The organism is Curtobacterium sp. Leaf154 (assembly GCF_001424595.1).
GTDB lineage: Bacteria > Actinomycetota > Actinomycetes > Actinomycetales > Microbacteriaceae > Curtobacterium > Curtobacterium poinsettiae.
In genome coordinates, this window is the sequence record NZ_LMOS01000008.1 from 57672 (window position 1) to 276100 (window position 218429).

Annotated in this window: 194 protein-coding genes, 3 tRNA genes, 1 pseudogene and 1 riboswitch (1 of these 199 only partly in view); of the genes and pseudogenes, 128 read left to right on the top strand and 70 right to left on the bottom strand. The window is 70.9% G+C overall.

Annotation, left to right across the window (positions count from 1 at the left end):
- A protein-coding gene (gene gndA, locus ASF75_RS15365; RefSeq protein ID WP_082046825.1) for an NADP-dependent phosphogluconate dehydrogenase crosses the window boundary here: on the bottom strand, window positions 1-417 show its beginning. It extends 1041 nt beyond the left edge of the window; only the first 417 of its 1458 coding nucleotides appear in the window; the start codon lies at window positions 415-417; the stop codon falls past the left edge of the window.
- A 112-nt stretch (window positions 418-529) separates the two neighbouring features.
- Between gndA and ASF75_RS15370 the strand changes: the two genes are divergently transcribed.
- The 3 genes from ASF75_RS15370 to ASF75_RS15380 all read left to right on the top strand — a co-directional run bounded on the left by ASF75_RS15370 (window position 530) and on the right by ASF75_RS15380 (window position 1823).
- Window positions 530-1069 carry a gluconokinase gene (locus ASF75_RS15370; RefSeq protein ID WP_017886770.1) on the top strand — a complete coding sequence of 180 codons (540 nt, stop codon included), beginning with the start codon at window positions 530-532 and terminating at the stop codon, window positions 1067-1069.
- Window positions 1070-1245: 176 nt separating this feature from the next.
- Window positions 1246-1449 carry a ribbon-helix-helix protein, CopG family gene (locus ASF75_RS15375; protein ID WP_017886769.1) on the top strand — a complete coding sequence of 68 codons (204 nt, stop codon included), beginning with the start codon at window positions 1246-1248 and terminating at the stop codon, window positions 1447-1449.
- Window positions 1446-1823, top strand: a complete 378-nt coding sequence (locus tag ASF75_RS15380) for a type II toxin-antitoxin system death-on-curing family toxin (RefSeq protein ID WP_056072800.1) — start codon at window positions 1446-1448, stop codon at window positions 1821-1823. Before ASF75_RS15375 ends, ASF75_RS15380 begins: the two co-directional genes overlap by 4 nt.
- A 30-nt stretch (window positions 1824-1853) precedes the next feature.
- On the opposite strand, the gene ASF75_RS15385 is transcribed toward ASF75_RS15380, so the two are convergent.
- The 3 genes from ASF75_RS15385 to ASF75_RS15395 all read right to left on the bottom strand — a co-directional run bounded on the left by ASF75_RS15385 (window position 1854) and on the right by ASF75_RS15395 (window position 5413).
- A complete protein-coding gene (locus ASF75_RS15385; protein WP_056072803.1) occupies window positions 1854-2462 on the bottom strand; it encodes a class I SAM-dependent methyltransferase in 609 nt (202 codons plus the stop codon).
- Window positions 2463-2636: 174 nt separating this feature from the next.
- Window positions 2637-4133 carry a glucuronate isomerase gene (uxaC, locus tag ASF75_RS15390; RefSeq protein WP_056072807.1) on the bottom strand — a complete coding sequence of 499 codons (1497 nt, stop codon included), beginning with the start codon at window positions 4131-4133 and terminating at the stop codon, window positions 2637-2639.
- Between the two features lie 56 nt (window positions 4134-4189).
- Window positions 4190-5413 (bottom strand): LacI family DNA-binding transcriptional regulator, encoded by a 1224-nt coding sequence (locus ASF75_RS15395; RefSeq protein ID WP_200942703.1) that lies wholly within the window; start codon window positions 5411-5413, stop codon window positions 4190-4192.
- Window positions 5414-5533: 120 nt separating this feature from the next.
- Here ASF75_RS15395 and ASF75_RS15400 point away from each other — a divergent pair, with 120 nt between their 5' ends.
- From ASF75_RS15400 to mfd, 12 genes are all read left to right on the top strand, one after another.
- Complete coding sequence (locus ASF75_RS15400; protein ID WP_193558914.1) at window positions 5534-6889, top strand: ABC transporter substrate-binding protein; 1356 nt, start codon at window positions 5534-5536, stop codon at window positions 6887-6889.
- Entirely contained in the window at window positions 6889-7911 is a 1023-nt protein-coding gene (locus tag ASF75_RS15405) for a carbohydrate ABC transporter permease (protein ID WP_056072810.1), read from the top strand. Before ASF75_RS15400 ends, ASF75_RS15405 begins: the two co-directional genes overlap by 1 nt.
- On the top strand, window positions 7908-8867 hold the full coding sequence (locus ASF75_RS15410; RefSeq protein ID WP_175470752.1) for a carbohydrate ABC transporter permease: 960 nt from the start codon (window positions 7908-7910) through the stop codon (window positions 8865-8867). Before ASF75_RS15405 ends, ASF75_RS15410 begins: the two co-directional genes overlap by 4 nt.
- A gap of 73 nt (window positions 8868-8940) precedes the next feature.
- Window positions 8941-9780 (top strand): sugar phosphate isomerase/epimerase family protein, encoded by an 840-nt coding sequence (locus ASF75_RS15415; RefSeq protein ID WP_056072813.1) that lies wholly within the window; start codon window positions 8941-8943, stop codon window positions 9778-9780.
- Window positions 9777-11036 carry a Gfo/Idh/MocA family oxidoreductase gene (locus ASF75_RS15420; protein ID WP_056072816.1) on the top strand — a complete coding sequence of 420 codons (1260 nt, stop codon included), beginning with the start codon at window positions 9777-9779 and terminating at the stop codon, window positions 11034-11036. Before ASF75_RS15415 ends, ASF75_RS15420 begins: the two co-directional genes overlap by 4 nt.
- Window positions 11033-11920: a sugar phosphate isomerase/epimerase family protein gene (locus ASF75_RS15425; RefSeq protein ID WP_056072819.1), complete on the top strand. Its 888-nt coding sequence runs from the start codon at window positions 11033-11035 to the stop codon at window positions 11918-11920. Before ASF75_RS15420 ends, ASF75_RS15425 begins: the two co-directional genes overlap by 4 nt.
- A complete protein-coding gene (locus tag ASF75_RS15430; protein ID WP_082509791.1) occupies window positions 11917-13200 on the top strand; it encodes a mannitol dehydrogenase family protein in 1284 nt (427 codons plus the stop codon). The genes ASF75_RS15425 and ASF75_RS15430 overlap by 4 nt, the downstream gene beginning before the upstream one ends.
- A complete protein-coding gene (gene manD, locus ASF75_RS15435; RefSeq protein WP_235517712.1) occupies window positions 13197-14549 on the top strand; it encodes a D-mannonate dehydratase ManD in 1353 nt (450 codons plus the stop codon). The genes ASF75_RS15430 and manD overlap by 4 nt, the downstream gene beginning before the upstream one ends.
- Window positions 14550-14612: 63 nt before the next feature.
- Window positions 14613-15515: a hypothetical protein gene (locus ASF75_RS15440; protein ID WP_056072821.1), complete on the top strand. Its 903-nt coding sequence runs from the start codon at window positions 14613-14615 to the stop codon at window positions 15513-15515.
- A 230-nt stretch (window positions 15516-15745) separates the two neighbouring features.
- The gene (locus ASF75_RS15445; protein ID WP_042537722.1) at window positions 15746-16369 is read left to right on the top strand and encodes a 50S ribosomal protein L25/general stress protein Ctc; all 624 of its coding nucleotides are present in this window, start codon (window positions 15746-15748) and stop codon (window positions 16367-16369) included.
- 30 nt (window positions 16370-16399) lie between these two features.
- The gene (gene pth, locus ASF75_RS15450; protein ID WP_017886754.1) at window positions 16400-16984 is read left to right on the top strand and encodes an aminoacyl-tRNA hydrolase; all 585 of its coding nucleotides are present in this window, start codon (window positions 16400-16402) and stop codon (window positions 16982-16984) included.
- A 69-nt stretch (window positions 16985-17053) separates the two neighbouring features.
- Window positions 17054-20662 carry a transcription-repair coupling factor gene (gene mfd / locus ASF75_RS15455; protein WP_056072825.1) on the top strand — a complete coding sequence of 1203 codons (3609 nt, stop codon included), beginning with the start codon at window positions 17054-17056 and terminating at the stop codon, window positions 20660-20662.
- 98 nt (window positions 20663-20760) lie between these two features.
- Here the strand turns inward: mfd and nhaA are convergent, their stop codons facing one another.
- Window positions 20761-21939, bottom strand: a complete 1179-nt coding sequence (gene nhaA, locus ASF75_RS15460; protein ID WP_056072828.1) for a Na+/H+ antiporter NhaA — start codon at window positions 21937-21939, stop codon at window positions 20761-20763.
- A gap of 90 nt (window positions 21940-22029) precedes the next feature.
- Here nhaA and ASF75_RS15465 point away from each other — a divergent pair, with 90 nt between their 5' ends.
- The 8 genes from ASF75_RS15465 to ASF75_RS15500 all read left to right on the top strand — a co-directional run bounded on the left by ASF75_RS15465 (window position 22030) and on the right by ASF75_RS15500 (window position 30500).
- A complete protein-coding gene (locus ASF75_RS15465) occupies window positions 22030-22725 on the top strand; it encodes a MazG family protein (protein WP_056072830.1) in 696 nt (231 codons plus the stop codon).
- 284 nt (window positions 22726-23009) lie between these two features.
- On the top strand, window positions 23010-24254 hold the full coding sequence (gene hisS / locus ASF75_RS15470; RefSeq protein ID WP_042537717.1) for a histidine--tRNA ligase: 1245 nt from the start codon (window positions 23010-23012) through the stop codon (window positions 24252-24254).
- Window positions 24255-24377: 123 nt separating this feature from the next.
- Complete coding sequence (eno, locus tag ASF75_RS15475) at window positions 24378-25661, top strand: phosphopyruvate hydratase (protein ID WP_027464494.1); 1284 nt, start codon at window positions 24378-24380, stop codon at window positions 25659-25661.
- A 502-nt stretch (window positions 25662-26163) separates the two neighbouring features.
- Window positions 26164-26697, top strand: a complete 534-nt coding sequence (locus ASF75_RS15480) for an FtsB family cell division protein (protein WP_017886748.1) — start codon at window positions 26164-26166, stop codon at window positions 26695-26697.
- A 68-nt stretch (window positions 26698-26765) separates the two neighbouring features.
- Window positions 26766-27314, top strand: coding sequence for a DUF501 domain-containing protein (locus tag ASF75_RS15485; protein WP_056072833.1), 549 nt, complete (start codon window positions 26766-26768; stop codon window positions 27312-27314).
- A 40-nt stretch (window positions 27315-27354) separates the two neighbouring features.
- A complete protein-coding gene (locus ASF75_RS15490) occupies window positions 27355-28830 on the top strand; it encodes an NAD(P)/FAD-dependent oxidoreductase (protein WP_017886746.1) in 1476 nt (491 codons plus the stop codon).
- A 72-nt stretch (window positions 28831-28902) separates the two neighbouring features.
- Window positions 28903-28976: transfer RNA gene (locus ASF75_RS15495), tRNA-Leu, on the top strand.
- 183 nt (window positions 28977-29159) lie between these two features.
- A complete protein-coding gene (locus ASF75_RS15500; RefSeq protein WP_017886745.1) occupies window positions 29160-30500 on the top strand; it encodes a threonine/serine exporter family protein in 1341 nt (446 codons plus the stop codon).
- Between the two features lie 115 nt (window positions 30501-30615).
- Here ASF75_RS15500 and ASF75_RS15505 read toward each other — a convergent pair whose 3' ends face one another.
- The gene (locus ASF75_RS15505; protein WP_156463919.1) at window positions 30616-33042 is read right to left on the bottom strand and encodes an Ig-like domain-containing protein; all 2427 of its coding nucleotides are present in this window, start codon (window positions 33040-33042) and stop codon (window positions 30616-30618) included.
- Window positions 33043-33260: 218 nt separating this feature from the next.
- Here ASF75_RS15505 and ASF75_RS15510 point away from each other — a divergent pair, with 218 nt between their 5' ends.
- Together ASF75_RS15510 and ASF75_RS15515 are read left to right on the top strand one after the other, a co-directional pair.
- On the top strand, window positions 33261-33842 hold the full coding sequence (locus ASF75_RS15510) for a LemA family protein (RefSeq protein WP_056072837.1): 582 nt from the start codon (window positions 33261-33263) through the stop codon (window positions 33840-33842).
- A 19-nt stretch (window positions 33843-33861) separates the two neighbouring features.
- Window positions 33862-34764, top strand: coding sequence for a M48 family metalloprotease (locus tag ASF75_RS15515; protein ID WP_056072840.1), 903 nt, complete (start codon window positions 33862-33864; stop codon window positions 34762-34764).
- A 4-nt stretch (window positions 34765-34768) separates the two neighbouring features.
- On the opposite strand, the gene ASF75_RS15520 is transcribed toward ASF75_RS15515, so the two are convergent.
- Window positions 34769-36064 carry a winged helix-turn-helix domain-containing protein gene (locus ASF75_RS15520; protein ID WP_056072843.1) on the bottom strand — a complete coding sequence of 432 codons (1296 nt, stop codon included), beginning with the start codon at window positions 36062-36064 and terminating at the stop codon, window positions 34769-34771.
- A gap of 92 nt (window positions 36065-36156) precedes the next feature.
- On the opposite strand from ASF75_RS15520, the gene ASF75_RS15525 reads away from it, so the two are divergent.
- Together ASF75_RS15525 and ilvA are read left to right on the top strand one after the other, a co-directional pair.
- Window positions 36157-37416 (top strand): AI-2E family transporter, encoded by a 1260-nt coding sequence (locus tag ASF75_RS15525; RefSeq protein WP_042537710.1) that lies wholly within the window; start codon window positions 36157-36159, stop codon window positions 37414-37416.
- A 48-nt stretch (window positions 37417-37464) separates the two neighbouring features.
- Window positions 37465-38724 (top strand): threonine ammonia-lyase, encoded by a 1260-nt coding sequence (ilvA, locus tag ASF75_RS15530; protein WP_017886740.1) that lies wholly within the window; start codon window positions 37465-37467, stop codon window positions 38722-38724.
- 148 nt (window positions 38725-38872) lie between these two features.
- Here the strand turns inward: ilvA and greA are convergent, their stop codons facing one another.
- Together greA and ASF75_RS15540 are read right to left on the bottom strand one after the other, a co-directional pair.
- Window positions 38873-39361, bottom strand: a complete 489-nt coding sequence (greA, locus tag ASF75_RS15535; protein WP_017886739.1) for a transcription elongation factor GreA — start codon at window positions 39359-39361, stop codon at window positions 38873-38875.
- 71 nt (window positions 39362-39432) lie between these two features.
- Window positions 39433-39924 (bottom strand): DUF4307 domain-containing protein, encoded by a 492-nt coding sequence (locus tag ASF75_RS15540; protein ID WP_017886738.1) that lies wholly within the window; start codon window positions 39922-39924, stop codon window positions 39433-39435.
- Between the two features lie 19 nt (window positions 39925-39943).
- Here ASF75_RS15540 and mca point away from each other — a divergent pair, with 19 nt between their 5' ends.
- Together mca and ASF75_RS15550 are read left to right on the top strand one after the other, a co-directional pair.
- Window positions 39944-40834, top strand: a complete 891-nt coding sequence (gene mca / locus ASF75_RS15545; RefSeq protein ID WP_139179747.1) for a mycothiol conjugate amidase Mca — start codon at window positions 39944-39946, stop codon at window positions 40832-40834.
- Window positions 40831-41136 (top strand): hypothetical protein, encoded by a 306-nt coding sequence (locus tag ASF75_RS15550; protein WP_017886736.1) that lies wholly within the window; start codon window positions 40831-40833, stop codon window positions 41134-41136. The genes mca and ASF75_RS15550 overlap by 4 nt, the downstream gene beginning before the upstream one ends.
- Window positions 41137-41247: 111 nt before the next feature.
- On the opposite strand, the gene trhA is transcribed toward ASF75_RS15550, so the two are convergent.
- Window positions 41248-41955: a PAQR family membrane homeostasis protein TrhA gene (gene trhA / locus ASF75_RS15555; protein WP_042537844.1), complete on the bottom strand. Its 708-nt coding sequence runs from the start codon at window positions 41953-41955 to the stop codon at window positions 41248-41250.
- Window positions 41956-42052: 97 nt separating this feature from the next.
- On the opposite strand from trhA, the gene ASF75_RS15560 reads away from it, so the two are divergent.
- From ASF75_RS15560 to ASF75_RS15570, 3 genes are all read left to right on the top strand, one after another.
- Window positions 42053-42838, top strand: coding sequence for an isoprenyl transferase (locus ASF75_RS15560; RefSeq protein ID WP_031259495.1), 786 nt, complete (start codon window positions 42053-42055; stop codon window positions 42836-42838).
- Between the two features lie 164 nt (window positions 42839-43002).
- A complete protein-coding gene (locus tag ASF75_RS15565) occupies window positions 43003-44112 on the top strand; it encodes an aminotransferase class V-fold PLP-dependent enzyme (protein ID WP_056072846.1) in 1110 nt (369 codons plus the stop codon).
- 486 nt (window positions 44113-44598) lie between these two features.
- Window positions 44599-45960, top strand: a complete 1362-nt coding sequence (locus ASF75_RS15570; RefSeq protein ID WP_175470777.1) for a PhoH family protein — start codon at window positions 44599-44601, stop codon at window positions 45958-45960.
- Window positions 45961-46053: 93 nt separating this feature from the next.
- Here ASF75_RS15570 and ASF75_RS15575 read toward each other — a convergent pair whose 3' ends face one another.
- The 5 genes from ASF75_RS15575 to xseA form a co-directional block, all read right to left on the bottom strand.
- A complete protein-coding gene (locus ASF75_RS15575; RefSeq protein ID WP_082509792.1) occupies window positions 46054-47457 on the bottom strand; it encodes a class II fumarate hydratase in 1404 nt (467 codons plus the stop codon).
- Between the two features lie 107 nt (window positions 47458-47564).
- Window positions 47565-48179 carry a carbonic anhydrase gene (locus tag ASF75_RS15580; RefSeq protein WP_017886730.1) on the bottom strand — a complete coding sequence of 205 codons (615 nt, stop codon included), beginning with the start codon at window positions 48177-48179 and terminating at the stop codon, window positions 47565-47567.
- A gap of 74 nt (window positions 48180-48253) precedes the next feature.
- Complete coding sequence (locus tag ASF75_RS15585) at window positions 48254-48889, bottom strand: DUF4245 domain-containing protein (protein WP_056072848.1); 636 nt, start codon at window positions 48887-48889, stop codon at window positions 48254-48256.
- Window positions 48886-49131 (bottom strand): exodeoxyribonuclease VII small subunit, encoded by a 246-nt coding sequence (locus tag ASF75_RS15590; protein WP_017886728.1) that lies wholly within the window; start codon window positions 49129-49131, stop codon window positions 48886-48888. Before ASF75_RS15590 ends, ASF75_RS15585 begins: the two co-directional genes overlap by 4 nt.
- A gap of 71 nt (window positions 49132-49202) precedes the next feature.
- Window positions 49203-50438 carry an exodeoxyribonuclease VII large subunit gene (gene xseA, locus ASF75_RS15595; RefSeq protein ID WP_056072851.1) on the bottom strand — a complete coding sequence of 412 codons (1236 nt, stop codon included), beginning with the start codon at window positions 50436-50438 and terminating at the stop codon, window positions 49203-49205.
- 126 nt (window positions 50439-50564) lie between these two features.
- On the opposite strand from xseA, the gene ASF75_RS15600 reads away from it, so the two are divergent.
- Both ASF75_RS15600 and ASF75_RS15605 read left to right on the top strand, forming a co-directional pair.
- On the top strand, window positions 50565-51629 hold the full coding sequence (locus tag ASF75_RS15600; protein ID WP_056072853.1) for a 4-hydroxy-3-methylbut-2-enyl diphosphate reductase: 1065 nt from the start codon (window positions 50565-50567) through the stop codon (window positions 51627-51629).
- Window positions 51626-52366, top strand: a complete 741-nt coding sequence (locus ASF75_RS15605) for a DUF6264 family protein (RefSeq protein WP_056072856.1) — start codon at window positions 51626-51628, stop codon at window positions 52364-52366. Before ASF75_RS15600 ends, ASF75_RS15605 begins: the two co-directional genes overlap by 4 nt.
- 546 nt (window positions 52367-52912) lie before the next feature.
- Here the strand turns inward: ASF75_RS15605 and ASF75_RS15610 are convergent.
- Window positions 52913-54172 carry a M18 family aminopeptidase gene (locus ASF75_RS15610; RefSeq protein WP_017886724.1) on the bottom strand — a complete coding sequence of 420 codons (1260 nt, stop codon included), beginning with the start codon at window positions 54170-54172 and terminating at the stop codon, window positions 52913-52915.
- A gap of 173 nt (window positions 54173-54345) precedes the next feature.
- Window positions 54346-55374, bottom strand: coding sequence for a class II fructose-bisphosphate aldolase (gene fbaA, locus ASF75_RS15615; RefSeq protein WP_017886723.1), 1029 nt, complete (start codon window positions 55372-55374; stop codon window positions 54346-54348).
- A gap of 159 nt (window positions 55375-55533) precedes the next feature.
- Between fbaA and glpX the strand changes: the two genes are divergently transcribed.
- The 9 genes from glpX to ASF75_RS18185 all read left to right on the top strand — a co-directional run bounded on the left by glpX (window position 55534) and on the right by ASF75_RS18185 (window position 63461).
- Window positions 55534-56523: a class II fructose-bisphosphatase gene (gene glpX, locus ASF75_RS15620; RefSeq protein WP_017886722.1), complete on the top strand. Its 990-nt coding sequence runs from the start codon at window positions 55534-55536 to the stop codon at window positions 56521-56523.
- A gap of 83 nt (window positions 56524-56606) precedes the next feature.
- A complete protein-coding gene (locus ASF75_RS15625; protein WP_056072859.1) occupies window positions 56607-57503 on the top strand; it encodes a hypothetical protein in 897 nt (298 codons plus the stop codon).
- 68 nt (window positions 57504-57571) lie between these two features.
- Window positions 57572-57907 (top strand): WXG100 family type VII secretion target (locus ASF75_RS18180; protein WP_235517715.1); only part of this gene is annotated, 336 nt, incomplete at its 3' end.
- Between the two features lie 1505 nt (window positions 57908-59412).
- Complete coding sequence (locus tag ASF75_RS15635; RefSeq protein WP_082509793.1) at window positions 59413-60171, top strand: PoNe immunity protein domain-containing protein; 759 nt, start codon at window positions 59413-59415, stop codon at window positions 60169-60171.
- A gap of 161 nt (window positions 60172-60332) precedes the next feature.
- A complete protein-coding gene (locus ASF75_RS17450; protein WP_082509794.1) occupies window positions 60333-60614 on the top strand; it encodes a YrhB domain-containing protein in 282 nt (93 codons plus the stop codon).
- A 320-nt stretch (window positions 60615-60934) separates the two neighbouring features.
- Entirely contained in the window at window positions 60935-61390 is a 456-nt protein-coding gene (locus tag ASF75_RS15640; protein WP_082509795.1) for a hypothetical protein, read from the top strand.
- A 3-nt stretch (window positions 61391-61393) separates the two neighbouring features.
- Entirely contained in the window at window positions 61394-61945 is a 552-nt protein-coding gene (locus ASF75_RS15645; RefSeq protein WP_056072866.1) for an RNA 2'-phosphotransferase, read from the top strand.
- On the top strand, window positions 61945-62706 hold the full coding sequence (locus ASF75_RS15650; protein ID WP_056072869.1) for a PoNe immunity protein domain-containing protein: 762 nt from the start codon (window positions 61945-61947) through the stop codon (window positions 62704-62706). The genes ASF75_RS15645 and ASF75_RS15650 overlap by 1 nt, the downstream gene beginning before the upstream one ends.
- Window positions 62707-63284: 578 nt before the next feature.
- Entirely contained in the window at window positions 63285-63461 is a 177-nt protein-coding gene (locus ASF75_RS18185; RefSeq protein WP_181440350.1) for a hypothetical protein, read from the top strand.
- A 30-nt stretch (window positions 63462-63491) separates the two neighbouring features.
- Here the strand turns inward: ASF75_RS18185 and ASF75_RS15660 are convergent, their stop codons facing one another.
- Both ASF75_RS15660 and ASF75_RS15665 read right to left on the bottom strand, forming a co-directional pair.
- Window positions 63492-64592, bottom strand: a complete 1101-nt coding sequence (locus tag ASF75_RS15660; RefSeq protein ID WP_056072874.1) for a DUF1266 domain-containing protein — start codon at window positions 64590-64592, stop codon at window positions 63492-63494.
- Window positions 64593-64615: 23 nt separating this feature from the next.
- Window positions 64616-65878, bottom strand: a complete 1263-nt coding sequence (locus ASF75_RS15665) for a DNA recombination protein RmuC (RefSeq protein WP_056072877.1) — start codon at window positions 65876-65878, stop codon at window positions 64616-64618.
- A 190-nt stretch (window positions 65879-66068) separates the two neighbouring features.
- Here ASF75_RS15665 and iolC point away from each other — a divergent pair, with 190 nt between their 5' ends.
- From iolC to ASF75_RS15720, 11 genes are all read left to right on the top strand, one after another.
- The gene (iolC, locus tag ASF75_RS15670; RefSeq protein WP_017887108.1) at window positions 66069-67094 is read left to right on the top strand and encodes a 5-dehydro-2-deoxygluconokinase; all 1026 of its coding nucleotides are present in this window, start codon (window positions 66069-66071) and stop codon (window positions 67092-67094) included.
- Window positions 67087-68076 carry a class I fructose-bisphosphate aldolase gene (locus tag ASF75_RS15675; protein ID WP_017887107.1) on the top strand — a complete coding sequence of 330 codons (990 nt, stop codon included), beginning with the start codon at window positions 67087-67089 and terminating at the stop codon, window positions 68074-68076. Before iolC ends, ASF75_RS15675 begins: the two co-directional genes overlap by 8 nt.
- Complete coding sequence (locus ASF75_RS15680; RefSeq protein ID WP_017887106.1) at window positions 68073-69584, top strand: CoA-acylating methylmalonate-semialdehyde dehydrogenase; 1512 nt, start codon at window positions 68073-68075, stop codon at window positions 69582-69584. The genes ASF75_RS15675 and ASF75_RS15680 overlap by 4 nt, the downstream gene beginning before the upstream one ends.
- 8 nt (window positions 69585-69592) lie before the next feature.
- Window positions 69593-70516, top strand: coding sequence for a 5-deoxy-glucuronate isomerase (iolB, locus tag ASF75_RS15685; RefSeq protein ID WP_056072880.1), 924 nt, complete (start codon window positions 69593-69595; stop codon window positions 70514-70516).
- Window positions 70517-70533: 17 nt separating this feature from the next.
- Entirely contained in the window at window positions 70534-72423 is a 1890-nt protein-coding gene (iolD, locus tag ASF75_RS15690; RefSeq protein WP_042539436.1) for a 3D-(3,5/4)-trihydroxycyclohexane-1,2-dione acylhydrolase (decyclizing), read from the top strand.
- Window positions 72424-72456: 33 nt separating this feature from the next.
- Window positions 72457-73410, top strand: a complete 954-nt coding sequence (locus ASF75_RS15695; RefSeq protein ID WP_017887103.1) for a sugar phosphate isomerase/epimerase family protein — start codon at window positions 72457-72459, stop codon at window positions 73408-73410.
- 44 nt (window positions 73411-73454) lie between these two features.
- Window positions 73455-74525, top strand: coding sequence for a Gfo/Idh/MocA family protein (locus ASF75_RS15700; protein WP_056072883.1), 1071 nt, complete (start codon window positions 73455-73457; stop codon window positions 74523-74525).
- 3 nt (window positions 74526-74528) lie between these two features.
- Window positions 74529-75398, top strand: a complete 870-nt coding sequence (locus ASF75_RS15705; RefSeq protein ID WP_056072885.1) for a sugar phosphate isomerase/epimerase family protein — start codon at window positions 74529-74531, stop codon at window positions 75396-75398.
- Window positions 75395-76507 carry a transaldolase family protein gene (locus tag ASF75_RS15710; protein ID WP_056072889.1) on the top strand — a complete coding sequence of 371 codons (1113 nt, stop codon included), beginning with the start codon at window positions 75395-75397 and terminating at the stop codon, window positions 76505-76507. Before ASF75_RS15705 ends, ASF75_RS15710 begins: the two co-directional genes overlap by 4 nt.
- A 207-nt stretch (window positions 76508-76714) precedes the next feature.
- A complete protein-coding gene (locus tag ASF75_RS15715; protein WP_056072891.1) occupies window positions 76715-77908 on the top strand; it encodes a Gfo/Idh/MocA family protein in 1194 nt (397 codons plus the stop codon).
- A gap of 61 nt (window positions 77909-77969) precedes the next feature.
- Window positions 77970-78377, top strand: coding sequence for a tautomerase family protein (locus ASF75_RS15720; RefSeq protein ID WP_056072894.1), 408 nt, complete (start codon window positions 77970-77972; stop codon window positions 78375-78377).
- 154 nt (window positions 78378-78531) lie between these two features.
- On the opposite strand, the gene ASF75_RS15725 is transcribed toward ASF75_RS15720, so the two are convergent.
- On the bottom strand, window positions 78532-79290 hold the full coding sequence (locus ASF75_RS15725) for a GntR family transcriptional regulator (RefSeq protein WP_017887097.1): 759 nt from the start codon (window positions 79288-79290) through the stop codon (window positions 78532-78534).
- Between the two features lie 122 nt (window positions 79291-79412).
- On the bottom strand, window positions 79413-80078 hold the full coding sequence (locus tag ASF75_RS15730; RefSeq protein WP_235517718.1) for an exonuclease domain-containing protein: 666 nt from the start codon (window positions 80076-80078) through the stop codon (window positions 79413-79415).
- Between the two features lie 44 nt (window positions 80079-80122).
- On the opposite strand from ASF75_RS15730, the gene ASF75_RS15735 reads away from it, so the two are divergent.
- The 3 genes from ASF75_RS15735 to ASF75_RS15745 are packed head-to-tail and all read left to right on the top strand — an operon-like array spanning window position 80123 to window position 82209.
- Complete coding sequence (locus ASF75_RS15735) at window positions 80123-80692, top strand: hypothetical protein (RefSeq protein ID WP_056072897.1); 570 nt, start codon at window positions 80123-80125, stop codon at window positions 80690-80692.
- Window positions 80693-80751: 59 nt separating this feature from the next.
- Entirely contained in the window at window positions 80752-81825 is a 1074-nt protein-coding gene (ychF, locus tag ASF75_RS15740) for a redox-regulated ATPase YchF (protein ID WP_042539389.1), read from the top strand.
- Window positions 81826-81837: 12 nt separating this feature from the next.
- Window positions 81838-82209 (top strand): hypothetical protein, encoded by a 372-nt coding sequence (locus ASF75_RS15745; protein ID WP_056072901.1) that lies wholly within the window; start codon window positions 81838-81840, stop codon window positions 82207-82209.
- Here ASF75_RS15745 and ASF75_RS15750 read toward each other — a convergent pair.
- From ASF75_RS15750 to ASF75_RS15765, 4 genes are all read right to left on the bottom strand, one after another.
- Window positions 82181-82654, bottom strand: coding sequence for a helix-turn-helix domain-containing protein (locus ASF75_RS15750; RefSeq protein WP_056072903.1), 474 nt, complete (start codon window positions 82652-82654; stop codon window positions 82181-82183). The genes ASF75_RS15745 and ASF75_RS15750 overlap by 29 nt on opposite strands.
- A 99-nt stretch (window positions 82655-82753) precedes the next feature.
- Entirely contained in the window at window positions 82754-83041 is a 288-nt protein-coding gene (locus ASF75_RS15755) for a hypothetical protein (RefSeq protein WP_017887091.1), read from the bottom strand.
- Window positions 83042-83313: 272 nt separating this feature from the next.
- Window positions 83314-83925, bottom strand: a complete 612-nt coding sequence (locus ASF75_RS15760; RefSeq protein WP_056072910.1) for an HD domain-containing protein — start codon at window positions 83923-83925, stop codon at window positions 83314-83316.
- 143 nt (window positions 83926-84068) lie between these two features.
- Window positions 84069-84845, bottom strand: coding sequence for an isocitrate lyase/PEP mutase family protein (locus ASF75_RS15765; RefSeq protein ID WP_042539383.1), 777 nt, complete (start codon window positions 84843-84845; stop codon window positions 84069-84071).
- A 111-nt stretch (window positions 84846-84956) separates the two neighbouring features.
- Between ASF75_RS15765 and ASF75_RS15770 the strand changes: the two genes are divergently transcribed.
- A complete protein-coding gene (locus ASF75_RS15770) occupies window positions 84957-86144 on the top strand; it encodes a MalY/PatB family protein (RefSeq protein ID WP_056073124.1) in 1188 nt (395 codons plus the stop codon).
- Window positions 86145-86248: 104 nt separating this feature from the next.
- Here the strand turns inward: ASF75_RS15770 and ASF75_RS15775 are convergent, their stop codons facing one another.
- Together ASF75_RS15775 and ASF75_RS15780 are read right to left on the bottom strand one after the other, a co-directional pair.
- On the bottom strand, window positions 86249-86434 hold the full coding sequence (locus ASF75_RS15775) for a hypothetical protein (protein ID WP_042539381.1): 186 nt from the start codon (window positions 86432-86434) through the stop codon (window positions 86249-86251).
- A 28-nt stretch (window positions 86435-86462) separates the two neighbouring features.
- The gene (locus tag ASF75_RS15780) at window positions 86463-86951 is read right to left on the bottom strand and encodes a GNAT family N-acetyltransferase (RefSeq protein ID WP_056072913.1); all 489 of its coding nucleotides are present in this window, start codon (window positions 86949-86951) and stop codon (window positions 86463-86465) included.
- 68 nt (window positions 86952-87019) lie between these two features.
- Here ASF75_RS15780 and ASF75_RS15785 point away from each other — a divergent pair, with 68 nt between their 5' ends.
- Complete coding sequence (locus ASF75_RS15785) at window positions 87020-87904, top strand: LysR substrate-binding domain-containing protein (RefSeq protein WP_056072916.1); 885 nt, start codon at window positions 87020-87022, stop codon at window positions 87902-87904.
- Window positions 87905-87950: 46 nt separating this feature from the next.
- On the opposite strand, the gene ASF75_RS15790 is transcribed toward ASF75_RS15785, so the two are convergent.
- Genes ASF75_RS15790 through ASF75_RS15805 form a run of 4 tightly spaced genes read right to left on the bottom strand, consistent with a single transcriptional unit; the run spans window position 87951 to window position 89847 of the window.
- Window positions 87951-88205 carry a hypothetical protein gene (locus ASF75_RS15790; protein ID WP_017887084.1) on the bottom strand — a complete coding sequence of 85 codons (255 nt, stop codon included), beginning with the start codon at window positions 88203-88205 and terminating at the stop codon, window positions 87951-87953.
- Window positions 88202-88684, bottom strand: coding sequence for an FBP domain-containing protein (locus tag ASF75_RS15795; RefSeq protein WP_017887083.1), 483 nt, complete (start codon window positions 88682-88684; stop codon window positions 88202-88204). The genes ASF75_RS15790 and ASF75_RS15795 overlap by 4 nt, the downstream gene beginning before the upstream one ends.
- A gap of 37 nt (window positions 88685-88721) precedes the next feature.
- Entirely contained in the window at window positions 88722-89459 is a 738-nt protein-coding gene (locus ASF75_RS15800; protein ID WP_056072919.1) for a M48 family metalloprotease, read from the bottom strand.
- 13 nt (window positions 89460-89472) lie between these two features.
- On the bottom strand, window positions 89473-89847 hold the full coding sequence (locus ASF75_RS15805) for a BlaI/MecI/CopY family transcriptional regulator (RefSeq protein WP_031259691.1): 375 nt from the start codon (window positions 89845-89847) through the stop codon (window positions 89473-89475).
- A gap of 96 nt (window positions 89848-89943) precedes the next feature.
- Window positions 89944-90063, top strand: a riboswitch (glycine riboswitch).
- Window positions 90064-90214: 151 nt separating this feature from the next.
- Between ASF75_RS15805 and gcvT the strand changes: the two genes are divergently transcribed.
- The 8 genes from gcvT to ASF75_RS15845 all read left to right on the top strand — a co-directional run bounded on the left by gcvT (window position 90215) and on the right by ASF75_RS15845 (window position 101322).
- The gene (gene gcvT, locus ASF75_RS15810) at window positions 90215-91360 is read left to right on the top strand and encodes a glycine cleavage system aminomethyltransferase GcvT (RefSeq protein ID WP_056072921.1); all 1146 of its coding nucleotides are present in this window, start codon (window positions 90215-90217) and stop codon (window positions 91358-91360) included.
- Window positions 91361-91364: 4 nt separating this feature from the next.
- A complete protein-coding gene (gcvH, locus tag ASF75_RS15815; RefSeq protein ID WP_056072924.1) occupies window positions 91365-91742 on the top strand; it encodes a glycine cleavage system protein GcvH in 378 nt (125 codons plus the stop codon).
- Window positions 91739-94660, top strand: a complete 2922-nt coding sequence (gene gcvP, locus ASF75_RS15820) for an aminomethyl-transferring glycine dehydrogenase (RefSeq protein ID WP_056072927.1) — start codon at window positions 91739-91741, stop codon at window positions 94658-94660. Before gcvH ends, gcvP begins: the two co-directional genes overlap by 4 nt.
- Window positions 94661-95294: 634 nt before the next feature.
- The gene (locus tag ASF75_RS15825) at window positions 95295-96920 is read left to right on the top strand and encodes a peptide ABC transporter substrate-binding protein (RefSeq protein ID WP_056072930.1); all 1626 of its coding nucleotides are present in this window, start codon (window positions 95295-95297) and stop codon (window positions 96918-96920) included.
- A 224-nt stretch (window positions 96921-97144) separates the two neighbouring features.
- Entirely contained in the window at window positions 97145-98074 is a 930-nt protein-coding gene (locus tag ASF75_RS15830; RefSeq protein WP_017887076.1) for an ABC transporter permease, read from the top strand.
- The gene (locus ASF75_RS15835) at window positions 98064-99014 is read left to right on the top strand and encodes an ABC transporter permease (protein WP_017887075.1); all 951 of its coding nucleotides are present in this window, start codon (window positions 98064-98066) and stop codon (window positions 99012-99014) included. Before ASF75_RS15830 ends, ASF75_RS15835 begins: the two co-directional genes overlap by 11 nt.
- Entirely contained in the window at window positions 99011-100753 is a 1743-nt protein-coding gene (locus ASF75_RS15840) for a dipeptide ABC transporter ATP-binding protein (protein WP_017887074.1), read from the top strand. The genes ASF75_RS15835 and ASF75_RS15840 overlap by 4 nt, the downstream gene beginning before the upstream one ends.
- A 62-nt stretch (window positions 100754-100815) precedes the next feature.
- Window positions 100816-101322, top strand: coding sequence for a PH domain-containing protein (locus tag ASF75_RS15845; RefSeq protein ID WP_056072933.1), 507 nt, complete (start codon window positions 100816-100818; stop codon window positions 101320-101322).
- Between the two features lie 104 nt (window positions 101323-101426).
- Here the strand turns inward: ASF75_RS15845 and ASF75_RS15850 are convergent, their stop codons facing one another.
- The 3 genes from ASF75_RS15850 to ASF75_RS15860 are packed head-to-tail and all read right to left on the bottom strand — an operon-like array spanning window position 101427 to window position 105486.
- The gene (locus tag ASF75_RS15850) at window positions 101427-103571 is read right to left on the bottom strand and encodes an ABC transporter ATP-binding protein (protein WP_056072935.1); all 2145 of its coding nucleotides are present in this window, start codon (window positions 103569-103571) and stop codon (window positions 101427-101429) included.
- On the bottom strand, window positions 103564-104502 hold the full coding sequence (locus tag ASF75_RS15855; RefSeq protein ID WP_017887071.1) for an ABC transporter permease: 939 nt from the start codon (window positions 104500-104502) through the stop codon (window positions 103564-103566). The genes ASF75_RS15850 and ASF75_RS15855 overlap by 8 nt, the downstream gene beginning before the upstream one ends.
- 3 nt (window positions 104503-104505) lie before the next feature.
- Entirely contained in the window at window positions 104506-105486 is a 981-nt protein-coding gene (locus tag ASF75_RS15860) for an ABC transporter permease (RefSeq protein WP_056072938.1), read from the bottom strand.
- Between the two features lie 255 nt (window positions 105487-105741).
- Between ASF75_RS15860 and ASF75_RS15865 the strand changes: the two genes are divergently transcribed.
- Entirely contained in the window at window positions 105742-107460 is a 1719-nt protein-coding gene (locus ASF75_RS15865) for an ABC transporter family substrate-binding protein (RefSeq protein WP_017887069.1), read from the top strand.
- 85 nt (window positions 107461-107545) lie between these two features.
- On the opposite strand, the gene ASF75_RS15870 is transcribed toward ASF75_RS15865, so the two are convergent.
- The 3 genes from ASF75_RS15870 to ASF75_RS15880 form a co-directional block, all read right to left on the bottom strand.
- A complete protein-coding gene (locus ASF75_RS15870) occupies window positions 107546-108097 on the bottom strand; it encodes a PH domain-containing protein (RefSeq protein ID WP_056072941.1) in 552 nt (183 codons plus the stop codon).
- 192 nt (window positions 108098-108289) lie between these two features.
- Entirely contained in the window at window positions 108290-108769 is a 480-nt protein-coding gene (locus ASF75_RS15875; protein WP_042539357.1) for a peroxiredoxin, read from the bottom strand.
- A gap of 145 nt (window positions 108770-108914) precedes the next feature.
- Window positions 108915-109664: a CPBP family intramembrane glutamic endopeptidase gene (locus ASF75_RS15880; RefSeq protein WP_056072944.1), complete on the bottom strand. Its 750-nt coding sequence runs from the start codon at window positions 109662-109664 to the stop codon at window positions 108915-108917.
- Window positions 109665-109785: 121 nt separating this feature from the next.
- Here ASF75_RS15880 and typA point away from each other — a divergent pair, with 121 nt between their 5' ends.
- The 7 genes from typA to ASF75_RS15915 all read left to right on the top strand — a co-directional run bounded on the left by typA (window position 109786) and on the right by ASF75_RS15915 (window position 117818).
- Window positions 109786-111708 carry a translational GTPase TypA gene (typA, locus tag ASF75_RS15885; RefSeq protein ID WP_017887064.1) on the top strand — a complete coding sequence of 641 codons (1923 nt, stop codon included), beginning with the start codon at window positions 109786-109788 and terminating at the stop codon, window positions 111706-111708.
- Window positions 111709-111808: 100 nt separating this feature from the next.
- Window positions 111809-113002, top strand: coding sequence for an amidohydrolase (locus ASF75_RS15890; RefSeq protein WP_031259685.1), 1194 nt, complete (start codon window positions 111809-111811; stop codon window positions 113000-113002).
- A 117-nt stretch (window positions 113003-113119) separates the two neighbouring features.
- Window positions 113120-113668 (top strand): hypothetical protein, encoded by a 549-nt coding sequence (locus ASF75_RS15895; RefSeq protein WP_056072946.1) that lies wholly within the window; start codon window positions 113120-113122, stop codon window positions 113666-113668.
- Between the two features lie 19 nt (window positions 113669-113687).
- A complete protein-coding gene (locus ASF75_RS15900; RefSeq protein WP_056072949.1) occupies window positions 113688-114872 on the top strand; it encodes a PIG-L family deacetylase in 1185 nt (394 codons plus the stop codon).
- 35 nt (window positions 114873-114907) lie between these two features.
- A complete protein-coding gene (gene fdxA / locus ASF75_RS15905) occupies window positions 114908-115225 on the top strand; it encodes a ferredoxin (protein WP_017887060.1) in 318 nt (105 codons plus the stop codon).
- An 11-nt stretch (window positions 115226-115236) separates the two neighbouring features.
- The gene (gene dapC, locus ASF75_RS15910; protein WP_056072952.1) at window positions 115237-116355 is read left to right on the top strand and encodes a succinyldiaminopimelate transaminase; all 1119 of its coding nucleotides are present in this window, start codon (window positions 115237-115239) and stop codon (window positions 116353-116355) included.
- A 164-nt stretch (window positions 116356-116519) separates the two neighbouring features.
- Entirely contained in the window at window positions 116520-117818 is a 1299-nt protein-coding gene (locus ASF75_RS15915) for a citrate synthase (protein ID WP_017887058.1), read from the top strand.
- A gap of 682 nt (window positions 117819-118500) precedes the next feature.
- Here the strand turns inward: ASF75_RS15915 and dapD are convergent.
- Window positions 118501-119466 (bottom strand): 2,3,4,5-tetrahydropyridine-2,6-dicarboxylate N-succinyltransferase, encoded by a 966-nt coding sequence (gene dapD / locus ASF75_RS15920; RefSeq protein ID WP_017887057.1) that lies wholly within the window; start codon window positions 119464-119466, stop codon window positions 118501-118503.
- Between the two features lie 119 nt (window positions 119467-119585).
- Between dapD and dapE the strand changes: the two genes are divergently transcribed.
- The 4 genes from dapE to ASF75_RS15935 all read left to right on the top strand — a co-directional run bounded on the left by dapE (window position 119586) and on the right by ASF75_RS15935 (window position 123059).
- Window positions 119586-120668, top strand: coding sequence for a succinyl-diaminopimelate desuccinylase (dapE, locus tag ASF75_RS15925; protein WP_056072955.1), 1083 nt, complete (start codon window positions 119586-119588; stop codon window positions 120666-120668).
- Window positions 120653-121897, top strand: a complete 1245-nt coding sequence (locus ASF75_RS15930; RefSeq protein ID WP_017887055.1) for a hypothetical protein — start codon at window positions 120653-120655, stop codon at window positions 121895-121897. The genes dapE and ASF75_RS15930 overlap by 16 nt, the downstream gene beginning before the upstream one ends.
- A 148-nt stretch (window positions 121898-122045) precedes the next feature.
- Window positions 122046-122216, top strand: a complete 171-nt coding sequence (locus ASF75_RS17455; RefSeq protein WP_017887054.1) for a DUF3117 domain-containing protein — start codon at window positions 122046-122048, stop codon at window positions 122214-122216.
- Between the two features lie 114 nt (window positions 122217-122330).
- A complete protein-coding gene (locus ASF75_RS15935) occupies window positions 122331-123059 on the top strand; it encodes an AAA family ATPase (RefSeq protein WP_017887053.1) in 729 nt (242 codons plus the stop codon).
- Window positions 123060-123086: 27 nt separating this feature from the next.
- Here ASF75_RS15935 and ASF75_RS15940 read toward each other — a convergent pair whose 3' ends face one another.
- Entirely contained in the window at window positions 123087-123719 is a 633-nt protein-coding gene (locus ASF75_RS15940) for an O-methyltransferase (RefSeq protein WP_017887052.1), read from the bottom strand.
- A gap of 64 nt (window positions 123720-123783) precedes the next feature.
- On the opposite strand from ASF75_RS15940, the gene ASF75_RS15945 reads away from it, so the two are divergent.
- Window positions 123784-124152: a twin-arginine translocase TatA/TatE family subunit gene (locus tag ASF75_RS15945; RefSeq protein WP_017887051.1), complete on the top strand. Its 369-nt coding sequence runs from the start codon at window positions 123784-123786 to the stop codon at window positions 124150-124152.
- A gap of 104 nt (window positions 124153-124256) precedes the next feature.
- On the opposite strand, the gene ASF75_RS15950 is transcribed toward ASF75_RS15945, so the two are convergent.
- From ASF75_RS15950 to ASF75_RS15965, 4 genes are read right to left on the bottom strand one after another with little or no spacing between them, the layout of a single operon-like run.
- On the bottom strand, window positions 124257-125105 hold the full coding sequence (locus tag ASF75_RS15950; RefSeq protein ID WP_056072959.1) for a class I SAM-dependent methyltransferase: 849 nt from the start codon (window positions 125103-125105) through the stop codon (window positions 124257-124259).
- A 10-nt stretch (window positions 125106-125115) separates the two neighbouring features.
- On the bottom strand, window positions 125116-126276 hold the full coding sequence (locus tag ASF75_RS15955) for a P-loop NTPase (protein WP_056072962.1): 1161 nt from the start codon (window positions 126274-126276) through the stop codon (window positions 125116-125118).
- On the bottom strand, window positions 126269-126766 hold the full coding sequence (locus ASF75_RS15960; RefSeq protein ID WP_042539423.1) for a DUF1003 domain-containing protein: 498 nt from the start codon (window positions 126764-126766) through the stop codon (window positions 126269-126271). The genes ASF75_RS15955 and ASF75_RS15960 overlap by 8 nt, the downstream gene beginning before the upstream one ends.
- Before the next feature lie 52 nt (window positions 126767-126818).
- Complete coding sequence (locus tag ASF75_RS15965; RefSeq protein ID WP_017887047.1) at window positions 126819-128138, bottom strand: magnesium transporter MgtE N-terminal domain-containing protein; 1320 nt, start codon at window positions 128136-128138, stop codon at window positions 126819-126821.
- Window positions 128139-128242: 104 nt separating this feature from the next.
- Between ASF75_RS15965 and ASF75_RS15970 the strand changes: the two genes are divergently transcribed.
- Window positions 128243-129133 carry a general stress protein gene (locus ASF75_RS15970; RefSeq protein WP_056072965.1) on the top strand — a complete coding sequence of 297 codons (891 nt, stop codon included), beginning with the start codon at window positions 128243-128245 and terminating at the stop codon, window positions 129131-129133.
- A gap of 369 nt (window positions 129134-129502) precedes the next feature.
- Here the strand turns inward: ASF75_RS15970 and ASF75_RS15975 are convergent, their stop codons facing one another.
- Together ASF75_RS15975 and ASF75_RS15980 are read right to left on the bottom strand one after the other, a co-directional pair.
- Window positions 129503-129979: a GNAT family N-acetyltransferase gene (locus ASF75_RS15975; protein ID WP_042539345.1), complete on the bottom strand. Its 477-nt coding sequence runs from the start codon at window positions 129977-129979 to the stop codon at window positions 129503-129505.
- 9 nt (window positions 129980-129988) lie between these two features.
- Window positions 129989-131473, bottom strand: a complete 1485-nt coding sequence (locus ASF75_RS15980; RefSeq protein ID WP_017887044.1) for an aminopeptidase P family protein — start codon at window positions 131471-131473, stop codon at window positions 129989-129991.
- A 70-nt stretch (window positions 131474-131543) separates the two neighbouring features.
- On the opposite strand from ASF75_RS15980, the gene ASF75_RS15985 reads away from it, so the two are divergent.
- On the top strand, window positions 131544-132416 hold the full coding sequence (locus ASF75_RS15985) for a PHP domain-containing protein (RefSeq protein WP_042539341.1): 873 nt from the start codon (window positions 131544-131546) through the stop codon (window positions 132414-132416).
- Window positions 132417-132592: 176 nt separating this feature from the next.
- Here the strand turns inward: ASF75_RS15985 and ASF75_RS15990 are convergent, their stop codons facing one another.
- Complete coding sequence (locus ASF75_RS15990) at window positions 132593-134098, bottom strand: DEAD/DEAH box helicase (protein ID WP_017887042.1); 1506 nt, start codon at window positions 134096-134098, stop codon at window positions 132593-132595.
- 191 nt (window positions 134099-134289) lie between these two features.
- Here ASF75_RS15990 and ASF75_RS15995 point away from each other — a divergent pair, with 191 nt between their 5' ends.
- Window positions 134290-135003, top strand: a complete 714-nt coding sequence (locus ASF75_RS15995) for a ferritin-like fold-containing protein (RefSeq protein ID WP_231564082.1) — start codon at window positions 134290-134292, stop codon at window positions 135001-135003.
- An 87-nt stretch (window positions 135004-135090) separates the two neighbouring features.
- Here the strand turns inward: ASF75_RS15995 and ASF75_RS16000 are convergent, their stop codons facing one another.
- Together ASF75_RS16000 and ASF75_RS16005 are read right to left on the bottom strand one after the other, a co-directional pair.
- Window positions 135091-135387, bottom strand: coding sequence for a hypothetical protein (locus ASF75_RS16000; protein ID WP_056072970.1), 297 nt, complete (start codon window positions 135385-135387; stop codon window positions 135091-135093).
- A gap of 4 nt (window positions 135388-135391) precedes the next feature.
- Window positions 135392-135616: a DUF3107 domain-containing protein gene (locus ASF75_RS16005; RefSeq protein WP_031259670.1), complete on the bottom strand. Its 225-nt coding sequence runs from the start codon at window positions 135614-135616 to the stop codon at window positions 135392-135394.
- A 128-nt stretch (window positions 135617-135744) separates the two neighbouring features.
- On the opposite strand from ASF75_RS16005, the gene ASF75_RS16010 reads away from it, so the two are divergent.
- Both ASF75_RS16010 and ASF75_RS16015 read left to right on the top strand, forming a co-directional pair.
- Entirely contained in the window at window positions 135745-138900 is a 3156-nt protein-coding gene (locus ASF75_RS16010) for a UrvD/REP family ATP-dependent DNA helicase (protein ID WP_056072973.1), read from the top strand.
- Window positions 138897-142157, top strand: coding sequence for an ATP-dependent DNA helicase (locus ASF75_RS16015; protein WP_056072976.1), 3261 nt, complete (start codon window positions 138897-138899; stop codon window positions 142155-142157). Before ASF75_RS16010 ends, ASF75_RS16015 begins: the two co-directional genes overlap by 4 nt.
- Window positions 142158-142609: 452 nt before the next feature.
- Here ASF75_RS16015 and ASF75_RS16020 read toward each other — a convergent pair whose 3' ends face one another.
- A complete protein-coding gene (locus ASF75_RS16020) occupies window positions 142610-143608 on the bottom strand; it encodes a phosphotransferase (protein ID WP_056072980.1) in 999 nt (332 codons plus the stop codon).
- A 116-nt stretch (window positions 143609-143724) separates the two neighbouring features.
- Here ASF75_RS16020 and nudC point away from each other — a divergent pair, with 116 nt between their 5' ends.
- Together nudC and ASF75_RS16030 are read left to right on the top strand one after the other, a co-directional pair.
- A complete protein-coding gene (gene nudC / locus ASF75_RS16025) occupies window positions 143725-144660 on the top strand; it encodes an NAD(+) diphosphatase (protein ID WP_056072983.1) in 936 nt (311 codons plus the stop codon).
- Window positions 144657-146423, top strand: coding sequence for an ATP-dependent helicase (locus ASF75_RS16030; RefSeq protein ID WP_082509797.1), 1767 nt, complete (start codon window positions 144657-144659; stop codon window positions 146421-146423). The genes nudC and ASF75_RS16030 overlap by 4 nt, the downstream gene beginning before the upstream one ends.
- Here ASF75_RS16030 and ASF75_RS16035 read toward each other — a convergent pair.
- Window positions 146314-147171, bottom strand: coding sequence for a TOMM precursor leader peptide-binding protein (locus tag ASF75_RS16035; RefSeq protein ID WP_056072986.1), 858 nt, complete (start codon window positions 147169-147171; stop codon window positions 146314-146316). The genes ASF75_RS16030 and ASF75_RS16035 overlap by 110 nt on opposite strands.
- Before the next feature lie 60 nt (window positions 147172-147231).
- Window positions 147232-148650, bottom strand: coding sequence for a zinc-dependent metalloprotease (locus ASF75_RS16040; RefSeq protein ID WP_031259664.1), 1419 nt, complete (start codon window positions 148648-148650; stop codon window positions 147232-147234).
- A 151-nt stretch (window positions 148651-148801) separates the two neighbouring features.
- Here ASF75_RS16040 and ASF75_RS16045 point away from each other — a divergent pair, with 151 nt between their 5' ends.
- From ASF75_RS16045 to ASF75_RS16060, 4 genes are all read left to right on the top strand, one after another.
- A complete protein-coding gene (locus tag ASF75_RS16045) occupies window positions 148802-149911 on the top strand; it encodes a PDZ domain-containing protein (protein WP_042539187.1) in 1110 nt (369 codons plus the stop codon).
- Between the two features lie 114 nt (window positions 149912-150025).
- A complete protein-coding gene (locus ASF75_RS16050) occupies window positions 150026-153073 on the top strand; it encodes a UPF0182 family protein (protein WP_231564078.1) in 3048 nt (1015 codons plus the stop codon).
- A 63-nt stretch (window positions 153074-153136) separates the two neighbouring features.
- A tRNA-Met gene (locus ASF75_RS16055) sits at window positions 153137-153213 on the top strand.
- A 73-nt stretch (window positions 153214-153286) separates the two neighbouring features.
- Window positions 153287-154126, top strand: coding sequence for a carbon-nitrogen hydrolase family protein (locus ASF75_RS16060; RefSeq protein WP_056072989.1), 840 nt, complete (start codon window positions 153287-153289; stop codon window positions 154124-154126).
- Window positions 154127-154157: 31 nt separating this feature from the next.
- On the opposite strand, the gene ASF75_RS16065 is transcribed toward ASF75_RS16060, so the two are convergent.
- The gene (locus ASF75_RS16065) at window positions 154158-155366 is read right to left on the bottom strand and encodes an aminotransferase class I/II-fold pyridoxal phosphate-dependent enzyme (RefSeq protein WP_056072991.1); all 1209 of its coding nucleotides are present in this window, start codon (window positions 155364-155366) and stop codon (window positions 154158-154160) included.
- Window positions 155367-155557: 191 nt separating this feature from the next.
- Between ASF75_RS16065 and ASF75_RS16070 the strand changes: the two genes are divergently transcribed.
- From ASF75_RS16070 to ASF75_RS16090, 5 genes are all read left to right on the top strand, one after another.
- Window positions 155558-157561, top strand: a complete 2004-nt coding sequence (locus ASF75_RS16070; RefSeq protein ID WP_056072993.1) for a trypsin-like peptidase domain-containing protein — start codon at window positions 155558-155560, stop codon at window positions 157559-157561.
- Window positions 157562-157743: 182 nt separating this feature from the next.
- On the top strand, window positions 157744-158787 hold the full coding sequence (locus ASF75_RS16075; RefSeq protein WP_056072995.1) for a glycosyltransferase family 2 protein: 1044 nt from the start codon (window positions 157744-157746) through the stop codon (window positions 158785-158787).
- Between the two features lie 4 nt (window positions 158788-158791).
- Complete coding sequence (locus tag ASF75_RS16080; protein WP_056072998.1) at window positions 158792-159613, top strand: CDP-alcohol phosphatidyltransferase family protein; 822 nt, start codon at window positions 158792-158794, stop codon at window positions 159611-159613.
- Window positions 159610-160533, top strand: coding sequence for a glycosyltransferase family 2 protein (locus ASF75_RS16085; RefSeq protein ID WP_414835796.1), 924 nt, complete (start codon window positions 159610-159612; stop codon window positions 160531-160533). The genes ASF75_RS16080 and ASF75_RS16085 overlap by 4 nt, the downstream gene beginning before the upstream one ends.
- A gap of 43 nt (window positions 160534-160576) precedes the next feature.
- Window positions 160577-161809 (top strand): CDP-glycerol glycerophosphotransferase family protein, encoded by a 1233-nt coding sequence (locus tag ASF75_RS16090; protein ID WP_056073000.1) that lies wholly within the window; start codon window positions 160577-160579, stop codon window positions 161807-161809.
- A gap of 47 nt (window positions 161810-161856) precedes the next feature.
- On the opposite strand, the gene ASF75_RS16095 is transcribed toward ASF75_RS16090, so the two are convergent.
- The 4 genes from ASF75_RS16095 to ASF75_RS16110 all read right to left on the bottom strand — a co-directional run bounded on the left by ASF75_RS16095 (window position 161857) and on the right by ASF75_RS16110 (window position 164610).
- Window positions 161857-162159 (bottom strand): hypothetical protein, encoded by a 303-nt coding sequence (locus ASF75_RS16095; RefSeq protein WP_017887022.1) that lies wholly within the window; start codon window positions 162157-162159, stop codon window positions 161857-161859.
- A gap of 116 nt (window positions 162160-162275) precedes the next feature.
- Window positions 162276-163046, bottom strand: coding sequence for an ABC transporter ATP-binding protein (locus tag ASF75_RS16100; protein WP_056073002.1), 771 nt, complete (start codon window positions 163044-163046; stop codon window positions 162276-162278).
- Complete coding sequence (locus tag ASF75_RS16105) at window positions 163046-163870, bottom strand: ABC transporter permease (RefSeq protein ID WP_017887020.1); 825 nt, start codon at window positions 163868-163870, stop codon at window positions 163046-163048. Before ASF75_RS16105 ends, ASF75_RS16100 begins: the two co-directional genes overlap by 1 nt.
- Window positions 163871-163914: 44 nt before the next feature.
- Complete coding sequence (locus ASF75_RS16110) at window positions 163915-164610, bottom strand: NTP transferase domain-containing protein (RefSeq protein ID WP_017887019.1); 696 nt, start codon at window positions 164608-164610, stop codon at window positions 163915-163917.
- Window positions 164611-164907: 297 nt separating this feature from the next.
- Between ASF75_RS16110 and ASF75_RS16115 the strand changes: the two genes are divergently transcribed.
- The 3 genes from ASF75_RS16115 (at window position 164908) to ASF75_RS16125 (ending at window position 168095) form a co-directional block, all read left to right on the top strand.
- Entirely contained in the window at window positions 164908-166182 is a 1275-nt protein-coding gene (locus ASF75_RS16115; RefSeq protein ID WP_235517723.1) for an ABC transporter ATP-binding protein, read from the top strand.
- Window positions 166158-167729, top strand: coding sequence for a hypothetical protein (locus tag ASF75_RS16120; protein ID WP_056073005.1), 1572 nt, complete (start codon window positions 166158-166160; stop codon window positions 167727-167729). Before ASF75_RS16115 ends, ASF75_RS16120 begins: the two co-directional genes overlap by 25 nt.
- Window positions 167730-167834: 105 nt before the next feature.
- The gene (locus ASF75_RS16125) at window positions 167835-168095 is read left to right on the top strand and encodes a DUF3039 domain-containing protein (protein WP_017887016.1); all 261 of its coding nucleotides are present in this window, start codon (window positions 167835-167837) and stop codon (window positions 168093-168095) included.
- 188 nt (window positions 168096-168283) lie between these two features.
- Here ASF75_RS16125 and ASF75_RS16130 read toward each other — a convergent pair.
- Window positions 168284-169576 (bottom strand): annotated as a pseudogene (locus tag ASF75_RS16130) (nicotinate phosphoribosyltransferase); the annotation flags it as partial.
- Window positions 169577-169688: 112 nt separating this feature from the next.
- On the opposite strand from ASF75_RS16130, the gene murI reads away from it, so the two are divergent.
- The 3 genes from murI to rdgB are packed head-to-tail and all read left to right on the top strand — an operon-like array spanning window position 169689 to window position 171858.
- Window positions 169689-170534 (top strand): glutamate racemase, encoded by an 846-nt coding sequence (gene murI, locus ASF75_RS16135; protein ID WP_031259647.1) that lies wholly within the window; start codon window positions 169689-169691, stop codon window positions 170532-170534.
- Complete coding sequence (gene rph, locus ASF75_RS16140) at window positions 170531-171268, top strand: ribonuclease PH (protein WP_042539201.1); 738 nt, start codon at window positions 170531-170533, stop codon at window positions 171266-171268. The genes murI and rph overlap by 4 nt, the downstream gene beginning before the upstream one ends.
- The gene (gene rdgB, locus ASF75_RS16145) at window positions 171265-171858 is read left to right on the top strand and encodes an RdgB/HAM1 family non-canonical purine NTP pyrophosphatase (protein WP_042539203.1); all 594 of its coding nucleotides are present in this window, start codon (window positions 171265-171267) and stop codon (window positions 171856-171858) included. The genes rph and rdgB overlap by 4 nt, the downstream gene beginning before the upstream one ends.
- Before the next feature lie 118 nt (window positions 171859-171976).
- Here rdgB and ASF75_RS16150 read toward each other — a convergent pair whose 3' ends face one another.
- The 3 genes from ASF75_RS16150 to ASF75_RS16160 form a co-directional block, all read right to left on the bottom strand.
- Entirely contained in the window at window positions 171977-172684 is a 708-nt protein-coding gene (locus ASF75_RS16150; protein WP_017887011.1) for a DedA family protein, read from the bottom strand.
- A gap of 145 nt (window positions 172685-172829) precedes the next feature.
- Window positions 172830-172910 (bottom strand) — tRNA-Leu (locus ASF75_RS16155).
- Between the two features lie 212 nt (window positions 172911-173122).
- Window positions 173123-174430: an MFS transporter gene (locus ASF75_RS16160; protein ID WP_056073008.1), complete on the bottom strand. Its 1308-nt coding sequence runs from the start codon at window positions 174428-174430 to the stop codon at window positions 173123-173125.
- Window positions 174431-174486: 56 nt separating this feature from the next.
- On the opposite strand from ASF75_RS16160, the gene mnmA reads away from it, so the two are divergent.
- The 9 genes from mnmA to ASF75_RS16205 all read left to right on the top strand — a co-directional run bounded on the left by mnmA (window position 174487) and on the right by ASF75_RS16205 (window position 187662).
- Window positions 174487-175593: a tRNA 2-thiouridine(34) synthase MnmA gene (gene mnmA, locus ASF75_RS16165; protein WP_031259645.1), complete on the top strand. Its 1107-nt coding sequence runs from the start codon at window positions 174487-174489 to the stop codon at window positions 175591-175593.
- Window positions 175594-175659: 66 nt separating this feature from the next.
- Window positions 175660-177990: an NAD-dependent DNA ligase LigA gene (ligA, locus tag ASF75_RS16170; RefSeq protein ID WP_056073013.1), complete on the top strand. Its 2331-nt coding sequence runs from the start codon at window positions 175660-175662 to the stop codon at window positions 177988-177990.
- 178 nt (window positions 177991-178168) lie between these two features.
- On the top strand, window positions 178169-179545 hold the full coding sequence (locus tag ASF75_RS16175; RefSeq protein WP_056073016.1) for an alpha/beta hydrolase: 1377 nt from the start codon (window positions 178169-178171) through the stop codon (window positions 179543-179545).
- Window positions 179546-179793: 248 nt separating this feature from the next.
- Window positions 179794-182139: a transglycosylase domain-containing protein gene (locus ASF75_RS16180; RefSeq protein WP_156463921.1), complete on the top strand. Its 2346-nt coding sequence runs from the start codon at window positions 179794-179796 to the stop codon at window positions 182137-182139.
- A gap of 190 nt (window positions 182140-182329) precedes the next feature.
- The gene (gene gatC, locus ASF75_RS16185) at window positions 182330-182629 is read left to right on the top strand and encodes an Asp-tRNA(Asn)/Glu-tRNA(Gln) amidotransferase subunit GatC (protein ID WP_017887005.1); all 300 of its coding nucleotides are present in this window, start codon (window positions 182330-182332) and stop codon (window positions 182627-182629) included.
- Window positions 182630-182640: 11 nt separating this feature from the next.
- Complete coding sequence (gene gatA, locus ASF75_RS16190) at window positions 182641-184188, top strand: Asp-tRNA(Asn)/Glu-tRNA(Gln) amidotransferase subunit GatA (RefSeq protein ID WP_056073021.1); 1548 nt, start codon at window positions 182641-182643, stop codon at window positions 184186-184188.
- On the top strand, window positions 184188-185693 hold the full coding sequence (gatB, locus tag ASF75_RS16195; RefSeq protein WP_017887003.1) for an Asp-tRNA(Asn)/Glu-tRNA(Gln) amidotransferase subunit GatB: 1506 nt from the start codon (window positions 184188-184190) through the stop codon (window positions 185691-185693). The genes gatA and gatB overlap by 1 nt, the downstream gene beginning before the upstream one ends.
- A gap of 110 nt (window positions 185694-185803) precedes the next feature.
- A complete protein-coding gene (locus ASF75_RS16200) occupies window positions 185804-186943 on the top strand; it encodes a type III polyketide synthase (protein WP_056073022.1) in 1140 nt (379 codons plus the stop codon).
- Window positions 186940-187662, top strand: a complete 723-nt coding sequence (locus ASF75_RS16205; protein WP_082509798.1) for a methyltransferase domain-containing protein — start codon at window positions 186940-186942, stop codon at window positions 187660-187662. The genes ASF75_RS16200 and ASF75_RS16205 overlap by 4 nt, the downstream gene beginning before the upstream one ends.
- A 109-nt stretch (window positions 187663-187771) precedes the next feature.
- Here the strand turns inward: ASF75_RS16205 and ASF75_RS16210 are convergent, their stop codons facing one another.
- Complete coding sequence (locus ASF75_RS16210) at window positions 187772-188821, bottom strand: zinc-dependent alcohol dehydrogenase family protein (protein ID WP_017887000.1); 1050 nt, start codon at window positions 188819-188821, stop codon at window positions 187772-187774.
- Window positions 188822-188901: 80 nt separating this feature from the next.
- Between ASF75_RS16210 and ASF75_RS16215 the strand changes: the two genes are divergently transcribed.
- Window positions 188902-189855 carry a DUF3097 domain-containing protein gene (locus tag ASF75_RS16215; protein ID WP_017886999.1) on the top strand — a complete coding sequence of 318 codons (954 nt, stop codon included), beginning with the start codon at window positions 188902-188904 and terminating at the stop codon, window positions 189853-189855.
- A 70-nt stretch (window positions 189856-189925) separates the two neighbouring features.
- On the top strand, window positions 189926-190579 hold the full coding sequence (locus tag ASF75_RS16220; protein WP_056073025.1) for a hypothetical protein: 654 nt from the start codon (window positions 189926-189928) through the stop codon (window positions 190577-190579).
- A 271-nt stretch (window positions 190580-190850) separates the two neighbouring features.
- Here ASF75_RS16220 and ASF75_RS16225 read toward each other — a convergent pair whose 3' ends face one another.
- Together ASF75_RS16225 and ASF75_RS16230 are read right to left on the bottom strand one after the other, a co-directional pair.
- A complete protein-coding gene (locus ASF75_RS16225) occupies window positions 190851-191864 on the bottom strand; it encodes a LacI family DNA-binding transcriptional regulator (protein ID WP_056073029.1) in 1014 nt (337 codons plus the stop codon).
- Window positions 191861-192283: a DUF3054 domain-containing protein gene (locus tag ASF75_RS16230; RefSeq protein ID WP_235517725.1), complete on the bottom strand. Its 423-nt coding sequence runs from the start codon at window positions 192281-192283 to the stop codon at window positions 191861-191863. Before ASF75_RS16230 ends, ASF75_RS16225 begins: the two co-directional genes overlap by 4 nt.
- Before the next feature lie 125 nt (window positions 192284-192408).
- Between ASF75_RS16230 and ASF75_RS16235 the strand changes: the two genes are divergently transcribed.
- From ASF75_RS16235 to ASF75_RS16275, 9 genes are all read left to right on the top strand, one after another.
- Entirely contained in the window at window positions 192409-193359 is a 951-nt protein-coding gene (locus tag ASF75_RS16235) for a hypothetical protein (protein ID WP_056073038.1), read from the top strand.
- A gap of 470 nt (window positions 193360-193829) precedes the next feature.
- Window positions 193830-194984, top strand: coding sequence for an extracellular solute-binding protein (locus ASF75_RS16240; protein WP_056073040.1), 1155 nt, complete (start codon window positions 193830-193832; stop codon window positions 194982-194984).
- Entirely contained in the window at window positions 194981-196015 is a 1035-nt protein-coding gene (locus tag ASF75_RS16245) for an ABC transporter permease (protein ID WP_082509799.1), read from the top strand. Before ASF75_RS16240 ends, ASF75_RS16245 begins: the two co-directional genes overlap by 4 nt.
- Window positions 196012-196824, top strand: a complete 813-nt coding sequence (locus ASF75_RS16250; protein ID WP_017886992.1) for an ABC transporter permease — start codon at window positions 196012-196014, stop codon at window positions 196822-196824. Before ASF75_RS16245 ends, ASF75_RS16250 begins: the two co-directional genes overlap by 4 nt.
- Complete coding sequence (locus ASF75_RS16255; protein ID WP_056073043.1) at window positions 196821-197921, top strand: ABC transporter ATP-binding protein; 1101 nt, start codon at window positions 196821-196823, stop codon at window positions 197919-197921. The genes ASF75_RS16250 and ASF75_RS16255 overlap by 4 nt, the downstream gene beginning before the upstream one ends.
- Window positions 197922-198025: 104 nt before the next feature.
- Window positions 198026-199579 carry an inositol monophosphatase family protein gene (locus ASF75_RS17460; protein ID WP_017886990.1) on the top strand — a complete coding sequence of 518 codons (1554 nt, stop codon included), beginning with the start codon at window positions 198026-198028 and terminating at the stop codon, window positions 199577-199579.
- A gap of 934 nt (window positions 199580-200513) precedes the next feature.
- Window positions 200514-201302 carry a hypothetical protein gene (locus ASF75_RS16265; RefSeq protein WP_056073046.1) on the top strand — a complete coding sequence of 263 codons (789 nt, stop codon included), beginning with the start codon at window positions 200514-200516 and terminating at the stop codon, window positions 201300-201302.
- Between the two features lie 58 nt (window positions 201303-201360).
- Entirely contained in the window at window positions 201361-202386 is a 1026-nt protein-coding gene (locus ASF75_RS16270) for an ATP-binding cassette domain-containing protein (protein WP_056073049.1), read from the top strand.
- Window positions 202383-203231 carry an ABC transporter permease gene (locus tag ASF75_RS16275; RefSeq protein WP_056073052.1) on the top strand — a complete coding sequence of 283 codons (849 nt, stop codon included), beginning with the start codon at window positions 202383-202385 and terminating at the stop codon, window positions 203229-203231. Before ASF75_RS16270 ends, ASF75_RS16275 begins: the two co-directional genes overlap by 4 nt.
- Before the next feature lie 71 nt (window positions 203232-203302).
- Here the strand turns inward: ASF75_RS16275 and ASF75_RS16280 are convergent, their stop codons facing one another.
- Together ASF75_RS16280 and ASF75_RS16285 are read right to left on the bottom strand one after the other, a co-directional pair.
- Window positions 203303-203965 carry a LuxR C-terminal-related transcriptional regulator gene (locus ASF75_RS16280; protein ID WP_042541384.1) on the bottom strand — a complete coding sequence of 221 codons (663 nt, stop codon included), beginning with the start codon at window positions 203963-203965 and terminating at the stop codon, window positions 203303-203305.
- Window positions 203962-205197, bottom strand: coding sequence for an ATP-binding protein (locus ASF75_RS16285; protein ID WP_056073054.1), 1236 nt, complete (start codon window positions 205195-205197; stop codon window positions 203962-203964). The genes ASF75_RS16280 and ASF75_RS16285 overlap by 4 nt, the downstream gene beginning before the upstream one ends.
- Window positions 205198-205311: 114 nt before the next feature.
- Here ASF75_RS16285 and ASF75_RS16290 point away from each other — a divergent pair, with 114 nt between their 5' ends.
- The 4 genes from ASF75_RS16290 to ASF75_RS16305 all read left to right on the top strand — a co-directional run bounded on the left by ASF75_RS16290 (window position 205312) and on the right by ASF75_RS16305 (window position 210053).
- The gene (locus tag ASF75_RS16290) at window positions 205312-206703 is read left to right on the top strand and encodes a PspC domain-containing protein (protein ID WP_162243030.1); all 1392 of its coding nucleotides are present in this window, start codon (window positions 205312-205314) and stop codon (window positions 206701-206703) included.
- Window positions 206704-206714: 11 nt separating this feature from the next.
- Window positions 206715-206993 carry a hypothetical protein gene (locus ASF75_RS16295; protein WP_056073059.1) on the top strand — a complete coding sequence of 93 codons (279 nt, stop codon included), beginning with the start codon at window positions 206715-206717 and terminating at the stop codon, window positions 206991-206993.
- A 154-nt stretch (window positions 206994-207147) separates the two neighbouring features.
- A complete protein-coding gene (locus ASF75_RS16300; protein ID WP_228499484.1) occupies window positions 207148-209049 on the top strand; it encodes an amino acid transporter in 1902 nt (633 codons plus the stop codon).
- Window positions 209046-210053, top strand: a complete 1008-nt coding sequence (locus ASF75_RS16305; RefSeq protein ID WP_056073065.1) for a DMT family transporter — start codon at window positions 209046-209048, stop codon at window positions 210051-210053. Before ASF75_RS16300 ends, ASF75_RS16305 begins: the two co-directional genes overlap by 4 nt.
- A 47-nt stretch (window positions 210054-210100) precedes the next feature.
- Here the strand turns inward: ASF75_RS16305 and ASF75_RS16310 are convergent, their stop codons facing one another.
- Complete coding sequence (locus ASF75_RS16310) at window positions 210101-211783, bottom strand: long-chain-fatty-acid--CoA ligase (RefSeq protein WP_042541379.1); 1683 nt, start codon at window positions 211781-211783, stop codon at window positions 210101-210103.
- Between the two features lie 95 nt (window positions 211784-211878).
- Here ASF75_RS16310 and ASF75_RS16315 point away from each other — a divergent pair, with 95 nt between their 5' ends.
- A complete protein-coding gene (locus ASF75_RS16315; RefSeq protein ID WP_056073068.1) occupies window positions 211879-212790 on the top strand; it encodes an oxygenase MpaB family protein in 912 nt (303 codons plus the stop codon).
- 187 nt (window positions 212791-212977) lie between these two features.
- On the opposite strand, the gene ASF75_RS16320 is transcribed toward ASF75_RS16315, so the two are convergent.
- From ASF75_RS16320 to ASF75_RS16335, 4 genes are all read right to left on the bottom strand, one after another.
- The gene (locus ASF75_RS16320) at window positions 212978-214009 is read right to left on the bottom strand and encodes an aldo/keto reductase (protein WP_082509801.1); all 1032 of its coding nucleotides are present in this window, start codon (window positions 214007-214009) and stop codon (window positions 212978-212980) included.
- Complete coding sequence (locus ASF75_RS16325) at window positions 214006-214572, bottom strand: TIGR03086 family metal-binding protein (protein ID WP_056073071.1); 567 nt, start codon at window positions 214570-214572, stop codon at window positions 214006-214008. Before ASF75_RS16325 ends, ASF75_RS16320 begins: the two co-directional genes overlap by 4 nt.
- Before the next feature lie 478 nt (window positions 214573-215050).
- On the bottom strand, window positions 215051-215611 hold the full coding sequence (locus tag ASF75_RS16330) for a YceI family protein (RefSeq protein WP_056073074.1): 561 nt from the start codon (window positions 215609-215611) through the stop codon (window positions 215051-215053).
- A gap of 109 nt (window positions 215612-215720) precedes the next feature.
- A complete protein-coding gene (locus ASF75_RS16335) occupies window positions 215721-216653 on the bottom strand; it encodes a hypothetical protein (RefSeq protein ID WP_156463923.1) in 933 nt (310 codons plus the stop codon).
- Window positions 216654-217133: 480 nt separating this feature from the next.
- Here ASF75_RS16335 and ASF75_RS16340 point away from each other — a divergent pair, with 480 nt between their 5' ends.
- Window positions 217134-218138, top strand: coding sequence for an aldo/keto reductase family protein (locus ASF75_RS16340; protein WP_056073081.1), 1005 nt, complete (start codon window positions 217134-217136; stop codon window positions 218136-218138).
- The last annotated feature ends 291 nt before the right edge of the window (window positions 218139-218429 follow it).

Below are 218429 nucleotides of genomic sequence, written 5' to 3' on the forward strand. Positions count from 1 at the left end.
CGCGCCCTCTTCACCACCGGAGATGCCCGTGCCGACGAAGTTCAGGCCCTGCTCGCGCAGATCGTGCTCACGGCGGATGGTGTCGTGGAAGTTCGCGTTGCCACCGTCGACGATGATGTCGCCCGGCTCGAACCGTTCGGCGAGCTGCCCGATCACGGCGTCGGTGCCCTTGCCGGCCTGCACCATGATGATCGCGGTGCGGGGCTTCGACAGCGACGCGACGAACCCGTCGATGTCCTCGGACGCGATGAACCCTGCGTCGCCGTGCTCCTGGAGCAGTTCCTCGGTGCGGGCGTACGTGCGGTTGTAGACCGCCACCGTGTTGCCTTCGCGCGATGCGAGGTTGCGGGCGAGGTTCGAGCCCATCACTGCGAGTCCGACGACTCCGATGTTCGCCTGACCGTTGTTGTCTGCCACGAGGGTCTCCTTTGTCCTGACGTTGGCGCCCAACCTACGACCGGTGGTCTGGGACCGCACAGGAGTTCCGGGAACTGGGGACCAGAGTTCACCGGATCAATAGTGTGGAGGGATGAGCGAGCTCGCTGTCCACCCGCCCGTCCTCGTCATGGGAGTCTCGGGCTCCGGCAAGTCCACCATCGGCCAGACCCTCACCGACGCCCTGGTCGCGCAGGGCGAACCCTGTGTCTTCGTCGACGCCGACGACCTGCACCCGGCCGCCAACAAGGAGAAGATGCGGCAGGGCACGCCGCTCACCGACGAGGACCGCTGGCCGTGGCTCGACGCCTGCGCCGAGCGGATCGCCGCGGTCGAGGCCGACGGGTCCCGGTGCGTGATGGCGAACTCAGCGCTCAAGCGCGTCTACCGGGACCGTCTGCGCGCATCCGCACCGGGGCTCGTCATCGCCTTCCTCGACGGGTCCCGCGACCTCATCGCCGAGCGGCAGTCCCACCGTCACCACGAGTACATGCCGACGACCCTGCTCGACTCGCAGTTCGCGACCCTCGAGCGGCCGCAGCCCGACGAGGCGGCGGTCGCGGTGTCGATCGACGGATCGGTCGACGACACCGTGCGGGAGATCCTCGCCGCGCTCGCGGTCACCACCGACTGACGAACGTCGACGACCTGCGACGGATCCTGGCAGTTCCTCCACAGGGCGCAGCGCGGCCGTCGTCATCCCCATCAGCCCCCTGGTCTCGTCTGCGTCGACGGGGACGCTCGTACCGTCGTTCCATGACCACGATCACTGCAGCCCGTTCAGATACCACCGTTGATACCGTCGACTCCATGGCCATGACCCTCCGACTCGACGATGCCGAGGCAGCGGCGTTGCGCAAGCGTGCTGACCTCGAGGAGCGCTCGATGCAGGACGTCGCCCGCGCCGCCATCCGCGAGTACGTCGAGCAGCACAGCCGCAGCGACCTGATCGACGGCATCCTCGACCGAGAGCTCCCGCGCTACGCCGAGGCGCTCGAACGACTCGGCAAGTGATCCACCTCACGACCGACGAGGCGTTGCACATCGCTCGTCGGACCCTGGGGGCTGACTCCGTGATCCGCGACGTCGGACTGCTCGAGGCGGCGGTCGCGCGACCCGCCGCGTCGGTAGGCGGGAACGACGCCTACCCGACACTGGTCGAGAAAGCGGCGGCGCTCGTCCACTCCGCCATCCGGAACCACGCCTTGGTCGACGGCAACAAGCGCCTCGGGCTGATGCTGCTCGTGGTCTTCCTCGGCGTGAACGGTGTCCGGCTCCACGCCTCGAACGATCAGGCGTACGACTTCATCGTCGTGATCGCGGAAGGGGAACTCGATGCCGTGACGGAGATCGCCGCTGCTCTGAGCGCGATGGTCTCGGACGCCTGACCGGCCGCTCGGACGGACGGCGGTCAGCGATCAGCGGCGCACCGCACTGATCGCCCCGTGCGGCCGGTGCTCCGGAGCCGTGCGGGTGTGGACGTCCGCGACGTCGAACCCCGCTTCGTCCAGCAGTGCCGCCAGGGACGCGACCGGCCAGCGGTACGCGGTGACGACCGCGTGGTCGAAGGCCTCGACCGCGGCGCCCTCGAAGAACCCGAGCAACAGCCCACCACCGGGGGCGAGCACCCGACAGAACTCGGCGAGTGCCCCACCGATCTGCGATGGGTCGTGGTGGATCACCGAGTACCAGGCGAGGACCCCGTCGACGCTGCCGTCCGCCAGCGGCAGCGCGTCGAGCGACCCGACCCGGAAGTCGAGGTCCGCGTCCACAGCGCCGTGCGTCCGTCGTGCGTGCTCGACGAACTGCGGCACCGCGTCGATGCCGGTGACGCGGTGCCCCTGCCGTGCGAGGTGCGCCGTCCAGTGCCCGGGACCGCACCCGGCGTCGACCAGGGGACCGCTGCGACCGGCTGCCCAGGCGTCGACGAGGGCTCGGTCGTCGGGGTGGACGGCGCTCATCGACCCGAGCAGTGCCGCGTACTCATCGGCCCGAGCGCCGTACGCCGCCGTCACCCGCTCCGTCATGTGCCCGACGGTACCGGCGCATCACCGAACCGTGCGAGGTTCCGTGTCCCGTGCGACCCGGCAACCTCGCCCCAGGCACGGAACCTCGCACCACGCGGCCACCAGCGCGCCGCACCTCGCACCACGCGGCCACCAGCGCGCCGCACCCCGCACCACGCGGCCACCCCCCCCCGCTCAGAGCTTGAACGTCGCCTTCGGGATGTCGGACACGATGCGCCGGGCCGTGTGCACGGCGTCCTCCTCCGAGATCTGGTGCGTGACCACGAGTGACGCCAGGTACGCCGCGTCCGCCCGCCGAGCCATGTCGTGCCGCGCCGGGATCGAGCAGTACGCGCGGGTGTCGTCGATGAACCCGGAGGTCTTGGCGAACGACGCCGAGTCGGTGACGGCCGAGCGGTAGCGCCCGATGGCGGCCGGGGTGTCGATGAACCACCACGGCGCGCCCGCGTACACGGCGGGGTAGAAGCCTGCGAGCGGCCCGATCTCGCGCGAGAAGACGGTCTCGTCGACGGTGAACAGCACCAGGTGGAACCCGGGAGCGGTGCCGAAGGACTCGAGCAGCGGCCGGAGCGGCTCGGTGAAGGACCCGACGGCCGGCAGGTCGTGGCCGGTGTCCGGCCCGAAGCGCTCGAGCGTCGGGGTGTGGTGGTTCCGGATCACCCCGGGGTGCAGCTGCATGACGAGGCCGTCCTCGACGCTCATCTCGGCCCAGCGGTAGAGCATGTCGTGGCGGTACGCCGTCGCCTCGGCATCGGTGACCGAGGACGCATCCCGCAGCGCCGCCGCGTGGATGCGTTCCCGCTCGCTCGACGACAGTGGGGCGGAGCCCGCGTCGAGCACCCCGGTGTCCGTGGCGGTCGCGCCGTGCTCGATGAAGTGGTGGCGACGTGCGCGGAGCGCCGCCAACAGCCCTGCGTGGGTACCCGTGTCGATGCCGGCGGCCTCGCCGATCGACGCGACCACGGGCCTCCAGTCCGACCGCGTCGGGTCGAACACGGCGTCCGCGCGGAACGTCGGGAGGACCCGGCCGGTGAAGCCGGGGTCGGCGGCGAGCTGCGCGTGCGCAGCGAGGTCGTCCGCCGGGCCGTCCGTGGTGGCGAGGACCTCGATCCCGAAGGCGTCGAAGAGCGCGCGTGGCCGGAAGGCGGGGGATGCCAGCAGGCCGGCGATGTGGTCGTACTGGTCGTCCGCGTTCGCCGCGGACGGTGCCTGGTCGAGCCCGAACACGTCGTGGAGCTCCGTCTCGAACCAGTAGCGCACGGGGGTCCCGAGGAAGTCGTCCCAGTGCTCCGCCAGCTGCCGCCAGACGGCACGGCCTGGCGGCGTCGGCTCAGCGGCATCGCGCCAGCGATGCGCCGACGCCGCCGGGCGAGCCTGCGAGCCCGGGCGGGGCCCCGACAGGTCCGCGCGTCCCAGCGCGGCCAGGTCCACCCCGTTCGCGTGCAGCAGGCGGAGCACGTAGTGGTCGGGCGTGATGAGCAGCGACGCGGGGTCGCTGAACGGCTGGTCCGCGGCGATCAGTGCAGCATCGACGTGCCCGTGCGGCGAGATGATCGGGGCGTCCTTGACCGCCTCGTACACGGTGCGTGCCACGGCTCGGGCCCCGGGGTCGGCGGGGAACAGCCGGTCGGCGTGCGGCGCGAGCCGGGTGGGGGTGCTGGTGCGGGTCATCATCGACTCCTTCGGGGCGGCGAGTTCGGGGCGGTGAGTTCTGGGGGCGTGCGGGATCAGGCGGTGCCGGCCAGGGGCGCCGGCCCGGTCGACTCGCGCACGGTCAGGTGGGTGGGCAGGGCGACGGCGCCGGACATGTGCTCCCCCGGCAGCTCGTCGGCGGGCAGGGCACCGAGGCGGCCGAGCAGCATCCGGATCGCGACCCGGCCGGCCCGTTCGATCGGCGAGGTCATCGTGGTGAGCGGCGGGTTGCAGAAGTCGGCGCCGAAGATGTCGTCGCAGCCGACGATGCTCATGTCCCGGGGGACGCGGACCCCGCGCTCCCGTAGTCGGGCGAGCATCCCGATGGCGATCAGGTCGTTGAAGGCGATGCACGCGGTCGCCCCGGCGTGCACGGCGGCGTCGGCAGCGGCGGCACCGGAGTCCACGAAGGGCGCGTGCGGGCCGATCCGGGCGACGCGGACGCCCAGGCGCTTGGCGACCTGCACGAGTGCTCGCCACCGTCGCTCGTTCGACCACGAGCTGTCTGGCCCGGCGACGTACAGGATCTCCCGGTGTCCCAGCGACACCAGGTGCTGGACCGCCTGCTCGACGCCGCCGGGGGTGTCGATGAGCACCGAGGGCACGCCTGCGGGCCTGCGGTTCACGACGACCAGGGGGATCCGCTCGGCGAACCGGGCGATCTGCGCGTCGGACAGTCGTGACGCGGTGAGCACGACCCCGTCGGCCTTCGCCCCGACGGCGGTGAGCGCGGCCATCTCGGCGTCTGCGGACTCCTCGGTGTCGACGAGCAACTGGGTCCAGCCGGCCCCGGCGAGCTGGTGCTGCGTGCCGCGGATGACGTCGAAGTAGAACGGGTTCGTGATGTCGGACACGAGCACGGCGACGGCGCGGGTGCGGCCCGAGGTCAGTGCCCGGGCCTGCGAGTTGGCGACGTACCCGAGTTCGCGGGCCGCCTGCTGGATGCGCTCCTGGGTGACGGCGTTGACCCGGTCAGGCAGGGACAGGGCGCGGGAGACGGTGGAGGCGGCGACCCCGGTCGCGTCGGCGATGTCGCGGATGGTGACGCGACGCGCGGCACCAGCGGCGGCACCGGCACCGGCACCGGCACCGGCACCGGCACCGGCACCGGCACCGGCGGCGCGAGCACCGGCAGCGCGAGCACCAGCGGCGCGAGTACCGGCAACGCGAGCACCAGCGTCGCCCGCGCCAGCGGCGCTACCAGCAGCGCCCGCGGCACCGCCCGTGCGCCCGCCGCCGTCCGTCGAGAGGTCCTTCACGAGGCCGAACGTATTCGCGTCTGGCAACAAGTGGCAACCGGTTGCCGCATGTTGCCAACGGCGGAACAGTGGTGCCACCGAGCAGCGCCGCTCGGAGGAGGTCTCGAGGAGGAAACCCCCGTGAAGACGCGAAGACTGCAAGTCCGCACCCTCGTCGGTGCCGTCGCCGTGGTCGCCCTCGCCGCACTGTCCCTGCAGGGATGCGCCGTGGTGAACGGCAGCGGCGACGACCCGAACACCCTCCGCGTGATGATGGGCGCGGACACCACCTACCCCAAGGAACGCAAGCAGTGGCAGCGGGACACCGCCGCCGAGTTCAAGCGCACCACCGGTGCGGACATCCAGTGGGAGACCTACTCGTCCGCGCAGGAGGAACTGACCGCGATCCAGACGAGCGTCATCTCCGGCCAGGGCCCCGACGTCTACGCGATCGGCACCACGTTCACCCCGACCGCCTACGCCACCGGCGCCTTCGTCGAGATGGGCACGAAGGAGTGGGACGCGATCGGCGGCAAGGACCAGTTCGACCCCGCGTCGTTCGGCATCTCCGGTCCGAGTGCGTCGAAGCAGATCGGGATCCCGTTCGCCAGCCGGCCGTTCGTGATGGCCGTGAACAAGGACCTGCTCGCGAAGGCCGGGATCACCGACATTCCCACCACCTGGGACGAGCTGACCGCCGACGCGAAGGCCACCACGGGTGACGGACGGTACGGCATGGCGATCGCATACGCCGACGGCTTCGACCCGTGGAAGTTCGTGTGGGGGATGGCCCAGAACGCCGGCAACACGATCGTCGACGGCTCGAAGGCCGAGATCGACAGCAAGGCCGTCGAGAACGCCTACCGCACCTACTTCGACTGGGTCACGAAGGACGGTGTCGTCGACCCGGCCGCGATCGGCTGGAACAACGCCCAGGCCCTGGCACAGTTCACCGAGGGCAAGGCCGCGTTCTTCCCGATGACCACCACCACCGCGATCAACTCGTTCAAGGGCACCAAGGTCGACGGCGACTACGAGTTCGCCCTGCTGCCCACCGTCCCCCCGGGTGCGACCGAGCGGCCGTCCGACGGCATCGAGGCCGCCAGCATCCTGTCCGGCGACAACTGGGTCGTCGCCGACTACGGCACCAAGCAGAAGCTGTCGTTCGCGTTCGTCAAGCAGCTCAGCGCCCCGAAGGCGCAGCTCGAGTACTACGACCTGTTCGGCAACCTGCCGACCAACGCATCGGCCGCCGCCGACCTGGCCGCCGACAACCCGCAGCTCAAGCCGATCATCGACGCCGGCCGCCTGTCCAAGCCGACCGCGTTCACCGGCGCCTGGTCCGACATCCAGCTCGCCCTGGTCGACGTGGTCGTGCAGTCGATCCCGTCGCTGAAGTCCGGCGAGGTCACCGACGACCAGCTCCGCAAGCGCCTGCAGGACGCCCAGAAGGACGCCCAGGCCACCCTCGACCGTCAGAAGAACGGAGGTCTGTGATGACCAGCACGCAGACCAGGCCCCGCACCGATTCGGCGCCGCCCCGCCCGGTCCGTCCGGCCGGCAAGACGCCCCTGTACAAACGCGAGCGCCCGCTGTGGATGCTCCTGCCCGGCGGGCTCCTCATGCTCGCCGTCATCGTGGTGCCGCTGGTGGTGGGCTTCTGGATCGCGATGCTCGACCTCGACCAGTACACGCTCCGCCAGTGGTTCAGCGCCCCGTTCGTCGGGTTCGCCAACTTCACCGAGGCGTTCACGAACTCGCCGCTGCTGCACTCGATCTGGATCTCGGTGTCGCTGTCGGTGCTCGTCACCGCGGTGACCGTGCCGATCGGCGTCGCCGCCGCGATCTCGACGCAGAACCGGTTCCCCGGTCGCGGGCTCGTCCGCTCGATCTACCTGATCCCGTACGTGCTCCCGGCGTTCGTCGTCGGCACGTTCTTCCGCACGATGCTCCAGCCGCAGGGGGTCGTGAACTCGATCCTGCACACCGACGTGCTGTGGCTGAACGGCTCGGCGTCGTACTGGGCGCTCGCCGGCGTGATGATCTGGACGAGCTGGCCCTTCGTCTACCTGCTGTCCCTGGCCGGGCTGCAGGCCGTGGACAACGAGGTGCACGAGGCCGCCGCACTCGACGGGGTGACCTGGTGGGCGAAGCTGCGGTACATCATCTTCCCGTACCTGCGCGGCCCGCTGAGCCTCGCGGTGATCATCTCGATCCTGCACAACATCAACAACTTCACGCTGCCGTTCGTGCTGTTCGGCATCCCGCTGCCGTCCAGCGTCGAGGTGATGCCCGTCCTGACGTACATCGCGAGCTTCCAGTCGTTCCGCTTCGGCCTGTCCGCGGCGATGGCGATCTGCTCACTCGTGATCGTCGCGATCCCGCTGTTCGTCTACCTGCGGGCGGTCAAGCTCGACACCGGCGACGACGCCGGCCCCAACCGGAAGCAGCGTCGCGCCGACCGCGCCACGCTCGCCGCCGCCCCGACCGCCGCCGACATCGACGGAGCACGCGCATGACCACCCCGAGCACGTCCTTCAGCACCCGCACCCGCCCCACCGCGACGCTCACCGAGAGCATCACGACCGGCAGCGGCGGACGACGGACCAAACGTCCCTACGACACCGACGTCACCCGCCTGCTGCCGCGCTGGCTGCTCGTCACCGTCATCGCGGTGATCATCGCGTTCATCGCCGTCCCGGTGCTCTACATCCTGTTCGGCTCGGTCAACTCCGACGTCGCGGTCGCCCGCGGCGAGTACTTCCCGTCCGAGTTCACCCTGTCGAACTACGTCGAGATCTGGTCCACCGTCGCCCTCGGCGAGGGACTGGTGAACTCGATGCTCACCGCCGGAGCCGTCGCCGTCGCGAGTGCCGCGCTCGCCGTGTCCACGGCCTACGTGCTGGTGCGGTTCCGGTTCCTCGGCCGCCTGACGATCCTCCGCGGGCTCCTCGCCCTGCAGTCGATCCCCGGCACGCTCCTGCTGCTGCCGGTCTTCGTGGTGTTCTCGAACATCGCCAGTGCCACCGGCGTGCAGATCATCGGCACCCGGTGGGGCCTGTTCGTCACCTACCTGACGTTCGCCCTGCCGTTCTCGACGTGGGTCATGGTCACGTACCTGCGCGGCCTGCCGAAGGAACTCGAGGAAGCGGCGCGCATCGACGGCGCCAGCTCGACGAAGATCCTGACCAAGATCGTGCTCCCGCTGTCGTGGCCGGGCATCGTCGTGTCCGCGATCTTCGCGTTCCTGCTCGGGTGGAACGACGTCCTGTTCTCCACGATCATGACGACCCCGAACACCCGGACGGTCGCCGTGGTGCTGCAGGTGCTCGGCACCACGCAAGAGGGCGGTGCCGTCCCGATCTACGGCCAGATGATGGCCGCCTCGATCGTGTGCGCCGTCCCCGTCGTCGCCCTGTACCTGATCTTCCAGCGCTACCTGGTCGGCGGTCTGACCGCCGGCTCCGTCAAGTAGGCCGCAACCCAGAACCGGACTGGAGGCCCGTGGCGGCCCCGCCACGCGCCTCCCGTCCGAACGAAAGGACACCATGACCGACCAGCCCAGTTGGGAACTCTCCGGTTTCGGCGACGAGATCGACGCCGACCCGGTCGTCCAGGTCGCGGTCCTGCAGGCGCTCGGCGCGAGCGCCATCGAGGTCCGCAGCGCCTGGGGCGTCAACGTCGTCGACCTCGACGACGACCAGCTCGCCGGACTCCACCGGCTGCTCGACGAGCGTGGGCAGACCGTGTCCGCGATCGCCTCGCCGATCGGCAAGGTGCCCGTCGACGAACCCGTCGAGCACGAGGTCGCACGCCTCGCCCGCGCGATCCGTGCCGCGCACGCCCTCGGCACCACGAACATCCGGATCTTCTCGTTCTACTTCGAAGGTCGGCAGCCGGACGACGTCCGTGACGGCGTCCTCGTCCGGATGCGGGCGCTCGCCGACGTCGCCGAGCGCGAAGGGGTGACCCTGCTGCACGAGAACGAGAAGGACATCTACGGCGACGTCCCCGCGCGCGTGCTCGACATCGTCGAGAGCGTCGGTTCGTCCGCGCTCCGACTGGCCTGGGACAACGCGAACTACGTGCAGTGCGGCGTCCGGCCCTTCACCGACGGCTGGGAGCAGCTCGCCCCGTACGTCGACTACCTGCAGGTCAAGGACGCCCTCGCCGCCGACTCGTCGGTGGTGCCGGCGGGCGAGGGCGACGGCGAACTGCTCCAGACCCTCACCGCGCTCCGCGACGCCGGCTACTCCGGGTACGCCTCGCTCGAGCCGCACCTCAGCGACTTCACCTCCCTCGGCGGGTTCTCCGGCCCCGCGGCCTTCGGTCGTGCCGGCCGGGCCTTCCGCACCCTCACCGACCAGATCGGAGTCACCCTGCGATGACCACCCCACTGAAGTTGGCAGTCGTCGGCGCCGGCGTCATCGGCCGCCACCACGCCACCGTCGCCGTGCACCACCCCGACCTGCAGGTCGTCGCCCTCGTCGACGCCGTACCCGAAGCCGCCACGAGCGCGGCCGACGCGATCGAGGCGATGGGCGTCGCCCGTCCGATCACGACGTCCACCATCGAAGAGGCGATCGACCAGACCGACATCGACGTCGTCGCGATCTGCTCGCCCTCGGGCATGCACGTGCAGCTGGCCGAGGCCGCCCTGGCCGCCGGCAAGCACGTCGTCATCGAGAAGCCGCTCGACACCACGATGCCCCGGGCGCGGCAGATCGCCGCGCTCGCCGGAGCCGCTCGCGACCGCGGGCTCGTCACGAGCGTCATCAGCCAGCACCGTTTCGACCCGGCCTCGGCGGCCGTCGCCCGGGCGGCGCACGACGGCGGGTTCGGCACCGTGACCTCGGGCCTGGCGAGCGTGGCCTGGTACCGGTCGCAGGGGTACTACGACTCCGGTGACTGGCGCGGCACCTGGGCGCTCGACGGCGGCGGCGCGGTGATGAACCAGGGCGTGCACACCGTCGACCTGCTCGTCTGGGCGCTCGGCCGTCCGGTCGAGATCTCGGCCCACACCGGGCTCCTCGCCCACGACCGCATCGAGGTCGAGGACACCGCGGTCGCCACCGTCCGGTTCGCCGGCGGGGCGCTCGGCGTCGTCCACTGCACGACCGCCGCGTACCCGGGTCTCTCCGCCCGGTACGCCGTGTACGGCACGCACGGGTCCGCGATCGTCGACGACGACCGGCTCGCCTACTTCCACATCGCCCCGGACACCGCGACGCTCGAGTCCGCCGCGACCACGTCGAACGCCAGCGCGGTCGCCGGAGCCGTCGACCAGAAGGACGACGTCGTCCCGCCCGAGCACGTCGTCGGCGGCCCGGCCGAACCCGACCACTTCGCCGCCGGGCACGCTCGGCAGTACACCGACATCGTCGACGCGATCCGGCAGGGCCGCGAACCGGGCGTCACCGTCGACGCAGCCCTGGTCTCGCTCGCCACCGTCCGCGGGCTCTACGTCAGTGCGACGCTCGGACACCCCGTGCGCATCGACGACGTGATCGAGGGGACGTACGACGACGTGGTGCCGGTCGTCGGCGGGGCTGATCGAGGGCAAGGCAGCGCCAGCCCAGCCGACGTGGTGCCGGTCGTCGGCACCCCCGCAACCGCCGCCGCGACCGAAGGAGCCACCCGATGAAGTTCTCCGTGTTCACCGCCTCGACCCCCGACTGGACCCCCGCCGAAGCCGCCGAGACCCTGGCGGCGCAGGGCTGGGACGGCATCGAGTGGCGCGTGGTCGACGACCGCCCGGCCGCCGGCGAAGCCATCCCCGCCGAGCGGTCGTTCTGGGCGGGCAACAACTCGACGTGGCAGTACACCGGCATCCGCGACCGGGTGGGCGACATCGCCCGGATCACCGACGGTGCCGGACTCGAGTACTCGGGCATCGGCGGCTACCAGCCGGCCGCGGACCACGACGGTGTCGAGACGATGCTCCGCGTGACGAGCGAACTCGGGGCCCGCCAGGTGCGGGTCACGATGCCGCACTACCGTGCCGAGAAGGAGCGCACGGGGGAGACGTACGGTCAGCTGTTCGACCGCACCCGCGCCGACCTCGAGTGGGTCGCGGCGCGTGCGTCGGAGCTCGGCGTGAAGGCACTCGTCGAGCTGCACCACATGACGATCACGCCGTCGGCATCCGCGGCACTGCGGCTGATCGACGGTCTCGACCCCGCGCACGTCGGCGTCATCCACGACCTCGGCAACCTCGTGATCGAGGGGTACGAGGACCACCTCGCCGCCTTCGAACTGCTCGGGCCGTACCTGGCCCACGCCCACGTGAAGAACGCCCGCTGGGTCGACACCGGCGACACCCGTGCCGACGGCAGCTCGATCTGGCAGCACGAGTGGGCACCCCTGCGCACCGGCCAGGCGTCGGTGTCCGAGTACCTCGACGCGCTCCGCCAGGTGGGCTACGACGGCTGGGTCACCATCGAGGACTTCTCCACCGACCTGCCGCTCGAGGCCCGCACCGCCGACAACCTCGCCTACCTCCGCTCGCTCGTCCCGGTGACCGCATGACCGATCGCCGACCGGGCATCGTCCACGTGGGGGTGGGCGCGTTCGCGCGCGCCCACCTCGCCTGGTACACCACCCACACCGACGGCGAACCGTGGGGGGTCACCGCCTTCACCGGGCGCTCGCCCGACGTCGCCGACGCCCTGACTGCCCAGGGCTGCCGGTACACGCTGGTCACCCGCGCCGCGTCCGGCGACAGCGCCGAGGTGGTCGACACGATCACGGCCGCCCACCCGGGCAGCGACGACACCGCCTGGAGGCACGTGGTCGCGTCCCCGGAGACGACCATCGTCACGCTGACGGTCACCGAGCAGGGCTACCGGCCCGGTTCCGACGTGCCGGCCCGGTTGGTCGCAGGGCTCGATGCCCGCCGCACCGCCGGCTCCGGGCGCATCGCGCTGGTCAGCCTCGACAACCTGACGCACAACGGGGCGGTCCTGCGCGACGCCGTGCTCGACGCCGTCACCGACGACGCCCTGCGCGACTGGATCGAGGCGAACGTCACGTTCCCGAGCTCGATGGTGGACCGGATCACCCCGGCCACCACCGACGACGACGTCGCGCACCTGCCGGAACTGCCGGGTGCGCTCGCCGGCGACCGGGTCCCCGTCGTCACCGAGCCGTTCGCGGAGTGGGTGCTCGAGGACGCCTTCGACGGGATCGACCGCCCGGCGTGGCAGACGGCGGGCGTCCGGATCGTCGACGACGTCACCCCGTACGAACAGCGGAAGCTCTGGCTGCTGAACGGCTCGCACTCGCTCCTGGCCTACCTGGGGCTGCAACTCGGCCACGACACCGTGGCCGAGGCGATGGACGACCCCGTCTGCCGCACCGCCGTCGAGCAGCTCTGGGACGAAGCCGCGCTCGAGCTGCCCCTGCCCGAGGCCGAGGTCACCGACGCCCGCGAGGCCCTGGTCGAGCGGTTCGCCAACCCGCGCATCCGGCACACCCTGCGGCAGATCGCGTCCGGCGGCTCGCAGAAGCTGCCCGTGCGCATCGTCGACGTCGTGCGGCACCGGCTCAGCCGCGACCCCTCGGCCGGCATCGGTGCCGGGGCGGCCACCGCCCTCGCCGCGTGGTGGCTGCACGTCACGGGGCGGCCCGACCTGGTGGACGACCCCGGCGCCCCCGGGCCAGACTCGGACGTGCACGACGTCCTGGCCGTCGTCGCCCCCGAACTCGACACCACCCCCGTGGTCGCTGCCGTGACGGCGGCGGCCGAGGGCATCCGCACCGCCGCGGCAGCAGCCCGCCAGAGCTCCAACGGAGGAGTCCACGCATGACCGACACGAACACCACGAACCCCGCGGCCCCGGTCCCCGGCGCCACCGACAGCGGGCCGGCCGAGACCACCGCCGGACGTCCGGACACCTGGGCCTCGGCGGACCGCGGGCAGCTGATCGAGCGGGCCGAGGTCATCGTGACCAGCCCGAACCGGAACTTCGTGACGCTCAAGCTCACGACCGCCGACGGCGTCACCGGACTCGGCGACGCCACCCTGAACGGCCGGGAACTCGCCGTCTCCGCGTACCTGTCCGAGCACGTCGTCCCGCTGCTCGTCGGCCGTGATGCCAGCCGCATCGAGGACGCCTGGCAGTTCCTGTACCGGTCGTCGTACTGGCGCCGCGGACCGGTCACGATGGCCGCGATCGCCGCCGTCGACATGGCCCTCTGGGACATCAAGGCGAAGGTCGCCGGGATGCCGCTCTTCCAGCTGCTCGGCGGGGCGTCGCGCACCGGGCTGATGGCGTACGGCCACGCCTCGGGCAAGGAACTGCCCGAGCTGTTCGACTCCATCCGAGAGCACCAGGAAGAGGGCTACCGCTCCATCCGTGTGCAGACCGGTGTCCCCGGCCTCGAGTCCATCTACGGCATCGCGTCGAACACGACCACCGAGGGCAACGCCGGCGTCCGCTACGACTTCGAACCCGCCCAGCGCGGTGCGTACCCGGCGATGGAGGACTGGGACACCCGTGCCTACCTGCGCCACGTGCCCACCGTGTTCGAGGCCGTCCGCAACGAGTTCGGCCCGGAGCTGCCCCTGCTGCACGACGGTCACCACCGGATGACCCCGCTGCAGGCCGCGAAGCTCGGCAAGTCGCTCGAGCCGTACGACCTGTTCTGGCTCGAGGACTGCACCCCCGCAGAGAACCAGGAGGCCCTGAAGCTCGTCCGGCAGCACACCACGACGCCGCTGGCGATCGGCGAGGTGTTCAACACCATCTGGGACTTCAAGGACATCATCCGCGACCAGCTCATCGACTACGTCCGCGGTGCCGTCACGCACATGGGCGGCGTCACCCCGCTCAAGAAGACGATGGAGTACGCCGCGCTCTACCAGGTCAAGTCCGGGTTCCACGGGCCGACCGACATCTCCCCGGTGGGCCTCGCCGCGCAGATGCACCTCGGGCTCGCGATCCACAACTTCGGCATCCAGGAGTACATGCAGCACGGGCCGCAGACCAACCAGGTGTTCCACCAGACGTTCACGTTCAGCGACGGTTACCTGCACCCGGGTGACGAGCCGGGTCTCGGGGTCAGCCTCGATGTCGACGAGGCCGGCAAGTACCCGTACGAGCAGGCGTACCTGCCGTTCAACCGCCTGGCCGACGGCACCGTCCACGACTGGTAGTCCCCGACGCCGCGGCGGGCAGGGTGCTGCGCGGGCACGGTGGTGAACGGGCACAGTGGTCGCATGGAGTTCGCCGACGTCGCCAGGGAGCTGCTGCTCGTCGCGCCGCCGGACTTCGTCGCCGAGCGCACCGCACGGCAGCGCGCGGTGCGCAAGGACGACCGTGCCCTCGCGACGGCGATCGGGAAGCTCCGGAAGCCCTCACCGGCCGCCTGGGTGATCGACCTGCTCGCCCACGACGGTGCCCTCGACGACGCCGTCGACCTCGGACCGGCGCTCCGCAGGGCCCAGGCCGACGCCGACCCCGACGCGATCCGGACCCTCCGCAAGCAGCGCGCCGAGGTCGTCGACGCCCTCGCACAGGCGGGAGCGGACCTGGCGTCCGACGCCGGACATCCCGTCACCCCGGCGGTGCTCGAGCAGGTCCGGTCCACGATCGGGGCGGCGATGGCGGATCCGCACGCCGGCGCGGCCGTCCGGTCGGGGCTGCTCGTGACGGCGCTCGAGAGCGTGGGGTTCGACGCGGTCGACCTCGACGGGGCGCTCGCGGATCCGGACGCGGTGCCCGATGCCTGGTCCGGCAGCGATGCCCCACCCATCCCCATCTCCCAGGCGAGGGGTGCGCGGAAGGCGAGCCGTGCCTCCAGGCCCGCGCAGCGCGACGCCGCGGAACCGGACGCCGAACCCGAACCGAAGCGCGACCCGGCCGCCGACCGGAAGGCCGCGCGCCAGGCCGAGACCGCAGCGCGCACGGAGTCCCGCGACGCCGACGCAGCACTCGACACCGCCGAGGCCGATCTCGAACAGGCGGAGGAGCGGCGCGCGGAGCTCCAGCGTGCCCTCGAGCAGGCCGAGGCCGAGATCACCCGGCTCGAAGCAGCCCGCGACCAGGCCGAGGCGGCGAGCGACCGGGCCCGCGACGTCCTCCACGCCGCGCAGGAGCACCGTCGGCAGGTCGGCCGTTGAGCGTCGTCGCAGCCGGAGCGGGCAGATCACGGGACGACACGCCCGGACGGCCCTGCTAGACTCAGTCCCTGACTTCGGCGAGGGCTGCGTACGCGCGGCCGTGATCGACGCGGTGGGATACCCGGCAAGACCCTGGGATCGTTCCTCACGCGTGCACGCGTTCGAGTTGCAACACCACAGACCCCCACGATGCCGGCACCCCGGCGTCGTCCCCGACACCAGGAGGCACCATGGCCGACTACACCAAGCTCGCAGCGGAAGTCCGCACCAAGTTCGGCAAGGGCGCTGCTCGCAAGCTCCGCGCGGCCGACAAGATCCCCGCCGTCGTCTACGGCCACGGGACCGAGCCGAAGCACATCTCGCTGCCCGGTCACGAGACCATGCTGCTCGTCCGTACCGCCAACGCGGTCGTCGACCTCGACATCGAGGGTGCTGCCCAGCTCGCCCTCGTCAAGGACGTCCAGCGTGACCCGGTGCGTCAGATCATCGAGCACATCGACCTCGTGGTCCTCCGCCGTGGCGAGAAGGTCACGGTCGACGTGCCCGTCGTCATCGAGGGCGAGTCCTTCTCCGGCACCATCCACGTGCAGGACCTCAACACGATCTCGCTGCTCGTGCTCGCCACCGACATCCCGGAGCACGTCTCCGTGAACGTCGAGGGCCTCGAGGACGGCGTGCAGATCCACGCCTCGCAGCTCGAGCTCCCCGAGGGCGCCGAGCTCGAGACCGACCCCGAGGCGCTCGTCGTCGCGATCGTCACCCCGCGTGGCACCGCTGACGACGACGCTGCGGACGAAGCCTCGGCCGAGGCCGGCGCCGAGTCGGGTGCCGAGGGCGCCGCGGACTCCGAGTAACACCCCCTTCGAAGACATCTGGTCGACGCTGTGACGGACAACATCCTCGTGGTGGTCGGGCTCGGTAACCCCGGGCCCGACTACGCGGGCAACCGCCACAACGTCGGCCAGATGGTCCTCGACGAACTCGCGTCCCGCATGGGTGCGACGTTCAAGAAGCACAAGACGCCGAACCAGGTCGCCGAGGGGCGCCTGGTGCCCGGCGGCACACGACTCGTGCTGGCGAAGCCCGGGTCGTTCATGAACACCTCGGGCGGACCGGTCTCCTCGGTGCTCGGGTTCTACAGCGCCACCCCGGCCGACCTCGTCGTCGTGCACGATGAGCTCGACCTGCCGTTCGACACCGTCCGCCTGAAGGGCAGTGGCGGGCACGGCGGGCACAACGGGCTGCGCGACATCATCAAGGCCACCGGGACGAACGAGTTCATGCGCGTCCGGGTCGGCATCGGGCGTCCGCCCGGTCGGCAGGACCCGGCCGACTACGTGCTGCGTGACTTCTCCGCAGCCGAGAAGAAGACGCTCCCGATCCTGCTGGCCGACGCCGCCGACGCGGTCGAGGCGATCGCCGAGGTCGGCCTGCTCGCCGCACAGCAGCGCGTGCACGCTCCGTCCTGAGTGTTCCGCGCTGTTCGCCCGTCGCGCACGGCGCGGTCGGCGTCGGTGGTGGCCGGTACCATCTCCTGAGTGACGATCTCGGGCATCATCCCTGCGCTCTCGCGCGCCTCCGCCTTCGATCGCGTGCTGCGCGCCGCACCGCGCGACGCCGACTTCTCCGTCGTGGACGGCCTGCGCGTGCCGCTGCTCGGTGCGCTGCTCGCCGAGCGCAACGGTCCGCAGTGCGTCCTCGTCATCACGGCGACCGGGCGTGAAGCCGAAGCGGTCCGCGAAGCGTTCGGCAGCTACGTCCCCGACGCCGAGGTGCTCGAGTTCCCCGCGTGGGAGACCCTGCCGCACGAGCGTCTCAGCCCGAGCCCCCAGACCGTCGGCACACGCATCGCGACGCTCCGCAAGCTCGCTGCGTGGCAGGCGACGGACCCGACCGAGCGGCGCCAGACCGTCGTCGTCGCGAGCGTCCGAGCCGCGCTGCAGCCGATCGCGAGCAACCTGACGTCCCTGGCGCCGGTGGTGCTCCGGACCGACTCGCGGGGCAACGACCTGGCGGCGATCTCGGCGCAGCTGGTGGACCTCGCCTACTCGCGCGTCGACCTCGTCACCCGCCGTGGTGAGTTCGCGGTGCGCGGTGGCATCCTCGACGTCTTCCCGCCGGCGGCCGACCACCCGGCGCGTGTCGACTTCTTCGGCGACGAGATCGAGGCGATCAAGGCGTTCTCCGTCGCCGACCAGCGCACCACCGAGGACGACCTCGGTTCGGTCGAGCTGACCGCCTCGCGCGAACTCCTGCTCAGCGAGGAAGTCCGGCAGCGGGCCCGCGAGATGCTGCACGAGTTCCCGAACCTGTCCCAGATGCTCGCGAAGATCGCCGAGGGTATCCCGGTCGAGGGCATGGAGTCGCTCGCTCCGGCGCTCGTGCAGGACCTCGTTCCGATGACCTCCTACCTGCCGGACGACGCCACCATCGCGGTGTTCTCGCCCGAGCGGGTGAACGGCCGCGCGAACAGCCTGGCCGAGACGAACACCGAGTTCCTGCAGGCGGCCTGGAGCGCAGCGGTCGCCGGGGCACAGGCCCCGATCGACCTCGACGCGGGCAACTTCCTGACCGTGCAGCAGCTCAAGAACACCCGCGGGCAGCGCACCTGGTGGACGGTGTCGCCGTTCGACTCCGGCCTCGACGAAGGGGACACCGAGCGCGTCCTCACCGACGCCGAGGCCGCTGCCGAAGCCGGCGAGTACATCCGCGTCCGGGCGGAGGCGGTGCCGAGCTTCGCGGGCAGCGCCGACGGGGCGATCGCGCACGTCAAGTCGCTGACCGACGACGGGTGGGCGGTCGTGGTGACCGCGCAGGGGCAGGGCCTCGTCGAACGTGCGGTGCAGGTGCTGGCCGACGCCGGGGTCGCTGCCCGTGCCGCAGCGGTCGACGCGCCGCCCGAGCCGGGGTTCGCCGTCGTGACGACCGCGACCGTCGAGCACGGCTTCGCCATCCCCGACCCCCGCATCGCGGTCCTGAGCGAGGCCGAGTTCTACGGCCGCAGCGTCCAGCAGGGGGCCCGCACCGTCAAGAAGCTCGCGAGCCGGCGCAAGAACGTCGTCGACCCGCTGCAGCTCAAGCCGGGCGACGTCGTCGTGCACGCGACCCACGGCATCGGCAAGTTCGTCGAGCTCGTCAGCCGCGAAGTGAGCTCGGGTGGACGCAACGCGGTGAAGACGCAGCGCGAGTACCTCGTGCTCGAGTACGCGCCGTCGAAGCGCAACTACCCGGGCGACAAGCTCTTCGTGCCGACCGACCAGCTCGACCAGCTGTCCCGCTACGTCGGTGGTGAGTCCCCGACCCTGTCGAAGATGGGCGGCTCGGACTGGTCCGCCGCCAAGTCGAAGGCGCGCAAGGCCGTCCGCGACATCGCCGTCGACCTGGTCAAGCTGTACTCGTCGCGGATGGCGTCGAAGGGGCACGCGTTCGGTCCCGACACCCCGTGGCAGCGCGAGCTGGAAGAGGCGTTCCCGTTCGCCGAGACCGCCGACCAGCTCACCACGATCGACGAGATCAAGCGCGACATGGAACGGCCGATCCCGATGGACCGCCTGCTCTCCGGCGACGTCGGCTACGGCAAGACCGAGGTCGCGATCCGCGCCGCGTTCAAGGCCGTGCAGGACGGCAAGCAGGTCGTCATGCTCGTCCCGACGACCCTGCTCGTCCGCCAGCACATGGAGACCTTCCAGGAGCGCTTCGCCGGGTTCCCGGTGCACCTGCGCGCCCTGAGCCGGTTCCAGACCGAGAAGGAGTCGAAGGAGACCATCGCCGGGCTCGCCGACGGCACGGTCGACATCGTCATCGCGACCCACCGGATCCTGTCGCAGGGCATCACCTTCAAGGACGTCGGTCTCGTCATCATCGACGAGGAACAGCGGTTCGGCGTCGAGCACAAGGACCAGCTCAAGAAGTTCAAGACGAACGTCGACGTGCTGGCGATGTCGGCGACCCCGATCCCGCGCTCGCTCGAGATGGCGGTCACGGGCATCCGCGAGATGTCGACCCTCGCCACCCCACCAGAGGACCGCCACCCGATCCTGACCTTCGTCGGGCCGCAGTCCGACTTGCAGGTGGCGGCGGCGATCCGTCGCGAGCTGCTGCGCGAGGGCCAGGTGTTCTACGTGCACAACCGGGTGAAGGACATCCAGTCGGTCGCCGCACACCTGGCCGAGATCGTGCCGGACGCCCGCATCGCCGTGGCGCACGGGCAGATGTCGGAGACCACCCTCGAGCAGGTCATGGTCGACTTCTGGGAGCGTCGCTTCGACGTCCTCGTCTCGACGACGATCATCGAGACCGGTCTCGACATCGCGAACGCCAACACGCTCATCATCGACAAGGCGGACAAGTACGGGCTGTCGCAGCTGCACCAGCTGCGCGGTCGTGTCGGCCGTGGCCGCGAGCGCGGGTACGCGTACTTCCTCTACGACTCCGACAAACCGCTGTCCGAGACCGCACAGGACCGCCTCGAGACCATCGCGGCGAACAACGAGCTCGGTGCGGGCATGCAGGTCGCCATGAAGGACCTCGAGATCCGCGGGGCGGGCAACCTGCTCGGTGGTGAGCAGTCCGGCCACATCGCGGGTGTCGGGTTCGACCTGTACCTCCGGATGATCGGCGAGGCGGTGTCGCAGTTCCGTGGCGACGTCGCCGAGGGGCAGACCGAGCTCCGGCTCGAGATCCCCGTCGACGCGCACATCCCCGAGGACTACGTCGAGTCCGAGCGGCTCCGGCTCGAGGCGTACCAGAAGCTGTCGGCGGCCTCGGCCCCGACGGCGCAGCCGAACGCGATCGACATGGTGCTCGACGAGCTCACCGACCGCTACGGGCAGCCGCCGCAGGCCGTGCAGACCCTGGTCGAGGTCTCCCGCCTGCGTCGGATGGCGCAGCAGGTCGGCTTGTCCGACGTCGTCGTGATGGGTTCCAACCTGCGGGTTGCCGGCAAGGAACTCGCCGACTCGTCGCAGGTGCGCCTGAAGCGCATGTTCCCGGGGGCCCGCTGGTTCCCGCAGCAGAACGCGTCGAGCATCCCCGTGCCGCGCCCGCACGACCAGGCGCTGCCGGACGACGCTCTCATCCAGTGGGTGGAGAGCATCCTCACCGCCGTGTACGGGGCGACGACCCCGGCGGAGGCGCCGGCCGCGTAGACGCGGCCCGTCACGGACTGGTCCACGGCGCGCACGCCGCTCGCGACGATCCACGCGTCGAACGACGCGTGCCGTGTCGCGGAACGGGTGCGAAGCCGCTACTCGGTGTCCTCGGCCTCGGACAGTTCGCGGCGCGCGCGGTACGCCCGCGCACGCAGGGTGACGACGACCGCCGACGCGACGATGGCGATGCCCGATCCGACGAGCACGGCGAGGACGCCCTCGTCGAGGATCTCCTCGTTGCGGGCGAACGCCAGCTCGTTCATGAGCAGCGACACCGTGAACCCGATGCCGCCGAGCACGCCGACGGTGATGATCGAGAAGAACGACAGCGACGAGCGGCCGGGGGAGCGGAAGATCCGCGTGGCGATCGTGCCGAACAGGGTGATGCCGATCACCTTGCCGACCGGTAGCGCGAGGACGACCGCCCAGAACGTGGGCGAGAGCTCGCTGATGCCGACCGCGGGGATGATGACGGCGGCCGACGCGAACGCGAACACCGGCAGCACGATCGCGTTCGACCACGGCTCGACGTTCTCGTGCAGGGTGTGGCCCGGACGGCGGGGCAGCACGAGCCCGAGCGCGACGCCGGCGATGGTGGCGTGCACACCGGAGTGGTAGACGAGCCACCAGGTCAGGAGCCCGACGACGACCATCGCCACGATGATCAGCGTCTGTCCGGAGCGCCCCGGACGGAGCATCCGGCCGAGCAGCCAGAACGCCACGAGCGTGACGACGGCACCGGCGAGGGCCAGGAAGTCGGTGTCGTGGGCGAACACCACGGCGATGATGATGATCGCGATGAGGTCGTCGAGGACGGCCAGCGCGAGCAGGAACACCCGGATGCCGCTCGGCAGCCCGCGACCGAACATGGCGAGCACCCCGAGCGCGAACGCGATGTCCGTCGCCGTCGGGATCGGCCACCCGTGCGTGTACTGCGTGCCCGCGGTGACGAGCAGGAAGATGCCGGCCGGGACGAGCACACCGCCGACCGCGGCGATGGCGGGGATGATCGCGGTCTTGGGGTTCGACAGCTCACCGTCGACGAGTTCCTGCTTCAGCTCGATCGCGACGAGCAGGAAGAAGACCGCGAGCAGGCCGTCGCTGATCCAGTGCGCGATCGACAGGTCGAGGCCCAGCGCACCGAGCGGCAGGTGCGCGTCGAGGAGCCGTTCGAGGCCGGGGCCGATCGGGGAGTTCGCCACGACCAGGCCGAGCACGGCGGCGGTGAGGAGCGCGATGGCGCTGAAGCGGGGGGAGCGGACGAGGGACGACATGGATCTCCGTCTCGAGGGGTCGGGTGAGTGTCCGTCGACCAGACTTCCCGACACACCACTGCCAGTCTACGGGAGTGGGACCATGGCCGGATGACCGCCGTACCGGACCTCGTGACCGTCGTCGACCGCCTGCTCGCCGAGGACGGCGGGTGCGTCTGGAACCGGGCGCAGACCCACGCCTCACTCGCCCGGTACGCCGTCGAGGAGTCGTACGAACTCGTCGACGCCATCGACGACGGCGACCCGGCCGATGTCCGCGAGGAGCTCGGCGACCTGCTCTACCAGGTGGTCCTGCACGCGGGGATCGCCGCCCGGGCGGGGGACTTCACGCTCGAGGACGTCGCCGCCGGGGTGCGGGACAAGATGACCAGGCGGCACCCGCACGTGTTCGGTGACGAGACGGCGGACACCGTCGAGGACGTCGTGCGGGTCTGGCGTGCGGCCAAGGCGTCCGAGAAGGCGAGCCGGCGGAGTGCGTTCGACGGGGTGCCGCGGGCGATGCCGCCGCTGGAGCGTGCGGTGAAGCTGTTGGAACGGCTGCAGGAGCGTGGGGACGCCGATGCGGTCGTCGCCTCCGTCGTCGGGGCCGGTTCCGGCGTCGGCCTGGAGGCCCGTGGTGCGTCCGCCGCGCTGGCGGCGGACGACGGGGTGGGCACGGCCGACCCCGGGTGGGGGCGAGCGGTGCTCGGGGAGATCGCGGCTGCGGCGGGGCTCGGGGTGGACCCGGTCGCGAGTCTGCGCGCCGCGGTGACGGAGCTCGAGGAGGCCGGTCGCGCTCTGGAGTGATCCCGGGTGCGCGAGGTCGCTCCGGGCTCGGAGGATCCGGGCTGGAGAGAACGGGCGCCCTCCCAACCCGAAAAAGAGAGGGCGCCCGTGAGCGGGCGTCGGCTCCACCAGGGAGAGGGGCCGACAGGGAATCCCGCTCGAACCGCGGGACGCACTGCAGCACGTCGCCCCGCGAACGATCCGGAACGTGGATCAGGCACGATCCGGACCGAGGTTCTGCATGCAGTATGCCAGTGGATCGGAAGGCGCGCAAGCCGGGGCGGCCGTCTGCCAGAATTGGCCGCATGGCAACGACCGTGACGGCACCCCGTGGCATGCGTGACTTCCTCCCGGCGGACAAGGCCCGGCGCGAGCACGTGCTCGGTGTCGTGCGGGACGTCTACTCGCGGCACGGTTTCGACGAGATCGAGACCCCGGTGGTGGAGGACGCTGCGCGGCTGCACTCCGGGCTGGGTGGCGACAACGAGAAGCTGGCGTTCGCGGTGATGAAGCGCGGGCTGACCACCGAGGACCTGCAGGGCGCCGAGGCCCCGCTGGACCTCGCCGACCTCGGTCTGCGGTTCGACCTGACCGTTCCCCTCGCACGCTTCTACGCCTCGCACCGTGCGGAGCTGCCGTCGGTCTTCCGTTCCGTGCAGATCGCCCCGGTCTGGCGCGCTGAGCGCCCGCAGAAGGGCCGCTACCGCCAGTTCGTGCAGTGCGACATCGACATCCTGGGGGAGCCCGGGCAGCTCGCCGAGATCGAGCTCATCCGCGCGACGACGGCGGCCCTCGACGCCCTCGGTGTCAGTGGCACGACGATCCGGATCAACGACCGCCGGATCCTCCTGGCACTCCTCGCGTCGTGGGGGATCACCGAGCCCGCTGCTGCCGACCGCGCGCTCATCACGATCGACAAGCTCGACAAGATCGGCGCGGACGGCGTCGCGGCAGAGCTCCGCAGCACCGTGGGCGCCGACCTGCCCGGGCTCGAGGACACCATCCGCGCGCTCGAGGCCGCGGACTGGACGTCGGTCGAGGGCGCGCCGTGGCTGGACGCCGAGGCCTTCGCCGACCTGCTCCGCCTGCGCGAGGCGCTGCCCGGGGTGGACCTGCGGTTCGACCCGACGCTCGTGCGCGGCATGGGCTACTACACGGGCACGATCTTCGAGGTCGCGCACCCCGACTTCGGCTACAGCCTCGGTGGCGGTGGCCGGTACGACGGCATGATCGGCCGGTTCCTCGGGCAGGACGTCCCCGCCGTCGGGTTCTCGCTCGGCTTCGAACGGCTCGTCGACCTCGTGACCCTGCCGGAGTCCGCCGAGGCCGACGCCGTCGTGCTCGTGTACGACAAGGACGTCGACCCGGTCCGGCTCGCCGCGCTGAAGACCGAGGCGCTGGCGTCCCACCGGCGCGTCCGGCTCGAGCGCCGCACGAAGAACACGAAGAACCTGCTCGCCGGCCTCGCCGCGCAGGGCTTCACGGCATTCGCGACCGTCTCGGCCGACACCGCGTCGCTCGAGGGCGTCGCGTTCCGCCCGCTCGACTGAGCACCCAGTCCCCGTTCCAGCACGGACTCGTCCACAGGTCGGCGTCACGGCCGACGTCGTGTTCACCTCCGCTCGCTAGGATCGAAACCGCAATCACCACAACCAATGTGTAGGGAGTACCCCGTGGCCCTGATCGATGCCGTAGGCGCACGCGAAGTCCTCGATTCCCGAGGCAACCCGACGGTCGAGGTCGAGGTCCTCCTCGACGACGGCGTCGTGTCCCGCGCGCTCGTCCCGTCCGGTGCATCCACCGGCGCGTTCGAGGCGTACGAGCTCCGCGACGGCGACGCCTCGCGCTACGGCGGCAAGGGCGTGCTCAAGGCCGTCGACGCCGTCCTCGACGAGATCGGCCCGGCGCTCGAGGGCTTCGACGCCACCGACCAGCGCCTCGTCGACGCCGCGCTCATCGAGCTCGACGGCACCGAGAACAAGTCCCGCCTCGGCGCGAACGCGATCCTCGGTGCCTCGCTCGCCGTCGCCCGTGCCGCAGCCGACTCGGTCGACCTGCCGCTGTTCCGCTACCTCGGCGGCCCGAACGCGCACACGCTGCCCGTCCCGCTGATGAACGTCGTCAACGGCGGTGCCCACGCGGACACCAACGTCGACATCCAGGAGTTCTTCCTGGTGCCGTACGGCGCCGAGTCCTTCTCCGAGGCACTCCGCTGGGGCGTCGAGACCTACCACGCCCTCAAGGGCGAGCTGAAGAAGCAGGGCCTGGCCACCGGCCTCGGCGACGAGGGTGGCTTCGCGCCCGAGCTCGCGTCGAACCGCGCCGCGCTCGACTTCCTGCTCACCGCGATCGAGAAGGCCGGTTACACGCCCGGCAAGGACATCGCCGTCGGCCTCGACGTCGCGTCCACCGAGTTCTTCTCGGACGGCAAGTACCAGTTCGAGGGCAAGCAGCTCTCGAGCCAGGAGTTCACCTCCTACTTCGCCGAGCTCGTCGCGAACTACCCCCTCGTCACCATCGAGGACCCGCTGGCCGAGGACGACTGGGAAGGCTGGTCGCACCTGACCGCCGAACTCGGCGACAAGGTCCAGATCGTCGGCGACGACCTGTTCGTCACGAACCCGAAGCGTCTGCAGCGGGGCATCGACGAGAAGGCCGCGAACTCGATCCTCGTCAAGGTCAACCAGATCGGCACGCTCACCGAGACCCTCGACGCGGTCTCGCTCGCGCACCGTCACGGCCTGACCTCGATCCTGTCGCACCGCTCCGGCGAGACCGAGGACACCACGATCGCGGACATCGCGGTCGCGGTCGACGGTGGTCAGATCAAGACCGGCGCCCCGGCCCGCTCGGACCGCGTCGCGAAGTACAACCAGCTGCTCCGCATCGAGGAAGAGCTCGGCGACGCCGCGGTGTACGCCGGCCGCTCGGCCTTCCCGCGCGCCGCTTCGCTGTAACCAGCCCGGCCAGCAGCACCCGCACCACCGAGACGCCGTCCTCCTCCACGAGGACGGCGTCTCGTCGTGTGTGCGGCCACGGAGTGCCGAGCGGTCAGCACGCGCGGTGCGATCAGGACGTGCCGAGCGGTCAGGACGTGCCGCGCGCGCTGCGTCGAGTGGTCACGAGTCGTCGGCTGGCCCGGGCCCGGACGACAGGACGTGACCACCGGACGTGCGTCGGGCGGTGTGTGGTGACCACTCCGAGTGCGGGGCGGACGGACGGGCCGGAGCCGTGCCTCCCGGCTGCCTCGATCGGACCCGGACCCGCCCGTCGCCGGCGTCACGCCGTCGTGTCAGCCTGACGCCGCGAAGTCCGTGAGACGCCGTCGAATCCGGAGGCGTCTCGACGAGACGACGGCGTCTTCTGGTGGGCAGCACCGTGGGACGCGAGACGCTGAGAGGGCGCCGAACGGCCGCGTGCCGGGCTGCCCGACCGACCAGCGCGGGTTATCGTCGGACCGTGCCCAGCCAGAAGCCCCGCGTCCGCCGCGTCCCCGTGGCGATGCCCGACGGCAGCACGCCCGCGCACCCCTGGTACCGCTCGATCCACTTCTCCGGGTTCAGCCTGCTCATGCTCGCGATCATCGTGCTGTTCGTGGTGGTGCTCGCGCCGTCGCTCCGGACGCTCATCCAGCAGCAGGAGCAGATCGCCCAGCAGCAGCAGGAGGTCGCCAACCAGAAGGCCGACGTCACGCAGAAGAAGCAGGACGTCGCGCGCTGGGACGACCCGGCCTACATCGAGGCGCAGGCCCGCGACCGGCTGCTCTACGTGTACCCGGGCGAGGAGAGCTACCTCGTGATGGGCACCGAGGACAAGCGGGCCGCGAAGACCCCGACCACCGAATCCGGCACCCCCGTGAGCGCCAAGGTGCAGACCCCCAAGGTCGACTGGGTGCAGGCGATGCTCTCGTCGGTGCTGCAGTCCGGACTGACGGACGAGCGTGCTGCCGACCTCGTCGCCCCCGACGTCTCCGGTACCGGCGACAGCAAGTAGTCCGAGGCGCGGAGCCGTCCGGGCCGACGGTGCGCGGGGTTCCGCTTCTCCGGTAGGCTCACGTTCCCGTGACGACCCCTCCCTTCGACCCGCCCTCCGAACGCGACGTCCAGGTCGTGTCGGCGCAGCTCGGCCGACCGGCACGTGACGTCATCGGGATCGCGGCACGCTGCGTCTGTGGCAACCCCACCGTCGTCTCCACGAAGCCCCGGCTGTCGAACGGCACCCCGTTCCCGACGTTCTACTACCTGTGCCACCCCGCGGCCACCGCTGCGGTCAGCACCCTCGAGGCCAACCAGGTCATGCCCGAGCTGGCAGCCCTGCTCGAGGACCCGGCAGTCGCCGCGCAGTACCGCGCGGCCCACCAGGCCTACCTGGCCGACCGCGAGTCGATCGAACACGTCGACGAGATCGACGGCATCAGCGCCGGTGGCATGCCCACCCGCGTGAAGTGCCTGCACGCCCTCGTCGGACACGCCCTCGCCGCCGGACCCGGCGTCAACCCCATCGGCGACCTCGCGCTGGAGCGCGCGGACTGGTCGCCCTCCCGGTGTGTGTGCCGGGCGTATGATGACGGTGCAGACGCTGGAGTCGGGGCGGGTGGCGGCGAAGTCTGACCCGACTCCCGCACACCCCCATCCAAGGAGATCATCCCCCGTGCCCAAGATCCTCGTCGTCGGCGGCGGTTACGCCGGTTTCTACACCGCATGGAAGCTCGAGAAGCACCTTCGCCAGGGCGAAGCCGAGGTCGTCATGGTGGACCCGCTGCCGTACATGACGTACCAGCCGTTCCTGCCCGAGGTCGCCGCCGGTTCGATCGAGCCGCGTCACGCGGTCGTCGCGCACCGCCGTCACCTCAAGAAGACGCGCGTCGTCACGGCGAAGGTCACCAAGGTCGACCACGCCACCAAGACGGCGACGATCACCCCCACCGAGGGCGAGGCGTGGGAGGAGTCCTACGACCAGATCGTCATGACCGCCGGCGCGGTGTCCCGCACGTTCCCGATCCCGGGCGTCGCGGACGAGGCCATCGGCCTGAAGACCATCGAGGAAGCCGCGTCCATCCGTGACCGCATCCTCAGCAACTTCCACAAGGCGGCGAACCTGCCGGCCGGTCCCGAGCGCGACCGCCTGCTCACCGTCGTCGTCGTCGGTGGTGGCTTCGCCGGCATCGAGGTGTTCGCCGAGCTCCGCTCCTTCGTCACCGACCTGCTGAAGAGCCACCCGCAGCTGTCCTTCGACGACACGCACTTCCACCTGGTCGAGGCGATGGGCCGCATCATGCCCGAGGTCTCGCTCGAGACCTCGCACTGGGTGCTCAAGAACCTCGCCGAGCGCGGCGCGACCGTGCACCTCGAGACGCAGCTGGCCTCGGCCGTCGGCGGCGTCTGCGAGCTCAAGACGAGCGACGGCGCGATCGAGACGATCCCGTCCGACCTCATCATCTGGACCGCCGGCGTCATGGCGAACCCGATGGTCAAGGGCACCGACTTCCCGCTCGAGCAGCGCGGTCGCATCCGCGTGCAGCCCGACCTGCGCGTGGTCGACGACAACGGCGTGATCGCCGACGCATGGGCCTGCGGCGACGTCGCAGCCGTGCCGGACCTGACCGGGGGCGGTGTCGGCGGGTTCTGCGTGCCGAACGCCCAGCACGCCGTGCGCCAGGCCAAGCAGCTCGCGAAGAACGTCGTCGCGACCATCCGTGGCGAGGCGACGACCGACTACAAGCACGAGAACCTCGGTGCCGTCGCGGGCCTCGGCCTGGGAACCGGTGTGTTCCAGTCCGGCAAGTTCGCCATGAAGGGCTTCCTGGCCTGGGGTGCACACCGCGGCTACCACGGCCTGGCCATGCCGTCGTGGGAGCGCAAGTGGCGCGTCATCGGCGACTGGGTCGGTGGCTTCTTCCTGGGCCGCGACATCGTGTCGCTCGACGACCGCGAGACCCCGCGTGCCGCGTTCGAGGCGTTCGCGTCCCGTCCGAAGCCCGCTGCCGAGGCCCCGGCTGCGCCCGCCGCAGCCCCCGCTCCGGAAGAGGGCAAGGTCGCCGGTGCCGCCGGCCCCGTCTACGGCGAGCCCGCGAAGGACGTCTCCAACGCCCCCGAGCCGGTGACGGCCCCGGCCGACGCCAAGTAGCACCGCTCGCCACGAAGGCGGTCACCCCGTGCGGGGTGACCGCCTTCGTGCATCGGTAGGCTGTTGCGGCCCGCCCCCGTGGCCCAATCGGTAGAGGCACGCGACTTAAAATCGCTGAGTTGTGGGTTCGAGTCCCACCGGGGGTACCGACTTCGAGAACCGACACACGACTTACAATCGCTGAGTTGTGGGTTCGAGTCCCACCGGGGGTACCGACTTCGAGAACCGACACACGACTTACAATCGCTGAGCTGTGGGTTCGAGTCCCACCGGGGGTACCAATTACCGCGCACCCCGCGGAACCCGCGCGACCAGTAGCATCGACGATCGTGGTCGGACTCGGAAGCGCACTCGCCAACCTGCAGAACGCCCTCCGCCGACCGGAGGCCCACGTCGAGGTCGTCGACGGCGAGAGCGTCCCGGTCGGCATGCTCCTCGGCACCCTCGGTGCGCTGCTCCTGGACGCCGGCAGCTCCGTCACCGACGTCCGGTCGGCGCTCGAGAAGGCCCGGGACGCCGCCGGGGTCGGACCGACGCTCGCGATCGGCGTCCTGCCCGCCCTGGTGATGGTGAGCGAGGTCTCCACCGGCGCCGCCACCATCGTCAACGCCGAGGGCATCGAACTGTCCTCCCGCCAGGCGGCTCGTGCGAACCGCGTGGTGCTCGGGCTCGAGAGCGGCTCCATCGCCCTCGCCGAGATCCCCGCCCGCGTCCGGGCCATCCGCGCCGGCACCGTCCCGCCGCCCGCCCTGCCGTGGATCCTCGGCAACGCCCTGACCTCGGCCGGTCTGGCCGTCGTGTTCCGCTGCCCGTGGTGGGCGATCGTCCTGGCGCTCGTCGTCGGTGGGCTGGTCGGGGTGATCGGCCTGGTCCTCCGGCGCTTCCGTGAGGCCGTGGCGATCATCCCGTTCCTGGCCGCGTTCGTGTCGACGGCCATCGTCGGCCTCGTCGCCGCGGGTGCCGGGTTCGAGCAGGTCCCGCTCTTCGCCGTGTGCGCTCCGGTGGCGGTGTTCGTCCCCGGCGCCCTCATCACCAATGCCCTGCTCGAACTCACCGCCGCGGACATCGTCACCGGGTCGTCGCGACTGGTGCAGGGCCTCATCATGCTCGGCTTCATGGCCGCCGGCATCGCGTCGGGCAGTGCCCTGACCGGGCTGCACGTGGACCCGTCGTCGGCAGCGCTCGTGGGCGAGGTCGCGGGCGTCGGCACGGACCTGGCCGGCTGGGAGGCCGTGCCGGTCTACTGGGTCTCGTGGGTGGCGGTCGTGGTGCTCGCGGTCGGACTCGGCCTGGTGTTCCGGTCCGGGTGGCGCCTGACGCTCGTGTCGGTGGCGGTCATGGTCACCGCCTACGCCGTGGTGAGCGGGACGACGCCGCTCTGGGGCAGTGTCGTCGCGACCGGCGCCGCAGCGGCGCTGCTCTTCGTCGCGACACGGTTGCTCGAGCGGCTGGTGCCGGCGATCCCGGCGACGGTGTCGTTCTTCCCGGCGTTCCTGCTGCTCGTGCCGGGGACGGTCGGTCTGGTGGCGGTGGCCACCTTCGACCCCGAGGCGCTCGCCACTCCGCTCGCGACCTTCGTCAGCCTGTGCATCGGGACGAAGATCGGCGGGCTCCTGCCCGGCCTCTTCGCCCGCAACGCGCCGCGGCGCGCGGTGGACGCGACCGGCTGACGGACGGCAGGCGCGGGGCGGCGTCACCACGGGCCTCCAGGCCGTCGCCGTCCGAGCGCCGTCCGAGCACCGTCGTGACGCGACCAGCGGACCCGGTCAGGAGGCCCGGCTCGTTTCAGACGCGCGCCGCGCGCCGCTCGGTGCGCAGCCAGACCAGGGCCGCGATCGCGGCCGCCACGCACGCTGCGGCGATCCCGACGAGCAGTACCGGGGCGGCGTGCGTTCCGGTGGTCCCCGAGTAGACGGCGGTGGTCAGCGCCACGGCGACCACCGCGAGCGCGACGTACCGACCGCGCGAAGCGCCGAGCAGCGCGCTGCCGGCGGACCCGGTGACGGGCAGCAGGGTCGCGACCACGGCACCCAGGCCGCCGACGCACAGCGTGATGGCGAACTCCGACCCCAGCGACACCCAGAAGCCCCCGCCGGCGAGCAGGCTGTGCAGCACCCAGCCGACCGCCGCGAGACCGAGCAGGGCCAGCACCCGCCAGGTCGCTCCCCGGGCGCTCGCGGCGATCCCGGTGCCGAGGCGGAGCGGGCCGGTGCCCAGACCGGGCCTGCCCGACGGGACGAGGACGACGCCGACGATGAGGGCGGGGGAGAGGTCGGCCACACGCGTGATGCCGCAGGCCACGAGCGCCGCGAGCACCAGCCACGGCGACACCCGGAAGCCGATGGTCCGGTGGTCGTTGCCCGCTGCCCACCGTGTGGCGAACACGACCGCGGCGGTCAGGACCGCGGTACCGGCGAGGACCGCGATCGCCAGACGGGCGTACCGGGCCTCGAGCTCGACACCGACGCCGAGCAGGGTGCAGAGGGCCGCGATGGACACCGCGATGGTGATGGATGCCCAGGTCGGCAGGACGTCGTCGCCCCGGGCACGGTCGGACCGGGAGCGGTTGCGGCCGAGGAGCCCGGCGAACGGCGACCGGAGACGGCCGCGGGCGACGGCGGCCACCAGCGCCAGCGGCGCGGCGATCAACAGGAGGAACCCGGCTGCGACGGCGGTGGCGACCAGGACGGTCCGCCACGAGAACGCGGCCTGGATGGTCGGGACGGTGCCGTCGTAGGAGGTCGCCGCGGTCCAGTCGCCGGCGGGGCCGGACCAGTCGGGGTGTCCTCCGGCGCTGCCGACGCCGGCCGGACTGCCGGTGCCGGAGCCACTGCCGCTGCCTGAGCCACCGCCGGCCGTGGGGCCGTTGCCACCGTTGCCGTGGTTGCCGCTGTTCGTTCCGGTTCCGGTTCCGGTGCCGCTGCCGGTGCCGGGCGTGCCAGCGCCGGGCGTGCCGTCGACGCCGGTGCCCGCCGTGCCGGGGGTGCCCGCCGTCGCGTCGGAGCCCGGCGTCGGCCCTCCGGGGCCCCCCGGGGTGTCCGTCGCGCCCGGGGTCGGTGTGCCGGTCGGCGCCGTCGTCGCGGATCCCGCCGTGACCCGCACGGCGGCCGAGGACCGGGAGTAGTTGCCCGCAGCGTCGTGCTGCGTCGCGGTGAGCCGGTGCTCGCCGGCGCGCAGGGTCGATCCCGCGGTGGAGCACGACCACGAGGCGTCCGTCCCCACCACCACGCCGCACACCGGAGCACGATCGACGTACACCGTCACGCGAGCGCCGGGCTCGCCGGTGCCGGTCACCGTCGTCGACCGGGTGCCGATCCGCTGGCCGTCGTCCGGCGTCGTGATGCGCGGGGCAGCCGGTGCGGTGCGGTCGACCGTGACCGTCACGGGCGCCGATGCCGCGCTCCGCAGGTCGGACCGGTAGCCGCGCGCGGTACTGGCCGTCTGCGAGGCGGTCACGGTGAACCGGCCGTCCGCTCGGGTGCCGAGTGCTGCGACCCACCGACCGTCCGGGCCGACCGGGGCGGTCTGCTCGGTCGTGGACCCGGACACCGACAGCGTCACCGTCGATCCGGGGAACCCGGTGCCGGACACGGTGCCGCCGGTGGGGCCGGCAGCCTGCAGGGTCGGCGGGACGATGACGTCCGAGGCCGGAGCGTTCGCGACGGGGAGTCCGGTGGCGACGAGGTCACGCACCGTGAAGACCTGCTGCGGGCCGGACCGGACGGTGCCGAGGCATGCCCAGGATCCGTCGGACCCCACCCGGGCCGTGCACCCGGACGAACCGGTCGCGGTCGGACCGGACACCCGGACGCTGTGCCCCGGCGTGCCGGTGCCGTGGAAGCGGGTGGTGCCCGTCGTGACGTCACCGGGATCCGCGATCGTGGGCCGCACGGCCGGACGCGTGGGGGTCGGCAACGGAGCGCCCGGTCGGCCCGTGCTCGGCGGCGCGATCTCGCTCGGATCGGGACTCGCCGTCGGCTCGGCCGTGGGCGGGGACGCGTCGGTGGGAGCCACGGCGGCTCGGGGTTCCGCAGCCGCGGCGGCCTGGGGCTCCGCAGTCACGGCGACCGCGACGGCCGGTGCTGCCGCGGCACCGAGGAGGGCCGCGACGAGGACCGTCGTCGCCGCTGCGAGCAGGGCGAAGCGGGGTCGACGACGAGGGCCGTCGCCCCCGACGGCCCCTTCGTCCACGTTGTCCCCGCGCGTGTTCACCGGACCCATCCCACGGGATCGAGCGCCTCTGGTCAATACACCTCGCGGATGAGGTTGCGGATCGGGCAGCAGTCCGAATGCGCGGTGTGCGTGACTCGGGAATCGGCCGTGAACACTGCTCAGCGAACGGAGCATGCAGACTGCATCGATAGACTTCACGACGGCCGTTCAGGCCATCGCAGCACCGCGGATCCCGACGCGCAAAGGAGTACGCCCGCATGGACACCGGACTCGTCACGACGCTCATCGTCGTCGGAGTGGTGGTGGTCGTCCTGGTGATCATCGGGATCTACCTCTGGGTGACGTACAACGCCCTCGTCACGCTCAAGGTGCGGGTCGACGAAGCCTGGAGCGACATCTCGGTGCAGCTGAAGCGCCGCGCCGACCTCATCCCCACGATCGTCGACACCGTCAAGGGGTACGCCACGCACGAGAAGGCGGTCTTCGACGACGTGACGAAGGCCCGCGCCGAGACCCTGTCGGCCGGTGACGCCGACACGGCCTCCGCTGCCGAGGGACACATGCAGAAGGCACTGAAGAGCGTCTTCGCGGTGGCCGAGGGGTACCCGCAGTTGCAGTCGAGCCAGAACTTCCTGCAGCTGCAGTCCGAGCTCGTCGACACCGAGGACAAGATCCAGGCCGCTCGACGGTTCTACAACGGTGGCGTGCGCGAGCTGAACACGAAGATCCGGGTGTTCCCGAACTCCACGTTCGCGAAGAACCGCGGCTTCACCGAGGCCACGTTCTTCGAGACGAACGAGCCGGCGGCCATCGCCGAGCCGCCGCGCGTCCAGTTCTGACCCCAGCGTCGGAGCCGACGTGTACAGCGCCATCGCGCGGAACAAGCGGAACACCGTCGTCATCGTCCTGGTGTTCCTGCTGATCATCGGTGCGCTCGGGTTCCTCGGCGGGTACCTCGCCGGGAACGTCTCGATCGGGTTCATCGTCCTGGTGGTCGCACTGGGCTACGCCGTGCTGCAGTACTTCCTGGCGGCACGACAGGCCACCGCCATCGCGGGTGGGATCGAGATCGACCGGGCCGCCGAGCCGCGACTCTGGCGCACCGTCGAGAACCTGGCCATCTCGACCGGCATGCCGATGCCCCGGGTGTTCGTCATCCCCGACCCCGCCCCGAACGCCTTCGCCACCGGGCGGGACCCCGAGCACGCGGTCGTCGCGGCGACGACCGGGCTGCTCGAGCTCATGGACGACCAGGAGCTGCAGGGCGTGATGGCGCACGAGCTCGGGCACGTCCGCAACTACGACATCCGGGTGTCCACGATGGTCTTCGGTCTCGTCGTGGCCGTCGGATTCATCGCCGACGTCCTGCTCCGCATCTCGGTCTTCAGCGGTCTGTCCGGCGGGCGGAACCGCAACTCGGACAACGGCGGCAGCGCCAACCCGGTCCTGTTGATCGCCGGCATCGCCGCCGTCGTCGTGGCCCCGATCGCCGCGGCGGGCGTGCAAGCCGCGGTGTCCCGGCAGCGCGAGTACCTGGCGGACGCGACGGGCGCGATGACCACGCGGTACCCCGAGGGCCTGGCGCGGGCGCTCGAGAAGCTCGGGGCGTACGGCCGTCCGGTGCAGACGCAGAACTCCTCGATGGCGCACCTGTGGATCGCCGACCCGATGCGCCCCGGGGTGATGGACCGGCTGTTCTCGACGCACCCGCCGCTGCCCGACCGCATCGCTCGTCTGCGCGCGAACGCCGAGCGGTTCTGACGGGTCAGCGAGCGTCACCAGCGTCGTCGACTGCCGCGTCCTGCTCGGCACGCGCGACCGGCTGAGCCGCATCCGTGTCGTCCGCGGACACGTGCGGCACCAGGGGGAGACCGAGCGCTCCGGCAACGGCAGGTGCTGCGGTGCCACGATCGGTCACCTCGATCGCCCCCAGGCCCTGCCAGCTCGCGGTCCGCCGCAGGGTCTCGGCGAGTCGCTCGGGGTCCAGGTGCTCGCCGGGTTCCTGCCACGCGGTCCGGACACGGAGCACGCCCCGCTGCCGGTCGCTCTTCAGGTCGATCCGACCGACGAGCCGGTCGTCCTGCAGCACCGGGAGCACGTAGTAGCCGAACACCCGCTTCGGCGCCGGCGTGTAGATCTCGATCCGGTAGTGGAAGCCGTACATCCGCTCGGCCCGCCGTCGGAACCAGACGACCGGGTCGAAGGGGCTCAGCACCGCGTCCGCCGTCAGCTGCCGGGGTACCCGCGCATCGGCGTGGAGCCAGGCCCGCTCGCCCCAGCCCTCGACCCGCACCGGGACGAGTTCCCCGGCGGCGGCGAGTGCGGCGATCGCGGCGGCGGTGTCGTCGGAGCGCAGTCGGTAGTAGTCCGCGATGTCCGCTCGGGTGCCGACACCGAGCGCGCGCGATGCCCGACGCACGAGTTCGAGCACGGCGTCGGCGCGTGCCGGAGCGGTCTCGAGGAAGCCGTCGGGCAGCACCTGCTCGGGCAGGGCGTAGACGCGCTCGAACCCGGCGCGTCCGGCGCTGACCGTCTCGCCCCACCGGAACATCTGCTCGAGCCCGAGCTTCACGTCGCTCCACCCCCACCAGGGCCCACGTCGCACGTTCGACTCGTGCTCCACCGCGCTGGCGGGCATCGGCCCCTCGGCCCGCAGCAGGGCGTGCAGCTCGCGGCGGACGGCAGCGGTCCGGGTGACCCCGTCGATCCGGGTCGGTCCGGCGTCGCGCTCCCGCAGGGCGTCCATCCGCCACCGGAACAGCCGCAGGTCGTCGCGGGGGATGAACGCGGCCTCGTGCGCCCAGTACTCGGTGTACGGGCCGGACCGCCCGAGCGTCAGCCGGTCGAGCGTCGAGCGGTCGTAGGTACCGAGCCGGGCGAAGAGCGGCAGGTAGTGGCTGCGTTCGAACACGTTGACGGAGTCGATCTGCAGCAGCCCGAGCCGCCCGAACGCGGCGTTCACCGCACGTGTCGACACCGCGTCGGCGGGTGGTCGTCCGAACCCCTGTGCGGCGAGTGCGACCCGACGGGCCTCGGCGGCGGAGAGCGTCGACCTGGGCATGCGGCGACGCTACCGAAGGCCGCCGACACGAGGATCCATGCACGTATGCCGCATCTGGCACCTGACCGGAAGCACGTCGGTACAATCAGGCCATGGCATGGGGAAGCAAGCAGACTCATCCCGACCCCGTGGTCGAGGAATCGGTCCCGATCGGCGTCCGCATCGCCGGTGCGTGGTCGTGGCGAGCGCTCGTCGTCGTCGGTGTGATCGCCGTCTTCATCTGGCTGGTCACGGTCTTCAGCGAGATCCTCATCCCCTTCCTGGTCGGGATCGTCGTCTCGGCGCTCCTGGTGCCGATCTCGAACTGGCTGCAGCGGCACCACGTGCCGAAGTGGCTCGCGGTCGTCATGAGCCTGCTCGGCGGCGTCGCGGCCCTGGGTGCCCTGGTCTGGCTCGTCGTCGACCAGGTGATCGCGTCGTACCCGTCCCTGCGTGACCGGACGATCGACCAGTACGCCAACATCAAGGACTTCGTCCTGAACTCCGGGTTCGGCATCAGCCAGACCGACGTCAACGGCTGGCTCGACGACGGCACGAAGTGGCTGCAGGACAACTCCGCGTCGATCCTGTCCGGTGTCGCCAGTGCCGGGTCGGGTGCAACCCATGCGTTCGCAGCGCTCTTCATCACCCTGTTCACCACGATCTTCCTGCTGATCGACGGCAAGAACGTCTGGCGCTGGTCCGTCCGGCTGTTCCCGAAGAAGGCGCGCGCAGCGGTCGACGGCGCCGGTGTCGCCGGCTGGATCACCCTGACGAGCTTCATCCGGGTGCAGATCTTCGTCGCCTTCGTCGACGCGGTCGGCATCGGCCTGGGGTCCTTCATCGTCGGGCTCTTCTTCGGTGGCATGCCGCTCGTGATCCCGATCGCGGCCTTCGTCTTCCTCGGCGCCTTCATCCCGGTCGTCGGCGCCATCGTCACGGGCTTCTTGGCGGTGTTCGTCGCACTGATCTTCAACGGCCCCCTCGCCGCCGTCCTGGTCCTCGGCGTCGTGCTCCTCGTGCAGCAGATCGAGGGGCACATCCTGCAGCCCCTCGTCATGGGCAACGCGGTCAAGGTCCACCCGCTCGCGGTCGTCCTCGGCGTCACCGCGGCGTCGGGTCTCGCCGGCATCGCCGGAGCGTTCTTCGCCGTGCCGCTGATCGCGACGCTGAACGCCATGGTCACCACCATCGCGAGCGGCCGCTGGCGCCGGCTCGACTCCGACCACGTGCTCGAAGCGACGCCGAAGCGCGGGCAGCACGGCCAGATCCAGTTGCTCCGGCGGCGCCGGCACAAGGTCGGCGACGACGTCCCGGCCCCGGGTGTCGACGCTGGTCCCTCGGCCGAAGAAGGCACCGCCAGCACCAACTGAGCGTCACACGAGTTCGCCGCCGCGGCTCGGAACGACGATGATGGGGGAGTGACCGACACCAGCGCATCCCCGCACACGCTCACCGCGATCCCGACCCTCGCGGACATCGAGGCGGCGCGCGAGACCATCAAGGGCGTCGCGCGAGTCACCCCGATGGAGACGTCGCAGTTCCTCGCCGAACTGCTCGGGTCCCCGGTGCACCTGAAGTGCGAGAACCTGCAGCGCACCGGTGCGTACAAGGTACGCGGTGCCTACAACCGGCTCTCCACCCTGTCCGCCGAACAGCGCGCCAAGGGCGTCGTCGCCGCCAGTGCCGGCAACCACGCGCAGGGTGTCGCGCTCGCTGCGCGCGAGCTCGGGATCCCCGCGACGATCTTCACGCCGGTCGGGGTCGCCCTGCCGAAGCTGCAGGCCACCCGCCACTACGGCGCCGACGTCGTGCTGCGGGGCCACTCCGTGGAAGAGGCGTTGAGCGCCGCGAAGGACTTCGCCGCCCACACCGGTGCCGTGTTCATCCCGCCGTTCGACCACCCGGCCGTCATCGCGGGGCAGGGCACGCTCGGCCTCGAGATCATCGATCAGGTGCCGGACGTCGACACCGTGGTGGTGCCGATCGGTGGCGGCGGTGTCATCTCCGGCATCGCACTCGCGGTCAAGGGCATGGCCGAACGGCTCGGTCGGCCGATCCGGGTGATCGGCGTGCAGGCCGAGAACGCCGCTGCCTACCCGTCGTCGATCCGCGCCGGTGAACCCGTCACGATCACCACGAAGCCGACCATCTCCGACGGCATCGCGGTGGCGCGGCCCGGCGACCTGAACTTCCCGATCATCCGCGACCTGGTCGACGACATCGTCACCGTCTCGGACGACGACACCGCCCGCGCCCTGCTCGTCCTGCTCGAGCGCGCCAAGCTCGTGGTCGAGGCCGCGGGGGCCGTCGGCGTCGCCGCGATCATGTCCGGCGCCGTCCGCGACACCGGCCGCACCGTGGTGCTGCTGAGCGGCGGCAACATCGACCCGCTGATGATGGAGCGCGTGATCACCCGCGGTCTCGTGGCAGCGTCCCGGTACATCGGGATCCGCATCATGCTGCCGGACCGCCCGGGCCAGCTGTCCCGCGTCGCCCAGGTCATCTCGGACGCCGGCGCGAACGTGGTCGAGGTGCTGCACACCCGCCACGGGCAGGGCCTGGTCATCAACGAGGTCGCGCTCGACCTGTCGATCGAGGCCCGCGGCCCCGAGCACGCGCAAGAGGTCATCCAGCGTCTGCACGAGGTCGGGTTCCGCCCCGAGCTCCTGGAGCACTAGTCCGCGACGGGCTGACGCGACATGAACGCTGTCGTGCGACAGCGTTCATGTCGTTCCGCGTCCGCCCCGCGCCCTGGGCGCGACCAGCGGACAAACAGGAGGCCCGTGGCGGTCTCGCCACGGGCCTCCTGTCTGCAGTGGGCCGGGTCTACGGCTCGTAGCGCTCGATCTTGACGACCTCGACGGCGATCTCCTTGCCGTTCGGCGCCGTGTAGGTGGCCTTGTCACCGGCCTTGAGGCCGACGATGGCCGCGCCGACGGGGCTGACCGGGCTGTAGACCGTCAGGTCCGAGCCCTCGGCCACGATCTCGCGGCTGCCGACCAGGAAGGTGGACTCGTCGCCGGCGATGACCGCCGTGACGACGGTGCCCGGCTCGACGGTGCCGTCGAACTCGGCTTCGCTGACGGTGGCGTGCTTGAGGAGCTCGGTGAGGACGCGGATGCGGGCCTCGATCTTGCCCTGCTCGTCCTTGGCGGCGTGGTAGCCGCCGTTCTCCTTGAGGTCGCCCTCTTCGCGAGCGGCCTCGATGCGGCGCGCGATCTCGGCACGGCCCTCGCCGCTCAGCTCGTCGAGCTCCGCCTTGAGACGGTCGTGCGCCTCCTGGGTCAGCCAGGTGACCTGCGTGTCGTTGCTCATGTTCTGTCCCTTCGACCATGAAAAAACGAGACCGGCCGAGTGGTCGGTCTCGAGAGGCGAATCAGGACAGTCTAGGGAATCCAGCAGTCGTGGATCAACCCGGTCACGCCCCGCGTCGTCGTGGTGACCTGCGTGGAGATGCTCCGACTGCGCTGTTCGGACGCCGGCACGGTGATCTCCTTCCAGCCCACGATCGAGTAGCTCTTGTCGAGCACCTGGACGGCGCACTTCGCCTCGACGCCCGGATCGACGGACACCTGCGAGTGGACGACGGTGCTGTGCTCGGACAGGACCTCGTACCCGATGACGTCCTGGTCGAGGCCACGATCGGACTGGTCGAGCCCCGCCCAGATCACCCACGCCCCGAAGACCACGACGACCGCGATGGCCGCGACGATCGCGAAGAGGCGGCTGCGGCGCTTGCGGGCCGGGGTGCGGCCGTAGCGCTCGTCGAGCGTGGCGGTCTGGTGCTGTTCGGACAGTTCGGGGCTCCCGGGGTGGATATCCTGATCCCAGGGTAGTTCACGCGATGCTGTGCGCTGCCCGCGTCCGACGCCGCTCACCCGCAGTGAGGAACCCCACGTGCCCTACCGCCTGCTGGCAGTCCACGCCCACCCCGACGACGAGTCGAGCAAGGGTGCCGCGACCGCCGCGAAGTACGTGGCCGACGGGCACCAGGTGCTCGTCGTGTCCTGCACCGGCGGCGAGGCCGGCGACATCCTGAACGACCAGCTCGGCGAGCCGGCGACGAGCCGTGCGCACCGCGACATGGCCGGGTACCGCCGCACCGAGATGGCCGCGGCGCAGCAGGCACTCGGCATCGACCACCTGTGGCTCGGGTACCACGACTCGGGGTTGCCCGACGCCGAGAAGGGCGAGACGGTGCGGCCGGGCACGTTCTCGACGGTCCCGCTCGAGTACAGCACCGAGGCGCTGGTCCGCGTGATCCGCCGGTTCCGCCCCCACGTGCTCGTCACCTACGACGAGAACGGCGGCTACCCGCACCCCGACCACATCCGCACGCACGAGGTGTCGATGGCCGCGTGGTCCGCCGCCGCAGACCCGTCGGCGTACCCGACCGCCGGTGCACCCTGGTCGATCGCGAAGCTCTACTACGAGCGCACGATGAACCCGCGCCGTTTCAGCACGATCTTCGAAGCCCTGCAGGAGCGCGACCCGGACAGCCCCGCGGTCGAGCAGCTGCGCGAGTGGGTCGAGCGGTTCGCCGACCGGCCCGACCTCGCCACCACCCACGTGGACGTGCACGAGTACTTCGACCAGCGCGACGCCGCACTCCGCGCGCACGCCAGCCAGGTCGCCCCGGACAGCGCCTTCTTCTACTGGCCGAACGACCTCCTCGCAACGGTGTGGCCGACCGAGGACTACCAGCTCGTGGAGGCACGCGTGCCGACCGAGCTCCCGGAGACCGACCTGTTCGCCGGGATCCCAGCCGACAAGGAACCGACCTCGTGAGCACCATCGCGGCGGCACTCGCCGCCACCCCCAGTCCCAGCCCCTCGGTCGTCCCCGACGTCGACGTCACCCCGGGTGTCGTCGGGTTCATCGCGATCGCGCTCGTCGCCATCGTGACGATCCTGCTCGTCGTCGACATGACCCGGCGCATCCGCCGGACCCGCTACCGCGCCGAGGTGCGGGAGCGGCTCGAGGCCGAGGCGAACGGCACCGCGGGTGACGGCACCGCGACGGACGAGCCGGAGCGGCGGGCGGCCGAGGACGGCCGGGCCGACGTCGGCGACGACACCGAGCGCGGCTGACGCGGCCGGGTAGGGACTGGAGGCCCGTGGCGGCATCGCCACGGGCCTCCCGTCCGCCTTGTGCGCGCGCCGACCGGAATCGGGCGCGGGCGCACCAGGAACGTGCGACGGTCAGCGCACGGGGTCCAGCGCGACGATGAGCACGCCGACCCACTGCGCACCGAACGCCACGACGGTCAGGGCGTGGAACACCTCGTGGAACCCGAACTGCGTCGGCACCGGGTTCGGCCGCTTGAAGCCGTAGACCAGCGCCCCGATGATGTACGCGACGCCGCCGGACAGGATGAGCACGGTCATCGGGACGCTCGCCGCGAAGAACTGCGGTAGCAGCGCCAGGGCAGCACACCCGAGCACCAGGTAGATCGGCACGTACAGCCAGCGGGGCGCGTTGATCCAGAGCACCCGGAACGCGATGCCGAGCGCTGCGCCCGACCACATCACCCACAGCACGACGACCATCAGCGTGTGCGGCAGGGCGCAGATCGCGATGGGCGTGTAGGTGCCGGCGATGAGCAGCAGGATGTTCGTGTGGTCGATGCGCTTCAGCACGGCCTTCACCTTCGGCCCCCACGGGAACCGGTGGTAGGTCGCCGAGACGCCGAACATCGCCAGCGACGTCGCCATGAACACGGCACTGCCGACCTTCGCCGCGGTGCTGTCGGCGAGGGTGATCAGGACGACCCCCATCGCGATCGCGAACGGGAACGCGCCGAGGTGGATCCAGCCGCGCCAGGCGGGACGGGGCTCCGACGTGGGGGCCGTCGCCTCTTCCGTGAACGGGACGTGGGGGAGGGTGCCGGTCTCGTGCTCGTCCTGCATGGACCCGACCATAGGGCCTGATCCCGAACGACCGCCACGTGTCCGCAGAGCGGGCACCCCCAGGGCTCTCGTCCAGGTGGTGCACTACGCTCGGTGCGTGACCGGGACGGCGGGATGGACAGGGCGGGGGATCCTCTACCGCGCCTACCAGCGCCGGATCCGCCGCCAGCTCGAAGGGGCCGCGAAGCCCAAGCACGTCGCCATGATCGTGGACGGCAACCGCCGCTGGGCGAAGCAGCTCGGGCTCGAGTCCGCCGCACACGGCCACCGCGCCGGCGCCGCGAAGATCCCGGAGTTCCTGACCTGGTGCGACGACCTCGGCATCGAGGTCGTGACGCTCTACCTGCTGTCCGCCGACAACCTGACGGGTCGTGGCGGCGAAGAGCTCGAGGAACTCGTCGGGATCATCGCCGACCTCGCCGGGGTCCTGGCCGACAACCGTGACTGGCGCGTGCAGCACGTCGGCTCGAACGAGGGGCTGCCGGACAACCTGGTGACCGCGCTCGAACGGGCCGAGCAGCGCACCGCCGGACGCACGGGGCTGCACGTCAACCTGGCCGTCGGGTACGGGGGCCGTCGCGAGATCGCGGACGCCATGCGCAGCATCGTGCAGTCGCACGGCGCGGGTGGCGGCACCATCGACACCCTGGCCGAGGTGCTGACGCCGGAGCTCATCGGCGACCACCTGTACACGCAGGGCCAGCCGGACCCCGACCTGGTGATCCGGACCTCGGGCGAGCAGCGGCTGTCCGACTTCATGCTGTGGCAGAGCGCGCACAGCGAGTTCTACTTCGTCGAGGCGTTCTACCCGGACCTGCGCGAGGTCGACTTCCTCCGTGCGGTCCGCGACTTCGGGCTCCGCTCGCGTCGCTTCGGCGGCTGAGCGTCGCTTCGTCCGTTGAGCGTCGCTTCGGCGACCGAGCGCGGCTGAGTGCGGTCGGGCGCGGCTGGTCGCCCAGCCACCAGCCACCTGCCGCACCGGGTTCGTCGGCGGAGCCACGTCCCAGTAGGCTCTCAGGGTTCAACCCTGTGAAAGGTGCACCACCTGTGAACATCGACGAGTACGCCGCCGGCTTCTCCGAAGACCCCGGTTACCTCGACCACGCTGCGTTCGGCCCCGTGCAGACCGCCGTGCTCGAGGAGCAGCGCGTGCTCGGCACGATCCAGGCCCACATGCGGTTCGGCGCGATGGAGACCCTCGACGAGCAGGACGCCCGCGTCCGCGCCGTCGCCGCGCGGCTGGTCGGCCGCCGCGAGGACCAGGTCGTCTCGCAGGCCGCCACGACCCCCGGCCTGCTGCACACCGCCTTCGGCCTGACCGGGGGTGTGCTCGTGTCCGCCGACGAGTACCCGTCCCTGCCGCTCGCACTGGCCAGCGCTGCGTCGGCCACCGGAGGACGGGTGCAGCCCGTCGTCATCGAGTCGGGTGCCGGCTGGGTGACACCGGAGCTGATCCGTGAGCGCCTGACCGACGAGGTGACCGCCGTCGCGGTGTCGCTGGTCGACTGGCGCACCGGCTACCTGACCGACCTCGCCGCCATCCGCGAGGTCATCGGCGACCGCCTGCTCATCGTCGACGCCATCCAGGGTTTCGGTGTCGTCGACGCCCCGTACGAGGTCGCCGACGTGGTCGCCACCGGCGGGCAGAAGTGGTTGCACGCCGGGTGGGGCACCGGCTTCGTTGCGTTCAGCGACCGCGCCCTGAACCGGATCCGTCCGGCGCTGTCCGGTCCGCACGGCACGTCCGGCTGGCCGACCGGGGTCCCCGCCGTCCGTCCAGCAGCCGCAGGCTTCCAGATGTCCCGCATCGACCCGGTCGCGCAGGCCCGGCTCGCGGTGTCGCTCGAGCGCCTCACCGCCGTCGGTGTCGCCGCCGTGCAGGAGCGAGTCGCCGACCGCGTCGAGCGCGTCTTCGCGATCGCCGACGAGTTCGGGCTCGAGGTCGAGTCCAGCCGCGACCCGGCAGAGCGCGCCGGCATCGTGGTGCTGCGGCCGACGCAGGGTCGCGTGACCGCCCTGTCCGCGGCGATGCACAACCACGGCGTCACCGCGACCACGCGGCTCGGGGTCGCGCGCGTGTCGGTGTTCCCGTCGACCACCGACGAGACCCTCGACATGTTCCGCGACGCCTGCGTCTCGTACGCCACCATGCAGTAGCAGCGGCGGGCTGCGGGTTCGCGGCCCGCGGGCGGTCACGACACCCCGCTCACGTCCGCCGGGTGGTCACCATCTGTCGGCTGGCGCCGCAGCGGCCGACGGTTCGTGACCAGTCGACGTCGCGCGCGTGACGAGTCGCGACCAACGGACGGCCTGGAGGCGCGGTGTCAGGCCGCCACGGGCCTCCTGTCCGTTGCCTGCTCGCGGTCACGAAACCACGCTCACGTCCGCCGGGTGGTCACCACCTGTCGGCTGGAGCGGTCGCAACAGACAACTTGTGACCAGCCGCGTCACGAGGTGCGCTCGCGTTGTTCACGCGACCGTAACTCCAGAAACCGCGTGTCGCTGGCGGGGTGTCGGGGGCCGGACGTACGTTGTCCCCATCGGGCACCGCGCCCGATCGAAGCGGCCACAGTCGGTGCTTCGGGACCCGCTCCGTGGCCGCGTTCGAGGACAGGACCGGGCCCGTCGCGGCCCGGGGATGGAGTGGTCGTGACCTCTCAGAACGTCTCTCGCGGAACACAGGAACAGCACACCGCGGACTCGTCCACATCGGTCGCCCAGCGCACGTACGTGCTCGACACATCGGTGCTCCTCAGCGATCCGCGTGCCTTGTTCCGCTTCGCCGAGCACGCCGTGGTCCTGCCCGTGGTGGTCGTCAGCGAACTCGAAGCGAAGCGCAACGACCCGGAGATCGGGTACTTCGCCCGGCAGGCCCTCCGGCTGCTCGACGAACTGCGCATCGAACACGAGCGGCTCGACTTCCCGATCGCGATCGGCGACGGCGGCTCGTTCCGCGTCGAACTGAACCACTCCAACCAGTCCGTCCTGCCGTCGGGCCTGCAGCTCGGCGACAACGACTCCCGCATCCTCGCCGTCGCGTCGAACCTGAAGAACGACGGGCTCGACGTCGTCGTCGTGTCGAAGGACCTGCCGCTCCGGGTCAAGGCGTCGTCGATCGGCATGGCGGCCGAGGAGTACCGCGCCGAACTCGCGGTCGACTCTGGCTACACCGGCATCGCCGACCTGCAGGTGTCCGGCGAGCAGATGTCCGACCTGTACGAGAAAGAGGAGATCCGCTCCGCGAAGCTCGACGGCGTCCCCGTGAACACCGGGGTCGTGATCCACTCCGAGCGTGGATCGGCGCTCGGCCGCGTGCACGTCGCCGGAGCAGTCGCCCTGGTGCGCGGCGACCGCGAGGTCTTCGGGCTCCGCGGTCGCTCGGCCGAGCAGCGGCTCGCGATCGACGCGCTGCTCGACTCCGAGATCGGCATCGTCTCGCTCGGCGGCAGCGCCGGCACCGGCAAGTCGGCGCTCGCCCTGTGCGCCGGACTCGAAGCGGTGCTCGAACGCCAACAGCACAAGAAGATCATGGTGTTCCGGCCGCTGTACGCCGTGGGCGGGCAGGACCTCGGCTTCCTGCCGGGTGACGCCGGCGAGAAGATGAACCCGTGGGCGCAGGCCGTCTACGACACCCTCGGTTCGGTGGTCTCGGACAACGTGCTCGACGAGGTGATCGAGCGCGGCCTGATCGAGGTGCTGCCCCTGACGCACATCCGTGGCCGCTCCCTGCACGACGCCTTCGTGATCGTCGACGAGGCCCAGTCGCTCGAACGGAACGTGCTCCTCACCATGCTCTCGCGCATCGGCCAGAACTCGCGGGTGGTGCTCACCCACGACGTCGCGCAACGCGACAACCTGCGGGTCGGCCGGCACGACGGGATCGCGTCGGTCATCGAGCGGCTCAAGGGGCACCCGCTCTTCGCGCACGTGACGCTGACGCGTTCCGAGCGCTCCGCGATCGCCGCTCTGGTCACGGACCTGCTGGACTCGCCCGATCTGGTGTAGCGCGCGTCGGGCCGCCACGTGACGGACGGGAGGCCCGGTGCCAGCTGGCACCGGGCCTCCCGTCCGTCCTGGGGATGTGTCAGGAGCGTCGCGTCAGTTCGGGTGGGTCATGCTGAGGACGTCGAGCGCCTCGTCGAGCTGCGCCTCGGTGACCTCGCCGCGCTCCACGTGGCCAAGGGCCACGACAGCCTCGCGCACGGTGATGCCCTCGGCGACGGCGTACTTCGCGACCTTCGCCGCCGCCTCGTAGCCGATGACTCGGTTGAGCGGGGTGACGATCGACGGCGAGGACTCCGCGAAGGCGCGGGCACGCTCGAGGTTCGCCTGCAGCCCGTCGATGGTCTTGTCCGCGAGCACGCGCGAGCTGTTCGCCAGCAGGCGGATCGACTCGAGCAGCGCCGTGCCCATCACCGGGATGGCGACGTTCAGCTCGAACGCACCCGATGCGCCCGCCCAGGCGATGGTGGTGTCGTTGCCGATGACCCGGGCGCCGACCATCAGGGTGGCCTCGGGGATCACCGGGTTCACCTTGCCGGGCATGATCGAGGAACCGGGCTGCAGGTCGGGGATGTGCAGCTCGCCCAGCCCGGTGTTCGGACCGGAGCCCATCCAGCGCAGGTCGTTGTTGATCTTCGTCAGGCTGACGGCGAGCACCTTGAGCGCACCGGACGCCTCGACCAGGGCATCACGTGCGCCCTGTGCCTCGAAGTGGTCGACGGCCTCGGTGATCGGCAGGTCGGTGTCGCTCGCGAGCTGGGCGATGACCCGCTGCGGGAAGCCCTTGGGGGTGTTGATGCCGGTGCCGACCGCGGTGCCGCCGAGCGGGACCTCGGCGACGCGGGGGAGCGTTGCCTGCACCCGCTCGATGCCCAGGCGGATCTGGCGGGCGTAGCCGCCGAACTCCTGCCCGAGGGTGACGGGCGTGGCGTCCATCAGGTGCGTCCGGCCGGACTTGACGGCGTCGGCCCACAGGGTGGCCTTCGCCTCGAGCGATTCGGCGAGGTGCTCGAGCGCGGGCACGAGGGTGCGGATGAGCGCTTCCGTCACGGCGACGTGCACGGAGGTGGGGAAGACGTCGTTCGACGACTGCGAGGCGTTGACGTGGTCGTTCGGGTGCACGGCGGAACCCGCGATGTCGGACGCCAGTGTCGCGAGCACCTCGTTCATGTTCATGTTCGACGACGTGCCGCTGCCGGTCTGGTAGACGTCGACCGGGAACTGGTCGTGGTGCTGCCCACCGATGATCAGGTCGGCCGCACCCGCGATGGCGTCGGCGACGGCGGGCTCGACGATGCCGAGCTCACCGTTCACGATGGCCGCGGCGCGCTTGATCCGCGCGAGCGCCACGATCTGCGCCGACTCGAGCCCGGTGCCCGAGATGGGGAAGTTCTCGACGGCGCGCTGGGTCTGGGCACGGTAGAGCGCCGACTTCGGCACCCGTACCTCGCCCATGGTGTCGTGCTCGATGCGGAACTCGGTCGGGGTGGTGTCGGTCACGTCGTCGTGGTCCTTCCTGGGGTGCTCGCCGGTCGCGGTCGCGCCGGCCCGTGCCTGCGCCCCGGGGTCGCCGGGGCGGTCGTCGTCGGGGTCGGTGTCGGCGTCGGTCAGACCTGGCCGACGACGGTGTCGATGGTGACCTCTCCGGTGGCGAGGTCGTAGGTCGCCCCGACGACGGCCAATCTACCCTCGGCCACGGCGTCGGAGACCGCGCCGGAGCGCTCGATCACCTGGCGGAGGGTCGCTTCGAGGTGTGCGGCGCCGACGGCTTCCTGCGGCAGCTCGGCGTCGGTGCGCCGGACCTTCTCGACGCTCGGGGCGATCGCGTCGACGAGGGCCTGCAGGTGCGGGGCGGGGACGGGCTCACCGGAGCGCGCGGCCGCGACGGCACCGCACCGGGTGTGCCGGAGCACGACGACCAGGGGGGTGCCCAGCGCGACGACCGCGAACTCGATCGAGCCGAGGACGACGTCGTCGACGATCTGGCCCGCGTTGCGGATGGCGAACAGGTCACCGATGCCGGCGTCGAAGACGTGCTCGAACGGCACCCGCGAGTCCGAGCAGCCGAGGACGGTCGCGAACGGCGACTGCGATCCTTCGAGTTCGGTGCGGCGGTCCGGGTCCACGCGGCCCATCCGGCGCTTGTCGGCGGCGAAGCGGGCGTTGCCGTCGACGAGCAGGCGCAGGGCGTCGGACGGGGTGGAGGCGGCGCGGTCGGGCATGGGACTCCTCGGTTCGGATGGGACGCAGCGGGGCGGGTGCGGTGGTGACGGGCGGCGGTCGTGCCGGTCGTCGTCTACTCGGTCAGTTGTCGGGAGACGGCGGTGGCCACGGTCCGGAAGGCCTTGTCGTCGGCGGTACCGGAGAGCACGATCGTGTCCTTGCCGAACGTCGAGACGAGCGAGTACGCGTGGTTGCCGGCGTCGGTGCCCTCGGCGCGGCGGTCGTAGACGGTCCACTCCGTGTCGCCGATGGTGCGGTCACCGGTGGACGGACGCTGGTCGAGCTGGTTCGACACCCACGAGGCGTTGGCGTCGATGCCCTGCTGCAGACCGAGGTACTGCTTGTCCGGGGTCACGAAGCCGACGGTCCAGACGTCCACACCGTCGGTGGTCTTGTTCGCGAAGTCCGCTCGGTTGGCGCTGTAGCCGTCGGGCAGCGGGGGCGCCACCAGGGTGACGTCGTCGACCTGGGCCTTGGCCGCAATCTGCTGGTAGTCGACGGTGCGGTCCACGGTGGTGTCGGGCCGGACGACGACGGCGACCAGGAACAGCACGATGCCGAGCGAGGCGATGAGCGCGATGACCAGGTTGAACGCGGTCTGGTGCTGCCGGCGGGCGGTCCGGGCGGCGTCCTTCCGCGCCCAGGTCTCCTCTGCCGTCTCGGGGCGACCGAGCTCGGCGACGATCGGACGGCCGTTCGGGTCGGTCATCGGCCGGAGCCGTCCTGGGCATCGCTGGCGGCACGGGCCGCGTCGAGTCGCGCGCGGGCACCGACGAGCCACTCTTCGCACCGGGCGGCGAGGGCTTCGCCCCGCTCCCACAGCGCCAGTGAACGTTCGAGGGTCGCGGAGCCCTGTTCGAGCTCGCTCACGACGCGCACGAGTTCGTCGCGGGCCGCTTCGTAGCTCAGCGACTGGACGTCGGTCTGCTCGGGTTCCTGCTGGGATGGCACGGGACGATCCTACCGAGCGTCCACCGACGATCCGCCGCCCGGACCCAGGCTGTGGAGAACACCCGTCGTGCTCAGGAGCCGTCCGGGCCGGGGCCGTCCGGTTCGAGCGTGCCCGTGGCCGTGCCGGCACCGAGCGTGACGTGCACCGGCGTCGCTCCGGACAGGTCGTCGGTGCCCCGGACGACACCCCCGTCAGCCCGCTGCACGATGGCGTACCCGCGGCGCAGGGTGTCGCGGGGCGAGAGCGCCCGGAGGCGAGCGGTCAGGTGCCCGACCTCGGAGTGTCCGCGCTCGAGTCGGCGGTCGAGCAGTTCGCGGGCGCGGGACAGGTCGCGCGCGACCTCTTCCGCACGGGTGTCGACGAGCCACGCGGTCGACGCCAGGGCCGGCCGCGACCGCAGCGCGGCGAGCCGGTCGGCCTCGACCGACAGCGTGTGCGAGAGCCGCAGCCCGAGCCTGGCGCGGGCGGCCCGCACGTTGGCGAGCTCCTCGGCGACGTCGGGCACGACCCGCTTGGCGGCGTCCGTGGGGGTGGAGGCGCGCAGGTCGGCGACCTCGTCGAGGATCGGGCGGTCGGCCTCGTGCCCGATCGCCGAGACGATCGGGGTCGACGACGCCGCCGCCGCACGGACGAGTCCTTCGTCGCTGAAGCCGAGCAGGTTCTGGAAGTCGCCGCCGCCACGGGCGATGATGATGACGTCGACCTCGGGGTCGGCGTCGAGCTCGAGGATCGCCGCGGTGACCTCGGCGACGGTCCGTTCGCCCTGCACCGCGGTGTGCACGGTGCGGAACTCCACCTGGGGCCACCGCAGCTGCGCGTTCCGCTTGACGTCCTTCTCGGCGTCGGAGTCCTTGCCGGTGACCAGGCCGATGCGGTGCGGCAGGAACGGCAGACGCTGCTTGCGAGCCGGGTCGAACAGGCCTTCCTCGGCGAGGGTGCGGCGGAGGCGCTCGAGGCGTTCGAGCAGGTCACCGAGCCCGACGTGCTTCATCTCGACGACCTGCATGGTCAGCGAGCCGCCCTTGACCCAGTAGTTCGGCTTGAGTGCCGCGACGACCCGGTCGCCCTGCTTGATGTCCGCCGGCACCCGGGAACGCACACTCGACCAGATGGAGAACGACACGGTGGCGTCGACCTCGACGTCCTTGAGCTTGCCGTACACGTTGCCGCCGGCGACGTTCCACTGCGTGATCTCGCCCTCGACCCAGGCGGTGCCGAGCCGGTCGATCCAGTCGCGGAGCTTCGCGCCGAGGAGCGCCACCGGCCACGGGTTGTCGGCCGTCGGCGGGCCCTGTTCGATCGCCATGTCGCTCCTCGTCCTGCTGGGACGTCCATCGTGCCCGAGACCGGTGACAGGGGACGGACGTCATGTTGTCCACAGGCACCCCGCGCGCCCAGGTCGCGTGCGTGCCGCTCACCTATCATCGGGGACGTGACGATCACCAACGGCCACACGGTCCCGCTCGCCCCACCGCGTGTGCACGCGGCACGGGGCCGACTGCGTGACGAGCCGGTCGCCGGCCCCAAGAAGGTGCTGCTCGCCGCGCCCCGTGGCTACTGCGCCGGGGTCGACCGCGCGGTCGTCGCCGTCGAGAAGGCGTTGGAGCAGTACGGCGAGCCCGTCTACGTCCGCAAGCAGATCGTCCACAACGTGCACGTGGTCTCGACGCTCGAGCAGCGCGGCGCCGTCTTCGTCGACGACGTCGCCGAGGTCCCCCGCGGCTCGCACGTGGTCTTCAGCGCGCACGGTGTGTCGCCGGCCGTCGTCGCGGGTGCCGAAGTGCGCGACCTGCACGCCATCGACGCCACCTGCCCCCTCGTCACCAAGGTCCACCGCGAAGCCACACGGTTCGCGAAGGCCGAGCGCACCATCATCCTGATCGGGCACGCCGGCCACGAAGAGGTCGAGGGCACCATGGGACACGCCCCAGACCGCACGATCCTGGTGAGCGGCCCCGCCGACGTCGCGGCGCTCTCGGTGCCGGACCCGGACAACCTCGTCTGGCTGTCGCAGACCACGCTCAGCGTCGACGAGACGATGGAGACCGTGCGGCTGCTGCGCGAGAAGTTCCCGGCCATCCAGGACCCCCCGTCGGACGACATCTGCTACGCCACGCAGAACCGCCAGGTCGCGATCAAGAAGGTCGCGCCCGGTGCCGACCTGGTGATCGTGGTCGGCTCGGCGAACTCGTCGAACAGCGTCCGCCTGGTCGAGGTCGCGCTCGAGCACGGTGCCCGCGCCGCGCACCGCGTCGACTACGCGGAAGAGATCCAGCAGGACTGGCTCGACGGCGTCGAGACGGTCGGCGTGACGAGCGGTGCGTCCGTGCCGGAAGAACTCGTGACCGAGGTGCTCGAACAGCTCGCCGACGCCGGCTACGCCGCCGTCGAAGAAGTCGTCACCGCACACGAAGACCTGATGTTCTCGCTCCCCAAGGAGCTCCGCACCGACGCATCGGGCAACCCGACGCGCGCGCTCGGCGGGCGTCGGGCATGAGCGGCGCGGACGGCTGGTCCTCGGTGCCGCGCCGCCACCCGGCGGACCACGGCGACGCCGGTGTCGGTTCCGGCCAGGAGGCCCGGGGAGCGTCCCCGACGTCGCCTGCCGGTCCCGCGAACGGTCGGCCCCAGGGCCGTCCCGCCCCGGGCTACGGCGAGTACGCGCCCGAAGGCTGGGTGAACCCGGTCCTCGTCGAGCAGGAGCGGCAGGAGCGGCAGGACCGCGAGCGACAGGACCAGGCCAAGGCCGTCGGCGGGCGCGACGCTGCTCCGCGCGACAGCGTCCGCACCGACCACGCTCGTCCGGACGCTCGCTCCGGTGCGGCCCCTGCCGGGGTGCAGCGGACGATGCCACGGAGCCGGTTCGGTCGCACGCCGGCCGATTTCGTGCTCACCGTCGGGCTCCTGGCATTCGGACTCGTCTCCGTGGTGCAGTCCCTGTCGGTCGGTGACGTCGCCTCCACCGTGCGGCGCACCCTCGAGACCCAGTACACGGCACTGAACGACCCGAGTGCCCTGAGCACGGCTGCCGTCATCGCCGCGATCACCAACGTGGTCGTCTTCGCTCTGGTCGCCTGGTGGTCCATCCGCCGGCTCCGGGCACGGAAGCGGACGTTCTGGGTGCCGCTGGTCGGCGCGGTCGTCGCCACGGCCATCAGCACGATCGCGTTCGTCGTCGTGGTCCTGCAGGACCAGGCCTTCGTCGACTTCATGCTGCGACAGTCCGGCGCCTGACCGCCTGACCGCCTGACCGCCTGACCGCCTGACCGCCTGACCGCCTGACCGCCGGGCTGCTCGCCGCGCCCGCCCTCGGCCGTCGAGTGGTCGCAACGTGCCGCGTTCCCGCCGTCGAGTGGTCGCAAAGTGTCGTCCGGCATCGGCGCGACCGACACTTCATGACCCCTCGGCCTTGCGCGCGCGGGGAGTCGTGACCATTCGGCGGCTGGTCCGTCGGCCAGTCGCGGTGCCGGTGCCCTTCCGGCGATCGTCGTCAGCCTCACCGACACACCCAGCACCTGCGGTCGAGCGGTCGCAACACGCCGCGGGCCCGCCGTCGAGTGGCCAGGAAGTGTCGTCCGGCATCAGCGCAACCGACACTTCGTGACCACTCGGCCTTGCGCGCGCGGGGAGTCGTGACCACTCGACCGCGGGCGCGGTCCCGCCGTCGAGTGGTCAGGAAGTGTCGTCCGGCATCGGCGCGGCCGACACTTCGTGACCACTCGGCGACACGAGCGCGGGGAGTCGCGACCACCCCGGCCCGCCGACGCCGCCGCCCGGAGGTCAGCCGGCCAGGAAGGCCGCGACCGCGCCGTGCAGGGCGGCCAGGTCGTCGACATGCACGAGCTCCCGGATCGAGTGCATCGACAGCAGCCCGACGCCGATGTCGATCGTCGGGATCCCGAGTCGGGTCGCCGCGATCGGGCCGATCGTCGAGCCGCCGGGGATCGTGTTCACGTTGACGAACGGCTGCCACGGCACACCGGCGGTCTCGCACGCGGCGGCCCAGACGGCTTCGCCCTTCGCCTCGGTCATGTAGCGCTGGTTCGCGCTGATCTTCAGCAGCGGACCGGCTCCGGGACGCGGACGGTTCGTCGGGTCGTGCTTCTCCGGCTGGTTCGGGTGCACCAGGTGCCCGGCGTCGCTCGACAGCAGCCACGATGCACGGAACGCCCGGGCAGCTTCGGAGCGGGTGGCGCCGAGGCCCTCCTGCACACGGCCGAGAACGTCCTCGAGGAACGGACCCCCGGCACCGGACGGCGTCGACGACCCGATCTCCTCGTGGTCGAACGCCGCGAACACCGGGATGTGGTCACCGTCGGTGGGAGCGTCGACGATGCCCCGGAGTCCGGCGTGCACGCTCGTCAGGTTGTCCATCCGGCCGGACGCCAGGAACTCCCGCTCGATGCCGATCCGGGCCGGCGCCTGGGTGTCCGCGAGGAACAGGTCCCACGACACGGCACCCTCGCCGAGCCGGGCGAGCAGCCACTCCACGACAGAGGTCCCACCGGCGTCGCCGTCGACCCCGACGATCGGCAGGGTGTGGCGCTGGCGGTCGATCTCCTTGCCGTCGTTCACCCCACGGTCCAGGTGGATCGCCAGGTTGGGGATCCGGGCGACGGCATCGGTGCTGACGAGCCGCACGCTGCCGTCGGCGTCGACGACCCGGCCGGCGATCCGGAGGTCGCGGTCGAACCAGGTGGACAGGAGTGCGCCGCCGTAGACCTCCACGCCCAGCTGCTCCCAGCCCCCGGTGCGGACGCCGGGGTTCGGCTTGATGCGGAAGCCGGGGGAGTCGGTGTGGGCGCCGAGGATCCGGAACGGCGTCGTCGGGTCGGCACCGTCGGGCAGACGCCACGCGATGACGGCGCCGTCGCGGACCACCACGTACGCACCGGGTTCGGTCGGCCAGGCGTCGAGCTCGGACAGCTCGGTGAACCCGGCAGCGACGAGACGGTCACGGGTCGCCGCAGCCGCGTGGAACGCGGTCGGCGACTCGGTGACGAACTGGGCGAACTCGGAGGCGATGGCGTCGACGGTCACCCGACCATCGTGGCACGTGACGAGCGTGGCGGAGGCGAGCCGTGCCTCCAGGCCGTCCGTCGAGACGCCGGCGTCATCGCAAGACGCCCCCGGAAACGCGAGACGCCGCCGGAATCCGCGGTGTTTCGCGGACACGACGGCGTCTCGCGACGGGTCGGACGGGACGGACCTGCTCAGCCCTTGGCGTGACCGGCCGAGCCGAGGACCTTCGCGGCCTCGACGACGCGAGCCGCCATGGCGGTCTCGGCGACCTTGCCCCAGGCGCGGGGGTCGTACTGCTTCTTGTTCCCGACCTCGCCGTCGATCTTCAGCACGCCCTCGTAGTTGCGGAACATCGAGTCCGCGATCGAGCGGGTGAACGCGTACTGCGTGTCCGTGTCGATGTTCATCTTGATGACGCCGTTGCGGACGGCCTCGTGGATCTCGTCGTCGGTCGAGCCGGAGCCGCCGTGGAAGACGAGGTCGAGGGGGTTCTCGCCGGTGCCGTGCTTCGCCGCGACGGACGCCTGGATCTCGCCGAGGAGCTCGGGACGGAGCTTGACGTTGCCCGGCTTGTAGACGCCGTGCACGTTGCCGAAGGTGAGCGCCGCGATCCAGCGGCCCTTGTCGCCCAGACCGAGCGCGTCGACGACCTTCTCGACGTCGTTCGGTGTGGTGTAGAGCGCGTCGTTCGTGCCCTCGTGCTGGACGCCGTCCTCTTCGCCGCCGACGACGCCGATCTCGACCTCGAGGATCGCGTTGATGTTCCGCGTCTTCTCGATCATGGTCTTCGCGATCTCGATGTTCTCGTCGAGCGGCACGGCCGAACCGTCCCACATGTGCGACTGGAAGATCGGGTTGCGACCCTGCCGGACCTCTTCCTCGCTCGCCGCGATGAGCGGCAGGACGAAGCCGTCGAGGGCGTCCTTCGGGCAGTGGTCGGTGTGGAGCGCGACCGTGATGTCGTAGTTCTTGGCGACCTCGTGGGCGAACTTCGCCATCGCGAGGGCACCCGCTGCGCGGTTCTTGATGGTGTGGCCGGCGAAGTAGTCGGCACCGCCCGTCGTGACCTGGAGGATGCCGTCGGAACCGGCTTCCTGCAGGCCCTGGAGGACCGCGTTGATGGTCTGCGAGGAGGAGACGTTGACCGCGGGGTACGCGAACTTGCCCGCCTTCGCGCGTTCGATCATCTCGGCGTACTGTTCCGGCGTTGCGATGGGCACGTGGATCTCCTTCGACTTCGGTGATGTCCCCGCCGATCGTAGTCAGAAGCTCTGGAGGCGCGGTCCGGGTTACGCGGTCGGCTCACGTCCGGCGTGCACATGCGTGCACGGGCCCGGTGTCCGGACCGTCGGCCGGCCGCCGGTCGGTAGGCTCGGGTCGTGACTCCCACGACTGAGACCGGCTCCCTGTTCCTCCAGCCCGACCGCAACCTCGCGCTCGAGCTCGTGCGTGCGACGGAGGCCGCCGCGATCCGTGCGCAGCCGTGGGTCGGGCGTGGCGAGAAGAATCTCGCCGACGGCGCCGCGGTCGACGCGATGCGCAAGTTCCTCGGCACCGTGAACTTCGACGGTGTCGTCGTCATCGGCGAGGGCGAGAAGGACAACGCCCCGATGCTCTACAACGGCGAGCACGTCGGCAACGGTCACGGCCCGGCCTGCGACATCGCGGTCGACCCGATCGACGGCACCTCGCTCACCGCCGCAGGCCGCCAGAACGCCATCTCCGTCATGGCCGTCTCGGACCGCGGCTCGATGTACGACCCCTCCGCCGTCTTCTACATGGACAAGATCGCCGCCGGCCCCGAGGGCCGCGGTGTCCTGGACCTCGAGAAGCCGATCGGTGACAACATCCGCGCGCTGGCGAAGGCCAAGGGCAAGGACCTCGAGGACATGGTCGTCGCCGTGCTCGACCGCCCGCGCCACGACGAGCTGATCCGCGCCATCCGCGCGACCGGTGCCGGCACGCGACTGCTGCTCGACGGTGACGTCGCCGGTGGCATCGCCGCCGCGCTGCCGGGCTCGACCATCGACATGTGCGTCGGTGTCGGCGGCACCCCCGAGGGCATCATCACGGCGTGCGCGATCAAGGCGCTCGGCGGCGTGATCCTCGGCAAGCTCCAGCCGAAGGACGACGAGGAGCGCGAGCGCGCCATCGCCGCCGGCCACGACCTGGACAAGGTCCTCGACCAGGACGACCTGGTCACCGGCGACAACACGTTCTTCGTCGCCACCGGCGTCACCGACGGCGTCCTGGTCGACGGTGTCCGTCGTTCGCGCGGCGTCATCCACACCGACTCGCTCGTGCTCCGCTCGCGCTCGAACACGATCCGCCGCATCCAGGCGGACCACCGTGCGGAGAAGTGGTTCTAGGCCGGACGATCGTCCGCCGCTTCGGGGCGTCGCCGGTCTTCCGGCGGCGCCCCGTTGTGCGAGGCCTTGCGTAGGCTCGACGCATGACTGCGACAACGGCACGGATCGTCGGACTGGACACCGCGGGCATCCGCACCCTGCACGCGGAGGCGGACGGCACGGCCGACCGGCTGCCGCACGTCGTGCCGGTGGCACCCGACCTCGGCGTGATCCTGGCGGACGAGGACGGCGCGATCCTCACCGCGCCGGCCCTTGCCGAGATGGGCTGGGCGGACGACGACGTCCTGCGCGCAGCCGTCGCCGCCGCACAGGAGCAGGCCGGAGGCGACGTCGCGGTGATCCAGCCCGGCACGATCGTCATCCAGGACCCCGACCTCGCCGTGGTGCTCGTGCTCGCACCGCAGGCGTTCCAGGGCATCGAGTTCCGCGGCAGCGCAGTGGTCTTCCCGGTTGCGCCGACGACGTTCATCGTCACCGGCGACCAGGACGAGGACGGGCTCCAGGTCGCGGCCGGTGTCGCCCAGCAGATCCTGGCCGACGACGAGGGCGAGGTCCTGAGCGGACCGCCCATGGTGCTGCGCGGTGACGGGTGGGTCCGGTTCGAGCACCCGTCGCTCGACGGCGAGCTCCGGACGATCCGCGCGCTCTGGACCGCGACCGCCGCCAACCTGCAGCAGGACGCCCTGCAGGAGTCGTTCGACCGGCGGGGCGAGGACGTCCACGTCGGTGCGGTCTCGGTCGCCCGGCTCGCCGAGGACGACCCGGCCTTCTCGTACTCGTCGTGGACCGAGGACGTCGAGACCGTCGTCGCCGCGGTCGACACGATCGTGCTCGTGACCCTCGACGGACAGACGCAGCCCGTGCCGTTCGGTCGGCTGCGTGAGCTGGCGTCCGGATGGATCGAGGAACTCCAGGTCCGCCCGACGCGCTACCGGCTCCGCGGGTTCCCGGATCTCGAGTCGGTCCGCGCGGCCCTCTGACGGGTCGACCCCGGTCGGTGGCACTCGTCCCGGTCGCTGCCCCCTGATATGGTCACACTCGCGTGCTTGTGGACAACGGCGCGAGAGACCGGACCTGGGGAGGAATGATGGGGCGACCGTCGGGGTGGGACGTTGTCGATCAGGGTGATGACCCGGTCAAGGGGGATCCGTCGACGTTGCGGATGATGGCGCGGGAGTACCAGCGCATCTCCGACGCGGCCGATGACGCCTCGACGCGGCTGAAGTCGGTGAAGGGCTCCGGGTGGCTGACCGACTGGGAGGGTGAGGCTGCTGATGTGTTCGTCGACGCGATCGAGGACACCCCGTCGGACCTGACCAAGCTCGTCGATTCGTACGAACTCGCCGCGACGGCGTTGTCGGGGTGGGCTGACACGGTCGATGACNGTGAAGCCGCGGACGTGTTCGTCGACGCGATCGAGGACACCCCGTCGGACCTGACCAAGCTCGTCGATTCGTACGAACTCGCCGCGACGGCGTTGTCGGGGTGGGCTGACACGGTCGATGACACCCAGTACCGGGCTGATGGTGCGTTGGCGGACGCGAAGGACGCCACCGGGGACCTCGCCGCGGCGCAGGACCGGTTGGCGGATGCGCAGTCGACGTTGTCGCACTACGAGTCCGCGTCGAAGGACCTGTCGAAGGTCGCGGACGAGTACCCGGCGGGTTCCGACGTGCCGGACGGGGTGGATGTTCCCTCGCCGGCGCAGTTGCGGGCAGCGTCCGACAACGCTTCCGTCGCGCAGGGGTCGGTGTCGTCGGCGCAGGGGGACATCTCGGCGGCGCAGTCGCGGATCGATGCCGTCGCGCAGGGGTCGGTGTCGTCGGCGCAGGGGGACATCTCGGCGGCGCAGTCGCGGATCGATGCGGCGAAGCGGCTCGTGGCGGATGCGAAGGGTGATTGGCAGGACGCGGAGCAGCGGACCGCGACGAAGATCGGTGAAGCTGCTGACGCGGGGCTCGGGAAGCAGTCCGCGTGGGACAAGATCTTCGGGTCCGAGGCGTGGGAGACCATCGTGTCGGTGGCGAAGGTCGTCGTGGCGGTGGGTGGGATCATCGCGATGATCATCCCGGGGCCGTGGACGTTGGTCATCGCGGCGATCGCGCTCGTGGTGTTGGCGGACACGTTGTACAAGATGAGCAAGGGCGAAGCCGACGGGTGGGACCTCGCGTTCTCCCTGCTCGACTGCGTCCCCGCAGGCGGCGCGGTCGGCACGCTCTTGAAGAGCACCCGAATCGCCACGCAGATCGCACGCGTCGGGTCGATCAGCATGAAAGGCGTGGCGGTCGTCGGCCGTTCGACCGGCCCGTTCAGTATGGCGAGCCGATCGGCGCGTGCGCTCCTCACGAGGGTCCAGCGGCCACTCTCCGGTCTCAGCGACGTGAGTAGCTCGGCTCTCAACCCGCTCCGGAAGCTGACAGATGCGGCTAACCCCACCGGAAGGTCGATCTCTCGCTTGAGCTCGAACAAGACAAAAGCTGAGTTCGGAGAAGCGCAGACCAAAGCCTTCTTCGAGTCTCATGGTTTTGTAGATGTCACAAGGCCGAAGAGCGTGTTCAAAAACGGTATCGACCATGTATTTCATCACCCAGAAACTGGGCAGTATTTCGTTGTTGAGTCCAAATTCTCGTCCAACGCGGGCAAGAGTGGAGTGGACCTACTCGGAAGCACGAAGAATCATGGCCGACAAATGTCGGACACGTGGCTTAACGGGATACTTCCTGGACAGCCCGGTTCGCGACTCCGAGTCGGCACACAGTCCGAACACTCTTCTGCTGTTGTGAACTCGTTGATCGACGGTACGCTTGAGCGCGTGGTTGTCAAGATCAGTCCGGACGGTACGTGCCTTCCTCAGCTACTCGACGCAGCGGCACGTCTACGCTGAACATCATGACTCCACGTGATGACCGAGTGAATGCTGCCTACTGGGACGACGCGTTCAGAGTCCTCGAGCGGGATATCGAGAAGTTTCGTCCGTTCAGCCATACTTTCCGGTCGGATGACGTCAGGGCTGGCATCATGCGGACCACGGCGAACTTGGAGAATGTGCTGTTCCTGCTGGGAGCGCGCTATTCAGCCGGAGCGCCCGTGCTCGAGCTCGCGGCGGACGTCGATTCGGCCGTCACTGTCTGGGAGACCTGGAACCGCTACGCGGCGGTGCCGGATGCGGGATTCCCATTGGATCCATTGGAGTTCGACAACAAGTCGACGTACTACAACGCGTTGTGGCTGTCGTCGATAGCGCGGTGCATCGGTGTCGCTCCGGAGTTGATGGATCGGTTGATCGGGATTGTTGCTGCTGCTGGCGGTGCTGATCCAGTGCTCGGGGTGCTGCTGGGGGTTGATCCGGTGCGGGACACCGTGTGGCACAAGCGACCGTTCCAAAACCTTGCTACGGCAGCGAGTGCTCCGTACGATCGTGCCGTTTCTGCGTTGAACAGGTATGTGCAAGCGTGGCAGAAGAACATCTCGTTCATCTGGTGGGCGCCGGCACTGCAGGCAGTGCAGGGAGACCGGTTCGAAGCGTACTTTGGGTACTGGGCGTGGGAGGCCGCGGGGCTCGTGGTGGCGCGGGGGCTTGACGATTCGGCGCTACGGTCGTCGCCGTACTACCCAGTCGATCTCGTCGACGTCCAACGGGACAGATGAGTTGCCTACTTTCTCGAGCGAGGACCTCGGGGAGGGGCCGCGGCTGATTCAGAGATGTACCGGGCGGCCATCGTGGAAGCAGGCGCTGCGCGCATCCGGTCCATCCGCGGGACAGGGGTGACTTCGATCAACTCTTCCTACTCGAGACACGGTGATGTTACATGCGAACTCTGAAGGATGCTCAGGACGAATTTGCGAAGGAAGTGCGCACTGACGAAGAACTTATTTGGGATAGGGGATGGATCGAGACCGACGATTGGTGGATCGTTCTGTACAATAGTCGAAAGTATTACGAGACGCAAAATCCATTGTTTAGCCTGGCTGGAAATGGCCCGTTTGTTGCACCAAAAGACGGCGGTGCATGTTTCACTCTTCAAGCGAATACCTCGGTCGAATCACAAATAGAGCAACGGGGTCAGCGGGTCATCAGTCGGTCTCGGTGAAGCCACTTCTGGCTCGAGCGTAGAAGAACGAGGTGGCGGTCGAGGGTTGTACCCGTAGCGTTTCTAGCTCGAACTCTTTGCGATTGCTCGGGATTCCGTTGATCGTTGGTCGGGTAGCAGGGCAAGGCAGGAACTGATCAAGCGCCAATCTGAATTGATCCGACGATCTGCCAAATCTCACACTGATTCTCCGGTGCAGGGGCCGAGCACGCGAACCTCATCAACGCTTCACGAAGCGTGGCCATGCCGAGCCCGAAACGTTGGGGGCGCTGAGGTTCGGATAAAGTTGCAAGGCGCGAATTGGTCGAAAGTGAATCCAGATGGGTGTCACGACCCCCGAGGCTCCCCGGAGGACCACAGTGAGGGAACATCGACTAACAACCGTCGAGGAACGGCAAGTCGAGGCGCGCTTGATCGCGCCCGAGGGATTCCAGTACCCCGAGCGCTTTCAACGTGCCCTTGCACAACACCCGCTTCCCGACATCGATCCCTTCATGTGGACGTCTGAGTACGAGAACCAGACAACGGACTGGGTTGACATCGTTGGGAAGCAGTATCCGACCCGTTCCCTCGTACCCTTCGCAAAGCACCAGGACACAGACGATGTGTTCTGCTTTGACGGTGGCGACCATTCGGGCGACCCTCCCGTGCTGATCATCCATACGTTTGCTTCGCCTGGGACGGAGTACCGGGGTCAGTGGACGTCGTTCGACGTCTGGTGGGAGGAGATGGAGGAGCATCGAGCAGCGTGGCTCGCGGAGCAGGAAGAGGACTGAGACATGCCTCGTACGGACAAGTCGATCAGCAAGGCGATGTCGCACGCGTTGCGGCACGAACCGGGTGCGTACGGGCTGGAGCTCGACGCCGACGGGAGCGTCCCGCTCGCAGACCTCGTGGACGCCTTGCAGCGGGCGGGCGTGGCAGCGTCCGAGGACGATGTTCACCGTGTGGTGGTCGAATCCGACAAGCAGCGCTTCGCCGTCGAAGGCGCCCGGATCCGTGCCCAGTACGGGCACTCGATCGACGAGCGCATCGTGAAGCAATTGATCGTTCCGCAGCCGGTGCTCTGGCACGCAACTTCCCCCGCTGCGGCTGAGTCGATCCTGCGCGACGGGCTCTTGCCGATGGGGCGCCAGTACGCGCATCTGACGACCGATCGCGAGCTGGCTCTGCAGGCTGGGCGGCGCAAGTCCACCGCTCCCGTCCTGTTGCGAATCGATGCAGCTCGCGCCCACCTGGAGGGCGTGGAGTTCTCGGAGGGGCACGACCGGGTGACCCTGGCCTTGTTCGTTCCCGCTCAGTACATCTCGGCGGAAACCTCCCGATCCTGATGCCGCTGTTCCGACGGAATGCTGGGCTGCGCCAGCGGGCGAGCGAGTTCAACGGTCGCTACTGGCGGAGTGCCATCCAAGTCACCTCAACCAACTGGGAGGGGCGCAGGGCAGCGGTGCACCGAGCAACGGATGCGGAGAAGCGACTGAGGGCGTTGCGCGGCGAATGGCACATGGGCCTCAAGCATCTGGTCGTGCAGTACTCCGCAGGTGTCAGCGTCGATGAGATCGGCGATGTAGCCGAGTCCGTCGCGGCCTCGTACCGTGCTTGGGTCACCTCCGCGCTCTCCGATGCCGGTCCTTCGCCCCGCCTCAGCGACGGGAACGAGTACTACATCAGCATCTTGCAACTTCTCGGGATCACGACGGGCTGTGGTCGGGACGACAGCGCGCGGACGATACTCGAGTCCGTGATCAGGCAGGGCGCGGATCCGTTGTTCTCGGCTCTTGCTTCTGCACACCGGCTGGCCCTCCCCAGCGGATCCCCCGCGGCTTCGACGCCCAGGGTTGCGCGGCCTCTGCTGGCGGTTCTTCAACGGCCCGAAGAAGCGGACCGCATGATCCAGACCTATCTGACGGACTGGCCAACGCGTATGAAGTCGATGAGCTGGATGGGGTCCCTGGAACGGGTCAGACCCGGTGACTCGTACGGTCAAGGTTTCATCGGGTACTGGGCGATGGAACTGCCTGCGGTGGCCAGTGCCATCGATGCGCACCTCGACGACGTTGTGTCGCCCTTCCTCCCAGCAGACCTCTTGTGAAGTTCGACAGATCTTTGGTCGGCCAGCCCAGGTGAGGCAACGATAGGAACGAGTGTCGACGGGGCAATCGCGTGCGCTCCTCCCAGCGAGACTCTCGGTGAAGGCGGTCAACTGGCGGTCGAGCAGCGCCCTGTCGTTGCGAAGGCCCCTGGTCGCTACACGAACGAAGGTGGTTCACGGTGATCGACGTCGAAGTGCTCCGCACAGCGCTCGATCCGTCCTCGATGGACGTTCCGAAGCAGGTCCGGAACGCCTTCGAGAAGGCGGCCCGGGTGAAGTCGTTCGTCACGGTTCCGGGCGGGGCTGCGCTGATCTGGGGATCGGTGTTGATCGCGGTCTACGGGGACGCTCCCCGTGTGAGCACGGCGGCACGCGCGCTGCGCGTCCCTGACGAGGGTGTGTCCCACACCCAATGGACGAGGCAGCGTGGTGCCTACGCGGCGGTGGCATTCGCAGCCGCTCGCGACTCCGACCCACCATCGGTTGCGGCACGGACTGCCGGATGGACGGTGAGAGAGCCGTTGATGCAAGGGAAGGCGCTTCGGCACCACATCGACCGGTCCGCCGAGGAACGGGAGATGGACGAGTTCATGCCGGTTTCGGGGCACCTCGCCGCCTTCGCATCGGACATGGTGATCCTGGGGACCATGTGGCTGTTCGGCGGGTCTGACGCGTGGCCGATCGGGCGGATCGCAGCGGAGTGGGACCGCAACGCCGAGGCCGTCCGCGCGCTCCCCGGGTACTCCGACGCATGAGCCGTCGCCCCGAGGGTGATCCTGTCGTGGTCAGGAGACCGACGCGTCGTCCTCGTCCGCCCACAGCGGGTCGCTGACGGTCCGGGGCAGCAGCACCCCCGGCGACGCCGGCCACGGCAGCCGCGTGATCGGCCAGTTCGAGGCGAAGAGCTCACGCCGCCCAGCATCGAACTCCTGCACCGTCTTGAGCTCGTCGTAGACCAGGGCGTACGCGGCCCGCAGGTTGTCGAAGTAGTCGTCCCACGAGTCGAACAGGGTGAAGGCGACATCGGAGACCAGGTCGATCGACGACCAGGCATCGTCCTCGTTCAGGAGCCCGGCGGCGTACGCACCTCTGACGGCGGTGACCGCGTTCTTGACGTCCATCGACCAGAGCAGCTTCGGCGGGTGGTCCGCTCGGCGTTCGAGCAGGCTCGACCCTGCCCACGGGTCGGTGCCGAGCAGTGAGGACAGCCGGGTGAGCCGGGTCTCACCCTCGGCGGATCGGCTCAACGCAAGGAACTGCCACGACACGCTCTTCGGACCGAGCAGGTCGACGGCGAAGGCCTGTGCGTCCCGCCCGCTGGCGATCTTGTAGGTCCCGTCGAGTTCGCGGCGCAGGAACGTCAGCGGGGGCAGGGGGATGGTCACGAAGGGCGACGACGTGGTGTCCTGCAGGTACTCGCCGCCGAGCTCCACCCGCGAACCGTACGGGGCGAGCGACGCCGGCCACCATCCGTCGTGGAAGTCGCCGAACGAGGCGAGGGCCAGCTGCTGCAGTCGGCGGACGGGCAGCTCGCTGGCGCCGGTGCGCTCCCGGTACCGCCGCTGTTCCCGCACCGGCAGCCCGATGTCACGGAGCGAGGTGATGAAGGTCAGCACGAACCACACGACGACGGCGATCAGGAAGCAGCGCCACACCGCCTGGATGCCGTACCCGAAGTGCGCCCGGACGTCGTACGGACCGGCTGTGGCGGCGACGAGGGCGACGAAGAACGCCACGATAGCGATCGACATGGTGATCCACGCTGCGGCGCGGTCCCGTCGTCGCCCGGTCTGCTTCCGCGCCTTGGCGACCATCGCCCGGTGTCGCCAGCGTGGACGGACCGGGAACTCGCGGTCGCCGGGATGGTTCTGCAGTGCTTCCCCCATGACGATCGATCGTAGCGAGCGGCTCAGTCCTCGTCGCCGGCGCCGACGAGCTCCGGCGCCGTGAGCAGCCGAGGCTCGTCCTCGATCGGGGACGGGTCGGCGATGACCTTCGACTCGTCGAGCAACGACAGCCGACGAGCGCTCGGCAGCACCTGGCGCTCGAGGGACCCGACGAACCGGTTGTAGTCGACGACGGAGCCCCGGATCGAGCGGCCGAGCTTGTCGACGTGCCCGGCCATCGTGGACAGCCGGCCGTAGAGCTCGCGAGAGACCTTGAAGAGCTCGTGCGCCTCTTGCGAGACGACGTCCTGCTGCCACGAGAACGCCACGGTCTTGAGCACGGACCACAGGGTCACGGGTGAAGCGAGGGCGATGCGCTTGCGGAAGGCGTGGTCGAGCAGGCCGGGGTCGGCGGCGAGGGCGCTCGAGATGAGCGACTCGGACGGGATGAAGGCGACGGTGAGCTCGGGGGAGGCGTCGTAGCCGGTCCAGTACTCCCGTGCGGCAAGGGCGTCGACGTGCGCTCGGAGCGCCTTGACGTGCTGGGCGATGAGCTGGTCGCGTCGGGCTGCCTCGGCACCGGTGGCGGTCGCCGGGATCTCGGCGGCCTGCAGGTATGCGCTGAACGGCACCTTGGCGTCGACGGCGATGGTCTTGCCGCCGGGCAGGTGCACGACCATGTCCGGGCGGGCGGAGCCGACGGCGGTGGTGACGGAGGACTGCACGTCGAAGTCGACGCGTTCGAGCAGCCCGGCGGCCTCGACCACGTTGCGCAGCTGCGTCTCGCCCCAGACGCCGCGCGTGCTGTTCGACGACAGGGCGCTGGCCAGGGTGTCGGCGGTGGCGCGCAGGCGCTCTTCCGACTCGGCGGCCGACCGGAGCTGCGCCGACAGCGCGCCGTACTGCTCGCTCCGCGACTGCTCGAGCTCGGCGATCTTCGTGCGCATCACGTCGAGCGTCTGCGCCACGGGGCTGAGCGCGGAGAGCACCTTGGACTCGTTCTGGTTGCGCGCCGCGTCGACGCCGTGCATGCGCTGCACCAGGTGCTCGAGTTCGGCGGAGCGCCGTTCGAGCGAGTCGACCTGGCGGCGGTACTGCGTGTCCTGGGCATCGAGGCGTTCCTCGGCGTCGCGTCGGGCCGCCTCGAGCTGGCCGCGGAGCGCCTCGGCCGTCGCGCGGGCCGACGCGGCGTCGATGCCCGCGCGCGAGCGGGCGAGCGACCAGGCGACGACCGTACCGACGGCGATGCCGATCACGAGACCGATGACCAGGGCGAGGATCTGCATGTCGCGACCCTGGCAGAACCCACCGACACCGCGCCTCCCGGCACACCGACGCGCCTCGCAGACCCGGCCTGACTGCCGCCACGGGACCAGCGTGGCGGACAGTGGAATCCATGTCATGACATTAGGGCAAACAAGGTGTACAGTCGTGATCGTCCGCCGATGAAGCCGCACGGAAGGTCCACCGCGTCGCATGACGAACCAAGCTCCCCACGCCTACGACGTGATCACGATGGGACGCGTCAGCGTCGACATCTACCCGCAGCAGACCGGCCCGCTCGAGGACGTCTCGACCTTCTCGAAGTCCGTCGGCGGCAGCGCCACGAACGTCGCCATCGCCGCTGCTCGCCACGGCGCGGACGCCGCGGTCATCACCCGGACGGGCAACGACCCCTTCGGCCGGTACATCGCCCGCACGTTGCCCGAGTTCGGCGTCGCGAACGCCTTCGTCGAGACGGTGGAGGGGCTGAACACCCCCGTCGCCTTCTGCGAGATCTTCCCGCCCGACGACTTCCCGCTCTACTTCTACCGGGCCCCGAAGGCGCCGGACCTGATGATCACGGCGAAGTCCCTGCCGCTGCACGAGATCGAGCGCGCGAAGATCTTCTGGACCACGGTGACCGGCCTCAGCGAGGAGCCGAGCCGACAGGCGCACCACGTGGCGTACGAAGCCCGGTCCGCCGCGCAGAACAGCACGAAGACCCACACCGTCTTGGACCTGGACTACCGGTCGATGTTCTGGTCGAGCCCCGAGGCCGCGACGCGCGAGGTCGCGATCGCCCTCGAGCACGCCACCGTCGCCGTCGGCAACCGCGAGGAGTGCGAGGTCGCGGTCGGCGAGACCGACCCGGTCCGTGCCGCCGACGCCCTGCTCGACCGCGGTGTCGAGATCGCGATCGTCAAGCAGGGACCGAAGGGCGTGCTCGCGAAGACCCGCGACGAGTTCGTCGAGTTCCGTCCGCACCACATCGACGTCGTGAACGGGCTCGGCTCGGGCGACGGTTTCGGCGGCGCGCTGACCCACGGCCTGCTGCAGGGCTGGAGCCTCGAACGGATCCTGGCGTTCTGCAACGCAGCCGGCGCGATCGTCGCGACGCGGTTCGAGTGCTCGACGGCGATGCCGACGAGCGACGAGATCGAGCAGTTCCTGACCGACAACCCGGCCGAGGGCACGAACCACACGGGTGAGACGCACACCGAGGAGAAGACCCATGCCTGAGCTCAGCCCCGCTGACTTCCAGCGCCTCCGCGACATCCGTGCCGGGCAGCCGGACCTGGTGCGTGCCACGCTCGATGCCCGCCGCAAGCGCTCCCTGCTCGCCGACGACGGCAAGCTCTTCATCGTCGCCGCCGACCACCCCGCCCGCGGTGCGCTGGCGGTGCGCGACGACGAGTCCGCGATGGCGGACCGCTACGACCTGCTCGAGCGGCTCGTCACGGCCCTCGGTCGTCCTGGGGTCGACGGCGTGCTCGGCACCCCCGACATCCTCGAGGACCTCGCACTGCTCGGCGCCCTCGACGGCAAGGTCGTCGTCGGGTCGATGAACCGCGGCGGACTCCGCGGCGCCACGTTCGAGATGGACGACCGGTACACCGCGTACTCGGCGCAGGCCATCAAGGACTCCGGGCTCGACTTCGCCAAGCTCCTGGTGCGCATCGCGCTGGAGGACTCGGGCACCGCGCCGACGCTCGAGGCCACGGCCCGCGCCGTCAGCGAGGCCGCGGCACTCCAGCTGCCGATCATGCTCGAGCCGTTCATGTCCGAGTGGCGGGACGGCCGGGTCGTCAACGACCTGTCGGCCGATGCCGTGATCACCTCGATGGCGATCGCTGCCGGCCTCGGCGAGTCCAGCGCCTACAGCTGGCTCAAGATCCCCGTCGTCGACGACATGGAGCGCGTGATGGCCGCGACGACGCTGCCGACGCTGCTGCTCGGCGGCGACCCGGCTTCGCGCCCGCTGGAGACGTACGCCAAGTGGGCTGACGCCCTGGCCCTGCCCGGCGTCCGCGGCCTGGTCGTCGGACGCACCCTGCTCTACCCCTCGGACGGCGACGTCGCCGCCGCCGTGGACGTCGCCGCCGGTCTCGTCCACAGCCAGGAGGCCCGGGCCGGGTTCTCCACAGATGCCCACGACCCAGCCGCTCGGCTCGCGGGCGCCACCACCATGGACTCGTCCATCTCGGAAGGAACCAACGCATGACGCTCACCGACACGACCACCACCACCGTCGGGCACTGGATCGACGGGGCTCGCGTCCCGTCCTCGTCGGGGCGGACGGCACCGGTGTACGACCCGGCGCTGGGCGTCGCGACCAAGCAGGTCGCGCTGGCCGACGAGTCCGAGATCCAGGCGGCCATCGGCAGCGCCAAGGCGGCGTTCCCCGGCTGGAGCAACCTGTCGCTGGCCAAGCGCCAGGCGATCCTGTTCTCGTTCCGCGAGATCCTGAACCGCGACAAGGCCGAGCTGGCCGAGATCATCACGAGCGAGCACGGCAAGGTCATCGACGACGCCATGGGGGAGATCGCCCGTGGGCAAGAGGTCGTGGAGCTCGCCACCAACATCCCGAGCCTGATGAAGGGCGAGTTCTCCGACCAGGTCTCGACCGGCATCGACGTCTACTCGATCCGCCAGCCGCTCGGCGTCGTGGGCATCATCAGCCCCTTCAACTTCCCCGCGATGGTGCCGCTCTGGTTCCTGCCGATCGCGATCGCCGCTGGCAACACCGTCGTGCTGAAGCCGAGCGAGAAGGACCCGTCGGCCGCCATCTGGCTCGCCGAGAAGTTCAAGGAGGCCGGGCTGCCCGACGGCGTCTTCAACGTGCTCAACGGCGACAAGCTGTCCGTCGACGGTCTGCTCACCAGCGACGACGTCGAGTCGATCTCGTTCGTCGGCTCCACGCCCATCGCGCAGTACGTCTACGAGACCGGCACGAAGCACGGCAAGCGCGTGCAGGCCCTCGGCGGCGCGAAGAACCACATGCTCGTCCTGCCCGACGCCGACCTCGACCTGGTCGCCGACAACGCGATCAACGCGGGCTTCGGTTCGGCCGGTGAACGCTGCATGGCGATCTCGGTCGTCGTCGCCGTCGAGCCGGTGGCCGACGAGCTCATCCAGAAGATCAAGGACCGCGCGGCCACCCTGCGCATCGGCGACGGTCGTCGCGGGTGCGACATGGGGCCGCTCGTCACGAAGCAGCACCGTGACAAGGTCGCCTCGTACATCGAGGTCGCAGAGCAGGACGGTGCGGTGGTTGTGGTGGACGGCCGCACCGTCCGACCCGACGGCGACGAGAACGGCTTCTGGCTGGGCCCGACGCTGATCGACCAGGTGCCCACCACCAGCCGCGTCTACACCGAGGAGATCTTCGGGCCGGTGCTGAGCGTCGTGCGCGTCGCCACCTACGAAGAGGGCCTCGAGCTCATCAACTCCGGCGCGTACGGGAACGGCACCGCCATCTTCACGAACGACGGCGGCGCGGCCCGACGGTTCCAGCGCGACGTGCAGGTCGGCATGATCGGCATCAACGTCCCGATCCCGGTGCCCGTCGCCTACTACTCGTTCGGTGGCTGGAAGAACTCGCTGTTCGGTGACCACAAGGCGTACGGGGCCGACGGCGTGAGCTTCTTCACCCGCCAGAAGGCGATCACGAGCCGGTGGCTCGACCCGTCGCACGGCGGCATCAACCTCGGCTTCCCGTCGAACGACTGAGCCGCAGCATGGCGAACGAACAGCACCAGCACGACCAGTGGTTCATCCCGGCGGGCTCCCGGCCCGAAGCGGGCTGGACCGACGTCGTCGACGGACGCATCGAGGGGTGGGCGCACACCGGGCTCCGGACCGGCGCGGTGGCCGACGGGGGCGAGCTGCGCCTCCCGGCCGACGCCGTGGAGCGCATCATCGTGCCGCTCGCCGGGTCGTTCCACGTGACCCACTCGGGCGCCGCCGGTGACGGCGAGCAGGACCTGCAGGGGCGGGGGAGCGTCTTCGACGGTCCCACCGACGTCCTGTACCTGGGCTCCGGTTCCGCGGCCACCATCACCGGCGACGGTCGGTTCGCCGTCGCGGAAGCCGCCACCGACATCGTCAAGCCGACCACGTACGTGGCCCGGCCGGACGTGCCGGTGGAGCTCCGCGGCGCCGGGCAGTCGAGCCGCCAGGTGCACAACTTCGGCACCCCGGCCGCGCTCGACGCCGTCAAGTTCATCGTCTGTGAAGTGATCACGCCGGCCGGCAACTGGTCGTCGTACCCGCCGCACAAGCACGACACGAACGTGCCCGGGTCGGAGTCCAACCTGGAAGAGATCTACTACTACGAGGCAGCGGTGTCCCGTGGGCTCGAGTCGATCGCGCCCGAGGCCGCCGACCCGTTCGCCCTGCACCGCACCTACGCCTCGGACGACCGCGCCATCGACGAGTTCCGGCAGGTCCGCACCGGTGACGTCGCCCTGGTGCCGTACGGCTGGCACGGTCCCGCTGTCGCCGCTCCCGGCTACGACATGTACTACCTGAACGTGATGGCCGGGCCCGACCCGGAGCGCGTCTGGAACATCACCGACGACCCGGCCCACGGCTGGGTCCGCCGGGCGTGGGCATCGGAATCGATCGACCCACGACTGCCCTACGAAAGGAAGCAGGCGTGACCACCACCACGCGGAAGATGACGGTCGGCCAGGCACTCGTCGAGTTCCTGGCCAACCAGTGGACCGTCGACGGCGACGTCCGCGAACGCACCATCCCGGGGATCTTCGGCATCTTCGGGCACGGCAACGTCGCCGGGGTCGGTCAGGCCATCAAGCAGCTCCACGTCGAGCAGCCCGGCCTGCTGCCCTACCACCAGGCCCGCAACGAGCAGGCCATGGTGCACGAGGCCGTCGGCTTCGCCCGCATGCACCGCCGCCGTGCGACGTTCGCGTCGACCGCGTCGGTCGGTCCGGGTGCCGCCAACATGCTGACCGCCGCAGCACTCGCCACGACGAACCGGTTGCCGGCACTGCTCCTGCCGTCGGACACCTTCGCCACGCGCACCACCGACCCGGTGCTCCAGCAGATCGAGCTGCCTCACGACACGTCGTTGCAGGTCACCGACGCCTTCCGTCCGCTGTCGCGCTACTTCGACCGCGTGGAGCGTCCGGAGCAGCTGTTCTCGATCGCCCTCGCCGCGATGCGGGTCCTGACCGACCCGGCCGAGACCGGTGCGGTGACGATCGCCCTGCCCGAGGACGTCCAGGCCGAGGAGTTCGACGTGCCCGTCGCGTTCCTGCAGCCGCGCGAGTGGCACATCCGCCGTCCGCTGCCCGAGCGTGGCCCACTCGAGCGTGCTGTGGCCGCGATCCGTGCCGGCCGGCGTCCGGTCATCGTGGCCGGCGGCGGGGTCCTGTACTCCGACGCCGCCGACGAGCTCCGTGCCTTCGTCGAGGCCACGGGGATCCCGGTCGGCACGTCGCAGGCCGGCGGCGGATCCCTGGTCTGGGACCACCCGCAGTACCTCGGCGGGATCGGCGCGACCGGCACCGCCGCCGCCAACGCGATCGCCGCCCAGGCCGACGTCGTCATCGGGATCGGCACCCGCTACAGCGACTTCACCACGGCGTCGCGCACGGCGTTCCAGAACCCCGACGTCACGTTCGTCAACGTCAACGTGGCCGCGTTCGACGCCTACAAGCACGGATCGCAGCTGCCGCTGATCGCGGACGCCCGGGAGGCCCTGGTCGCCCTGACCGAGTCGCTCACCTCGGACACGGCGTACGTCGTCGAGCCCGGCTACGCGTCCGAGATCGCCTCGCTGAAGGCGGCGTGGGACGCCGCCGTCGACGTCGCGTTCGCGCCGTCCGGCGCGGACCTGCCCGGCCAGCCGGAGATCATCGGAGCCGTGCAGTCGGTCTCCGACCCGCGCGACGTCGTGATCCAGGCCGCGGGCTCGCTGCCCGGCGACCTGCACAAGCTTTGGCGGGTGCGCGACGAACTCGGGTACCACGTCGAGTACGCGTTCTCGTGCATGGGCTACGAGATCGCCGGCGGCATCGGGGTCCGGCGCGGGGCGCCGGACCGCGATGCGATCGTGATGGTCGGCGACGGCAGCTACCTCATGCTGCACACCGAGCTCGTCACCGCCGTGGCCGAGGGCATCAAGATCATCGTCGTGCTCATCCAGAACCACGGGTACGCGTCGATCGGGCACCTGTCCGAGACCGTCGGCTCCGAGCGCTTCGGCACGAAGTACCGCTACCTCGACGAGACCGAGTCGTTCGAGAACGGCGAGCCCCTGCCCGTCGACCTCGCCGCCAACGCCCGCTCGTACGGCGTCGACGTCATCGAGGTGCAGCCCGGTCCGGACAGCATCGAGGACCTGAAGGCCGCGCTGCGTCAGGCGAAGGCGAACGACCACACCACCCTGGTGCACATCAACTCCGACCCGCTGGTCTACGCCCCCGAGGGCGACGGCTGGTGGGACGTGCCGGTCGCGCAGACCTCCACCCTCCCCAGCACCCAGGCCGCCCGCGCCGAGTACGAGCAGCAGGTCGCCACGCAGCGTCCGCTGCTCGGCTGAACCGTTCACGAGACAGAAAGCGACAGCGACGTCATGACCGACACCGCCACCCCCATCGGCAGCCCCGCCACCGACGCGGCGCCCGCCTCGATCCGCATCGGCACCGCACCTGACTCGTGGGGCGTCTGGTTCCCGGACGACCCGAAGCAGGTGCCGTGGCAGCGCTTCCTCGACGAGGCCTCTGCTGCCGGGTACGAGTGGATCGAGCTCGGTCCGTACGGGTACCTGCCGACCGACCCGTCCCAGCTGTCCGACGAGCTCGAGTCCCGCGGGCTCAAGCTGTCGGCAGGCACGGTCTTCACCGGGTTCCACAAGGGCGAGGACCAGTTCCAGCGGGCGTGGGACCAGGCCGTCGCCGTCGCCGGCCTGGCCGCGAAGCTCGGTGCCGAGCACCTGGTGACGATCCCCGACCTGTGGCGCTCGGACGCCACCGAAGAGGTGCTCGAGGCGCGCACGCTCACCGACGAGCAGTGGGAACGACTCGGCAAGGGACACGACCAGCTCGGCAAGGCGCTGCTCGAGGAGTACGGCGTCCACCAGCAGTTCCACACCCACGCGGACAGCCACGTCGGCACCTACAAGGAGACCGTCCGGTTCCTCGAGGTCACGAACCCCGAGTACACGAACCTCTGCCTCGACACCGGCCACTTCGCCTACTACGGCGGCGACAACCTCAAGCTCATCGCCGCCCACCCGGAGCGCATCGGCTACCTGCACCTCAAGCAGGTCGACACCGACCTGCTGTTCGACGTGCTCAAGAACGACGTGCCGTTCGCGACCGCGGTGTCGCAGGGCATCATGACCGAGCCGCCGCACGGCACCCCCGAGCTCGCCCCGATCATCGAGGCCGTCGCCGCGATCAACCCGGACGTCTTCGGCATCGTCGAGCAGGACATGTACGGCTGCTCCGTCGACGCCCCCGGCCCGATCGCCGAACGCACCTTCCAGCACATCTTCGGCTCGACCTCGGCCGCCCGCGCCTCCTGACGCGCCGTCCACGCAGCGTCAACAACCACCAGGAGAACACCACCATGACCACCACGCAGAACCTCCGCGTCGCCGTCGTCGGCGCCGGCATGATGGGCGCCGACCACGTCCGCCGCATCACCGCCAAGATCTCGAACGCCGACGTCGTCGCCGTCGTCGAGCCCGACCAGGCCCGTGCCGCTGCGGCAGCCGCCCTGGCGCCCGGTGCGATCACCGCCGCGTCCTTCGACGAGGCGCTCGAGCAGACCGAGATCGACGCCGTCATCATCGCGACGCCGGGTTTCCTGCACGAGCCGATCCTGGTGACCGCGCTCGAGCGCGGCCTCAACGTCCTGTGCGAGAAGCCGCTGACGACCAGCGCCGAGGACTCGCTGCGCATCGTCGAGCTCGAGCAGCAGCACGCCGCCCGGCCCGTCATCCAGGTCGGCTTCATGCGCCGGTTCGACGCCGGGTACCAGGAGCTCAAGGCCCTGCGCGAGTCGGGGGCGAACGGTGCCCTGCTCGCCCTGCACCACGCGCACCGCAACCCGACGACGCCGCCGAACTTCAGCGAGTCGATGCTCATCCACGACTCGGTGATCCACGAGATCGACATCATCCCGTTCCTGACCGGCGAAGCCATCACGAGCGTCGAGGTGAAGAAGCCGCGCAAGAACTCCCTCGCGCCGGCCGACCTGCCCGAGCCGCAGTTCGTCCTGTTCACCACCGAGTCCGGCACGATGGCGATCGTCGAGATCAACGTCAACGCCCAGTTCGGCTACCAGGTCACCACCGACGCCGTGTTCGAGTCCGGTGTCGCGTACATCGGCCGCGACACGTCGCTCTCGCTCGTCGCAGCCGGAGCGACCTCGCAGGGCGTCACGCCGTCCTTCAAGGAGCGCTTCGGTGCCGCCTACGACGAAGAGGTCCAGCGCTGGGTCGACGCGGCCCGGACCGGCGGCATCGACGGGCCGAGCGCCTGGGACGGCTACACCGCCTCCGTCGTCGCCGAGGTCGCGGTCCGGGCCCAGCAGTCCGGCGCGCACGAAGTGGTGGAGTACGCGGTCACGAAGCCGGCGTTCTACGACGAGACCAGCGACGCGACGAGCGACACCGCCGCGCTCGCCGGGGCCTGATCGATGCCGAAGATCGCGCTCGACCCCACCCCGTTCCACCACGACCTGTCGCTGCTCGAGTTCCCGCGCAAGGTCGCGGAGCTCGGGTACGAGTACCTGCAGCTCACCCCGCACAAGGACTTCATCCCCTTCTACCGGCACCCCAAGGCCGACGACGACCTGGTCGACGCGTTCGCCTCGGCCTGCCGCGACGCCGGGGTCCAGGTGGCGAGCGTGCTGCCGGTGCTGCGCTGGTCGGGTCCGGACGAGGACGCCCGACAGGCTGCGGTGCGGAAGTGGAAGCGGGTCATCGAGATCACGAAGCGCCTCGGCGTGGACACCATCAACACGGAGTTCTCCGGCCGCCCCGAGCGCGCCGAGGAGTCCGAGGACCAGTTCTACCGGTCGATGGAGGAACTGCTGCCGATCATCGAGGACGCCGGCATCCGGGTGCTCATCGACCCGCACCCCGACGACTTCGTCGAGGACGGGCTCGAGGCGCTCCGGGTGATCCGCGGCCTGAACTCGAAGCACGTCGGCTTCGTGTACGTCGCCTGCCACACGTTCCACTACGGCGGCAACATGGACGAGATCATCGACGCCGCCGGTGACTCGCTGCAGCTGGTCCACGTCGCCGACGCGTACGACCACCGTCGCTCGCACGGCCTGCGCTACATCACGAACCCGCCCGGCAACCCGGTCCGCGTGCACCAGCACCTGCCGGTCGGCCAGGCGGACGTCGACTTCGACGCTTTCTGGGCGGCACTCGACCGGGTCGGTTTCTCGGCGCGCGCGGACACCGTCGCGGTCTCGAGCGTCTTCGCCGAGGACGAGAACGCCGACGCGGTGTCGCGGTTCCAGCTCGACACGATCACGAAGGGACTCCACCGATGACCACCACCCTCGAGACGCAGGCGTCCACCGACGCCGACTCCCGTCCCGTCACCCTGCAGGCCGCGGAACAGACCCCGACCGCCCTGTGGAACGACTCCGCCGACCCGCGGGAGCTGTCGACCGCCATCCGCGAGTACGGTGCCGTCGGGGCGACCTGCAACCCGGTGATCGCGTACACCTGCATCCAGCAGGACCCGGAGACCTGGGTCCCCCGCATCCGTGCGATCGCTGCCGAGCACCCGACGGCGGGGGAGTCCTGGATCGGCTGGAAGGCTGTCGAGGAGCTCTCCATCGCCGCCGCGGCGCAGCTGCTGCCCGCGTTCGAGGCGTCCGGCGGCCGCAACGGTCGACTGTCGATGCAGACCGATCCCCGGTTCCACCGCGACCAGGACGCGCTCGTCGAGCAGGCCGTGCGGTTCTCGCAGCTCGCGCCGAACATCATCGTGAAGATCCCCGCCACGAAGGTCGGCATCGCCGCGATCGAGGAAGCCGCCTACCGCGGGGTCTCGATCAACGCCACGGTGTCCTTCACCGTGCCGCAGGTCGTCGCCGTGGGCGAAGCCATCGAGCGTGCCCTCGACCGTCGTGCTGCCGAGGGCAAGCTGGAGCAGGAGTTCGGCCACGTCGTCACCCTGATGGCCGGCCGCTTCGACGACTGGCTGAAGACCGTCGTCAAGCGTGACCACGTGATGGTGGACCCGGGCATCCTCGAGTGGGCCGGTGTCGCGGCGGTGAAGAACGCCTACCGCGTCTTCCAGGAGCGGGGGTTCCGCTCGCGCGTGCTGGTCGCCGCGTTCCGCAACGCACTGCAGTGGTCCGAGTTCCAGGGCGGTGACCTCGTCGTCTCGCCGCCGTTCCAGTGGACGAAGGACATCAACGACAACGCGTTCCCGTTCCGCCCGCACGCCATCGACGACGAGGTCCCCGTGCACGTCATCGAGGCGCTCCGGGCCGCGACGCCGGAGTTCGCCCGCGGCTACGACGTGGACGGCATGGCCATCGACGAGTTCGACCGCTTCGGTGCGACCGTGACGACGCTCCGGCAGTTCCTGGACGCCGATGCGAAGCTCGATGCCCTGGTCCGCGACATCATCGTCCCCACGAACTGAGACGTGACCAGCTGCGCAGCGCGATCCCCGGTCGGAACCGCGGGGTCGCGCCCCGGGCGCTGCCGCACCAGCCTGGAGGCCCGGTGCCGGTCCCTGAGACCGGCACCGGGCCTCCAGGCGGTTGCGGCATGTGCTGACAAAATCCGCAGCATCGGCTAGGGTCATTGTCGCGCTCCAACGCGCGTCACCTGAACGAAGGAGTTCTCCATGGACAGCATCGGCGTCGGGCTGATCTCGGTCGGCTGGATGGGGCGGTTGCACTCGCGCGCCTACCGGGCGTTGCCGGACCATTTCCCGGAGCTCGGCGTCCAGCCGCGGCTCGTCGTCGCGGCCGACCCGGTCGAGGCGGCGCGCGACCAGGCGGTGACGCGGCTCGGGTACGAACGTGCCGTCGCCGACTACCAGGAGGTCCTCGCCGACCCGGCCGTCGACGTCGTGTCGATCTGTTCGCCGAACTTCTTGCACCGCGAGATGGCCGTCGCCGCGGCCGAGGCGGGCAAGCCGTTCTGGATCGAGAAGCCGATGGGGCGGTACGCCAGCGACTCCCGCGCCATCCACCAGGCGGTGCAACAGGCGGGCGTCATCACGAGCGTCGGGTTCAACTACCGGCACGCCCCGGCGATCGAGCGTGCCCGTGAACTCGTCCGCAGCGGGCGGCTCGGCCGGATCACGAACGTGCGCGGATCGTTGCTCGCCGGCTACTCGTCCGACCCGGCGGCCCCGCTGACCTGGCGCTTCGAGCGTGAGCGCGCAGGATCGGGCGTGCTCGGCGACCTGCTGTCGCACGGGCTCGACCTGGCGCAGTACGTGGTCGGTCGGATCGCTTCGGTCAGTGCGCTCGCGGAGACGTTCATCGAGTCGCGGCCCCGGCCTGCTGCCGGCATCGTCGACCGCAGTGCGGCGGCGACCGGTGAACTGGGCGCCGTCGAGAACGAGGACTACGCCGCGCTGCTGTTCCGGTTCGAGGACGGTGCGGTCGGCACGATGGACTCGAGTCGGGTGATGCGCGGGCCGCACGCCGAGTACACGCTCGAGATCTACGGCACCCGCGGTTCGGTCCGGTGGGACTTCCAGCGCCTCAACGAGCTCGAGGTGTACCTCGACGGACAAGAGGTCGACGGGTACGCCACCCACTACGTCGCACCCGGGGACGGCGAATTCGGTCGCTTCCAGCCCGGCGCCGGCACCGCGATGGGCTACGACGACCTGAAGGCGATCGAGGCGGCGCAGTTCATCGCGAGTGTCCGGCGCGGGGAGCAGCTGGCGCCGTCGGTCGCGGACGGGCTCGCTGCCGCGTCGATCGTCGAGGCGGCGGAGGCCTCGCTGGTCGACGGTGCGTGGCACGATGTCGCCCTGGTCGACGGGCCGCTGACGTACGGGGCGCCGACACCCAGGATCTAGACACGCGGTGCCGCTCCCTTGTTAGTATGTAAGGACAAAGTCCGAACAACCAGGAGGCACCATGCCGCTCGTCCGAATCGACCTCACCACCGGCCGCACGCCCGAGGCCGTCCGTGGCATCGCCGACGCCGTCCATCAGGCCATCGTCGACGTGTACGGGATCCCGGTGCGAGACCGGTTCCAGGTGATCACCGAGCACCCGGCCCAGCAGATCATCGCCGAGGACGCCGGCCTGGGGTTCGAGCGCACCGAGGGTGTCGTGATGATCCAGGTGTTCACGCAGCACGGACGGACCGACGAGGCGAAGGCGTCACTGTACCGGGCGATCCACGACGCCCTCGCGGCGATCGGCGTCGCGTCCGAGGACGTCTTCATCGGCTACGTCGAGAACGGGCCGCAGGACTGGTCGTTCGGCTTCGGACGGGCCCAGTACGTGACGGGCGAGCTCGGGGTGCCCGCGCTCGGTTGAGGCTGTGCGGGGGCGGGGCGGGGGCGGCGCGGTCACCACACCCCGCTCAGTTCCGTCGAGTGGTCAAGAAGTGTCGGTTGCCGGGCGTCCGGGCGACAGTTCGTGACCACTCGGCGCACCGCCGACGGCGAGTCGCGACCGCTCGACGAGCGACCTACTTGTCGACGAGCGTGACCTCGAACGAGTACCGGTCGGGGCGGTAGCAGTGCACGCCGTACTCGACCGCCCGGCCCGAGGCGTCGTACGCGGTACGGCTCATCGTGAGCACCGGGTCGCCGTCCTCGATCTCGAGCAGACCGGCCTCTTCGTCGGTGACCGCCCGGGCACCGATCCGCTGCTTGGCCACCCGCATCGTGACGCCCCGGCCGCGGAGAAGCTGGTACAGCCCGTGCGCCTGCAGGTCATCGTCCGTCAGGTCGAGGAACTCCGGCGGCAGGTAGTTCTCGAGGATCGCCATCGGGACGTCCTCGGCGAACCGCACCCGTCGGATGTGCGCGACGATCGTGCCCGGCTCGACGCTCAGCGCTGCGGCCACGTCGTCGGGAGCGGGGACGTCGTCGCGCTGCAGCAGCTTCGTCGCCGGAGCCTGCGCACCCTGGGCCAGGTCGTCGTACAGGCTGGTCAGCTCGACCTTGCGTGTGACGGGGCCGTGCACGACCTGGGTCCCGATGCCGCGGCGGCGCACCAGCAGACCCTTGTCGACGAGGTCCTGGATCGCGCGACGGATCGTCGGCCGCGACAGGCCCAGACGCTCACCGAGGGCGATCTCGTTCTCGAGCCGGGCCCCTGGCGGCATCGCGCCGGAGCGGATCGACTCCTCGATGCGCGAGGCGACCTGGAAGTAGAGGGGCATGGGACCCGACCGGTCCAGGTCCATGAACAGGTCGGACGGCAGCTGGCCTTCGTTGGTCATCGCGGTCCTTCACACGTGCGGAGATGCCGGCGACGGTGCCGACGGCATTGTCGTGACAATACCACCGGGGATGTGGCACCCCGGCCGAGCGCAACGGGCGTTGCGCCAGTCGGCGAACCCCGTCAGTCGGCGAAGACCATCGGTCGGTTCGACAGCCGCGGCTGGTTCGCGGCCTTCGGCTTCTCGGCACGAGCACGGACCGGGGCGATCGTCACCCGGGTGACCGCGCCGAGTGCCTCGACCGTCTCGACCCGGTGGTGCCCGGCGGCGTGCACCACGATCGCAGCGCAGGCCTCGGCGTCGGCAGCGGCGTCGTGGTGCTGGAACCCCTCGAACCCGGCGGCCATCGCGGCGACCGGCAGGCGGTAGGAGTCGAGCGTGTAGGTCTTGCGGGCGACCGCCAGGGAGCACAGCGAGTGGTGCTCGGCCAGGTCGATCCCCGTCGCGGAGCACCCACCGGCGATGACGCCCATGTCGAAGCGGGCGTTGTGCGCCACCAGGACGTCGCCCTCGGCGAAGGCCACCAGGTCGGGGTACTGCTGCTCCCACGTCTTGGCGCGCGCGACGTCCTCGGCGACGATGCCGTGGATGCGGGTGTTCCACTCCAGGAACGCGTCGTGCCCGAACGGCGGGCGGATGAACCACGACGCCCGATCGACGACCCGGCCGGCGCGGACCTTCACCAGCCCGACGGAGCAGGCGCTGGCGGGCGAGCTGTTGGCGGTCTCGAAGTCGATCGCGGTGAAGTTCAACGGCACGGTCCCGATCGTCGCACGGGGTTCCGACATCGCCGTCCGTTCCTCTCGGCGTTGCGTGTGGCTACTCTCAGCGCATGGGGAACGACGCCGACCGACGTCCGCTCGTCCTGGTGCTCGCCGGGACCGGCTACGGGCAGCAGGCGCCGCTGCTCTGGTGGACGAGCGAGATCGCGCTCGCTGCGGGGTGCGAGGTCATCGCGCCGCGATGGCAGGTCGACGACGCCGCCGGAGCCGATCCGGTCGGCTTCGTCGAGGCCGCTGTCGCCGCGGTGCGGGGGGACCGGCTGCCCGACCTCGTCGTCGCGAAGTCGTTCGGCTGCTTCGCCCTGCCCTGGGCGATCCGCAACGACGTGCCCGGGGTCTGGCTCACCCCGGTGCTCACGCACGACGATGTGGCCACGGCGCTCGCCGCCGCGACTGACGCGCACGACGCGATCGGGGGTGGAGCCGACACCATGTGGCGGCCCGACCGTGTCTCGGGGACGGCTGCGCGCCTCCAGACCGTCGACCGTGCCGACCACTCGCTGCAGGTGCCTGGCGACTGGCGGCTCTCGCAGCGGCTGCAGGCCGACGTCTTCGACGTCGTCGAGCGCCGCATCACGGCCCTGCGGCCCCGTATGGCTGGGTCACGTCTGCTGGCCTGACGAACGGACTGGAGGCCCGGGTCGGCTCCGACAGGCCGCCGCCGGTAGGCTCTTCTTCCGTGGCTCTCACCATCGGAATCGTCGGTCTCCCGAACGTCGGCAAGTCGACCCTGTTCAACGCCCTGACCAAGAACCAGGTCCTCGCCGCGAACTACCCGTTCGCGACGATCGAGCCGAACGTCGGGGTGGTGAACCTGCCCGACTCGCGGCTCGACCAGCTCGCCGAGCTCTTCCACTCGGAGAAGACCGTGCCGGCGCCGGTGTCGTTCGTCGACATCGCGGGCATCGTCAAGGGCGCGAGCGAGGGCGAAGGCCTGGGCAACAAGTTCCTCGCCAACATCCGCGAGGCCGACGCCATCGCGCAGGTCGTCCGTGGCTTCACCGACGACGACGTCGTGCACGTCGCGAACAAGGTCTCCCCGAAGGACGACCTCGAGGTCATCAACACCGAGCTGATCCTCGCCGACATGGAGACCATCGACAAGGCGCTCCCGCGCTACGAGAAGATGCTCAAGCTCAAGCAGGCCGAGCCGGTCGTGCTCGAGACCGCTCGCGAGGCCCGTGCCGCGCTCGAGCAGGGCACGCTGCTGTCCGCCACGAAGATCGACCTGTCACCGATCTCCGAGCTCGGGCTGCTCAGCGCCAAGCCGTTCATCTTCGTCTTCAACGTCGACGAGGCGATCCTGACCGACGAGTCCCGCAAGGCCGAACTGGCCGCGCTGGTCGCCCCCGCCCAGGCTGTCTTCCTCGACGCCCAGGTCGAGTCGGAGCTCATCGACCTCGACCCTGCCGACGCCGCCGAACTGCTCGAGTCGACCGGGCAGACCGAGTCGGGCCTCGACCAGCTCGCCCGCATCGGGTTCGACACCCTCGGGCTGCAGACCTACCTGACGGCCGGTCCGAAGGAAGCCCGTGCGTGGACGATCGGCAAGGGGTGGAAGGCTCCCCAGGCTGCCGGCGTCATCCACACCGACTTCGAGAAGGGCTTCATCAAGGCCGAGGTCATCTCGTTCGACGACCTGGTCGCGACCGGCTCGATCGCCGAGGCCCGCGCTGCCGGCAAAGCCCGCATCGAGGGCAAGGACTACGTCATGCAGGACGGCGACGTGGTGGAGTTCCGCTTCAACAACTAGACCGAGGGGCACATGAGCCAACAGTTCGCCTTCTGGCGCACGAGCGAGCGACTCGATTCCGCGCAGGTGTACGAGCGCCTGGTGGACGGTGAGCACGTCTCCGGACTCGAGGCCCTCGACCACGAGGCTGTCGAGGCCGCCCTCATCGCCGCCTTTCCGCACTGGGCCGTCGAGAAGACCCGCGCGGACGGTGCCGACCAGACGATGCTCGCCGGGCCGGGGAACCGCGGTGCGATCGATGTGAGCTACAGCCCGCAGATGGTGACCACGACCTGTTACGGCATGGACTCGGAGCAGTGGAACGTCGTCATCTCTGCGGTGGTCGACCTGAGATTGCCGCTGTACGACCCGCAGATCAGCTACCGCTTCGACGGGTACGAGTGAAGCCGACGGACGGCGTCGGCATCCGACCGGGTAGGTCGTCGGTGAGGACGTCGACCTCGAAACCGGTGATGCGCTCGACCTCGTGCGCGAACCCACCGAGATCGAACAGCGATGCCGCGGGGGTCAGGTGGACCAGCAGGTCGATGTCACTGTGTTCGGTGTCCTGCCCGCGCACCGCGGAGCCGAAGACGCGGACGTCCTCGAGGTGGAAACGCTTCGCCTCGTCGAGGATCGCGTCGGCGTAGACGGCGAGTGGGATGCTCGGGCGGGTGTGCGCCGCTTCGAGGATCCGCCGGAGCGACTCCTCGCGCGGCCGCTTCCGTCCGCTCTCGTACGCCGAGATGGTGGGCTGCTGCATGCCGGCGGCGGCAGCGAGACCGGTCTGCGAGAGGCCGAGGTCTTCGCGGGCAGCGCGGATCAACTGCGCAGCCCGTTCGATCCGCATGGCGACCTCCCCTACAGCTCTCGGCTCTAGACGAGCACCGGGAACGACGAAGCGCCGCCGAGCAGACTCGGCGGCGCTTCGTGGTGGTGCTGGTGGGACCTAGGCCGCGAGGGCCATCTCGCCCGCCTGCACGGACTGTGCCTGCAGCAGGGTGCGGCTGGCCTCGCCCGCCCAGGAGCGGCCGGGGACGGTCCAGCCGGCCTCGCCGACGGCGTCGAGCCGGGTGCCCCGGGTGACGAAGGTCCCCAGGTCGTCGGCCGCGATGCGGACGAGGTACTCGCGCTGCGAGCGGTCGTCGCGCACCGGGAACTCGGCGATGCGGTCGGGGGTGATCGTCGGGGCCGCGAGTGCGGTCCCGAACACGGTGATTCGTTCGTTACTGGTCATGGTGCTGTACTTCCTGGTCATTCGGCGCCAGGGCGACTCGGTGTCGGCGGACGTCTCAGTCCAGCGCGACGCATCGAGTGCGGGGCGCGCACGTCGCGTTTCAACGTGCAGCTCGTCCGTTCGGATCGAGCGGTGTCTCGAGTGGAATGCGACTCGGGTGAGTCGGTGTCGAGAGGTTGGTGTGCGCGAGTCAGATCGGTTCGCTGCAGTGCACCAACCAGAGACTATACGCCCACCCCGTCGAGAAGTCCAGCGAGCGACCGGACCGAGCATCAGGACGCCATGAACGTGGCCCAGCGTTCCCCGCCAGCGGCCACGTTGCCCGAGCCGTCCAGTCGGGCCGCGGCCGAGGACGGCTTGCGCGAAGCCTGCTCGCGGATCAGCCCGTCGAACGTCGCCGAGAAGTCCAGACGGGGCAGCGCGGCCGTGACGTCCCGCAGGTCGTCCGACGACCACCTGTCGAAGCCCACGCCGGAGACGTCGAGCGAGGTCGCGACCTCGAGCAGGTGTCCCTCGGCGTCGAGCTCCGTGTCGACGGACCGCCACATGTGCCGCTCGATGATCTCCCCGACCCGACGGGCTCGCACGGCGTCCCACCCGGCGCCGAGCGCGAAGACCGATCCGGCCGCGCCGCCAGCGTCCTCGAAGGGCACCCGGTGGGCGTCGAACGACGGGGTGACGCCGAGGTCGTGGAGCATCGTCGCGACGAAGAGCAGCTCGGGGTCCGGTTCGAGCTCGACCGTGGGGGCGAGCAGGACAGCCCATGCCCACGACCGCAGGCAGTGGTTGACGAAAGCCGGTTCGGACCATGCCCGCACGACGTCCAGTGCGCGCGCAGCGACGGGGGAGGGCGGGGTGAGCAGAGCTTCGACGTCGACCGGCATGGCACGACAGTAGCGGCAGGAGAATGCCCCGCCAGCCCGGGTTCGCATGCCCTGGATCGGCACACGTGCCCCGGATCGCAACGACGTGCGCATGGGTGCGGGGGGGGGGGGGGGGGGGACGGGCCTCCCGTCCGTCTGCTCCGTCAGTTCAGGGTCGGGGTGTCCTCCGGCACGACGCCGTCGGCGTACAGGTCGGTCGCCAGGTCGCGGAGCGCGCGCAGCGCGACCCGCTGCGTGAGCGGGCCGTAGGAGATGCGGGCGACGCCGAGCGCCTCGTACTCCGCGGCGGGCAGGGCGCCGGGCAGGCCGATGACCGAGAGCTTGCCGCGACCGAGACCGGCGACGAGCCGCTCGACCACGGAACGATCGATCGCGCCGGGCACGAAGACCAGCGCGGCGCCGTTGTCCAGGAACGCCCTGCCTCGGGCGATCGCGTCCTCGATGCTCTCGTCGATCGGGCGCTCGCCGCCGCGGGCGATCGCGTCGGTGCGGGCGTTCAGCTGGAAGTCGACGCCCTCGGCCTGCGCCGCTGCGGTGATCGCGGCGACGCGGGCGACCGCCTCGTCGAAGGGACGCAGCCGGTCCTCGACGTTGGCACCCACGATGCCCGAGCCGATGGCCCGGCGGATGGTCTCGGCGGGGTCCTGGTACCCGTCGTCCAGGTCGGCGGTGACCGGCAGGTCCGTCGCGGCGGCCACGATCGCGGCGCCCGACAGGGCGAGGTCGAGGGGCATGCCGCCGTCCTCGTACCCGTACGACGCGGCGATCGAGTGCCCGGCGGTGGCGATCGCCTTCGTGCCGGGCAGGTCGCTGACGACCTTCGCGGTGATCGCGTCCCACACGTTCACGACGCGCAGGATCTCGGGGGCTTCGTGCAGCTGCTTGAGGGTGACGGCCTTGTCGGCGGTGCTCGTGCTCATGTCGCCGAGCGTAGGCCGACGGGGCGGCCCCGGCCGTGTGCCTGTCCGAAGACGACGTGGGATGACGTCGGGAGTCGCGCCGGGCCTCCGGGCAGGGGCATGCTGGGACGCATGGCGAGCGACGAGCAGGACCCGGTCGGCACGCTCCGCGGGGTCCGGACGAGCATCAAGTGGACGCGGTACGCGCCCGACGTGCTGCCCCTGTTCGTCGCCGAGATGGACCACGACGTCGCGCCGGCGATCCGCCAGGCCCTGATCGAACGGGTCTCGCAGTCCGACCTCGGGTACCTCGACGGTCCCGGCCCGCTCGCACCGGCCTTCGCGCAGTTCGCGCTGGACCGCTGGGGCTGGCAGATCGACCCGTCGCGGATCCACCTGGCCACCGACGTCAGCGTCGGGATCGTCGAGTCGCTCCGGCTCGCGCTGCCCGACGGCGGCCGCGTCGCGATCACCCCGCCGGTCTACCCGCCGTTCTTCGAGCTCGTCGAAGAAGCTCGATGTCAGGTCGAGGAGGTCCCACTGCTCGAGCAGTGGGGGCAGTACCGGCTCGACCTCGAGGGCCTCGAGCGGGCGTTCGCCAGCGGGGTCGGCGTCTTCCTGCTCTGCAACCCGCACAACCCCGTCGGGCTCGTGCACGACCGGGCCGACCTCGTCGCGATCGCCGAACTGGCCGCGAAGTACGACGTCCTCGTCATCAGCGACGAGATCCACGCGCCCCTGACCCACCCCGGCGTGCAGTTCACCCCGTTCGCCGCGGTCGCCGAGCCGCTCGGGGCCCGGAGCGTGTGCGTGACCTCGGCGAGCAAGGGCTGGAACCTCGCCGGCGTGAAGTGTTCGGTCATCGTCGCCGGCGATCCCCGGACCGCCGCGCTCCTCGACACCCTGTGGGAAGAGGTCGCCTGCCGCACGAGCATCCTCGGGCTGCACGCGAACCTGGCGGCGTTCACCCTGGCGACGGACTGGCTCGACGACGTCGTGGCGCGCATCTTGGCGAACGACCGACTGCTCGCCAAGCTCCTCGCCGAACACCTGCCCGGCGTGGTCTACACGAGGCCGCGTGCCGGGTACCTGGCGTGGCTCGACTTCCGGGGCATCGGCCTCGGCGACGACCCCGCGGTGCCGCTGCGCGAGAACGCGTACGTCGCGCTGAACTCCGGGCTGGGGTTCGGGTCCGAAGGGCGGGGGTTCGTCCGGCTCAACCTGGCCTGTTCTCCGGAGACCCTGCGCGAGGCCGTGTTCCGGATCGCGTCGGCGTACCCGTCGAGCGCACAGGAGGGGCTGGTCTGGCACGTCGCGTGAGCGGTGGAACGGCGTCGTTGCCGGCTACACAGCACCGAGTGAACACGAGACGTCGGGTCGGCGCCACGCACTCGATGTCTTCTGCTCACTCGAGCCCGCCGGGGTCAGGCCACGTACTGGTTGCGGCCGACGACGCGGATGCGCAGGTCGTCGTCGCGGTCCATCGCGAGGAGCTCGCGGGCGACGAACCCGACGGACGGCCACCGGGAGACCTCGGTCACCATGAAGCCGTCGATGAACACCTGCCACGCGCCGGCCTCGCGGACCGCCTGCACCTCGTACATCGCCATGCCGTGAGCGTACCGGGACCGGCCGCCGTCAGCGCAGGTCGAGCGTCATGTGCACGTCGGCCCGCACGTACGGGCTCGGGGCGATCTCATCCTCGCGCAGGTGCCGGAAGCCGAACGCCTCGTACAGGTGCACGGCGCTGGTGAGCTGCGCGTTGCTCTCCAGGTCGATGCGGTGTGCTCCGAGCTCGCGGGCCCGGTCGAGTGCCGCGGTGATGAGCTTCCGCCCGGTGCCGTGCCCCTGGTGGTCGGGGGAGACGGCCATCTTCACGAGTTCGAACACGCCGGGGGTGGTGGGCACGACCCCGATGCACCCGACGACCTGGTCGTCGAGCCGGGCGACCAGGACGGCACCGCCCTGCTCGACGACGCGGCCGACGGGGTCGGAGAGGAACACCCGGTCCTCGTCCTCGAGGGTGAAGTACCGGGTGATCCAGGCCTCGTTGAGCGTGCGGAACGCCTCGGCGTCGGCGGGGGTGGCGAGGTCGGCGATGGTGACGGTGGAGGTCGCTTCGGGCATGCCTCCATCCTCGATCGACGATGCAGTCGCGTCCAATACTCGTTCGCGCTGATCGATACGCTGTGTGCATGGATCGAGAACCCGACGTCGACCTCCGTCACCTGCGGGCTTTCCTGGCCGTCGCCGACGAGTTGCACTTCGGCCGAGCAGCCGAACAGCTGCGGATGGCCCAGCCCGCACTGTCCCAGCAGATCCGGCGGACCGAGCGTGCGCTCGGGGTCGACCTGTTCGTCCGGACCAGCCGCAGCGTCGCCCTGACCGCCGCCGGCCGGGTGCTGCAGGGCCGTGCCCGGTCGTTGCTCGGGCAGGTGCGGCGCGACCTCGACGAGACGGTCCGGGTCGGTCGGGGCGAGGTCGGTCGGCTCGACGTCGGGTTCGTGGTCTCCGCGCTGCCCCTCGGGCCGATCGAACGGGTGCAGTCGTTCCGGGAGCGCTACCCCCTGGTCCGGGTGGAACTGACCGAGGGGTACTCGTCGACGCTGCTGGCGCGGATCGTCCGCGGCGAGCTCGACCTCGCCGTCGTCCGCGATGCCGACCCGGACCCCGCCGTGCACCTGCTGCCGTTCCGGTCCGAGGCGTTCGTCGCCGCCGTCCCGCGCGGGCACCGACTGGCAGGCCGCGAGCGCATCCGCGGTACCGAGCTGGTCGACGAACCGTTCGTGTTCTTCCCGGCGGTCGCCGGAGCACTGGCGACCGAGCGCAACCTGGCACCGGTCACCGCCGGTGGGCGCCGACCCGTCGTCGTGCAGGAGGCCACCACCTGGGCGACCGTGCTGCACCTGGTCGGGGTGGGCCTCGGCGTGACGGTGGTGCCGGAGAGCGCCGCGCTCGCCGCACCCGACACGGTGACGCTCCTGCCGCTCGAGGGCAGCGACCACCGCAGCGAGCTCGCGTGGGCGATGCGCGCCGACGACGACCGCGAGATCCTGCGCAACTTCGTCGCCGCGGACTGACCGAGCGGCCTCGGTGCACGGACGTGAGCCGGTCGGCCGTCCTCGTTCAGCCGAGCGACAGGACGGGCGCGCGGTGGTCACCGAGCTCGTCGATGCGCCACGGCCGGGCCCCGCGCAGCGTCAGGCCGAGCTGCACGAGCACGAACCCGACGTGCGGTTCGACATCGGGGTCCCACGGGCCCTCGACCCCCAGGCCGAACGCGCCGAGTTCATCGTCGGCTTCGTCCCGAAGGGTGAGTCGCCACCGTCCGTCGCCGAGTTCCTCGACCACGGCCCAGCGGGCGGTGCCGAACCGACTCACGCCGTCTTCATGATGTCCGCGGTGAAGTTCTGCACGCGCTGGAGCAGGGACGCACCCCGCATCGCGATGGTCGCCGGCGGGTTCAGGTGCGGCGGTGCGGTACGGATGAGCATCGGGCAGCCGAGGTCTTCGCAGATGTACGTGCCGATGGTGTTGCCGTTGCGGCCGGACTCACCGGCACGTGCGGCGGAGAACAGCCGGACCTGGGTCGCGGGCTGCGGGGAGTGGCAGAACGAGCACATCGCGGCGATGCCGGGGCGCAGCGATCCACCGGCGGACCGGACGACGATGCCCACGGGGCGCTCGTCGATCCAGGACACGATGTACCCGCGGCGGGCGGCCTGTGGGTCGCGCCACCCCAGGAACTCGCGCTCGTCCCACAGGGTCTCGTGCAGGCCGGGGATGGGCAGCTGTGCGAGTTCGTCGGCTGTGGCGTTCACGAACGACGATCGGATGTCGGCTTCGGTCAGTGGCTTCACGGTGCTGACACCCTATTCCTCGCCTCCGACAGGGGCGCTACGACAGCCTGGAGGCTCGGATCGCGCCGAGCGCGCTGCTCCCGTCCGCCACCAGCACCGCCCGGCGCAGGGCGTCGCGTCCGACGCGACGGGCCGCCGCGTCGTCCGCGGCGAACTCCACGAGCACGCGCGTCGACCGCGCCATGGCGCGCGCACCGGGCACCCACGGGACCGCACGCTCGATCGATTCCGCGACCGCGACCGCAGCCGCGTGGTGCTGGGTCAGGTGGGCGCGTTCGTGGGCGACCACGGCCTCCAGTTCGTCGGTGCGCAACCGGTCTGCCAAGCCGGTGCTGACCAGGACCCCACCACTCCGGCCCGGCACGGCGCACGCCAGTGCGTGGTCCGCCTCGACGACCGCGACGGGGGTGCCGTCGATCTCGCGGTGCGGGGCGACCCCGGAACGCATCGCCTGCCGGACGGCCTCGTGTTCGGGGCCGGGGCGGACCCGGACCGCGACGACGAACGCGACGACCGCGAGCACCGCGACGCCCACGTTGAGGCCGTGCGTGGGGGAGCCGTCCCCGCCGAAGAGCTCGGTGATCGGACGGTCGGCGAGCACGACCAGGGCGATGCCGGCCACGAAGCCGACGACGCCGAGCAGGACCGCGATCGACCAGCAGACCAGCGCGGTGCGGGGCAGGTCGATCGTCCAGGCGGAACGGGTCAGGACCCGGGGCGCGAACACCACCACCGCGAGTGCGAGGACGATGAGCGCGATGCCGGCGACGACCACGGTGTGCGGCCGGTCAGGAGCGGGCGCGGGCGTCGAGGGCGCGGCGCAGGGCCTCGAGGTCGTCCGAGGCGAGCGACCCGGTGAACTGCAGCAGTGCGGCCTCGCGGTCGGTCGAGGCGGCCAGCGCACTCGACATCAGTGAGGCGGTCTGCTCGTCGCGACTGTGCACGGCGCGGAAGGTCAGGGGAGCGTCGTCGTGCTGCTCCCGTTCCACCTGGCCCTTGCGGCCGAGTCGGTCGAGCACGGTGAGCACGGTCGTCAGCGCGGGGCGGGGCTCGGGGAACGCGTCGAGGACCTGGCGTGCGGTGAGCCCGGCGTCGGCGGAGCGGAGCGCGTCGAGCACCGCCTGCTCCAGCTGCCCGCGGGGGCGCGATCGTTGTCCGGCCATCCCCGCATTCTACGAGATGTCGAAGGTTCGCTCGCGACACACGCCCGAAACGCGGCCTCGGTATGCTCGACGCGGACAACTGAACACACCGGCCGTTCATCCGTCGCGGGAGACGCCGTGCAGTACCTCTGGGTACATCGTGCCCTCGGGCGCGCGCACGGCACCGAAGGAGCAATCCCCCCGTCAATCTCTCAGGTCCCACACCGCAGCGGACAGGCCACTCTGAAAAGCAGACGCTCGGTCGTCTCGCCCACGGTGAAAGCCGCCGGACCTCACGGGCCGCGGTGAAACTCTCAGGCCCATGACAGAGGGGGAGTTCCACCCGGCGATCGTCGCCGGGCCCTGCCGATGCCAGGAGAACTCCGCCATGAGTCCGTCCCCACAGCCCACTCCGGGGCAGCGTTCGTCGCCGCTCGAAGCCGTGCACGAGGCCGCCGGTGCGACCTTCACCGACTTCGCCGGGTACCGCATGCCCGTGCGCTACTCGTCGGACCTCGCCGAGCACCACGCCGTGCGCCAGGCCGCCGGGGTCTTCGACCTGTCCCACATGGCCGAGATCGGGGTGACCGGCACCGACGCCGTCGCCTTCCTCGACCACGCGCTCGCCGGGTCCTTCGGGAAGATGCCGGTCGGTCGCGCCAAGTACTCGCTGCTGCTCGCCGAGAACGGCGGGATCCTCGACGACCTGGTCGTGTACCGGACCGACGACGACGTCTTCCTCGTCGTCGCGAACGCCTCCAACCGTGACGTCGCCGTCGCCGCGCTGACCGCCCGGGCCGACGGCTTCGACGTCGAGGTCTCCGACGACTCCGACACCACGGCCCTCGTCGCCATCCAGGGCCCCGCGGCGGCCGGCACGCTCGACGCCCTCGTCGTCGCCGACCGCCTGCAGCCCGAGACCCCGCTCGACGAGCTCGGCTACTACCGGGTGCTGCACGCGCTGTTCGACGGCGCCGACGTGCTCGTCGCGCGCACCGGCTACACCGGCGAGGACGGCTTCGAGGTCTACACCGACCCGGACACCGCCCCGGTGCTCTGGGACACGCTGCTCGAGGCCGGTGCCGACCGCGGGGTCGTCCCCGCCGGGCTCGCCGCACGCGACACCCTGCGGCTCGAGGCGGGCATGCCCCTGTACGGGCACGAGCTCGGCACCGACGTCCGTCCGGCCCAGGCAGGCCTGGGCCGCGTCGTCGCGAAGGACGGCGAGTTCGTCGGTGCTGCCGGCGTCACCCCGTCCGCGGACGCACGCGTGCTCGTCGGCCTGGCGACCGAGGGCCGTCGTGCTCCCCGGGCCGGCTACGACGTCGTGCTCGACGGTGCGGTCGTCGGCACGGTGACCTCGGGCGCGCTCTCGCCGACGCTCGGTCACCCCGTCGCGATGGCCTTCGTCGACCCGGCTGCGCTCGCCGCCGCGTCGGACGGGGCACAGGTCCTCCACATCGACGTCCGCGGGACTGCCGTCCCCAGCACGGTCTCCGCGTTCCCCTTCTACCGCCGCGCCTCGAAAGGCTGACCCCATGACCGACCAGACCGCACTCCAGTACACGGCCGACCACGAGTGGCTGCTCGTCGAGGGCGACACCGTCACCATCGGCATCACCGACCACGCCGCCGAGCAGCTCGGTGACGTCGTCTACGTCGAACTCCCCGCCGTCGGCACCGCCACCACCGCCGGCGACCAGATCGGCGAGATCGAGTCGACCAAGAGCGTCGGCGAGCTCTTCGCCCCGATCGAGGGCGAGGTCGTCGAGGTCAACGACGCCGTCGTCGACACCCCCGACACCGTCAACCAGGACCCCTTCGGTGCCGGCTGGCTCGTGAAGATCAAGGTCGGCGGCACCTCGTTCCCCGAGGACCTGATGGACCACGACGCCTACCGGGCCTCCATCGCATGACCGCGTTCGAGAACCTCCAGACGTCCTTCGCCGACCGCCACATCGGCACCACCCCGGCCGACCAGCAGGAGATGCTCGACGTCGTCGGGCAGCCGTCGCTCGACGCCCTGGTCCGTGCCGCGATCCCGGAGTCCATCCACGTCGGGCCCGTCGCCGACTCGGTGATCCCGGCCGCCGTCGGCGAGACCGAGGCGCTCGCCGAACTCCGCGCGAAGGCCGGTCGCAACACCGTCCGACGCGCCATGATCGGTCTCGGCTACCACGGCACCCACACCCCCGCGGTGATCCAGCGGAACGTGCTCGAGAACCCGAGCTGGTACACGGCGTACACGCCCTACCAGCCCGAGATCTCGCAGGGCCGCCTCGAAGCGCTCATCAACTTCCAGACGATGGTGTCCGACCTGACCGGCATGGCCACCGCCGGCGCCTCGATGCTCGACGAGGGCACCGCCGTGGTCGAGGGCATGCTCCTCGCTCGCCGCGCCTCGAAGGTCAAGGGCGGCGCGTTCCTCGTCGACGCCGACCTGCTGCCGCAGACCCGTGCGTTGCTCGACCACCGTGCCGACGCCGTGGGCATCACGCTGCGCGCGTTCGACGCCGTCGACGGCCCGAGCGACGAGCAGCTCGACGGGGCGTTCGGCGTCATCCTGCAGTACCCGGGCGCCTCGGGCCGCATCGTCGACCCGTCGTCCGTCATCGAGCGCGTCCACGCCGGTGGTGGCATCGCCGTCGTCGCCGCCGACCTGCTCGCGATGACCCTGCTCGCCAGCCCCGGCGACCTGGGGGCCGACGTCGCCGTCGGCACCAGCCAGCGTTTCGGTGTCCCGCTCGGCTTCGGCGGCCCGCACGCCGGCTACCTCGCCGTGCGCGCCGGCCTGGAGCGCCAGCTGCCCGGTCGCCTGGTCGGGGTGTCCTTCGACGCCGACGGCCAGATGGCCTACCGCCTCAGCCTCCAGACCCGCGAGCAGCACATCCGCCGCGAGAAGGCGACGAGCAACATCTGCACCGCGCAGGTCCTGCTCGCCGTGATGGCGTCGATGTACGCGGTCTACCACGGGCCCGAAGGCCTGCGGTTCATCGCCGGTCGGGTCGCACGGACCACCGGTGCGCTCGCCGCCGTGGCACGCGACGCCGGGGTCGAGATCGTGCACGACGCGTACTTCGACACGCTCACCCTGCGGGCCGTCGGTCGCGCCGAGACGATCGTCGCGGCAGCGCAGGACGCCGGCTACTTGCTGCACACGGTGGACGCCGACACCTTCCAGCTCTCCGTCGACGAGACGACCACGCCCGACGACGTCGTGGCGCTGGCGGGCGTGCTCGGCGCGGTGGACGTGACGGTGCCCGCGACCGAAGCAGCCGTGCGCGACGCGGCCACGGGCCTCCCGTCCGCCCTGCAGCGCGAGAGCGACTACCTGACGCACCCCGTGTTCAGCGCACACCGCAGCGAGACCCGCATGATGCGGTACCTCAAGCACCTGTCCGACAAGGACTACGCGCTCGACCGCGGCATGATCCCGCTCGGCAGCTGCACGATGAAGCTCAACGCGGCGACCGAGATGGCCGCCGTGACCTGGCCAGAGTTCGCGAACATCCACCCGTTCGCACCGCGTGAGGACGTCGAGGGGTACCTCGACATGATCGGCGACCTCGAGTCGTGGCTCGCCGAGGTCACCGGGTACGACACCGTGTCCCTGCAGCCGAACGCCGGCAGCCAGGGCGAACTCGCCGGGCTGCTGGCCATCCGCGGGTACCACCAGGCTCGTGGCGACGAGGACCGGACGGTCTGCCTGATCCCGTCGAGCGCGCACGGCACGAACGCCGCATCCGCGGTGCTCGCCGGGATGAAGGTCGTCGTGGTGGCCTGCGACGAGAACGGCAACGTCGACCTCGAGGACCTCCGGGCCCGCGTCGCCGCCAACGCCGACACCCTCGCAGCGCTGATGATCACGTACCCGTCCACCCACGGCGTCTACGAGCACGACATCCGCGAGATCTGCGACGCCGTGCACGACGCCGGCGGCCAGGTCTACGTCGACGGCGCGAACCTCAACGCGCTGCTCGGGCACGCCCGCTTCGGCGACTTCGGCGGCGACGTGTCGCACCTCAACCTGCACAAGACCTTCTGCATCCCGCACGGCGGTGGCGGCCCCGGCGTGGGTCCCGTCGCCGCGAAGGCACACCTGGCGCCGTTCCTGCCCGGGCACCCGTTCGCGCAGCAGGCCGACCGGCGCTCCGGTGCGACGACGGCCGACGCCGACGACCGCCTCGCGCACGCCGGTGGGCCGGTCAGCGCGGCGCCGTACGGCAGCCCGAGCATCCTGCCCATCACGTGGACCTACGTCCGGATGATGGGGCTCGAGGGCCTCACCCGTGCGACCGAGGCTGCCGTGCTCGGGGCGAACTACATCGCGTCCCGCCTGCGCGAGGCGTTCCCGGTGCTGTACACGGGCGACGACGGGCTCGTCGCACACGAGTGCATCCTCGACCTCCGGCCGCTGCGGGACACCACGGGGATCACGGTCGACGACGTCGCGAAGCGCCTGGTCGACTACGGGTTCCACGCGCCGACGATGTCGTTCCCGGTCGCGGGCACGCTCATGGTCGAACCGACCGAGAGCGAGGACCTCGCCGAGCTCGACCGCTTCGTCGACGCCATGCTCGCGATCCGGGCCGAGGCCGCAGCGGTCGAGCGCGGAGAGTGGCCGGCGGACGACAACCCGCTCGTGCACGCGCCGCACACCGCGTCGTCGGTGATCTCGGGGGAGTGGGCGCACGCCTACACCCGCGAGCAGGCCGTCTACCCGCTGCCGGGCATCAGCGGCCGGAAGTACTGGCCGCCGGTGCGCCGCATCGACCAGGCGTACGGCGACCGCAACCTGGTGTGCGCCTGCCCGCCGATCGAGGCGTTCGCCTGATCCCGTCGGGCGCCGACACCCTGTGGTGATCGTCGCCGAGTGATTCGTGCCCCGTGCCTCGTGCCCTGCCTCGTGCCCCGTCCGGTTCTTCCGGGCGGGGCGCGGTCACGTCCGGACGGAAGGTGCCGGTCTGTGTCCCGGTCCCGGTCTCGATCTGGGGGCCGGCCTTGCCCGGTCTGGCCCGGCCTTGCCCGGTCCGGGTGCGACCCGCCCCGGCCCGCTGCGTCGGGTGGCCACGACACCCCGCTCAGTTCCGCCGAGTGGTCACGAATCGTCGTCCGGGCCTCCGCCGAGCGACGATTCGTGACCACTCGGCGGTGCACTCGCGGCATGTCGTGACCGCGGACCAGCGCCCCGGAGCCGTACCCCTGAGCGATGCTCGGCCGTCCCCCGACTTGCACAGAACTGTGCCGGAGTGCAACAGATTTCATGCGGATGCAACAAAAACGCACCCTTCACCTGAGTGCGCGCGAATCTTGCATCGTCTCGCAAGGATCGTGCAAGTTGGTTACCGGCGTGTAACCGTTCGCTCCAGGGTTTGGACGCCACTGTTCACCTTGCCTACGCTGCAAAGGTCAAACGCGCCCGGGTGACACAGCTGTGCCCGAACGCGTCCCATGCACCAGGAGGAACCTTGATCAAGAAGCGCGCCGGGCTCACCGCCCTCGCCGTGCTCGGGGCCACAGCACTCGCCCTGACCGCCTGCTCCAGCAACAGCTCCAACGGGGGTGGCTCGGGCTCGGCGAACGCGTCCGGGATCGTCACCACGAACGGCACCGAGCCGCAGAAGCCCCTCATCCCGTCGAACACCACCGAGACCGGTGGCGGCAAGGTCATCGACTCGCTCTTCGAGGGCCTCGTCTCGTACGACGCCGACGGCAAGCCCGTCAACGAGGTCGCGAAGAGCATCGACACCGATGACTCGAAGACCTTCGACATCAAGCTGAACACGGGTTACACCTTCACCAACGGCGAGAAGGTCACTGCCGAGTCGTTCACGAAGGCGTGGAACTGGGCAGCCCAGTTCTCGAACAAGCAGAGCGCCTCGTACTTCTTCGAGAACATCGAGGGGTACAACGCCGAGAAGGACTCCGAGCTCACCGGCCTCAAGGTCGTGAGCGACGACGAGTTCACCGTGAAGCTGAAGTCGGCCCAGTCGGACTTCCCGCTCTCGCTCGGCTACTCGGCCTTCGTGCCGCTGCCGTCCTCGTTCTACGACGACACCAAGGCCTTCGGTGAGAACCCGATCGGCAACGGTCCGTACAAGTTCGACGGCAAGAAGGCCTGGACGCACAACCAGTCCATCAAGCTCGTCGCCAACAAGGACTACGAGGGCAAGCGCAAGCCGAAGAACGGTGGTCTGACGATCACGTTCTACACCTCGCAGGACACCGCCTACGCCGACGCGCAGGGCGGCAACCTCGACGTCCTCGACGCCGTGCCGGACGCGAACTTCCAGACGTACAAGTCGGACTTCCCGGACTCGAACGTCAACCAGCCGGCCGCGATCTTCCAGGGCATCTACCTGCCCTACTACCTCGACCACTGGAAGGGCGAGGAAGGCAAGCTGCGTCGCGAGGCCGTCTCGATGGCGATCAACCGCAAGGAGATCACCGACAAGATCTTCGACGGCACCCGCACCCCGGCCAAGGACTTCACCTCGCCGGTGATCGCCGGCTGGAACGACGACCTCGAGGGCTCCGAGGTCCTGGACTACAACAAGTCCGAGGCCAAGAAGCTCTGGGCCGAGGCCGACAAGATCTCGAAGTACAACGACACCCTCACCATCACGTACAACGCCGATGGTGGCCACCAGGCGTGGGTGACCGCGGTCACGAACTCGATCTCGAGCACGCTCGGCATCAAGGCCGAGGGCAACGCGATCCCGACGTTCCAGGAAGCCCTGGACCTGCAGACGAACGACAAGCTCACGGGCGGCAGCCGTACCGGTTGGCAGGCCGACTACCCGTCGCTGTACAACTTCCTCGGCCCGACCATGGGCAAGGGCTCGTCGAGCAACTACGCGCGCTACGACTCGGCTGAGTACAACGAGCTGCTCGCCAAGGGCCGTTCGGCAGCCACCGTCGAAGAGGGCAACAAGATCTTCGACCAGGCCCAGGAACTCCTGTTCAAGGACCTGCCCGAGATCCCGCTCTGGTACTCCAACGTGACCGGCGTCTGGAACGCCGACACGGTGTCGAACGTCAAGTTCGGCTGGAACTCGGTGCCGCTCTACTACGACGTCGAGGTCAAGAACTGACCCTGGTCTCGTAGAGACCACCCCGCGAGCAGGTATCCTGCCTCGCGACCACCGGACGGGGGTTCGGGGACCACACGGTCCCCGAACCCCCGTACCGCGGCGGCAAGACCTTCCCCCACACTGCGGGCGCCCTCCCGCACCGGACTTCCGTGCCGACCCTCGGACCGTCCACCCCTCACCACAATGAACCTGATCGACATCGCTCCGGACCGGGCAGTGATCTGATGCTCTGGTACCTCGGCAAGCGCCTCCTGCAACTCATCCCCGTGTTCTTCGGGGCCACGTTCCTCATCTACTTCATGGTCTTCTCGCTGCCCGGCGACCCGATCGCCGCGCTGTTCGGCGACCGTCAGCCGACGCCGCAGGTGATCGAGCAGCTGCGACAGCAGTACAACCTCGACAAGCCGTTCATCGTCCAGTACCTGCTCTGGATCGGCGGCGTGTTCCGCGGCGACCTCGGCGTGACGTACTCGGGCCTGCCGGTCAGCTCGCAGCTCGCCTCGGCGTTCCCGATCACCGCTCGCCTGGCGATCCTGGCGCTGCTGTTCGAGTCGGTCGCCGGCATCGTCGTCGGTGTCATCGCTGGTCTGCGCAAGGGCAAGCTGTTCGACGCCACCGCACTCGTCGTGTCGCTGCTGCTCATCTCGGTCCCGACCTTCGTCGTCGGGTTCCTGCTGCAGTACGTCTTCGGCATCAACCTCGGCCTGTTCCGGGTGACGGTGTCGGGCGAAGCGCCGTGGGACGAACTCGTGCTGCCAGCGATCGTGCTCGCCTCGGTGTCGTTCGCGTACATCGTGCGTCTGACGCGCGCGAGCGTGGCCGAGAACATGAGCGCGGACTTCGTCCGCACCGCGACGGCCAAGGGTCTCCCGCGTCGTCGGGTGATCGGGGTGCACATCTTCCGCAACTCGCTCATCCCCGTGGTGACGTACCTGGGTGTCGACATCGGCAACCTGATGGTCGGCGCCGTGGTGACCGAGGGCATCTTCAACATCCACGGTGTGGGTGGCACGGTGTTCCAGGCCGTCAAGCTCGGCGAGGGTCCGACCGTCGTGTCGTTCGTCGCCGTGATGGTCATCATCTTCATGCTCGCCAACCTCCTGGTCGACCTGCTCTACGCCGTCCTGGACCCGAGGATCCGCTATGCCAAGTAACGCCGCATCCCGCTCGGCGACGCACTACGTCGCTCCGATCGAGGAGACCCCGCTCCAAGCGGTCGACCAGGTCGACGAGAACGAGAAGACCCGGTCCACCTGGACCGATGCCTGGGACTCCATGCGTGTCCGCCCGATGTTCTGGGTGTCCGCCGTGCTCATCCTGCTCATCGTCGTCGTGGCGCTGTTCCCGGGTCTCTTCACGCACATCGACCCGAGGAAGGCGATCCTCGCGAAGAGCAACGAGGGCCCGGAAGCCGGCCACATCTTCGGGTACAACCGCCAGGGGTACGACGTGTACTCACGCGTGATCTGGGGTGCACGGAACTCGCTGATCGTCGGCATCGTCGCCACCGTGCTGGTCACGATCGTCGGTGTCATCATCGGCGCTCTCGCCGGCTTCTACGGCGGATGGCTCGACACGATCGTGTCCCGCATCGCGGACATCTTCTTCTCCATCCCCACCGTGCTCGGCGCGATCGTGATCATGTCGGTCATCCCGGCGCGGAACGCGATCACCGTGGCGTTGGTCCTCGCGGCGTTCGCTTGGCCGCAGATCGCTCGCATCATGCGTGGTGCCGTGCTCAGCGCGAAGCAGTCCGACTACGTCATGGCCTCGGCCGCGCTCGGCGTCAGTCGCTTCAAGACGCTGGTCCGGCACGTGATCCCGAACTCGGTGGCGCCGGTCATCGTCGTGTCGACTGTGTCGCTCGGCACGTTCATCGTGGCCGAGGCGACCCTGTCGTTCCTCGGTATCGGGCTCCCGGACTCAGCGCTCAGCTGGGGCCTCGACATCGGGACCGCGCAGGTCTCGATCCGAACGGCACCGTCGACGATCTTCTGGCCGTCGGCAGCCCTGTCCATCACCGTGCTCGCGTTCCTGCTCCTCGGTGACGTGGTGCGCGATGCGCTCGACCCGAAGGCGAGGGCCCGCCGATGAGCGAGACACTGACCCAGCCGAACAGCCGCCGTACCGGCGGCTCCGGCGCCCCGCTGCTCGAGATCACCGACCTGCAGGTCGGCTTCAAGACCCAGAGCGGCCTCGTGCAGGCCGTCCGCGGCGTGAACCTCACCCTCGAACAGGGCGAGCGCCTGGCCATCGTCGGCGAGTCCGGTTCCGGCAAGTCGACGAGCGCCCAGGCGATCATCAAGCTGCTCCCCGGCACCGGTGAGGTCACCGGCGGCTCGATCAAGTTCAACGGGCGCGAGCTCGTCGGGCTGAGCGACAAGGAGATGTCGGAGATCCGCGGGAAGGAGATCGGCTACGTCCCCCAGGACCCGATGTCGAACCTCAACCCGCTGTGGTCGATCGGCTTCCAGGTCGAAGAGGCCATCCGTGCGAACGGCATGGCGACCGGCAAGGCCGCCGTCCGCGCCCGCGCGGTCGAGGTCCTGCAGGAAGCCGGCCTCGGCGACGCGTCGACCCGCCTGAAGCAGTACCCGCACGAGTTCTCCGGCGGCATGCGGCAGCGTGTGCTCATCGGCATCGGTCTGTCGAGCCGCCCGCAGCTGCTCATCGCCGACGAGCCGACGAGTGCGCTCGACGTCACGGTCCAGCGCGTCATCCTCGACCACCTCGAGACCCTGACCCGCGACTTCGGCACCTCGGTGCTGTTCATCACGCACGACCTCGGCCTCGCTGCCGAGCGGGCCGAGAAGCTCGTCGTGATGTACAAGGGACAGGTCGTCGAGGCCGGCCCCTCCAAGGAGATCCTGGCCAACCCGCAGCACCCGTACACGCAGCGCCTCGTCGCGGCGGCCCCCTCGCTGGCCAGCCGTCGCATCCAGTCGAAGGTGCAGCACCAGCGGATCGACATCGCCGACACCGGCAGTGACGACGCCGAGCTCATCGCCCGCGCCCAGGAGCGCGAGCACCGTCCAGCCGAGGACCTCATCGTGGTGAAGAACCTCGAGAAGGTCTACAAGCTGCGCGGCAAGAGCCTCGCCACGCGGGAGCTCAAGGCCGTCGACGACGTGTCGTTCTCGATCCAGAAGGGCACCACCACGGCGCTCGTCGGCGAGTCCGGTTCGGGCAAGTCGACCGTCGCGAAGCTCGTCCTGCAGCTCGAGAGCATCACGAGCGGCACCGTGCAGTTCGACGGCATCGACATCGGCGCGCTGAAGGGCAAGGACCTCTTCGACTTCCGCCGCCGTGTGCAGCCGGTGTTCCAGGACCCGTACGGCTCCCTGGACCCGATGTACAACGTCGGGAACACGATCGCCGAGCCGCTCGCCACGCACAAGGTGGGCGACAAGGCCTCGCGCCGTGCCCGGGTGCTCGAGCTCCTCGACCAGGTCGCGCTCCCGAAGTCGATGGTGAACCGCTACCCGAACGAGCTGTCCGGTGGCCAGCGACAGCGCATCGCCGTCGCTCGCGCGCTGGCACTCAAGCCGGAGGTCATCGTCCTCGACGAGGCCGTCTCCGCGCTCGACGTGCTCGTGCAGGGCCAGATCCTCGACCTGCTCACCGAGCTGCAGACCGAGCTCGGCCTGACGTACCTGTTCATCACGCACGACCTCGCGGTCGTCCGCCTCGTCGCGGACAACGTGTGCGTCATGCGTCGTGGGCAGATCGTCGAGAAGGCGACGACCGACGAGGTCTTCGCCGCCCCGAAGGAGCAGTACACGAAGGACCTCCTGGCCGCCATCCCCGGCGCCGGGTTCGAGTTCGGACGCTGATCCCCCTGGACACGAACGAGGCCGGACGCCCCCTCGTCCTCCGCGCTGGTCGCGGGGGCGCGGTGGCGGCCGGCCTCGTCGCCGTCCTGGGCGTCTTCCTGCTGGGCGACGCCGCGTTCCGGGGGAGCTGGGACGTCGTGCTCCGCGCCGCCGGCCCGATCGCCGTGCTCGTCTGGGCGCTCTGGGTCCTGACCTTCCGCCCGTGCATCGTCATCGACGACCGTGCGGTCACGGTGCTCAACCCGCTCCGCCGCACCGTGGTGCCGTGGCACGCGGTCGCCGACGTCCGGCTCCGCTGGCAGATCGTGATCGAGACGGTCGCCGGACGCAAGGTCCAGTGCTGGGGCGGCCCGTCGCTGCCACGGCCGAAGCCGGCCCGGCGGGGTGAGCGGGCGGTCCTGCGACAGCCCGACGAGATGACCGTGCTGCTCGACCGCTGGTCCGAGCACCGCGACGGCACCGGCGCCGGCGACGCCGTGCGCGGCTGGGACCTGCCGGCCCTGACGGTCGGCGCAGCCGCGCTGGCGCTGCTCGCCGCTTCGCTGCTCAGCCTGTGGCTGGGAGCCTGACGCGGCTCGCGATCGCGACCACGCGACGGACGGGAGGCCCGGTACCAGCTGGTACCGGGCCTCCCGTCCGTCTGCTGGTCACGTCCACGACGTGACCAGCGTCGTCAGACGACCGCGCCGACCCGCTCGGTGAGCAGGTGCTCCTGGTCGGTCTGGATGCAGGCGACGCCACGGCCGTGCACGGGCTCGAGGCCCGGGTCGATGGTGCGGCACTGCTCCTGCCGGCCCTCGTCGAGGAGCTGGTAGAGCGGGCAGCGCGTGCGGAACCGGCAGCCGTCGATGCGCTCCGTGGGGGAGGGCAGGTCGCCCTCGAGCAGGATGCGCCCGCGGGCGGCCTCGGCCATCGGGTCCGGCACCGGGACAGCCGACAGCAGGGCCCGCGTGTACGGGTGCTGCGGGTCCGAGAAGACCGCGTCCCCGTCGCCGTACTCGACGATGCGGCCGAGGTACATGACGGCGACGTCGTCGGCGATGTGCCGGACGACGGACAGGTCGTGCGCCACGAACAGGTAGGACAGGCCGAGACGGTGCTTGAGGTCCTCGAGCAGGTTGATCACACCTGCCTGCACCGAGACGTCGAGTGCGGACACCGGCTCGTCGAGCACCAGGATCTTCGGCTCCACGATCAGCGCGCGGGCGATGCCGATGCGCTGCCGCTGGCCACCCGAGAACTCGTGCGGGTACCGGTCGATGTAGGTCGGCTCGAGGCCGACCAGCTCGAGCACCTCGCGCACGCGCCGACGGATCTCGTCCTTCGCGACGCCGTGCACCGTGAGGGGTTCGCCGATCACCGAACCGATGTCGAGGCGCGGGTCGATCGACGCCATCGGGTCCTGGAAGACCACCTGGATGTCGCGGCGCAGGGCCAGACGGTCCTTCTTGGAGAGCGAGGCGGTGTCGACGCCGTTCACCCGGATGGTGCCGTGCTGGGCGCCGGCGAGTTCGAGGATCTCCATGATCGTCGTCGTCTTGCCGCAGCCGGACTCGCCGACCAGGCCGAGCACCTGCCCGCGCTTGAGCGTCAGGGAGATGCCGTCCACCGCGTGCACCTCGCCGATCTGCCGGCGGAACAGTGCGCCCTTGGTGAGCGGGAACGTCTTGACCACGTCGTCCAGTTCGAGCACGATGTCGTCGCCGTGGTCGACGCTGGCCTCGGGGACGTCCTCGGGGCGGGGGAAGATCTCCGAGCGCTCGAGGGTGCCCGCGGCGATCTCGTCGCGGCGGATGCACGCGGCGGTGTGCTCGTCGAGCAAGGTGCCGTTGCCGATCGTCTGCACGGCGCCGGTCATGACCGGGTTGTCGGCGCTCTGCGGCACCGTCGTCGCGACGAGGGCGGGTTCGCCGTCGCGGCAGGCGTCGAGGACGGCCGGGCAGCGGTCGGCGAACGGGCAGCCCGTCGGCTTCTGCGTCAGCAGGGGCGGGCGGCCGTCGAGCGGGACGAGCCGCTCGGTGCGGGCGGAGGTCATGTTCGGCATCGAGCGGAGCAGCCCGATCGTGTACGGCATCACCGGCTCGCGGAACAGCGGCAGGACCGGTGCCGTCTCGACGATCCGGCCGGCGTACATCACGGCGACGCGGTCGGCGTTGCCGGCGACGACGCCCAGGTCGTGCGTGATGAGCACGACGGCCGCACCGGTCATGTCCTTCGCGGTCTGCAGCACGTCGAGGATCTGCGCCTGGATCGTTACGTCGAGGGCGGTGGTCGGCTCGTCGGCGATGATCAGCTTCGGGTCGTTCGCGATGGCGATCGCGATCATCGCGCGCTGCCGCATGCCGCCGGAGAACTCGTGCGGGAACGCGTCGAGCCGTCGCGCCGGGTTCGGGATGCCGACGATGCGCAGCAGTTCCTCGGCGCGGGTGCGCGCGGCGTGTGCGGTCAGCGACCGGTCGTGCAGGCGCAGGCCCTCGACGATCTGCTGCCCGATCGTGTACACCGGCGTCAGGGCGGACAGCGGGTCCTGGAACACCATCGCGATGTCACGACCGCGCAGCGCCGACATCTCACGGTCGTTCTTGCCGACGAGCTCCTGCCCGTCGAAGCGGATGCTGCCCTGCACCTGGGCGGACGACGGCAGCAGGCCCATCACGGCCATCGAGGACACCGACTTGCCGGACCCCGATTCACCGACGATCCCGAGGAACTCGCCGGGGGCGACCGAGTAGTCGACACCCCGGACCGCGTAGACGGGCTTGGTCTTCGGGTTGAACGTGACCGACAGGTCGGACACGGTGAGCAGCGGCTCAGTCACGGTTGGCTCCGGAGGTGGGGTCGATGGCGTCGCGCAGGGCGTCGCCGAGCAGGCTGGTCGAGAGCACGGTCGCGACGAGGGTCGCTGCGGGCAGGACGAAGAGCCACGGGCGGGTGACGGCCGACTGGCTGCCGGCGGCGAGCAGGGTGCCGAGCGAGACGTCGGGGATCTGGATGCCGAAGCCGAAGTAGCTGAGGGCGCTCTCGGAGAGGATCATCGCCCCGACACCCAGCGTCGCGTCGATGATGAGCAGCGATGCCACGTTGGGCAGGATGTGCCGTCGGATGATGGTGAACGAGGGCACACCCATGAACCGGGCGGCCTTGACGTAGTCGCGCTCGCGCAGGGACATCGTCTGCCCCCGGATCACCCGGGCCATGATCATCCAGCCGAAGATCGCCAGCCCCACGATGAGTGCGAGCCAGCTGAGGTTCTTGAACAGCGGGCTGAGGAGCACGAGCGCGTAGAACGACGGGATCACCAGGAGCAGGTCGATGCCCCAGACGAGCGCACGGTCGACGAACCCACCGAAGTACCCGGCGACGGCGCCGACGATGCCGGCGATGAGGGTCGCGGCCGGTCCGGCGATGAGTCCGATGAGCAGCGACTTCTGCAGGCCGACCAGGGTCTGCGCGTAGATGTCCTGGCCGATGTCGTTCGTGCCGAACCAGTGCGCGGCGCTCGGCGGCATGCCGAACGCGAGCCCGTCGGAGTCGGAGGCGTTCCAGTGGTACAGGTGCGGGCCGACGAACGCCCAGAGGATGATGAGCAGCAGCGCACCGCCGCCGATGCGCGCGCGCCAGGTGCCGAACACCTTGCGCCAGAGCGGGGTGCGGCCGCCCTTCACCTCGATGACGTGCGCCGGCGTCCCGGCGTTGCCGTCGCCGGGGTCACCGGCGGTGGTCGTGGTCGTGGGGTCGAGAACAGACACGGGTCACACCCTCACTCGCGGGTCGAGCGCGGCGTACAGCAGGTCCGCGAGGGTCCCTGCGATGAGCACGAGGATCGCCGTGAAGAGGATCGTGCCCGCTGCCGCGTTGATGTCGTTGTTCGTGATGCTCTGGATGAAGTACTCACCCATGCCGTGCCAGCTGAAGACCAGCTCGGTGATGCTCGCACCCGTCAGGATCAACCCGAACGAGTAGGCGAAGAAGGTCGACATCGGGATGAGGGCGACCCGCACGCCGTGGCGCATGATCGCCGATCCGCGCGTGCGGCCCTTCGACCGGGCGGTCCGGATGAAGTCGTTCGACAGGACGTCGAGCATCGCGGAGCGCTGGTAGCGCGAGTACGACGCGACGGCGCCGACCGTCAGCGAGACCGTGGGTAACAACAGGTGCACGAGTCGGTCGCCGAGCACCGGGAAGAACCCGCTCACCCCCGGCGTGTACTCACCGGTGAAGCTGATCACCTGTGCGCCGACGCCCTGGTTGAGGGAGGTCGCCAGGATCATCAGCACGACCGCGATCACGAACGGCGGGGTCGCGAGCACCGTGAACGACGCGTAGGTCGAGACCTGGTCGGACACCTTGTACTGCCGGACCGCGTTCCAGACGCCGAGCAGCACGCCGAAGAGCGCACCGAGCAGCGTGCCGATCACGAGCAGCCGCAGGCTCGTCCCGGACCGGGCGATGATGTCGGCCGTCACCTCGGTGCCGCGCGAACTCATGCCGAGCGACCCGTGCGTGACCAGGCCGACCCACCAGTCCCAGGTGCGGACGAGGATGGGGGTGTTCGGATCGGCGCCGAGCTTGCGGAGCGACGCGTCGATGGTGCCCTGCGGCACGGCCGGGTTGCGCCCGAGGAACCGGGCGGCCGGGTTGAGCGTCGTGCTGGCGAGGATGTACCCGAGCGTGGTCGCCACGATCGTCAGGACGATGTAGTTGACGATCCGCTTTGCGATGAAGGCGAGCATGTGGTTGGTGACCTCTGGGTGCGGCCGTCCGTCCGGACGGCGTTGTCGGTGGCGACAGGCTAGCCGGTCCGGACGGCGGGGTGGGACAACGGAAGTGACGTTATGCAACATTCGTTACGAGCGTGTTTCGATTCCTCGCAGAGACCCTTGTGCAGCCTTCGGATGTGGCTAGGGTTCTCAACCAACAGACGCGACGGCGGGGCCGCCGCGGTCCAGCGCGAACTGCGCGAACCACAACGAAAGGGAATCCTCGCCATGCGAAAGAGGATCAAGGGCATCGCGGTCCTGGCCACCGCTGCGGCAGCTGCCGTCGTGCTGGCGGGCTGCTCCGGCGGCGGAGAAGCGGGCGGCGACAACTCCGCGGTCGCCGAGTCGTCACTGAAGTCGACCGGCTGGACCGTCGCGGACCGCGCCGACGTCAAGGACGGCGGGTCGATCACCCTGCCGATCGACACAGCTCCGGCGAACTGGCAGCTGGCCAACCTTGACTCGGGGACGGTCGACGACACGACGATCTCGCAGACCTACCTGCCGGGGTTCATCCAGTTCAAGGAGAACGGCGAGTGGGAGGCGAACAAGGACTACGCGACCTCCGTCGAGCTGACCAAGGACTCGCCCCAGACCGTCGAGATCAAGATCAACCCGAAGGCCGTCTGGTCGGACGGCACCCCGATCAGCGCAAAGGACGTCATCGCGAACTGGAAGGCGCTGAACGGCACGAACAAGGCCTTCGCGCCCCTCGCCACCAACGTGTGGGAGGACGTGGACTCGGTCAAGCAAGGCTCCGACGAGCGTGACGTCATCATGACGTTCTCGAAGACCAACGCCGACTGGGCGAGCGTCCTCGGCGCGATCTACCCGTACTGGGCCGTCGACACCCCGGACCACTTCAACAAGGCCTGGGCCAAGGGTCCGTACGCCGCCGACGGCAAGACCTACGTCTCCGGTGGTCCGTACATCCTGAAGTCCTTCGACGCCAACGGTGGCGTCGTGACCTTCGAGAAGAACTCCAAGTGGTGGGGCGACCCGGGCAAGCTCGACACGATCGTCTTCAAGACGGTCTCGCGTGACGGCGTCGCCCAGGCGTACGGCAACAAGGAGCTCGACGCGTTCAACCTGAACGGCAGCGCCGACAACCTCAAGACGGCGAACTCGCGGTCCGACTCGAAGATCGAGCGCTCGCTCGGCACCACGCAGCGTCAGATCACGCTGAACGGCACCTCGGACGTCTTCAAGGACCAGGACGTGCGCCAGGCGTTCGCACAGGCCATCAACCGCAAGGTCGTGGCCCAGGCGATCCTGTCGCCGGTGAAGAGCCCGGGCGACGTGCTCAACAACCTCGTCTACCTGCCCGGTCAGCAGGGCTACGAGGACGACGCGTCGAGCGTCTACGGCTACAGCACGGACAAGGCGAAGTCGAAGCTCGAGGACGCCGGCTGGAAGATCGGTTCGGACGGATACGCGACCAAGGGCGGCAAGGAACTCGACGTCCGCTTCGTGATCCCCTCGGACAACCCGAACTCGGCGAACGTCGCGCAGCTCGTGCAGCAGCAGACGAAGCTCGCCGGCTTCAAGGTCACCATCGACACCGTCCCGACCGACGACTTCTTCACGAAGTACGTCACCACGTCGACGCGTGACTTCGACGCCACGTACTTCGCGTGGCAGGGCACCCCGTTCCCGATCTCGTCGCTGAAGTCGATCTACTACCCCGCCGACGCCGGCCAGAACTACAGCGGCGTGACGGACGACTCGCTCGGCGCCGCCTGGGACAAGGCGAACGGCGAACTCGACGCGGATGCCCGCATCAAGGACGCGCAGGCCATCGGCAAGAAGATCGTCGCGGTCGCCGGCACCATCCCGCTGTTCGCCGAGCCGTACGCCTGGGGCGTTCGCAAGGACCTGGTGAACTACGGTCCGGCGCAGTTCCAGCAGTCGTCGGTCAAGTGGCAGGACGTCGGCTACAAGAAGTAGCCACACCGCACGAGAACGACACCGCACACGAACGACACCCCCGACGTCGCACGACGCCGGGGGTGTCGTTCTGCGTCCGGGCGAGTCAGAACTGTGCCGCCGCGAGCGACGCGGCGAACCCGAGGACCACGAGCGCCAGGATCGTCCAGCCGTGGGTGCGGTGCGTGATCGGCGCAGCCGTCACGGACGACGGGGGCGGGCCGTCCTGCGTCACCGGAGCGGGCACGTGGGTCAGCATCAGCGCGGCCGCAGCGTCGACGTCCAGGCGATCCGGGCTTCCTGGCCGGTCACCGGTGTGCGCGGCGAGACGCGCCGTCGGGCGGGTCGCGATCCAGACGCGGCGGACGCCCTCGCTGGTGACCACCTCGATGCCGTACTTCGTGCGCACCTCGCTGACGCGCGACCAGGTGTAGGTGCTGGTGCGCCGGACGTCGACGATGCGCAGGTGCTCGGGCGTCAGCTCGAACCGCGGCCGCCACAGCACCGCCCACGCGACGAAGGCGACGGCGATGCTCGGGATCGGCACGAGCCACGGGGTTCCGCCGCCGATCAGGGCCAGCGGGACGAGCACGACGGCCACGACCCAGAGGACGAGGGCGAGGGCGCGCAGGCCCGGGGCGACGATGGTGGTGTGCACCGGACGAGGGTACGAGATGCCTCCCCGGAGACGCCCGGGGAGCGGGTGTGACACACCGGCGCGTATCTCCGGACGACCCGATTCCCCGGGGAGGCAGATCCTTGACGGACCCTCGTGCCGTCCATGGTCGTCGCCCCCGGTTGGGGTGTCAACACCCCGTTTCGACGAGTTCAGCGGACTCCCACGCCGGGGCTACGAAACGAGCAGTTCGATCTGTTCGCGGATCGTCTCGGCCTTCGGGAACCGCAGGCCGACCAGGCCGATGTGGCGCCATCGGAGCACGCCGTCGGGGCCGATCACGAACACGGATCGTCGCAGGCCGATCCCCGGTGCCTGGACGCCGTAGGCGCGGATGACCGAGCCCGCGGTGTCGCTGAGCAGGGGGAACGCGAGCGAGGAGCCGCGGGCGAACTCCTCGTGCGAGTCGAGCGCCTGGGGGCTGATGCCCCACACCGTGGCACCGAGGTCGGTGAACTCGTCGAGTTCGGCCTGGTAGCTGCAGAGCTGGGCCGTGCAGACCGCCGTCGCGTCGCCCGGGTAGAAGGCCAGCACGACCGTCCGGCCGATCTCGGCGGACAGGTCGTACTCGTCGTCGGAGCGGACGCCACGGCGCACGACCATCCCCGGCAGGGTGAACGACGGTGCGGACTCGCCGATCGCGGGGATGCTCATGCGCTCACCGTAGGGCTGCGGTTCGGCCCTCGGACCTCGGCGCGCTGTGCTGGGGCTGTGGATGCGCCCGGTGGCGCGCTGAACGGCCGACGGGACAGCGAGCCGGCGGCCCCGCGACGCGGCGTTCCGCCAGCGGCCCCGCGGCCTACGCGAACAACTGCGGGAACGCGTGCGCCACCCAGGGGTACCCGACGAAGACCACCGCGTCGAGCAGGGCGTGCGTGATCACGAGCGGCAGCAGCCGACCCCACTTCGTGTAGATCCAGCCGAACACGACGCCCATCACCGCGTTGCCGATGAACGCCCCGAAGCCCTGGTACAGGTGGTAGCTGCCACGCAGCAGTGCGGTCGACAGGATCATCTGCCAGCGGCCCCACCCGAGGTCCCCGAGCCGGGCGTAGAGGTACCCGATCACGATCACCTCCTCCTGCAGCCCCGAGCGGATCGCGGACAGCAGCAGGACCGGGATCGTCCACCAGTACGAGTTCAGTGCGGCGGGGTCGACGGCGACCGTGATGCCGAGCGCACGTCCGGCGAAGTACAGCGCGAGCCCCGGGATCCCGATGCAGAGCGCGATCAGGGCCGGGCCGCCCAGGTCCGGCTTCGCCCGGAACCGGTCGATGCCGAGCCGGCCGAGGTGCGGTCGCGAGGTGCTCCACAGCAGGTAGCAGACGAGTGCCACCGGGGCCAGGTCCACCGCGATGCCCAGGAGCTGCCGGGCGAGGTCGACGTACTGCACCGTCGTCGACGAGGTGTTCAGGGCCGTCGACTGCTCGCCGGGCGGCGTCGTCTGCGACAGGTCGTCGATGATCTGCAGGATCGAGTACAGGGCGCTGGCGCCGAGCGAGAGCAGCAGGACGATGGTGATCTCGACCCACGTTCGCCGACGGCTCATCGTCAGTACTCCTGTCTGTTGCGAACTACCGGTAGACTGGCGTGTCGGGCGTTCTGCCCGCGGGTGCGGTGCTGTGAAGACACTGGCCCGACACTCTCCCAGAAATTGAAGGATGTCCTGTATGGCGCTCGCCACCCGGTCCGACCTGCGCAACGTCGCCATCGTGGCACACGTCGACCACGGCAAGACCACCCTCGTCGACGCGATGCTCACGCAGACCAACTCGTTCGACGCCCACTTCGAGGGCGAAGACCGCATGATGGACTCGAACGACCTCGAGCGCGAGAAGGGCATCACGATCCTCGCGAAGAACACGTCGGTGCTCTACAACGGCAAGCACGCGACCGAGTTCGGCTCGGACGGCCCGATCACCATCAACGTGATCGACACCCCGGGTCACGCCGACTTCGGTGGCGAGGTCGAGCGCGGTCTGTCCATGGTCGACGGTGTCGTCCTGCTGGTCGACGCGTCCGAGGGCCCGCTGCCCCAGACCCGCTTCGTGCTCCGCAAGGCGCTCGCCGCGAAGCTCCCGGTGATCCTGCTCGTCAACAAGACGGACCGCCCCGACTCCCGCATCGACGAGGTCGTCTCCGAGTCGCAGGACCTGCTGCTCGGCCTGGCCTCCGACCTGTCGGACGAGGTCGACGACCTCGACCTCGACGCGATCCTCGACGTCCCGGTGGTCTACGCCTCGGGCCGCAACGGTGCCGCGTCGCGCAACAAGCCGAACGACGGCGAGCTGCCCGACAACGACGACCTCGAGCCCCTGTTCGAGGCCATCCTGCAGCACGTCCCGGCGCCGAAGTACGACGACCAGCACCCGCTGCAGGCCCACGTCACCAACCTCGACGCGTCGCCGTTCCTCGGTCGTCTCGCGCTGCTGCGCATCTTCCACGGCACGATGAAGAAGGGCCAGACGGTCGCGTGGGTCAAGCACGACGGCACCGTCGTCAACGCCCGCATCACCGAGCTCCTCATCACCAAGGCGCTCGAGCGCTACCCGGCCGAGTCGGCCGGCCCCGGTGACATCGTCGCCGTCGCCGGGTTCGACACGATCACCATCGGTGAGACCCTGTCCGACCCCGAGGACGTCCGCCCGCTGCCGACCATCACGGTCGATGACCCGGCGATCTCGATGACGATCGGCACGAACACCAGCCCGCTCGTCGGCAAGGTCAAGGGCCACAAGCTGACCGCCCGCATGGTCAAGGAGCGCCTCGACCGCGAGCTCATCGGCAACGTCTCGCTCAAGGTCCTCGACATCGGTCGTCCGGACGCGTGGGAGGTCCAGGGTCGCGGCGAGCTCGCACTGGCCATCCTCGTCGAGCAGATGCGTCGTGAGGGCTTCGAGCTCACCGTCGGCAAGCCGCAGGTCGTCACCAAGCGTGACGAGAACGGCAAGCTGCAGGAGCCGTACGAGCACATGACGATCGACACGCCGGAGGAGTACCTCGGCGCGATCACGCAGCTCATGGCCGCTCGCAAGGGTCGCATGGAGAACATGACGAACCACGGCACCGGCTGGGTGCGCATGGAGTTCATCGTCCCGTCGCGTGGCCTGATCGGCTTCCGCACGTCGTTCCTGACCGAGACCCGCGGCACCGGCATCGCCAACGCGATCTCGCACGGCTACGACGAGTGGGCCGGCCCGATCCAGACCCGCATCAACGGCTCGATCGTCTCCGACCGCTCGGGTGTCGTCACGCCGTTCGCCATCACGAACCTCCAGGAGCGGATGACCTTCTTCGTCAACCCGACCGAAGAGGTCTACGAGGGCATGGTCATCGGCGAGAACTCGCGCGCCGACGACATGGACGTCAACATCACGAAGGAGAAGAAGCTCACGAACATGCGTTCGGCGAACGCCGACTCCTTCGAGTCGATGACGCCGTCGCGCCAGCTCTCGCTCGAGGAGTGCCTGGAGTTCGCGCGCGAGGACGAGTGCGTCGAGGTCACCCCGGCCGTCGTCCGCATCCGCAAGGTGGAGCTCGACGCGCAGGCCCGCCAGCGCTCGTACGCCCGCCTGAAGCGCCAGGACGCGTAAGCACCAGCACGAGCAACACCCTCGGAGGCCCGTCCTCCGTCCGACGGCCCGGTCACCTGCAACAGGTGGTCGGGCCGTTCGCGGTTGTACCGTGGTCAGCGTGACTCTCGACCTGCTCTCGATCTACCAGGACCTGCACGCCCACCCGGAGCTCGGCTTCCAGGAGCACCGCACCGCCGGTGTCATCGCCGCGAAGCTCGCCGAGATCGGGGGGATCGACGTGACGACGGGCGTCGGCGGCACCGGCGTCGTCGGTGTCGTCGCGAACGGCGAGGGCCCCGTGGTGTGGCTCCGCGCCGACATGGACGGCCTGCCGGTGCAGGAGCGCACCGGCCTGTCGTACGCCAGCGAGCACGTCGGCACCGACGACGAGGGCCGGGACGTCCCGACCATGCACGCCTGCGGCCACGACATCCACGTCACGTGGCTGCTCGGCACCCTCGAGCGCCTCGTCGCGACCACGGGGGACTGGCGCGGCACGGTCGTCGCCGTCTTCCAGCCTGCTGAAGAGGTCATCTCCGGCGCACGCGCGATGGTCGAGGACGGCCTGGTCGAGCGGTTCCCGAAGCCGGACGTCGTGCTCGGGCAGCACTCCGCGCCCGCACCGGTCGGCATCGTCGCCGTCGGCACCGGCCCGGTGATGGCGTCGAGCGACCGGCTGACGGTGACGTTCAACGGCCGTGGGGCGCACGGCTCGGCGCCGCAGGCCTCGCTCGACCCGGTCGTCACCGCGGCGTCGGCCGTCGTGCGATTGCAGACCGTCGTCGCGCGCGAGGTCTCGCCGAGCGACGCGGGTGTCGTCACCGTCGGCAGCTTCCACGCCGGCACACGGGCGAACATCATCCCCGACGAGGCCGTGATCGAGATCTCGACCCGTGCCCGCAACGAGGAGACCCGCCAGCGCATCATCGCCTCGATCGAACGCATCGTCCGTGCCGAGAGCGCGGCCGGTGGGCTGTCCGAGCCGACGATCGTGCGGGCTCCGGGTGCCGAGGTCACCGTGAACGACGCCGAGGCCGCCGCCACCGTGCTCGACGCCATCCGCGCCGAGGTGCCGGGTGCTCGCGACCTGGAGATCGGGCTCGCCATGGCGTCGGAGGACGTCGGACAGCTGGCCACCGCCGCTGGCGCGCCGCTCGTGTACTGGTTCACGGGCATCACCGACCCGGAGCGCTTCCGCCGTGGCGAGGAGATCCCGAGCAACCACTCGCCGTTCTACGCGCCGCAGGCCGAGACGGCGATCCCGGTGGGTGTCGACGCCCTGGTGGCTGCGACGCGCGCCTACGTCGCCTGAACCGTCCGTCGGCACGGAGGCCCGGGGCGGCCCCGCCGCGCAGGTGACCGCCCCGGGGACGGCACGTTCACAGCCAACTCGCGCCGCGCCTCCCGGCTCGTCCGTTACGGTCACGCCATGCGTTCCCTCCGTACCCCGCTGATCGCCGCCGTCGCTGCCGGCATCGCCCTGGCCGGACTCACCGGCTGCTCGACCGAGGCCGTGCAGCAGGCCACCGACCTCGGGTCCTCCGTCGCGTCGAACGTGGCCGACGGGGTCGCCGGCATCGACGGCAAGGCGATCCAGGACGGCATGTCCTCGGTCGCCGGTGGCATCGACGGCGCGCTCGACACGGCGCTCAAGGGCGCCGACGTGACCTCCGACGGCAAGGTGCCGGACGGGTTCCCGTCGGCCGACGTCCCGCTCGTCGACGGCACGGTGCTGGGCGGGGGAGCCGGACCGAACGGCTCCGGGTGGGTCGCCCAGGTCCGGGCGGCCTCCGTCGACGACTTCCGGACGGCCGCGCAGCAGCTCACGGATGCCGGGTACACCGAGTCGGCGAAGCGCGCGGACTCGTCCAGCGCGTTCGGCATGTTCCGGAGCGGCGGCTACCGTGTCGTGCTGACGTTCTCGGACGGCAAGGACAGCGGTGGCGTCACGGCGACCTACATCGTCACGCCCCGCTAGTCCCGTACCCTTGGGGACGATGTCCAAGGCCCCCTCCACGCGCCCGGAGCGCGTCCTGATCGTGCACGCCCACCCCGACGACGAGACGCTCTCGTCGGGTGGGACCATCGCCACCCTGCTCGAGCGCGGTGCCGAGGTGACCGTGCTCACCGCGACCCGGGGCGAGCGCGGCGAGATGCTCACGGAGCAGCTGGCTCCGCTCGCGGGCGACCCCGCGCGGGTGGCGCGGCACCGGGAGACCGAGATCGCCGCGGCCCTCGCCGCCCTCGGCGGGCCGCAGCACCTGTGGCTCGGTGGGCGCGGCGCGCGGCCGACCGACCTGCCCGAGCGTCGGTACGTCGACTCCGGCATGCAGTGGGGCCCGGACGGCCGGGCCACCGCTGCGGCCGACGCCCCGGCCGACTCGCTGACCGCGGCCGACCTGGGCGAGGTGGTCGACGACGTGCGCGCCGCCATCCGTTCCACCGGAGCCGACGCGGTGATCAGCTACGCCGACGACGGCGGCTACGGACACCCCGACCACGTGCGGATGCACCACGCGGCGCAGTACGCGGCCCGTGCCGAAGAGGTCCCGTTCTCGATGATCGTCGACCCCGACAGTGGGCAGGCCGACGTCACCGTCGACGTCCTGCCGGTCCGGGCCAAGGTGCGGGCGGCCGTCGAGCAGTACCGCTCCCAGGTCGCCGTCGACCCCGTCGACCCCGCCGACCCGGCCGCGCTGTCGTGGGTGATGCCGCACGGCGTCCGACAGCACGCCCCTGCGGTGGAGGCGTTCCGGCACGACGCGGCCCCGCAGCCGGGGGCGCCGCAGACCTACGGCGAGATGTCCGGTCAGGGCAAGGCCGCGGCGGTCGTGGTGTCGCTGCTGGTCGGGCTGCTCGCCGGCGGCCTCGGCACGGTGACGCACCAGCAGACGCTCGGCGCGTTCCCGGTCGGACTCGTCGTCACCACCCTCATCGTGCTCGGCCTGACCGTGGGCGTGCGGCTCGTCTACCGCTCGCGGACGATGGTCGCCGAGATCGGCATCGGCATCCTCGTCGCGACGCAGGTGCTCGTGTCGGTCGGTGGCGAGAGCTCGCCGCTCGTCCTCGCCAACGCGGCCGGGTACGTGTGGACCTTCGCCCCCGCGGCCATCACCGCCCTCGTCCTCGCGTGGCCGGACCTGTCGGGGCTGCGGTCCCGGACGGCCGCGCGCCACGAGTAGACTCGAACCCGCTCGTCGAAGGGAGCACCCGAACCGTGACCTACGTGATCGCCCAGCCGTGTGTCGACGTCAAGGACCGCGCCTGCATCGACGAATGCCCGGTCGACTGCATCTACGAGGGTGACCGCTCGCTGTACATCCACCCCGACGAGTGCGTCGACTGCGGTGCGTGTGAGCCGGTCTGCCCCGTCGAGGCCATCTACTACGAGGACGACCTGCCCGACCAGTGGGCCGACTACTACAAGGCCAACGTCGAGTTCTTCGACGAGGTCGGGTCGCCCGGTGGCGCTGCGAAGGTCGGCGTGATCCACAAGGACCACCCCGTCGTCGCTGCCGAGCCCGTCCGCGGCTGACCGGACCCCTCGTGGCGCTCGACCTCCCCGACTTCCCCTGGGACCAGCTCGTCCCGTTCAAGCAGCGCGCCGCGGCGTACGAGGGCGGGATCGTCGACCTCAGCGTCGGCTCGCCCGTCGACCCCACGCCCGAGGTCGTCCGCACCGCCCTGGCCACCGCCACCGACGCGCACGCCTACCCGCAGGTCGCCGGCACCCCGGCGCTCCGGCAGGCCATCGCCGACTGGTACGGCCGCCGGCACGGTGTCGCCCTGACCGAGGCGAACGCGCTGCCGACGATCGGCTCCAAGGAGTTCATCGCGGGCCTGGCGCTCTGGCTCGGCATCGGCCCCGGCGACACCGTGGTGTTCCCGGCAGCGGCGTACCCCACGTACGAGCTCGGTGCCGCGCTGGTCCGGGCCGATGCCCTGGCCTCGGACGACCCCGCCGAGTGGCCGTCCACCACGAAGCTCGTCTGGCTGAACTCCCCGGGCAACCCGGACGGCCGCGTGCTCACCATCGACGAGCTCCGTGCCGCCGTGGTGCGCGCCCGCGGGCTCGGGGCCGTCATCGTCGGTGACGAGTGCTACGCCGAGCTCGGCTGGGACCCGGAGTACGCCACCACCCCGACCCCCACGATCCTCGACCCCCGGGTCGTCGGTGACTCGCTCGACGGCGTGCTCAGCGTGTACTCGCTGTCGAAGCAGTCGAACCTCGCCGGCTACCGTGCGGCCTTCGTCGCCGGTGACGCCGCGATCCTGGCCGACGTGCTGGCCGTCCGCAAGCACGCCGGGCTGATGCCACCGTTGCCCGTGCAGCAGGCCATGGTCGTCGCCCTGCAGGACGAGTCCCACGTGCAGCAGCAGAAGGCCCGCTACCGTGCCCGTCGGAACATGCTCCGGCAGGCACTCGAGGGCGCGGGCTTCCGCATCGACCACAGCGAAGCCGGGCTCTACCTCTGGGCGACCCGCGGCGAGCCGGCGCTCGACACCGTCGCCTGGCTCGCCGACCGCGGGATCCTCGTCGCACCGGGCACGTTCTACGGTGCAGCCGGGGGCGAACACGTCCGCGTGGCCCTGACGTCGACCGACGAACGGATCGCCGCAGCCTCCCAGCGACTGGCGAGCAGCCGGCGCCTCGGCACCGCGTAGCACGGACACGAGCACTCCCGCCGGCGCCCGCAATCCCTGGGAACCACCAAATCGTCACCTGGGATGTGTGCACGACCGACAGGAGCCGCGATTAGGCTGTCCTCGTGACTGACACTGCCAATGATGCTCAGAAGACGGCCACACCGCCCACCACGCCCGTCCCCGTGAGTCCCGCCGCCGAACAGCAGGGCGCGACCGCGACGCTGACGTTCCCGGGTGGCACGGCGGAGTTCCCGATCCTGCAGAGCGTCGACGGCGCGTCCGCGATCGACATCTCGACCTTCAAGAAGCAGACCGGGATGAACACGCTCGACTACGGGTTCGTGAACACCGGTGCGACGAAGAGCGCGATCACCTACATCGACGGCGACCAGGGGATCCTGCGCTACCGCGGGTACCCGATCGACCAGATCGCCGCGAACTGCACCTTCCTCGAGGTCGCGTGGCTCCTGATCTACGGCGAGCTGCCGACCCCCACCGAGCTCGAGCAGTTCGACGCCCGCATCCGTCGGCACACCCTGCTGCACGAGGACCTCCGTCGCCTGTTCGACGCCCTGCCGCACTCGGCGCACCCGATGTCGGTGCTGTCGAGCGCCGTGAGCGCCCTGTCCACGTACTACGAGGACGACATGGACGTCGACGACCCCGAGAAGGTCGAGCTGCAGACCGTCCGGCTCCTCGCCAAGCTCCCGGTCATCGCGGCCTACGCCCACAAGAAGGCCATCGGGCAGGCGTTCCTGTACCCGGACAACTCGCTGTCGTTCGTCGACAACTTCCTTCGGCTGAACTTCGGCACCATGGCCGAGACCTACAAGCCGAACCCGGTGCTCTCCAAGGCGCTCGAGCGGCTCCTCATCCTGCACGAGGACCACGAGCAGAACGCCTCGACCTCGACGGTGCGCATGGTGGGCTCGACGAAGGCGAACATGTTCGCCTCGATCTCGGCCGGCATCAACGCCCTGTACGGCCCGCTGCACGGCGGCGCGAACGAAGCCGTGCTCGAGATGCTCCAGCAGATCAAGGACTCGGGCGAGCCCGTCACGCGGTTCGTCGAGCGGGTGAAGAACAAGGAGCAGGGTGTCAAGCTCATGGGCTTCGGGCACCGCGTCTACAAGAACTACGACCCGCGCGCCAAGCTCGTCAAGGAGTCCGCGCACGAGGTCCTCGAGTCCCTCGGCGTGCAGGACGACCTGCTCGACATCGCGATGGAGCTCGAGCAGATCGCACTCGAGGACGAGTACTTCGTCAGCCGCAAGCTCTACCCGAACGTCGACTTCTACACCGGCATCATCTACAAGGCGATGGGCTTCCCGCCGCGGATGTTCACCGTCCTGTTCGCGATCGGTCGTCTGCCGGGCTGGATCGCCCAGTGGCGCGAGCTGAACAACGACCCGCTCAACAAGATCGGTCGCCCGCAGCAGCTCTACGTGGGTGCGCCCGAGCGCGACGTCCCCGAGCGCTGACCGACTCCGAACGCCCCGCCCCACGGTTCCGTGGTGCGGGGCGTTCGTGTGTCTGCGCCCGCCGCCGCATCGAGCGGGCGGAACACCCGGGTCGCGCGGCGGGCGCACGCCGGCATTCCGCCCGCTCGTCGCGTTGTGTCGGGTCGAGCCGGGGGAGGGGCCGGAGGGTTGGCGGGGTGCGCTGCTGCGGATCGAACGGGCGGAATGCCACGGTGGAACCGACCGCGCACCGCGGCATTTCGCCCGCTCGCGGGGCGGGGCGGGGGAGCGCTGGACGGGAGGGCATGGAGGCCCGGTGCCGGTCTCGTGGGCCGGCTCCGGGCCTCCTGTGCGTGCGTCGGTGGGTGGGCGACCGTGGGACGCGCCGCTCACCTGCGCCGGGTGGTCGCGAACGGTCGTCCGGCGGGCATCGAAACGACGGTTCGTGCGCCCTCGGCGCACGCGGACGGCGTGTTGTGACCACTCGCGGGGCACTGGAGGCGACGACCTGGAGGCCCGGTGCCGGTCTCGTGGGCCGGCTCCGGGCCTCCAGGCGGGTGCGTCGGTGGGTGCGCGATCGTGGGACGCGCCGCTCACCTGCGCCGAGTGGTCGCGAACGGTCGTCCGGCGGGCGTCGAAACGACGGTTCGTGCGCCCTCGGCGCACGCGGACGGCGTGTTGTGACCACTCGCCGGGGCGGGCGCTACGCGTGCAGCGCGGTGTTCAGCTGGATGCCCTCGCCCTTGCGCTGCAGGGCTTCGACGGCGCCGCTGACGCTGTTGCGGCGGAACAGGATGTTCGGGGTGCCGGAGAGCTCGGCGGCCTTGACGGTCTTCGGGGTGCCGTCGGGGTTCGGGGCCGCACCGACGAGGACCACCTTCGTGCCGGCCGTCACGTAGAGGCCGGCCTCGACGACGGAGTCGTCACCGAGCGAGATGCCGAGGCCCGCGTTCGCGCCGAGGAGCGCACGTTCGCCGAGGGAGACACGGTGTGTGCCGCCGCCAGACAGGGTGCCCATGATCGAGGAGCCGCCGCCGACGTCGGTGCCGTGCCCGACGACGACGCCCTGCGAGACGCGGCCCTCGATCATGGCGTCACCGAGGGTGCCCGCGTTGAAGTTGACGAAGCCCTCGTGCATGACGGTCGTGCCCGGTGCCAGGTGTGCGCCGAGGCGGACGCGGCTCGCGTCGGCGATCCGGACGCGGTCCGGCACGACGTAGTCGAGCAGGCGCGGGAACTTGTCGATGCCGTGCACGGCGATGCCGGCGCGCTGCAGCGCGGGGCGCAGGCGCGTCAGCGACTCGGGGTGCACGGGGCCGGCGTTCGTCCACGCGACGATCGGCAGGTGGCCGAAGACGCCGTCCAGGGAGACCTCGTTCGGGCGGACGTGCAGGTGGCTCAGCAGGTGCAGGCGGAGGTACGCGTCCGGGGTGCTCGTCGGGCTCGCGTCGATCGTGATCTCGGTGGTGACGGCCTCGATCCGGACCTCGCGGCGGGGGTCGTCCCCGACGTGCGCCTGCAGCTCGGCGGGGAACACGGCGTCGGCGGGCAGGGCGCCGAGGTGGGTCTCCGGGTACCACGTGTCGAGCGTCGTGCCGTCGGCGGCGATCGTCGCGAGGCCGTGGCCCCAGGCGTGGGTCGGGCGGTCGGAGGCAGTCGTGTCGGTCACGGCTCCAGGGTACCGAGCGGCCGTCGGAGGGCACCGTCCGGCCGGACCGCCGGGGCGGCGGGGATCCCGTCCAGCCGGACGGCCGGGGCCGTGCGAGGGTCGGCGGGTAGGCTGCCCGCATGCCGGAGCACCTCGACCTCACCGCCTCGTCCATCGACATCACCCGTGCCATCTGCGACATCGAGTCGGTGTCCGGCAACGAGCAGGCCCTCGCCGACGCGATCGAGGCCGTGCTCGCCCCGCTGCCGCACCTCGAGGTCATCCGCGACGGCGACGCGATCGTCGCGCGGACGAACCTGGGCCGCGACCGCCGGGTGGTCATCGCGGGGCACATCGACACCGTCCCGCTCAACGACAACCTGCCGACCGAGTTCCGCACCACCGAGGACGGCACCGAGATCCTCTGGGGCCGCGGCACCGTCGACATGAAGGCCGGTTGCGCGGTGCAGCTGAAGCTCGCGTACGACCTGGCCGACCCCTCGGTCGACGTCACGTGGGTCTGGTACGACCACGAGGAGGTCAGCGACGCCCTGAACGGCCTCGGTCGTCTGGCCCGCACGCGGCCCGAGCTGCTCGCCGCCGACTTCGCGATCCTCGGTGAGCCGTCCGGGGCGCAGATCGAGGGTGGCTGCAACGGCAACCTCCGCGCCGAGATCCGCACGTTCGGCAAGCGCTCGCACAGCGCCCGGAGCTGGATCGGCGACAACGCGATCCACAAGACCGCCCCGATCCTGGCCACCCTGGCCGCGTACGAGCCCTGCACCGTCACGGTCGACGGGCTCGAGTACCGCGAGGGTCTGAACGCCGTCGGCATCAGCGGCGGCATCGCGGGCAACATCATCCCGGACGAGGCGATGGTGCACGTGAACTACCGGTTCGCCCCGTCCCGTTCGGCCGACGAGGCCGTCGCCCACATCCGCGAGCTGTTCGACGGCTACGAGGTCACGATCGTGGACCTCGCTGCCGGTGCCCGTCCCGGGCTCGACGCTCCGCTCGCGCAGGACTTCGTGGCTGCCGTCGGTGGACCGGCGCCCCGCCCGAAGTACGGCTGGACCGACGTCGCACGGTTCTCGGGCCTCGGCGTCCCCGCGGTCAACTACGGCCCCGGCGAACCGGTCTTCGCCCACCACGACGACGAGCAGGTCCCGGTCGCGCAGATCACCGCGGTCGAGGCCGGGCTGCGTCGGTGGCTGACGGCCTGACGACGGCGGGGGCCACCCGGAGGACCCCTGCTCGGAACCGCTGGCGGGCCCGGTACCGGGTCGTGCCCTGGTGGGTGCGCATCACCGTCGTCTACGTGCTGGCGCGGCTCGTCACCGGCGCGATGATGCTCGTCTTCGCCGGCGTGCAGGCGGCGAACTCGTTCACCGTCCAGAGCCCCGGCTACCTGTCGTTCGCGTCCATCTGGGACGGCGCCTGGTACCGCGTGATCGCCACGGGTGGGTACCCGTCGACGCTGCCGGTCGACGCCGCGGGACACGTGACCGAGAACGCGTGGGCGTTCATGCCCGCCTACCCGTTCCTGGTGCGCGGGTTCATGCTGCTCACCGGAGCGCCGTTCGAGTTCGTCGCGGTCTCGGTGTCGTTGCTCGCCGGCCTCGGCGCCGCACTGGTGTTCCGCCGGCTGATGGGCCGGTTCCTCGACCCCGCGCGGGCGACGTTCGCCACGGTGCTGTTCTGCGTCGCACCGGTGTCGGCGGTGTTCCAGGTGGCCTACGCGGAGTCGATGGGCCTGTTCCTGCTGCTCGTCGCGCTGCTGCTCATGGTGGACCGACGCTGGTGGGCGATGCTCCCCGTCGTGCTGCTGCTCGGCATGACCCGGCCGACCGGGCTCGCCTTCGCGTTCCTCGTCGTGCTCTTCGTGGTCGCGTGGGCGATCCGCCCCGCCTGGGTGCGGTCGTCGGAGCCGCTGACCGTCCGCCGCCTCGTGCCGCCCGCGGTCGTCGCCACGGTGTCCGGCCTGGTCGGTCTGGCGTGGCCGGCGATCGCGTGGGCCGTCACCGGGGTGCCGAAGGCGTACACGGACACCGAGCTCGCCTGGCGCTCGTCGTACATCGGGTGGAAGGAGCTCGTGCCCTTCGCGCCGTGGGTGCAGGGGTTCGGGTGGTGGTTCGGGCAGCCGGCCGGGGCGCTGTTGCTCGTCGTCGTGCTCGTCGGCTTCGCCGCGTTCGTGAGCATGCCCGCCGCGCGCCGGATCGGGATCGAGCTGCGACTGTGGGGTGTGGCGTACCTGGTGTACCTGCTCGCGGTGTTCTTCCCGCAGTCGAGCACCTGGCGGATCCTCGTGCCCATCGCGCCGCTGCTCGGCATCGTCGCGCTGCCGCGGTCGCGGGTGTACCGCGTGGCCGTCGTCGTCGCGTTCGTCGGGCTGCAGTGGGTCTGGCTGTACTACACGTGGTGGATCGACGGCTACGACTGGACCCCGCCGTGATCGACGCGGAGCACCGGAAGGCCCGTGGATCTGCGTTCTGCGGAGCACCGGAACGCCACATCCGACACCCCCAACCTGGGCGGTTTCGCAGTTGCCCCCTCCATACGGGATAATGGGACAGCATTTACTGCACGAAAGGGGACATCTGATGGCAGCCATGAAGCCGAGGACCGGTGACGGGCCGATGGAGGCTGTTAAGGAGGGTCGACTCATCATCGTGCGGGTTCCGCTCGAAGGTGGAGGCCGCCTGGTCGTCTCGGTCAACGATGCCGAGGCCAAGGAACTCCACGACGCACTCGCCGAGGTCGTCTCGGCCTAGTACGTCGAAGCACCAGAACGGGAAGCCCGGAGCGTGTACGCTCCGGGCTTCCCGTCTGTCTTCCGGGAGCGGGCAGCCCCCCTTGGTGTCGGTCGGCTCCGGCAGGATGAGGACGTGCCGAGGACCCACCTGCCCATCCGACGCGTCGACGAGTACCGCGACCCGGACCCGATGCCGCGCGACGCCTGGCCGGCCACGCTCCCGCCGATCCGGCAGCTGCTCGACGAGGGCCTCGACCTGGACCCGGTGACGGTGTTCGTCGGGGACAACGGTGTCGGCAAGTCGACCCTGATCGAGGCCATCGCGCTCGCGTTCGGGATGTCCCCGGAGGGCGGCTCGACCGGGGCGCACCACTCGACCCGGCCGTCCGAGTCGGACCTGTGGCAGCACATCGTCCTGCGACGGGACTTCGGTGCGCCCCGTGGCGGCTTCTTCCTGCGCGCTGAGACCATGCACGGCTTCTTCACCTACCTCGAGGAGCACCCGAACCGCAGTCGCCCCGAACCGGTCTTCCACGAGCGCAGCCACGGCGAGGCATTCCTGGACTTCGTCATCGACCGGGCGCGCTGGCCCGGGCTCTGGATCCTCGACGAGCCGGAGTCAGCCCTGTCGTTCTCGGGCTGCCTCACCCTGATCGCCCTGCTGCGGTCGATCGTCGAGAGCGGTGTCGGACAGGTCGTGCTCTCGACGCACTCACCCGTGCTGGCCGCGTTCCCGGGCGCGACGATCCACGAGGTCGGCGAATGGGGCCTGCGGCGCGCCGAGTGGAGTGAGCTCGACCTGGTGCGGAACCAGCGGGCGTTCCTCGAGTCCCCGGAGCGGTACCTGCGGCACCTCGACTGACCCGCGCGAGCGCCGGCGGGCCGAGGACTAGTTGGTGACCTTCGTCAGCTGCAGCAGCCCGTCACCGGCCGGCGACAGCGCGCTGCGCACCGCACCCGACGTCGACACCTCGGTCAGCAGCAGCCGGAAGTCCGTGGTGGCACGGTCGCGCTTCACCGGGTCGGCCACGCGTCCGCGCCACAGGGCGTGCGGTACCAGGACGGTGCCGCCCAGGCGTGCGAGGCGCAGCCCGTGCTCGACGTACTCGATGACGTGCTCCGGGTCGGCGTCGACGAGGACGACGTCGTACGAGGCCTCGTTCATGCGGGGGAGCACCTGGTTGGCCCGACCGGGGATGAGCCGGATCCGTGCGGGGGCGGTGCCGGCGCTGATGTAGGCGTCACGGGCGAACTGCTGGTGGTCGACCTCGACGTCGATCGTGGTCAGGGTCGCGTTCGGGGCACCGGCGAGCAGGTACAGGCCGGAGACGCCGAGACCGGTGCCGATCTCGATGATGCTCGTGGCTCGCGAGGCTGCGGCGATGACCCCGATCTGTGCACCGATCGCGGGCGAGATCGCTTCGACCCCGAGTTCCAGGGAGTGCTCACGAGCACGGGCGATCGCCTCGGTCTCCGAGACGATGTCCTCGGCGAACTTCCAGTTCGACTCTTTCTCTGACACGCACACTCCGTTCGGGAGACAACTCTAGAGGTGCAACGCAGCAGCACGCGTTAGGCTCGCTCGCGTGGACATCCCGCTCGACAAGATCCTGATCATCGGGGTCATCGGCGTCCTCTTGCTCGGGCCGCAGCGCCTGCCGATGTACGCCCAGAAGCTGGCCGAGTTCGTCAAGGCCGTCCGCCGGTTCGCCGACACCGCCAAGGAGCGGATGCGCGACGAGATGGGCCCCGAGTTCGACGACATCGAGTGGCAGAAGCTCGACCCGCGCCAGTACGACCCGAGACGCATCATCCGTGATGCCCTGCTCGACTCCGGTTCCAGTGCCGCAGCCGTGCAGACCGCTCAGGTCTCCGCGTCCAAGGTGCGTGCGACGGCTCCCGTCGTGCCCCTGGCCGCCGGTGAGGCCGCGCCCTTCGACGCCGAGGCGACCTGACGCTCGTCACAGCACCACCTGACGCTCGTCGCGTCACCACCTGACGGACTGGAGGCCCGTGGCGGATCCGCCACGGGCCTCCGGTCCGCCATGGGGTCGCGTCGTCAGTCGCGGGTGGCGACGATCGTGTAGGTCGTGGGGATGCGGTCGCGGTCGTGCTCCGGCCAGGCCCACGAACCGGTGCCGGTCTCGACCATGCGCGCGCTGAAGCGCCACGGCAGCGTGCGGCCCTCGTCGAGCCGGCGGAGCCGCAGCCCGGCGCCGAGCAGGGCGTTCACGATCTCGGACAGCGGGTGCGGCCACTCGAAGGTGCGGGTGTTCGCCACCGTGCCGTCGCCCGCGTAGGTGCCCGCGTCGTCCCACTGCTGGGCCGTGCCGTCGGGGAAGTACCGGTACCGGGTGACGAGCTCGTCCGCGTCCTCGTCGAGGGCGTACAGGGCCGGGTGGCCGTCGCGGATGAAGAACACCCCGCCGGGGCGCAGCAGTCCGGTGACCTGGGCGGCCCAGCGGTCGAGGTCGGGGAGCCAGCAGATCGTGCCGATGCTCGTGTACACGACGTCGAAGTCCCCGGAGACGGCGGCCCGGGCGTCGAGGACGTCGGACTCGACCCAGGTGACGTCGATGCCGAGTCGCGATGCGAGCCCACTGGCCGAGGTGAGTGCTGCGGGCGAGAAGTCGACGCCGGTCAGCCGGGCACCCTCGCGGGCGAGCGACACCGTGTCGGTGCCGATGTGGCACTGCAGGTGGCAGACGTCGAGGCCGTCGAGCGAGCCGTTCGGCAGCCACGGCGTCAGCGCCGGCAGGTCCTCGCGCACGACGTCCGAGCGGTGGTCGGGGTCGACGAGGGCGTCGATCTCGTAGGCACCCTCGTGGATCGGCACCCGGTCGTCCCAGTTCGCCTGGTTCGTGGCGCGTGCGTGCTTCCAGTCGACGTCGACGTGATCCGTGCTCATGCCCCCGAGCCTAGGACAGTGAGAGCCCGAGCTTCCGGCCGGCGAGCCCGCGCCCCATCGTGGTGATCCGGTCGGCGATCGCGGTCAGGGCCACCGCGGCCGGGTCCTCCGGGCTGCCGAGCACCACCGGTACCCCTGCGTCGCCGCCCTCGCGCAGCGGTACCGACAGCGGCACGCTGCCGAGCACCGGGACGGGGGCGTCCTGCCCGCGGGAGAGCCGCGATGCGGTCTCCGCACCACCGCCCTCGCCGAACAGGTGCAGGACCGACCCGTCCGGCTGCACGAGCCCGGACATGTTCTCGACCACGCCGATGACCCGCTGCCCGGTCTGCCGGGCGACGATCCCGCTGCGCTCGGCGACGTCGGCCGCGGCGGCCTGCGGGGTCGTGACGACCAGGACCTCGGCGTGCGGCAGGAGCTGCCCCACCGAGATCGCGACGTCGCCGGTGCCCGGGGGCAGGTCGAGCAGCAGGACGTCGAGGTCGCCGAAGAACACGTCGGTCAGGAACTGGTTCACGGTGCGGTGCAGCATCGGTCCGCGCCACGACACCGCGGTCGAGACGTCGTCGACGAACATGCCGATCGACACGACCTTCACGTCGTGGGCCACCGGCGGCAGGATCATGCTGTCCACACGCGTCGGACGCGGCGCGACCCCGTGCTCGTCGGTCAGGCCCATCAGCCCGGGCACGCTGAAGCCGTGCACGTCGACGTCGACGACCCCGACCCGCAGGCCCCGGCGGGCGAGCGCGACGGCGAGGTTCACGGTGACGGTGGACTTGCCGACGCCGCCCTTGCCACTCGTGACGGCGATGACGCGGGTGAGGGAGTCCGCCGTGAACTGCACGCCCTTCGGCCGGCCGGCGCGGAGCCGCTCGGTCAGCGCGGCGCGTGTCGCCGGGTCCATCACGGACACGTCGACGTTGACGGCGGCGACCCCCGGGACGGACGCGGCGGCGACGCGGACGTCGCGCTCGATGGTGTCGGCGGCGGGGCACCCCACGATCGTGAGCTGCAGGTCGACGCGCACCGAGCCTCCAGGCTGCACGTCGACACCACGGATCATGTCGAGCTCCGTGACGGGACGGCGGATCTCGGGGTCGATGACGCGGCCGAGCGCAGCGAGGACCGCCGTGCCGAGCTGATCATCGGTGGGGACGGGTTCAGCCACGGGTGGAGCTGTCGTGTTCGTCCGCGTAGCCGGCCTCGTCGGCGTCGCGGCGGTCGAGTTCCTCGAGCAGGGAGCGGAGCTCGGCGCGGATGAAGTCCTTGGACGCCATGTCCCGCATCGCCAGGCGCAGGGCCACGACCTCGCGGGCCAGGTACTCCGTGTCGGCCAGGTTGCGCTCGGCACGCTGGCGGTCCTGTTCGAACTGCACGCGGTCGCGGTCGTCCTGCCGGTTCTGCGCGAGCAGGATCAGCGGGGCCGCGTACGAGGCCTGCAGCGAGAGCACGAGGGTCAGCGCCGTGAAGCCGATCGCGGCTGAGTCGAACTGCCACGGCTTCGGCGCCAGGGTGTTGTAGCCCATCCAGACCACGCAGAACAGCGTGAGGCCGATGAGGAACCACGGCGTACCCATGCCCCGGGCGATGCCCTCGGTCGCGCGACCGAAGGTGTCCCCGCGACCACGGCGACGGCTGGGGAGCACGCGCGTGCGCATGCCCTTGGGGGAGTCGAGCCGGACCTCTTGGCGGTCACGGTCGCGACGGGTGTCATCCGTTCGGGCCACGGGTGGTCCTCCTTCCCGTCGTCACGGGTGTCCTGCGCGGGCGTTGGCGTGGAAGCGGTGAGGGTTCCCCCTCGCCCTGACTTCGCCAGTCGTCCGGCAGGACGTGGTCGAGGACATCGTCGATCGTCACCACCCCGACGAGACGGTGGGCGTCGTCGACCACGGGGACGGAGAGCAGGTTGTAGGTCGCCATGATGCGGGTGACCTCGGCGGCGCTCGCGTCGACCCGGACCGGTTCGGTCTGCTGGTCGATGAGCGTGCCGAGCCGCTCGTTCGGCGGGTAGCGGAGCATCCGCTGGAAGTGCACGAGCCCGAGGAACCGACCGGTCGGCGGCTCGTACGGCGGCAGGGTGACGCACACGGCGGCGCCGAGCACCGGCGCGAGCTCGTGGCGGCGGACCAGGGCCAGGCCCTCGGCCACGGTGGCGTCGGCCGAGACGATCACCGGTTCGGTGGTCATGAGACCACCGGCGGTGTCCGGCTCGTACTCCAGGAGCATGCGGACGTCCTGCGCCTCTTCCGGCTCCATGAGCTGCAAGAGGGCTTCGCTCCGCTCGTCGGAGAACTGGGCCAGGACGTCGGCCGCGTCGTCGGGCTGCATCTGGTCGAGGACGTCGGCGGCACGGGCGTCCGTCAGTCGGGTGAGGATCTCGATGCGTTCCTGGTCCGGCATCTCCTCGAGCACGTCGGCGAGGCGGTCGTCCGGCAGTTCCTCGGAGACCTCGAACCGACGCTCGGCGGGCAGGTCGAGGAGCGTCGACGCCAGGTCGGCGGGCAGCAGGTCGGAGTACGCGGCGATGACGTGCTCGGCGGACTGGGCCTCGCCGGGGAGCTCGTCCTCGGTGACCTCGTTCCACGTCGCGAAGGTCGTCGGGCCCTTGCCGAACGGCGACGGCGTGGTCTTCGGCTTGCGGAGGAAGAGCTGCGCGACCTCCCAGTCGCCCTGCCCGCGGTCCTCGATCGCGACGTCCTCGATGGTGGCGCGGATGCGCTGGTTCTTGATGAGCACCTTGCGGCCGAGCATCTCGGCGATGACGCGGACCTCGCCGCCGCGCTGCTCGAAGCGGCGCATGTTCACCAGGCCGGTCGTGATGACCTGCCCGGCACCGATCGAGGTGATGCGGCCGATGCTCACGAAGATGCGGCGTTTGCCGGGCACCTCGACGATGAGCCCGACGACGTGCGGGGGATCGGCCCGGCGGTAGACGACCAGGACGTCCCGGACCCGTCCGACGCGGTCGCCCGCGGGGTCGAAGACGGAGCACCCGGCGAGGCGGGCGACGAAGACCTTCGTGGCGCTCACCCGACCCAGCGTAGTCGCTCGGGTGTGCGCGTTCGCCCGCGCCGGTCGGCGGCTTCCCTGAGAGTGCACGTGCGATTGCAAGGTGTGCGGTGAATGATGGCTGGGTGAGCAATCAGAGCCCCTTCGCCGGCAGGACCGCCCAGGCGTTCCCGACGCTGCCCAAGGGCGACGTCCTGGGAACGTACGACAGCTACCCCGACGCGCAGCGCGTGGTGGCGAAGCTGGCCGAGGCCGACTTCCCCGTCAACCAGCTCTCCATCGTCGGCAACGACCTGAAGACGGTCGAGCGGGTCACCGGCAAGATGACCTACGGCCGCGCCGCCATCGCCGGCGCGCTGTCCGGTCTGTGGCTCGGCATCTTCTTCGGCATCGTGCTCACCCTCTTCTCGCCGAGCGCCGGCGGCCTGATCCTCGCCGCGGCGATCATCGGTGCCGCGTTCGGCATGCTCTACGGCATCGCCTCGTTCGCCATCACCAAGCGGCAGCGGGACTTCACCAGCGTCCACCAGGTGCTCGCCACGAACTACCAGATCGTCGTCAACCCGCAGCTGACCGGGCAGGCGCAGCGGATCCTCGGCGAGCACGGGGCGACCCCGTCCACGCACTGGAACGACGCTCCCCAGCAGCAGCAGCAGCAGCAGCAGCAGTGGCGCCCGGGCCCCGGTGGGGTCCCGCCGCAGCAGCAGTCGCCGTACGGCGGGCACGCCACCCCGCACCAGCAGCCAGGAGGCCCGCAGCACCCCGGTACGTCGGCCCCCGGCACGCAGACGGGTGCGCCTTCGGGCCCGCCGCGCTACGGCACGAACGACGGACCCCGGTACGGGGAGACCCCGGAGACCGCTGCCGCCCCCGCGGCCCCGCCGGTGCCGGAGCGTCGGCCCGAGGAGCCGCCGCGCTACGGCGAGCGGGTGGCCGGTGCGACGCCGCCGGAGCCCTCGTCCTCGCCGGACGCCCAGCGTGACGGCGATGGCGACGGGAACAGCGACCGCCGCTAGCCGGGCTCCGGCTGGCGCGACCGGCGTCGTCCTCGGGTCGCGCGAGGTCGGGTCGTGCGAGATCGCTCGACACGCCGTTCACGTCCGCCGAGGTCGCACGAACTGTCGCCGCCGAGCTGCACGGGCGGCACTTCGTGCGACCTCGCTGCCTGAGTCCGGACGGTCGGGCGGTCCGGGCGGTCGCAACACCCCGCACGCGAGGCCTCGAGCGGTCGGAGATCGTCGTTCGGCGCCGGCCCAGACGACGGTTCGCGACCGCTCGGCCTCGGGCCGACGGCACGTCGTGACCGAGAGCCGAGCGGGCTCGGGCGCGCGCGAGCCGGGCTTTCGCGCGGCGCGGTCCGGGCAGGTCCGGTCGGCGTCGCCGCGCTAGAGGACCTTCGAATAGCAGACCGACAGGGGCGCACCGACGTAGGGCCCGAAGTTCGCGATCCGCCGGAAGCCCTCGCGCTGGTAGAACCCGACGGCGCGCTGCTGCTCCGTGCCCGTCTCGAGCACGAGCGCCGGGGAGCCCAGGTCGAGCGCGGCCTCTTCCAACCGACGCAACAGTTCGGCGGCGACACCCGACCCGCGTGACTCCGGCCGGACGTACATCCGCTTGATCTCGGCGATGCCGTCGTCGACGACGCGCAGGCCCCCACATGCCAGGGGCGTGCCGGACTCGTCCCGCGCGACGAAGAACACAGAGATCGAGTCGGCGGTCGGCTTCTCGCCCGGTTCGGTGTCGCCGCCGTGCGCCCGGTCGATCTCCAGTCGCTGTGCGGCGCGGAGCCGTTGGGCGTCGGGTGAGTCGAAGTGCTCGACCTCGATCGAGAAGGTGTTCGGGGAGACCTCGGGCGTCGTCACCCGCTCACGCTAGCGGCCGGAACGGGCGATCCACCCCTCCACTTCCGAGGGGGTCCGGGGGATGCCGACGGACAGGTTCTCGGCGCCGTCCTCGGTGACCAGGATGTCGTCCTCGATGCGGACGCCGATGCCGCGGAACTCCTCGGGCACGGTCAGGTCGTCCTGCTGGAAGTACAGCCCGGGCTCGATCGTGAAGACCATGCCTGCCTGCACGGTGCCGTCGAGGTACATCTCGCGGCGGGCCTTCGCGCAGTCGTGCACGTCGAGGCCGAGGTGGTGGCTCGTGCCGTGCACCATGTAGCGGCGGTGGAACTGGTTGTCCGGCTCGAGCGACTCGGCGGCCGAGACCGGCAGGAAGCCCCACTCGGCGGTCTTCCGCGCGATGACCTGCATCGCGGTGGCGTGCACCTGGCGGAACGTGATGCCCGGCTTGACGATCGCGAAGGCGGCGTCGGCGGCTTCGAGCACGGCTTCGTAGACCATGCGCTGCACGGGCGAGAACGTGCCGCTCACCGGAAGCGTGCGGGTGATGTCGGCGGTGTAGAACGAGTCGACCTCGACCCCCGCGTCGATGAGGATGAGGTCGCCGGGCTGCACGGCGCCGTCGTTGCGGGTCCAGTGCAGGATGCAGGCGTGGTGGCCCGAAGCGGCGATGGTGTCGTAGCCCACGGTGTTGCCGTCGGCGCGGGCCCGCCGGTTGAACGTCCCCTCGACGATGCGCTCCCCGCGCGGGTGGGCGAGCACGGCGTCGAAGTCGGCGATGACGTCGTCGAACCCGTGCTTCGTGGCGTCGACGGCCTTGCGGAGCTCACGGACTTCGTACGCGTCCTTGACCAGTCGGAGCTCGGACAGGTCGCGGGCGAGCAGGTCGTCGGTCGCCGGGGAGTCGTCGGTCTCGTCGACGCCACCGATCGCCGCACCGATGCGGGTGTCGAGCGACCGGGTCAGGTCGTCGTCTGCTTCGCGCACCAGCAGCGCCGAGGCGTCGAGCGCGTCGGCGACGGGGGTGAACGCACCGAGGTCGGCCGTGGCCAGCCCCAGATCGGCGGCGACGGCGTCGAGCGATGGGCGCGGACCGACCCAGAACTCGCCGATCTCGGGATTGGCGTAGAACTCTTCCGAGTCGCGGCCCGCGGTGGCGCGGAAGTACAGCGTGGCGTCGTGCCCGGAGCCGTTCGGCGTCATCACGAGCACGGAGCCGACGACGGTGTCGGTGCCCCAGCCGGTCAGGTGCGCGAAGGTGGAGTGCGGGCGGAACGGGTAGTCGCAGTCGTTCGAGCGGACCTTGGCCTGCCCGGCGGGCACCACGATCGTGCGGCCCGGGTGCAGCTCGGAGATGCGGGCGCGACGTTCGGCGGCGAACGCGGCCTGCTCGCGGGGTTCGGGCTGCGCTTCGTCGCGCTCGGCCCACTGCGACCCGATGAAGTCCTTGAAGGTCGAGGACCCGGGGGTCGTGGATCGGTTGCTCGTCGCGCGGGGAGTCGTGTCGGCCATGCGTCCATCATCGCACCGCCGGACGACACCCGGCCTGTGCGGCCGCTCACCTGTGGATAGCATTGGCCACGTGCCAGACCCGTTCATCGACCTGCACGCGCACTCCAGTGTCTCCGACGGCACCGAGCGTCCCGCGGAGCTCGTGCGAGCAGCCGCGGCCGCCGGACTCGACGCCGTCGCGCTGACCGACCACGACACGACGGCCGGGTGGGCGGACGCCACGACCGCGGCACTCGAGCTGCCCCTGACCTTGCTGCCGGGGCTCGAGCTGAGCACGCGGATCGGGTACCGGAGCGTGCACGTGCTCGGCTACCTGGTCGACCCCGAGCACCCCGGTCTGGTCGAGGAGACGACCCGCATCCGCGACGGTCGGCTCTCGCGCGCGCACCGCATGGTCGACCGCATCGCCGAGGACCACCCGATCACCTGGGCCGACGTCCTGGCCCAGTCCAGCCCCGGCGCCACGATCGGCCGTCCGCACATCGCGGACGCCCTGGTCGCCCGTGGGCTCGAGTCCGACCGGTCGGCGGCGTTCCGCGGCATCCTGCACCCGGCGTCCGGCTACTACGAACCCCACGAGGCACCGTCGCCCCTGCGCGGCGTCGAGCTCATCCGGCAGGCAGGCGGCGTGCCCGTCATCGCGCACCCGGCGGCGTCGTCGCGCGGGATCGTCATCGACGAACCGATGCTCCGCTCCCTGGTCGACGCCGGGCTCGGCGGTCTCGAGGTCGACCACCGCGAGAACCTGGCGCACGGCAAGCGCACCCTGCTCGACTGGGCGACCCGCTACGACCTGTTCGTCACCGGTTCGAGCGACTACCACGGCACCGGCAAGCCGAACCGGCTGGGGGAGCACCGGACCGCGCGCGTGTCCTTCGACGCCATCGTCGCCCAGGCCACGGGCAGCGCCCCCGTGGTCGGCCCTGGCTCGCGCCTGTCCTGACCGAGGCTCGTCTCACCGAAGCGACAGATCTCGCTCGCGGCGGCCTGACCCCTCCGCGAAAGCGACAGATTCCCGCCGACGGTTCGCGGCAATCTGTCGCTTTCGCGGGGGCAGTCGGCAGGTGGGGACGACGAAGGGCCCGTCGCGTCAGCGACGGGCCCTTCGGTCTGGAGGCGCTACTCGCCGTCCGACGTGCCCTGCGGTGCCGAGGCGGTCGCCGAGGCATCGCCGGTGCCGGCGCCGCGACGGCGGCGACGGCGGCGACGCTTCGCGGCGCCGTCGGTGGAACCACCCTCGGCGGCGGAGCCGTCCTCGGTGCCAGCCACGGCCGTGGGGGCGACCGACTCGGTTGCCGGAGCCTGCGGGGCGGACTGCTCCGAGCCTCCTGACCGGGTGCGGCTGCGCGACCGCGAACGCGACGCGTCACGTGAACCCGTCGCCGGGCGGTCGCTGCTGCGCTTCTCGGCGGGGGCACCGGCAGAAGCCGCGTGCGACGACGATCCGGGCAGACGGCCCTTGGTGCCCTTGGGGATGTCGAGTTCCTCGAACAGGTGGGGCGACGACGAGTAGGTCTCGACGGGCTCGGGGATACCGAACTCGAGGGCCTTGTCGATCAGTGTCCACTTGTGCAGGTCGTCCCAGTCGACGAACGTGACCGCGATGCCGGTCTTGCCGGCGCGGCCGGTGCGGCCAGCGCGGTGCAGGTACGTGTCCGGGTCGTCCGGGATCGTGTGGTTGATCACGTGCGTGACGTCGTCGACGTCGATGCCGCGGGCGGCGACGTCGGTGGCGATGAGGACGTCGCGCTTGCCGGCCTTGAACGCCGCCATGGCGCGCTCGCGCTGCTCCTGGTTGAGGTCACCGTGCACCGCTGCCGCGTTGAACCCGCGGTCCTTGAGCTCCTCGACCAGCTTCGCCGCGGCACGCTTCGTGCGCGTGAAGATCACGGTCTTGCCGCGACCCTCGGCCTGCAGGATGCGGGCGATGACCTCGTCCTTGTCCAGCGAGTGCGCACGGTAGATGAGGTGCTTGATGTTGGCCTGCATGAGGCCCTCGTCCGGGTCGGTCGCCCGGATGTGCACCGGACGGCTCATGAACCGTCGTGCGAGCGCGACGATCGGCGCGGGCATCGTCGCCGAGAACAGCATCGTGTGCCGCACCTCGGGGACCGCCTGGAAGATCCGCTCGATGTCCGACAGGAACCCGAGGTCGAGCATGCGGTCGGCCTCGTCGAGCACGACCTCTTGCACGTGGGAGAGGTCGAGCAGACGCTGCCGCTGCAGGTCGATGAGTCGCCCGGGCGTGCCGACGACGATCTGGGCGCCGGCCTTGAGCTGTTCGACCTGGCCTTCGTAGGCCTTGCCGCCGTAGATCGAGACGACCGTGGTCGGGCGGTTGGACGCCGCGAGCTCGAGGTCCTCGGTGACCTGGACCGCGAGTTCACGGGTCGGGACGACGACGAGCGCCTTCACACCGTGGGCCGGGTCGGCACCGAGTCGCTGGATCAGCGGCAGGCCGAACCCGAGGGTCTTGCCGGTACCCGTCTTGGCCTGGCCGATGATGTCCTGGCCGGTCAGGCCGAGCGGGATGGTCTGTTCCTGGATCGGGAAGGGCTCGATGATGCCCTTGCCGGCCAGTGCATCGACGATGTCCTGGTCGATGTTGAGGTCTGAGAAAGTCAAAGAATCACCTTAGTTCTGGTGGAAGTCCGGGCCAGTCTACCGACGGGCGCGTGGTCCGGGGCACTCCGGGGTGCCGCTGGGCGTCGGGCCGGGCGCCCGGCGGGTGCCGCTGGACGTCGGGGCGGGCGCCCGGCGGGCGCCGCTGGACGTCGGGCCGGTGACCGGCGGGTGCCCTCTATGCTGGTCGGGTGGTGTCGTGGTGGAACCGGAAGCGCGCGGCGCAGCTCGCTGCCGCATGGCTCGCGTCGCGGAACCCGCGCGGAGCAGCACAGGTCAAGCGGCTCGCGCTCGACGACGTCACCCCGGAGCTCGACGTCTACCTGGGGCAGGCTGCCTACCTGCAGCTCTCCGTCTACGAGACGATGGGACGAGCCGGTGCTTCGGCACCGACGCTCTCCGGCCGTCTGGTCACCGGGGTGCTCGCGACCACGGCGCTCGAGCGGCACCGCACGATCGTGGCCGAGATCGAGCGCACCGGCGGGGACCCGGCGGCGCTGATGGCACCGCACCGCGAGGCGATCGACCTGTTCCTCGAACGGACGAGCGGTGCCGACTGGTACGAGTCGATGCTCACCGGCTACGTGACGGCCGGCATCCTGAACGACCTGTTCGGCAACCTGCTCCGCTCGCTGCCGATCGACGTGCGGCAGCGGCTGCGTTCGGTGTTCGACGCGCGCGAGGAAGCGGCGGTCGTCGAGGAGCTGACTGCCCACATCGAGGACGACCCGCAGATCGGATCGCGCCTGGCGATGTGGGGACGGCGTCTGGTGGGCGACACCCTGCTCGTCGCCCGGTCCGCCCTGGCGTCGCACGCCCGTGAGGACCAGGAGCGACTGGAGCCGGTCTGGACCGAGCTCATCGCCGCGCACACCCGACGGATGGACGCGCTCGGCCTGACGGCTTGAGCGGCAGGCTCGCTCGAGCTTCACGCTTGATCGAGCGTCACGCTTGCTCGATCGTTGGCTTGCTCGGGTGTCGGGCTTGCCCGAGTGTCAGGCGCCGCGCGTCTTGAGCTGCTCGTAGTACGCGGCGTCGCCCTTGTCGCGCCGGGTGCCGAGGAGCCACTCGACCATGACCGAGACCACGCCGGAACCCACGAGGGCCACGACCCAGATCCAGGTGCCGTCGTACCGCCACCCGGCCCAGGTCAGCGCTTCCCACAGGACGGCTGCGGCGATGCCGCCGGCAGCAGGTCCGACGAGCACGCCGCGGTTCGACCGCCACGGCAGGATCACGTGCGCGACCGCGCCGATGATGATGCCGCCGAGGACGGCGAAGAGCAGTTCCACGTCGTCAGGCGACGAAGCCGATGCGCCGTGCCTCTTCCGCGCCGACCTCGACGTACGCCAGGGCCGAGACGGGGACGATGAAGCGACGGCCCTTGTCGTCCTGCAGCGACAGGTGCGTCGACTTCGCGGTGAGCGCCTCGGACACGGCCTTCTCGACCTCGTCCGCGGTCTGGGCGGTCTCGAACGCGATCTCGCGCGGGCTGTTGATGATGCCGATCTTGATGTCCACGAGCACAGCGTATCCGAGCGGTCCCGTGCGGCATCGGCCGTTCGCCGCGGGCGCACTCGGGCGGTCGGACGACCGGTGCCCCGCGCGTCCGGGGCGGTGCTGTCGGCGGTCCTCGGTACCGTACGAGCGTGCCGCAGACCACGCTGATGCCCGCTCCCGAAGACACCGGGTTCGCGCGCGCACTGGTCGACGACCCCTCACAGGCTGCGGTGCTCGCCTTGCCGGACGGCCGCCACGGTGCGGTGATCGGCGCCCCGGGCAGCGGCAAGACGACCACGCTCGCTCGCCTGGTCGCCGACCGCCTGAACCGCCCCGATGCGATCACCCCGGACGGGCACGCGACGGTCCTGGCACTGACCTCTGCACGCACAGCGGCGACGGCGCTGCGCGACCGACTGGCGCGGACGGTCGACCGGGTCGTTCCCGGGGCCCTCGCACGCACCGTGAACTCCCTGGCGTTCCAGATCGTCACGCACGCGGCGGCGGTGCAGGGGCAGGAACCCCCGACGCTGCTGACCGGTGGCGAGCAGGACCGGATCATCGCCGACCTGCTCGCCGGGCACGAACTCGACGCAGCCGGTCCGGCCTGGCCCGACCCGATCACCGCGGTCGTCCGTGAACGCGCCGGGTTCCGCACCGCACTCCGCGACGTGATGATGCGCGCTGTCGCCGCTGGTGTCGAGCCCGACGACATGCGCGAACTCGGCGACGAGCTCGGTCGACCCGAGTGGCACGCCGTGGGTGACTTCGTCGACGACTACCGCGCCTCGGTCACCGCGTTCCGGCCGACCGGACTCGACTCCGGCGAGCTCGTGGCGTACGCCACCGCCGCGGTGCTGCGGCACGAGCTCCCCGCGAGCATCGCCGCCCTGCGGCTGGTCGTCGTCGACGACACGCAAGAACTGGTGGAGGGCGAGATCGCCCTGCTCGGAGCCCTCGCGCGTTCCGGGGTGCAGATCGTCGCGTTCGGCGACCCGGACATCGCTGCCTCGGCGTTCCGCGGCGCCGAACCGGACGTGCTCGGACGGCTCGCCGTGCGACTCGGGGTGGACCGCGTCGACGAGCTGTTCCTCGGCGCCGTGCACCGGCACCCGGCGCCGATCCGCGCCCTGGTCTCCGGCATCACGGGCCGCATCGGCACCGCGGCGGCCGGACGACAGAGAAGCGCCGCGGCGAGCCACCAGGACGCGCGGTCCGACGCCGTCGTCCACCTCGAGGCTGCCAGCCGGTCCGCCCTCGTGGTCGCGATCGCTCGTCGACTCCGCGAACACCGCCTGCTGGACGGCGTGCCGTGGCACCGGATGGCCGTGGTCACCCGGAGCGGCGCTGCCATCCCGGAACTCGTTCGGGCGCTCTCCGTGGCCGAGGTCCCGGCGACCGCCGGCGCGGCGCCCGTCCGTCCGCGCGACGACTCCGCGGCGCGGGCGTTGCTCGACGCGGCTGCGGTGGCGCTCGACGTCCTGCCGCTCGACGCCGCCCTGGCCACCGCGTTCGCCACGGGTCCCCTCGGCGGCCTCGACACCCTGGCGATGCGCAGACTCCGGCTCGCACTGCGGCGCGAGGAGCTCGCGGGCGACGGCAGCCGCACCGCCGACGAACTGCTGGTCGAGGCGCTGGGCGCACCGGAGCGACTGGCGACGGTCGACGCCGGGTTCGCGCGGCGTGCGACCCGACTTGCCCGGAGCCTGGTACAGGCGCGTGCCGACGCCGATGCGGGGTCGAGCATCGAGGAGGTCCTCTGGGGGCTCTGGGAACGCAGTGGCCTCGCGAAGTCGTGGGGTGCCCAGTCCGCCGCCGGTGGAGTGGGTGCGGGGGAGGCCGACCGCCACCTGGACGCCGTCGTCGGCCTGTTCACCGCCGCCAAGCGCTTCGTCGAGCGCACGCCGGACGCCCCCGCGCGGGTCTTCGTCGACGACCTGCTCGGTGCCGACCTGCCCGAGGACTCGATCGGCCCCGACCGGACCGCCGGCCGTGTGCGGGTGCTGACCCCCTCGGCGACGATCGGACTCGAGTGCGACGTGGTCGTGGTGCTCGGCCTGCAGGACGGTGTCTGGCCGAACACCCGGGTGCGCGGCAGCCTGCTCGACCCGGACGGCCTGGTGCGCGCGGCCGCCGGTGTCGAGCGTTCGCCCATCGACGACCGCGCCGCCGTCGTCGCCGACGAACTCCGACTCTTCGCCCGGGCGGTGTCCCGCGCGACCACGCAGGTCGTCATCGGCACCGTCGCGAACGACGACGAGTCGCCGTCGCCCTTCGTCCGACTCGTCCCGGTCCCGCCGGACCGCCAACCGACCGTGCACCCGCTGTCCCTGCGCGGGCTCGCCGGGTCGCTGCGCCGACGGGTGGTGGGCTCCGGCGACCACGAGGCCGCGTCCGCGTTGGCCCGCCTGGCCGAGGCAGAGGTACCCGGGGCGGCTCCGGACGAGTGGTACGGACTCGCCGAGCCGACCACCGACGAACCCCTGGTCGACCTCGACGCCGAGCCCGTGCCCGAGGTCGAGGGCGGGGAGCCCGTCGCGCCGGCCGTGTCGGTGTCGCCGTCACGGATCGGCACCTTCGAGGAGTGCCCGGTGCACTGGTTCGCGCAGACCTTCGGTGGCGGTGCCCCGAGCCCGGCGATGGGCATCGGCACCATCGTGCACGAAGCGATGGAGCACGCCACCGAGATCGACGTCGAGTCGCTGTGGGAGCGGGTCGAGTCACGGTGGGACGAGCTCACGTTCGAGTCGCCCTGGGTCGCCGACCGCGAGCGCGCGCGGACGCGGCGGATGATCGAGGGACTGAGCGACTACCTCCGCACCTTCGCCAGCGCCGGGCGCCAGTTGCTCGGCGCCGAGACCTCGTTCGCGCTGGTGACCGGTCCTGCACGCATCCGGGGGAGCATCGACCGCATCGAGGTCGACCCCGATGGCCGGGTCAGCGTCGTCGACCTGAAGACCGGCCGCTCGATGCCCAGCGAGAAGAACGACATGCCGGAACACCCGCAGCTCGGTGCCTACCAACTCGCGGTCGAGGACGGCGCGGTCGACGGTGTACCCGCCGGCTCCCCGATGACCGATGCACGGCTGGTCTTCGTCCAGAACCCCCGCGGTGGCCACGCCTTCTCGGAGCGGACGCAGCACGCGTTCGACGCCGAGGCGCGCGAGGCGTACCGCGAGCGCCTGCACGGTGTGGCGCGGGGCATGGCTGGCCGGACGTTCGTGGCGAACGTGGACGACCACTGCGAGAAGGCCCGGACCGGGGTCGAGTGCCGGATCCACGTGGTGGCGGAGGTGACCTGGTGAGCGACCCGACCGAGACGACCGAGACGACCGACTCGGCTGCTGCTGCTGCGCCGCCCGTCATCCGGCACGGTGCCGACGCCATCGCCGACGCGCTGGGCCGCCCCCGTCCCACCACCCAGCAGCGCGCCGTCATCGAGTCGCCGCTCGTGCCTGCGCTGGTCGTCGCCGGAGCGGGCAGCGGGAAGACCGAGACGATGGCCTCGCGCGTGGTCTGGCTGCTGGCCAACGGGCTCGTCCGCCCCGACGAGGTCCTCGGCCTGACCTTCACCCGCAAGGCCGCCGGCGAACTGTCGGTCCGCATCAACGACCGCATCCGCGCGCTCGAGGACGTCGGGCTGATCACCCCGGGGGATGCCTTCGAAGCGCCCACCGTCTCGACGTACAACGCCTTCGCGAACGCGGTCTTCCGCGAGAACGCCCTGCTCGTCGGCCGTGACGGCGAGTCCCAGGTGCTGACCGAACCCTCGGCCTGGCAGCTCGCCCGTCGGGTCGTGGTGGCCGCCCGCGACGACCGGCTCGCCGGACTCGACCGCGACGTCGACACGCTGACCGCCGCCGTGGTCGCGCTCGCCGGCGCCACCTCCGAACACCTCGTCGAACCAGAAGACCTGCGCCGGTTCGCCATCGAGTTCTCCGAGCTGCTCGAACTCCCCGGCAACCGGGGCAAGCCGTACAAGGCGATCACCGACGCGGTCGCTGCCATCGGCGCCCTCGAACCCCTGGCCGACCTGGTCGCCGAGTTCCGTCGACAGAAGGTCGACCGCGGGTTCGTGGAGTTCTCCGACCAGATCGCCCTGGCGCTCGCTGCGGCCGAGTCGGCACCGCGCGTCGTCGACGACCTGCGGAGTCGGTACGGCGTGGTGCTCCTCGACGAGTACCAGGACACCTCGGTGGTGCAGACCCGGTTCCTCGCCCGGCTGTTCCGCGGGCACTCGGTGATGGCGGTCGGCGACCCACACCAGTCGATCTACGGGTTCCGTGGGGCGAGTGCGGCGAACCTCGCCCGGTTCCCGCACGACTTCGGGGGCGACGAACCCGGCGTGGCCGAGCCGGTGACCTTCGCGCTGTCGACGAGCTGGCGGAACCCGGTCGACGTGCTCGCGGGGGCGAACGCGATCGTGGCGCCGCTGTCCGAGGCGTCCGAGGTCGACGTCGAACGGCTCTCGCCGCGACCGGGCGCCGACGCGGGTACGGTGCGTGTGGTGTTCCCCGAGACCCTGCCGGAAGAGGCCGACGAGGTCGCGGCGTGGTTCCAGGACCACCGCCGGCGGGCCCCGGCGGGCTCGATGGCGCTGCTGCTGCGGGCCCGGAAGGACCTCGCGGCGTTCACGGCGGCGCTCGGAGCACGTGGGGTGCCCTACCACGTGCTCGGGACCGGAGGGCTGCTCCAGCGCCCGGAGATCGTCGACCTGGTGGCATGCCTGCGCGTGCTGCACGACCCGGCGGCCGGCAACGACCTGATCCGGCTGCTCGCGGGCTCGCGGTGGCGGGTCGGCGCGGCGGACATCGTCGCCCTGCACCAGCTCGCCCGGTGGCTGTTCCAGCGCGACCACACCCAGCAGCGTCTCGACGACGACCTGACCGCGGCGTTCCGGGCCTCGGTCGCCGCAGGGGAGCACGGGTCGATCGTCGACGCGCTCGACTTCGTCGCGACCGCGCCCGACGAGCACGGTGCGCTCGAGGGCATCACCGCCGCCGGTCGCAGCCGGATGCGCGCGCTCGGCGGGCAGCTCTCGATGCTCCGCTCACGCGCGGGGAGTGACCTGGTCGACTTCGTGACGCTCGTCGTGCAGGAGATGCGACTCGACATCGAGGTCGCCGCGCACGAACAGGGCAGCGGCGCGTACCTCGACGCCTTCATCGACGAGCTCGCCGGCTTCGTGTCGACCGACGACCGCGCCGACCTCGGCTCGTTCCTCGGCTGGATCGACGCCGCAGCCCGGCGTGACGACATGGGCCCGCGTTCCGAGGAGCCCGAGGCCGGCACCGTGCAGATCCTGACGATCCACGGGTCCAAGGGGCTCGAGTGGGACGCCGTCGCGGTGCCCCGGATGGTGGAGGGCGGTCTGCCCGCGCGTCCGCAGGAGGGCTCGTCCGGCTGGCTCGGGTTCGGCCGTTTGCCGTACGAGTTCCGCGGGGACGCCGCGGAGCTGCCCCGGCTCGCCTGGCGCGGACAGGAGACCCAGAAGGACGTCACCACGGCGATCGACGCCTTCAAGGAACAGGTGAAGGCCCGCAACGAGGACGAGGAACGCCGGCTCACCTACGTCGCCCTGACCCGCGCCAAGCACGACCTGCTGGTGTCCGGCTCGTTCTGGGCCGGCGGGGTCCGACCCACCGAACCGAGCCGCTACCTGCGCGACCTGGTGGACGCCGACGTCATCGACGGCGCGGCGATCCCGGAGACGACGGTGCACGACGAGAACCCGATGGGGGAGAGCGGCGCGACCCAGACCTGGCCGCACGTGCCGTTCGGGCAGCGGGCGCCGCGGGTCCTGGCTGCGGCCGAGCGGGTGCGGAACGCGAACCCCGGAGCCGCCGGGCGCTTCGCCGCCGACATCGACCTGCTGCTCGCCGAACGGCACGCCACCCGGAACGCGAAGCACGCGGTCGCCGTCCCGCACCGCGTCCCGGCGTCGGGCTTCAAGGACTACCTGACCGAACCCGACTCCGTGGCCGAGCGGCTCCGCCGGCCGATGCCCGAGCGACCGTACCGTGCCACCCGTCTCGGCACGCTCTTCCACCAGTGGGTGGAGCAGCGGGCGCGGAGCGGTGGCGGGCTCGAGACCCTCGACGTCTGGGACGGCGAGCTCGACCTCGACGCCGACGACCTCGTCGACGCATCGCCGGACGCCGTGGTCACCGACGACGACGCCCGCCGACTCGCGGACTTCCAGGCGACGTTCGCCCGCTCACGGTGGGCCGGGCTGACACCGATCGAGGTCGAACGCGAGATCCACATCCCGTTCCTCGGGCACAGCGTCGTGTGCAAGCTCGACGCCGTCTACGAGATCGACGGGCGTGCCGAGGTCGTCGACTGGAAGACGGGCAAGGCTCCCTCGGGGGCAGACGACCTGGCTCGTCGCACCTTGCAGCTCGCGTTGTACCGCGTCGCGTACGCCGAGTTCACCGGACGGCCGCTCGACCAGGTCGACGCGGTGTTCTACTTCGTCGCCGACGACCTCGAGGTCCGTCCGTCCGAGCTGCTGGACCGCGCCGGCCTGGAGCGCGCGTGGTCCGAGGCCATCGGCAGCTGACGTCCCGCGGCGGGCGGAAGGCGCGCGCGACCGCCCGCGGTGCGTCCGGCGCGGGCCGCGCCGGACCTGCCGCGCCTGCCGTGTCGCGCGCGGCGCCCGCCACTGGACGCGCCTGACGGGACGTGCCGGAAGAACCGCACCTGCCGTGTCGCCGCCCTGCGCCTGCAGCGCGCTGTGCCGGTCGTGCTCCGCCCGGTCGTGCTCCGCCGGTCGTGCTCCGCCGGTCGTGCTCCGCCCTGGAGGCCCGGTGCCGGTCCGCCGGACCGGCACCGGGCCTCCAGACGGTCGCGTCCCGGACGCGAGCCGACGACCGGAACCGGTCACGACACACCGCCTTCGGCGCAGCGAGCGGTCACAGACCGTCGGGTGGACGCGACGCAGCCGACGATCTGTGACCGCCCGGCGGAACCGAGCGGGGAGTCGTGACCGACGTGCGGCGGCGCGATCCGGGGTCAGCCGTGGCGACGCTCGGTGGAGGACAACAGCTGCTCCACCTCGCCGATCTCCATCGTCTCCGGCGACACGGACTGCAGTGGCTCCGCACTCGGGGCGTGCACCGCGTCGACCAGGCGGTGCATCATCGCGACGGCGTCGTCGACGACCTCGGTGCTCTTCGCCTGGACGCCGTGCAGCAGCCAGTGCGCTGTCTCGAGCTCGTGGTGCACACGTGCACGCTGTGCGAGCTGGCGGTCGCAACCGCCGCCGTTCGCTTCGTAGGCGCTGAGGACGGTGTCGAACGCGTCGCGACGGCCGGCGAGCACCCAGGCGAGGTCCTTGGCCGGGTCGCCGAGCCGCAGCTCGCCCCAGTCGAGGATCCCCGTGACCGCGTCACCGTCGACGAGCAGGGCGCCGGTGCCGAGCGAGCCGTGCACGACGGTCGGCGTGAACTGCCAGAGCTGTTGGTCGCGTGCGGCGCCCTCCCAACGCTCGACGAGCGCGGCGGGGACGAGCTTGGTCGCGACGGCACGGTCCATCACCGAGACGGCGGACCGGAGCACCTCGAACGGCGTGAGCGAGGGCAGGCCCGCGTCGGAGACGAAGCTCGTCGGCAGCTGGTGGATCGCGGCGACGGCACGGCCGACGCTGGTGGCGAGGTCGGGGCGCTCGACGAGTGACGCGAGCGTCGGGTGGGTCCCGCTCAACCGTGTCGTGACGATGGCGCGCGTCGATCCGATCGGTGCCTGGCCGCGGTACTCGACGACCCCGAACGGCAGGCGGGTCCGGATCCCGGCGCTCAGCGCCCGGATGGCGACGAGGTCGGCCGACTGGCGGGCCTCGGCGCGCTGGTTCCGGGGGCGGCGGATGACGATCTCGGTGCCGTCGGCGTCGCGGAGGAGCGCCGACTCGTAGTCGCCGGCCGCGGCCGAGCCGAGCGTGCGCGTGCCCGTGACGAGGAGACCTGGAACGGCCGTCGTCGCCAACGCGGCTAGAGTGAACTGGGATCCCGCCATGCCCCTCAGGGTAGGCGCGTGACGCGTGCACGGCTGCACGCCACGCTGTTCGGCGGCCCGCACGCCCACCGCACGTCTCCTGCACGTCCGCACCCGATCCGAGGAGCTCTCCCGCCGTGACCGTCGAGTTCGCCGCCCGGCTCCCGCTCTCCCGCAACGAACTCGACCGCGACGCCGAGTTCCGCACGACCGACGACCTCGAGCGCGTCCTGCGCCAGGACGAGCGCACCCGGTACCTGCCTGTCCGCGGCGCCGAGATGCTCCGGAACGCGGACGGGACCCTGCGCTTCGTGACCGCGGCCCAGATCCCGGTCGAGACCGTCACCCTGTACCTCGGCCGAGCTGTCTCGGACGCCCCGGACGCCGCGGCGGGGACCCGTTTCGTCGCTGCGCTGATCGACAGCGCGACGGCAACCGCCATCGAACCCGACGACGACGCCTGGCAGAGCCTCCGGATGTTCGGCACCGAGCTCTCGCCGCGCGACCAGGGACTGGCGGTCGAAGCCGTCGCGATGGCCAACTGGCACGCAGTGCACGGCTTCTCCCCGCGCACCGGATCGCCCACCGCCGTCGTGAGCGGTGGATGGGTCCGTCGCGACCCGGAGGGGCACGACCTGTTCCCACGAACCGACGCGGCGATCATCGTCGGGGTGGTCGACGCCGACGACCGGATCCTGCTCGGTTCGAACGCCGCGTGGGACGCCGACCGGTACTCGCTCCTCGCCGGGTTCGTCGAGCCGGGGGAGTCGCTCGAGGACGCCGTCCGCCGCGAGGTCTGGGAGGAATCCGGCGTCCGCGTCGAGGAGCCCGAGTACCTCGGCTCGCAGCCGTGGCCGTTCCCCGCGTCGCTGATGGTGGGCTTCCGTGCGCGTGCAGCGGGCGGTGACCCGACGACCGCCCGCCCCGACGGTGTGGAGATCCTGGACGTGCGGTGGTTCTCGCGCGACGAGATCCGCGAGCGCGCCGGGGACACCCTGCTGCTGCCCGGACGCACCTCGATCGCCCGCGCCATCATCGAGGAGTGGTACGGCGGGCCGCTGGACCTGCCGTGAGCGTCGCCGGTCCGCGCGGCACAGCCGGCGCAGGGGCTGTCGAACCCCGGCCGCCGTCGCCCGACGAACTGCTCGCCGCGCTCGACGCCGAGCAGCGGACGGTCGCCCGGACCCTGCTCGGACCGGTCGCGGTGCTGGCCGGTGCAGGGACGGGCAAGACGCGTGCGATCACGCACCGCATCGCCTACGGGGTCGCCACGGGGACCTACGCGCCGAACCACGTCCTCGCGCTGACGTTCACGAGCCGTGCCGCTGGTGAGCTGCGGTCGCGACTGCGCGCGCTCGGTGCCGGGACGGTGCAGGCACGCACCTTCCACGCCGCAGCGATGGCGCAGCTCAGCTACTTCTGGCCGGACACCGTCGGCGGGCACGCCCCCAAGATCGTCGAGTCCAAGGGGCGGATGATCGCGCACGCCGCCGACACGGTCGGCATGCACGTCGACACCCCGGTGCTCCGCGACCTGGCCGCCGAGGTCGAGTGGCGCAAGGTGCAGATGCTCTCGCTCGACGAGTACGAGGCCGCCGCCGCTGACCGGGTGATGCCGCGCGACACCACGCCGCGCCGGGTCATCGACCTGATGAAGGCGTACGAGCGGCTGAAGGACGACCGGCGGCAGCTCGACTTCGAGGACGTCCTGCTGGCGACCCTCGGCATGGTCGAGTCCGAACCCCGTGTGGCGTCGTACGTGCGGCAGCAGTACCGGTTCTTCGTCGTCGACGAGTACCAGGACGTCTCGCCGGTGCAGCACGACCTGCTGCGCGCCTGGCTCGGCGGGCGCGACGACCTGTGCGTCGTCGGCGACGCCAGTCAGACCATCTACTCGTTCGCCGGGGCGTCGAGCGACTACCTGCTCGGGTTCGGGTCGGAGTTCCCGCGCGGATCGGTCCTGCGGCTCGAACGCAACTACCGCTCCACGCGCGAGGTGGTGTCCGCTGCGAACACGCTGATGCGCGGTCAGCCCGGGGCGCTCGACCTGGTGGCCCAGAGCCAGGAACCGGGCCCGGACCCGGTCGTGCTGGCCTGCGTCCACGACGGTGACGAGGCGCAGACCATCGCCCGCCGGATCGCGGAGCTCGTCGGGGCCGGCGCGTCCTTCGGGGACTGCGCCGTGCTCTTCCGCGTCGGGGCGCAGTCCGCCGCGCTCGAGTCCGCCCTCGGCCGGAACGGGATCCCGTACCGGGTGCAGGGCGGCACGCGGTTCTTCAACCGCCCGGAGGTCAAGCTCGCCGTCCACCACATGCGCGGTGAGGCGATCCGGCAGACCGACGACGAGCTGACCCGACGGGTCCGGCTCGTGCTGCAGGTCAGCGGCTGGACGGAGACGCCGCCCGAGGGCACGGGCGCAGTGCGCGAGCAGTGGGAGGCGCTGCAGGCCATCATGGGCCTGGCCGAGGACGCCCCCGCGGGCACGACGATGCAGCAGTTCACCCAGGACCTGGTCGATCGCGCGGCGACGCACCACGAACCCGAGGTCGACGCCGTCACGCTCGCGACGCTGCACTCGTCGAAGGGTCTGGAGTGGCCGCACGTGGTCATCGCCGGCGCCGCCGAGGGGCTGCTGCCCATCTCGCACGCGTCGACCGAGACCGAGGTGGACGAGGAACGACGGCTGTTCTACGTCGGGCTGACGCGAGCCCGCCGATCCGTCACGATCACGTGGTCGCAACAGGGGTCCACGCGTGGGGGAGCCCGGGCTCCGAGTCGGTTCCTGGCAGCGCTCGGCACGCACATCGCGGATGGGGCCGGACCGGGGAACGGCTGACGGACAGGTCGTCCCGCTCGAAGACGACCTGGTCGGGCTCGGCACGTTGCGTCCGGAGCGGGAGCCGTTCCAGCAGCATCCGTGCCGTGGCTGCGGCCACCGCCGCCGACCGCCACGGCGACAGCGGCGCCGGGTGCCGACCCCAGACCTGGGCCGCGATGGCCGGCCAGGCCGGGTCGTCGTCGACACGTGCGTACTCCGCGCACTGCAGGCAGGGTCCGGCTCCCGGCACGACGAACGGCCCGAGGCGGACCCGGCCGTCCCCAACGACGACCGCCAGGTGCGGCACGCCACGACGGGTCCACGCGGCACGGAGCGCCGGGTCGACCACGTGGTCGGCCACCACCACCGCGAGCCGGGGTTCCGGGTCGGGCAGTGTGATGGGACCCCCTGCCGGGGCGGTGGTTCGGCTGACCGTCACGCCCTCGCCGGTGAGGAACGTCGCCACGGTGTCGGCGAGCGTGCCGGGGCCGTGCACCTCGATGCGTTCGAGCGGCTCGGGCAGGACCTCGACCACTGCGGGCGACGCTGCGCCGAGCACCCCGGCCGCACGTTCCGGGGAGCAGCCCGACGCCACCGCGAGGCCGGACAGCACGTCGTGCCCGGTCTCGCGCCGGAGGCCGTTGAGGAACCGCTCTTCCCCGGTGGTGGGCACGGCGACGACGGCACGCGGGGGATCGACCCCGAGCTGGACCGTGGCGGGGTCACGCCAGACGAACTCGAGTGTCGGATCGATGCGGATGCCCATGACCCCACGGTGCCGGAGTGGGCGGCACGCGTGGGGTCACGGAGCGGATCTGTGGAGAACTCAGCGGGGCTGGTCGCCCGTGTGGTCCCCTGGACCGTCGCCCGATCCGCCCTCGGGGTCGTCGGCCACGTGGCCGGACTCGTCCTCGTGCGGGCGTGCCCCGGTCGAGTCGTTCAGCAGGTCTTCGAGTGCCTTGTCGAACGCGTCGTCCTCGTCGGTCTGCGACGGGTTCCGCAGCCGTGCGACGAGGGCGTCGGGCGCGTCGACGTCGTCCGAGGTCGGCACGAGGTCGAAGTGTGCCCACAGGGCATCGCGCTGTTCGGCACCGAGCTCGTCGGTCACCCGCTGCCACATCGCCGCGGCCTCGCGCAGACGGCGCGGACGCAGCTCCAGGCCGACCAGCGTGGCGAACGCCGACTCGGCGGGGCCACCGGCGGCCCGACGACGTCGCACCATCTCCGCGATCGCTCCGGCCTTGGGGAGACGGACGGTCGCCGCGGCGGTCACCGTGTCCACCCAGCCCTCGACCAGCGCGAGCATCGTCTCGAGCCGCGCGAGTGCGGCGTCCTGCTCGGCAGTGCGCGGCGGGATGAGGGCACCCGAGGCGAGTGCGTCGCGCAGCTGCTCCTGGTTGGTCGGGTCGATGTCGGCCGCGAGCTCCTCGACGCGGTCGAACGGGATGTGGATGCCCCGCGCGTAGTCCGTGATCGACGAGATGATGTGCAGCCGGAGCCACCGTGCCGACCGGAAGAGCCGGGCGTGCGCGAGTTCGCGGACGGCGAGGTAGATGCGGACCTCGTCCTCGGAGACGTCGAGGCCCTCGGCGAACTCGGCGACGTTCTGCGGCAGGAGCGCGGCGACCTGCTCGTCGAGGAGCGGCACGCCGACGTCGCCGCCGGACACGACCTCCTTCGAGAGCTGCCCGACGACCTGGCCGAGCTGGATCGCGAAGAGTGCTCCGCCGATGCCGCGCATCGCCTTCGAGACGTCCCCGAGCATCGCCTTGAGCTGCTCGGGCGCACGCTGGTCGATCGCCTCGGTCAGGGCGTCGGCGATGCTGAAGGCGACGGGCTCGGCGATCTGCGTCCACACCGGGGTGGTGGCCTTCGCCCACTGCTCACGCGTGTAGAGGCTCGGGGCTGCGGTCAGTTCGGCGACCGTCGTCACCTCGTCGAGCCACAGTGCGGCGACCTGGAACGCCTGGTCGGCCGCCTGCGAGGTGGCCGGGTCGACTGCGTGGCCGCCGTCGCGGGCGATGGCGGTTGCACGTTCGGCGGTGGCCGAGAAGTCGATGCCGTCGCCGCCGGACTGCGCGGCGCGCTGGAGCTGGCTCATCAGGTTCGCCACGGAGGCCGGGTCGTTCGGCAGACCGGCGGCACCGGCGAGCTGCGACGGGTCGATCTGCCCCTCGCCCGAGAGCAGCTTGCGCAGCATCTCCTGGAAGTCGTCGTCCGGCCCCGGCTGTGGTTCATCAGGCATGCCGACTACGCTAATCGCTGCTCACGGGGCCGCACCTGGGATGCCCCCGTGGGAACGCCCGAAGTGCTGCGCCCAGGGCGAACAGCCCCGCTGCCAAGCGTGGGCGACCACCCTGCCGCCAGGCGCGGGTGCCCATCTGGAAGGACCCCGCGTGACCCTCTTCGCCCCCGCGCCCCGTCGTCGCTCGCGTGCCCGGAGGGTCGGGTGGGCGTTCCTGATCGGCGCCGTCGTGCTGGGCCTGCTGGCGAGCCTGCTGCCCAGTCCGTACCTCATCGAGGTGCCCGGACCGGTATACAACACCATCGGCACGCAGCAGCAGGGCACCGGCAAGGACGCGAAGGACGTCAAGCTCATCCAGGTCTCCGGGCACGAGACGTACCCGACGGCGGGTGCCCTCGACATGCTCACCGTCGGCATCCAGGGCGACGCGACGAACCGCCCGTCGTGGACCAGCGTCATCCGCGCGATCTTCACCCGGTCGCAGGCGGTGATCCCGGTCGAGGCGATCTACCCGAGCGGCACCACCACCGAGCAGGTCAACGAGCGTGACTCCGCGGACATGCAGGCGTCGCAGCAGTCGGCCGTCGCAGCCGCGCTCATCCAGCAGGGGAACGACCTGCCGACCCAGCTCGAGGTCAGCGCCGTGCAGGAGGGCTCGGCAGCGGACGGTGCGATCGAGAAGGGTGACGTGATCACGGCCTTCGACGGCAAGTCGCTCACGACCAACGCCGACGCCACGAGCCTGCGCGAAGCCGTCGCGCAGCACGGCACCTCGCGACCCGCGACCGTCACCGTCGAGCGGGGCGGCGCGACGAAGGAGCTCCGGGTCACGCCCCGCAGCGAGCAGGGCACGGCGTTGCTCGGCGTCGGCGTCACCGAGCGCTACGACTTCCCGTTCAAGGTGTCTATCCGGCTGCAGGACGTGGGCGGGCCGTCCGCCGGCATGATGTTCGCGCTCGGGATTATCGACGAGATCACGCCGGGCAAGCTCAACGGCGGCAAGCACGTCGCGGGTACCGGAACGATCACCGCCGACGGCGAGGTCGGTCCCATCGGCGGCATCCGCCAGAAGCTCTACGGGGCGGCCGACGCGGGTGCGACGGTCTTCCTGGCCCCCGCGGACAACTGCGACGAGGTCGTCGGGCACGTGCCGGACGGGCTCGACGTCTACAGCGTCGCAACCCTCGACCAGGCGGTCACCGACCTGCAGACGATCGCCGACGGCAAGAGCACCGCCAAGCTCGCCCGCTGCGGTTCCTGACCCGTCCCTGAGCCCCCGTACAGCTTCACGCCCGGTCCGGTCCCATAGGATCAGTGTCACTGACGGCCCGCCGCGAGCCGGGCCCGCCGGTCCGACACGTCTGGAGCACATCAAGTGACGACAACCTCGTCCACCTCGGGGCGGCGCTCGCCGCGGGTCCCGATCGTGGTCACGATCATCGTGCTGGCCGCACTGGTGATCGCCTTCTTCATCTTCGCCAGCCTGTACACCGACTACGCGTGGTTCGCGCAGCTCGGATTCCAGCAGGTCCTCACGACCCGGTGGATCGCCGGCACGCTGATGTTCGTGGCCGGCTTCCTCGGCATGGCGGTCCCGGTCTTCGTGAGCATCGCGCTCGCGTTCCGGTTCCGTCCGGTCTACGCGAAGCTCAACTCGCAGCTCGACCGTTACCAGCAGGTCATCGAGCCGCTGCGACGTGCCGTCATGATCGGCATCCCCGTGGTGCTCGGCATCTTCGCGGGGCTCTCGACGGCCGGCCGCTGGAGCATGGTCCTCGAGTACTTCAACCGGACGCCGTTCGGCAAGACCGACCCGCAGTTCGGCCTGGACATCGGGTTCTACGTGTTCGAGCTGCCCTTCTGGCGCTCGATCGTGGCCTACTCGTCGGCCGTCGTCCTGATCGCCGGACTCGCCGCGCTCGCCGCGAGCTACCTCTACGGCGCGCTCCGCTTCGGTGGTCGTGAGGTCCGGATCTCCCGCGCTGCGCGCATCCAGCTCGCGGTCACTGCGGCGCTCTACATCGCGCTGCAGGCGGTCAGCCTCTGGCTCGACCAGTACGCGGCGCTGACGAAGTCGAACTCGCTCATCACCGGTGCCCAGTACACCGATGTCAACGCGGTGATCCCGGGTCGCGAGATCATGGCCGGCATCGCAGCGATCGTCGCGCTGCTCTTCATCCTGACGGCGGTCATCGGCCGCTGGCGCATCTCGATCGTCGGCACCGGCCTGCTGCTCGTCGCCGCGATCGTGATCGGCGGCATCTACCCGTGGGTCGTCCAGCGGCTGCAGGTGAAGCCCTCGGAGCGGACGTTCGAGTCCGCCTACATCGAGCGGAACATCAAGGCCACCCGTGACGCGTACGGGGTCGCCGGTGTCGAGGAGCAGAACTACGACGCCACGACCGAGGCGAGCTCGGGCGCACTGGCGCAGGACGCCCAGACGACGGCCAACATCCGCCTGATCGACCCGAAGATCGTCTCCGACACGTTCAGCCAGCTGCAGCAGTACCGGCAGTACTACCAGTTCCCGAAGGAGCTCGACGTCGACCGCTACGACGTCAAGGGCGAGACCGAGGACACCGTGATCGCGGTCCGCGACATCGACCTCGACGGCCTCAGCTCGGCCGCGAACACCCAGTACAACCGGGCGTTCGTCTACACCCACGGGTACGGCGTCACCGCGGCCTACGGCAACCAGCGCGCGAGTGACGGCAAGCCGGTGTTCCTCGAGTCCGGCATCCCGTCGAACGGTGCGCTGGGCGACTTCCAGCAGCGCGTGTACTTCGGTGAGACCTCGCCGCCGTACTCGATCGTCGGTGCGCCGAAGGGCACGAAGAACGTCGAGCTCGACTACCCGTCCGGCTCCGACGACGACAACGGCGGCAACGCCACCACCACGTACGCCGGGAACGGCGGGCCGAGCCTCGGCAACTTCTTCAACCGGCTCGTCTACGCCGCGAAGTTCCAGTCGGAGCAGATCCTGCTCTCGAACGCGGTGAACAAGGACTCGCAGATCCTCTACGACCGCGACCCGATCACCCGTGTGCAGAAGGCGGCGCCGTACCTGACCGTCGACAGCGACGCCTACCCGGCGATCGTCGACCACCGCATCCAGTGGGTCGTGGACGGCTACACCACGAGCGACGCCTACCCGTACTCGCAGAGCCAGAGCCTGTCGGACAGCATCGCGGGTGCCGAGTCCTCGACGTACCGCACCGACCAGGTGAACTACATCCGGAACTCGGTGAAGGCCACGGTCGATGCCTACACGGGCAAGGTGACCCTGTACACGTGGGACACGAAGGACCCGGTCCTGAAGACGTGGCAGAAGATCTTCCCGACGTCGATGAAGCCGGTGTCGAGCATGAGCGCCGAACTCCTCGACCACGTGCGGTACCCGACCGACCTGTTCAAGGTGCAGCGCTCGATCCTCGGCACGTACCACGTGACCAACGCCAACTCGTTCTACTCGGGTGACGACGCGTGGAACACCCCGCAGGAACCGACGAGCACGGCGACGTCGGACAGTGACGCCGACACCGCGGCGACGTCGACGAACGCGCTCGGGGCGCAGACCACGACGACGGCCAACCGCGCGAACCTGCAGGACCCGTACTACCTGACCATGAAGGTGCCGGGGCAGGGGACCGCCTACTCGCTGTACACGACGTACATCCCACAGCAGACCGCGGGCGCGAACAACCGCAACGTGTTGACCGGCTACCTGGCGGTGAACTCTGATGCAGGTGGTGCCGGCAAGGGCGAGAAGGGGTCGGGCTACGGCAAACTCACGCTGTTGACGATGCCGAAGACCGACAACATCCCAGGTCCCGGACAGGTGCAGAGCCTGTTCAACGGTGACTCGAACGTGTCGCAGGAGCTGAACATCCTGAAGCGCGGCAACTCGACCGTGAAGCAGGGCAACCTGCTCACGCTCCCGGTCGGCGGTGGGTTCCTCTACGTCCAGCCCGTCTACGTGCAGTCGACGTCGAGTGGTTCCTACCCGCTGTTGCAGAAGGTCCTGGTGGCCTTCGGCGACAAGATCGCGTTCGAGGACACCCTCGACGAGGCCTTGAACTCGCTGTTCGGTGGTGACTCGGGCGCCGCAGCCGGTGACTCCGGTGCGAGCGGCAGCGGGTCCGGTTCTGGTTCCGGTTCCGGCAGCGGATCCGGCTCGGACGCGGGCTCCGGTTCGGGTTCGTCCGGGTCGGGCGAGGGCTCGGGCGAGGGTTCGACCGGTGGTTCGACGGGCTCCGGCTCGACCGACAACGACGCGCTGCAGAAGGCGCTGTCCGAGGCCAAGGCGGCCCTGCAGGACCGCCAGGAGGCCTACGCCGACAACGACCTGGTCGCTGCGGCGGAAGCCGACCAGCGCCTCCAGGACGCGATCGAGGCAGCGACAGCAGCCGAGAACGACAACTGACACACCGTGGCGGGGCACTCGATTTGTGTCCCGCCACGGCCCCGTGTAGGCTTCTAAACGTGCCGCGGGGTGGAGCAGTTCGGTAGCTCGCTGGGCTCATAACCCAGAGGTCGTAGGTTCAAATCCTGCCCCCGCAACCAAGCGTCACATGAAGGCCCCGGTCCAACAGGACCGGGGCCTTCTTCGTGTGCCGGCCCCGGGTACGCTCGCCGCATGGCCACCCTCACGATCGCGGCGGCGCAGTTCGCCCCCGTGGACGATCCCGTCGCCAACCTCGCCACCGTGCGCACCGCCGCCGTCGACGCGGCAGCCCGGGGCGCGGACCTCCTCGTCACGCCGGAGTACACCTCGTACTTCTCCGCAGACATCGACGATCGGTTCGTGGCCGCCGCGCAGCCGTTGGACGGCCCGTTCGTCACGGGCCTCCGCGACATCGCCCGGGCGACGGGCATCGCCCTGGTCGTCGGGGTCGCCGAGTCGGCGGACACGCCACAGCGTTTCCGGAACACCCTGGTCGCGGTGCTCCCCTCGGGGGACCTGGCGGCGACGTACCGGAAGGTCCACCTCTACGACGCGTTCGGGTCGCGGGAGTCCGACCGCATCGAGTCCGGCGACCCGGAGCAGCTCCCGGTCTTCACACTCGGCGGGCTCCGCATCGGTCTCGAGACCTGCTACGACCTGCGGTTCCCGGAGGTCACCCGTCGACTCGCCGCCCCGGAGAGCGGTGCGGCCGACGTCGTCGTGCTCCCTGCCGAGTGGGTGCGTGGCCCCGGCAAGGAACACCACTGGCGGACGCTCCTCACCGCACGTGCGATCGAGAACACCGTCTGGGTCGTCGGGGTCGGCCAGACGCCGCCGATCGGGATCGGCGGTTCGGTCGTCCTCGACCCGTCGGGCGTCGCGGTCGCCTCGGCCGGCGCCGCGCCGGGCCTGCTCACCGCCACGATCGACACCACCGTCACGGACACCGTCCGTCGGGTGAACCCGTCGCTGTCGCTGCGGCGCTACGACGTGTCCGTGCGCACCCCGCCTGGAGGCCCGGGGCAGCGCTGACACGTCCGTCGCGTCCCGACGCGGTCGGGTCTCAGGCGCGTGGGCGCGATCCGAGGGTCGCCAGACGTGCGGCGGCGTCCTCGAGGACGCTCCGACGCTTGCAGAACGCGAAGCGCACCAGGGACCGGTACCCGGCGACGTGGTCCGGGCGGACGAACGCCGAGACCGGCACCCCGGCGACCCCGGCCAGGGCGGGCAGCTCGAGGCAGAACGCGCGGGCGTCGTCGTACCCGAGGGGGGCGGCGTCGGCGAGGACGAAGTACCCGCCGTCCGGTCGCATCACGTCGAAGCCCGCTGCCGTCAGCCCGTCGGCGAGCAGTTCGTGCTTCGCGCGCAGGTCGGCGGCGATGCCGGTGAACACGGTGTCGGGCAGACGGAGGCCCACGGCGACGGCCGGCTGGAAGGGTGCGCCGTTCACGAACGTCAGGTACTGCTTGACCGTCGTGATCGCGTCGACGAGTGCCGGGGGAGCGGTGAGCCAGCCGATCTTCCAGCCGGTCGTGTTGAAGGTCTTGCCAGCGCTCGACACCGAGACGGTCCGCTCGGCGGCGCCCGGCAGGGTGGCGATGGGCGTGTGCGGGACGTCGAACGTCAGGTGCTCGTAGACCTCGTCGGTGATGATCACGGCGTCACGCTCGGTGGCCAGGTCGACGATGGTCTGCAGGACCTCGGTGGGCAGGACCCGTCCGGTCGGGTTGTGCGGGGTGTTCACGAGCACGGCGCGGGTGCGGTCGGTGAAGGCCGCCCGGAGCGTCCGCTCGTCGGGCAGGAAGTCGGGTGCGGTGAGGGGGACCGTGACGTGCACGCCGCCGGCGAGCCGGACGAGTGCCCCGTAGGCGTCGTAGAACGGCTCGAAGGTGATCACCTCGTCGCCGGGCTCGACCAGGGCGAGGAGCGTCGCGGCCAGCGCCTCGGTCGCGCCGGCGGTGACCAGGACCTCGCGGTCGGGGTCGACCTGGAGGCCGTACCACCGCTGCTGGTGCTCGGCGATCGCCGCTCGCAGGTCGGGGGTGCCGCGGCCCGGCGGGTACTGGTTCACGCCGTCGCGGATCGCCTGCACCGCGGCCTCGAGCACCGCGGCCGGACCGTCCTCGTCCGGGAAGCCCTGCCCCAGGTTGACCGCACCGGTGGTGGCGGCGAGGGCGCTCATCTCGGCGAACACCGTCGGTGCGGGGACCCCGTCGGGGCCCAGCAGCATCGCTCCGTCGGCGGCTCGCAGCCACGGTCCTGCCTGGCGCATGTGGTTCCCTCCGGTGCGGGCGACGACGTGTCGCGCTGAACGGTCCCCAACCTAGCTGTCCGTCCCGCGGTGGACTGGGTCCCGCCGTTCAGCGCACGCATAAGATCGCCAGGGGTGGCTCGCAGCCTCGACAGAAGGACCGCTCAGGTGCTTGCGACAGACTGCACGAGCTTGAAAGGAGCACGTCCAGCATGACCGACACCACGCCCAACGGGCAGGGCGACGACCGCCGTCCGGACGATGCGGCTCCGCCTGCCGCCAGTGAGGACGCCGCAGCAGCGGCCACGAGAGGGAACACGTCGATGCCGAACGACTCCGACCAGCCGGACGAGACCCCTCGCCCGAACCAGGACGAGAACCACAACCACAACCAGAACCAGAACCGGAGCGACGAGACGTCCCCGGACAACACGGACGTGATCCCGTCGTCGACGGAGCACCCGACCGACCGCTACACCGCACCGTACCCGGCTGTCTCCGGTGACTCCTCGGGTGCGAAGCAGGGCGGATACGGGCAGCAGACGTCACCGTACGGCCAGTCGCAGCCGCAGCCGAGCCAGAACCCGTACGGACAGCAGTCGCAGTACGGCCAGCAGGCCCAGCAGAGCCAGAACCCGTACGGCCAGCAGAGCCAGTACGGCCAGCCGTCGCAGTACGGCCAGCCGTCGCAGTACGGCCAGCAGAGCCAGTACGGCCAGCAGCCCCAGAACCCCGCCGGCCAGCAGTCGCCGTACGGCCAGCAGTCGCCGTACGGCCAGCAGTCGCCGTACGGCCAGCCGGTCGGCGACCGTCCCCGCTACGGCGAGTACGCCCAGCCGACGTCCTCGGCCGCGCCGAGCTCGTCCTCCGAGTACGCGACCGCGTCCGCACCGGCCCCGCAGTCGGCCACGAGCGGCTTCGGTGACGTCGACGGTTCGAACCAGCGCAACGGCCACTACTTCAGCGACGACGCCTCCGGCGCAGCCGCGACCACGACGACGAAGGACCGCTCGGGCCGCAACAAGCTGCTCCTGCCGATCATCGCCGGTGTCGTCGTTGCGGGGCTCGTGGGTGGCGGCGCCGGGTGGCTCGCCTCGTCGGCGACCAACGACGGGGGCAGCGTCGTGTCCTCCGGTTCGTCGCAGGGCGGCAACCTGACCGTCAACGACTACGACTCCGCCACCGTGGTCACCGCCGTCGCGGCACAGGCCACCCCGTCGGTCGTCACCATCAACGTGTCCGCGAGCAACGAGGCCGGCACCGGTTCCGGTGTAGTGATGAGCAAGGACGGCTACATCGTCACCAACACCCACGTGGTCACCCTCGACGGCGACAGCTCGAACGGCCGCATCACCGTGACGACCTCGAACGGCAAGATCTACGCGGGCAAGCTCATCGGCACCGACCCGACGGTCGACCTCGCGGTCATCAAGATCGACGCGACCGACCTCAAGCCGATGGAGTTCGCGGACTCGTCCAAGCTCAACGTCGGCGACACCGCGGTCGCGATCGGCGCTCCGCTCGGTCTGTCGAACACCGTCACCGACGGCATCGTCTCGACGCTGAACCGCAGCATCCAGGTCACCTCGAGCGCCCCCAGCGAGGGCGGCGACTCGAACGAGGGCGGCAACGGCGGCTCGGGTCCCTTCGACTTCTGGGGAAACGGGGACAACGGCAGCAGCTCGTCGGCGAACACCACGGTCTCGCTCCCGGTCATCCAGACCGACGCGTCGATCAACCCGGGCAACTCCGGCGGCGCACTGCTCGACTCGAAGGGCCGCCTGATCGGCATCAACGTGGCCATCGCCTCGGCCGGCAGCTCGTCGTCGTCGGAGTCGGCCGCCGGCAGCATCGGCGTCGGCTTCTCGATCCCGGCGAACCTGGTCAAGCGGGTCGCGAACGAGATCAAGGACAACGGTTCGGCGACCCACGGTCTCCTCGGCGCAACCGTCGGCGACGCCACCGACGAGGCCAGCGCCACGCAGGTGGGCGCTCTCATCAAGTCGGTCTCCAACGGCGGTGCCGCGGCGAAGGCCGGTCTGCAGAAGGGCGACGTCGTCACCAAGATCGGCTCGGCGTCCGTCTCGAACGCCACCGACCTGACCGCGCAGGTGCGCTTCTTCGCGGGTGGCGCCTCGACGACGATCAGCTTCATCCGCGACGGCCAGACCCGCCAGGCCGACGTGAAGCTGGGGACGTTCGACAGCAAGGGCTGACGCCACCACACGGCGGACAGGAGGCCCGGGGCACGTCGTGCGCCGGGCCTCCTGTCCGTCACGGGGTGCGTCCCGCGCCGACGCAGGTGAGCGGTTCGGCCTCTTGATAGGCTCATGGTCGCTCTGCGGGGCGGCACCGCCCCGGTGCGTCCCGTGCCGCCAGCCAGCACCCCGAGGTACGCATGCAGTCAGACGGACAGCCCCTGCCGGGCGTCTCGTACGTGATGCCCGTGCTCAACGAGGTCACCGAGGTCCGGTCCGCCGTGGGCAGTCTGCTCGACCAGGACTACACGGGCCCGTTCGAGGTCATCCTCGCGCTCGGACCGTCGATCGACGGCACGAACGAGCTCGTCGCCGAGATGAGCGCAGCCGACCCGCGGATCCGCGCGATCGACAACCCGGCCGGCTCGACGCCCGCCGGTCTGAACGTCGCGATCCGGGCGTCCGTGCACCCCGTCGTCATCCGTGTCGACGCGCACTCGGTCCTGCCCACCGACTACACGCGCATCGCGGTGCGCACGCTCCTGGACTCCGGTGCGGACAACGTCGGCGGCATCATGCGCGCCGAGGGCCGGACCCCCTTCGAACGGGCCGTCGCACTGGCGTACGGCAGTCGCGTCGGCTTGGGTGGCACGCCGCACCACGTCGGCGGCACCGCCGGCCCGGCCGAGACCGCCTACCTCGGCGTGTTCCGACGGGAGCGGCTGTTCGACGTCGGACTCTTCGACGAGGGCATCAAGCGCGGACAGGACTGGGAGCTCAACCGGCGGCTGCGGCAGACCGGCGGGACCGTCTGGTTCACGCCGGAGCTCGTCGTCACGTACCGCCCGCGGCCGAGCCTGAAGCGCCTGGTGCGGCAGTTCGTCGCCACCGGTCTCTGGCGTGGCGAGCTCGCCCGTCGGTTCCCGGCGAACAACGGGCTGCGGTACTTCGTGCCGCCGGCCATGGTCGCGGCGATGGCCCTGGGCATCGTCGCCGGGCTCGTCGGCATCGTCGGCGCCGCGCTGGCCGCCCCGCTCGCCTGGGCGCTGCTCGGGTTCGTGGTGCCCGTCGTCTACCTGCTCTTCGTCGTGCTCGGGTCGGTCGCGGTGGCGCGCCGTTCCGGGTTGCCGACGCTCCTCTGGCTGCTCGTCGTGCTGCCCTGCATCCACGTGGGATGGGGGCTCGGGTTCATCATCGGGTTCCTGACCCGCACGTCCGAGCTGACCACCCACACGGGACGGTGACCGAATGACCGACCAGCCCACGACCGGCCGCGGATCCGCACGGCCGACCTCGATCGCCGAACTCCGCGCCGTCGCCCAGCCGGACGAGGTCCGTGCGCGCGCCAACGCCGAGCACTGGACCGCATCGCTGTACCTGCGCGACGTCTCGCCGTACCTGACCTGGGTGCTCCTGAAGACCCGTGTCAGTGCGAACCAGGTCACCGGCCTGATGATCCTGGTCGGGTGGAGCGTCGCTGCCGCCCTGCTGATCCCGGGCATCTGGGGCGCGGCACTGGCGCTGGTGCTCGGCCAGCTGCAGATGCTCGTCGACTGCTCGGACGGCGAGGTCGCGCGGTGGTGTGGCACCAAGTCGCCCGCCGGTGTGTTCCTGGACAAGGTCGGGCACTACACGACCGAGGGGTTGATCCCGGTCGCGCTCGGCATCCGGGCCGCCACGTGGCCGATCCACGACGCGGACTGGATGTGGACCACCATCGGCTGCGCACTCGGCCTGGTCATCGTGCTGAACAAGGCCCTCAACGACATGGTGCACGTGGCCCGCGCGAACGCCGGGCTCGACAAGCTGGTCGACCGGCGGGACGCCTCCACCGCGCCGTCCGGCCGCAAGCTCGCCTCGCTCCGCCGACTGGCGAAGTTCCTGCCGTTCCACCGTCTGTACCACTCGGTCGAGCTGAGCATGCTCGCCTTCGTCTTCGCCCTGGTCGCCCTGGTGATCGGCGACCCGCTGGCCAGCCGGATCCTGGTCGGTGCACTGCTGCCGCTGGCCGTGCTCGCGACGGCCGGGCACTTCCTGGCGATCATCGCGTCGAAGCGGGTCAAGGCGTGACCGAGGGCACGACCGTCCCCGGCACCGGCCGTCGCCACGCGGTGGTGCACCGCGAACGACCGCGCGTCGCCGTCGTGAGCCTGTCGCAGGGCACCCGGCCGGACGACCTGCGCCGCGGTCTGGACAGTGTGCTCGCGCAGCAGGGTGTCGAGCTCGACGTCGTCTGCGTCGGCAACAGCTGGGCGCCGACCGGGCTGCCGGACGGCGTGCGCGCGCTGGCCCTGCCCGAGAACGTCGGGATCCCGGCGGGGCGGAACGCCGGGGCCGAGGCGGTCGACGGCGACTACGTGTTCTTCCTCGACGACGACGCATCCGTGCCGTCGCCGACGTTCCTGCGTGACGCGATCGCGCTGTTCGAGCACGACCCGTCGCTGGGCCTCGTGCAACCACGGGTCGTCGACCCCACGGGCGCCGCGAACCCGCGCCGGTGGGTGCCGCGCATCCGCAAGGGCGAACCGGACCACTCGTCGCCGGTCTTCTCGGTCTGGGAAGGCGCCGTCGTGCTGCCGATGGACGTGTACCGGGTCGTCGGTGGCTGGGGCGCCGAGTACTTCTACGCCCACGAGGGCATCGAGCTCGCCTGGCGCGTCTGGGACGCCGGGCGACGGACCTGGTACGCCGGGGACCTCGTCGCGCACCACCCCGCTATCGACCCGGCACGGCACGCCGAGTACTACCGGTTGAACGCCCGCAACCGGGTGTGGCTCGCTCGCCGGAACCTGCCGGCGGTGCTGCGGCCGCTGTACGTGGGGTCGTGGGCCGTGATCCAGGTCGCGCGTTGGTGGCGTCATCCCCGCCGGCTGGCCACCTGGTTCGGAGCGATCCGTGAAGGCTGGACGACCGACTGCGGACCGGCCCGCCCGATGGGCTGGCTCACAGTCGCACGGATGACCATCGCAGGGCGGCCACCGGTCGTCTGACCCGTCAGCCCCGTCCCGCCAGAGCAGACCCGGAAGAAGCACCATGTCGATCATCAGCGACCTACGGACCGCACTGCGGCTCGCCGAGCGACTCCTGACGTCACGCCGGAGCCGTCGTCAGCTCGCACAGCGACTGCCGTCCGCGCGGCAGCCGAAGCCCGGTTCGATCGAGATCGCCGTGTACTTCGCCGACGGCCCGGTCAACATGTACCAGGTGCGTCAGTGGTACGCACCGCTGGCCGAGCTCGCGAAGACGCACCCGGTGGCGATCATCTCGCGGAGCCCGGGGACCATGCTGACGCTGCTCGACGAGTCGCCCGTGCCCGCGGTCTACGCCCGGCAGGTGGTCGACCTCGAGCACTTCGTCGACACCCAGGCGCCGAAGGTGGTGCTGTACGTCAACCAGAACGCCCGCAACTTCCAGATGATGCGGTACGGGCGGATGTGGCACGTCTTCGTCAACCACGGCGAGAGCGACAAGATGTACATGACCACGAACCAGTTCAAGGCGTACGACTACGCCCTGGTCGCGGGCGATGCCGCGCGTGACCGACTGGCCGAGGCGCTGTGGGACTACGACCTGGACGCCCGGACGATCGCGATCGGACGCCCGCAGGCCGACCACTTCGCCGGAGCGGCTCCGTACCCGGACGACGACCGGACCGTCGTGCTCTACGCCCCGACGTGGGAGGGCGACCGCGGCGCCGCGGCGTACGGGTCGATCGCGTCGCACGGCACGGTCATCGCGGACCAGGTGCTCGCGTCGCGCCGACACCGTCTGGTGTACCGCCCGCACCCGCGCAGCGGCGTGCTCGACCCGGCGTACCGCGCGGCGCACGAACGGATCGTCGCGGCGATCAGCGCCGCGAACACCGCCGACCCTGCGGCGCACCACCTGTACGACGACGGTGGTGACCTGGGCTGGCAGCTGGCGGACGCCGACGTGGCGATCACCGACATCAGCGCGATGATCTACGACCGGCTCGCGGTGGGCAAGCCGCTCATCGTCACGCGTCCGGTCTCGCCCGAGGCCGACGTCGACGAGCGTGGGTACCTGAGCGACGCGAACTGGTTGACCGTGGCCGACGCCACATCGGTGCTCGCCCGCGTCGACGCCGCTGCGAGCGACGCCGAGGAACTCGCACGTCTGCAGCACTGGGTCGCCCGGTACTTCGGCGACACGACGCCGGGCGCCGCCACGGAGCGGTTCCACGCCGCCGTGGAGTGGCTGCTGGAACGGTGGCGGACCGTCGCCGCCGAACGCGACGGGCGCTGACGCTCCGTCGTCACCCCGGATGTCCGGTGCCGGGTGCTCGGGCCGCGTCACGGCTGGAGGCCCGGCCCGACGAGTGACATCCGCCAGAGGTACTCGGAGCGGTCGGGTCGGCGCCACCGCACGATGACGACCCCGGTGTCCTCGGGGTCGGCGCCGAAGACCGCCAGGGACAGCGAACGGCCCGGGTCGAGGCGACGCACCGCGAGCGGGGGGCAGTAGCCGTTGCCCAGATGGGTGAGGGAGAGTCCGTCGACCGGCTCGGAGCCGGTGTTGACGAGGTCGTACCGGCGCGGTGCGTGCGATCGGTCGACGGCGAACGGGACGGCGTACGCGGTTGGTGGGTGGTGCATGGGGGGAACGTTAGGGGGAGGGTCCGACGGCGGGACCCCGGTTGCGGCCACGAGGACCGGGGGCTGTGGAGGGAGCCACCGGTGCGCGCGTTCGTGCGGGGGAGTACCCCGGCCGGTCAGGAGCCGTAGTCCGCCGCGTACCGGGCGAGCGCGGCCTCGATGGTGCCGTCGAGCTGCAGACGACCCTTGTCGAGGTAGAGCCCGCGATCACAGAAACGACGGAGGTCCTTGTCGCTGTGGGAGACGAAGAACAGCGTCCGACCGCCGGCCAGGAGTTCCTCGATGCGCTTGTAGCACTTCTCGCGGAAGGCCTTGTCGCCCACGGCCAGGACCTCGTCGACCAGGATGACCGGTTCGTCGAGCCGGGAGATCACGGCGAACGCGATGCGGACCTTCATGCCGCTCGACAGGTGCTTGTACGGGGTGTCGACGAAGTCCGCGATCTCGGCGAACTCGATGATCTCGTCGAAGGCGTCGCGGATCTCGGCCCGTGACATGCCGTGCAGACCGGCCGTCAGGTACACGTTGTCCCGGACCGTGAGGTCTCCGACGAACCCACCGGTGATCTCGATGAGCGGCGCGACGCCGGCGCCCACGTCGACGCGGCCCTCGTCGGGCAACATGACCTGGGCCACCAGCTTCAGCAGGGTCGACTTGCCCTGGCCGTTCCGTCCCACGACCCCGATCGCCTCGCCCGGGCGGACGTCGAACGACACGTTGCGCAGGGCCCAGAACTCGTCGGCGCGCTTGCGGCGTCCACGCCCGGCGAACAGGTCCTTGAAGTTCCGGCTCGCCCGACGGTTGCGTTTGAAGCAGATGCCGGCGCCGCGGACGGAGATGACCGGTGCGACGGTCTCGGTGCATCGGGTCTGGTCGGTCGCGGTCATCACAGCTCCTTCAGCACGCGGTGCTCGCTGCGGCGGAACACCGCGAACCCGATCACGAGCACGATGCCGGTCACGACCACCGACGCGCAGACCTCGAGCCAGTCGAGCTGGCCCGGGAAGAACGCCGCACGGTACATGCCGAAGATGCCGGTGAGCGGGTTGACCGCGGCGATGTCGCGCAGTGCAGAGGGCAGCGCGTGGGTGCCGTAGATGATCGGGGACGCGTAGAACAGGAACCGCAGGACGAGCTTGGTGGCCCGCTCGAGGTCGCGGAAGAAGACCACGAGCGGCGCGACGATGAGCCCCAGGCCGTAGACCAGCGCGCACTGCAGCACGATCGCCAACGGGAAGAACACGACCTGCCAGTGCAGGTGCGCACCCGTCGCGATCGCGAAGGCCGCCAGGACCGGCAGGCTCAGCAGGAACTCGATGCCCTTCGACGCGTCGATCCGTGCCACCCAGATCGTGCGGGGGATGGTGGTGGAGCGGATGAGCTTCGATTCCTTGATGAACGCCCGGGTGGAGTCCGAGACCCCGCCGGTGAACCACATCCACGGCAGCAGCGCGGACAGCAGGAACACGATGTACGGATCTTCACCGACGGAACCGCGGTGGAAGACCTGCGTGAAGACGAACCAGTAGATCCCCGACATCACGAGCGGGTCGAGGATCGACCACACGTAGCCGAGCGCTGACGTCGAGTAGCGGACGCGGAGGTCGCGGACGGTCAGCAGCCAGAGGGCCTGACGATAGCGCCGACCGGCGCTCCGGGCGCTCGCAGGTGCGGCAGCCGCGGGCGCGGTCGGCGCACTCGCTGTGGTCACGGTTTCCCTTCGGGCGGAACCGCCGAGGGGTCCTGACGGGTGGTTCAGGCGAACAGGTTGTTCGCGCGCTCGAGGTCCTCGGCGAAGTCGATCTCGACCGCGTACAGGTCGGAGATGTCGATCGGCGTCCAGCGTAGCCCGTCCTCGGCGATGGCAGCTTCGATGCCGCCCTCGAAGTACTCCTGGTCGTCGACGCGACCGAGCTGACGGATGAGGGCCTGCTTGTCGGCCGCGGAGACGTAGTTGATCCCGACGGCTTCGCCGAGACCCCCGACGACCTGCTTGGACAGCTTGTGGATGAAGCCTTCGGCGTCGACCGTGTACTTGACCTCTTCGTCGGAGACCTTGTCGGTGTTGACGCTGACGAAGGAACGGCCTTCGTCGATCATGTCGGCCGCACGGACGAGCGCCATCGGGTCGAAGACCACGTCGCCGTTCATCCAGAGGACACCGCTCTTGCCGGTGGCCTTGAGCGCGCGCAGCAGGCTCTTCGAGGTGTTCGTGGAGTCGTACGACTCGTTGTAGACGAAGTTCGCTTCGGGGAAGGCCTCGACGATGTGCTCCGACTTGTAGCCGACGACGATCGTCACGCGGGCGCTCGAACCGAACGCGGCGCGGATGTTGTCGAACTGCTGCTGCATGATGGTGCGGCCGTCACTGAGCTCCGTGAGCGGCTTCGGCAGGCTGCGGCCGAGCCGGCTGCCCATCCCCGCTGCGAGGATCACGATCTGCGTGGTCATGCTGGTCCCTTCTGGTGTCCGCCCGCGCACCCTGGGGTACGGGCGGGCCTCGTCGAGTCTGCGCTTCCAACGTCCGAGTTGCCCGAGAACCGGTCGCGTCGACGTGGAAGTCGCTGCGAGGAGGCCGCCGGGATCGCCTGCTGGAGCAGGTTTCCAAGTGGTGAACACTCCTTCGTGCCCTGGTGAATGATACGGAAACACCCCCTCGCTGGGTACGGGTCGGCGCGCTTCGTACTCAATTCGTGACCCTGGCCGACTCGGTCCCCGCCGGTCGGAGACCGTTGGTACGGTGGGTCGATGCCAGCGCGAGCAGAGAACGAGGACGTGTACGCCACGGCCGACGCTGCCTGGATGACCGAGGCGGGGGACGCCGACGACGCGGACACCGCCGCGGCTGCGGAGGACGCAGCAGACGACGACACGGGGGACACGGATGCGGACGACACCGCCACTGATGACGCGATGACCGGCGAGACGACGGTCACCCGCACCGGGGAGACGACGGACGCCAGCACCGACGAGACGACGGGCACCCGCGCCGACGGCGTGACGGACGCCCGCTCCGACGAGGCTCCGGGCCCGGCAGACGCCCCGACCCCGGCAGCCGCGCCGCGCCCCGCGAAGGCGCGCGGCGGCAAGGGACGCACCAAGCGCCCGACGAAGGCCGCCCCGCGGACCGAGGCCGAGCCTCCCGCGCCGACGGCCGCCGACGACGCGACGGGCGACGCCGACCAGGCGACCACCGCCGCTTCGCCCGCGGCGAAGAAGCGTGCACCCCGCGCCGCCGCGCCGAAGCAACCCCAGACGCTCCAGCCCGTGGTGCTCGCGGCGAGCGGCCTGGTGAAGCGGTACGGACAGACCCTGGCCGTCGACGAGGTCGACCTCGAGATCCGGCAGGGCTCGATCTTCGGCGTGGTCGGCCCGAACGGCGCCGGCAAGACGACGACCCTCTCGATGATCACCGGACTGCTGCGCCCCGACGCCGGCTCGGTGACCGTGCTCGACCACGACGTGTGGGCCGACCCCACGGCCGCGAAGCGGAGCCTCGGGGTCCTGCCGGACCGGCTCCGCCTGTTCGACCGGCTGACCGGTGCGCAGCTGCTGTACTACTCGGCCACGCTCCGCGGGCTCGACGGCACCACCGCCCGGAAGCGCAGCGCCGACCTCGCCGAGGCCTTCGGGCTGGGCGAAGCGCTCGGACGCCAGGTCGCCGACTACTCCGTCGGCATGGCGAAGAAGATCGCCCTGGCCGCGACCCTCATCCACTCACCGCGGGTGCTCGTGCTCGACGAGCCGTTCGAGTCGGTCGACCCGGTGAGCGCCGCGACGATCACGGACATCCTGCGCCGCTACACCCGGGGCGGCGGCACCGTGGTGCTGTCGAGCCACTCGATGGAGCTCGTGCAGCGCACCTGCGACTCGGTCGCCATCATCGTCGGCGGCAAGGTCCTGGCGTCCGGCACCATGGCCCAGGTCCGCGGCCGCAAGAGCCTCGAGGACAAGTTCGTCGAACTCGCCGGCGGTCGTGTCGTCGCAGAGAGCATGGAATGGTTGCACAGCTTCTCCGGCTGAGGGCGGACCTGCTCGCGGGCGAGGTCCGCGGCACCGCCCGCCGTTCCGTCGCCGTCGTGCTCGCCAGCCTCGTCGGTCTCCTCGCCGCCGTGTTCGTCGCGTCGCGGACGATCGCGCTCGGCGATGCCGACCCGGACGTCGCACGCGCCGTGGTCGTGCCCGTCGGCACCCTGATCGCCTTCGGGTTCACGGTCGTGCCACTCGTCGTCGGGCGGAGCGACCAGCTCGACCCGCGGCGCTTCGCCGTGTTCGGGATCGAGCGACGTCGCCTGGCGATCGGGCTCGTGGTCGCCGGACTCGTCGGCATCCCCGTCATCGGTGTGGTCGTCGTCGCGGCCGGTCAGGTCGTCGCCTGGGCCCGTGACCCTGGGCTCGGACTGCTCGCGGTCGTCGGTGGTCTGCTCGGCGTCGCGACCTGCGCGTTGCTGATCCGGGTGTGCTGCACCGTCGGTTCGCGGCTGATCGGCCCGGACCGCTCCCGGGACGCCGGGTGGCTGGTGGCCCTCGTCATCGTCGTCCTCTCGATCCCGACGGTGGCGCTGTTGCTGCGCGTCGAGTGGCTCGACCCGCAGGGCGCCGAGATGCAGCGCGTCGCGGACGTCGCCGGGTGGACCCCCTGGGGCGCCGCCTGGGCCGTGCCGGCCGAGGTCGCGAGCGGCCACGTCGGTGCCGGCCTCCTGAAGCTCCTGATCGCGGTCGTCGTCGTCGCACTCCTCGCGTGGGCGTGGTGGTCGCTCGTCGGCCGTGCCCTCGAGACCGTCGACGACCGACCCCGCACTCGCCGGTACCAGGGCCTCGGCTGGTTCGACCGCTTCGGGTCAGCCCCGGTGTCCGCCGTCGCCGCCCGGGCGCTCACCTACTGGGTGCGCGACCCGCGGTACCGCACGTCGTACCTGATCATCCTGCTCGTGCCGATCGTCGTGATCCCGCTCGGTGTCGCCGGGGTGCCGTGGCAGTGGACCGCGCTCGTGCCGCTGCCGCTGATGGCCCTCATCGCCGGGTTCCTGCCGCACAACGACGTCTCCTACGACAACACGGCCGTGTGGCTGCACGTCGCCTCCGGTGCGCCCGGGTGGAGCGATCGGCTCGGTCGCGTCGTGCCCGTGCTGGTCGTGGGAGCGCCCGCGATCGTCGCCGGCGCCGCGCTCTCCGCACGGCTGTTCGGCGACTGGGCGGCGTTCCCGCTGCTCATCGGTGTGAGTGCGAGTGCACTGCTGTCCGGCCTCGGGCTGTCGAGCGTCCTGTCGGTGCTGATGCCGTACCCGACGGTGCGCCCGGGCGATCACCCGTTCCAGCAGCCGCAGGCCGCCGGCGTCACGGCGACGGTGGCGCAGGCCTCCATGGTGATCGGCATCGTGCTCTGCACGGTCCCCGCCGCCTGTCTCGCGGTGCTCGCCGTCGTGCAGGGTCCGGAGCCGTGGTCGGTGCTGACGCTCCTGGTGGGCATCGGGGTCGGTGCCGTCGTGCTCGTCATCGGTATCTCCGTCGGCGGACGCCTGTTCGACCGACGCGGCCCCGACCTGCTCGCCGCGGCACAGCGCAACTAGCGGCACGACGCAACCAGCGGCACAGCGCGACTAACGGCCCAGCGGCACAGCGCGACGAGCGGGACGGGCGGCGCGCCCGCGGGCGGACCGTCGTACCCTGGAACCATGAGCATGACGGAACCAGGCGGCGGCCTCGACGTGATGGACCGGGAGCTCGAGAAGCTCCTCGAAGAAGAAGCGATCGAACCCGGTGACCACGAGCGGTTCTCGCACTACGTCAAGAAGGACAAGATCCTGCAGTCGGCCCTGTCCGGCAAGCCGGTCAAGGCCCTGTGCGGCAAGAAGTGGATCCCGGGCCGCGACCCGGAGAAGTTCCCGGTCTGCCCGGACTGCAAGGCGATCTACGAGAAGATGAAGTCCGAGTAGACGCGACCGACAGGCGGACAGGAGGCCCGTGGCGACGCCGCCACGGGCCTCCTGTCCGTCTGCCGCGTCCGCCGGCTGCGCATCGTGAGCAGAAGCGGTCGGGTCGCCGTCGGGCAGGCGACCATTCCTGCTCACCAAGCGGGCACGCGACGCGACGCGACACGATGTGCGCGGCGCGCGCCGCGACGTCAGATCACCAGGGTCGGGATGGCGGGGTCGCCACGTCCGATGCGCGACGCGTCGGCGGGCAGCTCCGCTTTCGCGCGCTTGTGGTGCGCGCGTGCGGCCTCGACGCCCTGCGTGCCGAGGAACGCCGGGTCGACCTCGCCGCCGGTGACGACGGGGACGAGGAGCGGTCGCTCGTCCGGACCGACCTGCGCTCCGGTGAGCACGACCTCGGCGGTGGCGACGCCGTTGCGGAGGCGTCGCCCCGCCTCCTTCCGGCCGCCGATCGACGCCTTGTCGGCCGACTTCTTGGCGACGGGGACCCAGTCACCACCGTCGGCGTCCCGGTGTGCGACGAGCTTGAACACCATGCCGGCGGCGGGGTGCCCCGAGCCGGAGACCACCGAGGTCCCGACGCCGTACGAGTCCACCGGGGCGGCTCGGAGTGCGGCGATCGTGTACTCGTCGAGGTCGTTCGTCACCGTGATCTTCGTGCTCGTCGCGCCGAGCCGGTCGAGCTGTGCGCGCACCGCGGCGACGACCGACGGCAGGTCACCGCTGTCGATCCGGACACCGCCGAGCTTGCCGTCGGTGAGCCGCACGGCGGTCTCCACGGCTGCCTCGATGTCGTAGGTGTCGACGAGCAGGGTCGTGGCGTTGCCGAGCGCGTCGAGCTGCGAGCGGAAGGCCTGCTCCTCGGAGTCGTGCAGCAGCGTGAAGGCGTGCGCGGCGGTGCCCATCGTCGGGATGCCCCAGGTGCGCCCGGCTTCGAGGTTGCTCGTCGCGCCGAACCCGGCGATGTACGCGGCACGGGCGGCGGCGACGGCGTTCCACTCGCCGGTGCGGCGGGAACCCATCTCGGCGAGCGGGCGGCCGTCTGCGGCGGAGACCATGCGGGCGGCGGCCGAGGCGATCGCGGAGTCCGCGTTGTAGATGCTCAGCGCGAGGGTCTCGAGCACGACTGCCTCGGCGAAGGTGCCCTCGATCTGCAGGATGGGGGAGTTCGGGAAGTACACCTCGCCCTCGCGGTACGCCCGGACGTCGCCGGTGAACCGGTAGTCGGCGAGCCACGCCGCGGTGCCGGCGTCGATGACGCCGCGGTCGCGCAGGAACCCGATCTCCTCGTCGCCGAAGCGGAAGTCGCCGAGGGCGGTGAGGAAGCGTCCGAGGCCGGCCGCGACACCGTAGCGGCGGCCGTCGGGCAGCCGCCGGGCGAACACCTCGAAGACGCATCGCCGGTCGGCGGTCCCGTCCTTCAGGGCCGCGTCGACCATGGTGAGTTCGTACTGGTCCGTCAGGAGCGCGCTGGTCACGTCTCCGACACTAGTGACGTGCCGGTGGGGAGGCCCGGATCACCCCGTGCGCCCGGCCAGCGTGGCGCGCGTGGTCGCGTCGGTGCTCGTCGGCGGGCGTCGGTACGCTGGTGCCGTGACGGATGCACCGATCGGAGTCTTCGACAGCGGGGTCGGTGGGCTCACGGTGGCCCGCGCCATCATCGACCAGCTCCCGCGCGAGAGCATCCGGTACGTCGGGGACACCGTGCACTCGCCCTACGGTCCGAAGCCCATCGCGGACGTCCGCCGCTACGCGCTCGAGGTCATGGACGACCTGGTCGAGCAGGGCGTCAAGGCGCTGGTGATCGCGTGCAACACCGCCTCGTCCGCCGTGCTCCGGGACGCCCGCGAACGCTACGAGCAGGCGTACGGCATCCCGGTGGTCGAGGTCATCCAGCCAGCTGCCCGCGCCGCCGTCAAGCAGACCCGGACGGGCCGCATCGGGGTCATCGGCACCGTCGGCACCATCGCGTCGCGCGCCTACGAGGACGCCTTCGCGGTCGCTGCCGACGTCAGGCTGACCACGGCCGCGTGCCCGCGGTTCGTCGAGTTCGTCGAGGCGGGTGACACCTCGTCGCCGTCGCTCCGTGCGGTCGCGGCCGGGTACCTCGACCCGATCCGCGCCGCCGACGTCGACACCCTGGTGCTCGGCTGCACCCACTACCCGCTGATGTCCGCCGCGATCCAGTTCGTCATGGGTCCGGAGGTCACGCTCGTCTCCAGCGCCGAGGAGACCGCGAACGACGTCTACCGCCGACTCGTGGAGCACGGGCTCGAGCGCACCGCGACCACCGCCCCGACCTACTCGTTCGAGGCGACGGGCGACGACAAGAACGGCTTCATCCGGCTCGCCCGGCGCTTCCTCGGACCCGAGGTCTCGAGCGTCGGCCACCTCCAGACGGGGGCCATCACGCTGCCCCGCACCGAAAGGACCCCATGACCGACACACTCCGCGTCGACGGCCGCACCGCCACCGACCACCGTCCCGTCACGATCGAGCGGGGGTGGAGCTCGCAGGCCGAGGGCAGCGCGCTCATCTCGTTCGGTGACACCAGGGTGCTCTGCACCGCGTCGTTCACCAACGGCGTGCCCCGCTGGCTCGCCGGCAAGGGCACCGGCTGGGTCACCGCCGAGTACTCGATGCTGCCCCGGTCGACGAACGAGCGCATGCAGCGCGAGTCCATCAAGGGCAAGGTCGGCGGCCGCACGCACGAGATCTCCCGCCTGATCGGCCGGTCGCTCCGGGCCGTCGTCGACACGAAGGCCCTGGGCGAGAACACCCTGGTCATCGACTGCGACGTGCTGCAGGCCGACGGCGGCACCCGCACGGCGTCGATCACGGGCGCGTACGTCGCGATGGTCGACGCGATCGAGTGGGGCCGCGCCAAGGGCTTCATCGCGAAGAAGGCCACCCCGCTCACCGACAGCGTGCAGGCGATCTCGGTCGGGATCGTGGGCGGCGAGCCGATGCTCGACCTGGCCTACACCGAGGACTCCGCCGCCGACACCGACATGAACATCGTCACGACGGGGTCGGGCAAGTTCATCGAGGTGCAGGGCACCGCCGAGCACGCGCCGTTCGACCGCGACGAGCTGAACGTCCTGCTCGACCTGGGCCTGGCCGGCAACCAGTCGCTCGCGGCGATCCAGCGTTCGGTCCTGGGCCTGGCGTGACGTCCCGCGAGGTGGTGCTGGCCACCCACAACCAGGGCAAGGTCGTCGAACTGCGCGAGATCCTCGGGTCGGCGTTGGGCGAGGGCGTCGAACTCGTCGGGTACGACGGTCCGGAGCCGGTCGAGGACGGCGACAGCTACGCGGCGAACGCCCTGATCAAGGCCCGTGCCGCGGTCGCCCACACCGGGCTGCCGGCGCTCGCCGACGACTCCGGGATCGCCGTCGACGCACTCGACGGCGCACCGGGCATCCACTCGGCCCGGTACGCCGGCACCCGGTCGGACGCCGACAACATCGCGCTGCTGCTGCAGAACCTGGACGGCGTCGTCGAGCGCACCGCCGCCTTCGTGTGCGCGGCCGCGTTCGTGACACCCGACGGTCAGGAGCACGTGGTCGAGGCCGTCTGGAACGGCGAGGTCCTGACCGAACCCGTCGGCGACGGCGGCCACGGCTACGACCCGGTGTTCCGGCCGGACGACGCGGATCGTTCGTCGGCGGAGCTCACCCGCGACGAGAAGAACGCGCTGTCGCACCGCAGCAAGGCGTTCCGCGGGATCGCGCCGGTCGTCCGGGAGCACTTCGGCGTCTGAGCGCCGGCGCCCGTTCCGTTTCGAACGACCGAAGTCGCCCCGGACCACGTGATCACGTGGTCCGGGGCGACTTCGTTGTCCGTCGACGCGCGGACGCGCCGGACAGTCGGTGCTGCGACTAGAGCGTCGGGTCGACCGTCGGGGTCGCGGCGGCCTCGGCCTCGTTCGCGTGCTTCGCCTTGCGGGCGTTGCGCAGGTACGTCAGCGCCATCGGCACGACGGTCACGACGACGGCGGCCAGCAGGATGATGTCGATGTACTCGCGGACGATGTGCGCCACGAAGGGGATGTGCCCGATGAAGTACCCGAGGAACGTCACCCCGACGCCCCAGACCACGGCGCCGATGGCGTTGTAGAGGGAGTACTTCTTGTAGTCCATCCGGCCGACGCCCGCGGCGATCGGGGCGAAGGTGCGGACGACCGGCACGAAGCGCGCCAGGATCACGGCGAGGGGGCCGAAGCGGTGGAAGAACGCGTTGGTGCGCTCGACGTTCGCCTTCGAGAAGAGCCCGCTGTCCTTGCGTTCGAAGATCGGTGGCCCGGCCTTCTTGCCGATGTAGTACCCGAGCTCGCCGCCGAGGAACGCGGCAGCGCCGATCATCAGCGCTGCGACCCAGATCGGGATGCCGCCGATCTCGCCGCCGCGGTCGAAGGCGAACAGACCGGTGATGACCAGCAGGCTGTCGCCCGGGAAGATGAAGCCGATGAGCAGACCGGTCTCGGCGAACACGATCGCGCAGACCACGAGCACGGCGATGGCCCCGAAGTGGTCGAGGATGTACTGCGGATCGAGCCACGGGATCAGGGCGAGTGCGACGGAGTGCATGGTTCTTCCGGTCGTGGAGGCGGGGGTCACGGGGAGGACACCCGCGGGACGAGGGTACCGCCCGGGAGTGGCCGGGCCATCCCTCGCAGGAATGACCTGCTCGAGGCGTGCGGATGACCGCAACCGTGTGGCAGGGGGGACTCGGTGCGGAAGGAGGGACTCGAACCCTCACGCCTGGGGCACAGGAACCTAAATCCTGCGTGTCTACCGATTCCACCACTCCCGCGAGCAGCGGCAGTCTACCGAGCGCGGGGTGCGCGGCGGACGTGCACCGGGCCTCCAGGCCGTGGGACGCACTGTGAGCGATCCGCCACCCGGTGCGACCTTGGCGGCTGGGTGCGGCGCTGTGGATGCGCACGGTGCGGTCCACGGCGCACGGAGCGGAGGAGCGCGCACGGTGCGCCACGAAGCGACAGCGCGCACGGTGCGCGCCGTGCGTCAGCGCAACGGGCGCGGCAGGTACCGGGGCACGTAGCGGAGCAGGATGCCCGCGCCGACCAGGCCGAGCACGCCCATGACCCCGCTCGCGACCGCGATGGAGGCGACGGCGGTCACGCCGGAGATGAGGAGCGGTGCCGCCGCCGACCCGAAGTCGCCGGTGAACCGCCACGCCCCCAGGAACGGTGCCGGGGCGTCGCGCGGGGCGAGGTCCGCGCCGAGCGTCATGAGGATGCCGGAACCGACGCCGTTCGCCAGCGACATGCCCATCGCGATCGCGACGAACCAGCCGACCCGGGCGTCCAGGTGGCCGCTCCAGGCGAGCAGGAAGTAGCTGATGCTCAGGCCGAGCATGCAGGGCAGGGCGCTCGCGAGCCGCCCCCAGCGGTCCATGATCTGCCCGCTCGTGTAGAACAGCGCGAAGTCGACCGCTCCGGCGATGCCGATCACCAGCGCCGCGGTCGAGTCGTCGAGGCCGACGCTCACCGCCCACAGCGGCAGGATCACCTGCCGCCCGGCGCGCATCGCGCCGATCAGGCCGGCGCCGCTGCCGAGCCGCAGCAGGACCGCCCCGTTCGCGCGGATGGTGCGGAAGAGCCCCTGCGCCTCCTGCTGGACGAACTGCGCGCCCGTGTCGGCGGGCGGTTCGGTCGCGTGGCCGCTCGCGTCCGCCCCGTGGCCGGTCGACTGCCTGGAGGCCCGTGGCGGCAACCGCAGACCGCGTGTGCCCGTCGCCGGGTCGCGCAGCACCAGGAGCACGACCGCCGCCGCCAGGCAGCAGACGACGTGGATCCAGAAGGCGCTGCTGGTGGTGCCGGTCAGGTGGATGACACCGGCGGCGATGAACGGCCCGACGAAGTAGCCGAAGCGGAAGACGCCGCCGAGGCTGGACAGCGCCCGGGCGCGGATCCGGAGCGGGATCGCGGTGGTCATGTAGGCGTGCCGAGCGAGGGCGAAGACCGCGGTGGAGACACCGACCAGGAACACCCCGAGTGCCAGGACCCAGGCGTTCGTGGCCGTCGTGGCGACCACGAGCCCGACCACCGAGACGAGCGCGGCGCCGATCATCGCGTTCCGCTCACCGATGCGGGCGACGACGATGCCCGACGGCACGTCGCCGATGAGCTCGCCGACCAGGATGAGCGAGGCGACGAAGCCCGCGAACGCCAGGCTGGCACCGAGCGAGTCGGCGGCGATCGGGATGATCGGGATGATCGCGCCCTCGCCGATCGCGAAGAGCGCTGCGGGCAGGAACCCGGACAGCAGGACGGACCGGAAGTCGAATGAGTCGTTCCCCGTCGTGGCCATCGCTCGACCAACCGTACGCCAGCGGTACCGCTTCGTCGGCGGGTTACCCTGGGGGCATGCGTGTTCTTGCGGCGATGAGCGGTGGTGTCGACTCGGCGGTGGCCGCAGCCCGGGCGGTCGACGCCGGCCACGACGTGGTGGGCGTGCACCTGGCCCTGAGCCGGATGCCCGGCACCCTGCGCACCGGCAGCCGCGGGTGCTGCACCATCGAGGACTCGATGGACGCCCAGCGCGCCGCGTCGGCCCTCGGGATCCCGTACTACGTGTGGGACTTCTCGGCCCGGTTCAAGGAGGACGTCGTCGACGACTTCGTGGCCGAGTACCAGGCCGGCCGCACCCCGAACCCCTGCATGCGCTGCAACGAGCGGATCAAGTTCGCGGCGCTGCTCGAGAAGGCCCTGGCCCTGGGCTTCGATGCCGTCGCGACCGGGCACTACGCCTCGATCGTCACCGGCCCGGACGGCTCCCGCGAGCTGCACCGGTCGGCCGCCTGGGCGAAGGACCAGTCGTACGTGCTCGGGGTCCTGACCGCCGAGCAGCTGCAGCACGCCATGTTCCCGCTCGGCGCGACCCCGTCGAAGGACGAGGTCCGAGCCGAGGCCGCCGAGCGCGGGCTGACGGTCGCCCAGAAGCCGGACTCGTACGACATCTGCTTCATCCCGGACGGCGACACCCGCGGCTGGCTGGCGGACCGCGTCGGCACGGCTCCCGGCGAGGTCGTCGAGCGGGACGGCACGGTCGTCGGCTCGCACGAGGGCGCGACCGGCTACACCGTCGGACAGCGTCGCGGCCTGGCCCTCGGTCGTCCGGCGCCGGACGGCAAGCCGCGGTTCGTGCTCGAGATCCGCCCGAAGGACAACACCGTCGTCGTCGGCCCGAAGGAAGCCCTCGCCGTCACCTCGATGTCGGGCTCGCGCTTCACCTGGGCGGGCACGGCGCCGGCCGACCCCGCGACGCCGTTCGCCTGCGACGTGCAGATCCGCGCGCACGCCGACCCGGTGCCCGCGACCGCCCGGGTGCAGGACGACGTGCTCGTGATCGACGTCGACGAGCCGCTGCACGGGGTCGCTCCCGGACAGACGGCCGTGGTCTACGTCGGCACGCGGGTGCTCGGCCAGTGCACGATCGACACCACGGTCAGCGCCGTCCCCGTCGACGCCTGACCCCGCCGCTCCCGGGGCACACGCCCGCTGCACGCCGCGTCGGTGGTGCACGGTAGAACTGATGCCATGAGCGAGACCGACGCGACGTTCGAGACCATCGACCCCGACGGGCTCGACGCCGCCCAGGCCGCGCGAGAAGTCGACCGGTTGCGCGCCCGCGTCAACGAGCTGCGGCACGACTACTACGAGGGCAACGCCTCGCCCCTGTCCGACGCCGACTACGACGCGCTGGTGCACCGCCTCGACGCGATCGAGCGGCGGTTCCCGGAACTCGTGACGCCCGACAGCCCGACGCAGACCGTGGGCGGGCAGGCACAGACGACGCAGTTCGCGCCGGTCGAGCACGCCGAACGCATGCTCTCGCTCGACAACGTGTTCAGCCCCGACGAACTGACCGAGTGGGGCGACAAGGTGCAGCGGGACGCCGGCGCCGAGCGGGTGCGGTTCCTGACCGAGCTGAAGATCGACGGTCTGGCGATCAACCTGCGGTACGAGCACGGTCGGCTCGTCTCGGCGGCGACCCGCGGCGACGGCGTGGTCGGCGAGGACGTCACCGGCAACGTCCGCACGATGGGCACGATCCCGGACCGCCTGTCCGGCACCGGTCACCCGCCCCTGGTCGAGGTCCGGGGCGAGATCTTCTTCCCGGTCGCCGAGTTCGACGAGCTGAACGCCAACCAGCGCGAAGCGGGGGAGCGGGTGTTCGCCAACCCGCGCAACGCCGCCGCCGGGTCGCTCCGCCAGAAGGAAGAAGGCAAGTCCGAGGCGAAGCGGGCACTGATGGTCGACCGGTTGCGGCGTCTGCGGATGCTCGTGCACGGCATCGGCGCGTGGCCCGTCCGTGAACTCGAGCAGGGCACCGACGTCCGCAGCCAGTCCGAGGTGTACGAGCTCCTGCAGACCTGGGGACTGCCGACGAGCAGCCACTACCGGGTGTTCGACACCATCGACGAGGTCAACGGCTTCGTCCGCACCACGGGGGAACGCCGATCGTCGGTCGAGCACCAGATCGACGGCGTCGTCGTCAAGGTCGACGACCTCGCCCTGCACGAAGAACTCGGGTCGACCTCGCGTGCGCCGCGGTGGGCGATCGCGTACAAGTACCCGCCGGAAGAAGTCCACACGACGCTCACCGACATCGTGGTCAGCGTCGGTCGGACCGGCCGTGCCACCCCGTTCGCCGTGATGGCCCCGGCCGAGGTCGCGGGGTCCGTCGTCCGCCAGGCCACACTGCACAACCAGCAGGTCGTCAAGGCGAAGGGCGTGCTGATCGGGGACACCGTCGTGCTGCGGAAGGCCGGCGACGTCATCCCTGAGGTCCTGGGCCCGGTGGTCGAGCTCCGCGACGGCTCCGAGCGCGAGTTCGTGATGCCGACCCACTGCCCCGAGTGCGGCACGGAGCTCGCCCCGGCGAAGGAAGGCGACATCGACCTGCGCTGCCCGAACGCGAAGAGCTGCCCGGCGCAGGTGCGCGGCCGGGTCGAGCACATCGCCTCGCGCGGGTCGCTCGACATCGAGGGGCTCGGCGAGGTCGCGGCCGCGGCTCTGACGCAGCCGCTCCGCCCGGAGACCCCGCCGCTCGTGACCGAGGCCGGACTGTTCGACCTGACGATGCAGGACATCGTCCCGATCGAGGTCATCGTCCGCGACGCCGAGACCGGCATGGAGAAGGTCGACGACGACGGCACACCCAAGCGCGTCACGCCGTTCAGCCGGGCGCGCAAGAAGACCGACCCGCCGTTCGACCCCGGAGCACGCGGTGCCGACTACACCGGTGAGCCGAGCCGCTACCCGTCGAAGAACGCGTTCGAGATGCTCGCGAACATCGACGCCGCGAAGACGAAGCCGCTGTGGCGGATCCTGGTCGGCCTGAGCATCCGCCACGTCGGACCCGTCGCCGCCCGTGCCCTGGCGAACCACTTCGGCTCCCTCGACGCCATCCGGTCGGCCTCGCGCGAGGACCTCGCCGCCGTCGACGGGGTGGGCGGCATCATCGCCGACGCCCTGCTCGCCTGGTTCGAGGTCGACTGGCACCGCGAGATCATCGACCGGTGGACCGCGGCCGGCGTGCAGTTCACCACCCCGGGCCACCCCGGCCCCGGCAGCGCCGAGGTCGAGGGCGGCGTGCTGAGCGGCGTCACCGTCGTCGCGACCGGTTCACTCGAGGGCTACACGCGCGAAGGTGCGCTCGAGGCCATCATGACCGCCGGCGGCAAGGCGGCCTCGAGCGTGAGCAAGAAGACCGACTTCGTGGCCGCCGGACCGGGAGCCGGTTCGAAGCTCACGAAGGCCGAACAGCTCGGGGTCCGGATCATCGACGCCGAGCAGTTCCACCTGCTCGTCACCGAAGGGCCTGCGGCGCTCGCCGAGCCGGAGGCGCCCGCGACCGAGGACTGAGCGGGGCGCGAGCACACGGGATCCCATCCGCTGCGCGCGGCGCGGAGCCGACGGCGCCCAGTCCGGGGGACAAGTTGCATCACGCATGGATGATCCGCGGACATCTCCGTAGACTCGGCGGAGCATCACCCGTCGTCTGCAGGGGGACGTCGGGACGGCCTTCCCGGGGGAGATCCGATTGTTGCTCATCGCCGCGGCTCTGCTCACCGCCTCGATGCACTCGCTCGGAGTGATCGAGGCCCCGGGCGTGCCCCCGGTCCCGGTCGCCAGGGCCACCGCCGTCGCGACGGCCCCGTCACGCATCGTGCCGCTCGACGACCTCACCGTCGTCGCCACGTCGGCGTCGCTGCGACGGGTCGGGGTCGACGACCTCGCCGTCGCCCACGGGCGGGCGTTCGTCGAGGACCTCGGTGCACTCGGGCCCGCAGCCCTGCGCCGTGCGGCCACTGACCGCCGCGTCGTGGCAGCCGTGCAGGACGACCCCCCGCCCGCCCAGACCGTCGCGCAGTGGTGGTCGCACCTGCCCGCCGACGAGCAGGACCGCCTCCTCGTGCACGCACCTGCTCTGGTCGGCAACCTCGAGGGCGTGCCCTACGTCGTCCGCGACCAGGCGAACCGCGCGACGCTGCACTCCGGTCTCGCCGACGCCCACGTCGGTGCCGCCCGGGCCGCGATGCTCGGGCAGGTGCGGGACTCGCTGGTGCACGAACCGGGTGACCCGCGGCGCTTCCTCGTGACGCTGGACACCCGGGGCTCCGGGCGTGCGGCGATCAGCATCGGTGACCTCGACACGGCGGCCGACGTCACCGTCGTGGTGCCGGGCATGTTCTTCACGGTGACCGGACAGATGACCGACTTCACGAACACGGCGAACGACCTGTCCAGCGAGCAGGCCACCCTCGCCCCGCTCGCCGCGACCGGCAACGGGTCGGGTGTCGCCGTGGTCGCCTGGATGGGGTACCGCACGCCGGACCTGTCCAACATCATGTCGCTCGAACTCGCGCGGACCGGGGCCCAGCGGCTCGAACGGACCGTCGCCGGACTGCGTGCGCTCCGCGCGGACGACCGACCGCGGGTCAACATCGTCGCGCACTCGTACGGGTCGACGGCGGCGATGATGGCCCTGGCGTCGGGCCGGATGACCGCGGACACCCTGACGGTCCTCGGGTCACCGGGCAGCGACGTCCGCTCCGCGTCCGACCTCGCCGTCGCCACCGGGCAGGTCTTCGTCGGCGGCGCGCACAGCGACCCCATCGCGGGCTCCGGGTACTTCGGCACCGACCCCGGCGGAGCCTCGTTCGGGTCCACCGTGCTCGACCTGGCCGGCGGCGCCGACGCTCTGTCCGCCGGGGACGTGTTCCGCCGACCGGTCGGGCACAACGACTACCTGAAGCCCGGAACGGCGTCGCTGCACGACGTCGCCCTGATCGGGATCGGGCGCGGGGACCTGGTGCGCGAGCAGATCCGGCGCGGACGGTCGGGTGGTGACGGCATCGTCGGTGCCTCGCCGGACATGTACCTCGTGCGCCCGCAGGACCTGCAGCCCCGTGACTGACGGACCGTGCCGGACGGGCCGTGCCCGACGGGCGGTGCCCTGCGGATCCTGACGACGCGGTGAGCGTGACCCGATCGTGACCGCCGGCCGACGTGCCGGGGCCGCCGCGGGCCTCCCGGCCGGATCGGTGCACACGTGCGGATCGCGACGCCGCCTCGAAGGCCGCCTGGGTGGCAACCTGAACGCGACCGCAGCCTGCACTCGTTCCAGGGCAGAACCAGTACAGCACTGCTGCCTACGGTTCCGTCATGCGTGTGGTGCGATGGCCTGGTGCTCTCCTGATGTTCGTGGTGATGTCCGTGCTCGCCGGCATGCTCGTCGCCGTCGCGGTGACCCCGGCGGTCGCCGTCGCGGGAGAGGGGACGTCGGGGGCGGTGTCGTTCTTCGAGGACCTGCCGACCTACCTCGACGTGCAGACCCCGCAGCAGGTGTCGTCCGTGTACGCGGAGCAGGGCGGGAAACAGGTCAAGATCGCCTCGTTCTACGCCGAGAACCGCACGAACGTGACGGCCGACCAGATGGCGGACACGCTCAAGGAAGCCGCGATCGACACCGAGGACCCGCGCTACTACGACGAGGGCGGCATCGACGTGCTCGGCACCCTGCGCGGTGTCGCCGCGACCGTCGTCGGCGGGGACGTGCAGGGCGGCTCGAGCATCACGCAGCAGTACGTCAAGAACGTCCTGGTGCAGCAGTGCGAACAGCTCACCGGCAAGGACCAGGCCGCGACCAAGAAGAAGATCGACGCGTGCTACCTGGACGTCGCCGGCGTCACCCCGCAGCGCAAGCTGCAGGAGATGCGGTACGCCATCGCCGTCAACAAGAAGTACTCGAAGGACGAGATCCTGACCGGGTACCTGAACCTCGTCGGGCTCGGCGGCCGGGTCTACGGTGCCGAGGCGGGGGCCGAGTACTACTTCGGCGTGCACGCCAAGGACCTGTCGCTCGTGCAGTCCGCCACGCTCGTCGCGATCCTGAACAACCCGTCGAACCTGCGCATCGACGTCCCGGGCGACAAGGAGAACGGCAAGGCGAACGGGTACGCGCTGACGAAGGAGCGCCGCGACTACGTGCTCCGCCGGATGCAGGTGCACGGCTCCATCACGAAGGCCGAGATGACGAAGGCGATCGCGACGCCCGTGACGCCGAAGATCACGGAGACCGCCAACGGGTGCTCGGCGGCCGCGACGAGCTACGACGCCGGGTACTTCTGCGACTACGTCCGCGATCAGGTGCTGCAGGACCCGGCGTTCGGCAAGACCGCAGCGGCACGCATCGCCACGCTCGACACCAAGGGCCTGCAGATCCACACCTCGCTCGACCTCGACCTGCAGGGCCAGGCGCAGAACGCCCTGTCGACCTACGTGCCGGCGACCATGGCCGGCGTCGACGTCGGTGGCTCGAACGTCACCGTCGAGCCGGGGACCGGGCGGATCATGTCGATGGTGCAGAACACCACGTACACGCAGGGCGACAACGCCGGCGCCGGTGCCACCGCGGTCAACTACAGCGCCGACTCCGGGTACGGCAACTCCGGCGGGTTCCAGACCGGCTCGACCTACAAGGTGTTCACCCTGGCCGAGTGGCTCGCCAGCGGCCACACCCTGTCCGAATCCGTCTCCACGACGGAGCACACGTTCCAGAACTCCGAGTTCACGAACTCGTGCCAGAACGTCAGCGGCGGGGTCTGGCCCGTCGCGAACGCCGAGACGGTGCCGGCGTCGATGACCGTGCAGGCCGCGACCGTCGAGTCGATCAACACGGCCTTCGGCGCGATGGGCAAGCAGCTCGACCTGTGCAAGATCGCCCAGCTCGCGCAGGCGATGGGGATCCACCGGGCCGACGGGGCCGCCCTCGGCCAGACGCCGTCGTCGATCCTCGGCGTGAACGAGCTGTCGCCGATCGACCTGGCCGAGGCCTACGCGGGCTTCGCCAACGGCGGCGTCGTCTGCACGCCCACCGCGATCGACTCGGTCACCGAGGCCGACGGCACGAAGATCACCCCGACGCCGTCGTCCTGCACGCAGGGCGTCTCCGCCGACGTCGCGGGCACCGTCGACTACGCGCTGCAGGGTGTGCTGTCCGGATCGGGGACCGCCGCGACCGCGAACCCCGGGGACAGCGTGCCGAAGTTCGCGAAGACCGGCACCACCGACGGTGACGTGCAGAACTGGCTGGTGGCGTCGTCGACGAAGTACACGAACGCCACCTGGATCGGCAACGTCCAGGGCGGCGTGAGCCTGGCGCACTGGCCGTTCCTGCAGGGCACGACCGGGTACAGCGCGAAGTTCGGGGTCGGGAAGTCGATGATGGCGTACCTGGACCAGACCGTCGGCGGGCGAGCGCTGCCGGCACCGAGCCAGGCGATGATCGGGCAGGCGAGCAAGTCGTCTTCGTCGTCGTCTTCCTCGTCGTCGGGCTCCTCGTCCGGGCAGGGGAACGCGCAGGACGACCAGGCGACACCGGCGCCGACGTCCGCGCCCGACGGGGGTGCTGCCGCGTCTCCCGCTCCGGCTGCTCCCGCTGCTCCCGCTGCTCCGGCGGCTCCGGCGGCTCCGGCCGCGCCGGCTGGCGGCGGCAAGGACGGGAAGTGACCGCTCGGGTCCACGCCGCCGGTTCCTGAACGACGCGCCAGCGTCGGGCAGTCCGTGCCCGTGGGGCGCGGCCCGCTGCCGGTCCGGACGCCCGGCACCGGGCCGGGCGTGCGTTGTCCACAGCCGCGCCTGCGCGCTCGACGCAGCCAATAGACTGTTGGGCATTCCACGAACCGATCGACGGAGCACCATGCCTGACATCACGAGCGAGCAGGTCGCGCACCTGGCGAACCTCGCACGTATCGCACTCACGCCCGACGAGATCGAGAAGCTGACCGGGGAGCTGTCGCACATCGTCGAGAGCGTCGCCAAGGTCGCCGAGGTCGCGACCGACGACGTCCCGGCGACGAGCCACCCCGTGCCGCTCGGCAACGTCACCCGACCCGACGTGGTCGGCACGACGCTGACGCAGGAGCAGGCGCTCTCCGGGGCGCCCGACTCCGACGGCGAACGGTTCCGCGTGACCGCCATCCTCGGCGAAGAACAGTAGGGCGAAGAACAGTGACCGACGACATCACCAAGCTGAGCGCCGCGGCGCTCGCCGACGCCCTGGTGGCCCGCGACGTCTCGAGCGTCGAGGCCACCCAGGCCCACCTCGACCGGATCGCCGCCGTCGACGGCGACGTGCACGCGTTCCTGCACGTCAACCAGAACGCCCTGGCAGCCGCGAAGTCGATCGACTCGCGCCGTGCCGCCGGCGACGACCTCGGGCCGCTCGCGGGTGTGCCGATCGCCGTCAAGGACGTCCTGTGCACGCAGGACATGCCGACGACATCGGGGTCCAAGATCCTCGAAGGCTGGGTGCCGCCGTACGACGCGACCCCCGTCGCGAAGCTCCGCGCCGCCGGCCTCGTGCCGCTCGGCAAGACCAACATGGACGAGTTCGCGATGGGCTCGACCACCGAGTTCTCGGCCTACGGGCCCACCCGCAACCCGTGGGACCTCGACCGGATCCCCGGCGGATCCGGTGGTGGCTCGGCCGCTGCGGTCGCGGCGCACGAGGCACCGCTGGCCCTCGGGTCCGACACGGGTGGCTCCATCCGCCAGCCGGGTGCGGTGACGGGCACGGTCGGTGTGAAGCCGACCTACGGCGGGGTGAGCCGCTACGGCGCCATCGCCCTGGCGTCCAGCCTCGACCAGATCGGTCCGGTGTCCCGCACGGTCCTCGACGCCGCGCTCCTGCACGACGTCATCGGCGGGCACGACCCGAAGGACTCCACGTCCATCCCGGACGCCTGGCCCTCGATGGCCGCCGCCGCACGCGAAGGGCTGCAGGCGGACACGCTCCGCGGCCTGCGGGTCGGCGTGGTCAAGGAACTCGCCGGTGGTGACGGCTTCCAGGCCGGTGTCACGCAGCGTTTCCAGGAGACCGTCGCGCTGCTCGAGTCGGCCGGCGCGGTCGTCGTCGAGATCGATGCGCCGTCGTTCGCGTACGCCATCAGCGCGTACTACCTGATCCTCCCGGCCGAGGCGTCGTCGAACCTCGCCAAGTTCGACTCGGTGCGCTTCGGCCTCCGCGTCACGCCCGAGAACGGTGCCACCGTCGAGGACGTCATGGCCGCCACGCGTGAAGCCGGCTTCGGGCCCGAGGTCAAGCGGCGCATCATCCTCGGCACCTACGCCCTGAGCGCCGGGTACTACGACGCCTACTACGGCTCGGCGCAGAAGGTCCGCACGCTCGTGCAGCGCGACTTCCAGGCCGCGTTCGAGCAGGTCGACCTGCTCGTCAGCCCGTCCGCGCCGACGACCGCGTTCCCGATCGGTGAGCGCATCGACGACCCGCTGGCGATGTACCTCAACGACCTCACGACGATCCCGGCGAACCTGGCCGGCGTGCCCGGCATGAGCATCCCGAACGGTCTCGCGCCCGAGGACGGCCTGCCCGTCGGCGTGCAGCTCATGGCGCCCCAGCGCGAGGACGCCCGGCTGTACCGCTACGGTGCCGCGCTCGAGCGTCTGCTCGAACAGCAGTGGGGCGCACCGCTCATCGCGTCCGTCCCGGACCTCGACCAGAGTCAGCAGTCCGCTGCGCAGGAAGGTGCGATCTGATGGCGCAGAAGGACGCGCTGATGGACTTCGACGAGGCGCTCGAGCGCTACGAGCCGGTGCTCGGCTTCGAGGTCCACGTCGAACTCGCGACGAAGACCAAGATGTTCTCGGACGCCCCGAACTTCTTCGGCGGCGAACCCAACACGAACGTCACCCCGGTCGACCTCGGGCTGCCCGGGTCGCTGCCGGTCGTGAACGCGCAGGCCGTGCGGTACTCGATCCAGCTCGGGCTCGCGCTCGGCTGCTCGATCGCCGAGTCCTCGCGGTTCGCCCGGAAGAACTACTTCTACCCGGACAACCCGAAGAACTACCAGGTCTCGCAGTACGACGAGCCCATCGCCTACGAGGGCGAGGTCGAGGTCGAGCTCGCCGACGGCACGATCTACAACATCCCGATCGAGCGCGCCCACATGGAAGAGGACGCCGGCAAGCTGACCCACGTCGGTGGTGCCACCGGCCGCATCCAGGGTGCCGAGTACTCGCTCGTCGACTACAACCGTGCCGGTGTGCCGCTGGTCGAGATCGTCACGAAGCCGATCTTCGGTGCCGAGCACCGCGCCCCCGAGCTCGGTGCGGCGTACGTGCAGGTCATCCGCGACCTCGTCCGGGCGCTCGGTGTCTCCGAGGCGCGCATGGAGCGCGGCAACCTGCGGTGCGACGCGAACATCTCGCTGCGTCCCCGCGGGCAGGAGAAGCTCGGCACCCGCACCGAGACGAAGAACGTCAACTCGTTCCGCGCCGTCGAACGTGCGATCCGCTACGAGATCCAGCGTCAGGCCGCGATCCTCGCCGCCGGTGGCTCGATCACGCAGGAGACCCGTCACTGGCACGAGGACACCGGTCGCACCTCGGCCGGTCGCCCGAAGTCCGACGCCGACGACTACCGGTACTTCCCGGAGCCCGACCTGCTGCCCGTCGTGCCCGACCCGGCCGTCGTGGCGGAGCTCCGGGCCTCGCTGCCCGAGGCCCCGGTCGCACGTCGTCGTCGTCTGAAGGCGGACTGGGGCTTCGCCGACCTGGAGTTCCAGGACGTCGTCAACGGCGGGCTGCTCGACGAGGTCGAGGGCACCGTCGCCGCCGGCGCTGCACCGCAGGCCGCCCGCAAGTGGTGGACCGGTGAGATCAGCCGCGTCGCCAACGCGCAGGACGCCGCCCCCGGTGACCTGGTGTCGCCGAAGCACGTCGCCGAGGTCATCGCGCTCGTCGAGTCCGGTGACCTGACCGACCGCCTGGCGCGCCAGGTGCTCGAGGGCGTCATCGCGGGCGAGGGTTCGCCGGCCCAGGTCGTCGAGGCCCGGGGGCTCAAGGTCGTCTCGGACGACTCCGCCCTGACCGCCGCGGTCGACGAAGCGCTCGCGGCGCAGCCCGACGTGCTGGCCAAGATCCAGGACGGCAAGGTCCAGGCGGCCGGAGCCATCATCGGTGCCGTCATGAAGGCCATGAAGGGCCAGGCCGACGCCGCACGCGTGCGTGAACTCGTGCTCGAGCGCGCGCAGCAGTCGTAGGCGGTCCCACCTCGCAAGGGCACGGTACCGGTCGGTGCCGTGCCCTCCGTGCGTCCCGGTTGCCGTGTGCATCCTGGGGACACGTCAGCGATCGGGTGACAGGATGAACCGTGTCCGCAACGATCCGCGCCATCGGAACCGCCGTCCCCGAGACGACCCTCGACCAGCCCCGGGTGCGTGACCTCTTCTCTGCCCAACCCGACCTCGGGCGGCTCGGCCAGCGCCTGGTCCCCGCCGCGTTCGACGGGTCGGCGGTCGACCAGCGGCACACCGTCCTCGAGGAACTCGACTCCGCACGTGCCGGTGGTGCCTTCCGTGACGACGACGGCACCCTTCGCTCGCCGTCCACCGGTTCACGCAACGACCGGTACCGCGAACTCGCCCCGCCGTTGTTCGTCGGCGCCGCCCGTGACGCCGTCGAACGTGCCGGCATCGCGCCCGAGTCCGTCACGCACCTGGTGACCGTGTCCTGCACCGGGTTCACGCAGCCCGGGCCCGACATCCACGTCGTCGAGCAGCTCGGACTCCCCGCCGGGGTCTTCCGGCACCACATCGGCTTCATGGGATGCTGCGCCGCGTTCCCCGCGCTCCGGATCGCCGCCGCGTTCGTCGACCAGGACCCGGGCGCCGTCGTGCTCGTGGTGTGCGGTGAACTCTGCACCCTGCACGTCCGCGCCTCGAACGACCCCGACCAGATCGTCGCGAACAGCGTCTTCGGCGATGGTGCCGCGGCCGCGGTCGTCGCCCGGGACGGAGCCGGCCTGCGCTTCGACGACTTCACGACGGCCGTGGTGCCCGAAGGGGCGTCCGAGATGGCGTGGAACATCGGGGACGAGGGGTTCGAGATGGTCCTGTCCACCGCCGTGCCGAAGCTCGTCGGCCTGCACGTCCCGAGCGCCGTGCAACCGCTGCTCGACGGCGGGCCGGCGTCGGACGTGCCGGTGTGGGCGGTGCACCCGGGCGGCCGCGCCATCCTCGACCGCACCCAGGAGTCCCTCGGCCTGCCCGACAGCGCGATGGAGTCGAGCCGGCGGGTGCTGCGGGAACACGGCAACATGTCGAGCGCCACCGTGCTCTTCGTGCTCCGTGACGCCGTCGACGCCGGCATGGCTGACGGCAGCGCGGTCGTCGCGCTGGCCTTCGGTCCTGGTCTGACGGTGGAGAGCGCCCGGCTCACCGCGGTGCGGACCGAGGCGTCGCTCGCCGGAGAGCCGCTGCGCGTGCCCGTCGCGACCACGGGCGCGGCGTGAGCCGTCCGGACGGCGGCACCACGGGCCTCCCGGCCGTCGACCTGCGCAACCGCGCGCTCGACCTGACCGAGCTGATGGACGACCCGGACTGCGATGCGCGCGCGCTCGCCCGCACCTTCCGGCGCTTCGCCGTCGTGAACGCGCTCGTCAGCGGCTGGCGCGCGGCCTGGCGCTCGCACGTCGTGCCCGCGCTGCCCGCACAGGGGCGTGGCCGCGTGCTCGACCTGGGGTGCGGCGGCGGCGACCTGGCCCGGTCGCTGGTGCGGTGGGCGGCGAGTGACGGCTTCGACCTCGAGGTCGTCGGTGTCGACCCCGACGAACGCGCCATCGCCGCCGCACGGCGGTCCTCACCGGCCGGCGTCACGTTCCGGCAGCAGTCGAGCGGCGACCTGGTCGCGGCGGGCGAGCGGTTCGACGTCGTCGTCTCGAACCACGTGCTGCACCACCTGGGCGACGAGGAACGGCGGGGGTTCCTGGCCGATTCCGAGCTGCTCGCGAGCGGACGCAGCCTGCACTCCGACATCCGACGGTCGTCGGCCGCCTACCGCGCGTACGCGCTGGCGTCACCGCTCGTCGCGGCGGGGACCTTCGTCCGGGTCGACGGCCTGCGGTCCATCCGACGGAGCTTCACGGTGCCCGAACTCCGCGACGTGCTGCCCGGTGGGTGGCGGGCCGAGGCGGCTGCGCCGCACCGGGTGCTGGCGATCCGCGACGCGTGACCGGGCGGCGTCCGGTGGTCGGGACGCGACCAGACGACGGACGGGAGGCCCGTGGCGACGCCGCCACGGGCCTCCCGTCCGTCCGCCGCTGCGTCCACGACGCACGCCGCTACGGGCGCAGCAGCACCTTGATGGCCCGGCGCTCGTCCATCGCGCGGTAGGCCTCGGCGGCCTCGTCGAGCGGCAGCTCCAGGTCGAAGACGCGACCGGGGTCGATCGCGCCGGAGAGCACGTCCGGCAGCAGCTCCGGGATGTACTTCCGGGCCGGGGCCATGCCGCCCGCGATCGCGATGTTCGTGTCGAACAGGTAGCGCGTGCCGATCGTCGGCACTCCGTGCGGGACCCCGACGAAGCCGACGTTGCCGCCGGGCCGGACCGAGTGCAGCGCCTGGTCCATGCTCTCCTCGGTGCCGACGGCCTCGACGCCGCAGTCCGCCAGGTCGCCGCCGAGCAGCGCGCGGACCGCCGCGACGCCCTCGTCGCCGCGCTCCGCCACGATGTCGGTGGCACCGAACTCGCGGGCGAGCGCCTGACGGTCGGCGTGCCGGCTCATCGCGATGATGCGCTCCGCACCGAGCCGCTTCGACGCGAGGACGGCGGACAGGCCGACCGCGCCGTCGCCGACCACGACGACGGTCTTGCCGGGGCCGACCGCTGCCGACACGGCGGCGTGGTGGCCGGTCGAGAAGACGTCGGACAGGGTGAGCAGCGACGGCACCAGCGCCGGGTCGACCGGGCCGGGCACCACGACGAGCGTGGCGTCGGCGTCCGGGATCCGCACGTACTCGGCCTGCGCGCCGCCGACCGGGTCGCCGTGGGCGTCCGTGCTGCCGAACCCGGACAGGTGGTCGCAGCCGGTGGTCATGCCGTTGCGGCAGGCCTGGCACGTGCCGTCGTTCATGGTGAAGGGGGAGATGACGAAGTCGCCCTCGTGCAGGCCCGTGACGTCGTCACCGACGGCGACGACCTCGCCGACGAGCTCGTGCCCGATCGGCCGGGGCTGCTTCGTCTCGGTGACGCCGCGGTAGGGCCAGAGGTCCGACCCGCAGACACAGGCCGCGAGGACCTTGACGACGACGTCCTTGCCGGACAGGAGTCCGGGACGGTCGCGCTCCTCGACGCGGATGTCGTTCGGGGCGTGGATGATCGCTGCGCGCACGGGCGGGCCTTCCGTCGAGATGATGGGGAACCGGCGCGGTCGACGTCGTCCGGGCCGTCGTCGACAGTACCCTCGTGCGGGTGGACGACGACCGGTACGGCGGCGATGTGCTCTCGGGGGACTGGCGCTCGCGCGGGGTGAAGAAGGTGCGGCAGGTGCCGCTCGAACGGGACATGGTGCTCGAGGACCCGGACTCCGGGTGGGCCGGTGCCGTGGTGGGGCTCGAGGCGGGCAACATCGCGCTCGAGGACTGGAAGGGCCGCACGCGCTCCTTCCCCTTCACCGGGCAGTTCCTGCTCGAGGGTGAGTTGGTGACGCTGGGGCGGCCGTCGGCGCCGGTCGGTCGTTCTGCCGGGGGTGCCGCTGGCCGGGCTGGTGCTGCTGGTTCCGTCGGTGCCGTGCACGCGGACTGGAGGCCCGGGGCCGCGCCCGCCGTGCGGCAGGCGTCCGACGGTGGTCGCCTCCGCACCGCGTCCGGATCGTTCGCCGTGGAGTCGCAGCGTGCTCGGGTGGCGCTCCCCAGCCGCATCATGGTCGAGGGCAAGCACGACGCCGAACTCGTCGAGAAGGTCTGGGGCGCCGACCTGCGCGTCGAGGGCGTCGTGGTCGAGGAACTCTCCGGCGTCGACAACCTGGCCGCGGTGCTCGACGAGTTCCAGCCGACGCGGGAGCGGCGGGTCGGGGTGCTCGTCGACCACCTGGTGCCCGGGTCGAAGGAGTCCCGCTTCGCCGACGCCGTGATGCGCGGCAAGTGGGGCGCGCACGTGCTCGTCGTCGGGCACCCGTTCGTCGACGTCTGGCAGTCGGTCAAGCCGGCGCGGGTCGGGCTGCGGGCGTGGCCGACGATCCCGCGCTCGATCGAGTGGAAGGCGGGCATCTGCCAGGCGCTCGGGTGGCCGCACGCCGAGCAGGCCGACATCGCTCGGGCATGGCAGCGGATCCTCGGGCAGGTGCGTACCTTCGCCGACCTCGAGCCGGAGCTCCTCGGCCGTGTCGAGGAGCTGATCGACTTCGTGACGGAACCACAGGCCTGAGGACCGGCGGATTGCCCGACCGGCGCGGTGCGCCGGGGGTGATCCGCGCCTCCAGGCCTACTGTTGGGGGATGGACGGCATCGACGGGCGCGTGCGGGGCGCGGTCGACCTGTGGCTGCGCTGGCTGCCGCGCTGGCAGATCGGGACCGCCCGCCCGCGCACGCGCATCTGCCGGAAGTGCACCGGATCCCCGATCGCCGCGGCCGCGGGGTTCGGACCCGACGTGCCGCACGCCGTCCAGCACGCGCTGATCGGGCGGATCTCGACCATCGTCGAGGACGCCGTCGACGACTACACGGCGAAGAACCTGCCGTTGCTGCAGCGTGAGCTCGAGCGCGCGGCGGCCCGGAAGCGGCACGCGGGGTACCAGCCGGCCGAGGGGTTGTCGCCGGAGTTCCAGGGCCTCGACGTGGACCCCGAGCCGTCGCCGGGGTCGCCGTTCCTGTTCACGCTCGGCGAGCTGGCCGGCACCGGCGCGGGGGCGCAGACGCCGCGCGAGCCGTTATCCGACGAGGCGAAGGCTGCGCTCCGGCACGAGATCGCGCTGTCCGACGAGTGCGCTCGGTCGACCGGTACGGCGGTGTGCCTGGCGCTCATCGACCACCGCCCGCGGATCGCCGAGGCCGTCGAACGCCTGGTCGAGCCGCAGATCGAGGCGCTGGTGTCCGACATGTTCCGCGGGTTCGACGGTCCGGAGGACGGGCCGCGCTCGGGCTTGTTCTAGGCGGGGGCGGGTGCGGGCGTCGCCGTGGGCGGAAGCCGCACGGTGCTGTCTGTGTCGGCCCGTGCGAGGTTGACCGCTCGGTGCGCGCTTGTAGCGCCGCACCGAGCCACCACGGTGGCACCGCTTGACGAACCTCGCACCGTGCGTGCTTCTCGAACCTCGCACCGCATCACGAATCGTGCGCGGGTTTGCGCGACCTCGCACCGTGCGCGGTGCCCGGAGCCTGCACGGGGTGAGTCGACGCGCACCGTGCGAGGTCAGCGGGCCGGCGTCAGCGGGGGAGCAGGGTGCGGCCGGGGATCACGGTGCCGCGCAGTGACCGGTGCTCGACCGGGCGCGTGGGGTCGTCGATGCGGCCGATGACCAGGTCGATGGCCTCGCGGCCGATGCGCTCGATCGGTTGCTCGAGTGTCGTGAAGCCGATCCAGTCGCTCGCCAGCGGGTAGACGCCGTCGAACCCGGTGACGGAGAGGTCGCGCGGGACCTCGACACCGCGGCGGGCGAGCGCCTCGCACACGTCGAGCATGAGCCGGTCGGTCGGACACATCACCGCGGTCACGCCCGACTCCTGCACGGCGTCCACCAGGTCGGCGGCGAGGTCGTCGGGTGGCCGCACGAAGCTCGCGTCGATGTCGATCACCCGGACGCCACGTGCTCGGAGCCGCGCGACCATCGCCGATGATCGCGCGTGCTGCGTGATGGCGTCGTCGAGCGGGACCGTGAACACCACGGCCGTGGTGTGGCCGGCATCGGCGACGGCGTCCGCGATGGAAGCCCCACCGTCGACCTCGTCGCAGTAGACGCTCGAGAGCGCCGGGTGCAGCTCGGGCCGACCGGCGACGACGGTGGCGATGCGGGGCGCGAACTCGGCGATGTCGGCGGACGGCATCAGCCCGCTGCACACGACCAGGCCGTCGACGCGCATCGACACGAGCGCGGCGAGGGCGGACTTCTCGTCCTCGACCCGGCCGACGCCCGTCGTGGTGACGACTCGGTAGCCGAGCTCCGATGCGCGGCGCTCCATCACGGCGTGCAGTGCGGTGTAGACCATCGACGAGGCGTCACGGACGAGCATCCCGATCGTGTTCGTGCGCCCGCTGACCAGCCCGCGGGCCATCGCGTTCGCGACGTACCCGAGCTCGGTCGCGGCGCGCTCGACTCGCTCACGCGTCTCGTCGGAGAACCGACCTGTTCCGGAGAGGACCCGGCTCACCGCCGACTTCGAGACACCCGCACGTGCGGCGACGTCGAGGATGGTCGGCTGGGAACCGCGGCTGCCGTTCACGCGTCGGTCGCTGCAGCATCCTGCCGCGACCGCGACGAGGTGAACCGGAGCACACCGCGGACGATCGCCCGCCAACCGAGCAGGAACACCCCGAGCACGATCGTGGCGACGATGACGAACGAGATCGGCAGCGGGTTGCCGTCGACGTCGCCCTGGCCGGTGACGACACGGATCGCCAGACCGACGAAGACCGTCAGCACCCAGACCACGACGCCGGTCGGCCACAAACGCAGTGGTCGTGCCCAGGCTCCGCTCGCCACGTACCCGATCGCCCAACCGGCCAGGAACGGGTAGGCGGTCGTCCACAGCGCCAGCGCCGTGTTCGCCTCACCATGGGACGAGCGCCCGATGAGCGCGAAGACAACGATGAGGACGACGTCGATGACGGCTGCGAGCCAACCCCAGGTGCGTGCGTTCACCCGCTCATTCTCGCAGGCCTCGGGCTGCTCGCTCATTCCTCCACAAGGTGCTCGGCGCGGCTGCTCCTCCACAGCACGCCCACGCGGTGCTGCTCCGAAGGCGGAGGATCCGGAGCATCACGAGTATGTCGATGAACCTCAAGCTCGCACCGGTCCCCGAAGTCCTCACGTACCGAACCTCAGCCCAGCGCCCCGATGAGTCCGATGTCATCAGGCGTCGGGCCGCTGCGGGGGAGCTCACACGGGTAGCACGCGGACTCTACGCGGAGTCTGCGGGATGGGCCGCACTCCGCCCCACCGAACAGCACCACCTCCGGCTGCGCTCGTTCGCCGACCGGATCCGGCCAGGAGACCTGATCTCACACGTCTCCGCCGCCGTCGTGTTCGGTGTGCCCCTGCTCACCCCGCCACCGACCCGGATCCACGTGACCTCACGCGGTGCCGACCGGCGCACCACGAACGCGACCTTCGTGGTGCACGCCGACCTCGACGCCGAACGGAACGAGCGTCCGGTCGCCACGCCCGACGGGCTGCTGTTGTGCGGACTCGATCGGCTGGCGACCGACCTCGCACTCACACTGCCGTTCACCGACGCAGTCGTGTCCCTCGATGCGCTCCTGCGTCGCGAGGTCGAGCGCGAGGACGTCCTATCGGCGATCGAGCGGCGCGGGCAGAAGGGACGACGTCGGGCACTCCGGGCGATCGGGTTCGCCGATGCCGCATCGGACTCACCGGGGGAGTCGTACGCACGAGCGCGGTTCGACCAGTTCGGGACACCACCGCCGGTCCTCCAGCACCGCTTCCGGGCACTCGGCGAGCCGGACATCGTGGTGGACTTCTGGTTCCCGGATGCCGGGGTCGTGGTCGAGTTCGACGGAGCCGTGAAGTACCGGAGCAGTGCGTACCTGCGGGGACGGACACCGGAGGAAGCGCTGTTCGACGAGAAGATCCGGGAAGACCGGCTCCGCGCGTTCCCCGAGGTGCGAACCGTGGTGCGGCTCACCTGGTCGGACCTGCGCAACGAGTGGGTCCTCCGCGCGAAGCTCCGCAAGGCCGGAGTCCGCATGTCGCGCTGAGGGCCATCAGTCACGCACCGTGCGAGATTGTTCGGCATCTTGCCGGTGCGCACGGTGCGCGGTTCGTCGCCCACCGCGGACCTGGCCGCTCGGTGCGGGGTCGTCGGCAGCGAACGGGGCCGCGCACCGTGCATCGTTCGCCGGTCGGGGGCGAGCAGCCCGCTCCGTGCCGGGTTGTAGCCGGGCACGAAGCCGTCAACCCCGCACGGGGCGTCGGAACTCGCACCGTGCGCCGTCACCGCGCCCACGCCCGCCGCCCGCGCCCGCCGCCCGCGCCCCGCACCCGGAGTTCACCCGGCGGCGACGCCGGAGGCACCCGGAGTTCACCCGGCAGCGCCACACTCGACCCCGGCGCGGGAACGTTCCCACACGGCCCGCCCGACCAGCACCCCGCACCACCGCACGCACCCCGCACCACCCCCACCCCGCACGACCCCCACCGCATCACCCACGGAACAGGGAGTACCCACGTGAAGACCCGAGCCCTCGCCGGCCTCGCCATCGCGGCAGCCGCGACCGTCGCACTCTCCGGCTGCGTCCAGAGCGCCAACGCCTCGAACGCTGCCGACGGCAACGGCACCACCAGCCTCACCGTGTTCATCAGCGGCGACACCAACGTCCAGGACCTCTGGGACAAGTCGCTCATCCCCGCCTTCGAGAAGGCGAACCCGAAGATCAAGGTCAGCACGAGCATCGACCTGCACGGCGAGCACGACGCCCAGACGCAGGCGAACCTCGCCACCGCGGTCAAGGCCGGCAAGTCCGTCGCGTACGACCTCGTCGACGCCGGCTTCGTCACCACCGCCGGCAAGGCCGGGCTGCTCAGCACGGTCAGCGACAGCACCATCCCGAACCTCAAGGACGTCCCCGACGCCACGAAGCAGCAGGGCGGCGACAGCGCCATCCCGTACCGCGCCTCGAGCGTGCTGCTGGCGTACGACGCGAAGAAGGTCACGGACCCGCCGAAGACCCTCGACGACCTGCTCGCCTGGATCAAGGCCAACCCGGGCGAGTTCGCCTACAACTCCCCGTCGTCCGGCGGTTCGGGTGGCTCGTTCGTGGCCACGGTGCTCGCGAAGTACCTGACGCCCGCCGAGCAGGAGACGATGCAGACGAAGTACGACAAGTCGCTCGAGTCGAAGTGGGACAAGGGCTTCGCGGCCCTGAAGGACCTCGGCCCGTCGACGTACCAGAAGGGCGTCTACCCGAACGGCAACGATCAGGTCGTGCAGCTGCTCGGCAGCGGTCAGATCGCGATGGCCCCGGTCTGGAGCGACCAGTTCATCACCTCGCAGAAGACCGGCATCATCCCGAAGACCACCAAGGCCGTGCAGATCGACGACCCGTCGTTCACCGGCAGCGCGAGCTTCCTCGGCATCCCGAAGACCGAGCCCAAGGAGAAGAAGGCGGCAGCCGAGAAGCTCGCCGACTTCGTGCTCAGCGCGAAGGGGCAGCAGCTCGTCGCGAGCGCCGTCTCCGGCTACCCGGTGATCCCGCTCGACAGCCTGCCGAAGTCGGTCGCCGAGCAGTTCACCGACGCGAACCCCTCGCAGCTCCGCCTCGGGTTCCAGAGCGACTTCGCCGCTGACATGAACGCGGCGTGGGACGCGAAGGTCCCGCAGTGACCCAGACCGTCCAGGACGGCCCAGCAACCGGCCGGGAGGCCCGTGGCGACTCCGCCACTGGCCTCCCGCCCGTCCTGCCCCACGCCCAGGGCCCGGCGCACCCCGCCGGCGGGCGCACGACGCAGGAACGGCTGGCCCGCCGCCGGCGGTGGCAGGGCCTCGCCCTCGTCGCCGCCCCGGTGCTCGTCGTCATCCTGTTCGTCGGCGTCCCGGTGGTGAACGCCGCCCTGTTCAGCCTCGGGTTCACCGGCGGCCTGAACCAGGCGCTCGCCGACATCGGCGGCGACACCGTGCGCGGCTTCTCGTTCGCGGTCTACACCACCCTGCTCGGCAACCCCACGTTCCTGCGTGACCTGGTCGCGACGCTCGGGGTCACGGCGCTGTCGACCGGCCTGACCGTGGGGCTGGCGGTCGTCGTCGCGGTGATCCTGCGGCTCCGCGGAGGCTTCCTCGGCAAGACCCTCAGCGTCCTGGCCGTGGTGCCGATCTTCGTGCCGGTGGTCATCGCGAGCTGGTCGATCCTGACCTTCACCGACGCGCAGGGCTTCCTCCGCAGCCTCGGGGCGCAGTTCGGCCTCGACGTCCCGGTGTGGGGCTACACCCTCGTCGCCGTGGTGTTCGGCAGCGTCTGGACCAGCCTGCCGTTCGCGGTGCTGATGATCGCCGGGGCGCTCCAGGGCACCCCGGATGCCCTGGTCGAGGCCGCGAAGGACGCCGGGGCGAGCACCTGGCGCGTCGTCTGGCAGGTGCTCCTGCCGATGGCCGCGACCCCGCTCGTCATCGCGACGACGTTCACCGTCATCGGGGTCCTCGGGTCGTTCACCGTGCCGTACTTCACCGGCCCGAACGCCCCGACGATGCTCGGCGTCGACATCTCGAAGTACTTCCAGGCCTACAACCGTCCGCAGCAGTCGACGGCGATGGCGTTCATCGTGTTCGCGTTCGCCGCGGCCGCGAGCGTCTTCTACCTCCGCTCGACGGTCCGCTCGAACGCGGGCGAGCTCGACAAGAAGCGTCAGGAGCAGCAGTGATCAAGCGTCTGACCGGCAACGCCCTCGTCTGGGCGACCGCGATCGTGCTGGCGGTGTTCATCCTCGGTCCGCTCGTCTGGCTGGCCGCCCGTGCCTTCGCCACGACGTGGACCTACCCGAACCTGCTGCCCGACGGCTGGACCCTGCAGTGGTGGGGCACCGTGTTCGAGGACCGCAGCCTGGCCGTCGCGGTGCAGAACTCGCTCGTCCTCGCGCCGCTCACGGTCCTCATCGCCGCGGTCGTGTGTCTGCCCGCTGCCTGGGCGATCAGCCGCATCGAGTTCCCCGGGCGGCGGCTCGTGCTCGTCGGACTGTTCGCCACGAACGCGTTCCCGAAGATGGGCCTCTTCGTCACGATGTCGGCGATGTTCACCGCGCTGAACCTCATGAACACGGTGACCGGGATCCTGATCGTGCACGTCCTGGGCTGCGTCGTCTTCATGACGTGGCTGCCCGCCGCGGCGTTCTCGGCCGTGCCACGGTCCCTCGAGGAAGCCGCCCGCGACGCCGGGGCCAGCCGCTGGCGCACCTTCTGGAAGGTGACGTTCCCGATCGCCTGGCCGGGGATCCTCGTCGCGATGGTGATGTCGTTCCTGGCGTCCTTCGACGAGGCACAGGGCACGTACCTGGTCGGCGCCCCGACGTACATGACGATGCCGACGGCGATGTACTCGCTCGTCCTCAACTCCCCGCGTCAGGTCTCGGCGGTGTTCGCGATCGCGCTGAGCATCCCGTCCGTGGTCCTGCTGCTGCTCGCCCGGAAGCACATCATGGGCGGCCGTCTGGCGGACGGCTTCCAGATCCGATGACCACCACCAGCACGAAAGGCGACCAGATGACGGACAAGGCGCTCGTCGCGGAACGCACACCGGGCCTCCAGGCCGACGGCAGCACGACGGACCGGACCGGCGGACTCACCATCCGGGGACTGCGCAAGACGCTCGGCGGACGCGACGTCGTCGCGGGCATCGACCTCGACGTCGCGAAGGGCGAGCTCGTCTCGCTCCTCGGGCCGTCGGGCTGCGGCAAGACCACGACGCTCCGCATGGTGGCGGGGTTCCTGCCCGCCGACGGCGGCGTCGTGACGATGGGGGACCGCGACGTCACGTCGATCGGTCCGGAGCGCCGACCGAGCGCGATGGTGTTCCAGAACTACGCGCTGTGGCCGCACATGACGGTGACGCAGAACGTCGCGTTCCCGCTGCGGACCCGACGGGTGCCGAAGCAGCGGGTCGCCGAGCGGGTGCGCGACGCGCTCGAGCTCGTCGGGCTGAGCCACCACGCCGGCTCGAAGCCGACCGCGATCTCGGGCGGTGAGCAGCAGCGCGTCGCCCTGGCCCGTGCGATCGTGCAGGAGCCGGACGTGCTGCTCCTCGACGAGCCGCTGTCGAACCTCGACGCGAAGCTCCGCGTCAGTGTCCGCGACGAGATCCGGCGCATCCAGCAGCGCCTCGGCATCACGACCGTGATCGTGACGCACGACCAGGACGAAGCGCTCAGCATCTCCGACCGGATCGCCGTCATGCACGACGGCCGGATCGAGCAGATCGCCACACCGACCGAGCTCTACGCCCGCCCCGCCACCGGGTTCGTCGCGTCGTTCATCGGCTCGACGAGCGTCGTCACCGGCCGGTTCCTCGCCGGCACGTCCGTCAGCCCGACCGCGGCCGACACGGTGCTGGTCCGCCCGGAGCAGGTCGTGCTCACGGACGACTCGCCGATCCGTGCGACCGTCGCACGGGTGCTCATGCGCGGCCACTTCGCCGAGGTCGTGCTCAGCACCGACGGCGCGGAGCTCCGCGCCTACGTCACCGGGCCACCGCCGGCGGTCGGCACCGAGACCGGGGTGCGCCTGGGCGAAGTGCTCGTGCACCGCGACGGCGTGCTGCTCGAGGTCGCACGATGAGCGCGGGGGTCCCGACGCCGGTTGCGGCCGTGTCGTCTGCGTCGGCTGCGTCAGCCTCGGTTGCGTCTGCGTCTGCGTCTGCGTCTGTCGCTGCGGTCGACCGTGTGGTCTCGACCAGCCTGGACGCCAGGCCCGGCGTGCGTCCGCCACGCCTCGTCGCTCACCGTGGTGCGCCGCGCGTCCGGCGCGAGAACACGCTGCCCGCCCTCGCGGTCGCCGAGGCGCTCGGCGCCGAGGTGATCGAGGTCGACGTCCGTCGCACCGCCGACGGCGTCGCCGTCCTGCTGCACGACGAGACCCTCGGCCGGATGTGGGGCGACGCCCGCCGCGTGGCCGACGTCGACTGGTGCGACGTCGCGCGGCTCGGCAACGGCCTCGACCGGATCCCGCGGCTCGACGGTGCGCTCGAACGCCTCGACGGCTGCCGGTCGACCCTGCTCGTCGACCTGACCGACGCCGAGGACGCCCTGGTCGCCGCCCGCACCGTCGCGGGCTTCACCGGTTCCACCGCGGTGGCCTGGTGCGGGGCGCCCGCGGCGATGGCAGCCGTCCGCTCCGTGCTGCCCGACGCCGACGTCTGGCTGGCGTGGGAGTCGCTCGACCCGCCCGTCCCCGCGGACCTCGACGCGCTCCACCCGTCGACGCTCAACCTCGACGTCGCCTTCCTCACCCCGCACACCGTCGAGGTCGCGCACGCCCTGGGCCTGCGCGTCGCCGTCTGGACCATCGACGACGTCGAACCCGCGATCTGGGCCGCCCGGCTCGGCGTCGACTCGATCACCACGAACGACGTCGGGGCCATCGGCGCCGCGTTGTCGGCGGCGGAACGCGACGGCTGGCCCGAGCGTGACCGCGAGGCCACCGAGACCGAGGTCGCCTCGCGCGCCCAGGCCCTGGCCCACCGCATCGCCCACGAGGTCATCGCCTACACGCGGGAACACCCCGTCAGCGAGGTCCACACGAAGGCCAACCCCGCCGACCTGGTCACCGACGTCGACCGCCTGGTGGAGCAGCACGTCCGCTCCCGTGTCCGGATGGTGTTCCCGACGCACGGGTTCACCGGCGAGGAGTACGGCGAGGCCCCCGGCGACCGGCACCGCTGGTTCCTCGACCCCGTCGACGGCACCACGAACCTGGCGAACGGTGTGCCCTGGACCTCGATGTCACTCTGCCTGACCCGTGGCGGACGCCCCCTCGTCGGCGTCGTCGCGGACCCCTGGCGCGGTGAGGTGCTCGAGGCGCGACGCGGGCGCGGTGCCACCCTGCGCGACCGGCAGCTCCGGCTCGACGACGCACCCCGGCCGCTCGCCGGCGCCGTCGTCGGCACCGAGCTCGACGGGCACCGACCGTGGGCGGGCTTCGGGGCGTTCCTCGACGCGCTGGCCGACCGGTCGTGCACGCTCCGGGTGCAGGGATCGGGGACGCTGACCATCGCGCAGGTCGCGGCCGGGCGGGGGATCGGCGGCTGCGTGTCGGCGTTCAACCCCATCGACCACGGCGCCGCGGTACTGCTCGTGCACGAGGCCGGGGGCGTCGTGCTGACGCGATCCGGTCCCGTCGAGGGCTTCCCGCCCGTGGGGGAGCCGTTCCTGGTGGCGCACCCCGGGGCCGCCGACGAACTGCACGCGGTGTGGACGGCGGCGCTCGCCGCGGGGTGAGCCGCGCGGCGCACGGTGCGGGGTCCGCGATGCGGTGCGGGGTTGGCTGCCGGGTGCCGTGCTGCAAGCGCGCACCGGGCGGCTAACCGAGCACGGCGTGCGCAGGTGCGCACGGTGCGGACTGGAGGCGCGGTGCCGGTCCGGTACGCGCCTCCCGGCCGGTGGGTGATGCGCACGGTGCGGGGTCTGCGATCTGGTGCGGGGTTGGCTGCCGGGTGCGGTGCTGCATCCGCGCACGGGGCTGGGAAGCGCGCACGGGGTGCGCAGGTGCGCACGGTGCGGACTGGAGGCGCGGTGCCAGCCCGGTACGCGCCTCCCGGCCGGTGGGTGGTGCGCACGGTGCGGGGTCTGCGATCTGGTGCGGGGTTGGCTGCCGGGTGCGGTGTTGCAAGCGCGCACGGGGCTGGGAACNCCCGGCCGGTGGGTGGTGCGCACGGTGCGGGGTCTGCGATCTGGTGCGGGGTTGGCTGCCGGGTGCGGTGTTGCAAGCGCGCACGGGGCTGGGAACCGCGCACGGGGTGCGCTGGTGCGCACGGTGCGGACTGGAGGCACGGTGCCAGCCCGGTACGCGCCTCCCGGCCGGTGGGTGGTGCGCACGGTGCGGGGTCTGCGATCTGGTGCGGGGTTGGCTGCCGGGTGCGGTGTTGCANCCGGTACGCGCCTCCCGGCCGGTGGGTGGTGCGCACGGTGCGGGGTCTGCGATCTGGTGCGGGGTTGGCTGCCGGGTGCGGTGTTGCAAGCGCGCACGGGGCTGGGAACCGTGCACGGGGTGCGCAGGTTCGCACGGTGCGGGCTGGAGGCGCGGTGCCGGCCCGGTACGCGCCTCCCGGCCGACTCTGAGCGGGCGCTCAGTCATCGGACGCCGCGGGTTCGTAGGGTTGCAGTCCACGACCGGTCCGTCCGGACCGACCGTGCACCCGAAGGAGCATCGACCATGGGATTCCTCGACCGCCTGCTCGGACGTCCGGAGCGAGACCGATCCGCTGACGCACAGCAGAACCAGTGGGGGCAGCCGCAGCAGCAGGGCTACCGGTACGGCCAGCAGTCCTACCAGCAGCCGGCACCGTCCGCACCGCAGGGCAGCCAGTACGGCGTCCCGCAGTGGGGCGGTGCACCGACGCAGCAGCAGGGTGCGACCACCGACGACGAGCGTGCGGTCGAGCGCTACCGCTACCTGCTCCGCACCGCGCCGCCGGAGCGCATCGAAGAGGTCCACGCCGAGGCCTTCGCCAAGCTGACCGACGAGCAGCGCCGGATGGTCTACGACGAGTTCACCCGAACGGCCCCTCCTGGTGAGGCGCCCCGTGGGGACGACCCACGCTCGCTGGCCCAGTCGGCGACCCGGTCCGAGATCCGCCAGCCGGGCTTCATGGAGCGCTCGCTCGGCGGTGTCGGCGGGGGCGGAGGCCGCTTCGGTGGGCAGCGCGGTGGACCCTCGTTCGGCAGCATGATCGGTGCCTCGATCCTCGGGACGGTGGCCGGCTACGTCATCGGATCCGCGATCATGAGCGCCTTCCTGCCCGACCCCGGTTCGTTCGATGGCGGTACCGACGCTGCGGGTGACGGCGGTTCGGAGGACACTGGTTCTGAATCCGGTGATGCCGGGGCGTCCGACGGTGGCGCATCCGACGGCGGCGGCTTCGACAATGCGGGCTGGGGCGACAGCGGATCCGACTTCGGCGGTGGCTTCAGCGACTTCGGTGGTGGCGACTTCGACGTCTGAGTGACGTCCGTCGCTCCACCGGACCCCGGGTACCCACCGTGTCCGACGAAGGAGCGACATGGCCATCATCGAAGCCTCCGGGCTGACCAAGACGTACAAGTCGAAGTCCGGGCCGGTGCACGCACTGGCCGGACTCGACCTGTCGGTGCCGCAGGGCACCGTGAAGGCACTGCTCGGGCCGAACGGTGCGGGCAAGACGACCACCGTGAAGGTGCTGACCACCCTCATCACGCCCGACTCCGGCACCGCGACGATCGACGGCATCGACGTGATCGCCGATCCGCAGGCCACCCGGCGCTCGATCGGGGTGTCCGGACAGTACGCGGCGGTCGACGAGAACCTGACCGGGTTCGAGAACCTCGAGATGATCGGGCGGCTGTACCACCTGGGTCGTCGGACCTCGCGCGACCGGGCTCGTGAGCTCATCGACGTCTTCGACCTGTCCGAGGCGGGGGACCGCCCGGTCAAGGGCTTCTCGGGCGGCATGCGACGACGGATCGACCTGGCCGGGGCCCTCGTGATGAACCCGCGGGTGCTGTTCCTCGACGAGCCGACGACGGGCCTCGACCCCCGCAGCCGGCTGGCGCTCTGGGGCATCATCGAGGACCTCGTGGCCGAGGGCGCGACGGTGCTCCTCACCACCCAGTACCTGGAAGAGGCCGACCGGCTCGCCGACGACATCGCGGTCATCGACGACGGCACGGTCATCGCCGAGGGGACCTCCGACCACCTGAAGGCGCAGGTCGGTGGGCACCGGGTCGTCGTGACCCTGGTGGACGAGGCCGACGGCGACGCGGCGACCACCGTCCTCCGCCGCTACGGGGTCGGCGAGGTCGAGACCTCGGGCGACGGCCGCACCCGTGCCATCGCGGTCGAGGCCGGACCGGCCGCCCTGCAGCGCGTGCTCGCCGACCTCGGTGCGGCCGGCATCGACCTGCACGACGCCGGCATGCGGCGCCCGACCCTCGACGACGTCTTCCTCCGCCTGACCGGCCACGCCGCGACGGACGACGACGCCGATGACCCCGCGGCGACCACGCAGAAGACCAAGCAGAAGACCAAGCAGAAGGAGACGGCAGGATGACCGCCACCTCCCTGGCTCCGGGCCGTCAGCTGCCCGTCGTCGTCACCTCGCCGCTCGCCGTCTGGGTCGAGGACGGCTGGACCGTCACCAAGCGCAACCTCATCAAGCTCAAGCGGTCGCCGGACATGCTCGTCTTCGCCGTGCTGCAGCCGATCATGTTCGTCCTGCTGTTCAGCCAGGTCTACGGCGGCGCCATCCAGGTGCAGGGGACCGACTACACGCAGTTCCTGATGGCGGGGATCTTCGCGCAGACCGTGGTGTTCGGCGCGACGTTCTCCGGGTCCGCGATGGCGCAGGACCTGAAGGAAGGACTGATCGACCGGTTCCGCACGCTGCCGATGTCGGCGTCCGCCGTGCTGGTCGGGCGCACCAACTCCGACCTCGTGCTCAACTCGATCTCGATGGCGATCATGATGCTCACCGGTCTGGCGGTCGGGTGGCGCGTCAACTCGTCCCCGCTCGAGTTCCTGGCCGGCATCGCCCTGCTGCTGCTCTTCAGCTACGCGTTCAGCTGGGTGATGGCGTTGCTCGGCATGAGCGTCAAGACACCCGAGGTCATCAACAACGCCTCGTTCATGATCCTGTTCCCGCTGACGTTCATCTCGAACGCGTTCGTGCCGAGCGACACCCTGCCGCTGGTGCTGCGCGTGTTCGCGGAGTGGAACCCGGTGTCGTCGCTCGTGCAGGCCGCGCGCGAACTGTTCGGCAACGTCGGCTCCGCGCCGGTGCCGGACATCTGGACGATGCAGCACCCCGTGCTGACCGTCCTGATCGGCATCGCGGTGATGCTCGTGGTGTTCGTGCCGTGGTCGGTGCACAAGTACACCAGGATCAGCGCGAAGTGACGCCATGGGCGGTCAACAAGGCTGTGCCATTCACCCCCAGGATCAGCGCGAAGTGACGCCGGTGTGGGCGCTCAGAGCAGCTTGCGCTGCAGCGCCCACGCGGTCAGCTCGTGCCGGTTCGACAGCTGCAGCTTCCGCAGGACCTTCGACACGTGGGTCTCGACGGTCTTCACCGAGATGAACAGCTCCGTCGCGACCTCCTTGTAGGCGTACCCGCGGGCGATGAGCCGCATGACCTCCTGCTCGCGGGCGGACAGGCGGTCCAGCTCGGTGTCGTGCTGCGCCGTCTCGCCGCTGACCGCCCCGAAGGCGTCGAGCACGAAGCCGGCCAGGCGCGGCGAGAACACCGCGTCGCCGTCCGCCACACGGGTCACGGCCTCGGCGACCTCGGCACTCGACGAGCTCTTCGTGATGTACCCGCGGGCGCCGGCCCGGATGACCCGGACGACGTCATCGGCGGCGTCCGACACGCTCAGCGCGAGGAACCGGGTGTCCGGGTTCCCCGGTGCGGACCGCGTGATCACCTCGGCACCACCACCCCCGCCGCCACCCGGCAGGTGCACGTCGAGCAGGACGACGCGCGGGCGCGTGGCTGCGACGAGCGTCACGGCCTCGTCGACGGTCGCCGCCTCACCAACGACCTGGAGGCCCGGTGGCAGCCCGGCGCGCACGCCGGCTCGGAAGATGGAGTGGTCGTCGACGATCGCGACCGTCAACGGGGCGGGTTCGGTCATGCGTGCTCCTCGTCGTGACTCGCGGGTGCGAGCGGCAGGGTCAGTCGGACCTCGGTGCCCGTGTGCCCCGGCCCGGGCGCGATCGTCGCGAGGCCGCCGAGGCGCTGCATGCGGCCGATGATCGACTCGCGGACGCCGTACCGGCCCGCCGGCACCTGCTCGACGTCGAAGCCCGGTCCGCGGTCGCGGATGCTGATCTCGACCCGGTCGCGGGCGGTCTCGGCGTACACGCTGACGGTCCCGCCGGCGTGCCGGGCAGCGTTGAGCACCGCTTCGCGAGCGGCGGCGACGAGCCCGTCGGGCAGGTCGGTGCGGGCAGGGCCCACCGCGATGACGTCGATGCGGGCGGGGTACTCGGACTCGATCTCGACGGCGGCGTCGCGCAGCTGCGTGCCGAGGTCGCGCGCCGGTTCCGCCTGCTCCGCGAAGAGCCAGGACCGCAGCTCGCGTTCCTGCGCCCGCGCCAGCCGGGCCGCGTCGGAGCCGGGCTCGGCCTTCTGCTGGATGAGGGCGAGCGTCTGCAACACCGAGTCGTGCAGGTGCGCGGCGAACTCGGCCCGCTCGAGGTCACGGACGCGGGCGGCGCGTTCCTCGGCGAGGTCGCGGACGAGCCGGACCACCCACGGGGCGACCACGACGGCGACCCCGACCAGGACGGCGACCGCGGCGGTGAGGACCGTCCAGACGTTCGGGCTGCTGCTCGTCGTGAAGAACAGCAGGATGCCGAGCACGACGAGCACCAGGGCCCCGAGCGCCCGCACGACCAGGGCGGAGGACCGGGCCGTGCGGACGTTGCGGAGCGCGTCGAACTGTCGCCAGGCGAGTGCGGCGCCGGTGACGACGACGACGCCGGGGACGACGAACTCGAGGGGGACCGCCATGCCCATCCGCGCTGCCACCACCGCGCCGGCGGCGGCGAGCAGGGCCACGCCGAGCAGGATCTCGACGACCGGGGCGCGGAGGGCGGACACGGGGTCGTCGTCTCCGGCCACGCCGACGGTAGGCGTCAGGAAGGACTTGAGTGGTGCGCGGCCCGAGGCGGAACCGGCGGGCGCACTCGGGACGGTCGCCCAGAGCCAGGCGTAGAGCAGCAGGCCGGCGCCACCGCAGACCACCAGGACCGCGGTGACGAGTCGGACGGCCCCGACCGGCAGCCCGGTGTGCGCCGCGAACCCGCTGCAGACGCCGCCGACGACCCTCGGGGTCGGGCGCGTCATCGTCGCGGTGGCCATGGGCCAATCCTGGCACCCGGACGGCGCCCGCAGCAGGGTCCGGGGCCGGGATCAGGGACCGGTCAGGGGGAACCCCGATGGTGCCGACGCACGCCTGCCGGGATGCTGGTGGTCATGACCGATCACCAGCACGACTCCGCTCCCGGCACCGCTGCCGGCAGCGCCGACTCGACGACCCGGTTCTTCGACTGGGTCCGCGGCCTCGGCATCACGCGCACCGACGACCGCTGGCTCGCCGGCGTGTGCGGCGCCGTCGCCCGCCGCACCGGGCTCGACCCGCTCGTGGTCCGCGGCGTGGCGATCGTCGTCGCGCTGCTGGGCGGGCCGGTCTTCCTGGCGTACGCCGTCGGCTGGGCGCTGCTGCCCGACTCCGCCGGACGCATCCACGTCGACCGGATGATCCGCGGGGTGCTCGACCCCGCACTCATCGCGATCGGCGCCTTCGTGGCACTGACCTTCGTGCCCGCCGCCCGGGGGCTGTGGTGGCAGGGTGTGCCCGATGCCTGGGGGATGCCCAGCTGGCTCGAGGCGACCCTGGCCACCGCGTGGAGCATCGTGCTGGTCGGCGGGATCGTCTGGCTCATCGTGGTCCTGGCCCGACGCGGAGTGGACGGCGACCGGACCGCGCACACCGAAGCCGACCCGTCGGCCGCGCCGCGGGGCGACTTCTGGACCAGCCCCGAGGAGCCGCGCCCGGCCCGGACCGCGTGGACCACCGAGGCGACCGGCGCGCCGGAGCCGGGTCGGGCCTCCTGGCAGTGGGACGTGCCGGTGAGCCCCGAGGACCGGCGACTGCAGCACGAGGAGCGGTTGCGCGCGGAACGCGAGCGGGCCGGCGAACGGCGGGCCGAGCGGGAGCAGCGGCGCCCCGGAGCGGCGTACGTCGCCGTGTCCCTCGGACTCGCACTCCTCGCCGGAGCCGGGGTCGCGTTCTGGGCGCAGCAGGCCGGGTGGTCCGTCCCGGTCCTCGGGATCGCCGCCGCGCTCGCGGTGCTGGCGATCGCCACGATCGTCGCCGGGGTCCGCGGCCGCGACGACGACGTGCTCGGACTGTTCTCGACGGTCGCCGCGGTGGCCCTCGTGGTCACCGGGGTCCTGCCCGCCGGCACACAGGTCTCGCTGATCGGCGGCACTACGTGGCAGGTGGAACGGGCCGCGTCGGGGACCGACCGGAACTTCGCGATGCTGGCCGGTGGGCCCACCCTGGACCTCCGCGGCCTCGAACCGTCGGCCAGCGGGGGCGATGTGACCCTCTGGCTGGGCGCCGGCGGAGCCGACGTGCTGCTGCCGACCGACCTGCCGGTCCGGGTCGAGGTCAGCGGCGTCGGGTACGGCGTGGACACCGGCGGAGGCGACGACGGAGCGGACACCGGCGGGGTGCTCCGGACCACGACGCTCGAGAACCGCGCGGCGCGCACGGCCGATGCGGACGAGACCACGACCGTGCACCTGTGGATCCTCGGCGGCGGCGTCGACGTGCCGCGGGCGATCACGGTCGGCGAGTGAGGAACGGGACCATGACGAACGACGACACCACGAACGACGAGACGATAGCGCCGACGGTTCCGCCGGAGGTTCCCGACGGGCGCGGCCACCGGCCTGCACGCCGCGGTGCACGGTTCGGCACGATCCTGTGGGGCGTGCTGATGCTCGTGTTCGCCGGGGCGATGGCCGTGAGTGCGCTGCCGATGTTCTCAGTGGACACCACGACCCTGCTGCTGGCCGCCTGCATCGCCGCCGGCGTCCTGCTGGTCGTCGCCGGGATCGTGGCGACCCTGTCCCGCACACGGCGGTAGTGGGAGCGCCCCGTGCACAGGGTCGTCCGGGTGTGCGCGGGGGCCACCCGGACGGCTTAGCATCATCCTCGTGACCGCGACAGACGCCGAGCGGGCCGCCCAGCGCGACGCCACCGAGCAGCCCCTCGACCGCAGCACCCGCCTGCGCCGGTGGATGCTGCACGGGGCCGACCAGGGCGCCTCCCACCAGGGCCCGCACCAGGTCGAGGTCGAGAAGACCCACCCGTGGTGGCGGGTCATGTGCCTGACCGGCGTGGACTACTTCTCCACCCTCGGGTACCAGCCCGCCATCGCCGCGCTCGCCGCGGGGCTGCTGTCGCCGATCGCGACGATCGTCCTCGTGCTCGTCACGCTGTTCGGCGCGCTGCCGGTGTACCGCCGGATCGCCCACGACAGCTTCCGCGGCGCCGGGTCGATCATGATGCTCGAGAAGCTCCTGCCGTGGTGGGCCGGCAAGCTGCTCGTGCTGGTGCTGCTCGGGTTCGCCGTGACGGACTTCATGATCACGATGACCCTGTCGGCGGCCGACGCCACGGCGCACATCGCCGAGAACCCGTACACGCCGCACTGGTTCACCGAGATCCCGGTGCCGCTCACCCTGGCGCTGCTGCTCCTGCTCGGCATCGTGTTCCTGCGCGGATTCAAGGAAGCCATCGGCATCGCGGTCGGGCTCGTCGCCGTGTTCCTCGCCCTGAACGCCGTCGTCATCATCGTCGCGCTCTGGCACGTGTTCGAGAACCCGATGGTCGCCAGCGACTGGTGGTCCGGGCTGACGGCGCAGCACGGCAACCCGCTCGTCATGGTCGGCATCGCCCTGATCGTGTTCCCGAAGCTCGCGCTCGGGCTCTCCGGCTTCGAGACCGGCGTCGCGGTGATGCCGCAGGTCCGTGGCGACGCCACCGACGGCACCAGCGACCGACCCGAAGGCCGGATCCGTGGCACGAAGCGGCTGCTGACGGTCGCGGCGCTGATCATGAGCTCGTTCCTCATCACCTCGTCGATCGTGACGACGTTCCTCATCCCGCAGCGCGAGTTCCAGCCGGGCGGTGGTGCGAACGGTCGTGCCCTGGCGTACCTGGCGCACGAGTACATGGGCGGCGTGTTCGGGTCGATCTACGACTTCTCCACCGTCGCCATCCTGTGGTTCGCCGGCGCGAGCGCGATGGCCGGGCTCCTGAACCTCGTGCCGCGGTTCCTGCCCCGCTACGGCATGGCACCCCAGTGGGCTCGCGCCGTGCGTCCCCTCGTGATCATCTTCACGCTCATCGCGTTCGTGATCACGATCATCTTCCAGGCCGACGTCGACGCCCAGGGCGGCGCCTACGCCACCGGCGTCCTCGTGCTCATCACGAGTGCCGCGGTCGCCGTGACGCTGTCCGCGCGCCGCAAGCAGCAGCGCAAGCGCACCATCGCGTTCGGCGTGATCTCGGTCGTGTTCGTCTACACCACGGTCGCCAACGTCATCGAGCGGCCCGACGGCGTGCGGATCGCGGCGATCTTCATCATCGCGATCGTCGTGGTCTCGCTCATCTCGCGTGTGCGCCGCTCGTTCGAACTCCGGGCATCGTCGATCGAGCTGGACGCGACGGCCCGCCAGTTCGTCGAGGCCGACGCCGACCAGTTCAGCTCGATCTGCATCATCGCCAACGAGCCCGGTGCCGGCACGGCCGAGGCGTACCGGGCGAAGGGGCGCGAGGAACGTCGCGACTCCGGCATCCCGGCGCGCGTGCCGACGATGTTCCTCGAGGTCCTGCCCGCCGACTCGTCCGACTTCGAAGAGGACCTGGTGGTCGAAGGGCACGTCATCCACGGGTTCCGCGTGCTCAAGGTCCGCTCCGGCAACGTCCCGAACACCATCGCGTCGACCCTCCTCGCCATCCGCGACCTCGCCGGTGTGGTGCCGAGCATCTACTTCGAGTGGAACGAGGGCAGCCCGATCCGCAACGCCCTGCGCTTCGTGTTCACCGGTGCCGGCGACGTCGCCCCCGTGACGCGCGAGGTCCTGCGCGAAGCGGAACCCGAGGTCAACCGACGGCCCAACGTCCACGTCGCGTGAGCCGCGGACCGGGCGCAGGACGTGCCTCCAGGCCCGTCGGCGGCCTGGCGGCGATCGTGGTCGCCGCGGCGGTGTGGGGCACCACCGGGACCGCGACGCACTTCGCGCCCGGTGTGCCGGCGTTCGTGTTCGGCGCGGTGACCTTCGGCCTGGGCGGGCTCGTGCTCGCGGCGACCGCGGGCCGGGGCACCCTGCGAGCCGTGGGCCAGCGCCGGACCCGGGGCTGGGCCCTGCTCGGTGCCGTGTCGCTCGTGGTCTACGCGATCGCGTTCTACGCGGCCCTCGCCGACGCCGGTGTCGCGCTCGGCACGACCCTGGCCATCGGCTCGTCGCCCGTCTTCGCCGGCCTGGTCGAGTGGGTCGTCGACCGCAGGCCCGTCACGCGCCGCTGGCTCGTGGCCACCCTGGTGAGCGTGGTCGGCATGGTCGTCGTCACCCTCGCCCGCTCCGGGCACGGCGACGGCGGGCGATCGCTCGCGGTCGGCGTCGGCAGCGCCCTGGTCGCCGGTCTGACGTACGCGCTGTACTCGTGGGCGGTGGCGCGGGGGATGCACGCGGCGACGAGCCGGATGCCGATCGCCGTCGGTCGCGCCGAGGCCGACACCATGCGGGTCGGCGGCGACGTCGGGGTCGCTGCGGCACGGGCAGCTCGCGGGCCGAACGAGCGCGGGCTCGTCGGAGCGGTGTTCGGCATGGCCGCGGTGCCGCTCGTCGTGCTCGCCGTGGTGGCGGGCGGGCAGTTCCTGGCCGAGGCCGACGACTGGCCGGTGTTCCTGTACCTGGCGCTGGTGCCGACGGTCATCGGCCATTCGCTGTACGCGGTCGGACTCCGGTCGGTGACGGCATCGGTCGCGACGCTGCTGTCCCTGCTCGAGCCCGTCGTGGCCGCGGTGCTGGCGGTGCTCGTGGTGGGGGAGCACGTGGGACTCGACGGCTGGACCGGCATCGTGCTCGTGGTGGTCGGGCTGTCCGTGCTGGCGCTGCCCGCGCGACGCCTCAGCTGACGAGCAGCGGCGTCTGCGCCCTGCCGCGCCGCCCGGGCGCCGGCGCGTCAGCCGTCCAGGATCTGGTCGCGCACCTTCCGCCGCAGCACCTTGCCGATCATCGAGCGCGGCAGGTCCTCGACCACGACGACCCGGCGCGGCACCTTGTACGCCGCCAGGTGTTCGCGTGACCAGGCCCGCAGCGCCGCGGGGTCGAACGTCGACGGGTCCTTCGGCACGACCGCGGCGACGACCTGCTCGTTGCCACCCTGCGTGATGCCGACGACCGCGACCTCCTTGACGCTGGGGTGCTTGAGCAGGGTGTCCTCGACCTCGGACGGCGACACGTTGAAGCCGCCGGTGATGATGAGTTCCTTCAAGCGGTCGACGATCCGGACGTACCCGTCGGCGCCGATGGCCACGATGTCGCCGGTGCGGAACCAGCCGTCGGGCGTGAAGACCTCATCGGTGGCCTCCGCCTTGCCCCAGTAGCCGCGGAACACCTGCGGGCCACGGACCTGCAGCTCGCCGGGCTCGTCGACACCGAGCACCTTGGTGTCGTCGTCCGGGTCGACCACGCGTGCCTCGGTGGAGGACAACGGCAGGCCGATCGACCCGAGACGGCGCTCCGGGGAGACCGGGTTGGCCATCAGGACGGGGGAGCACTCGGACAGGCCGTAGCCCTCGACCAGGTAGCCGTCGGTCCGGGCCTCCCACGGTTCGACGATGTCCTGCGACAGTGGCATGGCGCCGGAGATGCCGATCTCGATGCCCTTGAGCGACACCTTCGCCGAGTCGGCGGCGTGCTGCAGCCGGGCGTAGATCGGCGGCACGGCCGGCAGGAACGTCGGCGGGTGACGCTTGATGGCGCTCAGGACCAAAGCGGGGTCGAACGCGGGGAAGAGCACGAGCCGCGAGGCCATGCTCATCGCGAAGGTCAGGCAGAGCGTCAGACCGTAGGCGTGGAACATCGGCAGCACCGCGTACACGACGTTGTCGCCGCGGCGGATCTGCGGCACCCACGCCCGGGCCTGGGCGGCGTTCGCCAGCAGGTTCCGGTGACTCAGGACCGCACCCTTCGGCGTCCCGGTGGTGCCGGAGGTGTACTGGATCAGTGCGACGTCGTCGGTGGCCGGGCGCGGGTGCCGCTTCGACAGCTTGCGGGTGTCGGCGACGTCGTCCCACTTCACCGTGCCACGGACCTTCGTCGTCAGCTTCGCGCGGGACTCGCGGGCCTTCGCGACCGGCAGCGCCAGGGCGAGCCGGGTGCTCCGGGGCATCGCACGGGTGATGTCGACCGAGACGATCGCGTCGAGGTGCACGTCGGCCGGGAAGTCCTGCAGCGTCGCGACGGACTTGTCCCAGGCGATGGCGACCTTGGCGCCGTGGTCCTCGAACTGGTGGCGGAGCTCCCGCGGCGTGTACAGCGGGTTGTGCTCGACCACGATCGCGCCGAGCCGCAGCACCGCGTAGAACGCCACGATGTGCTGGGGGCAGTTCGGCAGCACGATGGCGACGCGATCACCCGCCCCCACGCCGAGCTTCCGCAGGCCGTTCGCCGCGCGGAGGATCTGCTCCTCGAGGTCGGCGTAGCTCGTGGTGCGCTTGAAGAACTCGAGGGCGACCTGCCTGGGGAACTTCCGGGCCGACTGCTCGACCAGGTCGTACAGGGAACCGCTCTGTTCCTCGATGTCGTGCGGGACCCCCGGGGCGTACGAGGCAAGCCAGGGACGAGGCGTGTCGATGCTCACTCGACCAACGTAGCGGGCGACCCCCGTGCACCCTGGGAACGGTCGGCCCGCGCGAAGCCGAGTGCGTTCCCAGGGGCCGGACGGACGATGACGCCATGCCCTCCGTCTCCGACGCCCTCCGGTCTCGCCTCAACGACACGTTCACCGGGGGCGCGACGAGCAAGCCGGAGTGGATCGACGAGCTCGAGCAGGGCACCGACGCCGGGTTCTTCGGCCCGGGCTCCGCGACGTGGTCCGTGCACGGTGGCAAGCAGACGATCGTCGCCGGGGTCCGGGCGCTGCTCGTCCAGGCCCTCCACCCCGGGGTCCTCGCCGGCGTGGCCGACCACTCCCGCTACCGCGAGGACCCGTTCGGCCGCCTCGCCGGCACCATCCGCTGGATCTTCACCGTCTCGCACGGTGACACCGCCACCGCCCGCGGGGCCAGCGAGTGGGTGCTGCGCCTGCACGAGCGGGTCCGCGGCGAGTACGTCGACGGACACGGCACCACGCGGGACTACTCCGCCAACGACCCGCTCATGGCGCGCTGGGTCCACCTGGCCTTCACGGACGCGTTCCTCCGCGCCGCGCAGCGGTGGGGCGATCCGATCCCGGGAGGAGCCGACGCCTACGTGCGCGAGTGGGCGACCGCCGGCCGGCTCATGCGCGTCGAGGACCCGCCGGAATCCGAGGCGGAGCTCCGTGCCCAGATGAACGGGTACCTCGACCGTCGCGAACTGGCGGTGACGGCCCGCACCCGTGACGTCGTCAAGTTCATCCGGAACCCACCGCTCGCGCTGATGCTTCGGCCCGGCTACCAGGCCCTGTTCCAGGGCGCCGTGTCGACGCTGGACCCCCGCCACCGCTCGATGCTCGGCCTGCGGGCCCCGATGATCGGTCCTGTCGAGCTGCCCGTCAGCCGCACGGCCGGCCTGGTGCTCGACGGCATCGGAGGCGTGCTCGGCAACCAGACCGGCACGGAGCGCGCAGCGCTCGTGCGCATCGCACGACTCGAGCGCGGCGCGTAGCCGCTTCCAGGGATCGCCCGCGCAGGACGCCGTCGTCTTGTCGAGACGCCGCCCTGTCCGGCGGCGTTGCGCGAGGACGCAGGCGTGGTACCGACACGACGGCGTGTCGCGGGCCGTGGGGTGACGACGGACGGACGGGAGGAACGGGGCCAAGCCGATCCGCGCCTCCCGTCCGTCTGGTGGTGCGTCAGAAACCCGACGGCACCCGGGGCGTGTACGCGGACTCGAGTCGCGTGACCTCGTCGTCGGTGAGCGTCAGCGACGCTGCGGCCACCGCGTCGTCGATGTGGTGCTCCTTCGTCGCGCCGACGATCGGCGCGGAGACCGCGGGCTTGCCGGCGACCCAGGCCAGGGCGACCTGCGCCATCGGGACGCCGCGCTCGGCGGCGACGGCCTCGACCGTGTCGACGATCGCGCGGTTGGCGTCCTCGTCCTGCTTGTAGAGGGTCTTGCCGAACTCGTCGGTCTGCGCGCGCGAACCCGACCCGGAGGCGTCCCATGGGCGCGTGACGCGGCCGCGGGCCAGGGGGCTCCACGGGATCACGCCGACGCCGGTGTGCTCGCAGAAGGGGAGCATCTCGCGCTCTTCCTCGCGCTCGAGCAGGTTGTACTGGTCCTGCATGCTGACGAACTTCGTCCATCCGTGGCGTTCGGCGGTGTGCTGCATCTCGGCGAACTGCCACGCCCACATGCTGCTCGCGCCGATGTAGCGCGCCTTCCCCGCCTTGACGACGTCGTGCAGGGCCTCCATCGTCTCCTCGACCGGCGTCACCGGGTCGAAGCGGTGGATCTGGTACAGGTCGACGTAGTCCGTACCCAGGCGGGTCAGGGACGCGTCGATCTCGTGCATGATCGCCGCGCGGGACAGTCCGGCGCCGTTCCGACCAGGGCGCATGCGGTTGAAGACCTTTGTGAAGACCTGGACGTCCTCGCGCGGAGCCAGCTCGGCCAGGAGCGTGCCGGTGATCTCCTCGCTGCTGCCGTCCGAGTACACGTTCGCGGTGTCGAAGGTCGTGATGCCGGCCTCGAACGCGCGACGGACGAACGGGCGGGCCTCGTCGATGCCGACGCTCCAGGCGTGCGAGCCCCGGTCCGGGTCGCCGTACGACATCATGCCGAGGACGACGCTGCTGATCTCGAGCCCCGAGTTGCCGAGGCGCTTCGTGTCGGTGGTCATGCTGCTCGTCTCCGTGGTGGTGCCGCTCGTGTCGGTGGTCATGCCGACACTCTGGCATCGCGGCCTGTGACGGCCAGCAGGCGGACCTGCAGCGGGGTGTCCTCGGTGACGTCGACCGGGGGCGCGTAGAGGCCAGTCGCCGCCAGGTCTTCGATCTGCGGCTCGAAGTACTCCCACACGGCACGGACGAGCTCGTCGGGCAGGGACTCCTCGGTGCCGGTCGCCCGGGCGAGGTCCCACGTGTGGATCGTGATGTCGCTCGTCTGCTCGGTCAGGTACTGCGCGGCGGGCACGACGTCGGTGCTGAGGTGCACGGGGGTGTCCTGCGGGGCGTTCCGCCAGGCGTCGGTGGCTGCGGTGGCGAACCGGTGCCACTCGGCGACCAGGTCATCGCCGATGGGTTCGAGGTCGGCCTGCGCCTGGGCGTAGTCGCACCCGGTCAGGAGCTTCGGGATCCACCGTTGCTCGTCGACGACGTGGGCGACGAGGTCGCGGGTGGACCACTCGGAGTCGGGGGTGGGGGCGTCCCAGTCGGTGACGGCGGCGACGCGGCGGCCGAACTCGGCTGCCGCGAGGGCCTGCATCGCGATCCAGTCGGTGGCCATGGTGGTGCTCCTGTTCGTCGTGCGGGCGGTGCGGGCGGTGCGGGTGATGGTGGCGCTCGTGGTGCTCGTGGTGCCTTTCGTGCAACTCGGGGTTCGGCGTGCGGATTCCCCGGCGGCCCATGCGCGCCCCAGGGTACGCGGGCTCGCGGCCGCGGCGCGTGCCCCCGCCGGTCCCGCTCCCTCTCGTCCCGCTCCCGCTCGCGGTCCCGCGAGCGGGCGAAATGTCAGGAGCGCCACGGGGATCGGCAGGGTGTTTCGCCCGCTCGTTGGTGGCGCGGCGTGGCATGGGTGCACAGGCCGACGAGCGGGCGAAATGTCAGGCTCATGAGGGCGATGGTCCGGGCATTTCGCCCGCTCGTGGTCGGCAAAGAAGCGCGGGAACGACGAACGCCCCGACTCCGTCGGGAGTCGGGGCGTTCGTCTCGGGTTCGGGTGGTGCCGTTCGGTGCCCTCAGTGGGGCGACGAGTACGAGGAGGCTCAGGCCGCCTGGAGGACGAACTGGACGTCGAGGTTGATCGTGACGTCGTTGCCGAGCGTGAATCCACCGGCCTCGAGCGCCGCGTTCCAGTTCACACCGAACTCGGTGCGGTCGATCTTGGTGGTCGCCTCGGCGCCGAACTTGACCTGTCCGTAACCGTCGGTGGTGAATCCGCCGAGCTCAGCCTTGAGGACGACGGGCTTGGTGACGCCACGCAGGGTCAGGTCGCCCGAGATGTGCAGGTCGTCGCCCTTCGCCTCGATGCTCGTGGAACGGAAGGTGAGCTTCGGGTGCTCCTCGGTGAGGAAGAAGTCGCTCGTCTTGAGGTGCTGGTCGCGCTGCTCCTGACCGGTGTTGATCGACGCGACGTCGATGCTGGCCTCGACGGTCGACTCGAGCGGGTTCTCGGCGGTGACGACGGTGGCGTCGAACGTCTCGAACTTGCCCTTGACCTTGCTGATGGCGAGGTGGCGGACCGAGAAGGTGACCTCCGAGTGGGTCGGGTCGATCTTCCAGGTGCCGGTCTGGTAGCCGGGAACGGTGTCAGCGGTGAGCGTCATGGTGGTCCTTCTTCCGAACGAGAGTCTGCGGTGCGACGCGTTCCATGCGCCTGCATCGAGTTGATACTACGACAGTGTGCACCGTTTTGGTTGAAGCGTCAACCATTGTTCACCCAAGTGTCGCAAACCGCGTGTCGTGGGCTCCTCGGGCACCGACGTCGAGTAGCCGACGGATGCGGTTGACGAAGCGCTCGACTCCGTGCGCAAGGTCGTCCGCCGTCACCCTGACGAGCCACCAATCGACGTCCTTGAGGTGCTCACCGCGCGTGAGGTCCTTGCGGAAGCTGGCTGGATCGGTGCGGTGCAGATCGCTCTCGTACTCGATCGCCACCCTGGCCTCGGGGTACGCGAGATCCACGCACGCGATCCACTCCCCGTCGACGACGACATCGTGGTTGAGCGCGGGTTCCGGGAGTCCGCGGCGGAGCAGCGCCAGTCGTGTCCTGGTCTCTCCCGGCGACCGAGAACCCTGCCGGATCTCTTCGATCGCGAGGCGGAGCTTCACGATCCCGCGGATGCCACGTCGCCGACGGACAGCCAGAGCGAGTTCGTCGAGCGTTGCCCAGCCGAGCCACCCGACGAGCGCGTCCCCGGCGACGATGAGTTCGTCGAGCGTCAACATCGAGCCGAGCGCGACGAAGGTGTCGGCAGGTGTGGTGAGCGGCACACCTCGGGCGATCGTCGCCCGGACCGACCCGTACCGCGCTCGATGGCCGACCGTGCCACGAACCCGGAGCGCTTGGTCGGTGCCGATCGTCGTGACGTGCAACCGCTGATCACGTTCGAGGCGACGGGGGAGGGGGACGCCGATGACCGCTGCGGCGGTGACGTGACTGAACACCTGATCGGGGCGGAGTCGAGGAGCGAGTGCCCGAGCACGTTCGTCCACGGATTCCGGGGGGAACGCGGACCGGATGCCGTGGAACGGTCGGACGAGGTCGCGTGCGTCGAGGCGACCACGCGAGACCCCGCGGTGCAGCGCGTCCCGCACCCGGAAGGAAGCGTCACGGAGTGCCATCGGGAGCCGGCGTCTGGCGGTCATCTCCACATCGTGGCCGCGAGCTGACGGTGCGGACGGGAGTAGCGCCTCCATTGTGGATCGTGACCGCGCTCGTGCGGTTGTGGAGGGATGGCGACACCGTCGAACGGGCGAAACACCGGGCGCATCCCGCCGTCGCACACCGGTGTTTCGCCCGTTCGCGGGGCTCGCGGGGTTCGCGGGGCTCGTCGGCGGGGCCGTTGGACGCTCGGGAACTGCCTCCCGAGGGATCGCCCGAAGCGCTCTCACGGCGAGCGGGCGAGATGTCCCGGTGCGTCGTCGAGCACACCTGGGCATTTCGCCCGCTCGCCGATCCTGCTCGCCGATCCCACCGCCCGTCCGCGCCGCCTGGCCGCGCCGGCCGGCCGCGCCGCCCGGCCGCGCCGCCGCGCCGCACCCGCACCCGCACCCCCGCCCCACCCGCGCCCGACAGGCACTCGCGGGACCCCTCACGTGCGCGCTCACTCCAGTAGCGTCGGGACCATGGAATTCAGGTACCTGGGCAACTCCGGACTCAAGATCTCCGAGATCACCTACGGCAACTGGCTGACGCACGGCTCGCAGGTCGAGAACGACGTCGCCACCCAGTGCGTTCGGGCAGCGCTCGACGCCGGCATCACCACGTTCGACACTGCGGACACGTACGCCAACACCGCCGCCGAGACCGTCCTCGGCGAGGCGCTCAAGGGCGAGCGGCGCCAGTCCCTCGAGGTCTTCACGAAGGTCTACTGGCCGACGGGCCCGAAGGGGCACAACGACGTCGGCCTCAGCCGCAAGCACATCATGGAGTCGATCGACGGCTCGCTCGAGCGGCTGCAGACCGACTACGTCGACCTCTACCAGGCGCACCGCTACGACTACGAGACCCCCCTCGAGGAGACGATGCAGGCCTTCGCCGACGTCGTCCGTCAGGGCAAGGCGCTCTACATCGGCGTCAGCGAGTGGACCGCCGAGCAGATCCGCGCCGGCGCCGCACTCGCCAAGGAGCTCGGCTTCCAGCTCATCTCGAACCAGCCGCAGTACTCGATGCTGTGGCGGGTCATCGAGGGTGAGGTCGTCCCGGCCTCGAAGCAGCTCGGCCTGTCGCAGATCGTCTGGTCGCCCATCGCGCAGGGCGTCCTGACCGGCAAGTACAAGCCCGGTCAGCCCCTGCCCGAGGGCTCGCGTGCCACGGACGAGAAGGGCGGCGCCGACATGATCAAGCGGTTCATGCGCGACGAGGTCCTCGAAGCCGTGCAGCGCCTGCAGCCCGTCGCGGACCAGGCCGGCCTCACGCTCGCGCAGCTCGCGATTGCGTGGACCCTGCAGAACGAGAACGTCGCCTCGGCGATCGTCGGCGCCTCGCGTCCGCAGCAGGTCACCGACAACGTCAAGGCCGCCGGCGTCAAGCTCGACGCGGACGCCCTCGCGGCGATCGACGAGGCACTCGGCGACATCCCGGAGCGCGACGCGTCCAAGAACGTGTCCCCGTCGTCGCGCCCCGCGTAGACGCGACCGACCGGCGGACGGGAGGCCCGGTGCCAGCTGGCACCGGGCCTCCCGTCCGTCCCGGTGCGGGTGCACCCCGCCGTCACCCAGACGAGGACCGGTCTCGCTGATCAGGTTCGCAGCGCGCTCTTCGGAGGACCGCAGCCGCCGTTCGGTACATTCGGGTGGAGCACGAGGAGCACCATGAGCGAGACCCTGGTCATCATCCCGACCTACGACGAAGCCGAGAACGTCCGGCCCATCGTCGAACGCACGCTGGCCGCGACGGACGACACGGTGCACGTGCTCGTC

What these genes read in the sequence shown, in the direction of transcription:
- mnmA (WP_031259645.1), top strand. Translation starts at nt 174,487, where the DNA reads ATGCGTGTTCTTGCGGCGATGAGCGGTGGTGTCGACTCGGCGGTGGCC.
- ASF75_RS15700 (WP_056072883.1), top strand. Translation starts at nt 73,455, where the DNA reads ATGACCACCACGCAGAACCTCCGCGTCGCCGTCGTCGGCGCCGGCATG.
- ASF75_RS16255 (WP_056073043.1), top strand. Translation starts at nt 196,821, where the DNA reads ATGACCACCACCAGCACGAAAGGCGACCAGATGACGGACAAGGCGCTC.
- gcvH (WP_056072924.1), top strand. Translation starts at nt 91,365, where the DNA reads ATGACCGACCAGACCGCACTCCAGTACACGGCCGACCACGAGTGGCTG.
- ASF75_RS15780 (WP_056072913.1), bottom strand. Translation starts at nt 86,951, where the DNA reads ATGCCCGAAGCGACCTCCACCGTCACCATCGCCGACCTCGCCACCCCC.
- gatC (WP_017887005.1), top strand. Translation starts at nt 182,330, where the DNA reads ATGCCTGACATCACGAGCGAGCAGGTCGCGCACCTGGCGAACCTCGCA.
- ASF75_RS15405 (WP_056072810.1), top strand. Translation starts at nt 6,889, where the DNA reads ATGACCAGCACGCAGACCAGGCCCCGCACCGATTCGGCGCCGCCCCGC.
- ASF75_RS15580 (WP_017886730.1), bottom strand. Translation starts at nt 48,179, where the DNA reads ATGCCCGACCGCGCCGCCTCCACCCCGTCCGACGCCCTGCGCCTGCTC.
- uxaC (WP_056072807.1), bottom strand. Translation starts at nt 4,133, where the DNA reads ATGACCCGCACCAGCACCCCCACCCGGCTCGCGCCGCACGCCGACCGG.
- ASF75_RS15510 (WP_056072837.1), top strand. Translation starts at nt 33,261, where the DNA reads ATGGACACCGGACTCGTCACGACGCTCATCGTCGTCGGAGTGGTGGTG.
- ASF75_RS16320 (WP_082509801.1), bottom strand. Translation starts at nt 214,009, where the DNA reads ATGACCACCGACACGAGCGGCACCACCACGGAGACGAGCAGCATGACC.
- ASF75_RS16150 (WP_017887011.1), bottom strand. Translation starts at nt 172,684, where the DNA reads ATGCACTCCGTCGCACTCGCCCTGATCCCGTGGCTCGATCCGCAGTAC.
- ASF75_RS15980 (WP_017887044.1), bottom strand. Translation starts at nt 131,473, where the DNA reads ATGGCCGACACGACTCCCCGCGCGACGAGCAACCGATCCACGACCCCC.
- ASF75_RS16325 (WP_056073071.1), bottom strand. Translation starts at nt 214,572, where the DNA reads ATGGCCACCGACTGGATCGCGATGCAGGCCCTCGCGGCAGCCGAGTTC.
- ASF75_RS15960 (WP_042539423.1), bottom strand. Translation starts at nt 126,766, where the DNA reads ATGCGCACGCGCGTGCTCCCCAGCCGTCGCCGTGGTCGCGGGGACACC.
- ASF75_RS15370 (WP_017886770.1), top strand. Translation starts at nt 530, where the DNA reads ATGAGCGAGCTCGCTGTCCACCCGCCCGTCCTCGTCATGGGAGTCTCG.
- xseA (WP_056072851.1), bottom strand. Translation starts at nt 50,438, where the DNA reads ATGGCGATCGAACAGGGCCCGCCGACGGCCGACAACCCGTGGCCGGTG.
- ASF75_RS16100 (WP_056073002.1), bottom strand. Translation starts at nt 163,046, where the DNA reads ATGACCGCGACCGACCAGACCCGATGCACCGAGACCGTCGCACCGGTC.
- ASF75_RS15430 (WP_082509791.1), top strand. Translation starts at nt 11,917, where the DNA reads ATGACCGATCGCCGACCGGGCATCGTCCACGTGGGGGTGGGCGCGTTC.
- ASF75_RS16180 (WP_156463921.1), top strand. Translation starts at nt 179,794, where the DNA reads ATGCGTGTGGTGCGATGGCCTGGTGCTCTCCTGATGTTCGTGGTGATG.
- ASF75_RS15725 (WP_017887097.1), bottom strand. Translation starts at nt 79,290, where the DNA reads ATGACCAACGAAGGCCAGCTGCCGTCCGACCTGTTCATGGACCTGGAC.
- greA (WP_017886739.1), bottom strand. Translation starts at nt 39,361, where the DNA reads ATGAGCAACGACACGCAGGTCACCTGGCTGACCCAGGAGGCGCACGAC.
- ASF75_RS15420 (WP_056072816.1), top strand. Translation starts at nt 9,777, where the DNA reads ATGACCACCCCACTGAAGTTGGCAGTCGTCGGCGCCGGCGTCATCGGC.
- gatB (WP_017887003.1), top strand. Translation starts at nt 184,188, where the DNA reads ATGGCGCAGAAGGACGCGCTGATGGACTTCGACGAGGCGCTCGAGCGC.
- ASF75_RS16300 (WP_228499484.1), top strand. Translation starts at nt 207,148, where the DNA reads ATGCTGCACGGGGCCGACCAGGGCGCCTCCCACCAGGGCCCGCACCAG.
- ASF75_RS15695 (WP_017887103.1), top strand. Translation starts at nt 72,457, where the DNA reads ATGACCGACACCGCCACCCCCATCGGCAGCCCCGCCACCGACGCGGCG.
- ASF75_RS16080 (WP_056072998.1), top strand. Translation starts at nt 158,792, where the DNA reads ATGACCGACCAGCCCACGACCGGCCGCGGATCCGCACGGCCGACCTCG.
- ASF75_RS15605 (WP_056072856.1), top strand. Translation starts at nt 51,626, where the DNA reads ATGAGCGGCGCGGACGGCTGGTCCTCGGTGCCGCGCCGCCACCCGGCG.
- ASF75_RS16275 (WP_056073052.1), top strand. Translation starts at nt 202,383, where the DNA reads ATGACCGCCACCTCCCTGGCTCCGGGCCGTCAGCTGCCCGTCGTCGTC.
- ASF75_RS15805 (WP_031259691.1), bottom strand. Translation starts at nt 89,847, where the DNA reads ATGGCCGGACAACGATCGCGCCCCCGCGGGCAGCTGGAGCAGGCGGTG.
- dapE (WP_056072955.1), top strand. Translation starts at nt 119,586, where the DNA reads ATGCCGGAGCACCTCGACCTCACCGCCTCGTCCATCGACATCACCCGT.
- ASF75_RS15900 (WP_056072949.1), top strand. Translation starts at nt 113,688, where the DNA reads ATGTCCAAGGCCCCCTCCACGCGCCCGGAGCGCGTCCTGATCGTGCAC.
- ASF75_RS16035 (WP_056072986.1), bottom strand. Translation starts at nt 147,171, where the DNA reads ATGGGCATCCGCATCGATCCGACACTCGAGTTCGTCTGGCGTGACCCC.
- ASF75_RS15715 (WP_056072891.1), top strand. Translation starts at nt 76,715, where the DNA reads ATGGACAGCATCGGCGTCGGGCTGATCTCGGTCGGCTGGATGGGGCGG.
- ASF75_RS16285 (WP_056073054.1), bottom strand. Translation starts at nt 205,197, where the DNA reads ATGGCCACCGCGACGATGACGCGCCCGACCCCGAGGGTCGTCGGCGGC.
- ASF75_RS16335 (WP_156463923.1), bottom strand. Translation starts at nt 216,653, where the DNA reads ATGACCGCCAGACGCCGGCTCCCGATGGCACTCCGTGACGCTTCCTTC.
- ASF75_RS15775 (WP_042539381.1), bottom strand. Translation starts at nt 86,434, where the DNA reads ATGGCGATGTACGAGGTGCAGGCGGTCCGCGAGGCCGGCGCGTGGCAG.
- ASF75_RS16295 (WP_056073059.1), top strand. Translation starts at nt 206,715, where the DNA reads ATGACGAACGACGACACCACGAACGACGAGACGATAGCGCCGACGGTT.
- ASF75_RS15675 (WP_017887107.1), top strand. Translation starts at nt 67,087, where the DNA reads ATGCCTGAGCTCAGCCCCGCTGACTTCCAGCGCCTCCGCGACATCCGT.
- ASF75_RS16235 (WP_056073038.1), top strand. Translation starts at nt 192,409, where the DNA reads ATGTCGATGAACCTCAAGCTCGCACCGGTCCCCGAAGTCCTCACGTAC.
- ASF75_RS15745 (WP_056072901.1), top strand. Translation starts at nt 81,838, where the DNA reads ATGAGCCAACAGTTCGCCTTCTGGCGCACGAGCGAGCGACTCGATTCC.
- ASF75_RS15875 (WP_042539357.1), bottom strand. Translation starts at nt 108,769, where the DNA reads ATGAGCATCCCCGCGATCGGCGAGTCCGCACCGTCGTTCACCCTGCCG.
- ASF75_RS16280 (WP_042541384.1), bottom strand. Translation starts at nt 203,965, where the DNA reads ATGACCGAACCCGCCCCGTTGACGGTCGCGATCGTCGACGACCACTCC.
- ASF75_RS16115 (WP_235517723.1), top strand. Translation starts at nt 164,908, where the DNA reads ATGCCAGCGCGAGCAGAGAACGAGGACGTGTACGCCACGGCCGACGCT.
- ASF75_RS15520 (WP_056072843.1), bottom strand. Translation starts at nt 36,064, where the DNA reads ATGCCCAGGTCGACGCTCTCCGCCGCCGAGGCCCGTCGGGTCGCACTC.
- ASF75_RS15710 (WP_056072889.1), top strand. Translation starts at nt 75,395, where the DNA reads ATGACCACCACCCTCGAGACGCAGGCGTCCACCGACGCCGACTCCCGT.
- iolD (WP_042539436.1), top strand. Translation starts at nt 70,534, where the DNA reads ATGACGGTCGGCCAGGCACTCGTCGAGTTCCTGGCCAACCAGTGGACC.
- ASF75_RS15735 (WP_056072897.1), top strand. Translation starts at nt 80,123, where the DNA reads ATGGGGAACGACGCCGACCGACGTCCGCTCGTCCTGGTGCTCGCCGGG.
- ASF75_RS16270 (WP_056073049.1), top strand. Translation starts at nt 201,361, where the DNA reads ATGGCCATCATCGAAGCCTCCGGGCTGACCAAGACGTACAAGTCGAAG.
- ASF75_RS16315 (WP_056073068.1), top strand. Translation starts at nt 211,879, where the DNA reads ATGCCCTCCGTCTCCGACGCCCTCCGGTCTCGCCTCAACGACACGTTC.
- ASF75_RS15835 (WP_017887075.1), top strand. Translation starts at nt 98,064, where the DNA reads ATGCCAAGTAACGCCGCATCCCGCTCGGCGACGCACTACGTCGCTCCG.
- ASF75_RS16120 (WP_056073005.1), top strand. Translation starts at nt 166,158, where the DNA reads ATGGTTGCACAGCTTCTCCGGCTGAGGGCGGACCTGCTCGCGGGCGAG.
- trhA (WP_042537844.1), bottom strand. Translation starts at nt 41,955, where the DNA reads ATGCAGGACGAGCACGAGACCGGCACCCTCCCCCACGTCCCGTTCACG.
- gcvP (WP_056072927.1), top strand. Translation starts at nt 91,739, where the DNA reads ATGACCGCGTTCGAGAACCTCCAGACGTCCTTCGCCGACCGCCACATC.
- ASF75_RS15650 (WP_056072869.1), top strand. Translation starts at nt 61,945, where the DNA reads ATGCCGCTGTTCCGACGGAATGCTGGGCTGCGCCAGCGGGCGAGCGAG.
- ASF75_RS15720 (WP_056072894.1), top strand. Translation starts at nt 77,970, where the DNA reads ATGCCGCTCGTCCGAATCGACCTCACCACCGGCCGCACGCCCGAGGCC.
- ASF75_RS15705 (WP_056072885.1), top strand. Translation starts at nt 74,529, where the DNA reads ATGCCGAAGATCGCGCTCGACCCCACCCCGTTCCACCACGACCTGTCG.
- ASF75_RS16340 (WP_056073081.1), top strand. Translation starts at nt 217,134, where the DNA reads ATGGAATTCAGGTACCTGGGCAACTCCGGACTCAAGATCTCCGAGATC.
- ASF75_RS15410 (WP_175470752.1), top strand. Translation starts at nt 7,908, where the DNA reads ATGACCACCCCGAGCACGTCCTTCAGCACCCGCACCCGCCCCACCGCG.
- ASF75_RS15425 (WP_056072819.1), top strand. Translation starts at nt 11,033, where the DNA reads ATGAAGTTCTCCGTGTTCACCGCCTCGACCCCCGACTGGACCCCCGCC.
- ASF75_RS15860 (WP_056072938.1), bottom strand. Translation starts at nt 105,486, where the DNA reads ATGCTCGCCTTCATCGCAAAGCGGATCGTCAACTACATCGTCCTGACG.
- ASF75_RS15880 (WP_056072944.1), bottom strand. Translation starts at nt 109,664, where the DNA reads ATGAGCCGTCGGCGAACGTGGGTCGAGATCACCATCGTCCTGCTGCTC.
- ASF75_RS15585 (WP_056072848.1), bottom strand. Translation starts at nt 48,889, where the DNA reads ATGACCGACCCGAACGGCCGTCCGATCGTCGCCGAGCTCGGTCGCCCC.
- ASF75_RS16330 (WP_056073074.1), bottom strand. Translation starts at nt 215,611, where the DNA reads ATGACGCTCACCGCTGACACCGTTCCCGGCTACCAGACCGGCACCTGG.
- ASF75_RS15755 (WP_017887091.1), bottom strand. Translation starts at nt 83,041, where the DNA reads ATGACCAGTAACGAACGAATCACCGTGTTCGGGACCGCACTCGCGGCC.
- ASF75_RS17455 (WP_017887054.1), top strand. Translation starts at nt 122,046, where the DNA reads ATGGCAGCCATGAAGCCGAGGACCGGTGACGGGCCGATGGAGGCTGTT.
- iolC (WP_017887108.1), top strand. Translation starts at nt 66,069, where the DNA reads ATGACGAACCAAGCTCCCCACGCCTACGACGTGATCACGATGGGACGC.
- ASF75_RS16160 (WP_056073008.1), bottom strand. Translation starts at nt 174,430, where the DNA reads ATGGCCACGACGGGGAACGACTCATTCGACTTCCGGTCCGTCCTGCTG.
- ASF75_RS15895 (WP_056072946.1), top strand. Translation starts at nt 113,120, where the DNA reads ATGCGTTCCCTCCGTACCCCGCTGATCGCCGCCGTCGCTGCCGGCATC.
- ASF75_RS16290 (WP_162243030.1), top strand. Translation starts at nt 205,312, where the DNA reads ATGACCGATCACCAGCACGACTCCGCTCCCGGCACCGCTGCCGGCAGC.
- ASF75_RS16040 (WP_031259664.1), bottom strand. Translation starts at nt 148,650, where the DNA reads ATGCCTGATGAACCACAGCCGGGGCCGGACGACGACTTCCAGGAGATG.
- ASF75_RS16020 (WP_056072980.1), bottom strand. Translation starts at nt 143,608, where the DNA reads ATGGCGGGATCCCAGTTCACTCTAGCCGCGTTGGCGACGACGGCCGTT.
- ASF75_RS16075 (WP_056072995.1), top strand. Translation starts at nt 157,744, where the DNA reads ATGCAGTCAGACGGACAGCCCCTGCCGGGCGTCTCGTACGTGATGCCC.
- ASF75_RS15625 (WP_056072859.1), top strand. Translation starts at nt 56,607, where the DNA reads ATGACTGCGACAACGGCACGGATCGTCGGACTGGACACCGCGGGCATC.
- hisS (WP_042537717.1), top strand. Translation starts at nt 23,010, where the DNA reads ATGGCAACGACCGTGACGGCACCCCGTGGCATGCGTGACTTCCTCCCG.
- ASF75_RS15840 (WP_017887074.1), top strand. Translation starts at nt 99,011, where the DNA reads ATGAGCGAGACACTGACCCAGCCGAACAGCCGCCGTACCGGCGGCTCC.
- ASF75_RS17450 (WP_082509794.1), top strand. Translation starts at nt 60,333, where the DNA reads ATGCGAACTCTGAAGGATGCTCAGGACGAATTTGCGAAGGAAGTGCGC.
- ASF75_RS16090 (WP_056073000.1), top strand. Translation starts at nt 160,577, where the DNA reads ATGTCGATCATCAGCGACCTACGGACCGCACTGCGGCTCGCCGAGCGA.
- ASF75_RS15760 (WP_056072910.1), bottom strand. Translation starts at nt 83,925, where the DNA reads ATGCCGGTCGACGTCGAAGCTCTGCTCACCCCGCCCTCCCCCGTCGCT.
- ASF75_RS15730 (WP_235517718.1), bottom strand. Translation starts at nt 80,078, where the DNA reads ATGTCGGAACCCCGTGCGACGATCGGGACCGTGCCGTTGAACTTCACC.
- ASF75_RS15415 (WP_056072813.1), top strand. Translation starts at nt 8,941, where the DNA reads ATGACCGACCAGCCCAGTTGGGAACTCTCCGGTTTCGGCGACGAGATC.
- typA (WP_017887064.1), top strand. Translation starts at nt 109,786, where the DNA reads ATGGCGCTCGCCACCCGGTCCGACCTGCGCAACGTCGCCATCGTGGCA.
- ASF75_RS15440 (WP_056072821.1), top strand. Translation starts at nt 14,613, where the DNA reads ATGGAGTTCGCCGACGTCGCCAGGGAGCTGCTGCTCGTCGCGCCGCCG.
- ASF75_RS15635 (WP_082509793.1), top strand. Translation starts at nt 59,413, where the DNA reads ATGACTCCACGTGATGACCGAGTGAATGCTGCCTACTGGGACGACGCG.
- ASF75_RS16060 (WP_056072989.1), top strand. Translation starts at nt 153,287, where the DNA reads ATGGCCACCCTCACGATCGCGGCGGCGCAGTTCGCCCCCGTGGACGAT.
- ASF75_RS16070 (WP_056072993.1), top strand. Translation starts at nt 155,558, where the DNA reads ATGACCGACACCACGCCCAACGGGCAGGGCGACGACCGCCGTCCGGAC.
- ASF75_RS16110 (WP_017887019.1), bottom strand. Translation starts at nt 164,610, where the DNA reads ATGACCACGCAGATCGTGATCCTCGCAGCGGGGATGGGCAGCCGGCTC.
- ASF75_RS15950 (WP_056072959.1), bottom strand. Translation starts at nt 125,105, where the DNA reads ATGAGCACGGATCACGTCGACGTCGACTGGAAGCACGCACGCGCCACG.
- ASF75_RS15465 (WP_056072830.1), top strand. Translation starts at nt 22,030, where the DNA reads ATGACCGCCGTACCGGACCTCGTGACCGTCGTCGACCGCCTGCTCGCC.
- ASF75_RS15445 (WP_042537722.1), top strand. Translation starts at nt 15,746, where the DNA reads ATGGCCGACTACACCAAGCTCGCAGCGGAAGTCCGCACCAAGTTCGGC.
- ASF75_RS15770 (WP_056073124.1), top strand. Translation starts at nt 84,957, where the DNA reads ATGGCGAGCGACGAGCAGGACCCGGTCGGCACGCTCCGCGGGGTCCGG.
- rph (WP_042539201.1), top strand. Translation starts at nt 170,531, where the DNA reads ATGACCGACACACTCCGCGTCGACGGCCGCACCGCCACCGACCACCGT.
- manD (WP_235517712.1), top strand. Translation starts at nt 13,197, where the DNA reads ATGACCGACACGAACACCACGAACCCCGCGGCCCCGGTCCCCGGCGCC.
- ASF75_RS15385 (WP_056072803.1), bottom strand. Translation starts at nt 2,462, where the DNA reads ATGACGGAGCGGGTGACGGCGGCGTACGGCGCTCGGGCCGATGAGTAC.
- ASF75_RS18185 (WP_181440350.1), top strand. Translation starts at nt 63,285, where the DNA reads ATGGACGAGTTCATGCCGGTTTCGGGGCACCTCGCCGCCTTCGCATCG.
- ligA (WP_056073013.1), top strand. Translation starts at nt 175,660, where the DNA reads ATGAGCGAGACCGACGCGACGTTCGAGACCATCGACCCCGACGGGCTC.
- ASF75_RS15665 (WP_056072877.1), bottom strand. Translation starts at nt 65,878, where the DNA reads ATGCAGATCCTCGCCCTGGTCATCGGTCTCGTGATCGGCATCGCCGTC.
- ASF75_RS15645 (WP_056072866.1), top strand. Translation starts at nt 61,394, where the DNA reads ATGCCTCGTACGGACAAGTCGATCAGCAAGGCGATGTCGCACGCGTTG.
- iolB (WP_056072880.1), top strand. Translation starts at nt 69,593, where the DNA reads ATGGCGAACGAACAGCACCAGCACGACCAGTGGTTCATCCCGGCGGGC.
- ASF75_RS15680 (WP_017887106.1), top strand. Translation starts at nt 68,073, where the DNA reads ATGACGCTCACCGACACGACCACCACCACCGTCGGGCACTGGATCGAC.
- ASF75_RS16220 (WP_056073025.1), top strand. Translation starts at nt 189,926, where the DNA reads ATGGACGGCATCGACGGGCGCGTGCGGGGCGCGGTCGACCTGTGGCTG.
- ASF75_RS15375 (WP_017886769.1), top strand. Translation starts at nt 1,246, where the DNA reads ATGGCCATGACCCTCCGACTCGACGATGCCGAGGCAGCGGCGTTGCGC.
- ASF75_RS16095 (WP_017887022.1), bottom strand. Translation starts at nt 162,159, where the DNA reads ATGCACCACCCACCAACCGCGTACGCCGTCCCGTTCGCCGTCGACCGA.
- nhaA (WP_056072828.1), bottom strand. Translation starts at nt 21,939, where the DNA reads ATGTCGTCCCTCGTCCGCTCCCCCCGCTTCAGCGCCATCGCGCTCCTC.
- ASF75_RS16125 (WP_017887016.1), top strand. Translation starts at nt 167,835, where the DNA reads ATGAGCATGACGGAACCAGGCGGCGGCCTCGACGTGATGGACCGGGAG.
- ASF75_RS15640 (WP_082509795.1), top strand. Translation starts at nt 60,935, where the DNA reads ATGGGTGTCACGACCCCCGAGGCTCCCCGGAGGACCACAGTGAGGGAA.
- ASF75_RS15830 (WP_017887076.1), top strand. Translation starts at nt 97,145, where the DNA reads ATGCTCTGGTACCTCGGCAAGCGCCTCCTGCAACTCATCCCCGTGTTC.
- ASF75_RS15785 (WP_056072916.1), top strand. Translation starts at nt 87,020, where the DNA reads ATGGATCGAGAACCCGACGTCGACCTCCGTCACCTGCGGGCTTTCCTG.
- ASF75_RS16265 (WP_056073046.1), top strand. Translation starts at nt 200,514, where the DNA reads ATGGGATTCCTCGACCGCCTGCTCGGACGTCCGGAGCGAGACCGATCC.
- ASF75_RS15750 (WP_056072903.1), bottom strand. Translation starts at nt 82,654, where the DNA reads ATGCGGATCGAACGGGCTGCGCAGTTGATCCGCGCTGCCCGCGAAGAC.
- ASF75_RS16065 (WP_056072991.1), bottom strand. Translation starts at nt 155,366, where the DNA reads ATGCGCCAGGCAGGACCGTGGCTGCGAGCCGCCGACGGAGCGATGCTG.
- ASF75_RS15525 (WP_042537710.1), top strand. Translation starts at nt 36,157, where the DNA reads ATGGCATGGGGAAGCAAGCAGACTCATCCCGACCCCGTGGTCGAGGAA.
- ASF75_RS15765 (WP_042539383.1), bottom strand. Translation starts at nt 84,845, where the DNA reads ATGAGCACGAGCACCGCCGACAAGGCCGTCACCCTCAAGCAGCTGCAC.
- ASF75_RS15865 (WP_017887069.1), top strand. Translation starts at nt 105,742, where the DNA reads ATGCGAAAGAGGATCAAGGGCATCGCGGTCCTGGCCACCGCTGCGGCA.
- ASF75_RS15660 (WP_056072874.1), bottom strand. Translation starts at nt 64,592, where the DNA reads ATGGGGGAAGCACTGCAGAACCATCCCGGCGACCGCGAGTTCCCGGTC.
- gcvT (WP_056072921.1), top strand. Translation starts at nt 90,215, where the DNA reads ATGAGTCCGTCCCCACAGCCCACTCCGGGGCAGCGTTCGTCGCCGCTC.